This window comes from Mycobacterium shunyiense, assembly GCF_058270075.1.
Genome location: NZ_JBZDPU010000015.1, coordinates 618,145 through 848,830 on the forward strand (window position 1 = coordinate 618,145; position 230,686 = coordinate 848,830).

187 protein-coding genes, 3 tRNA genes and 4 pseudogenes (2 of these 194 running past the window's edge) are annotated in these 230,686 nt (G+C 65.5%); 80 read left to right on the forward strand and 114 right to left on the reverse strand.

Annotated elements, in window-relative coordinates:
- From hadB to AC4ELH_RS17410, 7 genes are all read right to left on the reverse strand, one after another.
- Positions 1 to 306: the 5' portion of a (3R)-hydroxyacyl-ACP dehydratase subunit HadB gene (gene hadB, locus AC4ELH_RS17380; protein WP_055110091.1), read on the reverse strand. It extends 123 nt beyond the left edge of the window; the window shows 306 of its 429 coding nt (coding positions 1–306); the start codon lies at positions 304 to 306; its stop codon lies off the left edge, out of view.
- A complete protein-coding gene (hadA, locus tag AC4ELH_RS17385; RefSeq protein ID WP_064886348.1) occupies positions 306 to 770 on the reverse strand; it encodes a (3R)-hydroxyacyl-ACP dehydratase subunit HadA in 465 nt (154 codons plus the stop codon). The genes hadB and hadA overlap by 1 nt, the downstream gene beginning before the upstream one ends.
- 9 nt (positions 771 to 779) lie before the next feature.
- On the reverse strand, positions 780 to 947 hold the full coding sequence (gene rpmG / locus AC4ELH_RS17390) for a 50S ribosomal protein L33 (protein WP_003881823.1): 168 nt from the start codon (positions 945 to 947) through the stop codon (positions 780 to 782).
- A 46-nt stretch (positions 948 to 993) separates the two neighbouring features.
- Positions 994 to 1,067 (reverse strand) — tRNA-Met (locus AC4ELH_RS17395).
- Positions 1,068 to 1,136: 69 nt separating this feature from the next.
- Positions 1,137 to 1,209, reverse strand: a tRNA-Thr gene (locus AC4ELH_RS17400).
- Between the two features lie 110 nt (positions 1,210 to 1,319).
- Positions 1,320 to 2,555 (reverse strand): globin domain-containing protein, encoded by a 1,236-nt coding sequence (locus tag AC4ELH_RS17405; protein WP_498885604.1) that lies wholly within the window; start codon positions 2,553 to 2,555, stop codon positions 1,320 to 1,322.
- Positions 2,552 to 3,004 carry an RrF2 family transcriptional regulator gene (locus tag AC4ELH_RS17410; protein ID WP_064886350.1) on the reverse strand — a complete coding sequence of 151 codons (453 nt, stop codon included), beginning with the start codon at positions 3,002 to 3,004 and terminating at the stop codon, positions 2,552 to 2,554. Before AC4ELH_RS17410 ends, AC4ELH_RS17405 begins: the two co-directional genes overlap by 4 nt.
- Before the next feature lie 134 nt (positions 3,005 to 3,138).
- Here AC4ELH_RS17410 and AC4ELH_RS17415 point away from each other — a divergent pair, with 134 nt between their 5' ends.
- From AC4ELH_RS17415 to AC4ELH_RS17430, 4 genes are all read left to right on the forward strand, one after another.
- Positions 3,139 to 3,864 carry an MBL fold metallo-hydrolase gene (locus AC4ELH_RS17415; RefSeq protein WP_055110099.1) on the forward strand — a complete coding sequence of 242 codons (726 nt, stop codon included), beginning with the start codon at positions 3,139 to 3,141 and terminating at the stop codon, positions 3,862 to 3,864.
- 240 nt (positions 3,865 to 4,104) lie between these two features.
- Positions 4,105 to 5,094: a T6SS phospholipase effector Tle1-like catalytic domain-containing protein gene (locus tag AC4ELH_RS17420; protein WP_498885607.1), complete on the forward strand. Its 990-nt coding sequence runs from the start codon at positions 4,105 to 4,107 to the stop codon at positions 5,092 to 5,094.
- 72 nt (positions 5,095 to 5,166) lie between these two features.
- Positions 5,167 to 6,015, forward strand: a complete 849-nt coding sequence (locus tag AC4ELH_RS17425) for a DUF8453 domain-containing protein (RefSeq protein WP_064959265.1) — start codon at positions 5,167 to 5,169, stop codon at positions 6,013 to 6,015.
- Between the two features lie 23 nt (positions 6,016 to 6,038).
- On the forward strand, positions 6,039 to 6,749 hold the full coding sequence (locus AC4ELH_RS17430) for a crotonase/enoyl-CoA hydratase family protein (protein WP_064886353.1): 711 nt from the start codon (positions 6,039 to 6,041) through the stop codon (positions 6,747 to 6,749).
- A gap of 74 nt (positions 6,750 to 6,823) precedes the next feature.
- Here the strand turns inward: AC4ELH_RS17430 and AC4ELH_RS17435 are convergent, their stop codons facing one another.
- Positions 6,824 to 7,663: a hypothetical protein gene (locus AC4ELH_RS17435; protein WP_498885609.1), complete on the reverse strand. Its 840-nt coding sequence runs from the start codon at positions 7,661 to 7,663 to the stop codon at positions 6,824 to 6,826.
- Between the two features lie 146 nt (positions 7,664 to 7,809).
- Between AC4ELH_RS17435 and AC4ELH_RS17440 the strand changes: the two genes are divergently transcribed.
- From AC4ELH_RS17440 to recD, 5 genes are read left to right on the forward strand one after another with little or no spacing between them, the layout of a single operon-like run.
- Positions 7,810 to 8,286, forward strand: a complete 477-nt coding sequence (locus AC4ELH_RS17440; RefSeq protein ID WP_064886355.1) for a MarR family winged helix-turn-helix transcriptional regulator — start codon at positions 7,810 to 7,812, stop codon at positions 8,284 to 8,286.
- Positions 8,283 to 9,533 carry an MFS transporter gene (locus AC4ELH_RS17445; RefSeq protein WP_498885611.1) on the forward strand — a complete coding sequence of 417 codons (1,251 nt, stop codon included), beginning with the start codon at positions 8,283 to 8,285 and terminating at the stop codon, positions 9,531 to 9,533. Before AC4ELH_RS17440 ends, AC4ELH_RS17445 begins: the two co-directional genes overlap by 4 nt.
- Positions 9,534 to 9,557: 24 nt before the next feature.
- Entirely contained in the window at positions 9,558 to 12,743 is a 3,186-nt protein-coding gene (gene recC / locus AC4ELH_RS17450; RefSeq protein WP_498885613.1) for an exodeoxyribonuclease V subunit gamma, read from the forward strand.
- A complete protein-coding gene (gene recB, locus AC4ELH_RS17455; protein WP_448448189.1) occupies positions 12,740 to 15,994 on the forward strand; it encodes an exodeoxyribonuclease V subunit beta in 3,255 nt (1,084 codons plus the stop codon). Before recC ends, recB begins: the two co-directional genes overlap by 4 nt.
- Entirely contained in the window at positions 15,994 to 17,655 is a 1,662-nt protein-coding gene (recD, locus tag AC4ELH_RS17460) for an exodeoxyribonuclease V subunit alpha (RefSeq protein WP_498885615.1), read from the forward strand. Before recB ends, recD begins: the two co-directional genes overlap by 1 nt.
- Positions 17,656 to 17,961: 306 nt before the next feature.
- Here the strand turns inward: recD and AC4ELH_RS17465 are convergent, their stop codons facing one another.
- The 3 genes from AC4ELH_RS17465 to tnpB form a co-directional block, all read right to left on the reverse strand.
- Positions 17,962 to 18,381, reverse strand: a complete 420-nt coding sequence (locus AC4ELH_RS17465; RefSeq protein ID WP_498885617.1) for a hypothetical protein — start codon at positions 18,379 to 18,381, stop codon at positions 17,962 to 17,964.
- A 73-nt stretch (positions 18,382 to 18,454) separates the two neighbouring features.
- Positions 18,455 to 20,194, reverse strand: coding sequence for an alpha/beta hydrolase (locus AC4ELH_RS17470; RefSeq protein WP_498885619.1), 1,740 nt, complete (start codon positions 20,192 to 20,194; stop codon positions 18,455 to 18,457).
- 131 nt (positions 20,195 to 20,325) lie between these two features.
- A complete protein-coding gene (gene tnpB / locus AC4ELH_RS17475; protein WP_498885620.1) occupies positions 20,326 to 21,786 on the reverse strand; it encodes an IS607 family element RNA-guided endonuclease TnpB in 1,461 nt (486 codons plus the stop codon).
- Positions 21,787 to 22,091: 305 nt separating this feature from the next.
- Here tnpB and AC4ELH_RS17480 point away from each other — a divergent pair, with 305 nt between their 5' ends.
- Positions 22,092 to 22,748 (forward strand): TetR/AcrR family transcriptional regulator, encoded by a 657-nt coding sequence (locus AC4ELH_RS17480; protein ID WP_498885622.1) that lies wholly within the window; start codon positions 22,092 to 22,094, stop codon positions 22,746 to 22,748.
- Positions 22,749 to 22,751: 3 nt separating this feature from the next.
- Here AC4ELH_RS17480 and AC4ELH_RS17485 read toward each other — a convergent pair whose 3' ends face one another.
- The 4 genes from AC4ELH_RS17485 to AC4ELH_RS17500 form a co-directional block, all read right to left on the reverse strand.
- Positions 22,752 to 24,116 carry a 9-bladed beta-propeller domain-containing protein gene (locus AC4ELH_RS17485; protein WP_498885624.1) on the reverse strand — a complete coding sequence of 455 codons (1,365 nt, stop codon included), beginning with the start codon at positions 24,114 to 24,116 and terminating at the stop codon, positions 22,752 to 22,754.
- 2 nt (positions 24,117 to 24,118) lie between these two features.
- Entirely contained in the window at positions 24,119 to 24,613 is a 495-nt protein-coding gene (locus AC4ELH_RS17490; protein WP_498885626.1) for a hypothetical protein, read from the reverse strand.
- A gap of 45 nt (positions 24,614 to 24,658) precedes the next feature.
- Positions 24,659 to 25,915 carry a L,D-transpeptidase gene (locus tag AC4ELH_RS17495; RefSeq protein ID WP_064886363.1) on the reverse strand — a complete coding sequence of 419 codons (1,257 nt, stop codon included), beginning with the start codon at positions 25,913 to 25,915 and terminating at the stop codon, positions 24,659 to 24,661.
- 125 nt (positions 25,916 to 26,040) lie between these two features.
- Complete coding sequence (locus tag AC4ELH_RS17500; protein ID WP_498885629.1) at positions 26,041 to 26,574, reverse strand: LOG family protein; 534 nt, start codon at positions 26,572 to 26,574, stop codon at positions 26,041 to 26,043.
- Positions 26,575 to 26,658: 84 nt separating this feature from the next.
- Here AC4ELH_RS17500 and AC4ELH_RS17505 point away from each other — a divergent pair, with 84 nt between their 5' ends.
- From AC4ELH_RS17505 to AC4ELH_RS17520, 4 genes and pseudogenes are all read left to right on the forward strand, one after another.
- Complete coding sequence (locus AC4ELH_RS17505) at positions 26,659 to 27,612, forward strand: nitrilase-related carbon-nitrogen hydrolase (protein WP_498885631.1); 954 nt, start codon at positions 26,659 to 26,661, stop codon at positions 27,610 to 27,612.
- On the forward strand, positions 27,605 to 28,111 hold the full coding sequence (locus AC4ELH_RS17510) for a DUF302 domain-containing protein (protein ID WP_498885633.1): 507 nt from the start codon (positions 27,605 to 27,607) through the stop codon (positions 28,109 to 28,111). The genes AC4ELH_RS17505 and AC4ELH_RS17510 overlap by 8 nt, the downstream gene beginning before the upstream one ends.
- A 95-nt stretch (positions 28,112 to 28,206) precedes the next feature.
- Complete coding sequence (locus AC4ELH_RS17515) at positions 28,207 to 29,841, forward strand: peptide chain release factor 3 (protein ID WP_491837774.1); 1,635 nt, start codon at positions 28,207 to 28,209, stop codon at positions 29,839 to 29,841.
- 56 nt (positions 29,842 to 29,897) lie between these two features.
- Positions 29,898 to 30,536 (forward strand): annotated as a pseudogene (locus AC4ELH_RS17520) (DUF2293 domain-containing protein); the annotation flags it as partial.
- A gap of 19 nt (positions 30,537 to 30,555) precedes the next feature.
- Here the strand turns inward: AC4ELH_RS17520 and cax are convergent.
- The 9 genes from cax to AC4ELH_RS17565 form a co-directional block, all read right to left on the reverse strand.
- Entirely contained in the window at positions 30,556 to 31,656 is a 1,101-nt protein-coding gene (gene cax, locus AC4ELH_RS17525) for a calcium/proton exchanger (protein WP_498885635.1), read from the reverse strand.
- Between the two features lie 37 nt (positions 31,657 to 31,693).
- Positions 31,694 to 34,009, reverse strand: a complete 2,316-nt coding sequence (locus tag AC4ELH_RS17530; RefSeq protein ID WP_498885637.1) for an esterase-like activity of phytase family protein — start codon at positions 34,007 to 34,009, stop codon at positions 31,694 to 31,696.
- Between the two features lie 96 nt (positions 34,010 to 34,105).
- Positions 34,106 to 34,504 carry a hypothetical protein gene (locus AC4ELH_RS17535; protein ID WP_498885639.1) on the reverse strand — a complete coding sequence of 133 codons (399 nt, stop codon included), beginning with the start codon at positions 34,502 to 34,504 and terminating at the stop codon, positions 34,106 to 34,108.
- A gap of 30 nt (positions 34,505 to 34,534) precedes the next feature.
- A complete protein-coding gene (locus AC4ELH_RS17540; RefSeq protein ID WP_498885641.1) occupies positions 34,535 to 34,885 on the reverse strand; it encodes a hypothetical protein in 351 nt (116 codons plus the stop codon).
- A 5-nt stretch (positions 34,886 to 34,890) separates the two neighbouring features.
- A complete protein-coding gene (locus AC4ELH_RS17545; RefSeq protein ID WP_498885643.1) occupies positions 34,891 to 35,463 on the reverse strand; it encodes a hypothetical protein in 573 nt (190 codons plus the stop codon).
- The gene (locus tag AC4ELH_RS17550) at positions 35,397 to 37,298 is read right to left on the reverse strand and encodes an AAA family ATPase (RefSeq protein ID WP_498885645.1); all 1,902 of its coding nucleotides are present in this window, start codon (positions 37,296 to 37,298) and stop codon (positions 35,397 to 35,399) included. The genes AC4ELH_RS17545 and AC4ELH_RS17550 overlap by 67 nt, the downstream gene beginning before the upstream one ends.
- A 58-nt stretch (positions 37,299 to 37,356) precedes the next feature.
- Positions 37,357 to 37,743, reverse strand: a complete 387-nt coding sequence (locus AC4ELH_RS17555; protein WP_498885647.1) for a type II toxin-antitoxin system death-on-curing family toxin — start codon at positions 37,741 to 37,743, stop codon at positions 37,357 to 37,359.
- Complete coding sequence (locus tag AC4ELH_RS17560; RefSeq protein WP_163664361.1) at positions 37,740 to 37,937, reverse strand: antitoxin Phd; 198 nt, start codon at positions 37,935 to 37,937, stop codon at positions 37,740 to 37,742. Before AC4ELH_RS17560 ends, AC4ELH_RS17555 begins: the two co-directional genes overlap by 4 nt.
- An 82-nt stretch (positions 37,938 to 38,019) precedes the next feature.
- Positions 38,020 to 38,613 carry a DUF2510 domain-containing protein gene (locus tag AC4ELH_RS17565; protein ID WP_498885650.1) on the reverse strand — a complete coding sequence of 198 codons (594 nt, stop codon included), beginning with the start codon at positions 38,611 to 38,613 and terminating at the stop codon, positions 38,020 to 38,022.
- Positions 38,614 to 38,866: 253 nt separating this feature from the next.
- Here AC4ELH_RS17565 and AC4ELH_RS17570 point away from each other — a divergent pair, with 253 nt between their 5' ends.
- Entirely contained in the window at positions 38,867 to 39,871 is a 1,005-nt protein-coding gene (locus AC4ELH_RS17570; RefSeq protein ID WP_498885652.1) for a metallophosphoesterase, read from the forward strand.
- On the opposite strand, the gene AC4ELH_RS17575 is transcribed toward AC4ELH_RS17570, so the two are convergent.
- Entirely contained in the window at positions 39,850 to 40,815 is a 966-nt protein-coding gene (locus tag AC4ELH_RS17575; RefSeq protein ID WP_491837762.1) for a mechanosensitive ion channel family protein, read from the reverse strand. The two genes, AC4ELH_RS17570 and AC4ELH_RS17575, sit on opposite strands and share 22 nt — an antisense overlap.
- A 99-nt stretch (positions 40,816 to 40,914) precedes the next feature.
- Positions 40,915 to 41,574 (reverse strand): NUDIX hydrolase, encoded by a 660-nt coding sequence (locus tag AC4ELH_RS17580; RefSeq protein WP_498885654.1) that lies wholly within the window; start codon positions 41,572 to 41,574, stop codon positions 40,915 to 40,917.
- Between the two features lie 68 nt (positions 41,575 to 41,642).
- On the opposite strand from AC4ELH_RS17580, the pseudogene AC4ELH_RS17585 reads away from it, so the two are divergent.
- Positions 41,643 to 43,045: pseudogene (locus AC4ELH_RS17585) on the forward strand (ADP-ribosylglycohydrolase family protein).
- A gap of 12 nt (positions 43,046 to 43,057) precedes the next feature.
- Here the strand turns inward: AC4ELH_RS17585 and AC4ELH_RS17590 are convergent.
- On the reverse strand, positions 43,058 to 43,912 hold the full coding sequence (locus AC4ELH_RS17590; RefSeq protein WP_498885655.1) for a hypothetical protein: 855 nt from the start codon (positions 43,910 to 43,912) through the stop codon (positions 43,058 to 43,060).
- Between the two features lie 146 nt (positions 43,913 to 44,058).
- Here AC4ELH_RS17590 and AC4ELH_RS17595 point away from each other — a divergent pair, with 146 nt between their 5' ends.
- Positions 44,059 to 46,068 carry an OPT family oligopeptide transporter gene (locus AC4ELH_RS17595; protein ID WP_498885657.1) on the forward strand — a complete coding sequence of 670 codons (2,010 nt, stop codon included), beginning with the start codon at positions 44,059 to 44,061 and terminating at the stop codon, positions 46,066 to 46,068.
- A 77-nt stretch (positions 46,069 to 46,145) separates the two neighbouring features.
- On the opposite strand, the gene AC4ELH_RS17600 is transcribed toward AC4ELH_RS17595, so the two are convergent.
- From AC4ELH_RS17600 to AC4ELH_RS17610, 3 genes are all read right to left on the reverse strand, one after another.
- Positions 46,146 to 46,529: a type II toxin-antitoxin system VapC family toxin gene (locus AC4ELH_RS17600; protein WP_498885658.1), complete on the reverse strand. Its 384-nt coding sequence runs from the start codon at positions 46,527 to 46,529 to the stop codon at positions 46,146 to 46,148.
- Positions 46,526 to 46,741: a hypothetical protein gene (locus AC4ELH_RS17605; protein ID WP_055110149.1), complete on the reverse strand. Its 216-nt coding sequence runs from the start codon at positions 46,739 to 46,741 to the stop codon at positions 46,526 to 46,528. Before AC4ELH_RS17605 ends, AC4ELH_RS17600 begins: the two co-directional genes overlap by 4 nt.
- 103 nt (positions 46,742 to 46,844) lie before the next feature.
- Positions 46,845 to 47,807, reverse strand: coding sequence for a ribonuclease HI (locus AC4ELH_RS17610; RefSeq protein WP_498885659.1), 963 nt, complete (start codon positions 47,805 to 47,807; stop codon positions 46,845 to 46,847).
- A gap of 146 nt (positions 47,808 to 47,953) precedes the next feature.
- Between AC4ELH_RS17610 and AC4ELH_RS17615 the strand changes: the two genes are divergently transcribed.
- The 4 genes from AC4ELH_RS17615 (at position 47,954) to AC4ELH_RS17630 (ending at position 50,821) form a co-directional block, all read left to right on the forward strand.
- A complete protein-coding gene (locus tag AC4ELH_RS17615; protein ID WP_498885661.1) occupies positions 47,954 to 48,520 on the forward strand; it encodes a hypothetical protein in 567 nt (188 codons plus the stop codon).
- Positions 48,521 to 48,628: 108 nt separating this feature from the next.
- Positions 48,629 to 49,327 (forward strand): exodeoxyribonuclease III, encoded by a 699-nt coding sequence (locus AC4ELH_RS17620; protein WP_498885662.1) that lies wholly within the window; start codon positions 48,629 to 48,631, stop codon positions 49,325 to 49,327.
- Positions 49,328 to 49,349: 22 nt separating this feature from the next.
- Positions 49,350 to 49,685: a hypothetical protein gene (locus tag AC4ELH_RS17625; protein ID WP_498885663.1), complete on the forward strand. Its 336-nt coding sequence runs from the start codon at positions 49,350 to 49,352 to the stop codon at positions 49,683 to 49,685.
- Between the two features lie 305 nt (positions 49,686 to 49,990).
- Positions 49,991 to 50,821, forward strand: a complete 831-nt coding sequence (locus tag AC4ELH_RS17630; protein ID WP_498885664.1) for a DUF4268 domain-containing protein — start codon at positions 49,991 to 49,993, stop codon at positions 50,819 to 50,821.
- Between the two features lie 116 nt (positions 50,822 to 50,937).
- On the opposite strand, the gene AC4ELH_RS17635 is transcribed toward AC4ELH_RS17630, so the two are convergent.
- Positions 50,938 to 51,741, reverse strand: a complete 804-nt coding sequence (locus tag AC4ELH_RS17635; protein ID WP_498885665.1) for a hypothetical protein — start codon at positions 51,739 to 51,741, stop codon at positions 50,938 to 50,940.
- Positions 51,742 to 51,841: 100 nt separating this feature from the next.
- Positions 51,842 to 52,249, reverse strand: coding sequence for a hypothetical protein (locus AC4ELH_RS17640; protein ID WP_498885666.1), 408 nt, complete (start codon positions 52,247 to 52,249; stop codon positions 51,842 to 51,844).
- A gap of 163 nt (positions 52,250 to 52,412) precedes the next feature.
- On the opposite strand from AC4ELH_RS17640, the gene AC4ELH_RS17645 reads away from it, so the two are divergent.
- The 7 genes from AC4ELH_RS17645 (at position 52,413) to AC4ELH_RS17675 (ending at position 60,951) form a co-directional block, all read left to right on the forward strand.
- The gene (locus tag AC4ELH_RS17645) at positions 52,413 to 53,492 is read left to right on the forward strand and encodes a hypothetical protein (protein WP_498885667.1); all 1,080 of its coding nucleotides are present in this window, start codon (positions 52,413 to 52,415) and stop codon (positions 53,490 to 53,492) included.
- A gap of 45 nt (positions 53,493 to 53,537) precedes the next feature.
- Complete coding sequence (locus tag AC4ELH_RS17650) at positions 53,538 to 54,068, forward strand: T3SS (YopN, CesT) and YbjN peptide-binding chaperone 1 (RefSeq protein ID WP_498885668.1); 531 nt, start codon at positions 53,538 to 53,540, stop codon at positions 54,066 to 54,068.
- Entirely contained in the window at positions 54,061 to 54,951 is an 891-nt protein-coding gene (locus AC4ELH_RS17655; RefSeq protein WP_498885669.1) for a S1C family serine protease, read from the forward strand. The genes AC4ELH_RS17650 and AC4ELH_RS17655 overlap by 8 nt, the downstream gene beginning before the upstream one ends.
- Positions 54,952 to 55,023: 72 nt before the next feature.
- A complete protein-coding gene (locus AC4ELH_RS17660; protein ID WP_498885670.1) occupies positions 55,024 to 57,117 on the forward strand; it encodes an McrB family protein in 2,094 nt (697 codons plus the stop codon).
- 2 nt (positions 57,118 to 57,119) lie between these two features.
- The gene (locus AC4ELH_RS17665) at positions 57,120 to 58,439 is read left to right on the forward strand and encodes an McrC family protein (RefSeq protein WP_498886195.1); all 1,320 of its coding nucleotides are present in this window, start codon (positions 57,120 to 57,122) and stop codon (positions 58,437 to 58,439) included.
- Between the two features lie 9 nt (positions 58,440 to 58,448).
- Positions 58,449 to 59,009, forward strand: a complete 561-nt coding sequence (locus AC4ELH_RS17670; protein WP_498885671.1) for a hypothetical protein — start codon at positions 58,449 to 58,451, stop codon at positions 59,007 to 59,009.
- 130 nt (positions 59,010 to 59,139) lie between these two features.
- Positions 59,140 to 60,951 (forward strand): serine/threonine-protein kinase, encoded by a 1,812-nt coding sequence (locus AC4ELH_RS17675; protein ID WP_498885672.1) that lies wholly within the window; start codon positions 59,140 to 59,142, stop codon positions 60,949 to 60,951.
- A 446-nt stretch (positions 60,952 to 61,397) separates the two neighbouring features.
- Here AC4ELH_RS17675 and AC4ELH_RS17680 read toward each other — a convergent pair whose 3' ends face one another.
- The 14 genes from AC4ELH_RS17680 to AC4ELH_RS17745 form a co-directional block, all read right to left on the reverse strand.
- Positions 61,398 to 61,535: a hypothetical protein gene (locus AC4ELH_RS17680; RefSeq protein WP_498885673.1), complete on the reverse strand. Its 138-nt coding sequence runs from the start codon at positions 61,533 to 61,535 to the stop codon at positions 61,398 to 61,400.
- A 3-nt stretch (positions 61,536 to 61,538) separates the two neighbouring features.
- On the reverse strand, positions 61,539 to 63,329 hold the full coding sequence (locus tag AC4ELH_RS17685; RefSeq protein WP_498885675.1) for an esterase/lipase family protein: 1,791 nt from the start codon (positions 63,327 to 63,329) through the stop codon (positions 61,539 to 61,541).
- A 55-nt stretch (positions 63,330 to 63,384) separates the two neighbouring features.
- Positions 63,385 to 65,613, reverse strand: a complete 2,229-nt coding sequence (locus tag AC4ELH_RS17690) for a 3'-5' exonuclease (RefSeq protein ID WP_498885677.1) — start codon at positions 65,611 to 65,613, stop codon at positions 63,385 to 63,387.
- On the reverse strand, positions 65,614 to 71,994 hold the full coding sequence (locus AC4ELH_RS17695) for a DEAD/DEAH box helicase (RefSeq protein ID WP_498885679.1): 6,381 nt from the start codon (positions 71,992 to 71,994) through the stop codon (positions 65,614 to 65,616). It abuts the gene before it with no gap.
- 52 nt (positions 71,995 to 72,046) lie between these two features.
- The gene (locus tag AC4ELH_RS17700) at positions 72,047 to 73,882 is read right to left on the reverse strand and encodes a DUF262 domain-containing protein (RefSeq protein WP_498885681.1); all 1,836 of its coding nucleotides are present in this window, start codon (positions 73,880 to 73,882) and stop codon (positions 72,047 to 72,049) included.
- A gap of 42 nt (positions 73,883 to 73,924) precedes the next feature.
- Complete coding sequence (locus tag AC4ELH_RS17705) at positions 73,925 to 78,526, reverse strand: DNA methyltransferase family protein (protein ID WP_498885683.1); 4,602 nt, start codon at positions 78,524 to 78,526, stop codon at positions 73,925 to 73,927.
- A gap of 3 nt (positions 78,527 to 78,529) precedes the next feature.
- Entirely contained in the window at positions 78,530 to 81,880 is a 3,351-nt protein-coding gene (locus AC4ELH_RS17710; RefSeq protein ID WP_498885685.1) for a helicase-related protein, read from the reverse strand.
- A gap of 89 nt (positions 81,881 to 81,969) precedes the next feature.
- Positions 81,970 to 86,982: a DEAD/DEAH box helicase gene (locus tag AC4ELH_RS17715; protein ID WP_498885687.1), complete on the reverse strand. Its 5,013-nt coding sequence runs from the start codon at positions 86,980 to 86,982 to the stop codon at positions 81,970 to 81,972.
- A complete protein-coding gene (locus tag AC4ELH_RS17720; protein ID WP_498885689.1) occupies positions 86,979 to 90,302 on the reverse strand; it encodes a hypothetical protein in 3,324 nt (1,107 codons plus the stop codon). The genes AC4ELH_RS17715 and AC4ELH_RS17720 overlap by 4 nt, the downstream gene beginning before the upstream one ends.
- Before the next feature lie 188 nt (positions 90,303 to 90,490).
- Positions 90,491 to 96,562, reverse strand: coding sequence for a PDDEXK-like endonuclease domain-containing protein (locus AC4ELH_RS17725; RefSeq protein ID WP_498886198.1), 6,072 nt, complete (start codon positions 96,560 to 96,562; stop codon positions 90,491 to 90,493).
- A gap of 388 nt (positions 96,563 to 96,950) precedes the next feature.
- Complete coding sequence (locus AC4ELH_RS17730; protein WP_498885691.1) at positions 96,951 to 97,376, reverse strand: hypothetical protein; 426 nt, start codon at positions 97,374 to 97,376, stop codon at positions 96,951 to 96,953.
- On the reverse strand, positions 97,373 to 98,359 hold the full coding sequence (locus AC4ELH_RS17735; protein WP_498885693.1) for a hypothetical protein: 987 nt from the start codon (positions 98,357 to 98,359) through the stop codon (positions 97,373 to 97,375). The genes AC4ELH_RS17730 and AC4ELH_RS17735 overlap by 4 nt, the downstream gene beginning before the upstream one ends.
- 210 nt (positions 98,360 to 98,569) lie before the next feature.
- Positions 98,570 to 102,550, reverse strand: a complete 3,981-nt coding sequence (locus tag AC4ELH_RS17740; protein WP_498885695.1) for a DUF3427 domain-containing protein — start codon at positions 102,548 to 102,550, stop codon at positions 98,570 to 98,572.
- 38 nt (positions 102,551 to 102,588) lie between these two features.
- Positions 102,589 to 102,945, reverse strand: coding sequence for a hypothetical protein (locus AC4ELH_RS17745; protein ID WP_498885696.1), 357 nt, complete (start codon positions 102,943 to 102,945; stop codon positions 102,589 to 102,591).
- 328 nt (positions 102,946 to 103,273) lie between these two features.
- Between AC4ELH_RS17745 and AC4ELH_RS17750 the strand changes: the two genes are divergently transcribed.
- Positions 103,274 to 103,906 (forward strand): DUF4352 domain-containing protein, encoded by a 633-nt coding sequence (locus tag AC4ELH_RS17750; RefSeq protein ID WP_498885698.1) that lies wholly within the window; start codon positions 103,274 to 103,276, stop codon positions 103,904 to 103,906.
- A gap of 42 nt (positions 103,907 to 103,948) precedes the next feature.
- Here the strand turns inward: AC4ELH_RS17750 and AC4ELH_RS17755 are convergent, their stop codons facing one another.
- Genes AC4ELH_RS17755 through AC4ELH_RS17765 form a run of 3 tightly spaced genes read right to left on the reverse strand, consistent with a single transcriptional unit; the run spans position 103,949 to position 106,859 of the window.
- Complete coding sequence (locus AC4ELH_RS17755; protein WP_498885700.1) at positions 103,949 to 104,854, reverse strand: acetoacetate decarboxylase family protein; 906 nt, start codon at positions 104,852 to 104,854, stop codon at positions 103,949 to 103,951.
- Complete coding sequence (locus AC4ELH_RS17760) at positions 104,854 to 105,558, reverse strand: type 1 glutamine amidotransferase domain-containing protein (RefSeq protein ID WP_498885702.1); 705 nt, start codon at positions 105,556 to 105,558, stop codon at positions 104,854 to 104,856. Before AC4ELH_RS17760 ends, AC4ELH_RS17755 begins: the two co-directional genes overlap by 1 nt.
- Positions 105,559 to 105,590: 32 nt before the next feature.
- A complete protein-coding gene (locus AC4ELH_RS17765; RefSeq protein WP_498885704.1) occupies positions 105,591 to 106,859 on the reverse strand; it encodes an NADH:flavin oxidoreductase/NADH oxidase family protein in 1,269 nt (422 codons plus the stop codon).
- 97 nt (positions 106,860 to 106,956) lie between these two features.
- Here AC4ELH_RS17765 and AC4ELH_RS17770 point away from each other — a divergent pair, with 97 nt between their 5' ends.
- Positions 106,957 to 107,535 carry a TetR/AcrR family transcriptional regulator gene (locus AC4ELH_RS17770; protein ID WP_498885706.1) on the forward strand — a complete coding sequence of 193 codons (579 nt, stop codon included), beginning with the start codon at positions 106,957 to 106,959 and terminating at the stop codon, positions 107,533 to 107,535.
- A gap of 225 nt (positions 107,536 to 107,760) precedes the next feature.
- On the opposite strand, the gene AC4ELH_RS17775 is transcribed toward AC4ELH_RS17770, so the two are convergent.
- The 10 genes from AC4ELH_RS17775 to AC4ELH_RS17820 all read right to left on the reverse strand — a co-directional run bounded on the left by AC4ELH_RS17775 (position 107,761) and on the right by AC4ELH_RS17820 (position 117,780).
- Complete coding sequence (locus AC4ELH_RS17775; protein WP_498885708.1) at positions 107,761 to 108,054, reverse strand: hypothetical protein; 294 nt, start codon at positions 108,052 to 108,054, stop codon at positions 107,761 to 107,763.
- 88 nt (positions 108,055 to 108,142) lie between these two features.
- Positions 108,143 to 108,955, reverse strand: a complete 813-nt coding sequence (locus AC4ELH_RS17780; RefSeq protein ID WP_498885710.1) for a hypothetical protein — start codon at positions 108,953 to 108,955, stop codon at positions 108,143 to 108,145.
- A complete protein-coding gene (locus AC4ELH_RS17785) occupies positions 108,948 to 109,361 on the reverse strand; it encodes a UCP033725 family protein (protein WP_498885712.1) in 414 nt (137 codons plus the stop codon). The genes AC4ELH_RS17780 and AC4ELH_RS17785 overlap by 8 nt, the downstream gene beginning before the upstream one ends.
- Positions 109,361 to 111,943: a WXG100-like domain-containing protein gene (locus AC4ELH_RS17790; protein WP_498885714.1), complete on the reverse strand. Its 2,583-nt coding sequence runs from the start codon at positions 111,941 to 111,943 to the stop codon at positions 109,361 to 109,363. Before AC4ELH_RS17790 ends, AC4ELH_RS17785 begins: the two co-directional genes overlap by 1 nt.
- Before the next feature lie 3 nt (positions 111,944 to 111,946).
- Positions 111,947 to 112,234 (reverse strand): WXG100 family type VII secretion target, encoded by a 288-nt coding sequence (locus AC4ELH_RS17795; protein WP_498885716.1) that lies wholly within the window; start codon positions 112,232 to 112,234, stop codon positions 111,947 to 111,949.
- A 3-nt stretch (positions 112,235 to 112,237) separates the two neighbouring features.
- Positions 112,238 to 112,540: a WXG100 family type VII secretion target gene (locus tag AC4ELH_RS17800; RefSeq protein WP_498885718.1), complete on the reverse strand. Its 303-nt coding sequence runs from the start codon at positions 112,538 to 112,540 to the stop codon at positions 112,238 to 112,240.
- A 303-nt stretch (positions 112,541 to 112,843) separates the two neighbouring features.
- Positions 112,844 to 113,662, reverse strand: a complete 819-nt coding sequence (locus tag AC4ELH_RS17805) for an SWIM zinc finger family protein (protein ID WP_498885719.1) — start codon at positions 113,660 to 113,662, stop codon at positions 112,844 to 112,846.
- Positions 113,655 to 116,669, reverse strand: coding sequence for a DEAD/DEAH box helicase (locus tag AC4ELH_RS17810; RefSeq protein ID WP_498885721.1), 3,015 nt, complete (start codon positions 116,667 to 116,669; stop codon positions 113,655 to 113,657). The genes AC4ELH_RS17805 and AC4ELH_RS17810 overlap by 8 nt, the downstream gene beginning before the upstream one ends.
- Positions 116,670 to 117,148: 479 nt before the next feature.
- Complete coding sequence (locus AC4ELH_RS17815; protein ID WP_498885723.1) at positions 117,149 to 117,553, reverse strand: TA system VapC family ribonuclease toxin; 405 nt, start codon at positions 117,551 to 117,553, stop codon at positions 117,149 to 117,151.
- On the reverse strand, positions 117,550 to 117,780 hold the full coding sequence (locus tag AC4ELH_RS17820) for an antitoxin (RefSeq protein WP_498885725.1): 231 nt from the start codon (positions 117,778 to 117,780) through the stop codon (positions 117,550 to 117,552). Before AC4ELH_RS17820 ends, AC4ELH_RS17815 begins: the two co-directional genes overlap by 4 nt.
- A gap of 281 nt (positions 117,781 to 118,061) precedes the next feature.
- Here AC4ELH_RS17820 and AC4ELH_RS17825 point away from each other — a divergent pair, with 281 nt between their 5' ends.
- From AC4ELH_RS17825 to AC4ELH_RS17835, 3 genes are all read left to right on the forward strand, one after another.
- Positions 118,062 to 119,348, forward strand: coding sequence for a DUF2786 domain-containing protein (locus AC4ELH_RS17825; protein WP_498885727.1), 1,287 nt, complete (start codon positions 118,062 to 118,064; stop codon positions 119,346 to 119,348).
- A 79-nt stretch (positions 119,349 to 119,427) separates the two neighbouring features.
- Positions 119,428 to 119,730, forward strand: a complete 303-nt coding sequence (locus tag AC4ELH_RS17830) for a type II toxin-antitoxin system TacA family antitoxin (RefSeq protein WP_491841730.1) — start codon at positions 119,428 to 119,430, stop codon at positions 119,728 to 119,730.
- Between the two features lie 8 nt (positions 119,731 to 119,738).
- Positions 119,739 to 120,266 carry a GNAT family N-acetyltransferase gene (locus tag AC4ELH_RS17835; protein ID WP_498885730.1) on the forward strand — a complete coding sequence of 176 codons (528 nt, stop codon included), beginning with the start codon at positions 119,739 to 119,741 and terminating at the stop codon, positions 120,264 to 120,266.
- A 9-nt stretch (positions 120,267 to 120,275) separates the two neighbouring features.
- Here the strand turns inward: AC4ELH_RS17835 and AC4ELH_RS17840 are convergent, their stop codons facing one another.
- The 6 genes and pseudogenes from AC4ELH_RS17840 to AC4ELH_RS17865 all read right to left on the reverse strand — a co-directional run bounded on the left by AC4ELH_RS17840 (position 120,276) and on the right by AC4ELH_RS17865 (position 124,699).
- On the reverse strand, positions 120,276 to 121,694 hold the full coding sequence (locus AC4ELH_RS17840) for an SDR family NAD(P)-dependent oxidoreductase (protein ID WP_498885732.1): 1,419 nt from the start codon (positions 121,692 to 121,694) through the stop codon (positions 120,276 to 120,278).
- A 64-nt stretch (positions 121,695 to 121,758) separates the two neighbouring features.
- Positions 121,759 to 122,199, reverse strand: a complete 441-nt coding sequence (gene arr, locus AC4ELH_RS17845; protein ID WP_498886199.1) for an NAD(+)--rifampin ADP-ribosyltransferase — start codon at positions 122,197 to 122,199, stop codon at positions 121,759 to 121,761.
- Between the two features lie 125 nt (positions 122,200 to 122,324).
- A pseudogene (locus AC4ELH_RS17850) lies at positions 122,325 to 123,070 on the reverse strand (Mut7-C RNAse domain-containing protein).
- Positions 123,071 to 123,089: 19 nt separating this feature from the next.
- The gene (locus AC4ELH_RS17855) at positions 123,090 to 123,926 is read right to left on the reverse strand and encodes a HipA domain-containing protein (RefSeq protein ID WP_498886201.1); all 837 of its coding nucleotides are present in this window, start codon (positions 123,924 to 123,926) and stop codon (positions 123,090 to 123,092) included.
- 186 nt (positions 123,927 to 124,112) lie between these two features.
- Positions 124,113 to 124,370, reverse strand: a pseudogene (locus tag AC4ELH_RS17860) (HipA N-terminal domain-containing protein); the annotation flags it as partial.
- A complete protein-coding gene (locus AC4ELH_RS17865) occupies positions 124,370 to 124,699 on the reverse strand; it encodes a helix-turn-helix domain-containing protein (RefSeq protein ID WP_498885734.1) in 330 nt (109 codons plus the stop codon). The pseudogene AC4ELH_RS17860 and the gene AC4ELH_RS17865, both read right to left, overlap by 1 nt.
- Before the next feature lie 149 nt (positions 124,700 to 124,848).
- On the opposite strand from AC4ELH_RS17865, the gene AC4ELH_RS17870 reads away from it, so the two are divergent.
- On the forward strand, positions 124,849 to 125,829 hold the full coding sequence (locus AC4ELH_RS17870; protein ID WP_498885736.1) for an ERCC4 domain-containing protein: 981 nt from the start codon (positions 124,849 to 124,851) through the stop codon (positions 125,827 to 125,829).
- Positions 125,830 to 125,869: 40 nt separating this feature from the next.
- Entirely contained in the window at positions 125,870 to 126,355 is a 486-nt protein-coding gene (locus tag AC4ELH_RS17875) for a hypothetical protein (RefSeq protein WP_498885738.1), read from the forward strand.
- A gap of 3 nt (positions 126,356 to 126,358) precedes the next feature.
- Here the strand turns inward: AC4ELH_RS17875 and AC4ELH_RS17880 are convergent, their stop codons facing one another.
- Positions 126,359 to 127,312: a hypothetical protein gene (locus tag AC4ELH_RS17880; RefSeq protein WP_498885740.1), complete on the reverse strand. Its 954-nt coding sequence runs from the start codon at positions 127,310 to 127,312 to the stop codon at positions 126,359 to 126,361.
- Positions 127,313 to 127,411: 99 nt separating this feature from the next.
- Here AC4ELH_RS17880 and AC4ELH_RS17885 point away from each other — a divergent pair, with 99 nt between their 5' ends.
- A complete protein-coding gene (locus AC4ELH_RS17885; protein ID WP_498885742.1) occupies positions 127,412 to 128,986 on the forward strand; it encodes a serine/threonine-protein kinase in 1,575 nt (524 codons plus the stop codon).
- A gap of 167 nt (positions 128,987 to 129,153) precedes the next feature.
- Positions 129,154 to 130,143 (forward strand): hypothetical protein, encoded by a 990-nt coding sequence (locus AC4ELH_RS17890; RefSeq protein ID WP_498885743.1) that lies wholly within the window; start codon positions 129,154 to 129,156, stop codon positions 130,141 to 130,143.
- Between the two features lie 3 nt (positions 130,144 to 130,146).
- Here the strand turns inward: AC4ELH_RS17890 and AC4ELH_RS17895 are convergent, their stop codons facing one another.
- From AC4ELH_RS17895 to AC4ELH_RS17905, 3 genes are all read right to left on the reverse strand, one after another.
- Positions 130,147 to 131,211: a hypothetical protein gene (locus tag AC4ELH_RS17895; RefSeq protein WP_498885745.1), complete on the reverse strand. Its 1,065-nt coding sequence runs from the start codon at positions 131,209 to 131,211 to the stop codon at positions 130,147 to 130,149.
- A gap of 192 nt (positions 131,212 to 131,403) precedes the next feature.
- Positions 131,404 to 131,724, reverse strand: coding sequence for a hypothetical protein (locus tag AC4ELH_RS17900; protein ID WP_498885747.1), 321 nt, complete (start codon positions 131,722 to 131,724; stop codon positions 131,404 to 131,406).
- A gap of 139 nt (positions 131,725 to 131,863) precedes the next feature.
- The gene (locus tag AC4ELH_RS17905; RefSeq protein ID WP_498885749.1) at positions 131,864 to 133,513 is read right to left on the reverse strand and encodes an acyl-CoA synthetase; all 1,650 of its coding nucleotides are present in this window, start codon (positions 133,511 to 133,513) and stop codon (positions 131,864 to 131,866) included.
- Positions 133,514 to 133,665: 152 nt separating this feature from the next.
- Here AC4ELH_RS17905 and AC4ELH_RS17910 point away from each other — a divergent pair, with 152 nt between their 5' ends.
- The 3 genes from AC4ELH_RS17910 to AC4ELH_RS17920 are packed head-to-tail and all read left to right on the forward strand — an operon-like array spanning position 133,666 to position 136,547.
- Positions 133,666 to 134,715, forward strand: coding sequence for an ABC transporter permease (locus AC4ELH_RS17910; RefSeq protein ID WP_064956982.1), 1,050 nt, complete (start codon positions 133,666 to 133,668; stop codon positions 134,713 to 134,715).
- A 1-nt stretch (position 134,716) separates the two neighbouring features.
- Entirely contained in the window at positions 134,717 to 135,712 is a 996-nt protein-coding gene (locus tag AC4ELH_RS17915) for an ABC transporter ATP-binding protein (protein ID WP_498885751.1), read from the forward strand.
- Between the two features lies 1 nt (position 135,713).
- Positions 135,714 to 136,547, forward strand: coding sequence for an NYN domain-containing protein (locus tag AC4ELH_RS17920; RefSeq protein ID WP_418008517.1), 834 nt, complete (start codon positions 135,714 to 135,716; stop codon positions 136,545 to 136,547).
- Here the strand turns inward: AC4ELH_RS17920 and AC4ELH_RS17925 are convergent.
- On the reverse strand, positions 136,534 to 137,619 hold the full coding sequence (locus tag AC4ELH_RS17925; protein WP_498885754.1) for a galactokinase: 1,086 nt from the start codon (positions 137,617 to 137,619) through the stop codon (positions 136,534 to 136,536). The genes AC4ELH_RS17920 and AC4ELH_RS17925 overlap by 14 nt on opposite strands.
- Complete coding sequence (locus AC4ELH_RS17930; protein ID WP_498885755.1) at positions 137,619 to 138,653, reverse strand: patatin-like phospholipase family protein; 1,035 nt, start codon at positions 138,651 to 138,653, stop codon at positions 137,619 to 137,621. The genes AC4ELH_RS17925 and AC4ELH_RS17930 overlap by 1 nt, the downstream gene beginning before the upstream one ends.
- A gap of 131 nt (positions 138,654 to 138,784) precedes the next feature.
- On the opposite strand from AC4ELH_RS17930, the gene AC4ELH_RS17935 reads away from it, so the two are divergent.
- The 4 genes from AC4ELH_RS17935 to AC4ELH_RS17950 are packed head-to-tail and all read left to right on the forward strand — an operon-like array spanning position 138,785 to position 142,264.
- Entirely contained in the window at positions 138,785 to 139,957 is a 1,173-nt protein-coding gene (locus AC4ELH_RS17935) for an FAD-binding domain (protein ID WP_498885757.1), read from the forward strand.
- A gap of 47 nt (positions 139,958 to 140,004) precedes the next feature.
- On the forward strand, positions 140,005 to 140,916 hold the full coding sequence (locus tag AC4ELH_RS17940) for a hypothetical protein (protein WP_498885759.1): 912 nt from the start codon (positions 140,005 to 140,007) through the stop codon (positions 140,914 to 140,916).
- Positions 140,913 to 141,641, forward strand: coding sequence for a hypothetical protein (locus tag AC4ELH_RS17945; RefSeq protein ID WP_498885761.1), 729 nt, complete (start codon positions 140,913 to 140,915; stop codon positions 141,639 to 141,641). Before AC4ELH_RS17940 ends, AC4ELH_RS17945 begins: the two co-directional genes overlap by 4 nt.
- Positions 141,641 to 142,264, forward strand: a complete 624-nt coding sequence (locus tag AC4ELH_RS17950; protein ID WP_498885763.1) for an Rv0361 family membrane protein — start codon at positions 141,641 to 141,643, stop codon at positions 142,262 to 142,264. Before AC4ELH_RS17945 ends, AC4ELH_RS17950 begins: the two co-directional genes overlap by 1 nt.
- Before the next feature lie 4 nt (positions 142,265 to 142,268).
- Here the strand turns inward: AC4ELH_RS17950 and AC4ELH_RS17955 are convergent, their stop codons facing one another.
- Together AC4ELH_RS17955 and AC4ELH_RS17960 are read right to left on the reverse strand one after the other, a co-directional pair.
- Positions 142,269 to 143,621 carry a cytochrome P450 gene (locus tag AC4ELH_RS17955; RefSeq protein WP_498885765.1) on the reverse strand — a complete coding sequence of 451 codons (1,353 nt, stop codon included), beginning with the start codon at positions 143,619 to 143,621 and terminating at the stop codon, positions 142,269 to 142,271.
- Between the two features lie 78 nt (positions 143,622 to 143,699).
- Positions 143,700 to 143,912: a hypothetical protein gene (locus tag AC4ELH_RS17960; RefSeq protein ID WP_448443588.1), complete on the reverse strand. Its 213-nt coding sequence runs from the start codon at positions 143,910 to 143,912 to the stop codon at positions 143,700 to 143,702.
- A 452-nt stretch (positions 143,913 to 144,364) separates the two neighbouring features.
- On the opposite strand from AC4ELH_RS17960, the gene AC4ELH_RS17965 reads away from it, so the two are divergent.
- Together AC4ELH_RS17965 and AC4ELH_RS17970 are read left to right on the forward strand one after the other, a co-directional pair.
- A complete protein-coding gene (locus AC4ELH_RS17965) occupies positions 144,365 to 145,030 on the forward strand; it encodes a sensor domain-containing protein (RefSeq protein ID WP_498885768.1) in 666 nt (221 codons plus the stop codon).
- Positions 145,031 to 145,081: 51 nt separating this feature from the next.
- Positions 145,082 to 145,810, forward strand: a complete 729-nt coding sequence (locus AC4ELH_RS17970) for a glycoside hydrolase family 25 domain-containing protein (protein ID WP_498885769.1) — start codon at positions 145,082 to 145,084, stop codon at positions 145,808 to 145,810.
- A gap of 196 nt (positions 145,811 to 146,006) precedes the next feature.
- On the opposite strand, the gene AC4ELH_RS17975 is transcribed toward AC4ELH_RS17970, so the two are convergent.
- The 4 genes from AC4ELH_RS17975 to AC4ELH_RS17990 form a co-directional block, all read right to left on the reverse strand.
- The gene (locus AC4ELH_RS17975; RefSeq protein WP_498886202.1) at positions 146,007 to 147,110 is read right to left on the reverse strand and encodes a fatty acid desaturase family protein; all 1,104 of its coding nucleotides are present in this window, start codon (positions 147,108 to 147,110) and stop codon (positions 146,007 to 146,009) included.
- A 129-nt stretch (positions 147,111 to 147,239) separates the two neighbouring features.
- Positions 147,240 to 148,718, reverse strand: coding sequence for a glycoside hydrolase family 130 protein (locus tag AC4ELH_RS17980; RefSeq protein ID WP_448443594.1), 1,479 nt, complete (start codon positions 148,716 to 148,718; stop codon positions 147,240 to 147,242).
- Positions 148,715 to 149,692 carry a glycosyltransferase gene (locus tag AC4ELH_RS17985; protein WP_448444167.1) on the reverse strand — a complete coding sequence of 326 codons (978 nt, stop codon included), beginning with the start codon at positions 149,690 to 149,692 and terminating at the stop codon, positions 148,715 to 148,717. Before AC4ELH_RS17985 ends, AC4ELH_RS17980 begins: the two co-directional genes overlap by 4 nt.
- 38 nt (positions 149,693 to 149,730) lie before the next feature.
- The gene (locus AC4ELH_RS17990; protein WP_463791008.1) at positions 149,731 to 150,831 is read right to left on the reverse strand and encodes a glycosyltransferase; all 1,101 of its coding nucleotides are present in this window, start codon (positions 150,829 to 150,831) and stop codon (positions 149,731 to 149,733) included.
- Positions 150,832 to 151,657: 826 nt separating this feature from the next.
- Between AC4ELH_RS17990 and AC4ELH_RS17995 the strand changes: the two genes are divergently transcribed.
- A complete protein-coding gene (locus AC4ELH_RS17995; protein ID WP_448443596.1) occupies positions 151,658 to 152,338 on the forward strand; it encodes a sensor domain-containing protein in 681 nt (226 codons plus the stop codon).
- A gap of 12 nt (positions 152,339 to 152,350) precedes the next feature.
- Here AC4ELH_RS17995 and stpK7 read toward each other — a convergent pair whose 3' ends face one another.
- A complete protein-coding gene (stpK7, locus tag AC4ELH_RS18000; RefSeq protein WP_448443598.1) occupies positions 152,351 to 154,150 on the reverse strand; it encodes a serine/threonine protein kinase StpK7 in 1,800 nt (599 codons plus the stop codon).
- Between the two features lie 247 nt (positions 154,151 to 154,397).
- Between stpK7 and AC4ELH_RS18005 the strand changes: the two genes are divergently transcribed.
- Positions 154,398 to 156,773, forward strand: coding sequence for a lysylphosphatidylglycerol synthase transmembrane domain-containing protein (locus tag AC4ELH_RS18005; protein WP_064887930.1), 2,376 nt, complete (start codon positions 154,398 to 154,400; stop codon positions 156,771 to 156,773).
- A 372-nt stretch (positions 156,774 to 157,145) separates the two neighbouring features.
- Here AC4ELH_RS18005 and AC4ELH_RS18010 read toward each other — a convergent pair whose 3' ends face one another.
- Together AC4ELH_RS18010 and AC4ELH_RS18015 are read right to left on the reverse strand one after the other, a co-directional pair.
- Positions 157,146 to 158,921: a molybdopterin-dependent oxidoreductase gene (locus AC4ELH_RS18010; protein WP_498885773.1), complete on the reverse strand. Its 1,776-nt coding sequence runs from the start codon at positions 158,919 to 158,921 to the stop codon at positions 157,146 to 157,148.
- 25 nt (positions 158,922 to 158,946) lie between these two features.
- Positions 158,947 to 159,189, reverse strand: coding sequence for a hypothetical protein (locus AC4ELH_RS18015; RefSeq protein WP_110777958.1), 243 nt, complete (start codon positions 159,187 to 159,189; stop codon positions 158,947 to 158,949).
- Between the two features lie 183 nt (positions 159,190 to 159,372).
- On the opposite strand from AC4ELH_RS18015, the gene AC4ELH_RS18020 reads away from it, so the two are divergent.
- Positions 159,373 to 161,319 carry an SNF2-related protein gene (locus AC4ELH_RS18020; RefSeq protein WP_498885775.1) on the forward strand — a complete coding sequence of 649 codons (1,947 nt, stop codon included), beginning with the start codon at positions 159,373 to 159,375 and terminating at the stop codon, positions 161,317 to 161,319.
- Here the strand turns inward: AC4ELH_RS18020 and AC4ELH_RS18025 are convergent.
- Complete coding sequence (locus AC4ELH_RS18025) at positions 161,303 to 162,445, reverse strand: DUF7159 family protein (RefSeq protein WP_448443606.1); 1,143 nt, start codon at positions 162,443 to 162,445, stop codon at positions 161,303 to 161,305. The two genes, AC4ELH_RS18020 and AC4ELH_RS18025, sit on opposite strands and share 17 nt — an antisense overlap.
- A 145-nt stretch (positions 162,446 to 162,590) precedes the next feature.
- On the opposite strand from AC4ELH_RS18025, the gene AC4ELH_RS18030 reads away from it, so the two are divergent.
- The 3 genes from AC4ELH_RS18030 to AC4ELH_RS18040 all read left to right on the forward strand — a co-directional run bounded on the left by AC4ELH_RS18030 (position 162,591) and on the right by AC4ELH_RS18040 (position 164,607).
- A complete protein-coding gene (locus AC4ELH_RS18030; protein ID WP_448443608.1) occupies positions 162,591 to 163,037 on the forward strand; it encodes a hypothetical protein in 447 nt (148 codons plus the stop codon).
- Positions 163,038 to 163,203: 166 nt separating this feature from the next.
- Positions 163,204 to 164,307: an inorganic phosphate transporter gene (locus tag AC4ELH_RS18035; protein WP_436971721.1), complete on the forward strand. Its 1,104-nt coding sequence runs from the start codon at positions 163,204 to 163,206 to the stop codon at positions 164,305 to 164,307.
- A gap of 15 nt (positions 164,308 to 164,322) precedes the next feature.
- On the forward strand, positions 164,323 to 164,607 hold the full coding sequence (locus AC4ELH_RS18040; RefSeq protein WP_064956997.1) for a hypothetical protein: 285 nt from the start codon (positions 164,323 to 164,325) through the stop codon (positions 164,605 to 164,607).
- 4 nt (positions 164,608 to 164,611) lie between these two features.
- Here the strand turns inward: AC4ELH_RS18040 and AC4ELH_RS18045 are convergent, their stop codons facing one another.
- Positions 164,612 to 165,532 carry a cutinase family protein gene (locus tag AC4ELH_RS18045; protein WP_498885778.1) on the reverse strand — a complete coding sequence of 307 codons (921 nt, stop codon included), beginning with the start codon at positions 165,530 to 165,532 and terminating at the stop codon, positions 164,612 to 164,614.
- Positions 165,533 to 165,845: 313 nt separating this feature from the next.
- Between AC4ELH_RS18045 and AC4ELH_RS18050 the strand changes: the two genes are divergently transcribed.
- From AC4ELH_RS18050 to AC4ELH_RS18060, 3 genes are all read left to right on the forward strand, one after another.
- Complete coding sequence (locus AC4ELH_RS18050) at positions 165,846 to 166,559, forward strand: TetR/AcrR family transcriptional regulator (RefSeq protein ID WP_055111525.1); 714 nt, start codon at positions 165,846 to 165,848, stop codon at positions 166,557 to 166,559.
- A gap of 196 nt (positions 166,560 to 166,755) precedes the next feature.
- Complete coding sequence (locus AC4ELH_RS18055; RefSeq protein ID WP_498885781.1) at positions 166,756 to 168,471, forward strand: PE-PPE domain-containing protein; 1,716 nt, start codon at positions 166,756 to 166,758, stop codon at positions 168,469 to 168,471.
- A 206-nt stretch (positions 168,472 to 168,677) separates the two neighbouring features.
- The gene (locus AC4ELH_RS18060) at positions 168,678 to 170,324 is read left to right on the forward strand and encodes a PE-PPE domain-containing protein (RefSeq protein WP_498885784.1); all 1,647 of its coding nucleotides are present in this window, start codon (positions 168,678 to 168,680) and stop codon (positions 170,322 to 170,324) included.
- Here AC4ELH_RS18060 and AC4ELH_RS18065 read toward each other — a convergent pair.
- Positions 170,321 to 171,982 (reverse strand): DUF7937 domain-containing protein, encoded by a 1,662-nt coding sequence (locus AC4ELH_RS18065; RefSeq protein ID WP_498885786.1) that lies wholly within the window; start codon positions 171,980 to 171,982, stop codon positions 170,321 to 170,323. The genes AC4ELH_RS18060 and AC4ELH_RS18065 overlap by 4 nt on opposite strands.
- Before the next feature lie 183 nt (positions 171,983 to 172,165).
- On the opposite strand from AC4ELH_RS18065, the gene AC4ELH_RS18070 reads away from it, so the two are divergent.
- Positions 172,166 to 174,043, forward strand: coding sequence for a DUF7159 family protein (locus tag AC4ELH_RS18070; protein WP_498885788.1), 1,878 nt, complete (start codon positions 172,166 to 172,168; stop codon positions 174,041 to 174,043).
- A gap of 134 nt (positions 174,044 to 174,177) precedes the next feature.
- Positions 174,178 to 174,402, forward strand: a complete 225-nt coding sequence (locus AC4ELH_RS18075) for a hypothetical protein (RefSeq protein WP_498885790.1) — start codon at positions 174,178 to 174,180, stop codon at positions 174,400 to 174,402.
- 16 nt (positions 174,403 to 174,418) lie between these two features.
- On the opposite strand, the gene AC4ELH_RS18080 is transcribed toward AC4ELH_RS18075, so the two are convergent.
- Both AC4ELH_RS18080 and AC4ELH_RS18085 read right to left on the reverse strand, forming a co-directional pair.
- Complete coding sequence (locus tag AC4ELH_RS18080; RefSeq protein WP_498885792.1) at positions 174,419 to 175,627, reverse strand: RtcB family protein; 1,209 nt, start codon at positions 175,625 to 175,627, stop codon at positions 174,419 to 174,421.
- 321 nt (positions 175,628 to 175,948) lie between these two features.
- A tRNA-Tyr gene (locus tag AC4ELH_RS18085) sits at positions 175,949 to 176,031 on the reverse strand.
- A 200-nt stretch (positions 176,032 to 176,231) separates the two neighbouring features.
- Between AC4ELH_RS18085 and AC4ELH_RS18090 the strand changes: the two genes are divergently transcribed.
- Entirely contained in the window at positions 176,232 to 176,723 is a 492-nt protein-coding gene (locus tag AC4ELH_RS18090; RefSeq protein ID WP_463791023.1) for a YajQ family cyclic di-GMP-binding protein, read from the forward strand.
- Positions 176,724 to 176,774: 51 nt separating this feature from the next.
- Here the strand turns inward: AC4ELH_RS18090 and AC4ELH_RS18095 are convergent, their stop codons facing one another.
- The 16 genes from AC4ELH_RS18095 to AC4ELH_RS18170 all read right to left on the reverse strand — a co-directional run bounded on the left by AC4ELH_RS18095 (position 176,775) and on the right by AC4ELH_RS18170 (position 193,515).
- A complete protein-coding gene (locus AC4ELH_RS18095) occupies positions 176,775 to 177,944 on the reverse strand; it encodes an MFS transporter (RefSeq protein WP_498885794.1) in 1,170 nt (389 codons plus the stop codon).
- Positions 177,941 to 179,284, reverse strand: coding sequence for an LLM class flavin-dependent oxidoreductase (locus tag AC4ELH_RS18100; RefSeq protein WP_498885796.1), 1,344 nt, complete (start codon positions 179,282 to 179,284; stop codon positions 177,941 to 177,943). The genes AC4ELH_RS18095 and AC4ELH_RS18100 overlap by 4 nt, the downstream gene beginning before the upstream one ends.
- A 7-nt stretch (positions 179,285 to 179,291) precedes the next feature.
- Positions 179,292 to 180,149, reverse strand: a complete 858-nt coding sequence (locus AC4ELH_RS18105; protein ID WP_498885798.1) for an ABC transporter permease — start codon at positions 180,147 to 180,149, stop codon at positions 179,292 to 179,294.
- Complete coding sequence (locus AC4ELH_RS18110; protein ID WP_498885800.1) at positions 180,142 to 180,960, reverse strand: ABC transporter ATP-binding protein; 819 nt, start codon at positions 180,958 to 180,960, stop codon at positions 180,142 to 180,144. Before AC4ELH_RS18110 ends, AC4ELH_RS18105 begins: the two co-directional genes overlap by 8 nt.
- Positions 180,957 to 181,988 (reverse strand): ABC transporter substrate-binding protein, encoded by a 1,032-nt coding sequence (locus AC4ELH_RS18115; RefSeq protein ID WP_498886205.1) that lies wholly within the window; start codon positions 181,986 to 181,988, stop codon positions 180,957 to 180,959. Before AC4ELH_RS18115 ends, AC4ELH_RS18110 begins: the two co-directional genes overlap by 4 nt.
- Before the next feature lie 147 nt (positions 181,989 to 182,135).
- The gene (locus tag AC4ELH_RS18120) at positions 182,136 to 182,948 is read right to left on the reverse strand and encodes a DUF3298 domain-containing protein (protein WP_448443651.1); all 813 of its coding nucleotides are present in this window, start codon (positions 182,946 to 182,948) and stop codon (positions 182,136 to 182,138) included.
- Positions 182,949 to 182,957: 9 nt separating this feature from the next.
- Positions 182,958 to 183,680: an Rv1363c family protein gene (locus AC4ELH_RS18125; protein ID WP_498885803.1), complete on the reverse strand. Its 723-nt coding sequence runs from the start codon at positions 183,678 to 183,680 to the stop codon at positions 182,958 to 182,960.
- A 24-nt stretch (positions 183,681 to 183,704) separates the two neighbouring features.
- On the reverse strand, positions 183,705 to 184,955 hold the full coding sequence (locus AC4ELH_RS18130; protein ID WP_498885805.1) for an MlaD family protein: 1,251 nt from the start codon (positions 184,953 to 184,955) through the stop codon (positions 183,705 to 183,707).
- Positions 184,952 to 186,217 carry an MCE family protein gene (locus AC4ELH_RS18135; protein ID WP_498885807.1) on the reverse strand — a complete coding sequence of 422 codons (1,266 nt, stop codon included), beginning with the start codon at positions 186,215 to 186,217 and terminating at the stop codon, positions 184,952 to 184,954. The genes AC4ELH_RS18130 and AC4ELH_RS18135 overlap by 4 nt, the downstream gene beginning before the upstream one ends.
- The gene (locus tag AC4ELH_RS18140) at positions 186,214 to 187,332 is read right to left on the reverse strand and encodes an MCE family protein (protein WP_498885809.1); all 1,119 of its coding nucleotides are present in this window, start codon (positions 187,330 to 187,332) and stop codon (positions 186,214 to 186,216) included. The genes AC4ELH_RS18135 and AC4ELH_RS18140 overlap by 4 nt, the downstream gene beginning before the upstream one ends.
- Entirely contained in the window at positions 187,329 to 188,402 is a 1,074-nt protein-coding gene (locus AC4ELH_RS18145) for an MlaD family protein (protein WP_498885811.1), read from the reverse strand. Before AC4ELH_RS18145 ends, AC4ELH_RS18140 begins: the two co-directional genes overlap by 4 nt.
- A complete protein-coding gene (locus tag AC4ELH_RS18150; RefSeq protein ID WP_064886809.1) occupies positions 188,395 to 189,450 on the reverse strand; it encodes an MlaD family protein in 1,056 nt (351 codons plus the stop codon). The genes AC4ELH_RS18145 and AC4ELH_RS18150 overlap by 8 nt, the downstream gene beginning before the upstream one ends.
- Positions 189,447 to 190,940 (reverse strand): MlaD family protein, encoded by a 1,494-nt coding sequence (locus AC4ELH_RS18155; protein ID WP_498885814.1) that lies wholly within the window; start codon positions 190,938 to 190,940, stop codon positions 189,447 to 189,449. The genes AC4ELH_RS18150 and AC4ELH_RS18155 overlap by 4 nt, the downstream gene beginning before the upstream one ends.
- The gene (locus tag AC4ELH_RS18160; protein ID WP_064886807.1) at positions 190,941 to 191,798 is read right to left on the reverse strand and encodes an ABC transporter permease; all 858 of its coding nucleotides are present in this window, start codon (positions 191,796 to 191,798) and stop codon (positions 190,941 to 190,943) included.
- Between the two features lies 1 nt (position 191,799).
- Positions 191,800 to 192,669, reverse strand: coding sequence for an MlaE family ABC transporter permease (locus tag AC4ELH_RS18165; protein WP_064886806.1), 870 nt, complete (start codon positions 192,667 to 192,669; stop codon positions 191,800 to 191,802).
- 477 nt (positions 192,670 to 193,146) lie between these two features.
- On the reverse strand, positions 193,147 to 193,515 hold the full coding sequence (locus AC4ELH_RS18170; protein ID WP_064957022.1) for an ArsR/SmtB family transcription factor: 369 nt from the start codon (positions 193,513 to 193,515) through the stop codon (positions 193,147 to 193,149).
- A gap of 97 nt (positions 193,516 to 193,612) precedes the next feature.
- Here AC4ELH_RS18170 and AC4ELH_RS18175 point away from each other — a divergent pair, with 97 nt between their 5' ends.
- Positions 193,613 to 194,833, forward strand: coding sequence for an MFS transporter (locus AC4ELH_RS18175; protein ID WP_498886207.1), 1,221 nt, complete (start codon positions 193,613 to 193,615; stop codon positions 194,831 to 194,833).
- A 54-nt stretch (positions 194,834 to 194,887) separates the two neighbouring features.
- Positions 194,888 to 195,913, forward strand: coding sequence for an NAD(P)H-dependent glycerol-3-phosphate dehydrogenase (locus tag AC4ELH_RS18180; RefSeq protein ID WP_064886803.1), 1,026 nt, complete (start codon positions 194,888 to 194,890; stop codon positions 195,911 to 195,913).
- A gap of 55 nt (positions 195,914 to 195,968) precedes the next feature.
- Here AC4ELH_RS18180 and AC4ELH_RS18185 read toward each other — a convergent pair whose 3' ends face one another.
- Positions 195,969 to 196,598, reverse strand: coding sequence for a helix-turn-helix domain-containing protein (locus tag AC4ELH_RS18185; protein ID WP_448443668.1), 630 nt, complete (start codon positions 196,596 to 196,598; stop codon positions 195,969 to 195,971).
- Positions 196,599 to 196,714: 116 nt separating this feature from the next.
- Between AC4ELH_RS18185 and AC4ELH_RS18190 the strand changes: the two genes are divergently transcribed.
- Both AC4ELH_RS18190 and AC4ELH_RS18195 read left to right on the forward strand, forming a co-directional pair.
- Positions 196,715 to 197,860: a zinc-binding dehydrogenase gene (locus AC4ELH_RS18190; RefSeq protein WP_498885817.1), complete on the forward strand. Its 1,146-nt coding sequence runs from the start codon at positions 196,715 to 196,717 to the stop codon at positions 197,858 to 197,860.
- 18 nt (positions 197,861 to 197,878) lie between these two features.
- Positions 197,879 to 199,318, forward strand: a complete 1,440-nt coding sequence (locus AC4ELH_RS18195; protein ID WP_171504425.1) for an amino acid permease — start codon at positions 197,879 to 197,881, stop codon at positions 199,316 to 199,318.
- Between the two features lie 3 nt (positions 199,319 to 199,321).
- On the opposite strand, the gene AC4ELH_RS18200 is transcribed toward AC4ELH_RS18195, so the two are convergent.
- The 4 genes from AC4ELH_RS18200 to AC4ELH_RS18215 all read right to left on the reverse strand — a co-directional run bounded on the left by AC4ELH_RS18200 (position 199,322) and on the right by AC4ELH_RS18215 (position 202,623).
- The gene (locus tag AC4ELH_RS18200) at positions 199,322 to 199,837 is read right to left on the reverse strand and encodes a hypothetical protein (protein WP_064886801.1); all 516 of its coding nucleotides are present in this window, start codon (positions 199,835 to 199,837) and stop codon (positions 199,322 to 199,324) included.
- A gap of 53 nt (positions 199,838 to 199,890) precedes the next feature.
- The gene (locus tag AC4ELH_RS18205; protein WP_064886800.1) at positions 199,891 to 200,205 is read right to left on the reverse strand and encodes a hypothetical protein; all 315 of its coding nucleotides are present in this window, start codon (positions 200,203 to 200,205) and stop codon (positions 199,891 to 199,893) included.
- Positions 200,206 to 200,327: 122 nt separating this feature from the next.
- Positions 200,328 to 201,842: a sensor histidine kinase gene (locus AC4ELH_RS18210; RefSeq protein ID WP_064886799.1), complete on the reverse strand. Its 1,515-nt coding sequence runs from the start codon at positions 201,840 to 201,842 to the stop codon at positions 200,328 to 200,330.
- A gap of 7 nt (positions 201,843 to 201,849) precedes the next feature.
- Entirely contained in the window at positions 201,850 to 202,623 is a 774-nt protein-coding gene (locus AC4ELH_RS18215; RefSeq protein WP_003883610.1) for a response regulator transcription factor, read from the reverse strand.
- 476 nt (positions 202,624 to 203,099) lie between these two features.
- Here AC4ELH_RS18215 and AC4ELH_RS18220 point away from each other — a divergent pair, with 476 nt between their 5' ends.
- A complete protein-coding gene (locus AC4ELH_RS18220) occupies positions 203,100 to 205,265 on the forward strand; it encodes a SulP family inorganic anion transporter (RefSeq protein WP_064886843.1) in 2,166 nt (721 codons plus the stop codon).
- A gap of 101 nt (positions 205,266 to 205,366) precedes the next feature.
- Positions 205,367 to 206,170: a HEAT repeat domain-containing protein gene (locus AC4ELH_RS18225; RefSeq protein ID WP_448443673.1), complete on the forward strand. Its 804-nt coding sequence runs from the start codon at positions 205,367 to 205,369 to the stop codon at positions 206,168 to 206,170.
- A 24-nt stretch (positions 206,171 to 206,194) separates the two neighbouring features.
- Here the strand turns inward: AC4ELH_RS18225 and htpX are convergent, their stop codons facing one another.
- Positions 206,195 to 207,079 carry a zinc metalloprotease HtpX gene (gene htpX, locus AC4ELH_RS18230; RefSeq protein ID WP_064886798.1) on the reverse strand — a complete coding sequence of 295 codons (885 nt, stop codon included), beginning with the start codon at positions 207,077 to 207,079 and terminating at the stop codon, positions 206,195 to 206,197.
- Between the two features lie 74 nt (positions 207,080 to 207,153).
- Positions 207,154 to 208,161, reverse strand: a complete 1,008-nt coding sequence (grcC1, locus tag AC4ELH_RS18235) for a nonaprenyl/(2E,6E)-farnesyl/geranylgeranyl diphosphat synthase (RefSeq protein ID WP_082941874.1) — start codon at positions 208,159 to 208,161, stop codon at positions 207,154 to 207,156.
- A gap of 21 nt (positions 208,162 to 208,182) precedes the next feature.
- On the opposite strand from grcC1, the gene menJ reads away from it, so the two are divergent.
- Positions 208,183 to 209,439, forward strand: a complete 1,257-nt coding sequence (menJ, locus tag AC4ELH_RS18240) for a menaquinone reductase MenJ (protein ID WP_448443676.1) — start codon at positions 208,183 to 208,185, stop codon at positions 209,437 to 209,439.
- A 6-nt stretch (positions 209,440 to 209,445) separates the two neighbouring features.
- On the opposite strand, the gene AC4ELH_RS18245 is transcribed toward menJ, so the two are convergent.
- A complete protein-coding gene (locus AC4ELH_RS18245) occupies positions 209,446 to 209,928 on the reverse strand; it encodes a TspO/MBR family protein (protein ID WP_498885823.1) in 483 nt (160 codons plus the stop codon).
- A gap of 366 nt (positions 209,929 to 210,294) precedes the next feature.
- Between AC4ELH_RS18245 and AC4ELH_RS18250 the strand changes: the two genes are divergently transcribed.
- Positions 210,295 to 210,621, forward strand: a complete 327-nt coding sequence (locus AC4ELH_RS18250; RefSeq protein WP_064886795.1) for a hypothetical protein — start codon at positions 210,295 to 210,297, stop codon at positions 210,619 to 210,621.
- 19 nt (positions 210,622 to 210,640) lie between these two features.
- On the opposite strand, the gene ppnP is transcribed toward AC4ELH_RS18250, so the two are convergent.
- The 3 genes from ppnP to AC4ELH_RS18265 form a co-directional block, all read right to left on the reverse strand.
- Positions 210,641 to 210,922, reverse strand: coding sequence for a pyrimidine/purine nucleoside phosphorylase (ppnP, locus tag AC4ELH_RS18255; RefSeq protein WP_055110342.1), 282 nt, complete (start codon positions 210,920 to 210,922; stop codon positions 210,641 to 210,643).
- A gap of 61 nt (positions 210,923 to 210,983) precedes the next feature.
- Positions 210,984 to 211,928 (reverse strand): CobW family GTP-binding protein, encoded by a 945-nt coding sequence (locus tag AC4ELH_RS18260; protein ID WP_498885825.1) that lies wholly within the window; start codon positions 211,926 to 211,928, stop codon positions 210,984 to 210,986.
- A gap of 43 nt (positions 211,929 to 211,971) precedes the next feature.
- Positions 211,972 to 213,756 carry a hydroxysqualene dehydroxylase gene (locus AC4ELH_RS18265; RefSeq protein ID WP_498885827.1) on the reverse strand — a complete coding sequence of 595 codons (1,785 nt, stop codon included), beginning with the start codon at positions 213,754 to 213,756 and terminating at the stop codon, positions 211,972 to 211,974.
- A gap of 317 nt (positions 213,757 to 214,073) precedes the next feature.
- On the opposite strand from AC4ELH_RS18265, the gene AC4ELH_RS18270 reads away from it, so the two are divergent.
- From AC4ELH_RS18270 to AC4ELH_RS18320, 11 genes are read left to right on the forward strand one after another with little or no spacing between them, the layout of a single operon-like run.
- A complete protein-coding gene (locus AC4ELH_RS18270) occupies positions 214,074 to 214,886 on the forward strand; it encodes an MlaE family ABC transporter permease (RefSeq protein ID WP_055111544.1) in 813 nt (270 codons plus the stop codon).
- Entirely contained in the window at positions 214,883 to 215,740 is an 858-nt protein-coding gene (locus AC4ELH_RS18275; protein WP_110916754.1) for an MlaE family ABC transporter permease, read from the forward strand. The genes AC4ELH_RS18270 and AC4ELH_RS18275 overlap by 4 nt, the downstream gene beginning before the upstream one ends.
- Positions 215,737 to 217,158 carry an MCE family protein gene (locus tag AC4ELH_RS18280; protein ID WP_498885829.1) on the forward strand — a complete coding sequence of 474 codons (1,422 nt, stop codon included), beginning with the start codon at positions 215,737 to 215,739 and terminating at the stop codon, positions 217,156 to 217,158. Before AC4ELH_RS18275 ends, AC4ELH_RS18280 begins: the two co-directional genes overlap by 4 nt.
- Complete coding sequence (locus AC4ELH_RS18285) at positions 217,155 to 218,207, forward strand: MCE family protein (protein WP_064886791.1); 1,053 nt, start codon at positions 217,155 to 217,157, stop codon at positions 218,205 to 218,207. The genes AC4ELH_RS18280 and AC4ELH_RS18285 overlap by 4 nt, the downstream gene beginning before the upstream one ends.
- Positions 218,208 to 219,263, forward strand: a complete 1,056-nt coding sequence (locus tag AC4ELH_RS18290) for an MCE family protein (protein ID WP_498885831.1) — start codon at positions 218,208 to 218,210, stop codon at positions 219,261 to 219,263.
- Positions 219,260 to 220,363, forward strand: a complete 1,104-nt coding sequence (locus AC4ELH_RS18295; protein WP_498885832.1) for an MCE family protein — start codon at positions 219,260 to 219,262, stop codon at positions 220,361 to 220,363. Before AC4ELH_RS18290 ends, AC4ELH_RS18295 begins: the two co-directional genes overlap by 4 nt.
- 6 nt (positions 220,364 to 220,369) lie before the next feature.
- Positions 220,370 to 221,440 (forward strand): MlaD family protein, encoded by a 1,071-nt coding sequence (locus tag AC4ELH_RS18300; protein WP_498885834.1) that lies wholly within the window; start codon positions 220,370 to 220,372, stop codon positions 221,438 to 221,440.
- Complete coding sequence (locus tag AC4ELH_RS18305) at positions 221,437 to 222,660, forward strand: MlaD family protein (RefSeq protein WP_498885836.1); 1,224 nt, start codon at positions 221,437 to 221,439, stop codon at positions 222,658 to 222,660. Before AC4ELH_RS18300 ends, AC4ELH_RS18305 begins: the two co-directional genes overlap by 4 nt.
- Complete coding sequence (locus tag AC4ELH_RS18310; protein WP_498885838.1) at positions 222,657 to 223,325, forward strand: Rv1363c family protein; 669 nt, start codon at positions 222,657 to 222,659, stop codon at positions 223,323 to 223,325. Before AC4ELH_RS18305 ends, AC4ELH_RS18310 begins: the two co-directional genes overlap by 4 nt.
- 40 nt (positions 223,326 to 223,365) lie before the next feature.
- A complete protein-coding gene (locus AC4ELH_RS18315) occupies positions 223,366 to 224,271 on the forward strand; it encodes an oxygenase MpaB family protein (protein ID WP_055110359.1) in 906 nt (301 codons plus the stop codon).
- A gap of 5 nt (positions 224,272 to 224,276) precedes the next feature.
- Positions 224,277 to 224,975: an oxygenase MpaB family protein gene (locus AC4ELH_RS18320; RefSeq protein ID WP_498885840.1), complete on the forward strand. Its 699-nt coding sequence runs from the start codon at positions 224,277 to 224,279 to the stop codon at positions 224,973 to 224,975.
- An 87-nt stretch (positions 224,976 to 225,062) separates the two neighbouring features.
- Here the strand turns inward: AC4ELH_RS18320 and AC4ELH_RS18325 are convergent, their stop codons facing one another.
- The gene (locus tag AC4ELH_RS18325; protein ID WP_055110371.1) at positions 225,063 to 225,755 is read right to left on the reverse strand and encodes a demethylmenaquinone methyltransferase; all 693 of its coding nucleotides are present in this window, start codon (positions 225,753 to 225,755) and stop codon (positions 225,063 to 225,065) included.
- A 161-nt stretch (positions 225,756 to 225,916) separates the two neighbouring features.
- On the opposite strand from AC4ELH_RS18325, the gene AC4ELH_RS18330 reads away from it, so the two are divergent.
- From AC4ELH_RS18330 to AC4ELH_RS18340, 3 genes are all read left to right on the forward strand, one after another.
- A complete protein-coding gene (locus AC4ELH_RS18330; protein WP_064957038.1) occupies positions 225,917 to 226,741 on the forward strand; it encodes an SDR family oxidoreductase in 825 nt (274 codons plus the stop codon).
- A 138-nt stretch (positions 226,742 to 226,879) separates the two neighbouring features.
- Positions 226,880 to 228,835, forward strand: a complete 1,956-nt coding sequence (locus AC4ELH_RS18335; RefSeq protein ID WP_498885843.1) for an aconitate hydratase — start codon at positions 226,880 to 226,882, stop codon at positions 228,833 to 228,835.
- Between the two features lie 47 nt (positions 228,836 to 228,882).
- On the forward strand, positions 228,883 to 229,719 hold the full coding sequence (locus tag AC4ELH_RS18340) for an alpha/beta fold hydrolase (protein WP_448443705.1): 837 nt from the start codon (positions 228,883 to 228,885) through the stop codon (positions 229,717 to 229,719).
- 23 nt (positions 229,720 to 229,742) lie between these two features.
- Here the strand turns inward: AC4ELH_RS18340 and AC4ELH_RS18345 are convergent, their stop codons facing one another.
- On the reverse strand, positions 229,743 to 230,686 hold the 3' portion of the coding sequence (locus tag AC4ELH_RS18345) for a glycosyltransferase family 4 protein (protein ID WP_448443707.1). Its footprint extends 184 nt past the window's final position; the window shows 944 of its 1,128 coding nt (coding positions 185–1,128); the start codon falls outside the window, past its right edge — the gene reads right to left on this strand; its stop codon occupies positions 229,743 to 229,745.

Genomic DNA, 230,686 nt, shown 5'->3' on the forward strand with positions numbered 1-230,686 from the left:
GATCTCGGCGCCCACACCGTCGTTGGGGACGGGCACCACCGCGGTGAAGCGGACGTTGTACTCGGTCACGGCAGCCGGGTCGCCGACCCAACCGGTGACGTAGCCGCCGCCGAGGCCCATGGTCAGCATGCCGTGGGCGATCGCGGTGTCGAGGCCGACCTGCTTGGCGATCTCGTCGTCCCAGTGGATCGGGTTGAGGTCACCGGACACACCGGCGTAGTTGACCAGGTCTCCACGGGTCAGCGGGATCACCCGCTCCGGAAGCGTGTCACCGACCTGAACTGAACTGAACTCGCGCAGCGCCATCAGTTAAAACCCTCTTCTCCGTCGCCCGCACGCCCGGCCAGGGTCGTGTAGGCCTCCTGGACCACGTCACCTTTGTCGTCGGTGATGATGTTCTTGGTCACGATGATGTCGGTGCCGTGCGCCTTGCGCACGGAATGCACGTACACGTCGCAGTACAGCTTGTCACCGGCCTTGACCGGCTTCAGGAACTTCAGCTCCTGATCGACCTGGACGATCTGGGCATCCTGGATGCCGATGTCGGCCCACTCGAAGAATGCCCACTGCGCCTGGTAACCGAAGATGCAGATGAAGGTCAGCGGCGCCGGCAGCGAGTCGTGGCCGATCTCTGCCGCGGCAGCCTCGTCGTGGAAGAACGCATCGTCGTTCTTGACCGCGATCGCATGCTCGCGGATCTTCTCGCGTCCGACTTCGTAATGCTCAGGATGCCGATAATGCATCCCGACGATGCTGGTCGAAAGAGCCACAGCGAATGGCTATCGCGACTCTTTGTGCGGCTGGTGGGTGCCGCAATTGGGGCAGAACTTCTTGATCTCGAGCCGGTCGGGATCGTTGCGGCGGTTCTTCTTGGTGATGTAGTTGCGGTGCTTGCACACCTCGCACGCCAAAGTGATCTTCGGCCGTACGTCGGTACTCGACGCCACGTCAGTTCTCCCTGCTCAAAATCACGCTCTGCTTTTGATGTTCCTGTAGCGGTGGGGAGGCTCGATCTCCCGACCTCACGATTATGAGTCGTGCGCTCTAACCAGCTGAGCTACACCGCCCCGGATGGTCCCAGGTGGGGCTCCACGTCCGGATACTCCCGCGTCGCTTCGCTCGCCTGGCGTCCACCGAGCCCCCTAACGGAATCGAACCGTTGACCTTTTCCTTACCATGGAAACGCTCTGCCGACTGAGCTAAGGGGGCTTGTCCCGCAGCGTTGCGGCTGCGGGGCCTTAAAGAGGGTACAACCTCCCCGGCAGCCAAACCAAACCGCAGGTCAGCGCGGCCGCCGGGGAGCTGTTTTGCCTGGTCGGTTAATCCAGAAGCCAATCGTTGGGCGCGAACAGCTCGCAGTGCACCCGCTCGTGGGCGATTCCCCGGTCGCTCAGCTGGGTGCGGACCGCCTCGACGAATCCGGCCCCGCCACACAGGTAGTACGCGGCGTCGGCGGGCAGATCGATCCCGTCGAGCTTGAGCAGTCCGGCGTGCACGCCGGCCGCCCCTCCGGTGACACCGTCCTCGTACCAGAGGTCGAGGCCGGCGTTGGGCAGTGCGCCGATCAGCTCGTGCTGGCGTTCGCGCATCGGTTGGCCGCTGTCGCTGCGGTCGGCGTGCAGGACCCGCACCTGGGTGTCGGGCGCCTCGGCGGCCAGGAACTCCAGGATGCCGACCATCGGGGTGATCCCGATGCCCGCCGACACCAGCACCAGCGGGCCATCGGGCTTGCCGCCGGTGTACAGGTCGCCGAACGGCAGCGTGACGTCCAGAAGGTCGCCGATGCACAGGTTGGCCCGGATCCAGGACGAGACCTCGCCGGCGGGCTGGTCTGCGACGGCGCCAACGGGCTTGACCGCAAACGTCAGATCGGTGGATCCCGGCGCGCCGACGAGGCTGTACTGGCGTAGCTGACGGGCGCCGTCGGGAAGCGTGACGCCGACCGAGACGTATTGCCCGGCAATGAAGTTGACGGGTTCTGCGGCGCGGACCGTGACCAGCACGGCTCCGGACGGGTCGTCGACGCGGGAGACGACGCGCAACCGCCGGAAGACGTCACCGGGTTCCACGCCGGCACCGGCGTAGAGGTCACGCTCCAGGGCGATCAGGGTGTCGGCCATGATCCAGTAGACGCGGTCCCAGGCCTCGGCCACCTCGGGCGTCACGGTGTCGGCGCCCAGTACCTCGACGATCGCGGCGAAGAGGTTGTCGTGCACGATCGGGTACTGGTCGGCGGTGATGCCCAGCGAGGCGTGCTTGTGGCCGATCCGGGCCAGCAGCGCCGACGGGTGCGGCAGGTCGGGGTTCACCAAGTGGGTGGCGAACGTGGCGATGGACGCTGCCAGCGCACGCTGCTGGGCGCCCTGGGCCTGGTTGCCGCGGTTGAACAGGTTGCGCAGCAGCTCGGGGTGGTTGGCGAACAGCCGGCGGTAGAACTCCGAGGTGATCTCGTCGATGTGCGCGCCGATGAGAGGCAGTGTCGCGGAGACGATCTCGGCGTGCTTGGGCTCCAGTTCGTCGCGTACCGCAGACGGCTCGGGGCTGGTGACGGTCATCGGGGATTCCTTTCAGGGGTGGTGAGTTGCAGAACAATCGGTAGGCGGCTGTCAGCCGTCAGGTCTGTGACGGTGTATCGGTCGAGTTCGCGATAGAACGCCTCCTTTGCGTCGGCCAGCACCCGGCGTAGCCGGCAGGCTGCGATGAGCGGGCATGGGGAGTCCCCGCCGCATTCGATGACCTCGCGGTCCCCTTCGAGTTCGCGCACCAGCCAGCCGATCGAGGCATTGCGCCCGGCCTCGGTGAGTACCAGTCCCCCGACGCGGCCGCGCCGCGCGTGCACCATGCCGAGCTCGGACAGCTTGGAGACGGCCTTGGCGACGTGATGCTCGGAGGCGTTGGCGCCCGAGGCGATGGTGCGGGTGGTGATGCGCCGGTCCTCGGTCTCTCCCGAGGACAGCAGCATCAGCGTGCGCAGTCCTAGGTCGGTGAACCGGGTGAGGTGCATACCGATGACGCTAGTAATTCCGCATTTTTGATGCGAGTTTTATCGGTGTGGGTTCAAACACGCCATGACGTGCGGTTTTTGGACCTGCAGGGATGCGCGAAGAAGGCGATGCGCGGCACCAATACGCTGGACGCATGTCCGAGCCCAACGCCCAAGACCGCTTGTACTTCCGGCAGTTGCTGTCGGGCCGCGACTACGCGGCCGGCGACCCGATCGCACAGCAGATGCGCAACTTCTCGTATCTGATCGGGGACCGCGAGACGGGCGACGCGGTCGTGGTCGACCCGGCCTACGCGGCCAACGATCTCGTCGACGCGCTCGAGGCCGACGACATGCGCCTCTCCGGCGTGCTCGTCACCCATCACCACCCGGACCACGTCGGCGGCACGATGGCGGGCTTCACCCTCAAGGGCCTCGCCGAACTGCTGGAACGCCAGAGTGTGCCGGTCCACGTCAACTCCCACGAGGCTGACTGGGTCTCCCAGGTCACCGGGATCGCACCGAGTGAGCTGACCTCGCACGTCCACGGCGACAAGGTTTCGGTCGGCGCGGTGGAGATCGAGCTACTCCATACTCCCGGCCATACGCCGGGCAGCCAGTGCTTCCTGGTGGACGGCCGACTGGTCGCCGGGGACACGTTGTTCCTCGACGGATGCGGTCGCACCGACTTTCCCGGCGGCAATGTCGACGACATGTTCCGCAGCCTGCAGGCGCTGGCCCAGCTGTCCGGAGACCCGACCGTCTTCCCGGGGCACTGGTACTCGGAAGAGCCGAGCGCCCCGCTCGATGAGGTCAAACGCAGCAACTACGTGTATCGCGCGTCGAACCTCGACCAATGGCGCATGTTGATGGGCGGCTGATGAATCGTTTCAGTGCGGCCAAGTACGGAATCCACTGAATTAACGATCACGAAACGGGGCAAACCCGCCCTGCGACGGTCCTCCTGCCACGGATTTCGTTGCACAAGCTGTTGCAACGGGAACTACGTACCGTTCTGCGCGATTCGAGTAGTGCAATACTCAGGACATCAGTCCGCAGACCCGGCAAAGTACTAGTCAGCATCAGTTGAGCAATAGTTGACAGTCCCGCCGGGGGTCGCCGTGAAGAACATCGTGCTGTGCTTCGACCACACAGATGAACATTCCGGGTTCCGTGACGCGTCGAATACCGAGATGCTGTTTCGGTTGCTGGACGGCACCGATCAGTTGACCTGGTATCACAGCGGCACAGCCACACGACAAGCCAGACGGATCGCGCCGGGCCGCCGGGGCGACCCGGCCAGCGAAGCCCGGGCCGCCATCGCCGAGGCCTATCACTTCCTCGGCGATGCGTGGGATCCCGGAGACCAGATCTTCGTGTTCGGCGGCGGCGAGGGCGGGCATCGCGCCGGTGAACTCGCCACCCTGCTCGGCACGGTCGGCTTGTTGCCGGCTCATTCCGATGACGTACTCGACTACGCGCTCGCCACCTATGTGCTGCCGCGCACGGCGCGCACGCCCCAGGACTGGCGACAGATCAGGGTGTTGGCGGCGCAGTTGTTCGGTGATCGCGATCCGGCCGTGCCCGTGCGGTTCGTCGGGCTGTGGAATGCCACGGCCACGCCCGGAACCAAGCGCCACATGGGCCCGCTGCCGACAGTGGAGTCCGGTCGGCACGCGGTGGCGGTCGACGGTGGTCGCCGGACGATGCGGTACTGCGAGAGCCTTGACGAGGTCTGGTTCCGGGGAACCCGCGACGACCTCATCGGCGGCACCGGAGCGTGCTGGCCGCTGGCGGACATCGCCCTGGACTGGATGTTGGACGGAGCCATCGGGGCGGGGCTGCGAGTTCATGACCACAGCGCCTGCCCCACCGATCTCGACGCGCTGGCCGGGACCGCGCCGGCGATCGGCCGGTGCCGGACGCCACTGGACGCCAAGGTGCACGCCAGTGTCGAGGTGTATCTGCGCTCGCACCCGCACTATTGGCGGCGATTGCCCGCGCGCATCGAATGGGCCGATATCGAGTGGCTGGCGCGTGGCGAGCGGTTGGTCCACACGCCGGTGACCGTGCCGGTGCAGCGCGACATCCTCACTGCCGTCGCCTCGTGAGGACGCTGGTTTGACCGAAGTTTGCTGAGCCGGACCGCTGCCCAGGGTGAATGTCCGTGATATACCCACTTGGTGGGGATCATCGATTCAGTCACGGACCGGGGGCGTGAGTTGGCTAGTTTCGAACCGGGTGCATGGACTGCGCTCGCAGCATGGGTGGCGATCGTCGTCATCGTCGTCGCGTTGATCTATGCGTGGCGGCAGTATCTGAAGGCCAGGGATCGGCGCGCCGAGCTGACCCAGCCGAACGTATCGATGTTCATGGAGCCGAGCAGTGCCGATTGGCACCTGGTGGAGCTGGTCGTCCGCAACTACGGCCAGCGCCCGGCGTACGGGTTGCGGTTCGAGTTCGCGAACCCTCCCACGGTCGGCAAGTACGAGAGCTCGTATGACGACAACTTCGTCGACATCGTGCCGTTGAACCTGCCCGCCGAGATCCCGTATCTGGCGCCGTCGCAGGAGTGGCGCATCGTGTGGGATTCGGCGCTGGACCGCAAGCAGCTCGGTGAGGCGATCGCCTCCCGCTTCGACGGGGCGGTCACCTATTACGACGAGCCGGGCTCAGCCGGCAAGCCCAGTGGCCGCAAGCTGCGCAACACCGCGGTGCTGGATTGGGCGACGTTGCCGCCGGTGGACCGCATGGAACTGCTGACCACCCACGATCAGGCCCGGCGGGAGAAGCAGAAGCTGGAGTTGTTGCGCGGCGTGCTGACGTATTTCCAGTACGCGGCCAAGGAGACGGACGAGCAGAAGCTGCGTTCGGAGATCAACCGCATCAACGCCATGGGCGCCGAGATGCGCTCCCGCTGGCGCGATCGCTACGAGGCCGGCGACGACGATGACGATGATTACGACGATGACGATCCCGAGACCGATCTGATCAAGCCGGCGACGACCTCCGGCAGGCGTCACCGGGCCTGAACCCACTCGCTAGCATCAGTGCGATGAGCAGCCTGGTGAGCTACGAGCTCAACGATGCCGTGGCCACGATCACGATGGACGACGGCAAGGTCAACGCACTGTCGCCTGCGATGCAGGCCGAGATCAACGCGGCGCTGGATCAGGCCGCCGCCGGCGCGGCCGCCGGCGAGGTGAAAGCCGTGGTGCTGGCGGGCAATTCGAAGGTGTTCAGCGGCGGATTCGACCTGAGCGTGTTCTCGTCGGGCGACGTGGCCGCGACCCTGGGCATGCTCGCCGGTGGTTTCGAGTTGTCGGTGCGGTGCCTGAGTTTCCCGGTGCCGGTGATCATGGCCGCCACCGGTCACGCCATCGCGATGGGCTCGTTCCTGCTGCTGTCCGGTGATCATCGGGTCGGCGCGGTGACATCACGGTGCCAGGCCAACGAGGTGAAGATCGGGATGACGCTGCCGATCGCGGCCATCGAGATCATGCGCATGCGGCTGACCCGCGCGGCCTTTCAGCGCGGGATCGCCATGGCGGCGGTGTTCACCGGTGACGCGGCGATCGCGGGCGGCTGGCTCGACGAGGTCGTCGAGGCCGACGCGGTGCTGTCCCGCGCCCAGCAGGTGGCAGCCGAGGCCGCAGCGACCCTGCACACCGGCGCGCACGTGGCCAGCAAGCTCAAGGCCCGCGCCGAGGCCCTGACCGCGATTCGCGCGGGAATCGACGGGCTGGCACAGGAATTCGCGGGCTAGCACGCTGGCGCCAGGGCCATCCGCTCACGTATGAAGCGCTGTGGCGATTCCGCGGCCGTTCTGCCGCCACAGCGCTACGCACGCGAGGCCCAAGCTTTGGCGATCCGGCCCAGAACGCTGGCCTCGCCCTCACGGGACGTGACCCGGATGACGGTCCACCCCATCTCGACCATCGCGTCGACCCGCATGATGTCTTTACGAATCTGCTCGGGATCGGAGTGATGAACGCCTTCGTATTCCAGGGCAATCCTCACCTCCGGCCAGGCCAGATCAACCTCACCGATCAGCGCGCCGTACTCGTTGCAGATCGGGTATTGCGTTTGCGGCCGCGGCCAGCCCGCGCGAATCACCAGTAGCCGCAACCATGTTTCCTGCGGCGACTCCGCCCCAGGGTCTACCAGCGCGACGATCGCGCGAGCTTGCTTGATACCTTTCCGGCCAGCGTGGCGTCCGATTGCCAGTTCGATGTCGGCCACGTTCAAGCGGGTGGCACTCGCCAGTGCGTCGATCGCAGCGACAGCCGTGCCTTCGGGGAACTTGCAGGCCAGATCAACCGCGGTGCGGACCGGCGTGGTGAGGCGGATATCGCCGATCGAACAGATCTCGTCGTCATCGATCGTGTCTGCCCAGGTGACAATTCCTCGGGTCGGCCTGCGATTGTTGTTGTCGATGACGTAGGCCGGCAGGCTCGCGTCGATCCAACGAGCTCCATGAAACGCCGACGCGGAGTATCCGGCCAGGACTCCGTGGCCCCGTGACCGCAACCAGCAGGCCCGTGCGCGTAGTAGCGCGGTCGGTCTGGCGTCCCTAGCGACGTAGATGTCGCGATGGATGGCTCTGAATCGGGTTCGCAGTTCATGCCGCGTCAATGCTCCCGAGGCCAGCGCTTGACTTCCGACGAATGGATCCCCCATGGGCGGAGTCTGCCGAGCCCTACCGACAGCTCACGTATGAAGCGCTGCGGCGATTTTCCGGCCCACTTCCCACCACAGCGCTACACACGCGGAGCCGCTCGCCAACCTGCGCCGACCGCTCATCGACATTCGCTCCAAATATATCTATGTGCTATGCACATATAGTGCCCCGCTACAACCAACTCGATGAGCTTCTGGTGCGCATCCACATCGTCCGGCAGCGCCCCGGTTGGCGGCGCCGGCTGATCGACGCGTCGGGCAGCGTGCCGTCCTTGTCGACACTGCGGGTGCTCCGTGCCGTCGAACAGCGGGAGAAGGCCGGGCAGAGCGCCTCGGTCGGCGAGGTCGCCGAATACATGGCCGTCGAGCACTCCACCGCCAGCCGCACCGTCGCCAATGTCGTCACCGCGGGCCTGCTCACCAAGACCCAAGACGCCGACGATCAGCGCCGCTGCGTCCTCACGCTCACCGAAGACGGCCGCAAGGCCCTGGCCGACGTCACCGAACGGCGCCGCGAGATGGTCGCCGAAACCGTGGCCGAATGGTCCGAGTCCGACGTCGACAAACTCGTCGACCTGTTAGAGCAGCTGGTCACCGATTTCGAGCGGGGAGTGAGCTCGTGACAGCCCAGACCACTGCCCGCCCGCAGCCGCGCGGCGCCCTGCGGCTGATGTTCGACCCGGTTTTCGGTGCCCTGTTCTGGGGCAAGATGTTCTCGGTCGTCGCGGTGTGGACGCACGGCATCGTCGCGGCCATCGTGATCTTCGACGCCACCGGCTCCGCGGTGATGGTGGGCATGGTCGGCGTCGCACAGTTCCTGCCGCAACTCATCCTGAGCCCGACCAGCGGCAAGTGGGCCGACATCGGCGACCCGGCCCGTCAGATCCTGTGGGGCCGGGTGTTGTGCATCATCGGCTCGGGCTCGACCGCACTCTGGCTGGCGCTGGACCCCGACCTGCAGGGCACCGCCGCGGCGATACCGGTGCTCGTGGGCTCCACCATGGTCGGCTTCGGGTTCGTCATCGGCGGCCCGGCCATGCAGTCGGTGGTGCCGAGCCTGATCCGCGACGGCGAGCTTGCGACGGCCATGGCGCTCAACAGCATTCCGATGACCATCGGCCGGATCTTGGGCCCGGCCATCGGTGCCTTCCTGGCCGCGCGGCTCGGTGCGGCGCCCGGCTTCGCGATCAGCGCGGGGCTGCACCTGGTGTTCGCCATCTTCCTGCTGCTGGTCACCTTCCCGGCCCGGCCGGAACGGAGCCCGCACGGCGACTATCGGGTGCGCGCGGCACTGGCGTACGTCTGGCGGGACCGCCCGCTGCTGCTGGCACTGCTGGCCGTGACGACGGTCGGGTTCGCCTCGGATCCGTCGATCACCCTCACCCCGTCGATGGCCGAGGATCTCGGCGGCAGCGCCCATCTGGTGGGTGCGCTCTCGGCGGCGTTCGGCGTCGGCGCAGCGCTCGGCATGGTCGTGCTGGCGTCGATGCGCGGACGGCTGGCTGCGGCCCGGGTTTCGGCAATCGGGCTGTGGCTGCTGGTGGCCGGCTGTGGGCTGCTCGCCGCGGGCACGGTCACGGCCTTGGCGCTGGCCGGTTTCGCGGTCGCAGGGCTAGGCTTCGGTTGGGCGATGACGGGCCTGAGCACCGTCGTGCAGGAGCGGGCCCCCGAGCAACTGCGGGGCCGCATCATGGCCCTGTGGCTCGTCGGTTTCCTCGGGTCGCGCCCGTTCGCGGCGGCGTTGTTGGGTGGCGCGGCCGACGTGTTCAGCGTGCGGGTGGCATTCGTCATCGCGGGTGCCATCACACTGGTCGTCGCGCTCGCGGCCCGACCCGCCACCCTGTCCGCACCAAACGCGGCAACACTCTGACCGGGTCTCCTATCGTGTCTCTCGATGGGACTGCATCTGCACCGGGCCGAGCGCACCGATCTGCTCGCCGACGGGCTGGCAGATCTGCTGTCGCACCCCCCGACTGACCCGTTCGCCCAGGAGCTGGTGCTGGTCCCGGCGAAGGGCGTGGAGCGCTGGCTGAGTCAGCGGCTGTCGAACCGGCTGGGGATCTGCGCGGCGGTCGAGTTCCGCAACCCGCGTTCGCTGATCGCCGAGCTGACGGGAACGGCCGAGGACGATCCGTGGTCGGCCGACGCGATGGCCTGGCCGCTGCTGGCGGTCATCGACGACAATCTGGATCAGCCGTGGTGTGAGCCGGTGGCCACTCACCTCGGTCACTTCGAGACCGGCGACGAGTACGAGCTGCGTCAGGGCCGACGCTATGCGGTGGCCCGACGGTTGGCCGGCCTGTTCGCCTCGTATGCGCGGCAGCGCCCGCAACTGCTGGTCGATTGGGCGGAATTGCCCGACGACCTGTCCTGGCAGGCCCCGCTGTGGCAGGCACTCACCGAGCGCATCGATGCCGCGCCCCCGCACATCCGGCACGCGGAAACCCTTGCCCGGCTCACCGATTCGCCCAGTGACCTCCCGGAACGACTTTCCCTGTTCGGGCACACCCGGTTGCCCGTCACCGAGATCGAGTTGCTCACCGCGCTGGCCACCCATCACGATCTGCACCTGTGGCTGCCGCATCCCAGCGACGACCTCTGGCAGTCGCTGACCGCGCACACGGGCCCGCTCCCCCGCCGCGAGGACACCAGTCACCGCGATGTGGGCCACCCGCTGCTCGCCACCCTCGGCCGCGACCTGCGGGAACTGCAGCGTGGGCTGCCGATCCCGGACACCGACGAATATCTCAGGGGCACAGGGTATCCCGATGCCGTGTTGGGTTGGCTGCAGTCCGATATCGCCGCCAACGCGGTCCGGCCGGCCGGGCGGGTGCCGCGGCTGAAGGACCGCTCGATTCAGGTGCACAGCTGTCACGGCCCGGCCCGGCAGATCGAGGTGCTGCGCGAGGTGCTGCTGGGCCTGCTCGCCGACGACCCGACGCTGGAGCCGCGCGACATCCTGGTGATGTGCCCCGACATCGAGACCTATGCACCGTTGATCACGGCCGGGTTCGGGCTGGGCGATGTGGTGCGCGGCGCGCATCCGGCACACAAGCTGCGGGTGCGGTTGGCCGATCGTGCTCTGGTGCAGACGAATCCGCTGCTGTCGGTGGCGGCCTCCGTGCTGACCCTGGCCGGTGGGCGGGCCACCGCGAGCGAGGTGCTGAACCTGGCCGAGTCACCGCCGGTGCGCGCCCGGTTCGGATTCACCGACGACGATCTGGAGGCCATCACCGCCTGGGTCCGTGAGGCCAACATCCGGTGGGGTTTCGATCAGGAGCACCGCAGCCCCTACGGCGTCGAGTTCCTCCACAACACCTGGCGTTTCGGGATCGACCGGGTGCTGGCCGGGGTGGCGATGTCCGACGATTCGCGCGCCTGGCTGGGCACCACGCTGCCGCTCGACGACGTCAGCAGCAATCGGGTCGAGCTGGCGGGCCGATTCGCCGATTTTGTCGACAAACTCAGTAAAGCTGTCCGTGATCTCAGCGGGGTCCGCCCCCTCGACGAGTGGTTGTCGGCGCTGGGAACCGGGATCGAGGAGCTGGCCTACTCCGACGAGGAGTGGCCCGCGACCCAGGTGCAGCGTGAGTTCGCCGAGATCGGCGAGGCCGCCGGTGCGGGCGAGACACCGATGCGGCTCAGTGATCTTCGTGCGCTGCTGGATCGCCATCTGGCCGGGCGGCCGACGCGGGCCAACTTCCGCACCGGCACCCTGACCGTGTGCACCATGGTGCCGATGCGCTCGGTGCCACACCGCGTGGTGTGCCTGGTCGGATTGGACGACGGGGTGTTTCCGCGCCTGGGTGCGGTCGACGGGGACGACGTGCTGGCCCGCGACCCGCGCACGGGTGAGCGCGACATCCGCTCGGAGGACCGCCAGCTACTGCTCGACGCGATCGGGGCGGCCACGCAGACGCTCGTGGTCACCTATACCGGCGCCAACGAATACTCCGGTCAGGCCCGGCCTCCTGCGGTGCCGCTGGCCGAGTTGCTCGACACGCTCAGGGTGACCGCAGAGCAGCCCGTGGAGGTGGTGACCACTCATCCGTTGCAGCCCTTCGACATTCGCAATGTCACCCCCGGCGCACTGTTGCCCGACGGGCCGTTCACCTTCGACCCCACCGCGCTCACCGCCGCGCAGGCCAGCGCGGGGCAGCGGGCCGACCGGCCGGCGTTCTTCGCCCACCAACTGCCCCCGCGGCCCACCGAGGATGTCGCGCTGGAAGATCTCGTCACGTTCTTCAAGGATCCGGTGAAGGGCTTCTTCCGGGCCCTGGAGTACACCCTGCCCTGGGATGTGGACGGGGTGTCGGATGTGATGCCGGTGGACATCGACGCCCTGGAGGAATGGACCGTCGGCGATCGCATGCTCGGCGACATCATGGGTGGCATGACCCCGGCCGATGCCCAGCAGGCAGAGTGGCGGCGCGGCACCCTGCCGCCCGGTCAGCTGGGCTGGCGCCGCGCGATCGCACTGCGTGATCGGTGTGCTCTGCTGGCCACCGATGCCCTGCGGTACCGCGACGCCGACCCGCAGGCCTATGACGTCGACATCGACCTGGGCACCGGGCGCCGGATCACCGGTACGGTCTCGCCGGTGTTCGGCGAGAGGCTGGTGTCGGTGACGTATTCCAAGCTCGACGGCAAGCATCTGCTGCAGTCCTGGATTCCGTTGCTGGCGTTGGCCGCCGGGCATCCCGACCGGGCCTGGTCGGCCGTGTGCATCGGGCGGCCGCGGCGCGGCGACACCCCGCGCATCGAAGGGTTGGGCCGTCCGGACAATCCGGTCGAGCTGCTGGCCGATCTGGTTGCCATCTATGACGCGGGCCGCCGGGAGCCCTTACCCCTGCCCATCAAGACCTCCTATGCGTGGGCGGCGGCCCGCCACGCCGGGGACGACCCGGAGCGTGAGGCCGGGTTCCGCTGGCGCAGCGGCAAATTCCCCGGTGAGGACGAGGCACCCGCTCATGTGCGCGCCTGGGGCCGGAGTGCGCCGTTGAGCCGCCTGGTGGGGCTGGGCGAGTACTCCGAGCGGTTGTGGCTGCCGCTCCTGCAGGCCGAGAGGTCCACCCGGTGAACGTCTTCGACCTGCTCGGCCCGCTGCCGCAGACCAACAGCACCACGGTGCTGGAGGCCAGTGCGGGAACCGGAAAGACCTTCGCGCTGGCCGGGCTGGTGACCCGCCTGGTAGCCGAGGGTGCGGCCACGCTGGATCAGATGCTGCTCATCACCTTCGGCCGGGCGGCCAGTCAGGAGTTGCGGGAGCGGGTGCGGGCCCAGATCGTCGGCGCCCTGGCAGCGCTGGAGGACCCGTCACGCGCCGACAACGATCTGCTGCAGTATCTGGTCGCCGAGGACCAACAGGCCCGCGGGCAGCGGCTGCGCGACGCGCTGGCGGGTTTCGATGCCGCCACCATCGCGACCACGCACCAGTTCTGCCAGATCGTCCTGAAATCCCTCGGTGTGGCCGGGGACAGCGATTCGGGCGTGACCCTGGTCGAGAGTCTTGACGAGCTGGTGTGCGAGATCACCGACGATCTGTATCTCGCCCACTTCGGCGCTCAGCGGGATACCCCGGAACTCGGGTATGCCGAGGCGCTGCGGCTGGCCCGGGTGGTGGTGGCCAATCCGGCGACCGAACTGCGCCCGCTGGATCCCGAACCGGAGTCCCCGGCGGGCATTCGGGTGGCGTTCGCGCGGGCGGTGCTGGCGGAGTTGGAGATTCGTAAGCGCCGGCGCGGCGTGCTGGGTTACGACGATCTGCTGACCCGGTTGGCCGGGGCGTTGACCGCAGAGAACTCCGCAGCCAGGGTGCGGATGGCCCAGCGCTGGCCGATCGTGATGGTCGACGAGTTCCAGGACACCGACCCGGTGCAGTGGCAGGTGATCGAGCGGGCGTTCTCCGGGCGGTCCACCCTGATCTTGATCGGTGACCCCAAGCAGGCGATCTACGCGTTCCGCGGCGGCGACATCGACACCTATCTGCGGGCCGCGGCGACTGCGGGCGACAAGCAGACGCTGGGCACCAACTGGCGCAGCGACAGCGTGCTGGTCGACCGGCTACAGGCAGTGCTGCGCGGTGCCGAACTCGGCGGGCCGGACATCGTGGTGCATGACGTACAGGCACACCATCAGGGGCACCGGCTGGCCGGGGCGCCGTACAACGATCCCTTCCGGCTTCGGGTGGTGACGCGGAACCGCACGGGTACCAAGGTGATTCCGATCGCCGACCTGCGCCGCCACATCGGTAGGGATCTGGCCGCCGACATCGGCACGTTGCTGAACAGCGATGCCACCTTCTGCGACAGGCCGCTGCAGGCGGGTGACATCGCGGTGATCGTCGAGACCCACAAGGACGCCCGCGCCTGCCACACCGCACTGCTCGACGCCGGTATCCCCGCGGTCTACACCGGCGATTCGGACGTGTTCAACTCCGAGGCAGCCGAGGACTGGCTGTATCTGCTGGAGGCATTCGATCAGCCGCACCGACCCGGGCTGGTGCGGGCCGCGGCCGCCACGATGTTCTTCGGAGAGACCGCGGAAACCCTTGCCGCGGGCGGTGATGCGTTGACCGACCGGGTCGCCGACACGCTGCGCACCTGGGCCGGCCATGCCCGCGAGCGGGGCGTCGCGGCGATCTTCGAGGCCGCGCAGCTGGCGGGCATGGGCAGGCGGGTGCTGTCCTGGCAGGGCGGGGAACGGCTGATGACCGACCTGGCCCACATGACCCAGTTGCTCGGCGACACCGCCCACCGCGAGGGCTTCGGGCTGGCCGCGCTGCGGGACTGGCTGCGGACCCAACGCGGCGAGGGCGGCGGCGCCTCCGAGCGCAACCGCCGCCTGGACAGTGACGCGGCCGCGGTGCAGATCATGACGGTGTGGGTGAGCAAGGGCCTGCAGTTCCCGATCGTGTACCTGCCGTTCGCATTCAATCGGTATGTGCCGGAACCGGATCTGATCCTGTTCCATGACGAGGGGGTGCGTTGTCTGCAGATCGGCGGTCCCGACCCGGCGGTGACCCGCGCGGGCCGGGCCGAGGCCGCTGCTGACGACAGCCGGCTGACCTATGTGGCGATGACGCGGGCCCAGTCGCAGGTGGTGGCCTGGTGGGCACCGTCGAATGACGAGCCGAACGGTGGCCTGTCGCGGCTGCTGCGCGGGCGCGCCCCCGGGCAGGCTGCGGTGCCCGACCGGTGCGCACCGGCCAGGGTCTCCGATGACGATGCACTGGCCCGGCTGCGGGCCTGGGAGGCCGCGGGGGGTCCGGTGTTGGAGGAGTCGGTGATCGGCGCGATCATTCCGGTACCGGTCCATGCGATACCAGATGATCTGGCGGCGCGGCATTTTCACCGCTCCATCGACACGGCGTGGCGGCGGACGTCGTATTCGGGGTTGCTGCGGGCGGCCGAGGATGGCGAACACGCCGGGGTGTCCAGTGAGCCCGAGGTTGTCGAGCTCGACGACGAGTCGACCGATATCACCGTCGTGGCCCCCGCCCAGGGCGCCGACGTGCCCTCGCCCATGGCCGCACTGCCGACGGGAGCCGCGTTCGGCTCGCTCGTGCACGCGGTGTTGGAGACCGCCGACCCGCTGGCGGTGGATCTGAGGGCCGAGCTGCACACCGAGGTGCGACGGCACGCGGCCCGCTGGCCGGTCGAGGTGGAGGCCGACGAGCTGGCCGCCGCCCTGCTGCCGATGCACGGCACCCCGCTGGGACCGTTGGCGCCGGGGATGACGCTGCGCCAGATCGGGTTGGCGGACCGGTTGTGCGAGTTGGACTTCGAGTTCCCGATGGCCGGTGGCGATCTGCGCGGCGGCGAGTACGCGCGGTTGGCCGAAATCGGGGCCCTGCTCGACGAGCATCTGCCTGCCGACGATCCCCTGGCCGTCTATGCCGAGCGGTTGTCGACCGGGCTGCTGGGCCGCCAGCCGTTGCGCGGCTACCTGTCCGGTTCGGTGGATGTGGTGCTGCGGATCGGTCAGCGTTTCGTGATCGTCGACTACAAGACCAACTGGCTGGGCACCGGTGACGCGCCACTCACCGCCGCCGATTATGGGCGGGACCGGATGGTCGAGGCCATGCTGCACTCGGACTATCCGTTGCAGGCGTTGCTGTACAGCGTTGTGCTGCACCGGTTCCTGAGGTGGCGACTGCCCGGCTACGACCCGGCCACACATCTGGGTGGGGTGCTGTATCTGTTCGTGCGCGGGATGTGCGGGGCGCAGACGCCCGTGGTCGACGGACACCCGGCCGGAGTGTTCAGCTGGGAACCGCCCGCCAAGTTGGTCATCGCGATGTCGGAGCTACTGGACGAGGGAGCCCGGTGATGTTGGACGCGTTCGCCGAGATCCTGGAACCCGCCGACGTGCAGGTGGCCCGACGGTTGAGCACACTGGCGGAGGAAACCGATCCGCGGGTCGAACTCGCTCTGGCCCTGGCGGTCCGGGCGCTGCGCGGCGGCTCGGTGTGCGTGGACCTGCGGTCCGTGGCCGAGCAGACCCAGCTGCCCGATCTGCCGTGGCCACCGGTTGACGAGTGGCTTGCGGCCGTGGCGGACAGCCCGCTGCTGGGTACTCCCCCGGTGCTGCGGTTGTTCGGGGATCTGCTGTATCTCGACCGGTACTGGTTGGAGGAGCAGCAGGTGTGCGACGACGTGCTGGGCCTGGTCGCCACCAAGCCGGGTGGCCTGGCGCCCGACGTGGCGCGGTTGTTCCCACCGGGTTTCGAGGAGCAGCGGGCCGCGGCGAAAGTGGCGTTGTCGCAGGGACTGACGGTGCTCACAGGCGGGCCGGGTACCGGCAAGACGACCACAGTAGCGCGGTTGTTGGCGCTGTTGGCCGAACAGGCCGCGCTGGCCGGCCGGCCGTCGCTGCGGATCGCGCTGGCCGCGCCCACCGGTAAGGCCGCGGCCCGGTTGCAGGAGGCGGTCCAGCTCGAGGTGAACCGGCTCGATGCAGTGGACCGCGAGCGGATTTCGGGCCTGCAGGCCACCACGCTGCACCGGCTGTTGGGGTCGCGCCCGGACACGTCGTCACGGTTCCGCCATCACCGGGCAAATCGGTTGCCGCACGACGTGATCGTCGTCGACGAGACGTCGATGGTGTCGCTGACCATGATGGCCCGGTTGTTGGAGGCGGTCCGACCGCAAACCCGGCTGCTGCTGGTCGGTGACCCCGATCAGCTCGCCTCGGTGGAAGCCGGGGCGGTGTTGGCCGATCTGGTCGACGGGCTGGGATCGCGTGGGGTCGCGGCGCTGCAAACCTCGCACCGGTTCGGTGAGTCGATCGGTGCGCTGGCCACAGCAATCCGGGCCGGTGACGCCTCCGGCGCCGTCGAGGTGCTGGCGGCCGGCGGCGAGCACGTCGAGTGGGTGTCCGCGGACACGCGTGAACGGCTGCGGGAAGTGCTTGTGCCACATGCACTTGCCCTGCGCCAGGCGGCGATCCTCGGGGACGACGGTGCGGCACTGGAGATTCTCGACGAGCATCGGCTGTTGTGCGCGCACCGGCACGGCCCGTTCGGTGTCACGCAGTGGAACCGCCAGGTGCAGCGGTGGCTCGCCGAGGCGACGGGAGAACCCACCTGGGCGTCGTGGTACGTGGGGCGCCCAATCCTGGTGACGGCCAATGATTATGGGCTCAAGCTCTACAACGGCGACACCGGTGTCACCGTGGCCACCCCGGACGGGCTGCGCGCCGTGGTCGGTGGGACTGTCGGCGGGTCAGCGTCATTCGCCACCGGCCGGCTCACCGAGGTGGAGACCATGCACGCCATGACGATCCACAAGTCCCAGGGCAGCCAGGCCGACGAGGTGACCGTGCTGCTACCGCCGGAGGACTCCCGGCTGTTGACCAGGGAGTTGTTCTATACCGCCGTAACCCGGGCCAAGACGCGAGTGCGCGTGGTGGGTTCCGAAGCGGAGATCCGCGCGGCTATCGCCCGGCAGGCAGTCCGTGCGACCGGCCTGCGAAAGCGACTGAAGCTCTAAACGGCACGCCCGGCGAAAAATGCGCCGGAAATGAGACCGATCACGAGTGCGAGGGTGGGAAGACCCATGGCCACTGCCACTACGACGCCGGCGACGCAACCGATGCCGAGCACCAGCAGAAGTACACCAACAAATGCTCCAAACATGGAACGCCCTTTCCTATGACAGCGATCACAATGTACATCGCCCGTGGGCTGAATCACATACAGATGACGCACCAATTTGGTTAACGATTTCGCGGCAAAATGTATAGCTGAGCTTGGTATATGCCTTGTTCAGCGCACCTCAGCGAATTCGGCGGCGACGCTACCCCGCACCCGACACGCTCAGCGCCCAGAACGCCAGCAGGTTGAGGGCCACCAGGCTCAGCAACGAGGTCGCGAACGCGCGTCCCCACCAGCGTCTGGGTGCCGCGAACGGCAACACCAGTGCCCAGAAGAGGCTCACGGGCACCGCAAGCAAAACGCCGAAAACGATGCCGTAGCCGTGCGGATCAGTGGCCGGGTTCGTGTCGAAGGCCGAACTCAGCACTCCGTAGACGATCAACGCCCAGAACGCGACGGCGCAACCGCCGATGACCGCTGCGAAGCACCGGACGGTCAGCACGACTTGGGATTGCTGACCCCCGGGCGGGGGCGGGGGAAGGTAGGCCTGGGGCGCGTACATCTGGGGTCCGTACCGGTCGACCCACTCGTGCGGGTATTCCTCTGGCGGTGTCTCCTCCACAGCACCCCCTGGCCTTGGCGTCTTCACCAGGATAAAGGCGCAACCGCGGCGCGGCAGGCACCGATTTCTGCTGTCAGACCGCCACCGGCACCGACTGTCCGGCCAACGGTTCGTACACGGCGTACGGGAACAGAGCATCCAGGATCGGACCTACCAACCCGTCCCACGGCGTCGCGTGCACCGGCTCGGTCGAGGTGAACGGCAGCACCACCGCGGTCGCCGTGCCCGACGCGGTGGGAATCTCGATGCTCTCCTGCGGTGCGCCGTGCACGCCGTCGTCGGTGCCGTGGTACATGTCGTTGATCCAGCCGGCCGAAATCACCTTGACCGCATCGACATTCTGCGGCTGCGAGAATCCGGCGACGAGGTATTCGGCGAATTGCAGGATCGGGTTGGCGCCCTGCAGTCCGTCGATGTGCCGCCCGCCGACCAGCATCACGCCGTTGAACGCGCCGGGACGGGCGGTCTGCAGTTCCTGGCCCACCGTCCCGTTGCGATTCCACACGTAGGGTTCGGACGAAATGAGCAGCACGGGGCGGTAATTGGCGCCCGTCAGCTGGTCGAGCGCCTCGGGCATGTCCTCGTGGGTGTCCACCGCGTCGAGCAGGACGACGCCGGCCAGGTCGTCGACGGCACCGTTGTCGACCATGCGTCCGGCGGCACCGGTGACCAGCATTCCCCCCAGGGAATGGCCGACCAGGACGAACTCGGACGGCAGCGTGACGGGGTGGCCGGCCGCGGCACTGGCGCTCGCGGTCAGCTCGGGCCGGTCCTCGGCGAACAGGTCGGCCACGGACTGCTGCATCGGTTCGCCGCCGATCCATTCTGCGTTCGGGTCGAACAGGTTTGACGAGAGCGTGGGCACGACGACGATGCTGTTGGTTTCCTCCGCCAGGTAGGCCGCGGTGTAGCTGTACATCGGGCCGGTGGCCATGAATCCGTGCTGTAGGTAGATGACGCCGGTGGCGGATTCCGGGTCTTCGGGGAAGTACCAGTCAGCGCAGACGGTCTGGTTGGTGCCCGGCATGTCCAACGTCGAGGAGCGGACGGTGACATTGCTGCCCGGCGGGAGTACCGGCGGGCCCGAGAACACCTGCAGCGCAGCGCCGACCACGTTGAACACCAGCGAGCCGACGATGTTGACCAGCGGCGGCGCGGGCCGCGACGCGGTGACCGGGGTGGCCATGGCGGCGACGGGCTTGACGATCTGGCGGTCTTGGGCCGCAACCGGGTTCGTGACCCGATCGGCGATATCCGCGAGCAGGGCACGGCTCTGGGTCGTGACGCGGTCGACGACTGTGCCGACGGCTTCGACGGGCGGCGCCTTCGCATCGGCCGGTCGGGTGATGGCTTCGACCGCGTCGGCGATGTCGGGCACCTTGCCGGCCATGACGGTGCCGACGGCAACGGACTCGGCGCGCTTCGCCACCTCACGCTGAGTCGTCGCTTTGGGGCGTGGAAGCGATTGTGTAGTCCGCAGGTTCGGCTTCCGGTCGGCAAGATCGCTCAGCGCGGTGCGCGCGCGATCGGTGAGGTCATCGATCAGGCCGCGCGCCTCGGGACGTGTCGTCGCAACCCTCGGCGCGGAGAGTTTCGGGCGCTTCTCCGTGCGCGGACCGCGCGGGGAATCCGGGCCGCGCTGCTTCTTCGCCGGTCCAGAGTCATTGGCGGACTGCGTGGTTGACTTCTCCCGGCCGGGATCGGCGTGGGCCGTCACGGTCGTTCCCGCGATAAGCCCCATCCACAGGGCGACCAGCAGCACGCCCCATCCGATCACCGCGACTGTATGAAGTGTCCGCCCCCGTGTGGTCACGCAGGCACGCTAACCGCCGTCGTCGACCCTTCGCAGGAAAATACACAAATCAGTGCAATCGTTCCTTTAATGGCCGCGTCCGGCATACTGAAACCGTTGCCTTTTGGTGAGTGAATGTGAGTGCTCGTACATCAGGCAGCCTCGCCTTGTGGCGAGGCGGTCCCCGTCTGATCCACCGGTTGGTGGTGCGGGGTTGACGCTTCATCGCCTGCTGCCTGACCCGCTGGCGCGGGTTCGGACTCACGCATGGCTCCACGTCCGGACACCGGGCCACTCCCGGCAGAACCCTGTTCACCCGCATGAGCGGGTTCGCCGAGTCGGGCGAGGTTGATCGCGGCATTGAGATCACGATCGATGCTCACACCGCACCCGTCACACTCGAAAACCCGGTCGGCCAGGGTGAGGTTTGACTTTCGCCTCCCACACGCCGAACACGTCTTCGACGACGGATAAAACCGATCGGCAGCCACCAACTCACTGCCATACCACCGACACTTGTAATCCAACATGCGCCGAACGTGCGCTAGGGCGGCATCAGCCAACGCCCGATTCAGGCCCCGTTTGCGGGTCCCACCTTTGGCGCGCATGCCGGCAGTATTCAATGTCTCGACAACGACCACTTGATGTTGTTGAGCCAGGGTGGTGGTGGCCTTGTGCAGCACATCGCGGCGCACCGCAGCCGCGTGTGCATGCGCCGCACCGATCCGGGCCTGGGTGGCCCGCCACCGCTTCGACGGCTGCCTCATCGACCGGCTCGTCGGGTCGTATGGACCGATCTGGCGGGCGGCGCGGCGCTGCAGCCTCCGCAACCGACGCTGCGCCGCGGTCAGGGATTTGGGTGCCGCGACCCGGGCGACCTCAACACCATCGGGGGTGGCCACCACCAACAAACCGTCGGCTCTCACCCCGACATCCACACCCACCACCGGATGCCGTGAACGCCGCGCATGGGCGGGCCGGGCCTTAGCCGTCACCACCGTCTGAAATGAGCAGTACCACCGCCCGCAACTGTCCTGATTGACGGTGGCCGACAAGATCCGCGCCGTACCGGCCTCGATCCTGCGGGCCAGTTTGCGGGTCGATTCGTGGGTGCCGATCGTGCCGACCCGAGGCAGGGTCACGTGGTGGCGATCGGGTTCGACCCGGATCGTGCCGGTGGTGAACCGTACCGAGCGTCGCGCCCGTGCCGTTTTGAAGCGGACAAACCCAATTGGTTTCCCGGCGCGTAGTCCGCGGCGGGATGTCGACCAGGCGTCCAAGCCGCGGGCCAGGCTGTCGAGACCGGTGTTGTAGGCCTCCTTGGAGTTCTCGGCCCACCACGGAGCACACCAGGTCTTGCGCTGGTTCCATATCTTGCGCAGCGCCGGCAGCGTCCAACCCAATGCCGGGGTCAACTCCTGCTCGGCGATGCCGTAACTGCGTTCGGCGGCACGCTGATCCATCACCGCCTTGACCAACGCCAGCATGTGATTGTGGGCGAACCGGGCCGCCCCGGCATGCGACGCCAGCCTGCGTGCTTGCCCCGGTGTGGGAGCCAACGCAAACCGATACGCCTGCACGGTCGAACCATCCGGAACGTCGAACCTCGCCACGACTGTCAACCCACTTCGCCGCAGTGAGCGCTCATCTCGTGCGCAAGCACATCCCGGCCAACGAGGTGGGGCCTAAGATCATGATGGTGCACCACCACACCGTCGCATACGGCTCCGACATCGAACATCGACAACGTTCCGCATCGGCGATTGCCATGCCACCCCGCCGGTAGGCTACCTGCGGATCGAAACATGCCCGCCTACTTGGGCAAGCGCACCCATCAACAGAAGTAGGGTCCGCTCACATTCGCCCACAGAAATGCCAACCGTCCCCAACCCCAAACGCCGCCGACCAGGACAGTCGATTGTCAGCACCAGAACGCCGCCCCCGGGGCCGACCTGTAGGTGGCGGCAATACCGCCGAGCAGGCGCGCGAGGTGTTGATGGACGCCGCCGAGCACCTTTTCGTCACCCGCGGATACCGGGCATCGACGATGGAGGTCATCGCCCACGAGGCCGGATATTCACGCACGGCGATCTACCGCCAGTTCACCAACCGCGACGAGCTGATCGCCGCCATGGTGCAGCGCACCACCCAGCGGCACATGGCGTCGATCATTCCCCGAATACCCGAGGATGCCGGGCCCATCTATCTGTTGGTCGAGAGTCTGGTGATCGTTGCGACCGAGCTGGTGTCGGACCCGCTGCTCAACACAATCGCCGACCAGACCCCCGAGGGCACGATCGCCTCGTTGATCGCCACCGATTCCGAACTGACCGATCTGGTGACGACCACCATCAAGGCCATGATCGCCGATGACGCCAACCAGTTCCGCGCCGGTCTGGACCCACACGACCTGGCACAGTTCATCATCGCGACCGCACTCGGCTTCCTGGTGAAGACTGTCCCCGACATCACCGATCCCGACACGGCGCGACGCTACATCGAGACCTTCGTCCTGCCGGCGATCGTGAAGAAACCACCGCCGCCACAGCAGGTGTTCCCCGCCGGATCGGGATAACCGTCACTTCGCCCGCAGTTCGATAAGTTCGGCCGGGGTTCTTGCGATGAGCGCGGTCCCGACCTGTTCCACGACGCCGCGCCCGCCGGGTACCGGCATCCGCCACATATGTTGGCAGGTGGACAAATCGGTGGCGACAATGTCATCGCCCGACCCGAAATAGAGCGTACTGAGGACGATCCGGCCATCGGACCCGACAAAGTGGGTGAAATCGACCTGGCACCGGCTGCCGGGTCTACCGGAATCCAAACTCCACTGCTGCCAGGTCTCGTCCTCCCCGCCTTCCTCGCCCTGCCGCACATACAGATCGCCGTCGATCACCCGGAACCTGGCATTGCGGTAATCGACTGCGGCGCCGGGAAACTCGATGACCTGTCGGCCGTCGCGGGAGTACACCCGGACCACCGACCGGTCGAGGACGATCGGGACGGTGGTGGCGTCCAGCAGGTTGTACCCCGTGAGCTCCTGCTGGGCCCGCAGTTCGCCGGACGCGTTGTAGAACAGCACCCCGGCTACCTTCTGCGCTTCGTATTGATAGGCGAATCCGCCGGGGTAGACGGCCGCCCGTCGCAGCGTCGTGCCCGGCGGCGGTGTCGGGGTTCGCTCGGTGCCGTCGATCACCGAGAACACCCGGTAGGTCGGATCTTCCGGCGTCGGGATCTGCGTCGCGAGGGTCAGCGGCGCGTCGTCGGCCGCGGAGAGCTCGGGTACAGCGAGCTGTCCGCTGCCCGGGACGAACCACGTGCGCTCACCGGTGGCCCCGATTCCGTAGACACCCGTGCCCGGCACGGTGGCCACCAACCGGGTCTGTCCCAGCGGGTTTCCGATCGCTTCGGCGACCGGTTCGGTGCCGTAACCCTGGATGTGCAGGTCGGTTTCGCCGGTGTGGGTGACCTGCCCCCGCGCCAGGTCGAGTACCCATACCCGGCGCGGTTGGCCGTGGGTGGTGTCCGCGTCGGTCAGGCACACCGCGGTGTGCTCGCCGTTCAAATGACAGCTTCCGTCGAACCGTACGTGCAGGCCCTCCAACAGGATGGGGTCGAACAGCCTTGTGCCGGTGCGCAGATCGACGCCGTAGACCCAGCCGCGGTACCCGTCCCCGCAGGACAGATCGCAGTCGGCAAGGAAGTAGGCCCGATCGCCGGCGCTGCCGAACGGCTTGCCGACCGGAATCTCGTCGGGCAGCCCGATGTCGGCCGCACTCACCCGCCAGCCCTTCGCCGGCTGGTTCTGCAGCGGAAAACCGATCAGCTGCGGCGTCGGCGCGGGTTCCTCAGGCCCCGCCCGTCGCACCCACCACACCGCCGCGGTCACCGCCACCACGACCACGACGGCGGCAGCCAGCGCTACAAGCAACCCCCGGCGCATCGCTAGAAGACCCAACTGCCCGACGGCTGCACAACGAAGCCGTGGTTGACGATCGGGTCGATGCAGGCGACCCCGTCATCGGTCACCGCGCAGGTGGTGTTGACGGCGGTGAGCTTGTGGCCGGGGGCCAGCCTCGGATATCCGGACGGCGGCGGACAGGCCCCCCGGCCACGGCCGAAGGACGAACCGATCCCGTCGCACGACCCTTCCATCTCGCTCTGCGGCGCCTCGGCGGGCAGGCCGACGATCGTGCCGCTGCACCCCGGGACGACGTGGTCGTTGTGGTCTGGGCGGTAGTCCCACGTGCACGTCAGGGTCGGCGTGGTGAAGCCGATTCTGGAGGCCTTCAGACCGTGCTCGATGTACGGCGCCGGATCGACCGCGGTGAACCCGTCGAGATCAGGGAAGCCGGGCGGTAGGGCGTCGGCGGTCGGTGCTGCCGCACCCGCGAGGACGATCGCTGCTCCGAAGGCCGACACCACGTATGCACGACGCACCGTCCAATGCTAAGGGCCGTCCGCGGGCCTGTTTCGCGGCAAAAGTCAGTGCAGCGCGCTGCCCTTGACCCACTCGGCCCACGGCACCGTCCAGTCGCCGTTGTTGGTCGCCTTGAGCGGGTCGCCTCCGGTGTTGCGGATCTCGACGATGTCGCCGGGCACCGAGAAGTTGTAGAACCACTCGGCGTTCTCGCCGTTGAGGTTGAGGCAGCCGTGGCTGGTGTTTTCTTTCCCCTGCGCCCATACCGTCGCGTTGAGCTGGTGCAGATAGATGCCGTCGATGCTGATGCGGGTGGCCCACGGGATCGTCGTCTTGTAGCCGAGCCGCGAATTGACGGGCAGGCCGTAGGTCGAGGAGTCCATGATCACCGGGTTGGCCTTGTCCATGACGGTGTAGATGCCGCGCGGGGTCCAGAAGCTCATCGTCGTGCCACCGATGGTCTCGGTGCCACCCATGCCCATCGAGGTCGGCATGGTGCGCACCAGCTTGCCGTTGTCATAGACCCGAACCTGCTTGTCGGTGTCGTCGGCGACGGTGACGTGCGAGGCGCCGATGGTGAAGGAGACCTTCTCGTCCTGCGCGCCGTAGAGGTCGTCGCCGAGCTTGGCGCCGTAGATGCCGGCGTCGACGGTGACCTTGGTGCCCGGGGCGTAGTACTTCTCCGGACGCCAGTGTGCGGTCTGGTCGTCGATCCAGTTCCACGAGCCGACGGCCTTGGGCTCGGTGATGACCTTCATCCGGTTCTCGGCGGTGGCCTTGTCGGTGACCGGTTCGTCGAAGCGCGCGACGATCACCATGCCGACGCCGTAGGTGGCACCGTCTTGCAATGGGGCGTAGTTGGTGCCGTTGAGGTAGACGCGGGCCTGGTAGCCGGGGGTCACGGTGGAGAACGTGGTGGTTTTACGGGTCGGCATGCCGCCGGGGCCGCGCGCGTCGACCTTGAGGGTGTAGGTGCGGCCGTAGCCGAGCGTGGTGGTGGGCTTCCACGTCCTGGCGTCGGGGGTGAGGACGCCGGGGATCTCCTTGCCGGCGTCGTTGAGCATCGTCACGCGCGCCACGGTGCCGGTGTCGGCGGTGACCATGACCCGGGCCAGCGGGTCGACCTCGGCGTCGGGCTTGGGGACGATGGTCAACCGGGCCGGCTCGGTGGGTGAGGGCTGCGGCGCACCTTGGGGTGCGGCCGCCAACGTCTGGCAGTGCTCGGCGCAGTCCGGCAGGGCCGAAACAACGACACCACCCGACACGGCCAACACAGCAAGTGCGACCGCCAGGTAGGCACGACGAACAGACGTCAACTTCACTCCAATGTGGTTCGGCGAGGGCCTGATTGATCAGGGCGTGATCAGTGTCTCAATGGTAGCCGGGCCCGCTTCAGCGCGAGCACAAGGCCCAGGGGACGTGGGCGAGTCGTGACGGTGTCGTTGCGTCAGCCGACGCCACGCTCGAGGTACTCCATCGCCGCGGCGGGTTCCTCGGCGACGAACACCAGCTCGTCCAGCGGCACGGGCAGGAACCCGTCCTGCTCCATCCGGCGCAACTGGATCATCAGGCCGTCGTAGAAGCCGGCGGTGTTCAGCAGCACCACGGGCTTGTCGTGGCGGCGGTGCTTGCGCAGTTCCAGGATCTCGGTGGCCTCGTCGAGGGTGCCGAGCCCACCGGCCATCACCACCAGCGCGTCGGAGCGCTCCAGCAGCATTGCCTTGCGTTCGGAGAGATCCGCGGTGATCACCATCTCGTCGGCGCCCGGCCTGGCCTGCTGGCGCAGGAACTCGACCGAGATTCCGACCAACCGGCCGCCGCCGTCCTGCACTCCGTCGGCCACGACCTTCATCAAACCCTTGTCGGACCCGCCCCACACCAGCGTGTGGCCGCCCTTGCCGAGCAGTTCGGCGAAGGTGCGCGCCGGTTCGGTGTAGCGCTCATCGAGGTCGGCGGCGGACAGAAATACACAAATGTTCACGTCGTGGATGACTTTCGATCTCGATCCTGGGTCTAGTTGACAATACTCAGAAATAAGCGGGTGGCGTCCTGTGCTGCCTTTGGTATGACCATCGTGACAGCCGCAGCCGTGCAGATCAGTCCCGTGCTCTACAGCCGGGAGGGCACGGTGCAGAAGGTGGTCGACAAGATCGCTGACCTCGGGCGCCGAGGGGTGCAGTTCGCCACGTTCCCCGAGACGATCTTGCCGTACTACCCGTACTTCTCGTTCCTGCAACGACCGTTCGAAATGGGTGCCGAGCAGCTGCGGCTGCTCGACCAGGCGGTGACGATCCCGTCGGCGGCGACCCATGCCATCGCCGATGCGGCCGCGGAAGCGTCCGTGGTGGTGTCGATCGGCGTCAACGAGCGCGACGGTGGCACGCTGTACAACACGCAGCTGCTCTTCGATGCCGACGGCACGCTGCTGCAGCGCCGGCGCAAGATCGCGCCCACCTATCACGAGCGAATGGTCTGGGGCCGTGGTGACGGTTCAGGCCTGCGGGCCGTCGACAGCGCCGTCGGACGCATCGGGCAGTTGGCCTGTTGGGAGCATTACAACCCGCTGGCTCGCTATGCGTTGATCGCTGACGGTGAGCAGATTCATTCGGCCATGTACCCCGGCTCGTTCGGTGGTCCGCTGTTCGCCGAGCAGACCGAAATCAGCATCCGCAACCACGCGCTCGAATCGGGCAGCTTCGTGGTCAACGCCACCGGGTGGCTCGATGCCGATCAGCAGGCGCAGATCATGGCCGATACCGGCGCGCCGATCGGCCCGATCTCCGGCGGATCATTCACCGCGATCGTGTCGCCGCTCGGCGAATTGCTCGGTGAGCCTCTGCGTTCCGGCGAGGGTGACGTGATCGCCGACCTCGACTTCAGTCTGATCGACCAACGCAAAGCGAAGATGGACGCCCGCGGGCACTACAGCCGCCCGGAACTGCTCAGTCTTGTCATCGACCGCAGCCCGACCGCGCATCTGCACGAACGGGTCGAGACGGCTGGTGATCAGCATGTCTGACCGGCAGGAGATCCCCTTTCACGGTGTGCGGTTGCGCTACGAAAGCGCCAAGAGTTTCGACGCGCTCGTCGCCGCTCTCCTCGCCGACGTCGGCAGCACCCCGGTGCCGATCGATGACGTCGCAGCGCGGCACGAAAGCTGGGAAACCTACGAACGGGCCGTGCAGTCGCTCGTCGGCCCGAGCGGGTTCATGTTGTTCGCGACGTGGAATCACGGGGGCTGGATCAGCAAGGCGGGGATCGACCGGCAGGTGCTGCGGGTGGTGATCGGCAATCCTCGGATCGCGATCACAATGCTGCGCCACGATCTGACCGCCGGCCTGTTCGCCCCGGTGGAGCTGCTGCTCACGTCGGAAGCAAACGGACGCAGCGCTCTGACCTATGTGGCGCCATCCTCACTGATGGTGATCGACGACAGTCCGGACCTGCTGGCCGCCGCGACGGTGCTCGACGACAAGCTGGCCGCCCTCGCGAGAACGGTGACGGCCGACAGCCTGTAGCGCCCAGACCCCCGGGGAACGGCCCAGAACGGTGCAGCCATCAACGCGCCCGATTACGGGTTTGCCCCCAAACCCCCATACCATCGCTAGTCGAGATGACCGAAAAAGCCCTCGAAGACGCCCCGGCGACCCCGCCCTCCAACACCGCCCAAGCTGCCAAGATCGCGGCCGAGGCCGCCCGTCGCCGCACCTTCGCGGTCATCAGCCACCCCGACGCCGGTAAGTCCACGCTCACCGAGGCGCTGGCGCTGCACGCCCGGGTGATCACCGAGGCCGGCGCGATCCACGGCAAGGCGGGCCGACGCTCCACGGTGTCCGACTGGATGGACATGGAGAAAGCCCGCGGCATCTCGATCACCTCGACGGCGCTGCAGTTCCCGTACCGCGACTGCGTCATCAACCTGCTCGACACCCCCGGGCACGCCGACTTCTCCGAGGACACCTACCGCGTGCTCACGGCCGTGGACTGTGCGGTGATGCTCATCGACGCCGCGAAGGGCCTCGAGCCGCAGACGCTGAAGCTGTTCCAGGTGTGTAAGCACCGGGGCATCCCGATCATCACGGTGATCAACAAGTGGGACCGCCCGGGCCGCCATGCGCTGGAGTTGATGGACGAGATCCACGAGCGGATCGGGCTGCGCACCACTCCCCTGACCTGGCCGGTGGGCATCGCCGGTGATTTCAAGGGTGTGATGGACCGTCGGGCGGAGAAGTTCATCCGGTTCACCCGCACCGCGGGTGGCGCCACCGCCGCCCCCGAGGAGCACATCGCCGCCGCCGACGCCCACGCCGCGGCCGGCGATGACTGGGACACCGCGGTCGAAGAGTCCGAGCTGTTGTCGATGGACGGCTCCGACTACGACCGGGAGACGTTCCTTTCCGGCGAGTCCTCCCCGGTGCTGTTCACCTCGGCCGCGTTGAACTTCGGCGTGAACCAGTTGCTCGACGTGCTGGTGGAGTTGGCCCCGGCGCCCAGCGGGTCGGTCGATGTCGACGGTGTGCGGCGGGCGGTCGATTCGCCGTTCAGCGCGTTCGTGTTCAAGGTGCAGGCCGGCATGGACAGCTCGCACCGCGATCGCATCGCATATGCGCGGGTGGTCTCGGGGACGTTCGAACGCGGCGACGTGCTCACCCATGCCGCCACCGGCAAGCCGTTCGTCACCAAGTACGCGCAGTCGGTGTTCGGCCAGCAGCGCTCGACGCTCGACGACGCCTGGCCCGGCGATGTGATCGGGTTGGCCAACGCCGCGGCGCTGCGCCCCGGCGACACCCTGTACCGCGACATCCCGGTGGTCTACCCGCCGATCCCGAGCTTCTCCCCCGAGCACTTCGCGGTCGCTCGCGGCACCGACCCGAGCAAGCACAAGCAGTTCCGCAAGGGCATCGAGCAGCTCGAGCAGGAAGGCGTCGTGCAGATCCTGCGTTCGGACAAGCGCGGCGACCAGGCGCCGGTGTTCGCCGCAGTCGGACCGATGCAGTTCGAGGTGGCCGCCCACCGGATGGCCACCGAACTCAGCGCGCCGATCGCACTGGAGAACCTGCCCTATCAGGTCGCGCGAGTTGTCTCCCCCGAAGACGCCGACTTCGTGAACCGTCAGGTGTCAGCCGAGGTGTTGACCCGCAGCGACGGGGTCATGCTCGTGCTGTTCTCGACGCCCTGGCGGCTGGAGGGTTTCCAGCGCGACAACCCCGACATCAAGCTGGGGTCGTTGGTCGCCGCTGAGGGGTAGTGCGAGACCGGCCGTCAGGTTTACCCTCGCCTGATATGGCTGGGGCGAAGACTCGGGATCTCGTTGTCGTCATCGCGCTCAAAGACTGGACCTGCACCTCATGCGGCGGAACTGGCGACATTCTGTCCATGGAGGACGCGGGCCCGGTTTGCCTGGTGTGCGCCGACCTCGGGCATCTTGAGTTCCTTCCCGCCGGTGATGCCGCGCTGACGCGGCGAGCAACGAAGGCAAGCGACCTGCACGCGGTGGTAGTGCGTTGGAGCAGATCGCGCAAACACTATGAGCGGCAAGGGATCTTAGCCGAACCCGAGGCGATCGAACTCGCTGAACAAGAGTGCCTGTCCGACGCCGAGGTCCGCGCCCGCCGACGGGAACGTGACCGGGTGCGGCGCAGCGACGAAGACTTGCGATTCCAGGCTGATTTCGCCGCGGCGATTCTCGACCAGTTTCCGCGCTGTCCAGCCCGCCGCGCCGACATCGTCGCCCGCCACGCGGCTGTCCGTGGCAGTGGGCGGGTCGGGCGCAGCGCTGCCGGGCGTGCGCTCGACCCCGATGCCGTACGCCTCGCAGTCACGGCGTCCGTACGTCATGAGGACACCGACTACGACGAACTGCTCATGTCCGGTGTTGACCGGCGTACAGCTCGGGATCGGGTGTACGACGCCGTGGACGCGGTGCTCGACAGTTGGCGGTGACAGCCGGCGGTACTAAACGTCAGCCCCACCAGAACGAGGCGGCGATGATGCAGTACAACGCGATCAGCGCCGCGCCTTCCAGCCACGTCGACTCCCCGTCGAAGGCGATGATCGCCGCCAGCACGACGGCGACCAGCAGCGCGACGATCAGCATCGGACCGAACACCAGGGTCAGTGAGGCGAGCCCGAAGATCTGGCTCACCAACACGAGCACCGGCGCCAACACGAGGGCGATCTGAATCGGGCTGTTGAGGATGATCGAGAAGGCGTACTCGGACTGGTTTTTGGCGGCGAGTTGCACACCGACGACGTTCTCCACCGCATTGCCTGCGATCGCCACGATCACCAGACCGGCGAATGCCTGCGAGATGTGGAGCGAGTCCATCGCAGGTTCCAGCGCGGCGACAAACCAATCGGAGACGAACGCGGCCAACCCGCCCGCGATGGCGAGCATGCCGATCGCCAACCCGACCGGCCAGCGCGGCTGTTCTTTGTGCGGCTGGGGCACCGGCTCGCTGGTCTTGTCCGCGCTGGTCTTGTTCTTGTCGCGGCTCAGCGAATACGGCAGCGACAATCCGAACAGCACCAGCAGGACGACCGACACGATCATCGAGAAAGACACTTCGTGCTCGGAGGCCGGCGCGTGTACCTCGTGGGCGATCGACGGAATCGCCATGGCCGTCACCGACAGCACCATTAGCACGAGGATGGTCCGGACCTGGGCGGAGCCGAGCTTCTGCGGCCCGTGTTTCAGTCCACCGACCAGGAACGCCAGGCCCAATACCAGCAGCAGGTTGGCGAGGATGGAACCGACGAGCGCGGCCCGCACCACATCGACCAGTCCGGCCTTGAGCGCGAAGATGCAGATGAACAACTCCGGCAGATTGCCGAGCGCGGACTGCAGCACCCCGGTCGCCCCGGGGCCGAACCGGTCACCGAGTTGGTCGACGGCCAGCCCGACCAGCGAGGCCAATACCGTGACGGCCAGTGCACTGACGACAAAACCGACCAGGTGCGGCCAGCCACCGTAATGGGACAGCCCGGCCACCACACAGATGGCCAGGCCACCGAAGATCAACAGCTTGTCGGATCGGATGAAGACCGCCGTCATGCGCGTCATCTTGTCACCTCGACCCGCTCACCGGCGGGAACCGGAACTATCCTGTCAACGCCTCCGCCGCCGGGCCGAGATCGAGGAACACCGTCTCGCCGTTGGCGTCGTCGAGCCCGTCGTTGTCGGTGACCACGTACAGGTTCTGGTTGCCGGCGATCGCGAAACCCTCGACCTTCTCCTGCACATAACCGTTGGTGGCCTGCAGATCCGGCACCAGATTGCGGGCCAACGTCTTCGGCAGAACATCCGGCTTGTCACCGGCTGTCACGCCTGGGCCGTCGGGAATCGCCACCCGGTACAGCGCTTTGAGCCGCGCGTCGGGGCCGTTGAGTTTGTCGCGCTCAAGGATCAGCAATTCACCGTTGTGGACGGCGATTTCGGAGACCCCGATCCAGTCGTCCTTGGTGTCGGTGGCCTCCAACTGGTAGCCGAACCATTCCCACTTGTCCCCTGCCGGCGTGTAGCGGCCGATGCGGGCCACGCCCGACGGGTCGGACTTGAGCTCACGTTGCAGCGCCACCCAGACGGCGTCTCCATCGACAGCGACTCCTTCGAAGCCCTGACTACCCAGCTGGGCGGCAATGTCTTTGGGCAGCGGCACCCGCTTCTCGATCCGGCCGTCGGCGGCGACGTAGACCAGCTGGTTACCGGGGCCGTCTTCGCCTTCGACCGCCAGCACGAAACCGCCGTCCGGGCGGGCGGATACGCCCTCGGTGTCGAGGGTGACCGGCTTGCCGTCCTCGGTGATGGGCAGTTGGGTGTCGATCAGCGCGGGCTTCTGTGCTACGTCCAGGCCGAGGATGCGGGCCGGGCCGTAGGCGCTGTCGGTGGCGGTGTAGAGCCGGTTGCCGTCTTGCGGGTCGGCCGACAGTGCTCCGAGAGCACCCCAGCCGATCGGCTTGCCGTCGATGTCGCCGGACACAATGGAGGGAAAGTCCGGTTTGCCTGCGGCTTTGAAAGCGTCGCCGTAGCCGTAGAGGTTGACCGAGGCTCGCACGTGGGCCTCGGCATCGTCGGCCTCTGAGGAGATGGCCAGCAGGTTCCGCGACGGGATCGGCAGCACCCCTTCGGGGCCGGGCGTGGTCGGCAGGATCTGCCGGAACCTCGGAGCGGCCGGTTCACTGACGTCGTAGACGGCGACGAAGTTGCTGCGCTCCGATGCGATCAGCGCGGTGCGGCGACCACCGATGGTGGTGATGGCCAGGCCTTCCGGCTCGGGGCCTTTGGCCTCGGCGCGCCCTTCGATGTGCAGGCCGGTGCGCACCGCGAGTTGTTCGAAGGAGTTGCCGGCGTCCCACACCACCTTGCCGGTGTTGGCGTCGAAGATCGTCCAGCCGCGGGTGCCGCCCTTCCAGTCGCCTTCGTTGGCGGTGGCGAAGTAGTCGTCGCCGATCCAGCCGATGGCGTCGGGCTCCCGCGGGGTGTCTTTGATCGAACCGGTCTGATCGATCGTGTCGTCTTCTTTGGTGTCGATGCCGTCGACGGATTGGCTTCCGGCGCTGAAGATCTTGGTGACCGTGCCGGTGTGGCCGTCGAGGACGGCGATGCCGTTGTTCTCCTGCAGCGTCACCGCGACCTGGCCGCGGGTGTTGATGCTGACGTATTCGGGTTCGAGGTCTTCGGGGGTGTCCAGACCGGCTTTCCGCGCCGCGTCGACATCGAAATCCACCTTGCGGGGCGTCCAGCTGTTCGGCGGGCCCGTGAGGTCGATCAATTGCACGAATCCGGTCGGCGGCTGGGGCAGGTCGCCTTCCTCCTTGCCCGGCGGGGTGAACTCCTCGTTGCGCTGGTTCTCCATGGCGATCGCGGCGAACGTGCCGTCGGGGCTGATGGCGATCGAGTCGGGCTGACCGCCCAGGTCGATGCTGTGCACGCGGGTGCGGTCGGCGGTCCGGACGATGTCGACGCGGCCGGAGGGGTGCGCGAAGTCGCCACCGGTGGTGTCGACGACGACGAGGACGCGATCTTTCACGGCCGCCACCGACGTCGGCTGGTCATCATTATGGCCCAGCTCGGTGAGGGAAAGTGTGCCTTTACCAACGGGTTTGGCGGGATCTGTGATGTCGAGGAAGCCGATGCGCTTGCCGGCCGCGTCGGTGTAGATGACCGTGTTGCCGTCGGGGGTGACGGTGGAGATCTCGGCGACGGTCTCCTTCTCGGCCGGATCCTCAGCAGGTTTGTTGAGGTACACCGGATACGTGGCGGTGCGGTGGTAGCGGTCCGAGTCGGGCAGGTTCCAGTCGATCGGCGAGGTCGCCTTCGTGGTGCTCGATTCTGGCTTGCGGTCCTCGGTGGTGCAGCCCGCCAGGATCAGCGCTGCCGCCGTCGTCATTGCTGCGGCCCGTCTCGCCGTTGTCATTCGTCACCCTCTTCAGTTGTGCCGGTGCGTCGCACGAGCCTGCCTCGCACAGGTGACTGACAGGGATTGCACAGATGAACGGAGAGCGACGCGTGGCTACAGCGGCGCCGAGAGCGGGCCGAGCACCTGGCACTGCGGTGCGATCTCCGCGATGCCCATCCACCCGCCGCATGCCCGGCCGGTGGACACGTAGGTCGCTCCGGGCCGGTAGGGCGTGCGCACGTGCGCCGGTTGAGCTCCCCTGCCCTGGTTGCATTGGATGGGTGAAGCGTTGTCCTGACGTTGCACGCAGGCGACGCTGAAGCGCGGATCAGCCGGCGCTCCGCACGCGTCCGGCGATACGGTCACGCTGACCATGTCGGCGCCGTCGACATGAACGACAGCGGGCGGCGACAGCGTGAAGGAGCATGGCGGCGCCGGATCGGCGTGGGCGGGTGTCGCGATAGCGCCCGCGATCACGATTCCTGACAACAGCACCAAACTGGCCCGAGCCATGTGCCGATCATAGTTCCGCTGCCTCGTCGATCAGAAGGACTCGGCGGGAATCAACGATGCGACCACACCGCACAGGTACTCGACCTCGGCGCTGGACGGTTGCATCTCGAAGGCATGCACGTGGCAGGCGACGCTGAGGCGGTTCCACGCGAGCGCCGCCCGGTCGGCGGCCTCGGCGGCGTCCAGGGACTTGAGCACGACGAGCTTGCTGCGCGAATTCGCCCAGGGAGCGTCCACCTTGAGGGCAGCGCATCGCTGATCGATGATCTCTTCCAGGGCCTGACGGGCCAGGAACGCCGCCACCCGGGACGACAGCCCCTCCGCCGCGCCGGGAGACCGCAGAACACGTTGCGCCTGGCCGAGCAGGTCCATGGCACTCATCGGACTCATCGCAACGCCAGCACGTCGAGCACCGTTTTCTCCAGATCCCGGGCATCGTGGATGGAGACGGGTTTCGCGTCGCCGTGCGCGCCGGCGCTGCAGATCCGCAGTGCCCGTTTGCGTTCCGGCTTGAGCCATTGCGTCAGATCGACCTGTGGGTCGCCGTGGATCGCCAGCGCCAGCCGGCTCGAGGTCTTCTTGGCCGACGCCCATTTGCCCTCGGATTCGGTGAGTGCGCGGCCGGCCAGTGCCTGCTTGGCATAGAAGGTCTGCTTGGCAGCGGATTCCAACGCCATCCGGAACAGTGCCGGCGCGGCCCGGCCTTTGATGTCCTCGGGCATCTTGGCGTCTTTGATCAGCGCGAAGATGTCGTCGACCTGACGCAGCGCTGGATTCACGTTGTCACGCACGGTGACTCGCGATCCCGTCTCACGGACCACTTCGATGAGCCGGGCGTCGACCCCGGTTTCCCGGATGACCGAGGCCAGCCGGTCGTCGTGGGAGAAGACGATCACCTGATGGGTCTTGGCGATCTCGCAGAGCACCTGGACGAATCCGTCGATCTTCGACGGGTCCATCGCCTGGATGGGGTCATCGAGGACCACGAAGCGGAACGGACTCTTCGCTGAGGTCGCGCGGGGCAGGAACAACGCCAGTGCCAGCGGTGCAGTTCGCCCTGGCTCATCACCGAGAGCGCCTTGGTGGGCTTGCCGTCCACGGCGCCTTCGAGCACCACCTTGCGTCGGGTGGACGTCCCTTCCAGGGAAATCTCGACGAGGTCAACATTGCTTTCCTGGCGGAGCTGGTGCCAGATGTCGCGGGCTTGGGCCGCAATGGGTTTGAGCCGCAGATTGCGGAAGGCAGCAGCATGCTCGTTGACCCACTTCTTGGCCTTGGAAACGGCGTTGAGCTCGTCGTCCACCGCCCGGGCCTGCTCTTCTAGCCCAACCCAGCCACCCAGCTGGGCCGCCAGTGGCGCCCATGCGGTCTCGCGTCGCGCGAGTTCGTCGGCTGCTTCGGCGCGCAGCGATTCGGCGGTGGCGATCACCTCGGTCAGCGTCGACTCGGCGTGGGCCGCGAGCGCGTCGTCCCCGACCGGGATCTTCCGTGCCGCGGCCACCGCGTCGTTGTAGCCCGCGAGGGCTGCGAGTTCGACGCCGGGCACTGCGGCCGCCGAGGCCAGTCCCTGGATCAGGTTGGTGAGATTCGCCCGAGCGATTTTGAGTTGTTGTGCCGTGGCGCGGTATTCGTCCAGCAGTTCTTCGCTCTGCGCGATGCTGTGCTGAGCAGCCGTGGCCCAGTCCGCGTCGAGGCGCCCCTGCGCGCACACCGGGCAGTCGGCGTCACCGCCCTGATCGTGAAAACGCAGCGCGGTGCGCAGCAGGTCGACGCGTTGACTGGTGAGGTCGATCGCGGCGGTCGCGGAGTCGGCCGCCGCTTTGGTGGCGGTGCGTAGTTGCCGCGTCACCTCCTCGACGGTGTCGATGGTCGGCGTCTCCAGCTGGGCAACGGCCCGCAGGGCAGGCATCACGTCGGTGTGGGCCTCGCCCCCTCCGGTGGCCAGAGCGCGGACATCATCAAGGGGCACACGGTGTTTGCGCAGGAGTTTGGCGGCGCGCTCGGCGCGTTCATCGGCCTGCCCAGCCAAGGCGGCCTGCACCCGCCTGCGTTCGGCGTCGGCGGTGTCGCTGGCGGTCCTGATCTCCTTGAGCCGTGCGGCCAGCAGCTTCTCGGTGTCGGCGAGCGCGTCGAGCCCCAGCAGTTTGGCCAGCGCGTCGTACAACGCCGATGGCCCGCCGTCGAACAGTCGGCCGAGTTCCTCGTAGGACAACAGCGGGCGGTGCAGTTCGAGGGCCCGCGTCCAGCCCAGTGCCGCGGTGCCGTCGACCCGCTTACCCCCGCCGGCCTGTGTCCAGGTGGTGCAGTTGTCCAGCTTCGCGCCCTGGCCCCAGTCGACCCCGACGGTGAACGGACCGGCCGCCTCGCGGGTGAACCCGACCTGGATCTGGCACGGGTCGGGGTGGTGGAGGTTCTGCCAGGCCTCGGCCCACAGGCTCTCCTTCTTGTTCCAGCGGTAGCTCGTGCCGGTGAGCGTGAGCTCCAGCGCCTCGGCGAAGCTGGATTTTCCGGAACCGTTGCGGCCACTGACCACCATCAGACCCGGCGCCGGGAACAGGTCCAGCCGCGCCGACGGTCCGACACCGCGGAATCCGGAGACCGCGATCGAGCTGAGAAATGTTGGCGCCGGGCTGGTTTCCGCGGCGTCGTCGGTGCCGCCGGACACCTCCGCCAGGGCGCTCAGCACGACGTCCTTGGCCCCGTCGGACAGCGCGTCGTCGGCTCCGAGGAGTTCCAAGATGACGTCGTGGACGGACTGTTCGGCACCTGCGGCGGGCCCACCCTCTTGCGGCATGCAACGATTTAACAGCCTTCATCCGACAAATTTGTCGGGATCGTCAGTTGGGGTCGTATCACGTCCCGGCGACGCTGAAATTCAACAGTGCAGCGACGATCTCACCCAACTCACCATCCTGGGTCGCCACCTCGTTCATCAGAATCTCTGCCCTATCGATGTCGAAATCGGGTGCGAGTTCAATCCCGTTGATGTGCAAGAACGTCCACGCCGACGCCCAGGCGGTCCGCTTGTTTCCGTCGACAAGGGCGTGATTACGGGCAAGCGATTGCAGAAGTGCCGCGGCCTTTTCCCAGACGTGCGGGTAGGCGTCCACCCCGAAGACCGTCGCCCGCGGCCGCGCGACGGCCGCGTCGAGCAGGCCATAGTCACGCACCTGCAGGTCACCGCCGAACGCGATTGACCCAGCGGTCAGTACGTCATCGCGGTCGAGATACTCGATCACGCCAAACGTCGGTTGAGTTCGGCCGAACGCTGGGCCACGACCCGCGCCGCCTCAGCCACTCTGCGCTTGTGCATGCTGGCGCGCTCAATGACGGCCGCGTGCGCGAACTTCTTCAACGACAGGTCGTCGGCTCGGGCCGCGGCCCGAATCTGCTCCATTTCGGCGTCGTCGAAGTCCAGGTTCAATGAAGGCATGAGATGAGGGTACTCCTGTTGGTACCAAATCAGGTACCAATTTGGCGAAACCCTCACCCAACAGCGAGGATGCCGCAGATCCTTACTCCGGCGGCGGCGGGTAGCGACCGTGCACTCCGCGCGGGTCGCCCTCCTGGTACAGCTGGTCCTCGTAGTCGGCGCGGTCGGCGAGCATGTCGCGTCGGAACTGCTCGGTGCGCTGCTGCCCCTCGCGTTGCTGGGCGGACTTGAGTGCCCAGACGCCGACGCCGGCCACAACCCCGACCACTGCCAAAACTCCGATCAGCCAAGGGTGTTCGGCGATCACGCCGAGTACGAACAGCCCGCCCAGCACGGATACCACCACCAGCGCGGGCCGACGGTTGGCGCTCTGGACCGAGGCGCCGGGGCCGGCCACTGCCACCGAGGACGACGAACCTCCGCTGAACAGGGCGACGAGGATCCAGATCGGCAACCACGCCCCGCAGCTCAGCAGCGTCAGCACGAGGTGCAGACCGTGGTTGGCCCCGCCGCCGTTCGCGACGGCCACGGCAACGGCCGGCGCGGCGGGTACCGGCGCCGGGACCGGCGGAGGGGTGGGCACGAAGTGCTGGGTCCAACGACGGCCGTCGTGGTAGCGCTGACCGGGTTGCCCCTCGGGATCCGGATACCAACCGGGGTTTGTGTGGGTTGCCATTGGTCATTCCTCTCGTCAGCGGTGGTACCGCGCTCATCCGAGCCGGACAGAATGACACTTGCCGCCGACAAGTCCCGATCTCGCGACGTGCGGTACTTGTCGGTGCACCCGGCTATCGTCGAGATAGGTCAAGAGATGCGCCGCGCTCCGAACCAGGGCAGCGAATTTGATGCGCACCGATGTTTTCGATCTCTCCCGCCGCCGGCACACGACCCGGCAACAAGACCATCGCTTGGAAGATTTGGAGTCCCACATGACCGATTCCGTCCAGGGTTACGACATCATCGGCGACGTCCACGGATGCGCCACCCAGCTGGAGGCGCTGCTGACTGAGCTCGGCTACCGGAAGCGCAGCAGCACAAGCGAATACCGGCATCCCGAGCGTCAGGCGATCTTCGTCGGTGACCTGATCGACCGCGGCGACGAACAGCTGCAGGTGCTGCAGACCGCTAAGGACATGGTCGATGCCGGCAGCGCACGGATCGTGATGGGCAACCACGAGTTCAACGCGCTCGCCTATGACACCGAGTGGCCGCTCGGGAGCGGGAAGTTTCTGCGGGCTCACGATGACCCGGACAGCCCGTGGTCGGCGAAGAACACCAAGCAGCATGCGGCGTTTCTGGCCCAGGTCACGGGTGCCGACCGGCGTCGGTATCTGGACTGGTTCGCCACGATTCCGCTGTGGCTGGACCTGGGTGACCTGCGCGTCGTGCATGCGTGCTGGCACCCGGACTCGATGGCGGTCGTGGACCGGCAATGCGGTTCGACCACTCCGTTCACCGAACTGGACCATCTTGTGGCGGCCACCGCCGAAGGTGATCCGCTGTATGAGGCGGTCGAGACACTGCTGAAGGGGCCCGAGATCAGTCTGCTCGACCACGGTCAGCGCAAGTACCTCGACAAGGACGGGATCCCGCGCGGCAACGCGCGCATGCGGTGGTGGAACAGCGATGCCGTCACTCTGCGTGACTTTGCCGAGATGGGAGGCAATTTCACCACCGAGGACGGAGAGCCCTACCCGCCGCTGCCCGAATTGGACCTGTCGGGAAGTGACCTGTCCTACGTGTACCCGCCGGGGGTCCCGGTGTTCTACGGGCATTACTGGCGGCAGGGCTCCCCCGAGCATTTGCACGACTGGACCGAGTACACCGCGTGCGTGGACTTCAGCGCGGTGAGAGGCGGGGCGCTGACCGCGTATCGATGGTCATCGGGCGAGACGCGGATCAACCCAGCCAATTACGTGCCGTTAGTCTCCTGACCGCCGACGACCGCGTGAATACGGCCCTGCGGGTAGGGCAGGTTGATGCCGTTCTCGTCATAGGCACGCAGGATTTCGCGACGGAGCTTGCGCTGCACCGACCATTGCGCGTTCGGTCGGGTCTTCAGCGTCATCCGCAATGTGAGCTGGTCTGCTGCCAGCGACTGCACACCGAGCATCTCCGGTTCGCCGATGACCTTGCCGGCCATCGACGGATCGGAGATGACCTCGTGGGCGGCTTCGACGGCGAGCTGTTCGGCGCGGTCGACGTCGGCGGTCAGCGCGACGGGTACCTCGAGGCGGGCCACGGCGTAGTCCTGGCTCATGTTCCCGACGCGGGCGATCTCGCCGTTGCGGACGTACCAGAGCGTGCCGTCGATGTCGCGGACCGTCGTGATCCGCAGCCCGACAGACTGCACCTCCCCGGACACCTCGCCGAGGTCGACGTTGTCGCCGACGCCGTACTGGTCCTCCAGCAGCATGAACACGCCGCTGACGAAATCGCGGACCAGGTTCTGGGCGCCGAAGCCGATCGCGAGCCCGACCACGCCGGCCGAGGCGATGAATGGTGCGATGTTCACCCCGAGCACGCTGAGGAGCGCCAGCACCACCCAGACCAGCAGCACAATCGACACCGTCGACTTGAGCACCGAGCCGATGGTCTGCGCGCGCTGCTGACGGCGCTCGGCCGCCCGTATACCGTTGGTCGTCGCTGAGGCTCGATCACGCAAGTAGCGCAGCAGTGGAGGCTTTTTCGCTTGCCCTTCCAGTTCCGTGCTACTGGATTTCTTGGTCCTGCCGGTGGTCGCGCGGTCGATCATGCGATGCAGCAAATACCGAATGATTAACGCAACGACGATGTACGCCGCGACTCGAACCGGAACCTCGATCAGCCAATGTCGATTGGTCTCTGTCCATTCGAAAGCCTGGTTGTACACAGCCATATTTTCGACCGTACGGCAGAACTGACGCCCACGTCGAACGAGGACAGCAGCTTACGTCGGCAACACAGCAAACCGCTTATACACCAGTCGGATTCGACGTCACGTCGACGCAGCGCGCCGGAACAGCTCGGCGGGGCGCCCGCGGCCACCGGCGGTGAAGTCGCCGGTCGCTTCGAGTTGATCAACCATCGCGCGCCGGAAGTTGTCGCGCTGCAGCAGATGTCCCGCAACCGCTTCGTGGGTCAGCCGCAGGTCACGCAGGCTGAACGTGTCCCCCAGCAGGTGGTCGGGGTCCGGAGACTTTTCGTAGCGGGCACGCACGTCCGCGACGGCCAACTCGATGATGTCGTCGTGGTCGAAGACCAGCCCACCGCGGATATCGGTCGTCACCAGGCGGGTCGTCTCCGCTGCGCGCGTCGCCAGGCGTTCTGCCGGGACAACGGCGAGGTGCGCGACGGACAACACCCGACCCCGGTCGTCGCGCTTCAGCGCGTCGAACACGTGGAGTTGCCGCGGGTTAAGCCCGTGGACGTCGGCCTTGTCCGCCAGCGACCGCCGGACCGCATCGGCGAGGAGCTCCCCCTCGTGCAGGAATGTGCCCGGCAAAGCCCAGCCGCGCCCCCGTGTGCGACGGACCTGCAGCACCACCAGGCCGGCGGCGGGGTCGACGGTCAGCACGGCGGCATCGACCGCGACCGAGGGTCGCGGGTAGTCCTCCAGCCCCTTGCCGCTGGTGCCCCGATACTCGTGCTTGTCCATGTCAGTACCTCAGCGTACAGTTCTTCACTAATTAGCGCGTATTTGCGCAATATAGAGGAGGGTGCGTCATGGCATCACTGAACGACCGCGTTGAAGGCGTACTGCTGGGCACCGCAGCGGGCGACGCACTGGGGGCGCCGTACGAATTCCAGCCGGCGCGCGGACCGGAACTGCCGGTCGAGATGGTCGGCGGCGGCCCCTGGGAGCCCGGGGAATGGACCGACGACACCTCGATGGCGATCGCGATCGCGGAAGTCGCCGCCACCGGTGCCGATTTGCGGAATCCCGAGGCTCAGGACGCGATCGTGAAGCGCTGGTACGAATGGTCGCTGGTTGCAAAGGATGTCGGGATCCAGACCCGGTCGGTGCTCACTGCCGCTGGCCGAGACGGCACCGCCGCCGCGGCGCGGGCCGCAGCCGCCGACGTGCACGCACGCGAGGGTCGCAGCGGCGGCAACGGATCGCTGATGCGGACCGCGCCGGTGGCCATCGCCTACCTCGATGACGAGGACGCCATGGTCGAGGCCGCTCGTGCGATCAGCGGACTCACTCATTTCGAGGCCGATGCCGCCGACGCCACGGTGTTGTGGTGCAGCGCAATTCGTCATGCCGTGCTGACCACCGAGCTCGATGTCCGAATCGGCCTGCACCACCTCGACCCCGATCGTCGTGCCCTGTGGACCAAGCGACTCGACGAGGCCGAGGCATCCCGTCCCGCGGACTTCCCAAAAACGGGTGGGTGGTGGGGGCGCTGCAGGCGGCATGGTCAGCGATCGTCACGACCGCCGCCGACGGTCGCGGTCCCGAGCACCTGCGTCGCGGGATCGATGCGGCCGTCCGCTCCGGAAATGACACCGACACGGTGGCGGCAATTGCCGGCGGACTGCTCGGCGCCGCGTACGGAGCGTCCGCGGTACCGTTGCAGTGGCGAACCCTGCTGCACGGTTGGCCCGGGATGCGGGCACGAGGGCTGGTGAGGTTGGCGACGGCGATCGAACAGAAGAAGCCGAGCACCGACCCGGATTACTCGTGGTCGCGCGCCGACATCCTCGTCGCTCACCCGCACGACCCGGGGGTTCTGCTGGGCAGCGTGGGCGCGTTGCGGAAACTTCCGGCCGAGGTAAGCGCGGTCGTGTCGCTGTGCCGCATCCCGGAAAGCGATGTGCCCGAGGGTATGCCGCATGTCGAGGCGCGGCTGATCGACAAGACCGACTTCGACGAGAATCCCCACCTTGATTTCGTGCTGCTCGACACGGTGGGTGCCATCGAAGAGCTGCGCGCGCAGGGACACACGGTGCTGGTGCACTGCGTCGAGTCCTACAGCCGCACGCCCACGGTGGCGGCACTCTATGGTGCGCAGCGCTCGGGGGTCGGAACTGAGCAGGCGCTGGCGGACATTCTCGAGGCATTGCCCGACGCCAACCCGAACCTGGTCTTCCGGGAGGCGTTGCGACGCTTGGGTAATCGGTGAGTGTGCCTGCACTCACCACCACGCGTGGTCACACACGGTGCACCACCACTTCTCGTCCCTGGGGCAGCAGCCGCCGATGTGCAGCCACGGTCCCCACGACTGGGGGTCGGCGGGATCGCCGTACTGGATCGTCTGGGTCCGTAGCCCTCCGCACTGCGGACATTCGGGGTTCTGGGCGAACTTGAAGTCGATGAACGACCGGAAGTTGCCGTCACGCATCCGGTCGCGGCAGCGTCGACAGATGACGGCCGGCCAGTCCGTGGCCACTGCCCGCACTGCCGCGCGGAACGGCCCGCGCACGCGTGGACTGTCCGCGGTTCGGATCGGTGAATCCGGGTGCCACCGCGGCAGCGGGTCGACGGTGTGGATGTGCACGAGGTCGCGGGCGTCGGCTTCGGTCAGGTCGATCGGCGCGCCACAGCCGTGACAGTCCCCGTCGAACTTGAGCAGATTGCGTGCGGCCGCCACCGAGGAATGCCCCCAGCGGTTCTCCGGTCCCCCGTACACCGGACTCTCGTGGATCGCCAGGATCACCCGTTCGGCGTCGTCGTCATCGAGGCGCCAGCTGACGAATGTATCGCTGAGGCCGAGCACCATCGCCAGCGTCGCCAGGTCCACCAGATCGAGGCCGTACGGATTCAGCAGCGCACCGCCGAAGCCACCCTCGTGGTCGATGCGGGCCAGCCGCGTCACCACCGAGACCGGATCGGTGCCCAACACGACGACCGCGTAGTCGCCAGGACGTGACTCCCCGAACGCGTAACGCCACGGCCGGTACGGCGATCTCGGCTCCAACAGCGTGATGATGGCGTCCTTCCAGTCTGCGGCTTCGAGGATATGGAGGCGGTGGTGGACCGTTTGCGACATGCGTCAATTATCCCATTGGGGTACGACAATTCGAGGTTCCGAAAGTTAGCTGACAAGCAGCTGATCACACCAACTCAGCCGATCCCGTCGCGGTACGGCGGCCGAGTGCCTACCGTGTATGCACCAGCAACCGAGAGGGAGCCGAGTTGGCCGTCGAAAGCTCCGCACACCCCACCACACCGACGCTGCGCGAGCTCACCGTCCGCGGGATTCTGCTCGGCGGCGCGATCACGCTGGTGTTCACCGCTGCCAACGTCTACCTCGGCCTCAAGGTCGGCCTGACGTTCGCCACCGCCATCCCGGCCGCGGTGATCTCGATGGCCATCCTGCGTAACTTCGCCAACCACTCCGTCGTCGAGAACAACATCGTGCAGACTGTCGCCTCGGCGGCCGGCACGCTGTCGGCGATCATCTTCGTGCTGCCCGGGCTGATCATGATCGGCTGGTGGACCGGGTTCCCGTACTGGATGACCGTGGCCGTATGCGCGGTCGGCGGCATCCTCGGCGTGATGTACTCCATCCCGCTGCGCCGGGCCCTGGTGACCGGCTCAGATCTGCCCTATCCGGAAGGGGTGGCCGCCGCCGAGGTCCTCAAGGTCGGCGACAGCACGCGAGGCGCCGAAGAGAACCGCGTCGGCATCCGGGTCATTGCGTTCGGCGCGCTGGTGTCGGCCGGCTTCGGACTGTTGGCCAACCTGAAGGTGCTGGCCAACTATGTCGCGGCGTTCTTCCGCGTCGGGGCAGGCGGTTCGATGTTCGGCGCGAGCCTGTCGCTGGCGCTGATCGGCGTGGGGCATCTGATCGGGATGACCGTCGGCATCGCGATGCTCGTCGGGCTGATCATCTCGTTCGGCGTGCTGCTGCCGATCCGCACCATCGGGACATTCGGCACCGACCAGTCGGTGGCCGACGTGATCGATGGCGTGTTCGTGCACGAGGTGCGGTTCATCGGCGCCGGGGCCATCGCGGTGGCCGCGGTGTGGACGCTGCTGAAGATCCTGCGCCCGATCATCAAAGGCATCACCGAGGCGATGGTCTCGGCGCGGGAGCGACGGGGCGGCCAGCTCGTCGACATCACCCAACGCGACATTCCGTTCCCCCTCGTGGTGGGAGTGATCGTGGCGATGCTGATCCCGATCGCGGCGCTGCTGTGGGACTTTTCCCGCGGCACCGCGCTGCAGGGCAGTTCGGCCGGGATCATCGCGGCGAGCCTGGTGTTCATCTTCGTCATCGGCCTGATCATCGCCGCGGTGTGCGGCTACATGGCCGGCCTGATCGGCTCCTCGAACAGCCCCATCTCCGGGGTCGGCATCCTGACCGTGCTGATCGCCGCGCTGGTGATCAAGGTGGCCTTCGGTCGTGCCGACAGTGACCAGTCCACGGCGCTGGTGGCGTTCACGCTGTTCGTCGCGGCCGTCACCTTCGGTGTCGCCACCATCTCCAACGACAACCTGCAGGACCTCAAGACCGGCCAACTCGTCGGCGCCACACCGTGGAAACAGCAGGTGGCCTTGGTGATTGGAGTGCTGTTCGGGTCGGCGATCATCCCGCCCGTGCTCGACCTGATGCAGCAGGCCTTCGGCTTTCTCGGGGCACCCGGGGCCACCGACCACGCCCTGGCCGCCCCGCAGGCCGCGCTGATCTCCTCGCTCGCCAAAGGCGTGTTCGGCGGGTCGCTGGACTGGTCGCTGATCGGACTGGGTGCGGCGATCGGGGTGGTGATCGTGATCGTCGACGAAATCCTCACCCGCACATCACGGTTCAGTCTGCCGCCGCTGGCCGTCGGGATGGGCATGTACCTGCCGATGAGCCTGACGCTGATCATCCCGCTGGGGTCCCTGCTGGGCTGGTTCTACAACCGGTGGGCCGACGGGAGCGACTCCACGGCCGGCGCCGACCGCAAGAAGCGCCTCGGCGTGCTGTTGGCCACCGGCATGATCGTCGGCGAGAGCCTCTACGGGGTCGTGTTCGCGGGGTTCGTCGCCGGTACGGGAAGCGACGATCCGTTCGCGATCTTCCCCGGCAATGACGGGACGCCGGCCGAGATCATCGGGATCGTGGCGTTCGCAGCGGTTCTCCTGTGGTTGTACAAGCGGACGCAGAAGATTTCTGCGCGTGAGCCGGTGAGAGACAACCCGGACTCGAGCCCTCGCTAATCCGCCTTACGCCACCCAACTCGGATTAGCGATCGGAATAGTCCGAGTTAGGAGTCCCACCGGAAACGACAGCACGCTCACCGAGGCACGACCGTGACGGAGCATCGAGGCCCGTTCGCGCCGGACAACCGCGCATCCGCTGTGACCAGGGCGCAGTCCAGGTTTTCGGCCAGCGCGACATACATTGCGTCATACGCCGTCACCGTCGCCCGAAGTTCCCAGACACGTTCCAGGAGCGGCCAAGCGGCGTAGCGAACCAGCCCGAGCCTCCGCCAGACATCCAGAGCCCGACGCGCATCATCTGTCGCCAGCAGCCCGGCTGCGGCCTGCCGACGCAGCACACTGACAACCTCTACATCCACCAGGTGCGGTACATGAATCGCTTCGGCGGCAAGCAGGCTCCGGGCCGGCCCGTCATTCAATAACGCGGAGACTGCTGCCGACGCGTCGAGGACGATCACCTGCGTTCGGATTCCAACTGCTCGACGATCGTCGCTGCGGGAATGTCGAGATCGGGCAATGTGGCGACCAGTGCCGCGTTGTCCACTCGACGAGTCGCGGCGTCGAGTTCACGGATCGCGACTGCAGTCACCGACGTGCTCGCAGCACGCGCCATCCGTTCGAGTCGATTCATGACCTCGTCGGGGACATTGCGCAGATGCAGGGTTCGCACCCTCTGAGGGTACCCGGATCGCTTGCTTTGAGCTAGCAAATAGCTAGCAGGCGGTCATCATCCTTTCTAGCTTGCAAGCGCCCCTCCTCCGGACGCACCACAACTATGCCGGCACGCTGACGACCCGCCGGAACTCCGCGGCGAACGCCTGCGCGATGCCCGCGGCACGGCGGAGGTACTCGTCGTCATCGAGATCGGCGTCCCCACGTCGATACCGTGAGCCCAACCGCGCCAACGCGTCGGCGCCCTCGTTCAACGGATCACCGGAATGACCAGGAACCCACCGCAATTCGATCCGCTCGCGCTCGACATAGATGCGGCGCCGGGCGACGTGCAGGCAGTGTTCGCGGTCAGGCACCTCCAATGGGTAGTCGGCGGGCATGGCCGGCTCGCCGCGCTTCCAGCGGTTCACCATGGCGATGGCGAGCTGGCTGTCCGACAACACCGTCAGGTGGTGGCGGGGCAACTCCGACACCGCGTCGCCGATCGCGCGTAGCTCGGCAACGAGCACCGGTTCGGTACCGACTCGTCTGGGCGACGACCGGTACCCGGCCAGGCCGTAATCCCCGGACGAGGCGAGCCAACCGAAGCCGGCGTGCCGTTGCCGCACCGAGCCGTCGGTTGCCACAGTGACGGGCCCGCCATCGACGGGTCGTGAGGACGGGTGCGGCGCCGGCTGTGCCGGGCAGGCGTTCTGCAGGTGTGCGACGGCGTCTGCCAGCAATGAGTGATCCGCGTGGTCAGGGCGTTCGATCCACCAGTCCCTCGCTGCCTCGGAGAGCTGCCCGGCGTAGCGCCACAGCGGACTCCCGCAGGACAGGTTCACGACGAATCGGAACCGCTCCGGTTCCGGCTGTCCGGCGCGGACCGCGTCGATGGCATCCAGCGCCGCCACCTCGGGATTGGGCGCCGCCACCGCTCCTGCGCACGACCAGGACTCCGCGACCGCCGCATACCGGTAACCGAATGCCGTCTCGGCGACCGCGATCGCGACGGACTCGGCGGGGCGCGGCCGGGCGAACACCAGGTCGACGCGCCTGGGTCGTGCCTGAGGTACCTGCACCATCTCCCACCTCCCCGCGGGTTTCGATGGGGAGACCTTAGAGGTGGGCACCGACAATGCATCGGCGCGCGACGTACACCGCTTCCAGCGGCCCCACAGCAATCGCCGATACTCTGCGACCGATCGGGGGGACGGCGATGCAGTTCGGTGTGAACAAGGACGGCGAAAGCTCATCGCCACGTGCCTGGTTTCGGCGTGACCATGAACCGAAAGGGTTGGGCCGCAGCGGGATCATTTTGCTCGCACTAGTCGGTGCCATCACGGTTGTCGTGGTGGCCTACATCGGGTTCGTCACTGTCGTTCACGACCCGGACACCACCGATCCTGAACTCGCGAATTTCAGCCCTACCCTGCAGCACGAGCGGGTCCAGGCGGCGATCGATGCGCTCAATGACGGCGCCCCTGAGCGGGGCTTCACCCGTTTGGAATACGTTCCGGGGTCCACCGTGCAAAGCGATGTCTACCTCGGTCAGGAAAGAAATATCCGAGCGGCCATGCCGCCGGAAGGCTGCCGCTACGACCTCAACCATGTCGAGGATGCCGGTGGCCAAGGCAGGAAGCTGGTGCCAGGGTTGTCCACACCCCTGCCGATCTATCAGCTGAACGCGATTGTGGATCAGCAGTGCCCGGGAACGCCGCCGATGTCGCGGACCTTGTCCTTTCTGCTCGTCCATCACTGGGGACACTGGACGCCGGTAGCGGTCGCGAACAGCTGACGGGCGACGCCGGAGCCAACCGTCACCACCATCCGACCGAGTTGTCGGTGTCCATCGGCATACTGTGCGGCTCGCTGGAGATTCCACGTCGAGCGAGAGGACTCCGGCATGACAACCCGCATCGCGACACTGAACATCCGCCACGGTGGCAGCAAGTTCGGTGATGCACTCGCCGCACGGCTGCTCGGCTATGACGCCGATCTGCTCGTGGTCACCGAGTTCCGGGCCAACGACGCAGGTGCCGCACTGATTGCCCAGCTCGAACGCGCCGGATACACGACCACGCACCCTCTGGCTGACCCGAAGCAGAACGGCGTGCTCATCGCCTCCCGCACTCCGATCGACCGGGCGGCGCCGTTCACCCGGGACCTGCCCACCCGGCACCTGTGGTGCGCCGAGTTCGACGGCGTGATCGTGTGCGGGGTCTACCTGCCGCAGGCCCACGCCAAGCTCCCCTACTGGGAGGCCCTGATCGACCGGGCCCGCCACAGCGGCGTCGACCTGCTCATCGGTGACTTCAACACGGGCAACAACGATCTCGACAAAGACCCCAAGGGCACGAAGTTCATCGGACCGGAGATGCCCGGTCGCCTGATCGCCACCGGATACACCGACGTGTGGCGGTCTCTTCACCCGACCACCCGCGAGTACTCGTGGTTCAGCCGCCCCGGCGACAACGGGTTTCGCCTCGACTACGTCTTCGCCGCGCCGGAGTTCGCCCAACGCGTCCAGGCGTGCCGATTCGACCACGAGCCGCGGCTTGCCGGCGAAACCGACCACTCGGCGCTCGTCGCGTCGTTCGACTGACCGCCAACCAGGAAAGGAGACCATGAGCGATCAGAGGTGTGCGCCACGTGCCCGGTGGCCGCTGAGCATCATCCGCGGTTCGAAACTTCCTGCCCCGCACCGTGTCCACGTGACGGTCACGTTCTACATGAGCTCCGACGTGGGGACCGTTGACCTCGCGGTGCACGGGTGCGAGATCGGGGTAACCCCGCACGAAGCCGTCGACCGCACCAAGGAATTCGTTCTCGTTCAGCTGCACCGGGTGCTCACGCAGCGGGGTGAAACGTTCGAGCGGTGGTGGGCTGAAGACGAGCACGGCAATGTCCTCGAATCACGCGACGACTACCAACGGCCTCGCCGGCCGCGGATGTGGAGCTAGGTCAGGCGGCTCATGAAGGTCACGACCTTCGGACTGCGACAATCGTGGCGCAGTGTCAACCACCCTAGCGAGGGCGAGACTTCAGCTGTTCGCCTCCTGGACACCAAGGTTCGTGGCATTCTCACTTCCGATCGCGAGAACCTAGACAAGCACGATTTACATGCACAGAACGTGGGTAAAGTATGTCGACTCCTGAGCTTGGCCGATTGACCATCGTCCCGCCGAGACAGGTGTGGCCGCACGAGGCACTCAACTTCACTCCGTGGCTCCTACAGAACGTTGATGTGCTCGGAGATCTTCTCGGGATGGACCTCGAGCTCGAAGTCGCCGAGCATCCAGTCGGCGATTTCTCGCTGGATCTGATCGGCCGCGACCTCTCCGACGACAGCGTAGTCATCGTCGAGAACCAGCTGGAGGCCTCCGACCACGGCCACCTCGGCCAGATTCTCACCTATGCCGCCGGCACGGATCCCAAGACCATCGTGTGGGTCGCTACCCGATTTCGCTCCGAACATCGAGCCGCGCTGGATTGGCTCAACGAGCACACCGATCCCGACACCCGTTTCTTCGGGGTCGAGATCGTCGTCGTCAAGATTGGTGATTCCGACCCGGCACCCAATTTTGTGCTGGCAGCCCAACCTAACGACTGGGGAAAACAAGTCAAGGCCGCCACCGCAACGGCCGGAACAAGCGAGAAATCTCAGCATTACTGGAACTTCTGGGAATCGTTCCTCAACACTCTCACTGATCGCCATCCCACCTGGACCAACCGTAAAACCTCTAGCCGGGACAATTTCTACGATTTGTCAACCGGCACTGGGGGTGTCGTCTTCGCGATCACCTTCGCGAGTGACGGTCTCCGCCTGCAGCTGTATTTCAACGGTGCTGCTGAGCTCAATCTGTCCCGCTTTCTGGCGTTGCGGGACAAGAAGGAACAGTTCGAGCTTGCGCTCGGGGAGTCGGCCAAGTGGGACGAGAAACCGGGCTTGAAGTCAGCCGCAATCTACGTGTCCTCGCCGTTCGATGACGTGACTAATGTCGAGCAGTGGTCGGCGATGATCGACTGGCTCATTGACCAGCTGGCCCGATTCCGGAGAGCCATCGACGCGGTGGGCGGTCTGGGCTCGTTGGTCTGACGAGGCTGTCGGTGTCTGCGCTGATGCAGCCGTTGCGGCATAGATTGGTGCTGTGTGGCCCGTAGCTTTGAGCTCGACGACCCACCGCTGGTCCCGAAACGGGCCACCCTAGATCATTACGTGGCGGCTCCCCCGTCACGGGCCTGCTGAATCTGGTTCTTGATCTCCCGATAGGCCTGCACGCGGGCCATCACCGCATCGACCGCCGAATCCTGCTGTGTGGTTTCCGGGGTCGCCTCGATGCCGTACAGCATGGCGCTCAACTTCGCCTGCAGCTCGGCGCGCCGCTCGGCGACCCGGGCGTCCTCGCGTTCGGTGCGGAGCGACTTGTCGATGAGCTGGGCTTCCTTCGCGCATTTGCCGATGAGCTCCACCCGTTCTGTCGCAACGACTTCCAGGTTCGCGGCGGTGGTCTTGGCCTCCGCGAGGATCTTGCGGTCCTCTGCGCTCGGCTTGTCCAAGGCCGACAACTTTCCGATGACGCCACGCAGTGCATGCGCCTTCTCGAAGTTGTCGGTGATCGCCTTGACGTCGGCGCTGAAGTCGACGTCGCCCAGCCATCCGGCGCGAGCGGCTTCGGATGCGGTCACCTGCTTCACCGCGCTCAACGCGGATTCAACAAGCGCGGCATTCTGCTTGCCGAGCGTGTCGATACGCCGTTGCTTCTCCTTGCGGACCCGTTCTTCGCGTTGATGTTTGGCGTTGGCCGCCAGCGCCGCCTGCTCGGTGCGCTTCCGTTCCTGCGCCTCGTAGCTGCGTTGCTCAAGCGCAACGACGATCTTGTAGCCGGCCCAGCCCACGACACTGACCACGGCGACGACGCCGAGGACGATCCACACCGGCTTCGGCACCAGCGCGATGACCACGATGACGAAGAAAATGACGCCGCCCGCGCCCGAGGAACTCTTGTTGCTGCTCACCAGGTACCTCCAGATACTCGTCGATGCGACGCTCTGCTGTCATTGAATTGACTGGGCCAAAACGCTCCCGTGGCTGGCCGGGCCGGCGCTCTCCCGGACCTCATCGATCACGAGGTTCTGGGTGGGTGATCCGTTCCAGGACTGTCGGACGGTCTTGCACCACCACGACATCAGGGAACTGGGCGAGCAGCGCACACACGAATGCCGACCGCTTGACGTTCAGGTAGTTGAGCAGCTCGATATGACTGAGAGTCCCGTTCTTACACAACTGTTCCCGGGCCCCGACGATCATCCATGCCGGTACCAACTGAGGTCCTGATGCGCGCGCCCGCGACCGCTCCGTCTCCACCCACACGCCCGTACGGTCGAATGACGTCATCCAATTGGTGCGCTTGTTACTCAACGTCTCGACGACATCGCTGCCCTTGAGGGCCTCGGTGATGCGCTCCAACAGGTCGTCGTCGAGTTCGACGGCCTTCTTGCGACGACCTCCAGAATCACCAGTCATTCGCCTTGCCTCCTATCGGTCATTCCGCTTGCAATCGGCGATGCCGAGTGCGCTCGCTCGAGCCGGACAGGATGACAGAGACCACCGACACAGACGAATCGTCTTGACTTCCCGGAGGCCATTCGCCATCGGGTTGTCGGTGTGCGATGAGACGATGCTCCGCATGGCAGAACGATCGTCCGTCGAAACTGCGGCTTCGCTGGCCGCCGTCGGCGTCGGCGGTTACCAGTTGTTTCGGCTCGTCCGACAGCTACGGCATCGGGCAACCCGCCCCGACATGGTGGATCCGGGCAAGGACCTCGTGCGCTGGCTGCAGTGGGTAGCGTGCGGCCTCGCTGCCGCCGTGGCCCTCGTCGCCGTTGCGTTGTTCGCCTGGCTGGGGCCGGTAGCGATCATCCTTGTGGTCGTCTGCGTCTTGGTCGCCGTCGTGGCCGGGGTCGTTGCCGCCGGGTGGCTCTGGGTGGTGGCAGAACAACGCCGCCGCGCCTGCCGCTACGTCATCTGCGAGGAGGATTACGCAGATGCTCCCCGACAGATAAAGTCGACGATGCGGCGGATCTACCGTTCAGCACGGTCAGTGCGCTCCGGCGCAGCCCACCAACAAGACATGTTCGGTGACCTCAGCCTTGATCAGGTCGTGTACGCCGCGGCCGAACGTGCCATCCTCAGCTCTGAGCTCTCCGCCGGAATCCGCGACCTCCGCCCTGACGCCAAGGCAGCCGACCAGGCGCTGATCGAGAACGTCAACGAGCAGATAGGTGCGATCAAAGACGAATTGGCCACCGTCGAAGCGACATTCAAGCGCAGCGCCAGAACTGCCGACAACCTATCGGAACGCATCACCGAGCCTGAGCGCCGGCGCGCCGCCGAGCATGAGAAGGAAGCTGCTGAAGCCGCGGCCAGCGACCGGCGAGAGCGGGCACGTACCCGCCTCGAAGAGGTCAGCATGCGGGCCGATGCAACCCTGGACCTGTCGCACGGCGACGTGGAGGACAGGATCGACGCCGTCGCTGCCGGGTACGACGAAGCCAAGCAGGTCTCCGACCAGATCCTGAACGACCTCAACGGTGTCCAGGCACCCCGCGCCGATACCAGGAATGCCTCGGCTACCACCACCCGCGACTCGGTGCGGAAAGCAGCGAAATTCACTGCGGGGCAAGCTACCAAGTGGTCCGCCGCGGTGGCGAAAGTGAGTGCGGACAAGCTCAAGAATCGTGGCGATAACGCGCCGTCGAAACCGTGACCTCGGCGGACAAGTGAGCGGGCCAATGAAGCAAGGATGCACAACGTGACCACATTTCGGGCCGGACGCAACGACGAGCCGTCCTTCCTACAGCGAGTCGCCGGTGCTGTCGGCCTCGGCGACGGTCCGGAGGCCACCGTCACCGACGATCTCGACGGGTGGCTGGACCGGACTCTCAAGGATGCACTCGGCTTCAAGGTTCAGCGAGATGACGATGGCGATATACCGATTCCTTACGGGAGTGCGGTGGTGTTCGTCCGACACAGCGAACCGGAGTCACCGTTTCTCGAGATTTTCGCGCCTCTTCTTGAGGGCTTCACGATGTCGCCAGAGGTCTACGAGGCGGTCAATTCGATCAACATGCAGGTGGCGATGGCCAAGGCCATCGTGGATGCCGATGAGAAGCAGATCATCCTGACCGCGGCTCTCCCGGTCATCGGCACCTTGTCCTCAGATGAACTCATGCTGGCGATCGAGTTGGTAGCCGAGGCCGCCGACCACTTCGACTCGTTGTTGCAGAAGAGGTTTGGCGGCACCACGATGCTCGATGACAACGCTGACGAGTTCAATGTCTAGGCTGCTCCGCCAGTTCAGCGACGAAATCGCCGAGCTGGCCGCACGAGTCGCGGCGTCCACCGCCACAGTCACGGGTCTGACGCGCGACTTCGATCAACCGAGCGGCTCGGCCTGGTTGTACGACGACGAACATCTGGTCACCAACAACCACGTCGTCGAAGATCTGGTCGATCCGATCGAAGTGCGGTTCCCCGAGGAGCCGGCGACCCGCGCACTCGTGGTGGGCCGCGACCCGCTGACCGACCTGGCGGTGTTGCGGGTCGACCGCACCGCCATCGCCCCGCTACGACTTGCGGAGCGGCCCGCCCGGCTCGGTGAGCTCTGCCTGGCCGTCGGCAGCCCACTCGGCGAGTTCCCGGCGAGCATCAGCATCGGCATCGTCAGTGGCCTCAAGCGCAGCCTCCCCACACCTGACCTCAGCGCCATCTTCGATGTCATCCAGACTGACTGCGCGATCAATCCTGGCAACTCCGGCGGGCCGCTGGTCGACGTCGACGGCTGTGTGATCGGCGTGAACACCGCGGGCGTCTCGGAGGCCGACGGCATCGGATTCGCCATTCCGGCAGAGACAGTCGCCGATATCGTGCCCGAGCTCTTGTCACACGGCAGCATCCAACGGGCATCACTGGGCATCGGCGTGGCAGTGCGGAAAGTCGACGGCGGCGCCGCAGGCGAGGCGTTGGTGGTGACGTCGGTCAGCGAGAAGGCGGCAGGTCCACTACTGCGGGGTGATGTGCTGCTCGCGATCGGCGATCGGCCGGTGCACAGCCAGAACGAACTACTGCGGGCATTGCGTCGCCGGGTTGCCAACCGCAAGGTTCAGGTGCTGGTCTGGCGCGAGGGGCAGGAAGTTTCAGTGGAATGCCTGCCGCGAAGCCGGTAGCTCAGGAAGTGACGACACAGACTCGTGAGGACACCGTTCCGAAGTGTCCATCATCAGAACGGCGGAACAGACATGGTTGACAGCAACACCCGGCACGACATCGTCGAGGCGCTCAAGTCATGGGATCGCACCGCGGCAGCGGCCAAACTCGCCAAGTCTGAGCAACTACGAACCCAGTTCGTCCAGCGGTTTCCCACAACCGCATGGGCCGAGCTTCCGCTCGCGGATTTCGCACTCGGACAAAACAATCAGGACGTCGTGTCCTACTGGTTGGAGTTCAAAGACGGGCTGATCCCCAGCATGAAGGGCGGCTCGGCGTACAAGCACCTCATCTACCGAACCACCGCGGGGCCGTGGTATTTCCCGAATGAGTACGAGTCGGTCGGCCAGGCGTGGGAAGCGATCCGGGCGGGGTTCGTACAGATGCTGAGTCTCGCCGCCGAGGACAAGTTCGACGACGCCGACGACGTCAAGTCCCTCTACGCCGCCCCTGCCCTGCGGGCCAAGCTGCTGTGCATGTACTACCCAATGGACCTCATCGCGGTCTCATCCAATGACCACATCGAACACTACCTGCGGGCATTGGGCGAAAAGCCGGCCACCTCGGTTATCCGGGCCAACCGGCAGCTGCTCAACACGCTGCGAACGATCCCGGAACTCGCCGATCTGTCCAATCGGGAACTCGGCATCTTTCTGTACCACTGGCATAACCCCCGCCCCTCGAAGCGCGTCGTGAAGATCGCCCCAGGCGAGCAAGGAAAGTTCTGGCAGGACTGCCTCGACAACAACTTCATCTGTGTCGGCTGGGATGCGGTTGGTGATCTCGCCCAGTTTGGCGGCAAGGATGAGTTTCGTGATGCCTTCCGGGAGCACTATCCGTACAACAGGGTCGAGCAACAAGTCAGCCGGAAAGCCAACGAACTCTGGACGCTGAGGGAACTTCAGCCCGGCGACACAGTCATCGCCAACCGAGGCACTGAATACATGCTCGGTGTCGGGACCGTCAACGACGTCGGCTACATCTGGCACCCTGAACGCGCGGAATACAAGCACACGGTCGGTGTGGACTGGGACATCTCGCGTGGCGGACCGATCGACCAGGTAAAGGCTTGGGCAACAACGACGGTCTCGAAGGTGTCGGCCGAGCTGCAGCGAAAGCTCCTGGGGCGGGGGTCAATCCCCAAACCCGTTGAGGCCGACGCGAAGCTGCTCGAACTCGAATCCGCGCTGAGTCGGCGTGGCCAGGCGATCCTGTACGGGCCTCCGGGGACCGGTAAGACCTACATTGCTCGTCGTGCCGCGGCCTGGTTACTGGACGGCGGCAGCGCGAACGCACAGGCCAACGAGATACTCGGCGACACCGATGCGCTCGCTGTCCGTGAACAAGCGTTGGCCGAACCGACCGGCCCCGGCAAGTCGGCCCGACTAACCCGAATCACGTTCCATCCGTCCTACGCCTATGAGGATTTCGTCGAGGGCTTCCGACCCCAGCAGTCCGACGACGGCGCCATGCAGCTCGTTTTGACCGACGGGATCTTCAAACGGGTCTGCGAAACCGCCCACGCCGATCCGGACAACACCTACATCGTTTTGATCGATGAGATCAACCGCGGCAACATCCCCAAGATCTTCGGGGAACTGATCACGCTTATCGAGAAGGACAAGCGGAGCCTGACCGTTCAACTGCCGCAAAGCGGTGACAGCTTCTCGGTACCTCCGAATGTTCTGATCGTCGGCACCATGAACACCGCCGACCGCAGCGTCCACCTCTTGGATACCGCACTGCGCCGACGCTTCCAGTTCATCGAACTGCTCCCCGACGTCGAACTTCTGGAAGGACGCTCGGTGGGTACCCTGGCGCTCGATGCGTTCTTGGGCGGCCTGAACGACGAAATTCGCAAGCGCTTCGGCCGCGACAAGCAGATCGGCCACGCGATGTTCTACCAAGACGGTGACATCATCGACACCCCTGAGGATTTCGCAGCCATCATCCGCTACGAGCTGATCCCACTCCTCCAGGAGTACCTGTACGAGGATTACCAGGCCCTCGGCGACCTCCTGGGCGGCGTGGTTGATACACAGGCCGAACAGATCGCCGAGCTCGCCAACGATCCGGATGGGCTGTGCGTCGAGCTGGCGAACAAGTACGGCAGCGCGTCCGTGTGACCATGCGCCAGACCGTCGAGCTCGCTGAGTACCAGACGAAGTGTGAACCTTCGGGCAAGCCAACGCCTGCGGATCTGAAGATGGCCGAGAAGCTCTCGGCCGGAAGCGCACGGCTGGATGTGCGCTGGCTGGCCGACGGGCAGGTGGAAGTCAAGGCCTCATCGTGGGTCGGCGTGGTGCAATTTTCCGAGGTGCAGATCCGCGTCGTACCAAAGCTGGTCGGTGGATCCTTGCGGGTGCTGCGAATGGTCGAATACGCCAACGGGATCCGGCTGCTGTCGCATCTGCCGCCCGATCAGCGTCTGCCGGCCGACGGCACCGACCTGTTTCAGCTCATCGTCATGGCCCTGGTCCAGGAAACCAAGGAGCTGATCCGGGACGGGCTCATCCGTGACTACCGACCCACCGAGGATGCCCTCACGGTGCTACGCGGCCGCCTGCGCATGCGCGATCAGTTTCTGCGCCGATACGGCACGCTGCACCGATTGGAGTGTCAGTTCGACGAATACGACGGCGACATACCGGAAAACCAGCTGCTCGCAGCGGCGCTTTCCGCATCGGCAACCCGCGTCACCGACGATGCGCTGAGGGCCGACACCCGCGGGCTCGTCGGAGTGCTTGCCGGAACATGCGAACCTCCCACCCATGATCCCGAGTGGTACACCCGCCGAATTCACTATGACCGCCGCAACTCTCGGTACCGAGCCGCGCACGAGCTGGCCGTCATGGTGTTACAAGGGCTGGCGCTCAACGACTTGCACAGCACCAGCCACCAAGGCATCACCGCCTTCATGCTCGATATGAATGCCGTCTTCGAACGATTCGTCACACGCCTCGTCTCGCAAGCCCTGGCCGGCAGTCCGCTACAGGTGAGCGCTCAGCAGAGCTTCGGCGCGGTTGTCGTCGACGAGAGCACTGGTGGCACCTACACCACCATCCGACCTGATCTCGTCGTCGTCGACACCCGGTCGGGCCGAAAGGTCCCCGTCGACATCAAGTACAAGCTTTACGAGGACAAAAAGTTCGGCACCGGCGATATCTATCAGCTCTTCACCTACGCCTACGCGCTCGGGTCGACCGAATCGACACGCAACGCCGGTGTCCTCTATGCCTCTACGACCCCGGTGAGCGGACCTGCGCTGCGGATCAAGCCGCAGGCGGGTGTGGCCGGTGCGCACATCCGCGGTGCCGGGCTCGACGTGGCCGGGTTGGTGGACGCGTTGCATGGCGCCCTTTCCGAGTCGGCATTGAGCACGGTGCGCGAAGCGGTTCATGGCATCGTTGGGCTGGTATGTAGCACCGGACAAGCGGGGACGCCATGATTTCACTGCGTGAACGACGCCCTGGGGCTGTCAGACAAACAGCAGCAGCTCCGTCGGCATGTACGAATACGGTCCGAGTACCGGAAACCTGCTACATCGGCATCAGCCGGTGACCACGTTCGCATTGTGCAACTTGGAGTGACGATGACCAGAGCAGACCGATCGCCAGATTCGCTCCTCAAAGCGTTGACGGACGTGCGAATCCCCGTGGAGAACCACAACTTCATCCGTCGGATCGTGAACGCGATAGGCATCGCCGAATTCCGGGCAGTACCGCGGTCAGACAAGGGATACATCAGGGCCATCCGCCGCGACGGCCCTCCCGACCTTCACATCTATTTCGGCTACACGACCGGGTTCGTCTCCGAACAAGAGGTGATCCGTGCGGCGGGCAATGGGGCCGGCCGCGGCAGGAGCAACTCCCAGAAGAAGACATGGTACGTCGAGCACCCGACCAACCGCGTGTACCACGGTCGTGAGGACCGCGCTCGTGATGTCAAGCGGCAAGCAAGCTTCTGCCGCTGCGGCATGGAGTTGTCCCTGACCGGAATCTGTGCCAATTGCGACTGAGGACATCGGCTAAACGATCACGGAACTTAGCGGCCGCCGGCCAGCACCTGGTGGCCCGAAGTGTCACCCACGCGCGTACAGCAGACCCCCCATTCAGTGCGATGGGAGCTGCTCTGGCTAGCATGCGCGGATGCCGCTAGCAATTGGTGACAACGTCGCTGGATACACGATCTTGCGACTCCTTGGCGCCGGTGGAATGGGAGAGGTTTACCTCGCCCAACACCCACGCCTGCCTCGACCAGATGCACTCAAGATGCTGCACACCGAGGCATCGATGGACGACGACTTCCGACAGCGTTTCATTCGGGAGGCCGACCTCGCGGCCAAACTGACGCACCCCAACATCGTCACCGTGCACGACAGAGGCGAGTTCGATGGTCAACTCTGGATTGCATCCCAGTACGTGGATGGAACCGATGCTGCACAGTTGTTGCATGAATCGTATCCAGCCGGTATGCCAGCCGACGTGGCATCAGCCATCATCCGCGCGATCGCCAGCGCACTGGATTACGCGCACGACCAGGACCTGCTGCATCGGGATGTCAAGCCCGCCAACATCCTTCTCAGTCACCCCGATCGCAACGGAAGGCGCCACGCATACCTCGCCGACTTTGGCATTGCGCGGTCGCTGACCGAAGCTAACGGCCTTACCGCCACAAATATGACGGTGGGAACCTTCGCCTATAGCGCCCCCGAACAGTTGTTAGGTGAGGGTGTCGGCAACCAGGCCGACCAGTACTCTCTGGCCGCAACCGCGTATCACCTACTCACGGGATCGCACCTGTACCCAAGCTCCAACGCCGCAGTCGTCATCAATGATCAGATCAACACCGCTCCGCCCAGCCTGGCCGAAAAGCGCCCAGAACTCGCGAATCTTGACCCCATACTGCAAATGGGCCTGGCGAAACGGGCCCGCGACCGATTCCTCCGCTGCGTTGACTTTGCCGAAGCACTCGCTGATCACATCGATTCGCCGGGAGGCTCAGGACCGGTGGACCCCACAATCGCTGCACCGAGGCCCGTCGTGAATCCTGCGCTCAACGGTCTGTCCGTGGAGCAGCCAGCTCGTGATCCGAAGAAACACTGGACCAAGCTTCTCGTCGCCACTGTTATGACAGGCGTCATCGTTGTCGGTGGGCTGCTCGCCTGGCGGCCATGGCACACCGCCGACGTCGACCGTGTTCAGCAATCGGGAGTAACAGTCGAGAACATCGCGGTAGGCCCCAAACCGGCGGACGCGCACGCCGCCGCTACAGCGATCCAGGCCGCAGTCCCTCAGGTTACGAGCATCATTGACCTGAATGAAGACACTGACGCCAACCACCTGCTCGGTAGACCGAACGGCTATTCGGCGGCGACGGTATTGATCGATTCCCGCGCCGACTGCGATACGGGTTCTCCCGGTGCCAGTTGCGGAGCGACGATCGAGCAATGGCCCGATGAGACCACGGCTCGCCGCAGGGCCGACTACCTCCAACAGATTCATTCCTCCGTGCCGATCCTGGGCACGGAATGGACGACGTTAAGGGGCAGGTTGTTGCTAAGAGTGAGCGGCGAACTTCCGGCTTCGGCAGCCAAGGTCTATGAGGCCGCGTTCTCCTCCGAACCAACGACAAATCTGCCAGCACCGAATTCCAAAGAAGCTCTAGAGATCCGGGCGCATGAACTCGATCTGGTCGCATCGCAAGGGAACGCAGCTGCGGCCTACGAGTTCTACTCACAGAGGTGCAAGAAGAAGCTGGGCGATCTCGACAGTTACAAAGCTTTCCTCAACGAGTGGCTGAAAGGTCGCAACCCGCAATACTCCGGCGTCACGGTGAAAGTGACCGGCTCATCTGCTCAGGTGGTCTCAATCGACAACGACCCGAACACACCCGCAAGCTCCATGGACCCGAGGACGTGGACGTTCATCGACGGCGCTTGGCAATTCGACAACTGCTAGCTGAGGAACCGCTTGGGGGACTCACATCCCCTCTCGAGAATCATTGCGACACCGAGGTATTAACTGGCTACATTCAGCCTGCCAAATGCCTGGTGTTGAGAGCCTCGTCGAGAACTACCCAGGCGTTACGACCCGAACCAGCGCACTATCCGCTGAAAAAGGTTGGCCGAACCATCATTTCGAATGTCGTTCGTCGTACCGCTTCCGCCGCGCTCAGTGAAGGATGCGCTGCCGTAATCATCGGGTTTCTGCACCTGATAACGGCTGGGTAGACCCACCCGTTGTAGACAATCCCGGCCACGCCACTGGGCATCAATCGCACCGGACGCCCGGCAGCGTTCGCCACGAAACCATCGCCGTCAAAGATGCCAGCGTCGACCACCTTGGACGCCATCACATCACTACTGTCATCAACTCATTCGGCCTTACTCGCCGCGCCCAACAGCTCACTCCGCTTCCCACTCCACGACACCACGAGCGAATCCCGCGCCGGACTTTGGCGGCGTCACCCGCAACAGGGCCCTTGGTTCCTCGTCCGGCGCGCTGCGCATAGACGCGGTGGGAACCTGCTCGTCATCCGCCATGGATTACTCTCCAGGAGCGTCGGGGTCGCCTGACCGTTCATCTGTGCCGTCCTCCACCACCAATTCCTCAGCTAGTACGAAGTCGATCAGCTTCTTGACCGTGTCCTGTGCCTCCGAAAGCTGTCGGATCGAAGGCGCCTTGCTGTCACTCAACGGTTTCAGTCGATTCAAGCGAGCCGCGATCTGCGTTTCGACGGTTGTCAAGTCCCGCCAAACCGTGCAGCCAACCGGCAGATCGAGAAGTTTGCTTGCATAGGCGACCGTCACAGCGTGTCGTAATGCCGCCAGCGCCTCATCGGTGCTGGGTTCATCACCCATCGCACGCACCGCACCGATCGCGGCAGCGCCACCGGCGACGGATGCGGCTGCCACCGCAGCTGGCCCGGCCACCACCACTGCCGGTCCGGCCAGCGCCAGAGCAGCGCCGATTCCTGCCACGGCCCACCATCGCCGACGACCAGATCTGCCCACCTGCTGGTCAATCCGGCGCACCGCTTTGGCGACCTTCTCACCAGCGCTGCGAGACAGACCCATCGCGACGGCCAGGGCAGGCAGGGCATCCAGATCCGTGTCCTGGACATCAATCTCGTAGGGGGCGACCATCGATTCGGCGGCAAGCTGCGCCAGAATGGCTACCGCATCAGTGATTCCCCATCGCCCTTTGGGCAGCGCGGGTATCTCGGCCATCGCACAAACACCCGATTCACTGATGTGAGCCGCAGCCCAGTCGCCCTGAGTGAGATTTAGCGCAGCCCGGTACCGCTTGGCAGTCTTAGGGTCGAGGGCCTCAGCAATTAGCCGTCCGAAGTGCAGTCTGAGCAGCATGTCAGCATCGGCGTCTGTGATACGGGCCTCGACTTCGGTCGTCATTGCCGCGGACGATAAGCGCTGGCGCGGGTACAGCCCGTCTCCCACCAGAAGCCCAAGCGCTGGATCGCTCAAGTACTGACTCGCCGCATGCCCCAAGGTCTTCGTGATGCCGATTTCGAAGTCCTGGGCAGCGGGAAAAAACGATCCGATGCCGCGGCCAGCTGTGACCCCGTCGCGCACGCTGAACAGATTGGACCAGTCCCCCACTCGTGGGTAGGGGAAGTCTCGGCCGATCAACTCGGCCGCCTCGCGCAAAACTCTGTTGGCGGCAGGACTGCCAATGGTTACGAATCGGCGCACACGGAGTTGTGATGGAAGATGTGCGAGCAGGTCGATTGCGATCACCGAGCCCAGGCTGTGGCCTACCAGAACGATCTCGTCCAATTCATAGCTGTTCAGGTCATCAAGAATTCTCTGCAGGATCGCCGCTCGATTTCCCTCACCGCGCACATATCGGCCTACTTGGTCCAATTTGAATCCCCGACCGTAGCGCACACCTTGCCGTTGCACGGGACCAGCGACCGTCCAGCTCATGCGATGGAAGCCGAAGGCTTGTGCTACCTGGTTCTCCTGCAGCATTCGCTCCACCTCAGCCTGCCTGGCCTCGTAGTCCAGCCTCACACTCAGCTCGGTCGCACCCTTCGGGTGCTTGTAGGTCGGTTTGGGGGCTTTCGCCTTGATTCCGTCAGTCATCAACAGCGAGTAGTAATTCGGTGCAATCACCTGGGTGTCCGAGAGCGCAGGAAAGTCCGCCGCAACGAGGGATTCGTTCAACGCGGCCAACCAGGCCCGGCCCGGTCCACGCTCACCGATTCCATGCAGGTACAGCAGCTTCACCACGGCAATCGCCCTACGCTTCCAGTCGAGTTGTTCAGATGCTGCCCAACGGACGGCAGTACCGACGATCTGGTCCAGATAAACCATTGCTGCAAAATCAGATTCAATTCCAGATGCGATAGCCTCCGTCTGCCATTGCGGCTCACGATGCCGCAGTCCCCGGCGCCCCCAACAACTCAGACCGCTTCCCGCTCCACGTCACGACAAGCGCGTCCCGCGCACGACTACTGGCGACATAGAGCAGCGAACGCTCCCGCAACAGCGCTTCCGCTCGTTCCTCATCCGGCACGTTGCGCAACGTCGCAGGCAACGGCACGTGCTTTTCGTCGGCGCCTACGAGAACGACCCGGGAGAATTCCATCCCCTTCGCACGGTGCATCGTCATCACGAGTGGCTGGCCCGGTGTCGGGGCGTTCTTGTCGACGGCGCGCGCTGTGACATTGCGCTCGCCAAGCCCGCGAACGAAGCGATCGCGTTCGTCCTGGCTGCGGGTGAGCACCGCGATGCTCTCCGGCTCCACGCCCTCCTCCGCCAACCACGACTTGACCTTCGTTGCCACTGCCTCCAACTCGGCAGACAGATCAGCACATGAAATCAGCTCCGGTGCAGGGCCGTTCCGCGCGGACCGGTAGTCACTCGTCGATTCCTCGCCCTGTTCGAGATCGCGATATTCCGCGCCAGAGAGCACGCTCACAGCGAAGTGGAGGTTCTGCGCGGTGGTCCGATAATTCAGCGTCAGCCGGCGGGAGCGGCCGACAATCTTGATCCCGAAGCGGCTCAACACAACCGGGCTTCCGTAGATCCGCTGGTGCGAATCCTCGGCGATGAAGAGGTCATTCGACCCCTCGGCCACCAACGCCCGCAACAATGCCCAGTGCGTGGCATGCAGGTCCTGTGCCTCGTCGATGAGGACATGGTCAGCGAGGTAGGTGCCGTCACGTTCCGCACGAACGCACAGCGCCTCGGCGGCCAGTGCAAGGACTTCCGGAAAACTGATGGTTTCGTCCATCTGGCTCTGTCGACGAAACGCCTCGACGAGCTTCCAGACGGCGATGCGTTGCGGACGGCTGAGGCGCACTCCCCGACCGGGTCGCGCGACCTTCGCGTACTGCTCCAGCGTGGTGATGCGATTCGCGAGAATCACGGCCACGTATTCGCTCTCCAGAAATGCGGGGGTGGCCAGTTTCGCGTCGAGCCCCGAGTCGACGGACTGCGCAACCTCTCGCCACACCGCATCGGATGACGTTCGCTTGGAACTGAACTCGGTAGCGTGACCGAACACTCGCTCACAAGCCGCTGCCGCAGCGTCTCCAGACCGGTGCAGCACATCTCGACCGAGCGCATCGATACCACCGACGTACACTCCGGGATCTCCGGGCTTGTCGGCGATACGCAAGCCGGGGTCGAGGGCCTTGAGGTCGGTCTTGAGCCCCTGGGCGAGAGTGGCGTTGAAAGTGGTCAGGACGATCCTGGCGGCCGGGTTGTCACGGGCGAGGCGACGTGCCCGATGGATCGCGACGACGGTCTTACCCGTACCGGCGCCACCTGAAAGACGGAATGCCCCAGAGAAATCCGACTCGACGTACTTGCGTTGTTCGGGATGCAGGAAGGTACGCCACGCGGCGAAATCACCACCTTCGATGACTCGACGCAGCTCGTCGTTGTCTTCGATGAACGCGAACTGCATCTTCGAGGCCGGACGCTCCAGCGCAGCGATGATCTGCTGGTTCTCGTCGAGGGATTTGTCCAGCGGCTCTTTGGCGAATCCGTGGTTCTCCCGGATCGTCTCGATCGCAAGACCGGTGGCGAGTTCCAGCAGGGCACTGCCCTCCCATTCGAGCCCTTCGGCCGCCGCTTCCAACAGCGCCGACTCATCCGGTGCCTCCATCGCCTTGGCCGCGAGCACCGGGTTGATGCCCAACCCCTCCGTGAGGTCGGCGAACTTGTAGCCGACCCCGGCAAGGTAGGACAGCTCAGGTTTCGAAACCGGTTCCACGATGGCCGAATCCGGCACCGCCTCCGCGGGCGCGGACTCTCCGATCAGGCCTTCTAGCGTGCCGTTGATGGGGTTGACCCGAAGGGTCGCCTTCTCTGCGAGTTTGATCGCGTCGTCGTGTCCCCAGGTGCCCATGTAGATGTACGTCGGCCCGCTGGACTTGTCGTCCACCCGGAACAGCACCGCGCGATAGTGCAGGTCGACGCGACCCGTCCGCACCCGGGGATCGATGGCCACATGCAGCGGCTCGATGTGCAGAGAAGGTTGGGTGTCGTCGGCGGCGAGCTTCTCGAAGAAGTCGTACACCTTGTTCTTGACGGAACCGTCCAGCTTGGACATGCCCTTGCTGTTCGATGCGATAACCAGATTCGCCACCTACACCACTCCATTCAATTTCAAAGCCTCGACAATCTCGTCGACATCGGGCGGGCAAAGCGTCCATCCGTCCACGGGCTCACCCTGATCGAACACCACAGCGACCCGGCCGCCGGCCCAGGCCATGTCCAGCACATCGCCATTCGTCGTCTCGTAACCCAGCTCGGGTGCCGCAGCACCTGCGGCAGCCAAGGCCCGGATGAGTTCGCGTTCTGCGTCGGACACGGCCTCGTCGAACAGGAGCTGCCATTCCGCAGGCAGCTCGGGCTCTCCTGCCTCCGCAGGCCCGGACACCGGGGCCGATGCCAGCAGGGTGCGGGTGCTGACCCGGCCGGGGTCGCTGATCCCCAACCAGTTCGACAGCCGCAGCCATTTCTTCCACGCCTTCCCGCCCAGGTCTTCCAACCGCTCGTCTCGGTCATCGACGGCGAGCACGGCCTGTGGCGGGTCGGACGTGGTGCGGACGCCGGCGGTGACGGTGACGCTTCCGTCGGCATACGCCCAGCACATGTCAGGCCCGGTCGCTTCGAACGGCGACGATCCGTCGAGCGTTGCCAACGCCGCCGCGGTGACCTCGTCAGCATCGGACTTCACACGGTTGTCACTGCGGACGAACAAGTACGGCATCCACTTGCTGAAGTGTCGCCAAGCGTCGATGTCGGGAGTGACCACGAACTCCAGCAGCTGCGATACGGGATCTTTGGCCTGCAGTCTCACCAAACCAGGTTGCACGTGAAACTTGCTGGTGACGAAGTTTGCGGCCTTCTGATCGAACCAAGCTGGCTCGATCGACTCCCCAGATTTGAAGCGCTGCAGATCCTCATGACCGAAGGACCACACCAGATAGCCCGCGGCCCGCAATGCGGCACGTTTGTCGGCGTCGTCGGCGACGCGGTTGCGGTCTCCGGTTCCCGCGTGAAATGCGCGACCGTCGGCGAAGATCGCGATGCGTGGGATGTCCGGGTCGGCGGTCTGCAACACAAAGTCGGGTTTCACGAAGTCCAGCGAAACCTGCGGTCGCAGTGACCATTTCCGCGCCTTGCTGCCCTGCAGGGTGATGGTGGCCGCCGGACCGTAGGTGCCCGGCTTCTCCACGACGGCCGCACCCATCAACTTGAGCCGCTCGATGAACGAGCAGTAGAAGTCGCGTTCCAGGAACGACTCGTCACTGAGCGGCGTGCTGGGCGGTGCCTGCTCGGCTACCTCGGCGGTCCAGGCATCCAGGTCGGGTGTGCCGTGGACGCCGATCTCGAGGATGCCGTCGAGCAGATTCAATGCGGTCAGCCGTGACACCTTGTCCATCTCGTAAGGCGCAGCGAACGGCAGCAGGCAGCGATGGCAGGCCAGCCGATCCTCGTCCCGACAGGGGCATTCCCGCAAGATCTGCCGGGCGGCCGCCAACACTGCAAAAACCTTGGTGTGGTCGGCGAATTCGGCGAGGTATCCGGTCCCGCCGGGAACCGTGTCGTGGATCAGGAGCGCGCGCCGGTCGGGCGCCCACAGCGCATCGCTGATGGTGGCGACGTCGAGATGCTCGGGTGATCCGCCGATCACCTCGCGCAGGCCGAGCAGGATCGCGGCGGCCAGGCTGGGATGGGCGAAGTTGTCGTACTCCATCTGCGGTGGCAGGTGCAGGAGCACGCCCTGCGTCCTTAGTCGTCGCGCGAGCGCGATGTCGCGGACGTCCTCGGCGGCCGAGCCCCGCAAGCGACACCAGGTGCGGTGCTCGTATCGACTGTTGCGGCCGGCCTCCCGGTCGAGTTGCCCGCATGACGCGCAGACCCGGAACAGGCCGCTGGTCGATTCCTGCCCGGCGATCATCCGGGTCTTGCCCTTGGACGCCCGTCCGCCGAGGTTGATCCAGCGAATATCCAAGCGCCGCAGGTATTCCGCACCGAACGACGAACTGGAGCGAAACCAGGTGCGGCCGACCTGGGTGGGGTCGACGTCGGCGGCGGTCACCACGATGAACGGTTCCTGTGCGCGGTTGTCGCGCAGGTCGTTGATGGTGGCCTCATCCCGGCGCACTTCCGCCGACACCCGGGTCATTTCGACGACCGGCAGGTGCTGGCTCACGTCGGCGATGCCCGTGCTGTGGCAGCGTGGGCAGCTCGACACGGGTTCGGGTCCCGCGGACGAGCTGCTGCGGACCCACCCGCACTGCGGGCAGACCTGCCAGGCGTGGATGTTGGATTCACCGGTGCCCAGGTCAACCGCGTCGATGGTGACCGCGAGGCCTTGGGCGTAAAAGGTGGCGCCGGGTGCGAGTTCGGTGAGTGCCACACGGGAGCCTCGTTGGTAGCTGAGTTGCTCGCCCATGTAGTCGTTGCTGTCCGGATCAATCCAGGTAACGCCGACATCAAGGGTCACCGCGTCGTCGAGCAGTGTGTAGTTGGGCAGTACGCCGTACCGTTCGAGCACCGAGATCCAGTAGTCGCGGGTCAGTGAAGTGATCTGGGCGCCAAGCAGTTTCCGTGATCCCTTGGCGATCTTGAAGGCCCGGCGGTCGTCGTCGGTGGCGGCCGGGGAGGTGGCCCGGCGTTCGAACTCGGGCAAGTCCGCCTCGACGGTCGCCTGGCGTTCGGTGAGTTCCTTGAGATCAAGTTGCCATTGGTGGGCCGCGGCCATGAGGCGCTGGGTAAGGCCACTGGGACCGCCCTGAGGTGGTGCGCTCGCCCAGGATCGCAGGGCGGCGACGGCGTCCGGGCTGAGATGCTCCCCGAACTGGGCCAGGAAGCGGTCCAGTAGCGCCTCGGCGTCGGTGGCAGCCGTGTCCATCAACCGTTCCAGCCAGCTGTCCGCCACATTGTCGCCGAGCACCGATCGCGCATCCTTGGGCGCCACCAGCTGCGGGTCACGGGCGAACTGGTCGACGATGTGCGCTATGTACTGGCGCTGCAGGATCTCCTCGGCACTCAGGAACGTCGCCGGCGGGCGCACATCCCCCTGGATCACCGACAGCGGCTCGAACAGTTTGGGCAGGTGTTCGCCACGGCCGCGAACGTAGGCCAGCACCAATGAGTTTCCGGTGAGCCGGCCCGCGCGCCCGACACGCTGCAGGTAGGACGACACCGATCGGGGCAGCGATCCGAGCATGACGGCGGACAGGTCACCGATGTCGATGCCCATCTCCAGGGTCGGGGTCGCGACGAGCACGTTGGGTGCTTGCGGGTCGGTGCCGCCGCGTTTGAAGGCAGTCTCGTATTCGAGGCGGGTCTTGGTCGGCAGCAGGCCGGTGTGTTCCCGCGCGACAACGCGTTTCATCTCCGTGGAGTCGTAGAGACGCCGGTAGAAGTTGTCGGCCTTCGCACTACGACGCAGCCGCCCGGGGCAGCGGATCAACGTGCAGGGTGCCCCGTCGAGTTCGTCGACGGTGGTGGCACTGCCCGGCACCGGGGTTTGGCAGATGTCACAGGCCAGTAAGTGCCGCTCGTCGAGGAGCGCTTCCAGCGTGGGAGCGCTGACCTGGACGCTGGCCGGCGACAATCCGTAGACGGTGGAGCCGGTCTCGGTGGTGACAGTAGACAGCAACATCTGCTCGGCGAGTTCGGCGAACAGCGCCTTGGCCAGGAAGGTGCCGTCGTGGGGGCTGACATCCAGGCATCGAGACGTCCATTGCGCGTACCAGGAGGACGGGGCTGTGATCGGGTCGAATCCCTCTGGCAGGGCACCGGTTCCGGACTTGAGGGCCGGGAAGGCCGGAGCGGGGCGACCTTTCGGGAAGGCGGGCATGCCCTGGCCACGTGGTCGCCCACCCCACACGTGGTACCGGTTGGCGTTCTTCTCCAGGTAGGGCCGCAGCCAGTCGTGGTGAATGCCGCCGCGGGTGCGCATCCGCTCGACCGTCCCCCGCACCCACTGGGCCGCCGCGGTATCGGACACCCCGGTCAGCGGGAACTGGGCGGGGTCGGCCTTGTCGAGGGCACGCCTCCCGATGATCGGCGCCTTGTGCGCCGCCCCGAGGTAGACCTCGGCGACGACGCTGCCGGTGAGCTCCAGGGTGCGGCCGGTGCGGGACTGCAGACCGAATTCGAGGTCGACGTCGAACCGCAGCCGGCGCTTGGCCTTGTTCTCCGCGGCCCGCCGCGAGTTCGGGTGCACATCGGGCTTCCAGAACGCCACGAACTCGTCGCGGTCCACGATGTCGGGGGGCAGCAGTTGGTAGCGCAGCATCGGATCGTTGCCGGCACGGTCGATGACGGCTCGGGCGAGCTCGTCCAGGTCGAGCTCGGCGTCACCCAGCGCTCCGCGCAGCGCCGTGCGCAGGCTCAGGCTGTGCGAGCGTGCCTGCACGAACCCGGCGCGGTGCGCGGCATCCTGCACGCTGTCGGTGAACATCAACGCCTTCTTCTCGGCGGCGTCGAGGTGCTTGTCGCCGAACAGGTTCGACAGGGTCACCGACAGCTGTGTGGCCACCGCGCTGCCGAGGAACCGGATTCCGTCGACGGCACCACACGCCGGGCACATGTCGTTCTTGGATTGCTCGTCGGCGTCCGGTCCGATCAGGGTGAGCACCGGCAGCACCCGGCCGTCGACAACAGCGGGGCTCTGCGGGTCGGGTGTGGTGTCGAGGAGTTCACGCTGGTCCAGGTGGAACCACCGCAGACCGTGGACCTTGTCGGCGACCTGCGCTTCGGCGGGCGCCGAGAGGAGCGCACGGAATCGGGAGGCACCGGCGGCATGGTCGGCGCGGATCGCCTCGTCGGTGACGTCGAGGGCGCTTCCGGTCGGTGCCAGCCGTGCACCCCAGCCCGACCGTCCGCAGTGCCGGCAGTAGACCGCGGGCAGATACAGCTCCTCGTCGACAGAGGTCCCGTCGTCGGACCAGCGGTATTCGGTGGCAGCCCGCACGGCGCGGTCGACGCGGCTGAGTTCCCGGATCCACAGGTGCACATCGACCCCGAGCGCCGCCCGGCCGGTCTCCGCCCGGACGTGCGAGAGCATCGCAACGACGAACTCCAGGAACCGAATACGGATGTCGCGGGTGCGGACGGCATCGCGATCGACGGGCACCGCCGGAAACACCTGCTCGGCCAGGTCTGGCAGCGACACCGCGTCGACGGCGTTCTCCAACACCGCCTGGATGAAGCGATGCCGCTTGAGCTGATCGAGCATCTCCTCGGCGTCCAGGTCCGACGCGGTGGCGGGATCACCTGCATGTCCTGACTTCTCAAAGAGGTCAGATTGGACGGGCTGCTCGAAAAGTTCAGACTGGGTGGGCTTCGCAAAGCGATCAAATTGGAACATCGTCTCGAAGAGCTCGGCGAATACCGCTGCGGCGACGGCATGGTTGTCGCCGTCGCCTCGATCGAGGGCGGTGATCCGGTCGAGCGCGTCGGGCAGCGCCGGTTCGATCGGCTTCCAAGCATGGTCGTGGCTGCCGAACCGGGCTTTGCGCCATTCGCCGGGGCTCAGCCGGGTTTCCTCGATGACCGCGTCGGCACCGAACGGTTCCCCAAACACGGTGTAGGCGAAGTCGAGCATGGCGGTCGGGGCGGCGCGCGAACCCAGGGTCGCTGATGTGGCAACCGGGGTCACCTTGCCGAGCGGGCGAACGCGGTCCTCGTCGGTGACCCGTGACGTGGCGGTCCAGTGGGCTTTGAGGGTGAGGCCGAGCCGACGCAGCAGCATGGCGACGTCGGTGCCCTGTGCGCCGTCGTAGGTGTGGAATTCGTCGAGCACCAGGTATTGCAACGATTCGGCGGATAGCCGCCACATGTCAGCACGGCCCGGGTGCAACAGCATGTGGTCGAGCATCTTGTAGTTGGTGAGCAGGATGTCGGGTGGCGAATCGTGCATCAGGGCGCGGTCGGTGATCAGTCCGTCGGCCGAGACCCGGGTACGCCCGCCGCCACCCTGCTCACCGGTGTACAGGCCCGCCGTGACCGCAGCCAGGGCGGGGTCGCCGGAGATCAGCTTGGCGAGCCGCTCGGCCTGATCGTTGGCCAGCGCATTCATCGGATACAGGATCAACGCCTTCATCCCGGTGATGCCGGACTTCTTGGCGCGCAACACATGATCGAGGATCGGGTACAGGAAGGCCTCGGTCTTGCCCGACCCGGTGCCGGTGGTGACCAAGGTGGGCTGCGGCCGTTCTTGGTGGTGAGTGGAGAGCCGCTCGAATGCCCGCGCCTGGTGGCCGTATGGGGTGAAGTCGTCCGGCCACCAATCCAGATGGTCGCGCCAGCCATCGCCGGCTGGGGCGAACGGCAGCCGCAGCCGCACGTACGGTCCCTTGAACATCCCGTTGGCGGGATCACCGATGAAGTCGGTGAGCACCGCCTGCGCGTCGGGGTCGGTCAGCGCGAACGTGGTTGCCAGATAGTCGGTCAGGCCTTCGCGTAGGTGTGTGGCCTGCAGGGTGGGGAGTAGTGCGCCCATCAGATCACGCAACCCGCAGGAGCCATGTCAACCGAGATATCAAGTGGGGGCTTCAATCGACGGGCCTTGTCTTCCAGATGTGCAGAGCAAGGTCGATCAACAGATCCGTTCGGCGATCGATGGCCGCGGCATCCCAGCCGTCGAATTGCCCCAGGTACCTGTTGATCTCGGTAACGGAGGTATTCTTACCGACGTCACTCAGGCCTGAAATGCTGCGAGTCATGTAATTGCCGCTTTTTGAATACAGTTCGGTCTTGGCGTCGAAGAAATTGTTGCTCGCCACAATATTGTGCGGCTTCTCGAGCAACGTGAGGTTTCCCAGCCTGTTAACGTAGCTCGAGTACTCGTGCGTGCCAGCATTAGTCCACGACACGCGTAGATCATCGCTCGGACTCTGAGGCAGGATGTGCTCGATCTCCAGTTTGGTGTACGGGTCGAGTGAGCCGCGAGTCTTCACTCCGGCGAACGCCATATCGACATACTGCGCGATGCGCGCCAACAGATACCGAGACCGATACTGCTGCATACCTCCGAGCCGAAAGCGACGCAATGCATCTCTGAGCTCATCGTGTCTGGCGGTCATAGAGGACTGAAATCGCATCTCGACAAACTCGTTCAGCGCGATCCGTTGTGCTGCCTCATCGGGCACTCGCGCGATGGCGCGAAGCTCGGCAGACCACGACGAGAAGAGGGATTCGAGTTCTCGCGTGTTGGACGAGGTGAACAGATAGTAGAAGAGAAAGTTCTCGATCTCGGCGACGAGATGCCCGAAGACCGCCGGCCGGCATGGCGCGGCTGCCAGTAACAGAACATGGTGCTGGCTGAATGCCGTCCCTGTGAGGTAACGAAGGTTTGCGAGGGCAATGGATGGGTCGTCGTACGGGTCACGATTGCGCAGGAAGGCGATGTACCGGTCCACATTTGTGCGTAACTCGTCGACAAAGCGAAAGGGATCCGATACGTATCCCGTCGCGGCGGCATTGCGCTTCTCCGTGAGCCAAGAGTAGATGTCGTCCTCGCGCAGGATGTTCTTTCCCTTTGAATCCCTCACCTCGTAGTTCGCCATGATGAAGTACCGCAGGAAGCGAAGAGGTTTCTGCTTGTCCTTCTCGAGGGGCGTGGTGACACCCGACCACTTGTCTTTTAGTTTGCCGAACTCCTTTGAACTCACCTTCGAGAACAGCAGGTTCTTCAAGAGGTCCATGGGGTTGAGCCCGATGCCCCGTTCGTTGATCGTCTCGAAGATCTTCAGCGCACTGCTGACGTCAGTCTGGATCTGGATGAAGATGACCCTGTTCGCGAAGTGTCCCCAGAACCGGCCGAGGTCCGCGTCGCTGGGGAAATTGCGCTGTAAATAGGCCGAAACAGCGACGAAAACATCTGCGATTCGCCGGGAGGAACCGAAGCGCGCCAGTCCTCTCACGGCGAGCGCGTCGGAAAGCTCTGCGTCTTCTCCGCTGAACTGGCGAAGAAAATCGATCAACTCAGTCGCATTCTCGTAACACGGCTCGAGCCGACGGCGGGAAATCGTGTTGCCCTCGAAGTCCGTGTAGCTCGTTGCCAGTAGCGCCTCGATCGCCGGCTGTTGAGGACGCTGCAGAAATCGACGACGCAAGGCGCACAAGATCAAGTAGAAGGTCGTCGTCCTCTGCTGGCCATCGATCAAATCCAACTCATCGGTTTGCTCATTGGAATCGTCTGGGGCGACGAGCACGGTTCCCACGAAATACTGCTTGCCGTCGTCGCCGATACTCTCGTTGATGTCGTCAAGAAGTTGGACAGCCTCGTCCGCAGTCCACACATACTCACGCTGATACTCCGGTACCCGGTAGAAGTAGGACTGAAATGCCTGAGTGACGGTCAAGCTATGGGTCTGAATGATCGACATTCGACCTCCTGTTCGTGTAGAGCTCGCGCTGCGGGACTCAGCTCAGTTGGTTCGGCTTGTCACTACTAAATCGCTGAAGTGCTTGTGCGCCAACTCCATATCGCGCTCCCGATCCACCCCGACGAACGGCTCGACATAGGTGACACCGTCAACGGTGAGGTCGTCGGGCTTCAGCGCGCCCTTCTTGCGGTAGTCGGAGGCGAGCTTGCCGGGCAGTTGTCGGCCGTTTGCGTCGTAGAGGGCGTCCCGCTCGTACTTCTGTAGCACCGGGAACTGGGTGCGGTAGATCGTCAGTAGTTCCTCGGCGGTGATACCGAGCATGATCGCGACGATCGCGTCGATCTCCACTAGCGCTTGGCGACGGTCGGCGGCACGACGCAGTGGGGTTGACCACTCCCATTTCGGACCGACCTCTCCCAAAGTTACGAGGCCGGCGTAGTCCACACCGATGTGCGGCACCCACGAATCTTGTTCCCACGCTGTGGCGTACAGCTCCTCCCAAAGTGGGGCGTATGGCTGGACGAGGCAGTTGAGGCGGAGAGTACGGAGTAGAAGCGGCAGTTCGAGCGGGTGGCCTTCCACATGGGGAAGTTTTTCAATAAATGCACTATTGATGTTCGCGGTGCCCGTCACCTTGATGACAAAGTCCGCGACGATAGACGCGGCGATTCCGCATGACGTCGCCAGGTGGCAGGCCTGATCGAATCTCATCGAAACAATACTGGAAGTATGACAAGGCCCGGCGGGAATGATCGACGAGTGCAGGGTGCGAACATTCGCGCTCTGAGCCATTCTACGCCACGCTAGCCGCAAGTAGCTTGAGCTCGATACAGCCCCCCAGTGAGGGTATGCCGCAACATATTCCACATATGGCTTCGCACGTTGATAGCTGGTCCGAGGAATGAATGTTTCAGGAATCCGTTCCAGGTCTATTTCGGTTGTATCGAGATTGTTCAGCATTGTTTCATTGGGCTGCTTGAATAGCGGCGTACCGACGGTGAGATGGGGTCCTTGGAGGATCACATCCTTCCACTCGCCCGGTGTGGCAGAGCCACTTTTCAAGATTCCAGCCTTGCGGCTCGCGGTTTCATCCCATCCAGTGGTCCACTCATGGGGAAGGCTTCCAATTCTGGATGCCGATGCGATCTGATCGAGTACGTGAGCGCTTGCCCTGTTCACTGGGTACAGCATGCGAGCATCCCCTGCTGGGGTACCGGGTTCATCGATCAGTGCGGCCCAAGTGGCGAGCTGCAGTTCGGTCACTTCGATGATGCGCTGAGCGTGTGGACGAAGGTCCCAACGGCCTTCGTTGTCCTTAACGCCCGGCGCCGGGCCGGATCCGTCGTGGTCGAAGGATCGACTCACGGTGTCCGGGTGATACAGCGAGGCTCCCTGGAGGAATCGGACTTCTGACCGATGACCGTAGACATGCACGCCGAACACATTGTGGTGATCAATCTCGAAAAGACTGAGTTCGTTCTTGAATTGCCAGTGCCGACGAAGTCGACGATACGTCTCTCGCCGCAAGTTATGTGCGCGAACTTCGGTGAAGTGGCTTTCCGGATGAACCAACGCCACAACCCCGTTCGCGCTGATCGACCGCCAGGTCCGCTCCATAAAACAGCGGTACAGGTCTGTCCGTAGAGCAGTCAGTACAGGCCGGTCGATGTTCGAACCCAGGTGCTCGGTGACTCCCGCTTGCGTAGCCCGCTCGTCCAGAAACGCATCCAATGCACCGGGCTGCGCCAATGCCTCCGCACGTTTCCCCAGCTTGACCGTCTCGGCGGGCTTATCCGTCAACTGCCACCACGGGTCGAACTCGGCGAGAACCCCGGGTTCGTCCCAGTCGGGTCGCACCCAGGGCGGGTTACCGACTTGAAGGTCGAAGCCGCCGCGGGCAAATACAGGCGCGAAGTCCAGTTCCCAGTGAAAGAAGCCCTGTACGTCGGCAATGTGAGCAACAACGGTCAGCCACGGAAAGCCGTCGAGCGCCCTGTCAATCGGGAGCGCTTGAGCAAAGGTGCAATCGTTGTTCTCAGCGAGGTCGAGGTCCTGCCACGACAAGTCGCCGGCAAGGCTGATCTGCCCGTGCTTTTCGAACTTTCCAGCCTTCGGTGGCACCCCGAGAATCGCTTCCAGTCCGCCGACCCAATGGTCCCAGTCGGGCGGTTCGATGTCAGTGGTCAGCGGCCAGGACCACAGCCCACACCAGGCGTCCATCACCCGGCGCAGCCGCCGGTAAGCGCCGTTCTCGTCGTGCAGCACCGCTTCGATCTGCTCGCGACTCACCGCGGCGTCCGACCGCTCATCGGAATGCAGACCCCACACGTCGATCTCGCGGCGGATCTCCGATTCAGCGATCGTCAGCCGGCGCAGGGTCAGTTCCCACAGGGTCTCTACCCGCTGCGCCAGTGCGGCCAGACGTTTCTTGATCGCCGCACCCGGAGTGGCGCGAATACCGTTGCGCCACAGCCTCAGTTCTTCTCGCTTGTCCGGGGCATAGATCTTGGCTTCGGGCGTGTCGATGACCGCGCCCCAACCCTCGGATGGCAGCAGGAAGTGGTGAATACCCGCACCGATGTCGTCTCCGAGAGGAACGTCCTTGGGTACCTCCTTCAGCCAAGCCTTCTTGGCCAACAGCGCGGGCACATAGACGGCTCGGCGAGCACCGATCAACGAGTTGCCGCGGCGCAGGTGCAACCCGAACCACGGGGCCTGCAGCCCGGCCACCATGGTGTCCAGCCACAGGGAGATCTCAGCCAATTCGACCGCGGTCGCGTTCAGATCCACCCCGTACACCTGATGCAGCGCAAGATACGCCTTCACCTTCTGGAGTTCGACCTGGTAACGGTCGGCGTCGATGACCTCGCCGCGATCTTCCTGCTGACGCCTGAGGTATTCCGCGGCCAGTTGGCGCACCGCCTCGATCGCGAACGCACCCGACCCTAGCGCGGGCTCGCAGATGGTCAGCTGCAGAATCTGTTCGGGCGTCGTACGCTCGCCGTTTTGGTCGAGCAATTCTTCGAGTGATTGGGAGACAACGAATTTCGTCAGCACCTCGGGGGTGTAGTACGAGGCCGACTGTTGGCGTTCTCTGCTGGCGAGCCGGAACACGAAGGTGCCCTGACGGTGAAGCACCGGAATCTTTTCGCCGGTAGCCTCGTCCTCCGTCGTCACGAAATCGGACTCCGAGAGGTGATCAGCGCGGGTCACCGGCACCACCCACGAACCTTTTTCCGGGTCACCGTTCTTGGCGACCTCGTAGAGATCTTCCTCGGCGAAAAAGCCGGTGTAGGACATCAGGCCCTCGTACACCGCGCCGAGCTGGTTGATGCCGAGTTCGGCATACGAGATGAACCCGCGGTCGGCACCCTTGCGCCCCTTGGACTCTTTGGACAGCAGCAGGTGCTGCAGAACCCGCTGCGTCGCCTCGTTGCTGAGCCCGACCTCGTCGATGAGTTCAGTGGAAACAGGTGCGAACAGGTCGGCGCGTAGCTCGTTGAACTCCAAACCGGGTGCCGGATCGTCGGTTCCGTCTCCCACGTCGGGCGTGTGCGGGTGATGACCGCCGTCGACGAGATGAAACAGCTTGGCCAGCGACTCATACAGGTGCGTACCGGATTTCGCGGGGGTCGATACCAATTCGGTAAGCGTCAGCTCACGCAGCCGGTCCAGCCCATATCCCTCGCTGTATTCGGGTGCACCCGACGGCAGTACCCGCATCTCCGGAGAGGCTTCGGCGTAGAGCAGGAACAGAATGCGGTACAGGAAGCGTAGCGAATGCTTGGCGAGCTGTTGGGGGTCGATCTCATCCAGTGGCAGGCCTCGCTCGGCGCGGCGCCGCACTACGTCGTTGGCGATGATCTCGATGGACAGTCGGATGCCTTCACGCAGATCCTTGGATACCCCGACGGTGTGTTTGACCGAATCTTCGAGAATCCCTGTCCACCAAATGTTTCCGTCTGCATCGGGCAGCAAGGCCTGGCGGCCGAGGATCGCTGCGGCCCGGTCGAGTTCGCCGCCGCGCTTGTCGTCGCGGCGTTCGGTGACCACCAGCAGGTCGACGGCCAGGTATCGTCCTTCGGCCCATCGCTGCACCTCTGCTAGCAGCACCCACTGGCCGGCCTGCACCACGATGAACGCAGGGGGATCATCGGCGCGGAACGCAGCCGACACCGCCTTGGTCACCGAGTCGATGGGCTTGCCGTCCTCCTCCCCTGCGTCGAGCAGTAGCCCGGTTTCGGGGTCGAGCAGGTCGTCGACCGATTCGACCGGGCGGGCCTGCAGCAGCAACGTGCTCGTCACACCGGCCGGCCGGGCGTTGGGCAGCCGTAGCTCGGTGCCGGCGCGCTCGCCCGTGTAGTCGGTCAGCGTCTCGGGAAATCCGAGGACGGTGCGAATCGTGGCGTGTGCGGCGGGCGCTCCGTCCGGGTTCTCGGTCAACGTCGACAGCTCGGTCTGCAATTCGCCGGCGGCGGCCAGCAGCCGTCGTCGTACCGTGTCCCGCCCCTCGGCAGCCTCGACGTCCCACTGCTTGCGCAGCTCGATCACCTTGCCCTGGAAGGACTCCTTGGTCGAGTCGGTGGTGAAGTAGTGCTCGCTGATCCAGTCCTCGCCGACGACGATGGAATCGTAGGACGGCATGGCTCAGAGTTCCTTTCCGGCGACGGGGATGTCGGAGGGCACGATAATCAGTAGCGGGCGGACCAGTTGCTGGGTGGGGGCCAGCAGGTCGGCCAAGCGCTGCTCGTCGGCGATGCGCTGCCCGAGCTTGCCCACCTTTGAGCGCTGCGCCCCACGCAGCTCCAGATGCTCGGCGTCGTCGTGCCAGCGCTGCGCCCGCTTGCGCCATCGCGCCAGGCGTTCGGTGGTGGCTGCTTCCTGTGCAGTGAGTACCGTGCGCATCTGGAGGCGGGCGTGCTCGACGGCGACCGGGATCAGCGCCTGGTAGTGCTCGGGCTCGGCGATCGGCCCCGGATTGGACGCGCCGGGTTTGAGACCGGTTTGCGAGGTGAGGAAGCTGATGTCCTCGAGGGGTTCGACCATGCAGAAGTCGGTGTTGGCGGGGTTGGGGAACACCGCGGTGGAGAACACCCGCGAGATCAGTTGTCCCCGTTTGTTACTCAATGTGCCCATGAGCAACACGGTGGGGGCGTCGACGTCGCCCCGGATCGCGAACACCTGGTTGCGGCCCAGCGCCGTCAGCGCGCGGTCACTGGCCCAGTCCAGCACAGGGTGCAGCGGGCCCAGGTAGTGCGCCTCTGGCCACGTGGTGTTGTTGATGCCCTTGCCTTCTCGCGCGATGCGCAACTGGGCGGTGCCGACCGTCGGGTTGGTGGCGAGCTTGAGCCGCTCCAGTACCCGGCCGTGGTGCAGGTAGTTCTGTGGAAGTTGCGCCAGCCGTTGCCGAAGATCGCGCGGCGGGGACAGTTCGGCGATGCCGTGCGGCGCGCTGACCGTCCAACCAATGCCCCCCTGCTCGGGCTTGGCGTGCGGCTTGTCGTGGAATCCCGCGTGCAGCGCCTCGTCGAGGAAGGTCAGGTCATCGGGATAGAGGCTTTGGCGTGTCGATGCCGGCAGCGGTATCGCGGTGGCCTCGACCGCGTCGAATTCGGCGAAGAACGCATCCAGGTCCTCCCCGGCGGCAACCTCGGCGGCGGTACGGACCGCGTCGTCAAGCTCGGCGCCCTTGGCGAGCACATCGCGGATCACATTCTCTTCCTCGGTGACGCTGTGCTTTCCCATCAGTGAGGCCACATCACCGAGCGTCTCGTGGGCCTGGTTCTCTCGTTCCAGCAGCCGGGACAGCACCCGCAGGTCACCGGAGAACTCGGGGTCGGACGGTTCCAGGATCAGCGAGGAAATCACCGGCGGATACTTCTGCCCGTAGCGGTCGATGCGACCGTTGCGCTGCTCGATGCGGATCAGGCTCCACGGGATGTCGTAGTGGATCAGGTGATGGCACTGCGCGTGCAGGTTCACGCCTTCGGAGGCGACGTCGCCGGTCACCAGCACCCGGATGGGTGAGGTTTCCAACTTGAAGCTGTCGACGAGTTCTTGCTGCTCCACGTCGGACAGCCCGCCGTGGAGCATGGCGATGTTCTCGGTTTTGAGGCTGAGCGCCGCGGGCAGGTTGTTGCGCAGCCAGGTCAGCGTGGCGATCCGCTCGGCGAAGACAACCGCGCGGGTCTCTGATGCTTTGCCGACGCCAATCTGCTTGAGGCGCTTGACCAATGCGGCGAACTTGCCTGCCTGCTCGCCCAGGGCTGCCTCGTTGAGCTCGTCGAGGGTGTTGAGGGCCTTGAGTTCGGCCCGCTGCTTGGAATCACTCTGGACGAGCTTGGCGCGGCGCTGCTTGATCGACTCGGCCAGCGCGGCCGGCGATGACAGGAACGCCTTGGCCAGCGTCCAAGGGAACAGCGCCTTGGTGTCACCGGAGTAGGGCGAATTGCCGGACGCGGGGTGCAGCCAGGTCTGCGACAGCTCCGCGGCGACCATGTCCTCGGCCGCGGACGGCTTGACGAGCAGGTGCACCGGCTCGGCGCGTTCGGCCCAGTCACTACCGACCTCGGCGGCGACGTCCGGGCTGTGCCGGTGCCGACGGATCAGCAGCGACTCGACGTCCTGTTTGGTGAAGCCGCCGTCGGCGTGCACCACCGTCGGGTCCAGCAGCCGGAGCAGTTCGGCGAAGGATTCCTCCTTGCCGTTGTGCGGGGTGGCCGAGGCCAGGATGAGCGCCTCGGTGTTGGGCGCCAGGACGCGGGCGAGCTCATTGTTCTGGGTGCCGGTGTTGGTGAGGTTGTGGGACTCGTCGATGACCACGGCGTCCCACTGCTGGCGTTCCAGGTGCGACTTGTAGCGGGGGCTCTTGAGCGTGTCGATGGAGATGATAGCCCGCTTGAAATAGGTGAACGGGTTGCGAGTGGCCGGCAGCTTCTGGCGGACCTTCTGGATGCCGATCGAGTCGAGGCGGACGAACGGCAGCGCGAAGCGGCACCACAGCTCGTGCTGCATCTGCTCCAAGACGTGCTTGGGCGTGACGATCAAGATGCGCTCACCGCGGCCGCGCCGCACCAGCTCGGACAGAATCATGCCGATCTCCAGCGTCTTGCCCAGACCGACAGCGTCGGCGAGCAAGATGCGTGGGCGGATGTGCTGCGGATCCAGCGCCTTCGTCACCGCCGCCCGCTGGTAGCCCAGCGCATCGGCGAGCATGTGGGTCGAGACCGTCAGGTTTTGGTCCCCATAGGGAACTGGCGTCTTCCTGATCAGTGCTTCTAGCCAAAGCCGGGAGTCGCGATAGCCCGAGGAGCCGTCGGGGACCACTCTCGCCTCTTTGGGGTCCTGCACTTCGATCTTGTCGAGACTGGAGTAGAACGCGGCGGTGGTCTCGGCCACCAACTCGGAGAGCCCACGCACCCGAACCAGCCAGCCATCGGCTCCCTGCTCGGCAGAGGTGACCAGCCACTCCTCGTCGCGGATGACGACGATCGATCCGGGGGCAACGTTGAGGTCGGCGGGATCAGTCACAACGGCGGTGGTCACATCTTCTCCGGGCTTTGTTGCTGGGGACTTTGGAATTGTGGTTGGCGGTTTCGGTGTCACGACGGAGGGCGGTTCAGGCCCGGGCGGCTCGGACTCGAGTTCACCGCGGTCGATGAAGGTCTGCAGAACGGTGGCGCGCAGAGTCTTGGCATTCCTCAGCTCGCGCAGATACTCCATCTGGGCCCGGCGGTTGGTGATCTGACCATTCTCGTGGCGGGCGGCCCGCATCGCCGCGACCACCTGGTCACGCGACTCTTTGTCGTGATGCAGCCAACCTTCGCGCAGCGTGTCCCAGGCTTCGGCGACGAAGTTTTCCTTGGGGCGAGCGCCATAGGCGTCGTGCAGAACATCGGCCGGCTCGAATCCTGCGCAGTCTTCGAATAGGTTTCGGCACAGCTCGTCAAGGAGCTCCTGGGGCAGGTTTGACCACCGAAACTTGTACCTAGGCAACACCCGCCCCCCGTCGTGCCGTCTGAACCGCCCTCCCCGTCGACCTTCCTATCTTTGACCATATCCAGAGCATCTAGATCAAACCTCGGTTCCTAGGAAATGACGCTAGGAGTCGACTCCGGGCTACTACTTTCCAGCAGCTCAGCGAGCGGAAGAACCGTCCAACCCTCCGCCTCCAGGTCCTCTCGATCCGCGACCTCCAGACCGTAGTCGACCGCCACGAATCGGTCCGGCCAGGCAAGGCCGATCGGGATGCCAGCGGTGCTCTCAAAACCGAGCTCGGGCCGTGCAACGCCGGCGTCGGCGAGCGCGATCAGCATTTCTCGTTCTGTTCCGAATGCCGCGGCGTAAAGCTCAGCCCAGCTGGCCGGCAGTGAATCTGGCACCGCGTCATCCAGGGAACTCGCCGTGGCGGCACTGTCGCCCCTTCCCGCGTCCTCAACCAACCCCCGAAGAATTTCCTCCGCCGCCCCTCGGGACAGATCGTCATGATCCCGCTGGTTGTGATAGCTGCGCAGGCAGCCGTAACACGACGTCTCTGGCCCACACTCGCACCCACTGACCCGTTTGAGGGCCACCCGCAGCACTCGTTCGAGATTTTGCTCGACCTGCAGTACGTGCCCTGCCCCGCCTGGCACTGCATCGAACAATGTGATTGCCCACCGATCGGCGCCCGCAGGAGTCAGAGATCCCCCGATGTCCTCGCGGGCTATTTCCAGCGTCTCCGACGCTGCCTCAACTATGGCGTACAGCGCCGATAGCCAAGCAGATTGGGTGCCACGGACCCCGAACACGTTCACATCGATGGACAGCAGATCTGTCTCGTACACATGGCCGAGATCGAGCAAGCGCTGCTTCCCTGCGCACGGTTGGTTCTTCAACAGGTGGTTGTGCTTCGGCGGCTTCTTCGGGTTCAACACCCGAGGCGACCCATATCCACACCAGTCGCAAACCCAAAAGCCCATTCTGCTGAGTCCGTCCGCAAGGGCAATCAGGCGCCCGCGCGGACCGGCGTTGACGACGATGGAACCACCACCCATTGGCTTCGTGTAGGTGCGTGCCTCAGGAGGTTGCGCAAGGACGTGAACGGCGCCGCTCCATGAGCGCCGCGGCGGGCGAGGGCCAGGCTTTCCGGGGTCCGGCGCCGCAACAAAACCGAATATGGGCATCGTGACCGTGCGAGCAGCGGTCTGCGCTACCTCGCCGCAGTGCTGGCACTTCTCCTCAGCAGTTTCAATGCCATACCGGAATCCACCGCACCGTTTGCAGACCTGGTAGTGATACTCCTGCAACGCACGGCCTGGCAGTCGGTAGATCCCGCGTGACATCCAAAGCCCACCACCCGCAACGATTTCCGCACCAGGCGCATACTCATAAATCGCTTGTGAAAGATCACGTGTGAGATCGAGGAGCTTTCCCTTAGTTTTCCCCGTACCGAAGTCTGTGCGCAGTTCCACCGAGTCGACAGGAAACCCGTACTTGGGCAGGACATTTCGATTGGCCAAAAAGCCCAGCAAGTCCCGCTCCCGCAAGGTGTTACCAACCAACTTATAGCGCTGAGCCAGTGGATGTTTTCCATCTGCCGACGCCTTAAGTTCCAGCTCCTTCATGATCTCGACTTCCTTGTCGAGCTCATATCGAACGCTCTCCAACAGGTCAATGAGATCCTCGGCCCATTTACCGCCAACAAGGTCCAGCTCTGTCGCTACGGCGCCTGGCAGGATCCTCGACAAGGCCTCGGTCACGTTTGCAGGAACGGATTTCAGGAAGGATTTGGCCAGATTAATCGATGGCTCGCTGCCATCCTGATCCAGAAAGAACTCGCCTGCGTGGCGGTCAATTCGCCCCGAGGTTTCGAAGAGCCAACGGAAGAAGGCAGATAGTGCGACCGAATGCGCATGCCTGCGATCGATACGTGAGTTCGTCAGGGGAACGTACGGTGCCCGCACTTGTCCCGCGATCATGTCTTCGGGTGCACCGAACTTCGTGAGGTCGTGCGACCGCCTCATTGCATACGTGACGACGAGCGCGGCCGCTCCAGACCGTCGCCCGGCCCGTCCAGCGCGCTGGAGGTAATTAGCAGTACTGGGCGGCATATTCCGAAGCATCACAGCTTGCAGCTCGCCTACATCGACACCGAGTTCGAAGGTTGTCGAGCAAGACAAGGTATTGATCTCACCCCTAACGAACTGATGCTGGATGGCCGCAGCTTCTGTGTTTACCCATTGTGCGGTGTGTTCTTTGGCTGCCAAAGGCACAGCATTCATCGACCGGTACAACGTTCGGTAATGGTCGCGATCTTGGCCAGCTGGCAGTGGAACGAACTCTTCGAGGACGCCCTCACAACGAAGTGCCGGGCAGACCCCGCGGATTGAGAAGGGCGCGGTCCGCCGACAGATTCGGCATTGATAGACCGGCGAGCTATCGGTCACCCAGCTGAGCCGGAGGCATTCATGATCAACTTGGTACACTTGCCCCAGTCCAGTCTCCGTGGAGGACTTGAGCCAATCGACGGGTGTTTCCTTCCGTACCAAGAACTCCCAGATGCCCTTCAAGATCGTTTCTGCATCAGCGTCACTGCCGAGAGCAGCTAGAACTCGGCGGGTGTAGTCAACCCGGCGGTTTGTCCCACGGCCGGGCAGCCATGACAAGACTTTGCGGATCGCTTCCGGGCCTGACAATCGGGCACGAATCGGCCCCAACCGGGGCGCAAAAATCTCGTCATTGGGCGCCACATCTTCTGGCATCGTCACGGCGCCCTGCTGCCGAAGTGTTCGCACCAGCTCCTGAAGGAAGGCCCAGGACTCTTCCTCGGTGAATCCCAGCTGCAGCAGCGGAGCCGGAGCCTTCCATCGCGGGTCGCGGTAAAGGCTGATACCAATGAGGCCCAGGCCTTCGAGCGATTGACGATCGTCCATCGCCAACACTTCCGCCATCACCCAAGGCGCCACCACCCGGCTCGACTGCTGCGCAGTCATTCGCGACGGAAAGTGCTTGACCACTGTCGCTTTCGAACGTGTCTTGAATACGACGTCTTCGATTCCCGCCGACTCCTCATCGGCGTGGGCGGCCAACATGCCCTGAGAGATCAGCCTGCGCCGCTGCAGGCGGGAATACGACTCTTCCAAATAGGGAGCAAAGTAGGCCGCAGCTTGACGACTATCGCTGAAGGCAAGCAACTTTCGTCCTTCGCCGGGCGACAGCGCACCATGCGAATCATCGGCAACCGGAACATTCTGATAGAGCGCCGTGGTGATGACCGCACCACTAGCATCGGACCCAGTCTCGAAGATGCGGACAGTGCCGGCGCCACGCGCGCCGCAAACAAGGCAGCCCGCGATCTCCTCCCCACGCTGCTTAAGCTTGCGGACCGGCCGCATGTCGGACGCGCCACAGCCACCACAACTCTGCGCGTCGCCCTCAGCAAGGGCACCGCAGTGGGTGCAGAGCTTCGCTCCGTCAGCGGATATCTCGTCGCCATCGTCGACAACGGCCGTTTCGTCCTCATCCGTGAGAGCGTCATGGTCACCGAGAACGAGCCAGATTCCTCTGCTCCCGTCCTTGCGCGGTCGCAGGTATAGCGCGGAGCCTTCCGGTGTCGGTGTGCCGTAAACATGCACTGCACCACACCTTTTGCACGAACCGATCTCAAAAACAGGCGCATCACAGCCTGGATGCGAGCAGACGGAATGCCTCGCCAAGTGAACATGCGGCCCTTTGGGCGACAGACACGTGAACGCACCCTCGGTTGCTCTGAGAAACAGGTGGTAGCGGGCCGACAACGGTGTCGTTCCATCGGCTTCCCTGAGCGTGCTGGCCAAGTCCACCATCGCCGCAAGCCCGGCTGCGCCAGCAGCTGAATTTCCAAACGTCGCTGTCGCGACCTTGCTGAACGTCTGCGGGCCTTTCGCAAGGGTTGCACGCATGCCTGCCAGAGACTTCTCATGCGACAACGCTGTGGCGGCGGTGATTCCGTTGACACCAGATTGCAGCCAGCCGGCCGTCCGCGCGGCCTCCAGGACCGCAGCGTCGGGATCGGCTTCGCGTGCGAGCGCTTCATACTCAGATGCAGACAACGGACCCCAGTACGGCCCGGGCGGCGCCTCGACTCGCGTCGCCATCACGATGTCCTGACGGCGCGAATCCTCTTGATGCCATTCGAATGTTTGCCCGAACAGGCTAGACGCGAATCGTGTTACGGCGCTTGGGTCGGAATCCCCGCCGACGGTCGCCGATGTCGCAATGCACTGGATCGCACGGTTGGGCGCCACTCGATCACGAACACGTCTTAGGAGCATCGCGATCTCAGCTCCCTGACTTCCATCGTAAACATGTGCTTCGTCGACGACCAAGTAGCGCCACTTCGATTCGGCTCCGGTCTCGAACAATTCCATGTCCAGCGGTCGGAGCAGCAGGTATTCGAGCATCGCATAGTTGGTTAACAGCAGATGCGGTGGACGTTCCCGCATCTCCTGCCGGCTCAAAATCTCATTGGGCAGGAGCGGCTCGTCAATGTTCAGCTCCGCGAACGCTTCTTGCGCCTTCCGCGGATCCCCTTCGGTCTCTCCGGTGTAACGCCCAAACGTGATCTCCGGGTAGTTGGCCAGAAGGCCACGCAAACGCTTCATCTGGTCGTTGGCCAATGCGTTCATCGGGTAGAGCAGCAGCGCTCGCACTCCGGGCCCTAGCGTGCCTTGCTCGCGCTCCCGGACGAGGCTGTCAAGGATCGGGATGAGGAATGACTCGGTCTTTCCTGAACCAGTGCCGGTAGCCACGACGACGTTGCGCCCGGCCGCAACCTTTCGAATCGACTGCTCCTGGTGCACATAGAGCGGCCGGCCAAGCGGCAGCGCATCACCTGCCAGATCAGCAAAGCCCTGCGCGAGAACACCTTCTGAGATAAGTTCCCGTATTTGCTTGCCCGGCGCATAGGGCGGTGTTGCTTCAAGGTACGGGCCCTTATCGAGCATGACGGTTCCGTCGATTGCCGCCCGGAGCGCCGCATCAATTTTTGGATCGCGCACAGCGAGCAGCGATGACAAGTAGCGACGGTACGTCGCCTTGATCGCGTCCGATGTCGCTACCGCGTCGATACTGGTGGTCATTCCGATGCCCCCACTTCTTCCTCTGCACGACGCCCGACGATCAACTCCGCGATGATCAAGTCGATAGTGACCAGCTGCGGCGCCACCGTTGCAAGATCTGCCCATGGCCGTTGTTCACGGGCAACCCACTTATTTGCTTCGGCATGACCGCGCGCCGCATGCCGCGCAGCCAATGCGAAAGCCATCGAAATCGTTGGCAGCACCCGCCATCCGCCGTCACGTTCCCGGTGACAGCGTTCATCAAAAGCCTTCTGGGAAGAGGGGTCTCCGATGATTCTCAATAGCCGCTCGCCCTCTTTGAGGACGCTGTGCGCATGCTTCACGAGCCATTCAAGCTTTGGATCACGGCGGTCTCGTAGGAGTTCCATCGATGCGATGACGCGTGACTCCGCCGACAGCAACCCTTTAGGTATTAGGCCGGCGTCTCTGATGAACTGCTCGCGAAGACCCGGCTCACGATCAAGCAACTCTGCAGATTCGTCCATCCGACCAGCGCTCGCGTGCGGATCATTCCCATCAAGGAGCCCGATCACCGAGTCACCACAAATGCCGATTGCTGCCTCGATTTCGTCATCGGACCATAGTGAGTCTGCGGCGGAAAGCAGCGCTGCGGGCAGCGCGCCTCGTACCGTCCATGGGGGTGCGCTGTTCTCGTGCGCGTCAGCCAAGTTGGCCCACGCAAGACCGGACCGAACCATCAACGACGGGATCGCTTCGCTCTGCGCCTCAGAACCGGTCAGTGCGGCCAGTGCCGCAGCGGGGTTCGCGTAAATCTCCGTATCAATCGCGTCTGAAATTTCGGCCATGCGAGTACCGAGGCTTAACGACGGCAGCAGGGCCCTTACTGTCCATAACCGGACAAAGTCGATGACCTCAACAGGTTGGGATTCGTCCCCCGCGAGGAAACCTGAGATGGCATTCTCTTCCGGAGTGCCGTCGGTGACCCATCCATCTGCTTCGACCAACCTGGATTTGCCCACCTGCGGCCACTCAGGCACTGGCAGTGGAATCCAGGGATCTTCGATCCGCGCCATCACGTGGATCGGACCCGCATTAATCAGCCAAGTGGGCAGCTGGACTCGACCATCGACAACGGGTACACAGGCAGGCTCGCGCCAAGGTGCGCGGGTGGCGAACAAGTACGCGTTGAGCCCTTCGACACTCACGCAGTCAGCAAGCTCAACCTCGTCGCCGTTCAGCTCAACTCCTGTGAACAGGGTCCGCGGTCGAATGGTCGCGATGACTAGGTTGCCGTCATCGCTCAATGCCAGGCTCGCTTGCGGGTAGTCGCGCAGTGTGTCGGCGATCTCCGCCAATCCAAAGCGGTAAACGCCGGACCTACCAGAGCGGGGGCTGAGCTTTTGCATCACGCGGTTGTTCGCGATCAGGTGAAGTGTTGGTTCGGCATCCGCGCCGATGTCAAGGATCAGCTCGCCCGGGTTATCTCGCACATCCTCTCGAATAAGGGACAGCGGCCGGACCGAGGGGCTGACGACGAAGTGCTCGGCTTGGTACGCGACGGTCATGTGCGGAGGCGTAACGACAAGGGAACGGTACTGCGAATGGGCGCCGGCCCGAACCACGAAGTCACGCTTACGCTCGTCGAAATCGATCTGATCGCGGGTCAGCTCAACACGTTCTGCCACCCGCAATTGCGCGGCGCACGGCTGCAGACCTCGAGGCACAAAACGGCGCCAAACTGGAGAGAAGCTGGCCGAAAGACCCTCGACTACGGTGAAAGTTCTGCTCGCTCCACGTCCCCACGGCCCGCGCACTCGCAGCGTGAATGTCCCAACCAACGGACGAAGAACGCTGTCCCACAGTTCGTTTGGGTTCCCCACGCCAGTGGCCCGATGCCGAGCAATTGTTGCCCCGGAACTATCGTGCAATGTGACGTCCCAATCAGCATTCACCATGCTGCCCGGAATCTGAATCTGGGGTAGTTCAGCGATAACCGGCAGACCGCTTGTTGTCCGGACGCCGTGCACGGGCACCGCCGTTTCGATCTGCGCGGCGGCAAACTTCCGCACGGTGCGGGTGCTGCCCGCCACCGACACTGTGGCGGCGTCGGACAAGTCCACCTGCACCAGACAGAATCCAGTCCAGCATGGCGGCAAGGGACTTTCGGCGACGACTGGGATGGAAGCGGTTTCACCAAACGAGTCTGGGGCGCCCGGAAACAGCAGCCACACTTTTGCTGCCGGCAGTGGTAGGCCGCGCGGAATCAACTCGCAGTCCTCACCGAAGGCCAGGAGCGGATCTTTGTCGTCCACAACGATGAGGGGCAACTGAAGGTGTTCGCGTCCAGCAAGTGCGACCGCAGCAGATCGCACCGGTTTAGCGATGGCGACATCCGTTTGAGGTGCGGGCTCTGTTGATCCCGGCCACAGTGATTCGGTGGCAACTTGCTGCGTGTCGTCGTCAAGGGCTACGACCCAAACCGCTCTCCCATCGGGTGCGTCGCCGACTGGGGGTAACCTTAGAAGTAGTCCTTGTCCATAGGGGTCAAGAACTAACCGTGGGCGCACAGCCGTTGAGTCTTGGACGCCTCCGCGCGGAGCTTCAACGTGACCAATGCCGCGTTGCTCGTGCAGCTGCCGCGCCACGGCCCAGAACCGCTGCGGGAGAAGCACATCCTCCGCAGAAATCCCGGATGCGACGGCGTCGAGCAATTCAAATGAGCGGTCCGCGACATCCACTGCGAACTCGTCTCCGTAACGCAGAAATCGCTGCACGGGCATGTCCACATTCGCGAAGCCTGAACTCGCAGCCTTTGCGGCAGCCCAGGACACAAACTCCTGCGGAGTCACTCCTGGCGTTGATGCGCGTTTCCACGTAAGGGTTCTGAAGAAATCCGACAAGCAATAGGTCGGCATGCCCGCATGCAGAAGGATGCGCCCTACGTACTTCGATCCAGCGTCACCATCATTTTCGAAAGTGGGCAGCCCAAGCCTTCGAAGATTATCAAGGAAGGCCTCGCCCCAGTCCCTCTGGAATTCGGGGTCCGGAACGATACCCAGTATCGCCGCCAACTTGGGCCAGAAAGTAGCGCGCTCGTAGTGATCAGCGGCGACACCCGCCGTGGCGAGTACATGGACAGCAGGATGCCGCCTGAACAATCTTCCACGGCCTGGTCCCGGCCCGAGCTTCGTCTGCAACCGACCGTACGCGGCTAACGCCTGCTCACGACGATGGGCCGGAATCTCATCAAAAGTCTCTGCGGCAAGCGAAATCGCCTCAGCGCGTGGACGCCATTGCCGCTCCCGGATGTCGAGCAACTCCGATGATGAGACTTTCCGATTCGAAATAGGCTCAGACATGGCATACAACAGTCTGCTGGTGCCCTATGAGGCGGTCGGCGGCACACCGGGACATATCGAGACTCCTTCTGCCAAATTCTCGTTTCTTCGTCGAGAGAGCCGGATAGATTCTCATATGTCACCGACAAGTCGTCAGCTTCTCTGGCCAGCGTGACGTCCACTTCGGCTCACGAGTCAGCACCGCGCCGCTACTCGAGTTCACTGGTGACGTGTTCGTCGAATTCCTCGGGCGAAAGTTCATAGCCATCGGCCGTGGTCAGATACTGGTGGGATGGTCTGCAACACCGGTCCTTCCAGCACCGCTGCCTTACCTCAAACACCTCCACCGGAATCCGACGGTCGCTCCTGCCGTTACCCACCAGCCAGGCCCAGTGATTCAGTGGCATCCGCGGCAAGTAGCGCTCCGCGCGATCGTCGCCTTTTGGCCTGCATGGGACTAGGCGATGCGCAGCTGGTGCGATCCAGCAGCCAGCGTGATCAGCTTTGCAGTACATCTCGATTGAGACTTGATCAGCATCAAAAATGTTCGTGTTCCCGCGATGTGAGCTGGTGGCAACTTCGCGCCGGCCCCTGCCGACCACATCCATCGAGCCGTTACGATCCGGAGGCCCGCTCGCGCGCTTTTCAGCTGCGCGCTGAGGCGCTGCGTCGGCTTGCAGCCGCGTCTCAACGGCGCTCACCGGGATCTCACGACCGTCAGGAGACGTCAAGTACAAGTGGTCAGGCCTACAACAAGCGGATTTGCCACACCGTCTTCGTACCTGAAAAAGCCTTCCCGGCAATGGCTTCTTTGTATATCCATGTACGACCATAAATGTCCAGCGGTGCGGTGCCATCGCCGGCAATAGTCGCTCAGCGCGCTTGTCGGCTTCTGCTCTGCAGGCGACGGGTGCGGACGTCGGCGCGATCCAACATCCGTCGTCGTCCCGCTGGCACAACGAAGCAATCGATCCGATGTCATCCTCGAGCACCAGCCGTGAAGGCGGCCGAGAATGAGCGTCCGCTGGCACATCAAACTGTGAGATCGAAGACCTGACAATCGCCGCGACGTCACTTGACGAGAGTTTTTGTCCCCCTGGCGAACTGGCATAGAGGTGTGCTGGGTTGCAGCAAGTCTTACTGTCACAGCGTCGACGAACTTGAATAAGGTGCGTAGGAACCGGGTGTCGAGCGAGGCCATTCGCGACGCACCATGCCCATCGGTGAAGTTGGAGTTTTGGCAAATCCAGCGGGTTCCTGTCGTCACCCTTCGCCCGGCATCGAACGGCGGTCGATAACGATGGAGATAGCCAGCAATCAGTTTCGGATCGTAAGCACAGTCTGGCGATCTCGGCTAGATCGTCGCTGACTCCACGGCTCCACACGTCACCATCGACACTGGGCACTGCTTGGTCACCCCGCTGCCCAACGGCTTCACTCAGTGGAGCGGAGTCGTCTGCACGCACGCCTTCGATCTTGAGGTCATCGACATGGCGAACATCCTCCTGCAGCAAGGATTCAACGGTCGGACGCTTCCCATTCTCCAGGAGAATGGCTTCTTGCCGAGTCGTCTCCGATTCCCGCAACTGCTTTCTTTGCCCCGTAGGTGACTCCACAACCCGCGCCAAAGGATCGTGGTGTTCAGAGGAAGCCTCATCGGCTTGAGCGGATGCGCTCTCGATCAGAGAGGCCAGTTCATCGTCGAGGGTTGGACCGCCATCGTCTGGCCGAATCGCTTCGTCGCAGCTCGGATCAACCCAATCCGCAGTCCGAATATCCAACTCGTCGAGCGTGTCCCATAGCCCCTGCAGGGTGCCGGGCATATCAGCGTAGAACACCGACTCGCGGATGCGGTGGAATTCCCAACCGCACCGTTCCAGTTCACGTTGCCGAGCCAGATCGTTTTCGTATCGCTCTGGGCCATGCCAGAAGTCGCCATCGCATTCGATTGCCAGCCGGCCTTTGGCGCCGGTGACCACCATGTCGATGCGATAGCCCATGGACTCGACCTGGGGTATGACGGTGTAGCCCCGGTCGATGAGCCGGTTGAAGACTCGCTGCTCGAACAGTGAGTCGAACGGTGGTGTGCGCACATCCTCAGGCACCGCCGTGCACAGCGTGTCGCCATCGTTGCGCAGCCGGTTGGCGATGCCGTAGCAGTAGTCGAGCAGCTGGAACCGCATGCATTCGGAGTTGGTCAGCGCTTCGCGCGGCATCGAGTGGTAAACCCACATCTGGTCTTTCGCCCGGGATGCTGCGACGTTGAACCGCTGGACGTACTGCGACTGGGTCAGCACGCCCATGCGCTTGTCTTCCTCGGGCGCCTTCACCATGGACAAGAACATGATGTCCCGCTCGGAGCCTTGGAAGTCCGACGCATCCCCGCAGCGCAGCTCGCGCGCGGCCCACTCCTCCGGCGGCACGGCGTCCAGGAGCTTGCCCTCGATCAGCTTGGCTTGTTCCTTACCCAGCAGCGAGATCACCCCGAAGGTCGCCCCGTCATACTCCGGTTCCGCCAAGCACTTTCGGATCTGATCGACAATCGCTTCAGCCTCAACCAAGTTCGTCTTGTTGGGCGCCTCGTACCCGTTGGACAGGTACACAACCTTGATGGGTTCGAGCCGCTCCGCTCCGAACTGACGCACCGGGACCAGCCGAATGCCTTCGGGCTCATAGGCAATGCGGTTGGAAAAGCCGATAATCTCGGGCACACACCGGCGGTGTTCGGTCAGGGTGATCCGCCCGCCGAACCGCATGTTGGCCTCGTCGAAGTAGCTGCGCTTGGGGTCCAGCCAGGACTCCCGGTACGGGTCGTCGCTGAGGTACATGTTGGCCAGGTCGCGCAGCTGTTGTTGATCTACGCCAACCGCCGACGGAGACACCTGCTTGTCGTCGCCAATCACCACCATCTTCGGCGCCAGGTATTGCAGGAACGATGCTTCCAGCCCAGCCTGCGATGCCTCATCGACGATCACCACGTCGTACAGATTGGGCTCGACGTGCACCTGCTCGGCTATGCGGTACAGGGGCATGATCCACACCGGTACCGAGGGCCGACAGCGGTCCATCGCTTCGGCGATGGCAACCCGCTGCTTGGCGGCGTACTTGCCGGTGCCCTTGCCGAGGCGAGACACCAGCTGGGCGTATTGGGTGAGGTTGGCTCTGGCAGCGCCAGTGAGTCGATCAGGAGCCACCGCATGGCCCCAGGCCCGCTCGGCCGCCAGACGCTCGACCTCGGTGCGGATCTGGTCTTCGACCACGCTCAGGCTGACCTTCAGTACGTTGGCGTCCTCACTGTCTTGGGCGAGGATCCAACGTCCGGTCATCTCCCACTGCCAGGCCTGCTCGTAAGCACCCAGTCGGGAATCCCATTCCGGTGCGGCCGGATCGGCGACGATCTCACGGGCCAGCATTGGAGCCGATCGGTCCAGCTCGTGTCGGATCCGGTCGCGGTCGGCGACCGCCCGAGCCATGTCGTACAGATGGTCTAGACGCGCATGCCCGGCGGCATAGGCATCGACGTCACGGTTACGAACTGCCGCCAGCAGCTCCATCGTGATGGCCGGAGGTGTGGGCAGCTGTGCCTGCGTGCGCAGATAGCCGTGGAGTTGTTCCACCGGCGTGGCAGCGGCCACCGCGTCGTCGGCCGCGGAGGCCGCCTCCACGAGATCGGCGTAACGTCGGATGTCTTCGAGGTTGTTCCAGTCCGGCACCAGCAGGTTGTTGGCCTGGAACCATTGCCGCTCAACCTCAAGCTGGTCGCCCAGTGCCAGCACCTTGTCCAGCTGGGCCACCTCGGTGACATGCCACTGGATCTTTTCGTCGAGGGTGTCCTCGTCGGGGATCGAGACGTTGACCGGCCAGGCCTGATCCAACGCGGACACCGTCCGACTGGCGTCGACCCAATCGATGAAAATGGCCAGCTGTTCCTTTGTGGTCGCGGGCAGGTCGTTGATCTTGACCGCCGCAAAGAACGGCTCGGCTAGCTTCACTGTCTTCGAGGTGAAAGCGCCGATCTTCGGGGAGCCGTCGGGGCGAGTTTTGATGCCGCTGCCCGCCTCGACGTGGGCGAAGAGCGATTTCGCGACCTGCTGATGCACGCCGAAGTCACCCCCGGTGACCAGCACCGAGGTAGTTGGCCCGATCCGCCGGGTGAGCACCCCGGCGGCCTCGGCCAACGACTTCACCTGTGCCGACCGCGCCACCCACGCCTGTTGGCGACCGCTACGCACATCGTGGAGGGCGTCGTTCATCCATGCTTCGTGCCGGCGTTCGAGATTGCCCGCCTGCTCTGCCAGGTTGGATACCCTGGCGCGCAACTCATCTCGCAGTTCCGTGGTCAAGGACCGAACAAAGCCAAACGATTCATGGCTGAGGAGTACGCCGAACTGGTCCTTGCGCACCGCAGCCTGCTGCTCGGCGGCGGCAAGCTTGGCGAAGTCTCCCGGCGTCGTCAGTAATGCGGTGTCAGGCAGCGACGACGTAGCTTCCGCTTCGTTCGACGTCACATCCTCGTCGCGCAGCACGGCGCGCCACCGCTGAATCTCCTCGGTCGACACCGTCGCACCCGCGCGGGTCGGGTCGACCTCGAAGGCCCGAATCCACTCGTAATCGGCCTCGTGCTGCAAATGGTCGTACGCGATGGCAGCCAACGTGCCCTGGGCTGGGCCGTCAGTGCGCGGCTCCACCTCCTGCCGGCGAATCTTCAGCAGACGATCGCGGAGCGCGGCCCGCTGACGACGCAGGTCGTCGATCGTGCTGAGATGCCGCGCGATCGAGCGCTGCGAATCTGCGGGGTCGAAATCGTCGGCACGCCGGGAAATGTTGTCAACGGCGGTGCGCAGGTCGGCCATATCGGAGCGCGACTGGCCGATGACCGCGACGGCCAGCGATTGGATCTCGCGGGGTAGCTTGGCGCGGACCTCCTTGAGGGCCCGGTCGGTCTGTGCGGTGATGAGCACCCGCTTGCCCTGAGCGAGCAGGTGGGACACCAGAGCCGCTGCGGTGTGGGTCTTTCCCGTTCCTGGTGGGCCCTGAACCACGGTTTGCGCACGGCTGTCGACCCGCTCGATGATCTGGCGTTGCTTGTCATTGACGGGCAGTGGCAGGAAGTCTTCGTCATCGACGGTGACCACCGCGCCGTCCGTGTTTGTGCTCGGCGCCGACTCGGGTTGGCGGTCCGGATCGACCAGAGGGAGGATCCCCTTCGGTACTTCACCGGCCTGCTGGATCTGCGCAACGATCTGCTCGTAGATCTGCACCATGCCGCGGTTGGTGCGGCGCCGCAGGATGATCGCCGGGGCGTAGGCTCCGCGGGGACTGGGACCGGACGGTGCCAATACGGCCTCTTCGTCGTATTCCGCGTCAGCATCAAGACGGTGGATCAGACGGCGGCAGATCTCCCCGATCGCCGGCTGGTCCAGCAGATGCCCGTCGTATTCGGAAGCCAGCACCTTGATTTCGTCGAGTTTGGCCGGAGTGGAGATCAATGCCGGGTCCAGCATGTCCAGCTCGATTGATACCGCGTCGGGTGCGCTGACCTGCGTCACGGTCAGGCGCCCGGAGTTCTCGTCGAAACTGATTGCGATCGGCGCAGTGGCGACGTGGCGCTGCACCTGCTCGTGATTCTCGGGCCGCCAGGCCAGGCAACCGACGCCAAGGACCAGTTCGAATTCCTCGCTATGATCGGCAGCCTTCAGGTGGACCGCGAACAGATCCTTGTAGATGTCGCGGACCGCGGCGTCGCGGCGTTCCCGGTCGGCCCACAGCCGCCAATCGATCATCCACGCATCGAAGGCTTCGCTGATCTCGGGGTGCTCGGCGAGCGCGATGCGGCGGTTGACCACATCTGGTTCGTCCTCGTCGCGCTCCTCGACCGGGACAGGCTCCTCGCGGAAGATCGCCTCGCGAAGCGTCGGCTCCTTCGCGGTGTCATCGATCGCGCCCTCCACCCACACGATCAGCTCGCGCGGCAGCGGTGGCGGGTCCAGCTTGGCTACCCGGTCCACGGTGAGCAGAGGTACATCAGATGTGAGCTCGGCGATCCGGTGCGCCGACAGGATTGCCTCATGGTCGGGCAGGTCGGCGAACCACATCGCGTCTTCGAACTTGTCCACCATGCGCACTGGCTTGACCAGCAGCTGCTGAGTCCGTCCGAGAAAGGTGAAGAGGTTGACCGCCCGGCGCACCAAACGCTCATTCTCAGTTTCATGCTCGGCAGCCATCGCGTCCCCTTCGTGACAAGTCCCGTTACAACTGACAGCAGATGTGTCATCCGTCATCTGCGTCAATTAGCGATGATTATGAACCCCCGCTCCGACAACTCAGCACACACCCTCGACATTGGATTCAGTTCTCTAGCGTGGCGTGCCGACGACCCACCCGTCGCGGTCGGATTTCCAGCACCCGGGCGTCGACTGGCACCGACGGCCGGCGCCGTCGCAAGCGACGCAAGTGCGCAGGCTCGGTGCCCACCAGTGCATCTCAATGATGCATTGAAGGCCACAACTCTTGCTCTGCACAAGGGACACCGGTCGACGGAAGCAGCTAACTGACCCAACACTTACTTAGCACGCACTCCGCGTTTCTGGAGGAAAATGCGAATCTCAGCTACCCGGTGGAATGGTGCTGACTACAGCCGCCAGCGGGCACCGACGACGAGCTCCTAGGTCAGATTTCCCAGACGGTGTCGGGATCCCGCAAGAGAGCACGAACCTCGCTCAAGTCACCAAGTTCTGCGATTGGCGATTGCTTGGCGATATCCACGATGCTGTTCAGGACGGAGGTGACCGTTTGGCCATCGCCCTTGGCGATCGCCGCGTCAAGGCTTCCGAACAGCGCATCGAAGTTCGACTTGCGCTCCGCAAAGACGCGCTCGAAGTAATCCCGGAGGACGCGCTCCGCTGCCTTGATGCGAGCTACTTCAGCCTTCCCGGCCGCCTCGATGTTCGCCCGCTTCGTGCTCTCGACTTCGTGCAAGTTCAGGTATTCCCGAGCTGCTCCAACGATGTCGTTAAGTGCGTTGAAGCCGTCGAGGGCTGTGAATGCACGCATCCCGGCTCCTGCAGCTTTCCCGAGGTTGAACCCATTGCTCACGATTCGCTGTTCTCCGTCATCCGCCGGTACTTAACCTTCAACGTTTCGCTATCAGCGGTGAGATTGCCATCCGTGTCGACGATCGGCGCGGCCGCGATGTCGCGAACCGCAAGCACCAATCCCATCGCCCGCTGAAAACCTGACGCATCAACCTCTGGCTGAAACGGTACTGATTCAAGGTCATTGAGCGCCGAGGCCGCCCTGCCGCTGAGAGCAGTCAAGAGGGATTTGATCTCAGCAATTCGGCTGTCGATTGCCTCCAAGCCGGCGTCGAAGACGTCCATCTTGGCGACTTCCTCGGCGATTGTCTTCGTGAATTCCTTAGCCCTGGTGATCTGCTTCTCGCCTTGCCCCTTGGCAACGAACCCGCCGACCAACAACGCGGGTCCGATCACCACGGCGTTCAGCGCGGCCGCACCCAGGGCCATTCCACCGCCCCCCGCAGCGATCGTCCCGCCCCCAAGGAAAGCCAGCATCGCGTTCTCAGCGGCGACACCAGACAGACCCGTAATCGCGGCACCGGTCCCTGCCGTTCCGAAAGCCGTAGCCGCAGCGGTCACACCCATGTTTGTTGCAGCGCCGGCCCCGACCGACCCCACGACTGCTTTAATCCAGGCAGCAGCCTCGAACTCGAGTCGCTCCATATTCGGCACGGCGTTCAGTTCAGCGTCGAGTCCCTCGATCAAGAGGCGCTCGTTTTCCTTGATCTTCTTTTTGTTGCGCCGCATGAACTCGGTCATACGAATCACGACATCGGTCAGCGCCTGCTTCTGCTGCTCGCCGAGCTGTTCGAGCCGCTTGTTCGTGAGTTTGACACGAGCCTCGCTCCGTTTCCGGCGGCGCTCGTAGTCGCCCTTCGACTTGCCGAACTCTTCCTGAGCTTTCTTCAAATCCCAGGCGCCCTTGCCACCGAGCGCGAGACCCCCGCTGCCCGTAATCGCCCCTACAGCGATGAGCGCCACCGGAATCAACGGCAAGACCATACGTCCCCCTGCGCCTTCCTAATTGATGCCGTTCGCAGAACGGCGCCGGGCTTCTATGATCTTGAAAGATCCTGGACCATTGATCGGACAGATTACTGGGTGTCGAGATAGCTGTCGGGCAATCCGACGATGTTCGAAACCATTGGCCGGCCCCCGGTCAGACCGGCGCGTTCACCGTCACCGCCACAACCAACGGCATCGGCGGTTCTATTACAGGTCGAGCCCGAGCCGCGACTGCAGATCACCCGTCAACGGGGTCAACAATCGGTACGTCACCAACATCGGCGCCGACCCCTGATGACCGAGCGGCACCACCCGCCCCAAATAGGTATATGCAAGATCGTTGCCCTTCCGTCGCATCCAGAGCTCGATCGGCTTGCCTGTCGAGAGTGACTCCAGAATCTCGCGCCCCTTCTTGCCGGTCGGTTTGGTCGAAAGCTGCGAGCTCCACACGAACACGTCGGGGCCTTCGAAATGTTCGGTGTACTGCGTGCGGTCAGACCGCTTCTGCAGTGTTACGAACAGGATCGTGTACTTGTGGAGCGACACGTGCCCCGAACGCCAGTTTCCGGGGTTGTAGACCTCCCCGTAGAGCGGTGGCACGTCCATGCTTTTGAACTGCTCACCGATCCGCGACGCCAGTGGGTTGATCTCCTGCTGATCAAGTTTCGACACAAGCCGGGCCACCGGACGCATGTCCGAGCGGCCTTCGATGGGCGAAACCGACGGGTTACTTGACTCGAGGGTGTAAACACCACCCTCCCGGCGCAGAATCTTCAAAGTGCCCGCCACACCAGAGTTGTCCGCTGTCTCCACCAATACGGCCTGCCCTAAATAGTCGCGGGCCGAACCACCGGTGATCCACTCGAACAGCAGTGGGTCACCATGCCGGACCGGCTCTGCTCCCCCATCCATGGAGTTGCCTTGGGCGAAGCAAACGAAATGCGATGAGGAGGTGCGTGGTTGTCCGCCAACTCTTCTGACAGGGATCTCGGTCGCCGCATGGTCGGTCCACGAGGTTTGTGCACCCGGCCCACATGCCACGGTGTAGTCACCAAACAACGGCACGTAGTCGATCGGCACATCCGGGCGAGCCGAATCATCCGGCCGCACAAGGAGCGTGCCATCCACTTGCTCGAGCAGCACGCCGTGTGATGTTCCAGGATGTCCGGCAGATGGCCCGAACCAACCGCGTAGCAAGCCAGGCAGGGCGTTGCCCGACGAGTCCGCCCGCGACGCCACGGCAATGGTGCCCTTGGCAAAAGACGCGGCGAACTCGACACCGTCTGCCGCGAACGGCACAGTGCCCTCGGGTAAGTCGGGATGCTGGCGCCGGTCCAGCCTGATCACAGGATGACCGTCAGAGAACGTAAGGCGGCATGACCACGACTTCGTCGCGGCCGCCTCTTTGTTCAGCACGTAACTTGCCAATCGATATTCGATGAGCTCGGCGACCATCGCGTCGAAGACGTCGCCGAGTTCGTCGTCGATGGTGAATGTCGGCTCTATCCGGGTGTCGGTGAGCCGGAACAACGGATCCGTTCGTCGCGCCGAGTCTCCCGTCCCCGACAGGTGCGCAAGCGGCCACTTCCGCCAGTAATGCGCCCATTTGTCCGACGCTGCAGCTTCGAGGTCGGGGAACTCGCGCACCGGTACATCACGGACCAGACGCGGGTCCTCCAGCATCAACTGACGCGACGTCTCCGCATTAGCCAGCACATCTCCGCCGGCGCGGAGCACGCCGTCGTGAAGCAGTGCGCGAATGGCAATGAGCTTGTAGCACTTGGTGATGCTCTCTACCTGCACACGGCGGAGGACTTCACCGTATGCATCCGCGACAGCGCCCTCACGCTCACCCAGCAGTTCGATCACGCGTAAGAAGCCGAACCAGCTGCCGTACTTCGTCGTCACCACTGCGGGATCGTGACCGGCCCGGAAGGTCTGCGCCGCTGTTGGCCTGAGCCCTTCCTCCTCCATGTACGAGCGGCAGTACTCCTCGATTGCGTCACCCGCACTTGTGTGGGTAAGTCGCCGCAACATCTCGACAACTTCAAGGTTGTAGTCCACCGAGCAGCCCGCAGGCAGGTCGAAGTCGTTGTTCTCCAGTGCAGTCAACACTTGCAGGGTCGTTGGAGTCTCGCGTCGTCCCAAGCTGAGCAAGGTCCGAGGTTTGAGCAGGAACGATCGATGGTTACCGATGAAGTCAATGATCGTGAGCGCATCCTTGCCTTCCTTAATACGCAGGCCGCGGCCCAGTTGCTGAAGAAAGATGGTCGGCGACTCAGTGGGGCGCAGCATCAGCACGGTGTCGATGTCCGGGACGTCCAATCCCTCGTTGAAGAGGTCGACGGTGAAGATCACTTCGAGTTGTCCGCTGCGGAGGTCGTCGATCGACTGGTGCCGTGGGGCGCTCGTCGGCCCGCTGTGTACCGATGCACAGCGGACACCGCGTTCAAGGTAGTACGCACTCATGAAGTCGGAATGATGCTTTGACGCGCAAAACGCCAACGTTCGTGTGCCGCGCCGCGATTGCCATTCGTCGAACGCGGCCTGAGCGCGGTCCTGGGTCTCGACGGCAGCCTCGAGCGCAGCGGGATCGAAACGGCCGTTGCGCCATGGAATAGGTTCGAAGTCAACGGGATCCGGAACACCCCAGTAGTGGAACGGTACAAGCTCGTTGCGGCGTATGCCCTCGACCAAGTCACAGTTGAACACAGAGTTGTCTGCGCAGAGCGACAGCAGGTCCGCCCCGTCCATCCGCTCAGGGGTGGCTGTAAGTCCCAGCAGGAACCGGGGTGTGAAGTGGTCGATCACCCTGCGGTAGGTCGCTGCGGCGGCGTGATGGAACTCGTCGACTACTAGGTAGTCGAACGAGTCTGCCGGGAACTGACCGAGGTACCGCGACATCGTCTGGACGGTGGCGAAGACGAAGTCAGCGTCGGGTTGCTTGTCGTCGCCGGTGTAGAGGCCCATCGTGGCAGTGGGCATCACTTGCCGGAAGACATCACGGCTCTGCTTGAGGATCTCTTCGCGGTGCGCGATGAACAGCACTCGCGCTGCACCCATTTGCGCGGCGTCGAAGGCTGCGAGCCAGGTCTTGCCCAATCCCGTTGCCATGGTGACCATGCCGGCACGAAATCCGTTCGCGCGTGTAGCTGCAAGCGCCGAAAGCGCTTCCTGCTGGATGCGACGCGGTTCGGGTAGCGCTGCCGGTGCTTCAATGACCTCGGCGACCTCGGGTACGTATGGTGGTGCGGGCTCGTACTCGGCGATCAGCTCGTCGGTCAATGGATGGCTGCGCCCGTCGTCCCACAACGCAAGGAACCGCTCCTTCAGCTCTTCGATCGAGCCGACGAGCAGGTTCCACTCGATGCCGCCATCGAGCGCTGACTTGCTGAGATTGCTGCTACCAACGAACGCAGCATTTGCATGGCCTTCGGCCGAGTAGAACAAATAGGCCTTCGGGTGGAAGCTCACCTCCGGATCCTGGAACACTCGGACACTTGCGGTTTCTGGATAGTCATCCACGAGGTCGCGGAGGCGAGTCATGGCTTCAACCTCAGTGAGGCCGAGATAGTCGGTCGTCAGGATGCGGAGCTGTGCGCCACGTGCAAGGGCATCCTCGAGAGCGTCGATCAAAAGCCGCAGCCCAGACACCTTGATGAAGCTCACTGCGATGTCAATGCGGTCGAATTGTGTCTCCTGCAGGTGTCGAACAAGTTCGGTGAGGAGAAGCCGAACCTGACCGTCGACGAGTACCGGGGTCACTGGGGTGGGCACAGGGTCGACTGTCGTGGGCGTAGTCGGATCGCCGGCGAGATAGTTGCCGCGAGCAGCGATCACGTTTCGGATTCCACCGCGGGGATCGGGCACGTCGCCCGCGAATCTAGGAATGAGGTGAACGTGCAGATGGTCGACGGTCTGGCCTGCAGCTAGGCCTTCGTTGAATCCGACGTTGAATCCGGCTGGGTTGTGCAGTTCGACAATCCTGGCGCGAACGATATCGATCAGGTCGAAGATATCGGTCCGCTCCCCTGGCGTGGCTTCCCACCAGTCGGTGATTAGCCGGCGCGACACGATCAGCGCGTGGCCAGGCGATACAGGGTAACCGTCCCAAACCGCGAAGGCCGACCGGTTGGACGCGATCCATTCCGCTTGCGGGATGTCAAAGAAAGGCGACTCCGAGTCCACCTGTGCTCCTTAGCCGTTGTACTTGTCGTGGACCCGCGCTACCTGCGCTTGGAAAACTCGAACTTCTCAACTCCCGGCCGCAGCAGACCCAGCTTTCGGGCGAAGCGGTAGAAGCCCTCCCCTGGGTCGCCCGTGGCCTTTTGAACCACCAACGCCGATAGCATCGTGCCGGCGTCGTCAAGGGTTCCATCGGTGACTTCGCCAAGCAGCGCTCCAATCGCAGCCTGGTCGCGGTCGAGGTTGTAGTCGAACGGCGCGTAGCCAGTCCGATTCACCAACTCTGCGCTGAAATCGGTGTAGTTCGCAAGGCCCCGCGATTTGGCAACCTCAACGAGGTAATCAGTTGCAGCATTGACGAGTTCGTCCCACTCATCATCACTTCGACCGAACTTCATTAGCCCCCGCTCTCATGCCCGCAAGCCTTGGATTCGTCATGTATACATCGCTGCGAAATCGCTCGATGCATATGGCGCGCCATCGGCGCGACCGAGCAGTAAGTAATGGCCATGCCAACCGTCGTCGCGGCGATCAACACACTCTTCATCACAACCTCCCGGTTTCGAAGTGAACCGCGCATCGTCGCATCCGCCACCGACAACCCCGATGCGTCGCTACATCGAAGAACGCGAGGCGAACACAAGGCCCTACTTGTCGGCAGCCGGTTGTACGTTCTCCTGTTCGCCTGGCATCGGTGCCCGGGCGCAAGACAGAAGGAACCCAGTCATGAGCAATCCCTATCAGCAGTCCGCCGACCCGAACCAGCCTGCCCCGCAGGGTTTCCCCCAGCACGCGCCACCTCGCGCGAAGAAGCGTAAGTGGCCGGCGATCGTCATCGGCGTGGTCGCATTCCTGGCAGTCATGTCGGCCTTGTCCGACAAGGACGACACCAAGCAGGACACCAAGCCCAGTGCCGCGCTCGCGGCGCAGGCCCCTGCGGAACAGGGCACCCCGACTGCCGGGCTCAACACCCCGGTCCGCGACGGCAAGTTCGAGTTCGTCGTCAAGACGGTGCAGCCTGGTCTGGCCGAGGTCGGCGACAATCCCTACCTTCGCGAGAAGGCTCAGGGCCAGTTCGTGATCGTAACGCTCAGCGTGCAGAACATCGGCGACCGGGCACAAGGCTTCAGCCCGTCCAACCAGAAGTTGATCGACACGCAGGGCCGCAGTTTCGAAAGCGACTCGTCAGCTCAGATTGCTCTGGGCGATTCAGATATCCCGATCTGGGACGACATCAACCCCGGCAATGTCGTCGACGTATCCCTGGTCTACGACATGCCTGTCGGCGCGGCGCCAGCCCGCATCGAACTGCACGACTCGATGTTCTCCGGCGGCGCCATTGTGGAGCTGACGCCGTAGCGAGCGACGCCGGGGCCCGCCGGCTTGGCCGGCCCCGGTTTGTCAGTCCCGCACCGGCACCGGCACCGGCATATGCAGCGCGAGTTGACCTTCGGTCACGACATCGAGCTGAATGGTCTTGATCGGGTTGAGCGCCCGTAGATCGTCCGCCATCCGTCCCTGCCCGATCTTCAGATCCACACCCCGAGGGAACCGTGCCGTCCCGGCCGCCAGCACATTGGTCTGGCTCAGCGTGGAATGCCAGGCACCGCCCAATGACGTGTAGGACGTGAGCGTCGAAACCCGCTCCCCCGTCTCATACTTCGCCTGACGCGGGGTGACAGCCGACAACGCCAAGTCCACCCCTCCGGCGTCATTCCCAACGCGCGCGACAAGCCGATCCGAGTCGATAGAGACATCGAGCTCCGTCACCCACTTCGGGAAGCCGTACCCGTCATGCCCGCGCACCTGGGCGATCTGTGTGCTCACCGGCAGTGACAGCACGTAGGAGTGCAGGTGATCGTTGGCCAGACTGCTCGCCAGGTCGGCGAAGCCCAGCTTGCCGTGCCGCGCCGGCCGCACCGCCACACCGACGGCCGCTTCGGTGTAGAAGTCGATGTCGCACACGTCGTACCGGAAGAACATCACCGAAACGATCCCGAGTCCCGGTGCAACCTCTAGCGGCGCAAGTGCTTTAGGCAGCCGTGTACGGATGTCACGGGAGCGGGCCAGCATCACCAGCCGGGCCGTCGAGATCCGGTAGTAAAAGTTCGGGGTCAGCGTCGGCCCAATCGCGGAATCGACCTCGGTCTTCGGCAGCTTCCGGAAGAAGTCGACGCTCGACACCCGAGGATCACACGCGACCTCGTCGAGGTCGGTGCGCATCCGAAACCGGTCATACAGGCCACCTTTGGGCACGGTGACCAGGTGCCCGCCGAGGTCAACCTCGACCACGTCGGAAGCAACCATCAGACCCTCCCCACGTCGGCCACCAGCCGCTCCGCCAGCTTCTCCGAGGACTGCGGGTTCTGGCCGGTGTAGAGATTGCCGTCAACTACGACATGGGGACGCAGCGGCAGCAGCGCCTTGGAGTAGTCGACGCCGGACTCCTTCAGCTTGTCCTCCAACAGCCAGGGCGCCTTGCGCCCGAAGCTGTTCAGCAATTCCTCGCGATTGGACAGTCCGGTCATCCGCCGGCCGGCGAAGGGCGACACCCCGTCCGGCCCAGCCGCGGCCAGGATCGCCGCCGGCGCATGGCACAGCAGCGCCAGTGGCTGGCCGGACTCCAGCCGATGCGCGAGCAGCGCGCCGGAGACCGGGTCGTACGCGAGATCCTCCATCGGCCCGTGCCCGCCGGGGTAGAACACCACGTCGTAGTCGTCGGCGTTCACAGTGTCGAGCGAGACGGGATGGGCCAGCACGTTTGCGATGCTGTCCAGATAGCTCTTGACCTCCTTGCGCTTCCACGGCATGCCGCCGGAGATGCCGAGGCTGAGCTGGTCGAGCGTCGGCGGCTTGCCACCCGGCGTCGCCACCGTGATGTGCCATCCGGCCTGGGTGAAGATCTGGTGCGGCCGCGCGACCTCCTCGGCCCAGTACCCGGACGGATGCACCGTCCCGTCGTTGAGCGTCCAGCGGTCCGCCGCCGAGATCACCATCAGCACGTTCGTCATGGCCTTCGCCTTCCCGTCGTTCCCGAATCCGCTTACACCGATGTCCGAGTACCCACCCGCGGCCGCGACGCCAACCATCGCGAGTACCCCCGCAGCGCCCGCCGCGACACCAGCTGATCGGCGACCAACGCGAACGCCGGTCCGACGCCCAGCGCGGGCTTCTTCCCCGCGCCGAGCCGGCGCATCTGGTAGCGGACCATCGCCATGCTGGCGATGGAGGCCAGCGGCTTGTCCGACCAGATCACGGGCTTCAGTCGCCCGGTCGCCTCGGCGCCGTGGCGCCACCGCGCAGGCAGGTCGGGGGTTTCGGCCAGCGCGGTGGCCATGCCGACCACCGCGACACCGCTACCCAGCACCCGCTCGGCCGTCTGGCGCCGGGTGATGCCGCCGGTCAGCATGAGCGGAATCGGGCTGCTCACCGCGAGCTCGGCCGCCAAGTCTAGGAAGTACGCCTCGCGGGCCGCGGTCCTGTCATCGGTCGGGCGGCCTGTCATGGCCGGGCTTTCGTAGCTGCCGCCGGATAACTCGACCAGGTCGACGCCGAGCGGGGCGAGCATGTCGATCACCTTGCGGGCATCGTCGGCGTCGAAGCCGACGCGATGAAAGTCCGCTGAATTCAGTTTCACCGCAACGGAAAAGCCCGGCGATATCTCAGCGCGGATGGCGCGCACGATCTCCAGCAGCAGGCGGGCGCGATTCTCCAGCGAGCCGCCCCACTCGTCGGTGCGGGTGTTGACGAGCGGAGACAGGAACTGCGACAACAGGTATCCGTGCGCAGCATGCACCTCGACGCCGTCGAAACCGGCCTCTTCGGCGCGCCGCGCGGTGGTGGCGAAGCGGGCGATGGTGTCGGCGATCTGCAGGCCCGTCATCGCGACGGGCTGCCCGAATCGCTTGGAGTGCCGGCCCAGCTCGACCGCAACGTCGGATGGTCCCCACACCACGCCCGGCATGTCGGCCTGGACCTGACGGCCGGGGTGGCTGATCTGCATCCACATCGCTGAACCGTCGTCCTTGCCGGCGCGCGCCCAGGCCGCGAAGGGCTCCAGCGGGGAGTCCGCATCCAGCACGACGCCACCCGGCCCGGTCATCGCCTCGGCGTGCACCATGACGTTGCCGGTGATCAGCAGGCCAGTGCCGCCGGCGCCCCACTGCCGGTACAGCGCGATTAGGCGCTCATCTGGCAGCTGCGCCCGCCCGGCCATGCCCTCTTCCATGGCCGCCTTGGCGATCCGGTTGCGCAAGACCTGGCCGGACTTCAGCTGCAGGGGCGCGAACAACGCCTCCGACGTACTCGACATGGGAACTCCCAACGAATGTTGACGCTGCTTACTTCAACCGCCTGCTAACATACGGGGAGCATGTAAGCGGTGTCAACACTTGTGAGGTAAGTCCCGAATGCCCACGTCAACGAGGTCGTATCACCACGGCGACCTGCCCAGCGCGCTCGTGCAGGCCGCGCTGGAACTGCTCGAAGAGGGCGGCGCCACCGAGCTGTCGCTACGCGCGGCCGCGCGCCGCGCCGGCGTCTCGACCGCCGCGCCCTACCGCCATTTCGCGGACCGCGACGCGCTGTTGTCGGCGGTCGCCGCGGTGGGCTACCGCGATCTAGCCACTCAGTTGGCGGCGGCGAACCCGTCACCGACAACGCCCGACGACCTCGCCGACATCGCCATCGCCTACGTGAACTTCGCGCTGCAACGCCCCGGCCTGTTCCGGGCCATGTTCGCCGAACCGTGCGACCCCACCAGCCCAGAACGGGTCGCCGCGGTCGAAGCCATCAGCGAGTACCTCAGATCGATTGTGCAGCAGGCGATTCCCACGTCGGATCCGGACGCGATGGCCAATGCCGTGTGGGCACTCGTGCACGGCCTGGCTTTCCTGCATCTCGACGGCAAGTTCGACGCGTCCTCCCCCGAGACCATTGCCACCACGGTGCGCGCGGCGGTAGCGGCGGCGCTCGGGCAGCTTGCTTGACTGAGTCGCTAACCGATGCAGCGTGGTGCGACGTAAATGCAGGGTCATCGAATGGGCGCATTAGTACGGCGGCCCCAACGACCGGCGGGCAACCCTTCCTGACTCGCAGTTGTCCTGCGTCCAGCCGCGGACGAATTTCGGTGCAGCCCTGCGATCCCCGAGTGGCAGTATCGCGACAAACCCCTCAGTAACAAGAGGAGACCCAGGCTTCGAAGTTCGATCGTATTAACGCATCAGATACGTGAAGTAGTTGCCAATACATTCCAAGGACTTCCTCGAAAGCTCGGGATGGCGATCCTGCATCACTGATTCAACGTAGTCACCGGCCTCGTTGAGGTCCATCGAGTTCCAGTCAGGGTTGATACTCATCGCCTCGTCAAGTACCGCGCGAACCAGCCCTCTGGCGACTCCGGCTGCAGCCGGACCGAAATATGAAGCAAAATCTGCATCATTGCCACCGGGAAAGTGCTCCAAGTACAAACGAATCGCCTCATTGATATCGATGTCGTCGCCTGGCACCTGACCTCCCCATCTGCCCCCTCGACAACATGGGAGCTGACTTCCATCTGCGAGCACCCGTAAGCGCACGCGGAGATCCTGCGTCAACTCACCCCCGAGCCAATTGGTTCTCGATGCCGCGCACGTTCGCCAACCGACTGGGATCCACAATCAGTTCGTAGACACCGGGTTCAACGAGTCCGGCGCCGACCTGCTCCGCATCGGCGGGATCATCGGAGAGCAAGAGCAGTTCGGCTGCCCCTCCGCCAGAACGCAATACACGCACCGGAACACCTTGTAACTCAGCGGTGTAGACCCGCTCGAATACCTCACATTCCGACAAAGGCGCTGTCGCAGACCACGCCCGCGGATGAACCTGCGAGAAACCTGCGGGACCTTCCTCGGCTGTCGCAGTCAGAAGGACTTTGTCGCCAGCCACGTCGGCGAAATACTCCCCGCCGCGCCAGCGTGCCATGCTGCCCACTAGAGGACTCGGCGGTCGCCATTGCTTGGCGCCAACCCAGCCTCGAGCAGCGCCCTCGTAACGAGAAAGCCGCTTCTGCTCACCATCGGAACGAATCCGCCAATACTCAGCGCCGTATGAGTACCGGGTCCGTCCCATGACCCATACCTGCGCCAACGAGTCGCCAAGCAGGAAGCCGTGCGGGAAAACCGGCCACGGACGTTCAGCTTCACCCGGGGCACTGAATCTAGCCAGTCTTGGCTGCTCGAACCGCACGACATCGACGAATTCGGGCGTTCCTTCAATGCCATACGCCGCCAACAATTCTGCCGGGGTCCGCAGGCCGACGACCGCTCTCGCATCCGTCACAAACCCGCCAACTTGATCGTGGCCCGTTTCCACGATCGCACTAGCAGTGGGGCCTGCAAGCAGCTTCTGCAATACCAGCGTGTCAGGCACGACGCGTCTCTTCCACCTGTACGTCTGTCAACCTGTCGGGCATCACCAGACCAGTCCATCCCATGTATTGGTCGCCGTCCAATCCAAGTTCCCGAGCCACCGCGGGGGGACCGACGAATTCAACCCCAATTTGTCCGTCAGGGAATTGGCTCTGCAGGGACACAGCGTGTCCGGATAGCTTTCCGCTCACGCGAACGTGCACCACGCCGTCCAGCGCGGATCGGGGAACCTTCACCCAAGACTGGTGGTACCCACGACCCATGGACGCTTCGCCGGTCGCGAACCCATCCGGGATCTCAGTATCCGGTTCTGCGTGCAATGCGACCCAGTCGTCACCGCTGAAAACGATGCGGTATCGCTCACCGCGATATTCCGCGATCGCGCCCGTGGTTGGCATTTCAATCATCAGTTCCCCTGCGGAATCCAGTGTCCGCCCTTTAAGACTGCAACGAGGCGTTGTGTGCCGTCGTCAAGAACTTCCCACATCTCGGCACCCTCTCTCATCGTCGTGTTTCTGGCGTAGTACTCCGGAATGACGTCGTCCCCGGACTTCGTGAACCCATTACCGGTGAACGGATCGTCCCACGAGTCGTAGGCATTGCTGCCTCCCATGTCGGAGTTGCGCGGCACTTCATAACTGCCCGGTGACTCAGGGTCGGCTTGGAACCGAATGACGTGTGTGCCTGGGTCGTAGCGTTCAAATGGAGAGTCGGTGTAGTCCAACCTGAGACCGTCGTAGATTCCGTCGGGTGTGCCGAGGTGAGCCGTATCGTCTGCCACTGTGACCGCACCACCCACTCGATCCGGGCTGACACCGTGCTCCATGATGTAGTCATCGGCACGACCCTGCACCAAGCCGTTTGCTTCGTCGAAATACCCCGGCGGAATCACCTTCTGCATCACGGTGTCGCTCGTCGGATGGGGCAAATAGTCGCGCACATCATTGATCAGGTCCCGCTGGGCCGGGGTGAGACTATCGGTCGCTGTGTTGATCAAGTCGATGAAGTCACTCTTCTTGACGCCGTGGTCGGCCAATGCGCCATCAATGCGCTGGACATCCGATAGTTGGTCCGGGGCAAACCCGGTGGTATGGGAGCTATCGTCCATCAACGAGTAGATACGTGACCCGTCACTCGACCCACCATGGTTACCACCGCCTTGATCAGCGCCACCCCCGTGCGAACCGCCATCGTCACCACCACCGCTGTGCGCTTCAGCCATCTCGTGGGGTACAGGAGGCTCATGCGAAACAGCGCCACCCGGGTTCGCTTCGTTGGTCCACGCGTACTCCGGTGGAGGCGTATGCGCACCGTCAGCAACTCCATGGTGCACACCGGCGGCGTCCTCGCCGCCATACGCTGCTGTCCCCGGACCATGAGTGCCGGGCACCGACTCCCCACTCGGCCGCACCCCGGCGTCTGCCGGGGCCTTTCCGGCACCAGCGTCCCCCGCTGCGGCACCGTCGCCAGAATGCGACGATGGCATAGGCCCCGAGTCCGCCGGCCGCGCCACCGGTTCAGGGCCCTTCGGTGCCTCCACCGGGGCGGCGCTCAGCGAGTCGAGGTCCTTGCCGATCTTGCCGGCCTGGCCGGCGATTTCATCGACCCCGGTCTTCCCGAATGCCTCCACCCCGCTGCGGGCTGCCGCACCCTCGGCCCGAGCGACCTGCGCCCCTTCCTCGCCCGCCTTCCCCGCTGTCACTCCGGCCTTGGCCTCGCCGACACCGGGCATCAGGACCTGTGCAATGTTGCCGAGATTGTCGCCCAGCCCGACCAGTGGGCGGTCACTGGACCAATCCTTGTAATCCACAACACCTTTGACGGTTTCAAGTAGATGCTCGCCGGCTTCTTTCTGCCCCTTCGGATCAAGCATCGGACCCAACGGATTGAAGAACTCCGCCAGGTTCTTGTCGATCTCCCAGATACCCTTCGCTGCTTCTACCGGGTGGGCGAGCATCGTCGGAACGGACTGCCCAACCTCCAGCCCCGACTTCACCACGCCCTCAGCGATTTGTGTGCGCGCATTAACAAAGCCCGCCAAGAAACCGCCGACGTCGTTGCCGAAGAACCGGGTGAACTCCTTGCGGTCCCATTCCTCGAAATCGCGAACCAGCCCATCCATGCCATCGATGAGTACCTGGAAACCGGAAGCAGCGGTGTCCAATTCACCGCTGAGGGCGTGCAGGATCTCCGAGATATCGTGGCCGATCTGTTTGAGGCCATCGAGCGGGTTATGCCCGCTGAAAACCCTGCCGATCTGGCTGACAATTCCGGAGGCACTCAATCGGTGGAGCAGATCCCGGATCGCGTCCTGCGCGCCTTGCACTTCACCAGCGAACGAATCCAGCTTCTCCGCAAGGGAACTGCACTTGCCTGCCAAAGCACTGGTGCCACCGGTCAACGTGCTCAGCGCCCCGGTAATGTGCGTCAACTCGGGAATATCGTGACCCGCCACGCTCGACAGGCAATCCCCGGCATCGCCTGCTGCGGTCGACATCGCCATACCGAGCGAACGCCATGCGCCCGCGACCGCGCGCATCGTGTCCGGATTGCCGTTCGGCCAAGCCCGGCTGACGAATGGCTGGACCAAGGACCACAAGCTCGGTTCCGGGATCTCCGGCCCCGACTGCCCCACCACCCCCGAGGCCGCGTACTTGGTCGGCTCCGCCGGCACCGGAATCGACTCGCGTCCACCGCCGACGGTCGAGGCAGCATCACTGACCGCATAGTTGTGCGCCGACACCTCAACGCCATACCCGACATTGCGGAAGGCGTTCACCGCCGACTCAGCCGCCGAGATCACCGCTTGCGCGCTCTTGCGGTAGTCGGAGAAGAATTGCAGACCCGCCCCATCAGTTCCACACATGAGCTCAGATCCCGCCAACGCCGAATCCAACGTGTGCAGCGCAGCGATCAGCGCGTCACCTTGCGCACCAACACTTTTCCCGGAGGCCGCCAACTGCTGCGGATCGACCTCGTAGCCGCCCACCGACTAACCCCAGTTGCGCAGGTTCATTTGCGCAGCGCCGTGGTAGTTCTCATGTGCACCCTCAGCTATTGCCCGTAAATGGGCCAATGCGTGTCGCATCTCGGCCACGCCCTCGGTCCACTGCTGCTGGGCGGCAGCTTGCGCGTGCCCACCCTCGCCATCCCAGGCTGTGCCCAATTGATGCTCGACGGCCTCCAGCTGCGCCACCGTCTGCTCCATGTGCTGCTCGAGTTGCGACATCCGATCGGCAGCGGCCAACAACACCGCCGGATCCACCTTGAAAGCGGCCATGCTCTAGAGATCCGATCCTGCGATGGACACGCCAGCGTCTCGGTCAGTGCCCGAATACCGGGCGGCCGCCGTGACCAAGAGTTCCGACATCGCCGTCAACCCCTGAACGACTTTCGACGACCCCTCATGCCACTCGCGCCAGACTGTGTCATAGGCCGATGCCGCGCTCCCGCTCCAACTCGGCCCCAGCATCTGCGCGACCTCGCTGTCGAGCGATGCCAGGCTCGCGTGCAACTGCTGCGCCGCCGTCCCGAATTCCGTCGACACCTCTCGCAGCACTTCCGGTGTCACACGCAGATCTGCCATAGTTCCCCCCTGGGCTCTAGCCCTGACTACAGCAATCATCTCAGGCCGATCGAGCGCACTTGCTGTGAAGTAGCTGTCAATGGCTACGGCCCAAATCGGAAAGCTGCCTCCACATGGCCAGCAAATTTGTGAACCGGAATTTGTCAAGGCGGATGTGTCCATCGGGTGTTAAGCGGCTGTGGTGTTGGCCTCCCGGGCTGGTGGGTTGATCCAGACGGTGTCGGGTAGGTCGAGAATCTTGGGCGCACCTTGCTTCCGAGAGCTGGCATGCTTGCCGCCATGTGGGGCCAGGAGTAGACGTGGTCAGGGCGCCGCCGCGTCGGATTCCCCGAACGCCACATACGCCGGTCGCAGAATCTCAGCGAGCCCCCGCCTGCGCACGGCGACCGCCACCGTGGGCAGCTGATCCAGCAGTGCCGTCGACGAGGCAACGGGAGGGCCGAGAACGGGAAGAGCGCTCTGCCGCACAAAGAATGAATCGAGACAGTCGGCCAAAGCAGGCCCCGAGGACACCACCCGGTCGGCAGCCGGCCGCCCACCCGAACGGGCGGCCGCCAGATTCTCCAACAGGTCCTCACGGTCCCTGCCTCGCCAGGCAAGGATGGTGAACGGATCCTCGTCGAACGCCTCGGCCAGCAGGTAGAACGTCGCCGCCAGATGCTTGCACGGCACGGCGAAGTCCGGACACGAACAGTCCAGGGACAGGTCGCGGGCCGTCGTCGGAAACAGCGGCAATTCCAACGCGCCGAACACATTCTCAATATCGGACGGCATCTCACCGGACAGCAAAGCTGCAGTGTACAACGCACTTTCGGCCAGTACAGCTTCGATCTGCAACCACTCGCCCTTGCCGAACGCAGCGATCCCGATCCGGACCCGATAGGGCCGTACCCTACTGCCCTGCACCTCCGCAGTGACCAGACCCGGCCCGACGTCCAGCGAGATCACCTGACCCCGGCGGGCATAGTTCCGGCCGCGCTGCATCCGACTGCCCATCCCCATGGCCTCGAGCACTTCGATGAACCGTTGCGACCACCAGGTCTGGGCGATCGCACCACGGGCGCTGCGGGCCTTCAACCCGTCAGCGGCACGGGGCCGCGACGGCGGATACCAGTCATTCACCGACGGCCCCCTCCGACAGGCTGAACAATGTGCGCAGATCCCCCGTGGACAACTCGGTCAGCCAGCCTTCGCCGTCGCCGACCACCAAATCGGCCAGCGCCTTCTTCTGCTCGATCATGTCGTCGATCTTCTCCTCGAGCGTGCCCGTGCAAATGAACTTACGTACCTGCACGGTGCGCTGCTGACCGATCCGGAAGGCCCGGTCGGTCGCCTGGTTCTCCACCGCTGGGTTCCACCACCGATCCAGGTGCACAACATGATTGGCGGCGGTCAAGGTCAGGCCGGTTCCGCCCGCCTTCAATGACAGCAGGAAGATCGACGGTCCCTCACCGGACTGGAAACGCTCGACCATCTCGTCGCGCCGCTTCTTCGGCACACTGCCGTGCAGGTACGCGACGTCCTGACCGAACCGCGCGGCCAGGTGCGGCGCCAACATCTCGGCGAACTCGGTGAACTGGGTGAAGCACAGCACCCGATCGCCTTCGGCGAGAATCTCCTCCAGAATTTCCTCGAGCCGGATCACCTTGCCGGAGCGCATGCCAACCGGTGAGCGGTCGTGCAACAGCTGCGCGGGGTGGTTACAGACCTGCTTCAATTTCGTCATCGCGGCAAGTACATTGCCGCGCCGCTCGATTCCGTCGGTGTGCTCGATCTTCTCCATCATCTCGTCGACGATCGACTGGTAGAGCGAGGCCTGCTCGGTGGTGAGCCGGCAGTATTGCTTGACTTCGATCTTCTCGGGCAGATCATCGATGATGGCCGGATCGGTCTTGAGCCGCCGCAGAATGTAGGGGCGGGTGATCCGGCGTAGCCGTTCGGCCGGCTCGGTCTGGCCGTATTTCTCCACCGGCACCGCGTACCGGGCCCGGAACACCTCCGACGAACCGAGCAGGCCGGGGTTGAGAAAGTCCATGATGGACCACAATTCGGCGAGCCGGTTCTCCACCGGGGTGCCGGTGAGCGCGATGCGGTTCACGGCGTCGAGCCGCCGCACCGCCTTGGCGCCGCGCGACAGGCTGTTCTTGACGGCCTGAGCCTCGTCGAGCACCACCCGGTTCCACCGGTAGTCCGCGAGTTCATCGATATCACGGGTGGCGGTCACATAGGTGGTGACAATCAGGTCGACCTCGGCCAGCCGTTCCTCCAGAGCCTCGCCGCGCAGCCGTGCCGGGCCGTGGTGGGCGTAAACCCGAAGCGCAGGTGCGAATTTCGCGGCCTCACGCTGCCAGTTGCCGACCAGCGACATCGGGCAGAGCAGCAGTGTCGGCGCAGTACCGGGCTCGTTGTGACGTTGTGTGGACTCCAGCGCAAGCAACTGCACGGTCTTGCCCAAACCCATGTCGTCGGCCAGACAACTGCCCAGACCCAGCGCCGACAGGAAGGCCAGCCACGACAGGCCCCGCTGCTGGTAGGGACGCAGCGTCGCAGCGAAGTCCGGCGCCGGTTGCAGGGGCTGAAGTGATTGCCCGGCAACACCGTTGAGCAGATCACCGAGCCAACCATCTGCCCGCACCGACACGATCTCCAGCGGGGTGTCGGTGTCGTCGGGGTGGCTCGCCGCCAACGCCAGAAGCTCGGCGGGACTCGCCTGCTCCGACCGATGGGCCTTGAGAAACTCCAGCCCGCGGCGCAGCTGCTCCTGGTCGACCGCCACCCATTGACCGCGCAACCTGATCAACGGTGCCTTGGTCTGCGACAGCGCGTTGATCTCATCCTCAGTGAGCGTGTCATCGCCGACCGCGAGCGCCCACCGGAAGTCGATCAGCTGCTCGCGGCCGAACCGACTCGCCGTCGCCACCACACCGTCGACGGGGGTGGACGCCGATACGGCGAGACCGAGCTTGCGGCGCCGATCCCACCACGACGGCAGTAGCACCCCGAAGCCCGCATCGTCGAGCAGCGGCGCCGCGACCGACAGGAAGTGGTAGGCGCCCTCGGCGTCCAGGTCGATACCGCTGGGACGTGCGGTGCGCAGACCGGAGGTCAGTTCCGGGTAGACCCGGACGGCCCGTCCGAGTTCGGCGAGAAGTAACTCCTCGGGACGGTCAAGCCAACGCCGCAGGTTGCCGTCGTCGTCCCAGGTCTGCTCGGCCGGGACCAACAGGCTGGGGTCGGCGACCGACTGCAGCAGGAACTCCAGCCGCCAGCCCGCGTCGTCGTCGTCGGATTCGTTCTCGGTGAGCCGGAAGGTCGCACGAGCCGGGCCCGGCTCCTCGATCCCGATCTCATCCCACGGCGTCAGCGCGTCGGCCAAGGCATCGAGATCATCCAGGTCCGCATCGAACCTGCCGTCCGGCGCCGTCAGTGCGGTCATCCATTCTTCTTCGACCGCAAGGCGTTTCGGGCGCCGCCCGCGTCGGGGTGGCAATAACCCCTCGGCCGGCGGCGCGGCGGCGCGCGCCAACTCGTCGACAAATGCGGCCAACGCCGACGTCACCAACTCCGGTGTGCCGGCCGCATCCGACTCCGCCCGGCACACCGGAGGCATAGCCGCGATGATCGCGGTGAGTTCCATCACGTCGGCGCCCTGAATCACCGGCCGCCAGAACGCGACGGGCTGCCCCTCGTCGACACCCAGTGCGGGCAGAATTCGACCGCGCGCCACCAATTTTCGCGCGAAGTTCGCGATATCGGCGATGTAGGTCACCGACTCGCCGTACCGCACATCGGCTGCCTTCTCATCGAAAAGGGCCAGCGCAGAGGCGGCGGGAAGCGATACCACGGGAACCGACCACGGCAGCAGCGCGGGCGCACTGCGTGATGCGGGCCGCGGCGTGACCCGCATCAGTTCCGGCGAGTCCAGCGGCGACGTCCGCAGCGAAGGCAACAGGAGCACGGCGTTGCCTGGCTTGCCGGTGTGGATTTCGGCGATCACATCGGCCGGCGCCGCGAAGGGATGCGGACGGGCGGCACGCAACGCCTGGCTTGCGCTCTTCACCGACAGGGCCGAATCCTCGGCCCACAGACACAGGTCCTCGGTCGACCAGAATCCGTGCAGAACCAACATCGATATTTCACTTCCCTCGAGGCTTCGCCAGGCTAGCTATCGGCACCACCATCCCGAAACCGCCGCGCCGGATTCACCCTGAGCCCGAGCCTGATTGGTGACCAGTGAGGCAGTTGGTACCGGTGAGGTCGGCTGCTTCGGGTGTGAGCCGGCTAAGTTGCGTGCCGGTGACCATAACGGAGCGAGGGGGCGCGGCGCACCCGAGAGACGGGGCCCGCACATGACACGGCGCAGCCATTCGGCTGGATTGGGGATGCACTCAACGGTGTTCGGAGTCCGCGGCGTCCACCGATTTGGGAGGCCGTCAAAGAATTTGACGACCTCCGACAAAGACCCACTACCCAGACCCCGGCCCTTGCCGGTCAGATCAGTGGAGCTGCTGAACCACGCGTCACCGTCGGTCAGCGACTGAATCGCGTCCTGCGCACCCTGCAGATCCATCCCGATCGAATCCGACATGGTCCATGACGACTCCGACATCAGTGATCGCCGGACGACACCAACTCCGCGACGTCGTCGTGCAGATGCGCCAGCCCGGTGTCGAGCGTCGCCAACCGCCCGCCATAGTGGCGAGCAAGCTGCGCCAAGTAGGCGTCGGTCACCTGTCGGTGCCCGACCACCCCGTCCAGTCGCACACCATCGAAAGACACTGCATCCGGCCAGAACTCGTGTAGATCGGACGCTGCGACTGCGACGAGCACCTCGCGGGCCGCCAAAGTGGGGTACCCCTTACGCAACAGGAAACGCAGCAGGCTCCCCTGTGTTATCGGGCAGGTCGCAAATGCCTCGTCCGACGCTGCCAGCCACTCGGTAGCCGCCTCGTGATGCACATGCTCTACCACCACCAGCGCGATCAGCACGTTGGCGTCGAGCAGCGTGGTCACTCGTCGTCCTCCAGCGACCGCACATCCTCGGAGGTGACGACGGCGCCTACGCTGACCACCGGCAACCCCGTCCTGGGATCGGTCGAAACCGTCGAGGGAGCCGAAGCTACGCCCAGGCCCCTTCGCATCAGGTCAGCAACCGTCTCACTCAGGGTTCGGCGCGTGTCCCGCGCTATCGCCTGGGCCTGCCTATGCAGGTCATCAGGTAAATCAACGGTGGTCCGCATGCCACATCCTAGCATCTCTGCATCATGATGCATTGATGCGCTGGGCGTCGGGGTGACCTCCGTGGTGGTGACACCACCCAGCGCCTGCCGGGGAAATCCGAACCGAACATCACGGCCCCGAATTTGTCGGCGCACAGTTGTACGTTCTTCTGTTCGCCTGGCATCGGTGCCCGGGCGCGAGACAGAGAGACTACGAATGCAGAGCCGCCCCACGATGTGCCGCGGTCCAGCCTGCGCGGCAGCACGCGCAATTTGTCAGACCGTTGCAGCACACTCCAGACATGAGCCGCCGCAACCGCCAGAAGCGCGCCGCCAAGCAGAAGAACCGCCGCGCATCGTCCCGACGAGAACGCTGGAGCACCGATCCCGGGTACGACCGGGTCGCCCTCCTCGACCGCATCACCGCGGCGCTGTACAACTCCGCTTTGTGTCCCGACCACGATGCGGAATTCCACGCCGCTGAGCTACTCGACGAATTCCCCTGCTGGGCAGACGATCTCGACCTTGCCGCCGAGGGCACCTTGGCCGGTGCCATCAACAGCGCGTGGCAGGTGGGTTGGTCGCCCAATGACCTGCACGAATTCGCTCGTCGCCGTCTCGACGCAGCGGCAGCCGGCTACCTGGCCGAGTCCGTCGTTCGCGAATCGCGGCACTATTCCGTCACGACCCTGCATCCTCGATGGCGGGCCGAACTCGCCGCATTGCCTGCGGATTTCGATCACGGCGCTCCGCAGATGTGGAGCTGGGCGGACAGGAATGCCGTCGACCATCACGCAGCGTTGACCGTCGTATTGAAGGTGCTGCGGCTGCTGGGAACCCTTCCGATCCTCGAGCCGTTGCTGCCGTTGCCCGGTGCGCACCAGCATTCGGCGGTCGCGGTGAACCCGACCGATGCGAAAGCGCTCAGCCGGGTGCGCGGGCTACTGGCCAAGGCAGAGGCCACCAAATTTCCCGAAGAAGCGGAAGCACTTTCGGCCAAGGCCCAAGAACTGATGAGCAGATACTCACTGCACCATGCGATCCGAGATCACGAGCAAGGTCGCGCAGCCGAGGCGACCGCCCGGCGAATCTGGATCGACAGTCCCTACGTCATCGCCAAGGCAGCGCTGGTGCAGTCCGTGGCAACGGCCAACCGGTGTCAGATGGTGTGCGCGGAGAAGCTCGGGTTCGTCGCCGTCATCGGCGCCGCGTGCGATCTGGAATTCGTTGAGCTGCTGTCGACTTCACTACTAGTCCAGGCCAACCGGGCGATGCTGGCAGCGGGCCGCGTTACCGGCGACGGACGGACCCGGACCCGCTCGTTTCGTCAATCATTTCTTCTCTCGTACTCCGAGCGCATCGGTGAACGCCTCACCGTCACCTCCACGACGGTGGCCACCGAGGTGGACCGCGGCACACTGCTTCCGGTACTGGCAGCGCGCAGCCAGGCAACCGATGACCTCACCAACCGGCTCTTCCCGGCGACGATTGCCCGCATGATGTCGCCGTCCAACGGTGCCGGATGGGCGGCCGGGCGCATCGCAGCCGACTTGGCACAGCTGGACGTGCGTCGACCGATCGCGGGGTGATGTGGCCGCCAACGAATCGTCCTTGTTGATCCCCGACAGCGACGTACGTACGCTGTACATACCGACCGAGTGAGGCAATATGCGCAACACCGACGCCAGCACCACGAAAACCACCCGCGACCAGCGGATGAATATTCGTGCCAGCGCGCAGCAACAGCTCCTCATCCGTCGGGCGGCCGAAGCCACCGACAGCACGGTCACCGACTTCATTTTGGACAGCGCACTAGAGACCGCCGAGCGAGTTCTCGCAGACCGCAAGTGGTTCGTCGCCAGCGAAGAGCAATGGGTCGAGTTCCAAACCCTGCTCGATGCACCGCTGGAGCCGATGCCCAAACTTGGACGGCTTCTCCGACGCGAGAGCCCTTTCGCCGACAACGATTGACACGACCGGTGGCGGACACCCAGCCAAAACCAACTCGACCCGAGAAACTCACGAAAACCCACGACCGATCGGCCTTCGAATCAGGCGCCGCCGAACTCGACGATTGGCTCCGCAAGTACAGCTGGCAAAACCAGCGGGCCGACAACGCCACCACATACGTCAGCACGTACGAAGGCCGCGTCGTCGGCTACTACGCGATCACCGTCGCCGGCTACCGACGCCGCGCCGCACCCGAGGCAATCGCAAAAAAGGCACCCGAGATGGTTCCGTGCTTCCTTCTGGCACGACTCGCCGTCGACCTCGAATGGCAGGGCCGCGGCTTGGGATGGGGCCTACTCGGCGACGCACTCCAGCGCGTCTTCATGCTGTCGAGGTCCGTAGCCGCACCCGCACTCTTGGTCCATGCTCGTGACGACAATGCCCGCAGTTTCTATCTGCACCACGCAGAGTTCATTGCGTCGCCGGTGGATCCTCTCCACCTCTTCCTTCCCATGAAGGCCATTGCAGCCGCAATGCATGACCTCGATGCCATCTGAAGGATCGCCCTACCAACTAGCCGGCGAGTAATCCTTCAAGAAGCACCCGTACAGATCCTCGCCCAACTCCCCACGCACGATCGGGTCATACACGCGCGCAGCACCATCCACCAGATCCAGCGGTGCGTGAAAACCTTCCTCGGCCAGCCGCAGCTTGGTCGGGTGCGGACGCTCGTCGGTGATCCACCCAGTGTCGACCGCGGTCATCAAGATCCCGTCCTGCTCCAGCATCTCCCCAGAACTGGTGCGAGTCAGCATGTTCAGCGCGGCCTTGGCCATGTTGGTGTGCGGATGCCCGGGCCCCTTGTAGCCGCGGCCAAACTGGCCTTCCATCGCCGACACGTTCACCACGTACTTGCGTCGGGCCGGTGACGCGGCCATCGCGGGACGCAGCCGGCTCACCAGAATGAACGGAGCGGTCTGGTTGCACAGCTGCACTTCGAGGAGCTCCATCGCGTCGACCTCGTGCACGCGCTGGGTCCAGCTGTTCACCGACGCGGTATCCGGCAGCAACCCGCCGGCGTCAATGGCCGTCCCCGCGGAGATCCGCTCCGGGGAGGCGCTGCGGGCGGTCAGGGCCAGCTCGGTCAGTGCGTGCGCGGTGGGGTGCTCGCCGAGGCTCCCGGCCAGGGCATGCGGATGCGCGTCACTGACGTGATCGAAGGTGACGACGTCCACCAAGGCCGGCGGCGGGGTCCGCTCAGCCTCCACCAGCGCGGCATACGAGCCCGGCGCACGGCGCACCGTCTGCGCCGCGTTGTTGATCAGGATGTCCAGCGGACCCTGTGCGGCCACCTCGTCGGCGAGGGCAACCACCTGGGCCGGGTCGCGCAGGTCGATCCCCACCACCCGCAGCCGGTGCAGCCAGTCGGCGCTGTCCTCCATCGCGGCGAAGCGGCGCACCGCGTCGTTGGGAAACCGGGTGGTGATCGTGGTGTGCGCGCCGTCACGCAACAGTCGCAGCGCGATATACATGCCGATCTTGGCCCGCCCACCGGTGAGCAGGGCCGTGCGCCCGGTCAGGTCGGTGCGGGCGTCGCGTTTGGCCCGGTTGATCGCGGCGCATTCTGGACAAAGCTGGTGGTAGAAGGCGTCGACCACGGTGTGGTGCTTCTTGCAGATGTAGCAGGCCCGCGAGCGCAGCAGCGTGCCCGCACTGGCCCCGACCGCGGTGGACACCAGCGGCAGGCCCTGGGTTTCGTCGTCGATCCGTCCCGGCGCACCCGTGGCGGTCGCGGCGATGACAGCGCGGTCTGCGGCCACGATCGCGTCGCGTCTGGCGGTGCGACGAGCCTTCTTCAGCGCCTTGAACATCTTCGCGGTGGCCAGCCGCACAGCAACGGCGTCGGGATGCTCAGGAGGCAGCTTGTCCACCTCGGAGAGCACCCGTAGGCACGTGCTGAGCTGGTCGGGGTCGATCGCGTTCACGATCGAAGGGTACGGGGAGTGGGCACAAATCCCCGTATCGAGCGAACCGGCGGGGTCTATGAGATCAGTCGTAGATGACGTCCAGTCCGCGCCGACGGAGGTCAGCCAGGCCATCGCGCATGCCTTGCAGCTGCTCGGGTGAATGCCCCACCCAGTCGGTGAGCTCACCGACGATTCTCACCGGCTCGCGGGTGCGATACGAGCAGGTCGGGTTGCCGGGCAGCTTCTTGTCGGTCACGTTCGGGTCGTCCTCCAGCACACCTTCGGGTTCGACGATGTAGATGCGGCCCGGCCCCTCGCCGGCGGCCATCTCGGCGCCCCACACCGCGGCATCCAATGTGCGGGTGACGTACACGTGGTTCATGATCCGTCCCGCTTGGTAGTTCGACTCGCGTCCGGGCACCAAGTACTCGCCCATGGCCAGGTCGGCCTTCGTGCCGTGCAGGAGCGCACCGGACTCGTGCACCTCGAACGGTTTCGGCGTATTCGTCACAAAATCCCCCATCTCGTCACGGACCGGAAGATTGTGCAGCACGTCAGGGGCCTTGCCGCAAGCCCCACCCCCCGCCGTATAGTGAGAGTGGGAAGAGGACCAATTTCCTTCGCGCCCAGCCACTCCCGCGGTCCTGATCAGAGTTGTTCCAGCAGCCCGTCGACCAGACCGGTCAATCTCTCGAAATGCGAACCGGCCCAATAGATCCGCCCGCACTCCGGACACTGGCTGAATTCGTCGTAGTAGCGGCGGGTCAACGGCTCAAGGCGGTCGATCACTTGCTCCTTCGCCACCGCAGCCAACCTTCCGTTGCACCGCACGCAGCGGGTGAACGGCGCGACCCGCCGTCGCAGATCCAACCGCCGCATCACCTCCAGCGTCTGCTCCTCCGGCTGCTGAGAGTGAACGAACAGGCCATGGGTGATCGCGCGACGCTTCAACAGCCCCGGTCTCGCGTCAGCATGATCCGTTGCTGGTTCAGGCTGATGTCGGCCAGCGTTTGATCGTCGGCGTCGCTCGCCCACCACACGTCGAACCCCAGCACCCGAAGCAGTCGTGCCAGGCGTCCCAGGTTGACGTCGATCACGAACCGCGGATCCCGCAATGGCTCGGGCCGAAGCCGCGCCGTGGACCCGATGTCGAGCGCCTCGAACATCGGATACACCGCGATGCGATCGCCGACTGCCGGGCGGTGGTCGAAACCCACCGGTTCCCCGTCAACCAGGATCAGGTCGATCTCGGTGTGCGGAATACCCATGGCCTCCAGGACATCCTTGACGGTCTGATGGCTCTGGCAGGGGCGGCGCACGAGCTGACCGCGCGAGTCCGCTTCCAAGAAGTCGTTGAGCTCGGCGTAGACCCGGACCGTGACGAAACCGGCCATACCGCCATGGTCGCGCTGTTCAGCGGTCCAGGTTGGGCTTCCATGTCCCGGAGACATGCTCAATGATCCGCTCCGTCATGCGTGCCGCCTCGGGTCGCACGCTCTCTGGCAGAGCCGCGGCAGCACGCGAGAACGCAGCAGGAAGGTCCATACGGAGTTCGTCCACCCAGGCCACAGCTTGATCCGCGGGAATTCCGAGACGGCGTCCAACCTTCCTCCAATCCGAGGTGGTGACATCGAGCATCTTCCAGTGGTCACCGATCTTCATCGAAGCGTGTAGGCGCTCGCGCTGGTTGTACGGTGCCGCAGAGGCGGCGTCATACAGCGGCGACACCTGGGCGCGTGACCCAACGAGGACGAGCGAGTAGTTCTTGGCGTGAGCGTCAGTTCCGCCGATGAGGACGTTGTAGGCAAGCGCTTTGAAGAAGCGTTCGGCGTTCACAGCGCGGTCCTCGATCGGCAGCCTGTTGAGAAGCTCAGCGATATCACCGACACCGGGGCCTCCGTCGGACTGGTATTTCAGACTGGGGTGGACCGACAACGCCTGGCAGATGTCTTCTTGGTGGACCCGGTGCCAGGTAGTCCCGTGATAAAGGCGGTCGTAGCGCGTCGAGGTCAACACCTGAACGTCACCGATCTCCATCACTGTGGATTCGGCTGCGAGCAGCCCGGCTTCGCTCGCTGCACGCTGGCACAGTGCCTCGTTGATGTGATGCCGTGCGTAACCAGCAGTTGCCGGCTTGACGATCACGGTCGTCGGCGTCGAATCTCGCGGGATCCCGAACCGCCCGGACTCTGGCTCCCGGAATAGCGCGACCTTGGGTTGAGCGCCAGCGAGGCTCCACCTGCCCTCCAACCTTCCTGGGTCCCAGTCGGATTGATGAGCAGCGAGCGCTTGGACGAGCTCGGCGAATTCAGTCTCATTGAGCCATTGAATGTCACCCGTCCGCGCCCGCGCGTCAGACGGATCGACTTCGGGCGGGAGAATCTGGACTGCGCCGGCTGCGTCGCGCCCGACGTGAGCGAGCAGGGCGAAGGGATTGTTCGGCGAGACGTTGTATTCGCGTCCCCACCGCTGTCGCGCACCTTCACTGTCTGGAAGCAGACCTTCAAGATAGGACCGAACAGCCTTGTCCCGATGCCGATTCGACACGACAGGCAAGGACAGCGACAACGGTGTCGGGTCGTCCCGCTCGGCGTACTCATCGTCATAGGTGAAACTCAGCGCTCCGTGAGCAGACTGTGTCACCGTGCCGGTGGGGATCCCGTCCAGGTAGATCCGCAACGCCCTGTCCGCCATCACCTTTTCCCTGTGCCGAACAGCGCGTCGAACGGATCAAGGGTTGCGGGAGCCGTTCCGGCAGGCTTGGGCTTCTCGGGAGCTCCCTTCCGGGTACGTTTTCGAGCGTTCGACGGCCCCTCGGGCGCGGTCGCCTCCAGGCTCACGCCGACAACGCGAAGTGCATCGAGCACCCTTTGCGCTTCCAGTCGTGGATGCCCCTTCTCCAGCCGAACGACCCAGTCCCGACTCATGCGCAGTTGCTCGGCCAGCTCAGCCTGAGTCATTCCACGGGCTGTGCGAGCAGAGCGGACGAGGGCACCAACGTCGCCCATTGTCTTGACTTGCATGCCCACTCCTTGTAGTCGTTCGACGACATTTCCGATTGTAGTCGTTCGACGTCTTTTGCAAAAGAGGTTGTACTACGACTTTCCGCACTTCAGACGTCCTCACGACGGCCACCGATTGGTCTCGACGGCGAATCAGGCAGAATCACGTTGTGGCGGAGATGGTCATAGCCCTCAACCCGGACGAAGGCTCCAGACTGCCCTACCTCCTGCGGATTCCACAGCCCGACGGCGACCTCCTCTTCCGCACGTCGGGGACGTGGCCGCGCGCCAAGTCGCTGTACTGCTATCCAGTGGGCCTCGACGAGTGGCCTACGGACGCGGTGATCGTCGAACGTGTCGAATTGCGCTCGTGCCAGCGTCGGGGTGCTGCCATCGACGTGATCCTGCAGCGATCACGGGAGAACCGCTCGCAGCTGGTTTTCACGACCGCCCGGGGCAGGGACGCGGTGTTCTGGCAGTCACCACGCACCCGCAAGCAGGCCCGCCCAAATGTGCGAACCCCGGGAGCACGCGCCCACGGCATCGCCGAGCTCCAAATCGTCGTCGACAGCCACGAGCGCTACGCCTACAAGTTCGCCAGCCAGCAGGCCGATACTATTCAGCGCGCACTGCCATGCGGCGACTACGGGCTGACCATCGATGGAACGCTCGTCGCCAGCGTGGAGCGCAAATCCCTGGCCGACCTGGTCTCCAGCCTCACCGGTGGCAAACTGCGCTATCAGATCGCCGACCTGGCCGCCCTCCCCCGCGCCGCAGTCGTCGTCGAGGACCGCTATTCGCAACTGTTCAAGCTGGACCGGGTCCGCCCCGCCGTGGTCGCCGACGGGTTGGCAGAGTTACAAATTCGGTGGCCGAACGTGCCGATCGTGTTCTGCGAAGCACGCCAACTCGCCGAGGAATGGACCTACCGGTTCCTCGCTGCCGCGCATGCCTGGTCGACAACTGAAGAGGCTGCAATACAACGTATTTCACAGGTCCACGTCGACGTTGCCATCGTCGATCAGGGCAGCGCGGCGCCCGGCCCGAGCACCGCCGAGGTCCGAGCCTGGGCGCGAGAAGCCGGCCTGGAGGTTCCACCCCGCGGCCGACTCCGCCCTGACATCTGGCAGGCATGGCAGGACGCGCATTGACACCCTGGGCAACACCGAACAATCGGCCTAGCGTGAGGTCATGACAGAGCAGTCGCCCGCGGTCACCGTGGCGCATCCGCCGAAAGTAATGCTGCGTGTCGTCAACCCGATCATGCGGATGCTGGTGCGCACCCCGTTCGCCGGCGCCACACGCAAACAGTTCATGGTCGTGAACGTCCGGGGACGAAAGACCGGAAAGCAGTATGCGATTCCGCTCACCGCGCACGTCATCGACAACACCCTCTATGCGATGACCGACGCGGCGTGGAAGAACAACTTCCGCGGCGGCGCCACCGCCGAGGTGCTGCTCGACGGCAAGACGACGACCATGCGCGGTGAGCTCATCGGCGACCGCGCGACCGTCGCCGATCTGTTCCACCGCTGCGCCGAGTCCTACGGCCCCAAACGCGCCCAGCGGATGATGGGTTTGACGTTCCGCTATCAGCGCATCCCCACGCTGGAGGAGTTCACCGACGCAGTCGACCGCGAGCACCTGGCCGCGATCAAACTGACCCCGCCGACCTAGCCTCTACTTCAGGCAGGTGTCGAACTCGTCGCGGATGCGCTGTTGCAGCGCCAACGCCTCCGGCAGGAGCGGTTCCGACTTCGTGCGGTCGCCGTTGACGTACTCACACTTGCCGATCATGGCGCTGCCCGCCCAACGTGGCTCGTCGAAGCGGGCCCGGTCGCCGTCCCAGCGCCAGGTGAGGCTGACCGGATGCTCCGGACCGGCCTCGAGCGCGTGGATGGTCCGCACGATGTCGTCATAGGCAGTCGCCCGGGTCGGCACCCCGAAAGTCAGGTGCACAACCCGTCCGTCCCGGACGCTGACCCACCCAGGGTCGGCGGGCGCTGCCGCGGCCAGTTGCCGGTCGATGCGTTGCTTGTCGGCCGGGGTCAAGCGGGTGAAGACCTTCCAGTGCGCATCACCGACCCGGTCGGCGGGAGCGACTTCAATGTCGCTCGGTGGCCGGTCGGCGAAGATCCGCAGGATCGCGTCGACGGCGGCACCAGGTTGCTCGGCATCCCGGACCTCTATCTGTGATACCTCAGGCGCGGCGCCACTGAACCACCTGATTTCCCCGGCCGGAGCCTCGGCACGAAGGCGACGCACCAGCCCGGACACGTGTTCGACGTCGTCAGGCAGATCGACGCTGCCCGAGATCGAAGTCCATTTGGCCACAACGATCTTCATCGACTGATCGAACTTCGCGAAATCTTTGCCGCGCAGCTCATCGAGTTGCGCGGCCACCTCGCCGACCTGCTGATCACTGGCCTGCGCCATGTCGACCTTCAGTTCGAACCGAGTGCCTTCGAGGATGCCGTTGTCATAGATCAGGCCGACCTCGGACACCCCCGGCATCGCCGCGATGCGGTTCTTGATGTCGATTGCTTCCTGTTCACGATCGGGCGCACCGGTGCAGCCACTCACGCCGACCATCACCGCGACCAACAACGCGGCGGCAACGGGAGCAAATCGCATGCTCATCAGCCTAAGGCCGAGACCGGGTCCGGCAATGCGCAAATCTTGTCGGGACCCCGCGCTACGTTCTCCTGTTCGCCAGTCGAGGAGGCACACAGGATGGTCGAGAACAACCCGGGCGTGGGTGGCCGGTTCGGCAAGTATGAGCTGACCGCGCTGCTCGGCCGTGGCGGCATGGGCGAGGTGTACGAGGCCGTCGACACCGACAAGGGCCGGACCGTTGCCCTGAAGATCCTGCGCGCCGAGTTTGCGCACGATGAGCAGTTCCGGACCCGGTTCCTGCGTGAGTCGCAGGCGGCGGCCAGTTTGGAGGAGCCCCATGTCGTGCCGATTCACGACTGGGGCGAGATCGACGGCAACCTCTACATCGACATGCGCCTGGTCCGCGGGCAGACCCTGCATGACCTCATCAACAGCGGCCCGCTCGAGCCGCGCCGCGCGGTAACCGTCATCGAGCAGATCGCCTCCGCGTTGGATGCCGCCCACGCTCGCGGGCTGATCCACCGGGATGTCAAGCCGCAGAACATCATCGTCACCTCTGCGGACTTCGCCTACCTGTTGGACTTCGGTATCGCTCAGGCCCAAGGTGATTCGAGCCTCACCCAGGCAGACACGCGGATCGGCTCGTTCAGCTATATGGCCCCGGAACGGTTCGGCGACGAGCCGTGCACGCCCGCCGCAGACATCTACTCGCTGGCCTGCGTGCTCTACGAGGCGCTGACCGCCGACGCGCCGTTCCCGACCCACAGCAACGAACAGCTGATCGCGGCGCATCTGACGAACCCGCCGCCGCGGCCCAGTACGGCCCACTCGGGAATCCCGACATCCCTGGATACCGTCATCGCGCGTGGCATGGCCAAGGAGCCCGACGACCGTTACGGCAGCGCCGGCGCATTGGGGCGCGCCGCGCAACGGGCGTTGCACACCACTGACGAGAGGGTCGCCGCCAGCGCCGAAACCATGATGGCACCATATGTTTCACCGCCGTTGCTCACCGCACCGCCGGTCGTCGCGCACATCGCATCCGGTGCCACTGAGCCCGGACCGCCTCCCCGGCAATCCTTGGTGCCGATGGCCGCCGTCGTGCTGGTGGCCGCACTCCTGCTCGGCGGGGTCGGGCTGGTCATCGGTCTGCTCCTGTCGAATAACTCAGACGACTCGTCATCGGCACAGACACCGACGCTCGCACCGCCGACGGGCGTGACCGTCGCTGGGCCAACTGTGTACAAGACGGTGCCGGCGCCGACGACGGCTGCCACGCCGTCGTACACGCCGACGACAACCCGCAACGCCGAAGCGTCGAGTTCGGCACAGCTACGCCAGATCTCGCTGGACGACCACACCGTCGTGAGCACCCAGGGTTCCGATCGATGGGTGCCGCAATTGAGTTCCAAGCGGCCGGGTGTCGTCGACCAAGGTGTGGTGTGGAACAACGAGTTGACGTTGGAGGAGCATCTGCGGCTGCGCCAGGAGTACGGCGCCAAGCTCCTGTGGTCCGGTGACTGGTCGACGTTCGACGGGCCCAACTTCTGGGTCACCATCGCGCCGATCACCTATCCCACCGCGAGCGGGGCGTTGGCCTGGTGCAGCGACCACGGTTTCGACCGGAATCACTGCTACGCGAAGCTCATCAGCACGACGCACGCCGTGTCCGGTAGCACCGCGTTCAATTGACCTGGTAGCGGAAAATTGGCGCAATCGGACCCCACATAGCGATGTCACAATCGCAGGGCGCCGGCTGAACGCAGCACCGTCCGTCGAAAGGACTTCGTCCGTTGTGGGTTTGGTACAACACCGCATCGTGGTGGGCTCGTTGGCTCGTCAATTCGGCATGGATAACGGTGTGGTTCTTGTTGTTCGGCTGGGCCGTGCTGCGACCCGAATACCATTGGTCGACGCCGTGGCCGATCTGGGTTGACGCGATCGGACTGGCCATATTCGGGCTGGTAGCCGGCATCCCGATCACCCTGCTCGGCCGACCCGTCGTGAGAACCTACGCCACCGTGCTCGAGGGCCTCACCGCCGCCCAGCGCACCGCAACCGCCATGGCACTGCGTCGCGGTCCGGTACCCACCGACCCGGCGGTGCTGACCGCCGCCGTGCGCGCCAGCGATCTGGCCCGGGCATACCGGAACCGTGTCACCCCGACGGGCCGCCGCCTCACCTGGGTGCTCATCGGACTGTTCGCCGTACCGCTTCCCGCCGTTGAATTCATGGCAGACCAGCCTCGACTGGCCGCAATGTTTCTGGTCCTGGCCGTGATGATGGTGGTCGCACAGGTATGGCCGGCATGGGTCCGGCGTCGCCGTGAGCCGCATCTGGCACGGTTACGCGCCGCCGCCGATGCCGATCCGGAGGTCGCCGCTGCGGTCGCTCACGCCGTGCCTCCCGCGGTGCCGACGACCCGTGAGCATCTGCTTCGAATCGGTGTCATTCTCGTGTTGGTGGCCGCGGCTATGCTGGCCACCTTATTCTTCACGCAAGAGTCCGGCCGAGACTGCCGCACCGCCCGGGCAGCAGTTGGCTACATCGCTGACCACCAGGACCTTCTCGACCCGGGCCAAATCGGCCCCGGCGGACCAGCCCTGTACAAGTACCACGCGTGGTCAGCTCAGCTGGGCCGCTATGCCGACGAGGTCGCCGACCCCGGAATCAGCCGCCATCTGCACCGGATCAGCGATCTGTCAGCCGAGGCCGTCAGCATCGTCGAACAAGCCCGCACACCCGGACTATCCGACGATAGCGTCGAGATTCGAACAGCGAGCTATACCAACATCATTCAACAACTCGTCGATGCGGATACGCAGATGTACGAGCTGTGCAAGCGGTGACGCTCAGCCCGCCCGCTGGACTGCCCTCAGTGCCGCTTCCTTCGCGCTGCCAGCGCAGTTCCCTGCGGTAGGTGCGCTCACTCGCACCGTGACGATCGGAGTTGACGCGACCAGGTCGGCAGCCCCGGTTCCCACGGTCACCGGTTCAATATTGAGGTTGGTTTTGGCGATCACGTAACAGTCTGGACCCGAAGACCCACCGACGTCGAACAGTGTCACGCCGTCCTGCTCGCTACGTTGCGACTCTGGACTCCACGGCATCTTGACAATGTCATCGGACCACTTGACCAGTCCGTATTTGGCTACGGCCGTGGCGGGTTCGCCGGCGGCCGGATCGAGTTGGAGTTCGCACACACCGGGATGCCGCCACGTCGTCGGCCACTGCGCTTCGGGTTTGGGTTCCCACCATTCGAAGCCCACCGCGTGAAGGTCCGCCGCTGCCGCACACGGATCTGCGGTCAGAAACCGTGTCGCAGTTGAAGACTTATCAGTGTGCACCGGGACGCCGTTGGCTTCGACGTGTGCCGCGATCTCACCCGCGACCGCCCCACCGAGCTCGCACAGCTCGGTGTCCTCAGAGTTCCGCCGCCCGTCTGTCACATCCACCGCAGACACCTCCATCACCGGATCCCGCATAGACTCGGGTGCGCCGGTGAGGCCGGCCAGTGGCAGAGGAACCCGAAACGTGCAGCCCGGTGGCGTCGTCCCCAGGACACCCGGATGCGCTGGATCGGAACTGAACTGGCTGTCGTTCCACCGGACTTCGCCCGGTCGGACCAGAAGTTCGAGCCCCGCCTTGGTAGCCGGGAAGCCAACCGTGCACCCCTCACCACCGAGTGTCGCGATAGGCGAATTCGCACCGGTTTCGATCCAGGACACCGAGGAATATGTGTAACTGAAGTCCGTGTGGCCGTTGCCTTCCAGGGTTTTCCGGTCGACGAAGCCGCACGGATCGATCTGACGAAGCGCATACAGCTCGGCCAGATGGTCGCGGTCGGTCGGCGTGAGGTCGAGTCCGTAGGTCTCACCCGTCCCCGGAAAGAAGACCTTCGATTGATCCGGCGGCATCGGCGCTTCCGTCCGGGGGCCGCACGCCGTCATCGATACCCCGAATGCCAACAGCACGGACGTACACATCATCGCTCGCAACATCTAGGCCCCCGGTTCCGTCGTCAACCAGACTAAGGCGAGCCGGCCTACCGCCCATGCAGCGATTTTTGGGGCTCGAAGCGACGGCTTCGAGCCCCAAAAGTCACCGCGTCACGGGCACTTTTCCGTGTCGATGCGCACCACCCCGAAGTCGATCTTGGTCGAAGTACCGAACGTCGACCCGGGCGGCGGTGTCGAGCTGCACACCTGCCAATTGCGGTCGCTGATCTGGGCCCGGCCCTTCCCGGTCAGATCTGTCGAGCTGCTGAACCACACCTCACCGTGCGTCAGCGACTGGATCGCATCCTGTGCGCCCTGCAGATCCATCCCGATCAGATTCGGCATGGTCCACGACGGCGACGCCACCGCCGCCGGACTCGCCGCCAGAGCGACGGCCACCAGACCGACGACTGCCACCGATACACGCTTCATATCAACCTCCTGTTTGAAGTGAACCGCGCATCGTCGCACCAGCCACCGACAAGGCAGCTCCCGTCGACGCGCCCTGCGGCAGGAGAGGAGTCTCACGGACGGTGCCTGTGACGAGCGTGATGAGACCCACGCACGGACATCAGGTATCGATGACCATCTCGACGAGCACCCGTCGCAGCAGCTTGCCGGTGGCGTTGCGCGGCAGTTCGTCGACGAACACCACATCGCGGGGCACCTTGTGCCGGGCCAGGTTGTTCTTCACATGCAGCTTGATCTCGGCCGCGTCCGGGGTGGCACCAGGCTCGGCAACGATGAAGGCCCGCAACCGTTTTCCGAACTCGACATCATCCACACCGACCACTGCCACCTCGGCGATGTCGTCGCGTTCCTCGAGCAGGTTCTCCACTTCCTGCGGGAAGACGTTCTCACCACCGGAGACAATCATGTCGTCGTCGCGGCCGTCGACGAACAGCAGTCCGTTCTCGTCGAAATGACCCATGTCGCCGCTGGACATGTAGCCGTCGATGATCTGCTTCGTTCGACCATCGGTATAGCCCTGAAACGGCGCACCGTTGCGGATGAAAATCCGGCCGCGGCGGTTGGCGCCTTCTACCCGCTGATCGTTCTCGTCGTAGAGCACCACCTCACAGGTCACCGGGGCCCGCCCCGCAGTTCCTGGAGCAGCCCGCAGTTCGGCCGGCGTGGCGATGGTGGCGATCGCGCACTCCGTGGAGCCGTACATGTTGTACAGCACATCGCCGAACGCATCCTGGACCCGAGTGGACAACTCCGGGCTCAGCGCGGACCCGGCGATCAGGATCACCTTCAGCGCCGACGTGTCGTACCTGGCGAGCACCTCGGGGCCCAGTTCGACCATCCGGTGCAGCATCGTCGGCACCGCGACCAGCATGTCGGCTCGGTGCTCGGCCATCAGCTTCAGCGTGCCCTCGGCGTTGAACCGTCGCGCCGTCACCACCTTGTTGCCCAAGGCAGCACCCACCAAGTAGGTGGCCCAGCCGGTGCTGTGGAAGATCGGTGAGACGATCACCATGGTTCCCTTGCGCGGGAACGGAACTCGATCGACGATCTGCGCGGTCGCGAACGGGGACACGGCGTCACGCGGGGCGCCCTTCGGCAGACCGGTGGTGCCACTGGTCAGGATGACCGACCCTCCGGGCTTGCTCGGCGGGGGCAGCGGTCCGGTCGGGTTCGCGGCCACGATCTCGTCGATTGTCTGTGCGCCGTCGGGTAACTCGACGTCGTCGTCGACCCAGGTCAGTATCCGCGGAAGCTCGGCAGGGAGCGCGTCGAGCAGTCCGAGGAACTCGCTGTCGTGCATCACCACGCTGACGCCCTCGCGCGCACATACCTCCGCGAACTGCGGTTTGGCGAAGCCGGTGTTCATCAGCACCAGTCGCACACCGAGTTTGCCGCAGCCGGCCATCGCGACGATCAGGCCGCGGTGATCCCGGCACAGCAGCCCGACAACGGAGCCTTCCTTGAGCCCCAGACCTTGCAGGCCATGTGCCAGCGCCCATGACTGGTCGTCGACCTGCTTATAAGTCAAGGTTCCGCGTTCGTCGACCACCGCAGGCAGGTCGGCGTACCGGCGCCCGCCCTGAATCGCCATGGTGGCCTGCGGCCCGTACAGCCCGGCAAGTTTGGCGCTGCGCACCGCCGCGCCGATGTCCAGTGGCTCGATGATGCCCCGGTCGACGAGCCGCGCCACCGCATGCCCCGACTCGATGATCTGACCCAGCTTTTGCCGAACTTCGGCTATTGCCTGCATACCTCTGCCCCTCGCCGATTTCGCTGGACAGTAGCAGTGCGCGGGGCGTCCGTCACCGGTACGAAACCGCACCCCCCACACCAAATGCCCCAATAACCGCCACCAGCAACATCCACCTCGGTAACGTCGGCAGAGATGCGGAGGGCACCGACGTGTTGATGGCGGCGTTACGCGATCTGCAATGGCGGCGACGGCGATTCCTGATCGCCGCCGTCGGCACCGGCCTGGTCTTTGCCATGACGTTGGTGTTGACGGGCCTGGCCCATGGTTTCCGAGTCGAGGCCGAACGCAGCGTCGACGCCCTGGGCCTGGACGCATACATGATCAAAGCGGGTGCGGCTGGCCCGTTCCTCGGCTCGGCACCGCTGCCGCTCACCGACGTTCAGCGTGCCGCCCGGCTGCCCGGCGTCACCACCGCCGTCCCGCTCGTCTACGGCTCCTCGACCATCCCCAACAACGGCACCCCGCGCAACGTCAACGTGTTCGGGGTGCCCGAGGCAGGGCCGGGCACGCCGGCGCTGAAGGAGGGCCGGGCCGCGCGCGCCACCGACGAGGTCGCGGTCTCTACGACGATGAACCAGCCGATCGGCTCCGATGTCGCGGTCGGCGCGGCGAAACTGCGCGTCGTCGGCCTGGTCGACGACCTCACCGCACTGGCCGCCCAGGACAACATCTACCTGTCGGTCCCCGGCGCCCAATTGCTGCTGTTCTCCGGGCAGAAGCTGATCTCCTCGGTCGGCATCGTCGGCAACCCGGGCCCACCGCCCCCGGAATTCCGGATCGTCGACCGGTCCGGCGCCATCGACGACATGGTGCGTCCGCTGCGGGGCGCCAACCAGGCGATGAGCCTGATGGCCGGCCTGCTGTGGGCGGTCGCGGTGCTGATCGTCGGCTCGGTGATCTACCTGTCGGCGCTGGAACGCACGCGCGACTTCGCGGTGTTCAAGGCCGTCGGCGTGGCCAGCCGCTCCATCATGGCCGGCCTGGCGATGCAGGCCGTGACGGTGGCGCTGCTGGCCGCGGTGCTGGGCGCTGGGCTTTCCTTGCTGCTCGGACCGCTCTTCCCGATGCGTTGTGACGTGCCGACCGTGGCATTCGTCGCGCTACCGATCGTCGCTGTCGCGGTGGGCCTGCTGGCCAGCGTGGCCGGACTGCGTCGCGCCGTGAACGTCGACCCCGCACTGGCATTCCGAGGTCCCTGATATGGCAGATCTGATGGTCAAAGACCTCGTCGTGGAATACTCCAGCGGCGGTTACGCAGTACGCCCGATCGACGGCCTCGACCTCGAAGTCCCCGCCGGATCGCTGTCAATTCTGTTGGGCCCCAGTGGTTGCGGGAAGACCACGCTCCTGTCATGCCTCGGCGGGATCCTCAAACCGACTGCGGGCCGTATCGAGTTCGGCGACATCGACGTGACCACGCTCGACAAGAAGACGCTCTCGGACTACCGGCGCGACACCGTCGGCATCGTGTTCCAGGCCTTCAACCTGGTGCCCAGCCTGACGGCGCTGGAGAACGTGATGGTGCCCCTGCGCGCCGCGGGCCGGACCCGGCGTGAAGCCCGCGAACGCGCCACCGAATTGCTCACCCGCGTCAACCTTGAGAGCCGATTGCACCACCGCCCCGGCGATCTCAGCGGCGGGCAGCAGCAACGCGTCGCGGTTGCCCGGGCGATCGCGCTCGATCCGCCGCTGATCCTGGCCGATGAGCCGACCGCCCACCTCGATTTCATTCAGGTCGAGGAAGTGCTGCGGCTCATCCGTGAGCTCGCCAGCGGCGACCACGTGGTCGTCGTCGCCACCCACGACACCCGCATCCTGCCGCTGGCCGACCACGTGGTCGAGCTCGTCCCGCATGTCGCCGTCGAGCATCAGAACACCGAGACCGTGACCATCGAAGCCGGCGAAGTACTGTTCTCCCAGGGTGAGATGGGCGACCTGATCTTCATCATTACCGACGGTGACATCGAACTGGCCCGCGAATTGGCCAGCGGCGGTGAAGAAGTCATCAAGGTCGTCGGCCCCGGCGACTACTTCGGGGAGATGGGGCCATTGTTCAGCTTGCCCCGGTCTGCCACCGCCCGCGCGAAAACCGACGCGACCGTCGTCGGGTACACCGTCCAGGAGTTCCGCGAATTGCTCGGCCCTACCGGCGCCCGTAACCTGATCGGGCAACCCGAATCCGAGGCCGAGGACTGAGATGACCGAACTCGACACCCGCGTCGCGGTGTACCTCGACTTCGACAACATCGTGATCTCCCGCTACGACCAGGTCAACGGCCGCAACTCATTTCAGAAGGACAAGGCGAAGGGCCTGGAGGCCGACAAGCTCACCAAGGCCACCGTCGACGTCGCCGCCATCCTGGACTTCGCCTCCTCCTTCGGCACCCTGGTGCTCACCCGCGCCTACGCGGACTGGTCAGCCGACGTCAACGCCGGGTACCGCGAACAGCTCGTCGGCCGCGCCGTCGATCTGGTGCAGCTCTTCCCCACCGCCGCCTACAGCAAGAACGGCGCCGACATCCGGTTGGCCGTCGACGCGGTCGAAGACATGTTCCGGCTGCCCGACCTCACCCACGTGGTGATCGTGGCCGGCGACTCCGACTACATCCCGCTGGCCCAGCGCTGCAAACGCCTGGGCCGCTACGTCGTCGGCATCGGAGTGGCCGGCTCCTCGAGCCGGATGCTGGCCGCCGCGTGCGACGAGTTCGTGGTCTACGACGCCCTGCCCGGCATCCCCACGCCGGCCCCAGAGCCGGAACCCAAGCAGCAGAGGCGGACCCGCAAGAAGGAAGAGCCCGACCCGCAGGCCCAGGCCACCGCGCTGCTGACCCGTGCGCTGCAGATCGGCCTGGAGAAGGACGACGTCGAGTGGCTGCACAACTCGGCGGTCAAGGGTCAGATGAAGCGGATGGACCCGTCGTTCAGTGAGAAGTCGTTGGGCTTCAAGTCTTTCAGCGACTTCCTGCGGTCACGTTCCGATGTCGTCGAGTTGGATGAGAGTTCGACGACGCGCATGGTCAAGTTGAAGTAGCCGGCCCCGCACCACTGCCCGCGCGCGTCCTGGTAATGCCCGGCTCCGGATAGCCGGCCTCTCGCACCGCTCGCGACACCGCTTCGCCGACCGTGTCCGCCTGCTCCCCCGGCACCAGCGCGATGACGCAGCCACCGAACCCTCCGCCGGTCATCCGCGCTCCCAGTGCGCCGGCTTGCACGGCGGTCGCCGCGATCAGATCGAGGTGTGGTGTGGTGATCTCGAAGTCGTCGCGCATCGAGGCGTGCGATGCGTTCCACAACGCACCGACCGCCGCGAAATCCGACGATGCCAGCGCGGCAACGCAATCGAGCACACGCTGGTTCTCGGTCAGCACATGACGGGCCCGACGGGCATCAACTTCGGCGATCCTCTGCAGTGCAGACGGGTCGGCCTCCCGGAGCGAGGCCACCCCGAGCGCGGCGGCGGCCCGCTCACACGATGCTCGCCGGGCCGCGTACTCGCCACCGGCGTGCGTGTGCCGGGCCCGCGAGTCGATCACCAGCAGTGCCACGCCGGACGCGTCGGGATCGAAATGCACCGCTTGCACAGAGACGTCGCGGAAATCGATCAGCAGGGCCTGCCTGGATTCACCGTACAGCGACGCCAGCTGGTCGAGCAGTCCCGTTGGCGCACCGACGTACTCGTTCTCGGCCTGCTGGGCGATGTAGGCCTGCTCGACGCGATCGAGATCGACACCGACGGCGGCGAGCAACGCGCCGAGCACCGCGCATTCCAGCGCTGCCGACGACGACAGCCCCGACCCTGTCTCCACCTCACTCGTGATCGTCATCGTCCCGCCCGGCGCCGCGATCCCGGCATTCAGCAGCGCCCACACCACCCCGGCGACGTAGGCCGCCCAGCCGGTGACCTGCCCGGGCACGGTATCCAGACCGATCCGCACCGGCCCGCCACCCGACGAACTCGATACCGACAACACGCCGGAGGGGTCCGGGTCGAAGCTCACAAAGGTCCGCTGCGGCAGCGCAATCGGCAGCGCGAGACCCTGGTTGTAGTCGGTGTGCTCGCCGATCAGATTGACCCGGCCCGGGGCGGAGTACCTGATTCGCACTAGCGCGGATCCACCTGGTGGGCCCGGCGGAAGCGGTCCAGGTAGGCGGGCCAGTCCCAGGTGGACAGGAACTCCGTCGTCGCCGCATATCCCTTGTCGTAGAGCGCCTCGGCCTCGTTACGGGTGATGTCGAAGTCCAGCACCCCGACATCGGTCGAATCCACCTGGACCGCACGCACCTTCACCCACGGCAGGCTCAGATGGGCCTGGTCGTGACCGACCAGCATGGTGGTGAGCAGGCTTTCCAGGAAGGTCGGCTCGCCGCAGCGCAACATCCCCAACCCGGGGATGAGCTGCTCGGCAGATGGCGCCGGTAGATACGGCACCACCGTCACCCCGAAGGTCGGCCAGCGCGGCTCGGCGCCGTCGGGTCGGTCGAACGAGTCGATCGGGAAGTTCGACAGCACGCCGCCGTCCACCAGCGTGCACGGCTCGCCGGCCGCGGTGTTCAGCGTGACCGGATGGAACAGGAACGGAATCGACATGGAGGCGCGCACGGCGTCGGCGACCAGCTGCTCGTCGGGGTCGAGCCCGTACACCCGCTGGTAGTCCCAGGGCAGACGCACCAGTTGCCCCGTCGTCACGTCGGTCACCGTGACCACAAACCGGTAGCGCCGTTCCGGAAGCAGATGATCATCGTCGATCGCCAGATCACCGAAAGTCTTGACGCCCAGGTTCTTCAGCTCGCTGCGTATCCAGTCGTATGCGAAATCCCCGCGATAGATACCCGTCTCACGCAGCAGCCCCCACGCCGTTCCCAGCACCGGGATGCGCTCGATCGGCCCGCTGTCGCGAAACTTGCGGTAGGGCACGTTCAACGCCAGCTCGCGCAGCTGCGCACTGGTCAGTTCGTTACGTTGCTCGGCCGCAGCCACCACGGCGCCGACCAGTGAGCCGGCCGAGGTTCCGGAGATCCGTTCGATCGCATACCCGGCGTCCTTGAGTGCAACGACGGCACCCACCAGGCCGATGCCCTTCACCCCGCCGCCGGAAAGCACAAGGTCGGCACGGTGCGGGGAACGTTTCGCAGCCATGCCTCCAGCTTGGCATGCGAGTCTGACGCTCGGCTGGACATCGGGGTGCTGGTTGACCTGGTCTGCGCTCTCGCCAGCCTCGTCAACGGCACGGCTCAGCACGCCGCCCCCACGAGTAGCCTCGAATCATCATGCGGATAGCCATCAGTGGAGCCGGGGTCGCCGGGGCGGCGCTCGCGCATTGGTTGCATCGCACCGGCCACAACCCGACGCTGATCGAACGGGCGCCGGCGTTTCGGACCGGCGGCTACATGATCGACTTCTGGGGCATCGGCTACCGGGTCACCCGAAAGATGGGCATCGAATCCGCCATCCGCGACGCGGGCTATGACGTGGAGTCGGTGCGCTCGCTCGGACCCGACGGCGCGACCCGTGCCGAACTCCGCGTCGACGTGTTCCGCCGTATGGTCGGCAACGACTACACAAGCCTGCCCCGCGGCGACCTGGCCGCCGCCATCTACCGCACCGTCGAGGACTCCGTGTCGACGGTGTTCGACGACAGCATCACCCGCATCGACCAGCGACCCGGCGGGGTGCGGGTGGCCTTCGACAAGAACCCGGCCGACGATTTCGACCTCGTCATCGGCGCCGACGGGCTGCACTCCAACGTGCGCCGCCTGGTGTTCGGACCCGAGGACCGGTTCGAGCACTACCTGGGCTGCAAGGTGGCCGCCTGTGTGGTCGACGGCTACGGCGGCGGGACTTCGGATACCTATCTCACGTACAGCGTTCCGGGGCGCCAGATCGGGCAGTTCACCTTGCGCGGGAATCGCACCATGTTCCTGTTCGTATTCCGCGACCAGCACGACGACCGCGGTATGACACCAAAAGAGCAGTTACACAACCAGTTCGACGATGCCGGATGGGAATCGCGACAGATCCTGGCCGCCGTGGACACGGTCGACGATCTCTACTTCGACGTGGTCAGCCAGATCCGCATGGACCGCTGGTCGAACGACCGGGTATTGCTGATCGGCGATGCGGCAGGCTGCATCTCGCTGCTCGGCGGCGAGGGCACCGGGCTGGCGATCACCGAGGCATACGCCCTGGCCGGGGAACTCGCCCGCGCCGGCGACGATCACCGCCGCGCCTTCCAGAACTACGAGTCGCTGTTGCGGCCCTTCATCGAGAGCAAGCAGGCCGGAGCCGAACGGATGCTCGGTTTCTTCGCCACCAGGACCCGATTCGGGTTGTGGTTCCGCGATGTCGCGCTGCGCGCGATGAACCTGGGACGCCCGATAGCGGGGCTGTTCGCCGGCAGTGTGCGCGACGACCTCGATTTGCCCGACTACCCAATCATGTGAGCAGTAGGGTTGCTACCACTAGTTTCACCGGGGGGAGGGTCGGTGCCGTGCGTAGCCAGTCACACAACAACAGGAAGGGCCCGTCGTGGTGGGCCCGGCGCGGCGGAGCAGCGCTGGCCGCGGCGGTCCTCATCGCGAGTGGCGGTGCGGCGAGCGCGCACGCAGACCCCCTCGCCGACTCCTGCCCCATCCAGGTGTCGGCCAGCCAGGCCGTCGAGGCCAAGATCGACAGCCACAACGCCATACCGCACCATTTCATCGTGCCGCGACAGCAGGCCGAAGCCAATGCATATGACGAAGAGGCAGCCCGACTCAATGCCGAGAAGGACGCGGCGAACGCGAATCTCGCCTCTTGCGCCGCAGCCACCTCACGCCTCGCCGCCGGCGGAAAGACCCGCGTACCTCTTGCGACGACTGTGCAGAAGATGAAGCAGGCGCAGGATCGGCTGGGCCAGCTGAAGCCGCCCGTGCTGCCGAACATCCGCGGCAACGCGAAGACCGCGGTCTGGGAGCCGGGCCGGGAGCTATACGACGTGTTGCGCAAAACCTCGCCAGATCAGGAGGCGCTGGGCGACATCCCGTTGCAGGGTGAGGGCTGGCCAGAGGCAGGGTCACCGGATCCCGCCTACCCGTCCGGCAGCGGCGTGATGATCGGCACCAACGGCAACGGCACCCCGAAGGTCGAGCCCGACCACATCGTGCCGCTGGCCCGGCTGTTCTACATTCCGGGATTCATCAAGCTCCCTCCGCAGTACATGTATCAAGTGGCGCATTCGCCGCTGAACATGCAGTGGCTGTCACGAAAGGCCAACCGGTCCAAGCAGGCCGGCGAGGCCGCTGTGGTGACCGGAGCAGATCCAGATTGGATCGACAAGCAACAAGAGCTGGAACTCGAGACAGTCACCGAGCTGACCGAAATCACCAAGCAGATCCTCGATAGTCTGGGTATCCCGATATGAGCGTCAGCGACGACGAGATCGACGAACAGTTCCGCCGCGACTCGGCCGTATCCCGACTAGGACCCGAGCAGCGGGAGATGGTCCCTGCGTCGTGGCTACCGGTGTTCGACGCAGCCGATCCGAGCGTGCGTGCGGTGGCGGCGCTGTCGCTGTGGACCGACGGCGCGCGCACATTGGTCCCGCGATTTTGGGGGGTGCTGCAAGAGTTCCTGGTCGACGCATGGGTGGGCCAGCGCGATGACCGTCCAGTGCTCGTCTATGTCGTCGAGTTTGTCTTCCGTTTCGCCGACGTGGGGTATGAGCAGACCCAGCGCACCGTGGCCGTATGGGTCGGCGAGCCGCCGACGGCGAAGGCGGTCGCGCGGTATCCGGAGCTGTGGTCGGCGGCGCCGGTCGCGCTGGTCGATTTCTATCGCACAGTCCATGGCTCGTTCACCGTGCCCGATGGGCAGTCCTTTGGCTTGATGGCCGTGGGCGCGATGCCAACCCTGGCGGAGGCGGTGTCCGACGGCGACCCCGACGACGTCCCAGAGTGGGATGAGGGGCCGGCGGCTGACCGGTTGCTGATGGTCACTCGGACTTACAGCGGCCTGCGCTTGTGTCTGTCCCCAGATGTGCCGCCCGGCATGGGCGTCCAGGTATACCGCTACGACGATCCTGACCCGCCAGGTGAGTTCGCAGAGCAACTCGACGCTCTCCTACTCGTCCGATTCGAGGTGGAATGATGTCCCAGCCTCCGCAGCCGCCGATCTTCGGCGGCCCGCCTGGTCCGTATGGTCCTCCCGGTCAGTTCGGCGGCCCTGGTCAGTTCGGGGGCCCTGGTCCGTTCGGCGGACCTGGACCGTTCGGCGGCCCCGGTCCGTACGGTCCCCCAGGTCAGTTCGGCACCCCCGGACCATACGGTCCTCCCGGGGCACCGCAGCTGGCCTACTACCCGATGGGCGCTCCCCCCGCGAAGAAGTCGCGCAAGTGGTTGCTGATCGGCGCTCCTGTTGTGGCCGTGGTCCTCATCGCAGCCGGGCTCACCGCGTTTTTCGTGTTCCACAAGTCCGACAAGGAACTGATCACCAACGCCACCTACTCGTTTGCCGACGCGATCAACCGCGACGACATGTCCGCGGCGGCCGCGCTGATGTGCGCCGACCGGGCACACAGCCTGCAGGACACCGACGATGCCGACTCGCATTCGGCGCCAGACGAACAGCCGCAGGAACGCGGTTTCACCGTGACCAATGTGACGGTCAACGGTGATAGTGCCGCCGCGACGCTCACGTTCGACAAGACCGGCACGACCCGCCAACTGGACTTCCAAAAAGAGGGCGGGGCTTGGAAAGTCTGCGGCGAATAGTGGACTAACCTTCCCCCGCCAGCGACGCGTGAGCAGCGCCGGCGGACGTCACCTCCCTCAGCGCCCGCACACAGATCCGCGCCCCACGGTTCGGGACCAGCGTGACGTGTTTGACGCGCTGCCCTTCGTCGGCCGCGGTGGTGGTGAAAAGGTCCACCCGGCGCAGGATTTCGCGTAGCACCACCCGTAGCTCGACCGTCGCGAACGTCGCGCCCAGGCAACGACGGTTGCCGCCGCCGAACGGGAACCACGTGGTGGGCCCCAGTGTCGCGCCGAGCATCCGGTCCGGGTCGAATTTGTCGGCGTCGGGATACACGTCGTCGCGTTCGTGCACCAGGCCGATACCCGGGGCCACCATCACCCCGGCCGGCAGGCGGTGACCGGCCACATCCACCGGCTGTTTCAGCACGCGCCCAACGTCGAACACCACCGGCCGGATCCGCAGGATTTCCTTGGCCACGGCGTCGAGGTATTCGTCGTCGCCGGTACGGGCGGCCTGCACCGCCTTGTCCAGCACCGCGGGATGTCGGGTCAGCCGCTCCAACGCCCACGACAACGCCGTCGCCGTCGTCTCATGCCCGGCCACCAGCAAGGTCATCAGCTGATCGCGCAGCTCACGGTCGGTCATGGTGTGCCCGCGCTCATCGGTGGAACGCACCAGCATGGCCAGCACATCGGTGCGGGACGCCAGCTCAGGATCGGCGCGCCGCTCGGCGATCTCCGCACCCAACAGCCGGTTGGCCTCTTCGATATTTCGCCGCAGCGCCCGCCACGGGCGTCGCTGCATCAGGGCCGGCCGGGCGACCGCCATCAACTCCCACGGACCCACCGTGAGCAGCCGCGGCATCACCTCACGCAACGCCGCCAGCCGAGCGGGATCCGACGCCCCGATCACGGTTCGCAGGATCACCTCCAGGGTGATCTCGGCCATCTTCGGTGCCGCCGGGAACGCGGTTCCCACCGGCCAACCTGCGATGTTTTCCGCGGCGATCTCGGCCATGACCTCAGTCTGGCGGGCTACGGCGTCGCGGTGAAACGGCGGCAGCATCTGCCGACGGCGTTCGTGGTGTTCGTCCTCGTCGATCACCAGCACCGAGCTGTCGCCGAGCAACGCGCTGAGCACCGAATTCGCTTCCCCGGCATGAAAAATCGTGGGATCTCCGGCGAACACCACCTTGATGTCGGCAGGGTCCGCCAGGTACACCATCGTGCCCATCGCCGCGACCCGCAGCGTGAACACGTCGCCGTAGCGGCGTCGGCAGGCCGAGACGAAACGCGGCCAGTAGTGCATCATCAACGCGGCCTGTACCACCCGGGGCAACGGTGGCCCCGGCGGTAGTGACGCGGAACCGCCCATAACCCCACCATACGAGCCGGCGGCGGCAAGCCAAAGGCCCGGACGCCGGCTTGCGTCCGGGCCTTGCCTCCCCCTGGCCTACTTGGCGTGGTTGGGCTGGTGGTGATGATGGGTCGAGGATCCGGGCTGCGGCATGTTGTTCTGGTGCGGGAAGGCCTGATGGGCGCTGACCGACGGCCCGGCGTTCAGGGTGGCGGAATCGGCATGAGCAGTGGCGGCGCCCAGGGCGATCAGCGCGGGTGCGGCGGCCAGGGTGAATCCGGCGGCGATGCGGCGGGTGATGGTGCTCATGTCGACTCCTTTGTCGGATAAGGCTTTTGGCGTTTCTCCCGGGGTGTTCCGGCGTTGAAATAAGAATGCGCCGCCGCCGACCGCGGCTGTATCGACCGACCGGCCCATCGACCGGACGAATCCCGTGTCCCCCGATCGGGGGAACGAGCGGACGTGGCTGCGGGTTGGGCTGCCGGCTGCGCCGTTTTCCACACCCGGGTCGTGACACCTCGGCCGTCACGACCCGGACGTAGAAACGGGCGCGCGGGTCCGACAGAGCAGCTCACCGGTTTCCACCCACGGGTCGTTGACCGGGTAGGCGAGCAGCCGTGGGGTGGAAAACGGTGGCAGAGGAACTGGACCGGCCGGCCCTCGCAGTCGAACGACGCAGTTCACCCGCCGGTCACCGAATTACCGTCTGGCGCACGCCGCGATCGCGTTTAGGATCAGCAAACAGATCCAAGGGGGACCTGATGAGCGCTCATCGCAACGCGGCGGCCGGCCTGGCGCTGTGCACTGCCCTGCTCACTGCCTGCGCCCCCACGGCCCCTGATTCCGACGGTACTCACGTCGACGTGCTGGGCAGCATGATGGCCAGTGAATCCGAGATCAACACCGTGATGAACGCCAAGGTCCGGCCGAAGACCGCACTGCGTTCCCCGATGACGAATGCCAATTACGAGCCCGTCTCCCGCCCCGAGTGCATGGTTGTCATCGGCAACGCGATGGAGTGGATCTACGGCGCCAGCGGTTACCGCGAGTTCCGCGAAACCCAACTGGCCGACGACGCCGACGACGTGGAGGTCGACCAGGCCATCGCCAAGTTCGACACTCCAAAGGCCGCCAAGGACGTGGTGGCCCGCACCGTCGACATCTGGCGCCGCTGCGGCAACGACACCCTGACCTTCAGCTACGACGGCGGCAAAACGCAGGACGCCCGCTGGATGGCCGTCCCAAGCGTGCTCGACGGTGTCGACATCACGCACGACGAACCCGTGGACGTCACCGACCGCATCACCCACCGGGCGATCCTGGCGGTCGACAACCTCGTCGTCGACCTGCGGATCAGCGGCAACGACATCACCGACCAGCAGACCGTGCAGCTGGCCAAGATCATCGCCGGCCGCAACGCACTCTGACTCCGCCCGACCTACGCTGGTCACAGGAGTACGACCATGCCCAGTGGTGCTATGAATCAAAGGGTCCCGCGGGGGAAGCGGCGCAAGTCCGGCCGAGCCCCGCGGGTGGTACAGACCGCCGCCGTCATCAAGGACACCCTGTTCGCCGACGTCTCCGAGTGGCAACACCCGGTCGATGACAGTTACCCGTATCAGGTGCTGTCGATCCGGGTCAGCGACGGCACGTACCGCGACCACAATTTCGCGGCCAACTACGCCTGGATGCGCGGCGCGCTGGATTCCGGGCGGCTGGTGTTCGGCATCGTCTACACCTACTGCCGGCCCAACTGGTTGGCCAACGCCACCACCGTGCGCGCGATGATCGACGCCAACGGGGGCCTGCACCCGCGCATCGCGCTGATGCTCGACGTCGAACAGGGCGGTAACCCGCGCCGCGACGGCTCGGAGTGGATCAACCTGCTGTACGCGAACCTCGCCGATTACGCCGGCGACCGAGCCCGCATCATCGGCTACGGCAACGTCGGCGACCTGAACAACATGTGGCGCACCAAACCCAGCAGCATCAGGCTCATCATCGCGGCCTACGGCAGTAATCCCGACTATCCCGGCAAGGTCGCCCACCAGTACACCGACGGACGCGGGTACAGCCCCGGATTACCCCAGGGCGCACCGCCATTCGGCAACTGCGACATGAACTCCGCCGACGGTCTCACCCCCGTGCAATTCGCCTCGGCCTGCGGCATTTCGACCCCATCGCCGATTGGCACCGAGCGGGTCTGACCAACGTGACCCAGAACAGGCGAAACATACTGCACCACAATGCATTACAACCAGCCACCCGGCAACGTTGACACGGCTCGCATAACGGCGTGTACTGGGGTTACAGGGCGCGCCACCCGATGATCGACAGCTTCTCCCTGTTCGACCACCAACGGCACAGGGACTGCAGAAGTGAAGTTCCTTTTCGGGATCCCGGTCAGACGGGTGGCGCAGCTCGGAACAGCGATCGCCACCCCGCATTGGGCACGGCGAGTTTGAAGATCGTCCGCAGTGTCTGCAGATACTGCCGGGCCAGTGGCCCGCTGGTGTAGGGCAGGTTGTACTTCTCGCACACCTCGCGCACCCGCACGCTCACCTCTGCCAGACGGTTGCTGGGCAGATCAGGGAACAGGTGATGCTCGATCTGGTAGCACAGGTGTCCACTTGAAAAGGCCAGCACCGGACCGGCTTTGAAGTTCGCCGCGCCCAGCATCTGTCGCAGGTACCACTCGCCGCGGCTCTCCTCCTGCAGCGTCTCCGGGCCGAACCGCTCCGCGCCGTCGGGGAAATGCCCGCAGAAGATCACCACGTAGGCCCACAGGTTGCGCAGCACGTTCGCACCCAGATTCGCGACGAGGGTTCGCTTCCACCGCCGCCCGCTCAACACCGGCAGGACGATGAAGTCCTTGGTGAGCTGGCGGCCGATCTTGGCGCGCAGCAGCTGGCGCGCGGCGTTCTTACCGGCTTCGGTGTCCGCCCGGTCCCGGGCGGAGTAGAAGTCGTGCAGGGCTATCCCCCACTCGAAGATGAGGGCCAACAGCATGTTTCGCAACGGCTGCACCAGATGTTGAGGTTCCCATTTCTGGTCGCGGCTCATCCGCAGAATGCCGAAGCCGAGGTCGTCGTCCACACCCAGCACGTTGCTGAACACGTGATGGTGGTAATTGTGCGAATAGCGCCACTGTGCCGACGGGCCCACCATGTCCCACTCCCAGGTGGCGGAGTGAATCTCGGGATCATTCATCCAATCCCATTGGCCATGGCCGACGTTGTGCGCGAGTTCCATGTTCTCAACGGATTTCGCGTAGGCCAGCGCAGCTGTCCCGGCCAGCAGGCCGGCCCTCGATCGGGTGCCTGCGATCAGCAGGCGTGCCGCGACCTCGAGCGCCCGCTGAAACACGATGGTGCGCCGAATGTAGGCGGCATCCTTCGCCCCCAGCGACTCCTCGACGTCGCTGCGGATGGCGTCGAGCTCCGCACCGATCGCGTCGATGTCCGCGCGGCTCAATTTCGCGTATGCGGCGATATCTCTGATTGTCAGAATCCCGGTCCGTCTGTGTACGGCGGCATGGTCCGGGCCACCTGGGTGAAAGTACTTTCAGCCTAGGTGGTGACAGGGATCCCTGCCACCACACCAGGTCGAGCGCCCATGACGGGTGCCCACGCGGCGCTACGGGCGCAATGCGCCCAGCAGTTCGGGCAGCGGAACGGTGGCGATGCGGATTGCGGCGTCACCGACCCCGAAGGGCAGCACCAAGGTGTCGGCGTGCACGAGCGCGCCACACGAGTACACGACATTGGGCACGTAACCGTCGCGTTCGTCGTCCGCGGCACTCAGCAGCGGTTCGGTGAGCCGACCGAGAATCCGGGTCGGATCGTCCAGGTCGAGCAGGATGGCCCCGATGCGGTAGGTACGCATCGGGCCGACGCCGTGAGTGAGCACCAGCCATCCATCCTCGGTCTCGATCGGTGGACCGCAGTTTCCCAGTTGAAGCGCTTCCCAGGGCTGCGTCGGCTGCTGGCACGGCAGCGAGCTCGTCCATACCGCCGGGTGGTCCGAAAAGGCGATGGTGTTCGATTCCCGGTCGGATCGCGACATCGCCGCGAATCGCCCGCGGATCCGGCGCGGAAACAGGGCAAGTCCCTTGTTCGCGGCGGCCCGTCCGACCATCGGCACCGAGGTGAACGACCGGAAATCGGTGGTCGTCAGCAGCTGTTGGCTGATCTGCGAGCCGCTGTACGCCGTGTAGGTCGCGTAGAACCTCACCGCGCCGTCGTCGTCGACGAAACGCACGAAACGCGCATCCTCCATCCCGGCGGCCTCGGCGCTCGTAGCGGGCCACAGCACACGTTCGGAAAGTGCGGTATCGCCTGAGAACTCGACCCCGTACGCGCGGTCCGCGATCGCTCGGATCAACGCGATCGTCGCCGGCGCGTGCCGCCGTGTGCTGCGATGTCGCTGTAACTGCTCGAGCCGCTGATCGAGGTCGGCACGGGTGAACCGATCGCCGAGAGCATCGAGCACATAGTCGGACGTCTCGCCGCCGCCGTGCAACCGGACCAGCTCGCTGCGGAACACGTCCGCATGCAGGAGCGTCGGCACCATCGCACCGGTGGAGGCGAACGGCACCGGGTCGTCGACCACGACGCGGCCGGCATCATCGACGACGCCGGTCCGGAAGCCGATCGAGGAGCGGTGCCCCTCCCCGATCCCACGCACACTCAGCACGAATCTCACACTGCCCGTGGCGATGCCCGATTGATCTGGGTGCGCGACGATGCTGGGATTGCACAGCGCCGCACCCTCGATCGCGTATTCGTTGGTGAATACCGCCCCAAGCAACAAGATTCGCGACTCGGACAACTCCGAACCGGGAGCCAGCCGGTCGGCCAGCTCGCCGGCGTGACGTCGAAACGTATCGATGAGGCCGCGATGGCGATCACCGAATCTGAAACGGACATCGTCCAACGCCGCCAATACGTCGGCCTCATCCAGCTCCAGGATCCGCGCCAAAACCTTGCCTGCCCGGGAGTCCTGGCGTTCGAAACCCTCCTGGCCCGGCACGAACAGCTGTGTGATCACCCGCGAACGGTCAGCTCGCAACCATTGCGGACTGCGCGCGAGAGCAATCGGGCGGAGTGACGTCATGGGGTCGCATGAGAAAAGCGTTGCGCCTGCTGAAAAGTCGAGATCACCGCCAGCGTCGACTCGGCGCCCTGGTTGCGGTTCACCCCTTCGGCGTGCAACCCGTCGAATCCCCCACCCGTCTCGGGATCCCACATCCGCTCGCCGACATCATTGGCACCCTCAAACCAGGCGGCAGCAGCTCGCACGGTTTCCGGCCAGACAGCGCTCGGATCGACAGCAGCGGCGCGGGAGCATGCATCTGCCAGCGCAGACACCTCGATCGGTTGCTGGTCGAACCCCGGTCGCGGGTCATCGAGGCCCCAGCCGCCGGCAGGCGTGACCGACAGGTGATCGCCGGCCGTCTCACGCTCGACCAACCATGCCAGCAGGTCCAGGCCCCGGTTGTACAGCGCCGGGTCGTCGAGCGCCGCCCCCGCGGCAATCATGGCTTCGGCGAGAACCGCATTGGCGTAGGTGAGTCTCGGTTCGGGCCATGGCCACTCCGAGTTACCGGTGGGCGCAGGGATGCCGGCGACATAGTCGGTGATCAGTGCGAGAGCGACGCTGTTCCCGGGGTGGGCGGAGAGCAGCTCAGCAGCTCCGAGTACCGCGAACGACATTGCCCGTGGCCATATCGACCTCTGCTGTGCGGCACGCTTGAATTGGTTGACCGCCATGTGGCGGACCATGCCGACATCACTGTGCGCAGCGGCGGTTCCCAAGCCCCACAGGCAGCGCCCCCAAGAGTCCTCCAGCGCCGGTTCGTCGACCCACGCACCGGTACTGTCCAAACGGTTGTGGCAGGCGCCGGTGAGGGTCTGCGCCTCGTTGAGGAAGCGCATCGCCACACCCGCGAGACGGTTCAGCTCCCTGTCGGGGCCGGGCGCACGGGTGGCGACGATCAGTACCCGCGCCATATCGTCTGTGCAGTAACCATTCTCAGGTCGCGGCTCCGCCAGGCGGGCATGTTCGAAGGTGCCGCTGCCATCCGTCATCCGCAGCAGGTGGTCGAACCGGGGAATCGGCAGGTCGGTCACCGGCGTCCCGATCGGTCGGCCAGGATCTGCCGCGCAGCGGCTTGGTACGCATTGGCGACCACGGACCACGACATCATGGGCGCCAACCGGCGAGCCTCGGCGGCCATGGCGCCGGCGAGGCGCGGCTGGGTGAGCACGCTCCGCAAAGCGGATGTCAGCGCATCCGGATTTCCATGCTCGACCGCAATGCCGGCCCCAGTCCCGAGCAGCTCAACGGCATGTGGAAAGGCGGTAGCAACGACAGGCCGCCCATGCGCAACCGCGTCGACCAACACGCCGGAGGTGACCTGCTCGGTCGAGTCGTAGGGCAGCACCACCACCGCCGCGGCCCGGAGCTGAGCACTCAGCGACGGCGCGTCGAGGTACCCGGAGTCGAAGTGCACCGCGTCGGTCAGGCCGCTCAACCGGGCCTTCTCTATACAGAAGTCCCGGTATTCCTCACCATCGGCAGCGAGCACCTTTGGATGCGTCCGGCCGGCTACCACGTACCGTGGTCGGCCGTTGAGCTGATGCAGTTCGCCCATCGAGTCGATGACCCGCTCGATGCCCTTCCCGGGCCCGAGCAACCCCCAGGTCAACAGGGTGGGTCTACCGCCGCGCTTCGTGTGCGCGGGCGCCGGGACCATCGCGCCATGCGGGATCGTGGTGACTTTGCGCCGGTCAACGTGGTAGCCGAGACACAGTCGTCGGTGGGCCGACTCAGACATGACGACGACCCGATCCGCCAGCGCCGCAACCACCTCGAGTAGTGAACGCTGGTGTGGCGTCGGATTATTGAGGACGGTGTGCACCACGACGATCGACGGGATGTCAAGGTCACCGATGATGTCGACAACCTCGTCACCGTCCAAACCCCCGTAGATGCCGTACTCGTGCTGAATAACGGCAATGTCGTTCTGATTGAGCAGATCCGAACTGGCCGCCACCGATCGCGCGGATCCGTTGACCAGCTCGCCGACCACCCGACCGTCGCCGGACGTCGAACCATCAGAGACCCTGACGACACCCACTTCCGCACCGGTCGCGGACAAACCGCCTGCGAGCGCTGCGCTGAATGTCGCCAGACCGCAGGCAGTCGGCGCATACGTGCTGAGCATCCCAACCCTGAGACGGTCAGGTTGGGCACGCACCGCTGCAGGGCCGGCCGGCAAATGCAGAATGGATGGAGCACTCAAGATGAACTCGACATGATCTGGGCGCGAGCCACTTCCACGGCAGTCCGCGCCGGGGGTGAAACTTGCGAATTGTCAGCACCTTTCGGATTTGACGGCCCCATGTCTGCGTGGTTGCCGATTACCCTCGGCTCGGTGATGTGCGTAATGACTGCCCTCGCTTCGGCTCACGGCCGACATCTCGGGCTACTCCGAGCACGTCAAGACCGACGTGAATGAACTGAACCGAATTTCGCGATACCGCAAGAAAACTGATTGCTTTCCGCTAGCGCTTGGATCGATTGTGCCTTGTGGCGGGATCCGGGCCAGAACACCAGTCAACGCTGCACCATAGGCATTGTCAACTGCGACGACCTGCGTTGGCGCCGCACAACCGACCGTACGCGTATGGTTCGAGGGACCGGGACCGACACAGGCCCCCATATCAAAGGGGCCGACATGGCCGACAAATCGCCGAGGCAAAGCCTGACCAAGAAGTCCGGAAAATCCCTCAAAGAGAAACGTGCCGCAAAGCGCGCCAAAGCCGGTGATACGTCGTCCACGGATGACGTTCTGCATCCCCGGAAGCGCTAAGGCCTCCCCTCATCCAAAACGTGGCATCACCGGCCCACGCCGCGTTTCGGAACCGCACATCCCTGACCTCCGTGGTACTGCTGAGACCGGTGTGTCTACAGATGTCTCAGCAACGCTCGAGCGCTGCGCCTGACCCCTCCGACCGTTTACGATCAGCAAACACGATCGAGGGGGGCAGATGGACGTGAAGCGGGCTGCCGTACCGGCCATCGCGGTCATTACGCTGGCCGGTTCCGCGCTCACCGGGTGCAGCACCAAGCCACCCGTGTACGACACCGGCTCACAGGTCGACGTCCTGGGCAGCATGCTGGCCAGCGAATCGGAACTCAACACCATCCTGGCCACCTCGGACCTGCACCCCAAGACGGCACTACGCCAGCCCGCCCGGCTCGACGCCGACGAGCACGCGTCGCGCCCGGTGTGCCTGGCCGTGATTGGTAACGCCATGGACGAGGTGTACCGCGACAGCGGCTTCCGGCAGTTCCGCGAGTCCCTGTTCGCCGACGAGGGCGACGACCTCGAGGTCGACCAGGCCGTCACCGCCTTCGATACCCCCACGGCGGCAAGGACACTCGTCAGCCGCACGGTCGACACCTGGCGGCAGTGCGCCGGGGACAGCCTCAAGATCAGCTACGACGGCAACCGCCGGCCAAGCACTTACGTGCTCGGAAACCCGAGCGTCGTCGACGATATCGATGTCACCAACGAGCAGTCACCCTTCACCCCACAGCAGGGCAGCCGGCGCGCGATCCTGGCCGTGGACAACCTCGTGGTCGACATCCGGATCACGGGAACCAACCTCACCGACGGCCAGGTCGTGCAGCTGGCCAAGGCCATCGCCGGGCGCAACGCGGTCTGAGGACGGAACCGCTCAAGGGGCAGCCCCATTGATCACCGGCTGGGTGATCATGCCCTTCTCCACGCCCCACATGGTGGCGATCGTGCGGTACTCGCCGGTGTCCATCACGTGCTCCAGCGCCAGCCGCAACGATTCGGCCAGACCGGAACCCTTGGCCACCGGCCAACCGTAGGGCGCCGCGTCGAACACCTCGCCGGCCGGCTCCAACGCACCGCCGCTCAACTTGATCGCGAACCCCGTGACGGGGGAATCGGCGGTCATGGCGTCCGCCTCACCGGCGATCAGCGCGGCCGTCACTTCGTCCTGATGGGTGCGGACCACTTTCTCGATCGGCGGCAAACCCGCTGCCACACAAGCGTCCGATTTGGCCGGGATCTCCTGCGTGTCCTGAATCGTGCTGTACGCCACCCCAACTCGCAGCCCGCACGGCGAACCCGGGTCCGCCGATGAGCCGGGCCGTCGCGCCCACAGCGTGCCCGCCTCGAAGTAGGTGACGAAGTCGGCCTGTTTCTCGCGCTCGGCGGTATCGGTCATGGACGACATGCCGACGTTGAAATTGCCGTCGGCCACCGACGGCAGGATCCCCTCGAAACCGGTCTCGCGGAAGTCGGGCACCAGCCCCATCGTGCGGGTCACCGCCTTCATCAGATCGATGTCGAACCCGACGATCTCGCCGCTCGAATTCTTGAATTCGTTGGGCGCGTAGGGCACGTTCACCCCGACCACCAATCGACCGGAGTCACGGATGCCGGACGGCACGGTCTTCGCGATCTCGTCGACCGCACCCGTCGGCGCCTGCACCGGACCGGATCCGGCTGACCCGACCGTATTGGCGACACGATCCGAACCGTCATCGCGAAGCTGCCACACCCCCACCGCGCACAGCGCGGCCACCAGAACCGTCGCTCCGGCGATCAGGGTCGCCTTCTTCGACACCCGCACCCGGGTCGGAACCCGTTGTGCCGAATGGCGACCCGACCGTCCGGTGGTGCGCACCGGCACCTGCAGGGCGGCCCGTGCCGCCGCCGCCAGCGCCCCGGCACTCTGATAGCGCTTGGACGGCTTCTTGGCCATACCTTTGGCGATCACCTCGTCGAAGGCCGCCAGCCGCGGATCCTTCTCCGACGCCCGTGGCGCCGGGGACACCATGTGCCCGGCGATCTGCTGTTCAAGGCTGTCGGAGGGATAGGGCCGTTCCCCGGTGAGGCATTCATAGAGCACGCACGCCAATGCGTAGACGTCCGAACGCAGATCGACCTTGCCGCCGTCGAACCGCTCCGGCGCCATGTAGGCCAACGTGCCCAGCGTGCTGCCCGCAGTGGTCATGCCCGAATCACCCGCGGTGCGGGCCAGCCCGAAATCGATCAGGTACACGAAGTCGTTGTCGGCGATCAGGATGTTCGACGGTTTGACGTCCCGATGGATCAGCCCGGCCGCATGCGCCCCGTCGAGCGCCTCGGCCACCTGCTCCACCATGCCGACCACGAACGCCGGGTCCAGTGGCTTGCCGGTCTTGGTGAGCATGGCGCCGAGGTTGCGGCCCTCGATCAGCCGCATGTCCAGATAGAGCCGCCCGTCGATCTCGCCGTAGCCGTGGATGGGCACCACATGCGGATTGCTCACGCCCGCCGCGGCGTGCGACTCGCGGCGGAACCGTTCCTGGAACGTCGAATCCTGCGCCAGGTGCGGCGGCAGGACCTTGAGCGCAACGATGCGGTCGGTGTCGGAATCGTAGGCCCGGTAAACCTCGCCCATTCCGCCCCGACCGATCAGCTTCTGCAGCTGATAGTGCCCGAATGGGGTCGAATCCACCCGTTCAACTCCTCCGGACCGGCCAATTCGGCGTCGGCATGTCGATCGAAGTTACATCACGTTTGCCGCATGCGTCGCTCTAGATCACATCGAGCGAGCAAAAATTGTCGCCTGCGGTGACAGATGAGAACGATGTGAATTCGTAACGGTCCAGATGGCGATCAAATGCCGATATCCGCATCCGATCCCGCTACCTTGGTCGCGGGCTTTGATAGCGCGTCTCGATACCGGGCCAGGAAGGGGGAACATGCGCGTTGACGGACGGGACATCACCGTCACCGGCAGCCTCCTGCAACCGCCGACCCGTCGCACCAACGACATCCTGCGTCTGACACTGGCCGCGATCTTCCTGGCCACCGTGATCACCAGCTCACTGATCACCCGCTACGAATGGGTGGCGCTGGAAAAGTCGATCTCCAAGATCGTCGGCGTGCTGACCCCCACCCAGTCCAATCTGGTCTACCTCGCGTATGGCATCGCGATCCTGGCGCTGCCATTCGTGATCCTGGTCAGCCTGATCCTGGGCCGGCAGTGGAAACTGCTCGGCGCATACGCGGCCGCGGCGCTGATCACCATGTTGTCGCTGTCGATCACCGCCAACGGCATCGCCGCACCCCGATGGCATTTCGACCTGTCCGACCGGCTCAGCTCCCAGTTGTCGCAGTTCCTCGACGACCCGCGCTGGATCGGCATGCTGGCCGCGGTCCTGACCGTCTCCGGGCCGTGGTTGTCCCGTCGGCTGCGGCGCTGGTGGTGGACGCTGCTGCTGGCGTTCGTGCCCATCCACCTCGTGGTCAGCGCCGTCGTGCCGGCCCGCTCTCTACTGGGTCTGGCCGCCGGCTGGTTCGTCGGCGCCCTGGTGGTGTGGATCGTGGGCACCCCGGCGCTGGAGGTCCCGCTCGACGGCGCGGTGCGCGCCCTGGCCCGGCGCGGCTTCGTCGTCTCCTCGTTCACCGTGGTGCGCCCGGCCGGCGCCGGACCACTGATGCTCGACGCGGCCTCCCAGGATCCTGACTCCAGTGCTGTCATCGAGCTCTACGGCCCCAATCAACAGAGCGGCGGCGCAGTGCGCCAGGTGTGGCGCAAGCTGCGTCTGCGTTCCAACGAGACCGCACCCCTGCAGACCTCGATGCGCCGCGCCGTCGAGCACCGGGCGCTGATGGCCATCGCGATCGGCGACCTGGGCCTGGCCAGTACCTCGACCATGTCGGTGGCCGCGCTCGACCGCGGCTGGACCCTGTACGCGCACAACCGCAAACGCGGCATCCCGCTGGACCAGTGCATCGACGAGACCACGGTCGGGCGGGTGTGGAACGCGCTGCGCACCCTGCACGACCACCAGATCTCCCACGGCGACCTCCGCAGCAAGGAGATCACCGTCGACGACAGTGCCGTGCTGTTCGGCGGCTTCGGCAGCGCCGAATACGGCGCCACCGACGCCCAATTGCAGTCCGACATCGCCCAACTACTCGTCACCACCACGGCGCTGTACGACCCGCAGTCCGCCGTTGCCGCGGCGATCGACGCGTTCGGTCGCGAGGCCGTACTGACCGCGTCGCGGCGACTGACGAAGGCCGCCGTGCCGTCGCGGGTCCGCGACGCCGTTCCCGACGCCAAGGCCATCATGACCGCCGCGCGCGACGAGGTGAAACGCCAGACCGGTGCCGACCAGATCCAGACCGAGACCATCACGCGGTTCACCCGAACCCAGGTGATCCAGCTGGTGCTGTTGGGTGCCCTGGTGTACGTGGCCTACCCGTTCATCAGCACCGTGCCGACCTTCTTTTCCGAACTGCGCACTGTCAACTGGGCGTGGGCGCTGCTCGGGCTGACCGTCTCGGCGCTGACCTATGTGGGTGCGGCGGCCGCCCTGTGGGCGTGCGCCGATGGGCTGGTCAGCTTCCGCAATCTGTCGATCATGCAGGTGGCCAATACCTTTGCCGCCACCACCACACCCGCGGGCGTCGGCGGCCTGGCCCTGAGCACCCGGTTCCTACAGAAGGGCGGGCTGAGCACGGCGCGCGCCACCGCCGCAGTTGCCCTGCAGCAGTCGGTGCAGGTGATCGTGCACGTGATCCTGCTGATCCTGTTCAGCACCGCGGCCGGAGCCTCTGCCGACCTGTCGCACTTCGTCCCGAGTTCCACGATCCTGTACCTGATCGCGGGGTTGGCCCTCGGTCTCATCGGCGCATTCCTGGCCGTACCCAAACTGCGGCGCTGGCTGTCGTCCTCGGTGCGACCCAAGCTCGAAGAGGTCACCGAGGACCTGGTGAAACTAGCCCGCGAACCGCAACGGCTCGCACTCATCGTGTTGGGCGCGGCAGGTACGACTCTCGGTGCGGCCCTGGCACTCTGGGCCAGCGTCGAGGCGTTCGGCGGAACCACCTCGTTCGTCACCGTCACGGTCGTGACGATGGTCGGCGGCACCCTGGCCTCGGCGGCCCCCACCCCCGGCGGTGTCGGCGCCGTCGAGGCGGCCCTGATCGGTGGCCTGGCGGCGTTCGGCGTGCCGGCCGCGATCGCGGTGCCCGCAGTGCTGCTCTACCGGGTGCTGACCTGCTGGCTGCCGGTGTTCATCGGCTGGCCCGTGATGCGGTGGCTGACAAAGAACGAGATGATCTGACGCGCCCCTCGGCGTGTCGCGGCCGGCGTGTCGCGGCGGGCCGGCACATACCGACCTGCCCGCCTATCAGCGACAACTCAGCGACAATCGCCACATGCATATCGTGAGCATCGTTGGTCACGGGCGCGATGTGAACTTGCGTCATTCGAATACGCATCAGCCTCGTACGCAACGGAATTCGGGCTGCCCAGCTATCAGCGACAGTGTCGCTGACAGGCGGGCACTGGACAGACGGGACTCGTGGGACTCATGGCGCTGGAGAGGCGAAAACGCTCAGCGACAATGGGTTTGACGAGACAGGAGCTACTCGTGTTGCGATTGTCGCTGAAAAGTCGCTGACAGGCGGGCACATCGACCATTGGCCCGAACCGCCTAAATCGGCATCCGATGGCCGAAGTATTCGTGGTCCTCGTTGTAGCCGCCACGGCCCCATCCGACCGACCGGAAATCCGCCACGAACTCGATGGCCTCGATCCACTTGACCTGTTTGAAGCCGAGTTCCAACTCATTGCGTAGGCGCAGCGGCGCACCGTGCGCCTCGCTGAGCGGTTCGCCGTTCATCTCGTAGGCCAGCAACGCCATGGGCTCACGCATGTGCTCGATGCGGTGGCAGTCGTAGTAGCGCCCATGGCCGGGTTCGGCGCCGTCGGCCAACGAGTAGAACACCACCCACTTCGCCTCCGGTAGCGGCCGCACCAGCGCCAGGATGTCGGCCATCCGGACGCCGCCCCACTTGGCCACCCCCGACCAGCCCTGAATGCAGTAGTGCTGGGTGATCTGTTCATGTTTGGGCAGTGCCAACAACTCTGCGTAGGACAGCTCGACCGCACTGGCCACCAGCCCCGCCACCTGCAGCGTGTACTGCGACCAGCAGCCGTCCCGCAACCGCCGGTACCGCTCGCTGTCGGGCAGTCGGCCATTGGCCCAGAAGTACGGGGTGATGTCCTTGTCCCGGTACGACGCCCGGGGGTGGGTCCGCTCCATCCAGGCCTTGGCCCAGCCGACGGCGAACCGCCCGACGTTCTGCACCAGTCGCGGATAGCGCAACGTCAATGGTGTTGCCGTCAACCACAACCCGAGCACGATCGCGACGGCCACCCCGACAACAGCCAGCGCCCGAAAAGACCGGGTGTCACTGCCGAGGGTGATGTGGTTGAGGTTGGCCAACGCGCCCGTGCTGAGCACCATGGTGACGTGGGCGACGATGAAACCGACCATCCACAGCCACACCACGAAATGCACAGTTCGGGCCACCTGGCGGTTGAGTGGTCCGCGGCCGGTGCCGAACCGTGCGGCAACGGCCGGCGCCTGCAGCAGGCCGGTGATGAACGCGAGCGGCGCCGCAACGAACACGGTGATGAAGTACGCCAGCACCTGCAGACCGTTGTAGACGGTAAAGCCTTGGTTGGCCGGGAAATTCAGCGACGCGTACTGCACTGCGGCCGACACCGCGTTGGGAAAGACATCCCACGATTGCGGCACGATCCGGTGCCACTGCCCGGTGCTGAACAACAGCACGTAGAACACCGCTCCGTTCACCAACCACAACAGGTCGAAGCTGAAATGCCACCACCGGGCCAGCCCGATCGAGTGACGAATACCCGGTATTCCCAACCACTTCGGCAGGGTCACCGCGTCGTCCTTGGAGGTCCACAGGCGTGGTGCGTCGGCCTTGTCCAGCCGGTCTTCGGGAACCGCGCCACGCAACCGGAGCCACTCGGTGCCCGGCCGGCAACCCGAGTTCACATAGAGCCGCGGATGGTCGGCCAGGATCTGCAATCCTGAGCGCAGGATGAACATCATGAAGACGATGTTGAAGAAATGCTGCCACCGCAGCCACGCCGGGAAGCCCGTGGTGACCGCGGGCGCATAGCTGGTCGACGTGCCCGGATAGTGGGTCAGGAAGTCCTGCATCCAGCCGTACTGCCGTAATTGTTGGGCCACCACCACGACGACGATCAACGCGAGGGCACCGACAAGCACCAGCCACAATCCGTTGACCCAGCGTCGGCCCAGCCGAACCATCGGGAACCGGGCAGGTGCCCGGGGAATGCCGCCGGCGAACTGCCGTTCATCGACGGATTCTCGCAGCGCCCCGACGGGCCGATCGTTATCTAGGAGTGCCTCCAACCGATTGTCGACGGCCATGCCCCGACCTCCTCATCACCGCGCATCACAGGATCCACGGGAAGTCCCCATACATCGGGAAATTGTTGACGAACGGCGGAGCATCGTTGATCTGCGCGTTTCCTGGTGAGATGCACTCACTACCCACGTTGGTGGTGGTGCACGACTGCGGCGCCGGCCCAATGTGCTGACTGCCAGTCGGTACCGGTGCAGCTCCCGCGAGGGGCGCAAAGATGAGCGACGCCGCGACGCCGGCCATGGCCAGCGCGGCGGCAGGGACTATTCGCATGATCTGCCACCTTCCATATGTTTTTGTATGGCTCTTCCCTCAAGGTAGGCCTGCTGGCTGGGCATTTCCTGTGGCGAAGGTGAGCGGATGCGAGAACTTCGGGCAGAGCCCGCCAGCGAAGTCCGGCCGGTCGGACAAATCCGTGCACCCGGGCGCGGCCCGACAGTGCAATGATGATTTCTCATGGACAGCGCCGACCCCGCCGAGCTGATCCGCCATGCCGATGCGGCGCTCGCCGATATTGGCAAACTTCGCGCCGACATCGTCGACCGTGTCCAGGCGGGCACCGACGAGGTGGTGACCCGAACGCTGCAGGCTGCACCACTGGAGCACCTGCGCCCATATCTCGCCCGCGGCGCCCGCCTCGGCGGGCTCACCAATTCGGAGTATCGGACGGTCGCCGACATCCACACGGTGCCCGCCCGGGTGCTGACCCAGGTACCCGGCGTCGACATCGAGGCTGCCCAATCCGTCCAGGCCGCGGCGCAGGCCATGGCCGACCACATCCGCACCACCACTCGACCCCGGCTGCGCAAAGAAGACACCGAGCTACTGACGTCGCTGCTCACGCTCGCTCACGCCGATGCGCCGGTCAAACAGTTGCGCCGGCTGATGCCTCGCCTGCGCAGCCCCACCGCCTCCGATCAGTTGCGCGAATCAGTCGCAGAGCTGCTCGACCAGATCGAGGAAGCCCACCACTCCCAGGGTGACCCGTGGACGTCCTACCGTGCCGACCCCCGCCTGATCGACCAGTTTCTCAGCGAGTTCGCCTCCGGGACAACAGATGTTGATGCCGCCCAGGGTTTCGTCGGGGCAGAGGTGGCCGCGCAGGTCGAACAGACCGCGCTGAACCGTTCCCTACTGCAGACCGAGTTGCGCGGATACCAGGAATTCGGCGCCCGCTATGCGGTGGCGCGCGAGCGGGTTCTGCTGTGCGACGACCTTGGCCTCGGCAAAACCCTGCAGGCGCTCGCCGTCGCCGCGCACCTGGCCGCCACCCAGCACCTGCGTCACACCCTGGTGATCTGCCAGCCCAACACCGGAATCCATTGGGCCGCAGAAATAGCCAAGCACACCGTGTTGCGGTCGGTCGAGATCCGCGGCAGCGAACGCGATGCACGCCTGGAGAATTGGAAGACTTCCGGCGGCGTGGCCATCGTCTCCTACGACACCCTGCAGCGCATCAAACTGCCCGAGCGGCCCGGCCTGGTCATCGTCGACGAGGCACACCTGCTGCGTGACCCGAAATCGGACCGGGCCCGCGCCGTCCGCAACGTGTTGACCTCCGACAACCGCGTGCTGTTCCTGTCCGGCGTGCCGATGCACCAGCGGATCGGCGGTTTTCGCCACCTCGCCGATTTCCTGCAGCCCGACGTGGCGGGCAAGGTGGCGCCCAACGCGGGCGATCGCGGGTCGATCGCATTCCGCCGCGCAGTGGACCGGGTGTACCTACGACGCGACTACCGGGACGTGGTCGACGAGCTGCCGGCGCGGATCGCCACCGAGGAATGGGTGCGGCTCAATCGGGCTGACCGAGAGCGCTACCGCCAGGCCGTCACCAGTGGCAACTTCAGCGCAATCAGGCAGGGCGCCTGGCCATCCGGTTCACCGACGCCGGGCGCCAAGCTGGACCGACTGGTCGAACTCACCAACGAGGCCCACATCAACGGAGCCAGGGTGGTGGTGTTCTCCCACTTTCCCGCAGTGCTCGAGGTGATTCGGAAAACGTTGCCGGGCAACATCTTCGGCGCCATCGACGCGTCAGTCCCCGATCAGCAGGCCGTCGTCGACGCATTCGCCACCGACCGCGGCCCGGCAACCCTGCTGGCCCACATCGGTGCCGGCAAGCTGGACCTGCGCCGGCTGAACGCCCCGGCGGTATTCATCATCGCCGAACCTCAGTGGCAGCCGCGCACCGAACGACAGGTGATCGGACGTACCCAGCGGCTCAGCGAACTGCACACCGTGCGGGTCTACCGTCTGTTGGCCAGGGGCACGGTCGACGAGCCGATCCGCCGCCTGTCGCAGCATCCCGACCAGCCTCCCCCGCATCAGGACGAGGTGGTGCGCGCCGAGCAGGCGCGACTGGCCAGGGCCGGGCTCACCGCCAAGTTCAGTGGAAACGGTTGATGATCGGGATGCGCTCGATGATCCGGTCCCGCAGCCGCGGCTGCGGATAAGTCACCGGCGGCGGTACATACGGCGGAGGGCTGTACACCGGAGCCGGTGCGGGCGGCACATAGACCGGAGCGGGTGCAGGTGCCGGCGCGGCCGGGACCTGGGCGGGCGGCTGGTGTGCCGGCGGATTGGCAGCCTCGACCGCTTGGGCCGGCGGCGGGGCGGCCGGAGCCGACGGCGGGGCGGCCGGAGCCGGCGGCGCCGGTTTGGTCGCAGCCTTGTCCACCGGCTTCTGCACCGGTTTCGGTGCCGGCCCGGCCTCGGGGGCCGACTCGTGGATGCTGGAAGCCTGCGCCGTCTCCGACACTGCTCCGGGATGCAGATGCAGCCCGATCGCGGCGGAGGTCGCGACGACGAGCGTCACCAAAGCACCGCCGACCACCGACGACAGCGCGCCGACCTTGGTCCAGTGCACCGCTTTGACCGGCGCGGTAACGGTATTCACCGCGAGCGCCGCGGCCAGTCCCGCACCGCGGGCGAACGCGAGATCGGATTCGTTGGCGGTGATCACCGCAGCCGGAATGGACTCGGCCAGATCGGCGACGATCGGACCGTGCGCGTCGGAGCCCAGGATGAACAGCGCGCTGATCGGCCGTCCGGTGAGGGCCAGGAGGCCGGCGATGTCGGCAACGAACGTGTCCGAACGATCGATGCGGTCGGCGCTGACGTCGTCGGGCGTCACGATCGCCACCACCGCGGCGTCGGGTTCCACGATGCAGACAGCGATGTCGTCGTGCTCGGTGATCTCGGCGATGCCGCTGGCCAGCATGCCGGCCGCCTCGATCTCCGACACCGCGAAAACATTTCCGTAGCCGCGGGTATCGAGGGACTGCATGATGTGGCCCGCCAGTGGCGCAGCGTCATTCGTCCAGGTGACGCCGATCGCGTGAATGCGGTGTCCGCCGTCGAGTTCGGTGTCGTCCACCAGTCCCCGCAGCAGGCCGTCGGGGTCGTAACTGCCGGCGTCGTCGAGAGAGATCGCGCCACGGTCGTACGGGCGCCCCTCGCCCGTCGTGCCTTCGACGAGCACCCATCGAACGGCTCTCGAAGTCATCGCGAGGCCGAGCACGAGATCCATACCGATCCCCCGATCTGCCTAGTCAGTCGTCACCCAGGTTACCGGTGTGACGGCGCTTACACGTGGGTGCGGCGATCTCCGCGCAAACTCCCCTGTGTGGCATCGTGCCGCGCGGGAACGGTTGCACCCCATAAGCTCGCTGCATATGAGGTACATCGCTGCCGTCCTGGCCGCTACGTCGGTGCTCGCCGGTTGCACTGTCGCAGGCAAGCCCACCGCAGCCCCGGTGACCGATGAATGGCGGCAGGCCGTCATCGACGCGGTCGTTGGCCTCGGCACTCAACTGGGCCCGATCGGCGATGCGATGACGGCGCCCGTCACCAACTACGGCGCACTGCACACCGCGTGCACCGATTTGCGTAAATACGTCGACTCCGTCCAACCCAAGGTCCTGCCCGGACCCGACGTCGCGGTCAACAACGCCCTGGGGGAAGGCTTCGACGGCTTCCGCAGCATGGCCGACCAGTGCGAGGCATTGACACCGGCAAACAGTTCCACCCGGCTGACGAAGTTGGGCGCCACCATGGACGAGGCCCACTTGCACATCAACGAGGGGCTCAAACTCCTCGGCATCGACATCCCGAAGCGCTGACCGGGTCGCTACCACGCCACCGCAATCTCCGGGGCTCTACCTGGAGCGCCCAAACGTGACCGAAAACTCAGCCAGTTAATTAGGTTTTCGTTGCGATTGTGTTCAAGAATTGTTTACCGTGTCGTTACAGTTTCTGCTGCTGTGCATCGTCGTCTTCACCGCATTGATGTTCGACTTCACCAACGGCTTTCACGACACCGGCAACGCGATGGCGACATCGATCGCCAGCGGCGCACTCAAACCCCGTACCGCCGTAGCACTCTCGGCATTGCTGAACCTCGTCGGCGCCTTCCTGTCCACTGCCGTGGCGGCCACGATCGCCAAGGGCCTGGTCGATGCCGATCTGGTGACCCTGGAGCTGGTGTTCGCCGGACTCGTCGGGGCGATCCTGTGGAACCTGTTCACCTGGCTACTCGGTATCCCGTCCAGCTCGTCTCACGCCCTAATCGGCGGCATCGTCGGGGCGATGATCGCCGCGGTCGGTGGCCATGGCGTGATCTGGCACGGCGTCGTCTCCACCGTCATGGTGCCCGCGGTGCTCTCGCCGCTGATCGCCGGCGTGGTCGCCTGCATCGCCAGCTGGCTGGTCTACCGCTTGATCCGCGGCTTGCCCAAGGACCGCACGATCGCCGCGTTCCGCTACGGACAGATCGGCTCGGCATCGCTCATCTCGCTGGCGCACGGCACCAATGACGCCCAAAAGACGATGGGCATCATCTTCCTGGCCCTGATCTCCTACGGCGCCGTCGACGAATCCGCGACCATGCCGCCGTTCTGGGTGATCGTGGCCTGCGCCGTCGCCATCGCCCTCGGCACACTCTCGGGCGGCTGGCGCGTCATCCGCACCCTCGGCAAGGGCCTGGTCGACACCGAAGCTCCTCAGGGCATGGCCGCGGAAGTCTCCTCGGCGGCGACCATCCTGCTGTCCAGCCACTTCGGCTACTCGCTGTCCACCACACACGTCGCCACCGGGTCGATCCTGGGCAGCGGGTTGGGCCGGCGCACCGAGGTGCGCTGGGGCGTCGCCCGCAACATGGCCACCGCCTGGCTCATCACCCTGCCGGCGGCCGGTCTGGTGGGTGCGCTGACCTACTTCCTGGTGCACGGGATCGGCGGCTTTGCCGGGGCACTGGTCGGGTTCTTGGCCCTGGTCGCCGCGACAGTGCCCATCTGGCTCAAGTCACGCAAACCGCCGATCGACCACAAGAACGTCAACGACGCGTGGCAGGGCAGCCTCACCGCGGTCGACGGCACGGCCGCGGGCAAGTAGGGACGGGGCACTCCGATGAACAACTGGATCAACCTCGTGGCCGTCAGCAAGATCCTGCTCTTCGGCCTGGCCGTCGGCGCATCCGTGCCCACGCTGTTCGCGATCGGCGTCCGGCTACACATCGCGGGCGTGGCCGAAGGGCCCGCGACTTCGGCTCGGCGCCGTCTGCTGGTGGGCCTCAGCTGGGTGATGTTCGCGTTGGTGCTGGTCGTGGTGGTTGTCGGAGTGCTCTACATCGCGAACAACTTCATCGGCCACCACACCGGCGTCTACCTATTCGGCAACAACGCGCACCACTAGTCGGCTACACCGGCGCAATCGGGGGCGGTGCCGCCGGCCCCGGTGCGACCGGCCCGGGTGCGGCAGGCGTCGGCGCTGTGGGACTCTGCGCCGGTGCCGGGCCTGGAAGGTTCTGCGGGGCTGGGCCCATGTGCTGTGCGGGCGGCGGAGCCTGCGCGGGCTGGGCCGGTTGCACCCGCGACGGCTGCGACGGTCCGGTACCCACCAGCGTGGCCGGCGGCACCGGCTGAGCTGCCTCCTGCGCCCAGTCGTCCTGAAGCTTGCTCACCGCGAATGCTGCCCCCTGGTTCACCAGGCCGGCTTCCGCGTACTGGGTGTGGATACCGAAGCTCCTGCCCTGCGGATCGCACACCAGATCGTTGTCGACACACAGGTCGATGGCCTTCGCGGTGTAACGCGGGCCCACGACCACCGAGGGGTTGTTCAGCACCTTCATGAAACGCGGCGATGGTTTGCCGAACAAGGCCACGGCCGAGACATGATCCGCCACATCGGGCGGCATCGGCGCAGGCACGTCGGCCACTGAAACCCCGTCGGGCACAACACTGGCCGTCACGAAGCCGATGACCGCCGCGCCCTGAGAGAACCCGCCGAGCACCATCTTGGTGTCGGGGCAGGTGGCGGCGGTGGTCATGATGCGCGCTCGTGCGTCGGTGATCCCCTGGACGGCAGTCGGGAAGTCAGTCGTGGCGGGGTAATCGACGGGATAGACATCCACCGATTTCGCGCCGACGTTGGCACGCAACGAGTTAACGAATGCGTCGCCGGTATCGCCTACTCCGGGCGCTTCCATCGTGCCGCGGGCGAATATCACCTCGGCATCCGGGCACGGTGCCGCAGCGGCGGACGGCATCGCCATGTTGCCCATCACGGAAGCCGCCCCCGCCATGACGGCAACCAAACCGGCACTTCCGAACTTTCCCACCGATTTACTGTGGCATAGCAGCGCTGCTGGCGCGCTCCGAGAATGTGAAGCATAGAGTTCCCTCAAGAACCAAAGAGAACTCTCAATAAGTGGGCCAAGACGTTTGGCATCCGCTCAGCCTCATCCTGTCCGGCATATCCGACCGAATTGCCTTTCCCGCAACAACTCTCGACTGTCGCCCGATGCGGGAACCCAGCGGTCCGCCGGCACACCCGCCGACCCGGGCGGTCATCGTCTGCCGGTCACCAGAGCCGGGCATCAGAAGGTCCACATCGAAGGTCTGCGTGCCGGTGACGCCACTACACTGCAACCCATGGGTAGACCGCCGGTGGCCCCCGGTGCGCACGAAACGCCGGAGCCCACCGCGAAGCCCCGCGGGCAGCGCACGATCCGCGGACTCGATGCCGAGCAACGTCGTGCCCATCGCCGCGAACAACTGTTGACGGCGGCCTTCGAGTTGATCGCCCGCGACGGGTACCCGAACACCTCGATCGAGCAGATCTGCCAGGCAGCGTATGTCGGCAACAAGGCGTTCTACGAGGTGTTCGACAGCAAAGAGGACTGCTACCTGGCCCTGCTGACCCAGATCGCAGAGCGCATCGAGGAGCAGGCGGTCGCAGCGCTGGCCGACGCCCCCGATGATCCCGACGAAACCGTCCATCGCCTGCTGTCGGCGTTCGCCCACGCACTTGTCGACGATCCCCGAGTGGCCGTGGTGGCATTCGGTGAATGCGCCGGGATCTCGCCGCGGGTCGAACGGGCCCGCCGCGAGAATCGGCGCTGGACCGCTGCCTTTCTCGAAGAACTGTGGCGGCAACGCGAGTTTCCCTGCCTACCCGAGAACGGCGCGGTGGACTACCACGACCTGGCGGTGTCGACCGTGGGCGGTTTGTTCGAGAGCGTGGCCGACTGGTTGCACCAAAGAGAGACCACGAGCGACTCGCCGCCGACCATCGACACCCTGATCGGCACCATGACGACGTTCGTCTCGGTGGTTCGCGCCGGGATCGCAGCGACGGCCCGCTGAAACCGCACCCCTCATTGCAACAAGAGTTCTTGTTTCAAAAAGTGGCTCTTGCCATAACTCGCTACCCGCTGGTAACTTTCCCGCAGCACGCGAAGTGGCGCCCGTCACATTTCCCTGTTGACACGCTGGTCGCGGGCCCGAGATTCGGCCGTGCCATCAGGGCGGCCGCTCGCCACCATGAGGAAAGCGGGAACAGATGAGGGGTCGGGGGGAGTCGTCGCGCGGTGCGCGCCGGCAGCGCGGTTCACGTCGTTGGGGATCGATGTTGATGGCCGGCGGAGTGGTCGTCGCCGTATCAGCCGGGGTCAGCGTCAGCACTGAATCCGCCGTCTACAGTGCGGCGGTCCGGCTGGTCGGCACCACGATCGGCGTCGGCCCCTCGTTCGACGGATTCGGGTTGAGCATCCCGCTGTTCTTCTACGGCAGCACGGTGCCCGAGGGCGACTCGTTCCACACCGTCCCCTACCCTGCGCAGATCAACCTCGACATCCCGATCATCTCCGATCTGCCCGGGCTGTCCGACATTCCGTACTGGCCGCACTCGCTCAAACGGTCAGAGCAGATCGGAGCGGGCTACCTCCAGCAGGACATCGCCGAGACACCGGCCGACGACAAGGTCACGATCATCGGCATGTCACAGGGCACCGAGGTGGCTGAGATCGTGCGCGCCGAGATGGCCAAAGACCCGGATTACGTTGCCAATGCCGACAATTACGAGTTCGTCTTCATCGGCGATCCGTACCAGCCCAACGGCGGCATCCTGGCCCGCTTCACCTCGTGGAGTGATGTGCCCGTGCTCGGCGACGTCTTCCCACTCGGCCGACCAGGACCGTCGGACAGCCCGTTCAAGACGACCTACTACCAGAACCAATACGACGGCTTCGCTGATTTCCCGGCCTATTTCAACGTGCTGTCCGTTGCCAACGCCGTCGCCGGGATTCTGTTCCAGCACGTCTTTCCCGGCTACGTGCTGGAACATCCCGACGCCCCCAATGCCGTGACCACCCAGGTCGGCAACACCACCTACGTGATGCTGCCCCAGTACCTTCCACTGCTGGCACCGCTGCGCATACCCGCATCCCTGATCGGCGCGGAACGCTTCGTCGACGCGATGGATCCGGTGCTGCGGGTGTTCGTCGAGATGGGCTATGACCGCACCGCAGATCCCAGCCAGGTCAAGGAATTCGGCTGGATCACCCCTGACGAGAAGATCCACGAAGCTCTGCAGGCGTTGCCCGGTGCGTTCGAGCAGTCACTGGCGATCCTGGCCGGCGAGAAGTACACCCCGACGCTGCCGCAACCTGTCGTCTCCGGCACCGAACCCGAAACCCCGGTGACCCAACATCCGATCGACCCGGTGGGCACCTCGCCGTTCGAGCAAGGTGTGCGCCACTCGGTGGAGGACGTGGCGGCGGCCTTGTCGGATGCAACCCGACCGCTCGCGAAGGTACTGCAGGCCATCGGCGAGGCAACGGCACCGAAGACCGTCAAGCCGGCTGACGGCACCACTCCGGTGACCGCCAGGGTGACGGCCGAGGTGGCCGCCGAGTCGGACCCCGTGGCGAAGGACGAAGCCAAAGACGACGCCGAGGCCAAGACCGAGAGCGACACCACTCCGAAGCCCAGCCCACTGAGTCGGCACCAGCGGGCGCGAACAGATTCTCCCCAAACCGATTCGGCGCAGCGACGATTGAGAGCGGTCCCGGATGCCGACGGTTCCGGGAAGCGCGACCCGAGCACCACGCCCGACCGCACGTCGACCCGTGAGCGGGGAGCGAGCGCGGTGTCGGGAACCGATCGCTCCGACCGGGCGTCGGTTCGATCAGCGAGGCGCGCCGCAAAGCAGCCCGCGCACCCGGCAGACGGTCAGCGCGAAGGGAATTCAAAGCGCGCGAACGCGCACGCAAGTTAGCCGTCACCGCCTCCTGAAGGATTTCGTCGACGGTGTTGCCAGCACCGTCGACGAATCTTCGTTTGCCGCAACAACTCTTGGCCGTCATTTCCCGAAAGAACGGCACAACCCCCGTTCGAGAAGTTGCCGCGAACTTGCAGTGGACCGCTGTTTTCGCTGGTAACTTCCGGTCCCTGTAAGCACCACATCGGGGAAAGGTGCAGGCTATGAAGGGTCGGGGTCGACGAGGGGTGCCGCCGCGCCGTGCACGCCGGTGGGGAGCGATGGTGTTCGCCGGCGGCGTCGTCGTCGCGGTATCGGCGGGGGTCACCGTCAGCACCCCGACAGCCGCCTACAGTGCCGCGGTGCAACTGGCCGGAACGACCCTCGGTGTGGGGGCGTCCTACGACGCGTTCGGTCTGAGCATCCCGATGTTCTTCTACGGCAGCATCGTTCCCGAAGGCGACTCGTACCGCACGGTCCCCTATCCGGCGCAGATCAGCATCAGCATCCCGGTGATCTCGGATCTGCCGGGTTGGTCCGACCTGCCGTACTGGACACAGTCTTTGAAGCGGTCCGAGGCGATCGGTGCCGGTTACCTCCTGCAGGACATCGCCAGGACGCCGGCGGGCGACAAGGTGACGATCATCGGCGTATCGCAGGGCACGCAGGTCCTCGAGATCGCGCGTACCGAGATGGCCAAAATTCCGAATTATGTGGCCAATGCCGAGAATTACGAGTTCATCCTGCTCGGTGATCCGTATCAGCCCAACGGCGGCATCCTCGCCCGCTTCGCGTCCTGGAGCGATCTGCCGGTGCTGGGTGACATCTTCCCGTTCGGCCGGCCGGGACCGTCGGACAGCCCGTTCAAAACCACGTTCTACCAGAATCAATACGACGGCATCGCCGATTTCCCGGCCTATTTCAACGTGCTGTCCATCGCGAACGCCCTTGCCGGGCAGGTCTTTGAGCACGCCTTCCCCGGCTACGTGCTGGAGTACCCGGACGCCCCCAACGCCGTCACCACCCAAGTCGGCAACACCACCTACGTGACGCTGCCCCAGTACCTTCCGCTGCTGGCGCCGTTGCGCATACCCGCCGCGTTGATCGGCGCGGAACGCTTCGTCGATGCCATCGACCCGGTGCTGCGGGTGTTCGTCGAAATGGGATACGACCGCACCGCAGACCCCAGCCGGGTCAAGGAATTCAGCTGGATCGCCCCCGAAGAGCAGTTCCACGAAGCTCTGAACGCGTTGCCCGGTGCGTTCGAGCAATCACTGGCGATCCTGGCCGGCGAAAAGTATGTTCCGACCCTGCCCCAGCCCGTCGTCTCCGACGCCGATCCGGACACCCCGCTGCCCGAGCACCCGGCCGATCCGGTGCGCGATTCACCGTTCGAACAAGCGCTGCGACAGGTGGTGGTCGATGTGGGGACGGCATTGACAGACGCCACCAGGCCGCTGGCGAAGGTGTTCCAAGCTCTCGGTGCCAGGACGCCGACGCAGCAGAAGGTCGTAGAGCCGAGTGATGCCGACCAGGCCGCGCCCAACACTCCGCCCAAGGCCGCACCCAACGCTGCGCCCGCTGCGACCGACCAGGCCGACAAGGGAGACAAGGGAGACAACGGCAGTCCCGTCGCTGCGCCGAAGCCCACCGCCCCCAGCCGTGTCGGTCGGCCCACCAGAACCCAACCGGACTCGCCACGCACCGGTGTGGCGCCACGGTTGAATGCGGTCCCGGGGGCGAAGGGTTCCGACCGGGATTCGGTTCGCTCGGCGATCCGTTCAACGGTCGGCTCGGCCAAGAAGGCCCCGAAATCCCAGCACTCTCAGCGCCATCGCCCCTCACAGCACCGGAGCGACCGCGCGGGTTAGCCCTGCGACGGCGGGCGCTGCGGACGACGCTGGATCCGCAGCGCCTGTGTCGGCAACTGCAGATCGGTGGTCGGCGGGGCGGCGAGCACGGTCGTCGAATCCTCTTTCAGACGAACAATTCTCGGCACCGACGCCGCCCGGGGCTGCCGAACGATGGTCGGCGGTGCGGATACCTCGGCGGCGGGCTTTGACGGCACGATCTCCGTGGGAGGTTCCGGCGTCACCGGCTTGGCCGCGCGGGTTTGGCGGCGCACCAGGTAGCCGGCGAACGGCCCGGTGAACACCATGACCGCCAACACGAGCAGGCTCAACACGCACACCGCGACGTCGAAGGTGCTGGTGATCTGCTGGGCGAGGTTGTTGCCGTAGATCGCCGCGGGCGCCGGCCCGGAGTAGCGCGGCGCCAGGGCCACCCCGATGGCCACGTTCGCCGCGGTGAAGACGAACAACACCGCGCTGAAGGCCGCGGCCACGGTCGTCGACGTCAGCCCCCTGTCGAGCTGGCGGTGCAGCCACCGCGCGACCAGCGCGGTCACCAGGTTGAACACCGTCATCGCAACCGTGTCGTACAGCGCGCGCGGGAGGTCGAGCGACAGGGCGATCAGGAAATCGACGACCCGCACTGCCGCCGCCGCGAACGCCCAGAAGGCGATCAGCGTCAGGCACTTCTGCGCGGCACCGCGGTAGGCGCCGATGGTCGGCGGCCTGATCAGGAAGACGGCGTACAGCGTCGTCGGCGCCACGATCGCGGCGGCCGCGGCCCAGGCGAGGTAACCCTCGTAGCCCACCGCCGCCGTCGAGGTGTTCTGGGCGATGCCGTGAAACGCATCGATGTCACGGCCGATACCGGCCAGCCACACCAGGGTGGCGGCGACCGCGCCCGAGACACCGATGGCCGTCGTGGCGAGCCGGGCTGCCCCGGTCCGCTCGGTCAGCCAGCGTGAGGCGATGACGAGCGCGATCATCGCCTCCGCGCCGTAGAGCAATGTGGTGACGATGACGGCGATGTCGTGCCCGCCGAACTCCACCTGGGCGACGAACAGGTACCGCAACCGCCAGTAGAGATTGAACGCGACCGACAGCGTCGCCAGCGCGATCGACAGAAAACCGATCACCCGCGCAATGGCATACCAGCGTCGAAACCGATTGTCCTCGACAGTGATCGACGTGATGGGCGGCTGCCCGGCCAGCAGCGCGCCCGCGACGCCGAGCAACATGCCCGGACCCACCCCCGGCGGGACGGCACCGGTGCCGCCTCCGTTCACCGTCTGCACCACGTGATAGCCGGCGAAACAGATGACCACCACCAGGTAGGCGGCGGTGAGCACGAACCGGACGCGACTGGTACGCCCCACGTCGGAATGGCTTGAGCCGAGGCGGAACGGTCCCACGTGCGGCGCCAGCGCGGCCGCGATCGCGAGCACCGTCACGATGGCCAACATCACAAACGTCGACCCGGCGCTGCCGGGCACGCCGACGCCGAATTCCAGGTTCCACGGGAGCAGCATCGCGATGACGAGCATTGCCACGGCGAGGCCGTCACGTACCCGGTTGGTCCGGGTAGGTACGTAGCCGACCCGCCCAGGACGCTCCGCCGCCGGCGCGGCCGTGGTCGCCACCTGGACGGTGGCGGACGCGTCGTAACGCTCGTCGCTCACGTACCGATTCCTCTCTATGAGTGACATCGCAACGGACCCAACCAGCGTGCTCACTTTTGCTCCGGCGCACAAGCAGTGCTGGCAGCCGCGGTCGTTCGGCCACCAAGGTAGGCCCTGGCTGTGCGGTAGCTTGGATTTGTCTGTCGGGGCCCGTACAACATGCACAAAGCAAGGAGAAGAACCGTGGACGTAGTCCTCGGGGTGGCGGTCACCGGGCGTGTGGCGCGCTTGGCCATGATCGGATCGCCCGCGAGCGGCGGCCAGGTTCTGGATCAGTACGCGCTCGACCTGCCCGATGACTTCGTGGCCGAGATGTCGGAGCTTGCCGAGACCATCATCGGCACCTACCGCGCGGTGACCGAGTCGGGCAACCAGGTTGCCGCGACCCGGCTGTGCCTGCCCGACGAGACGGCCGCCGACACGCTGCGCCAGACCGTGCTCGACGCCGGAGTGCCCAACGTCGAGGTGGTGGCGGAAGCCGAGGCCGCCGCGGCCCTGGCCCGCAGTGTGGGCGCTGACGCCGCATTGCTGGTGGCCGACGATGACACGGTGTCGCTCACCGTGGTCGGCGAAGAGGATGCCGCGCCGAGCTCGACGTTGGCCACCATCCCGATCGGCACCGCCGGGGCCGCCGCTGCGTGCGCGGCAGTGCTCAAGCGGGTGTCCGCCGACGACTCCCCCAGCCGGGTGCTGTTGGTCGGACAGCGACTCGATCTTGATTCTGTTGCGGCAGAGCTTCGTTCGACGGCACCGATCGAGGTGGCACCGGATGCGGGCTATGCCATCGCCCGGGGTGCGGCCCAGTTGGTCGACGACCTCGCGCCGGCGAGTGCGTCCACCCAGATGGCGCCCGTCGTCGGGGTGCCACAGGATGCCACCCAGATGGCCCCCGCGGCTTCGGATGCCACGCAGATGGCACCGGCTTCGGACGCGACGCAGATGGCACCGATGGCTCCTGCCGCCGAGGCCACCCAGATGGCACCTGCCCCCGCAGATTCCGCGGCCGTCGGACCTGATCTGGCGTACTCGCAGGACCCCGAGGACCAGCCGTGGGCCGACGAGATGCCGATGGACGCGGTCAACGAGTTCATCCCCGAGCAGGAGGATGACCCCGACTACACGACCGTCATCGCACCGCCGCCGCCACGGATGCTGCTGATGGGCAGCGCCCTGGCCTTCGTCGTGGTGAGCTTCGCCACGCTGGCCACCGCGGTCGCGATCAACGTCCGGCCGACGGCCGACGTGCGCGCACAGCCTGCGCCCACCCAGCAGGCGGCGACGGTGCCCGGCAACTACCTACCGCCGGTCCCGCACGAGCCGGATCCGGTGGCACTGCCCGTCTCGGTGCTGACCCCGCCGCCCGCTGCTCCGGCAGCACCGAAGGTGCGCCAGGACACCGGCAACCAGCCGGTCAACCAGCCACCTGCGGTGGTACCTCCGGCCGCGCCCCCGGTTCAGCCGGCTCCCCCGCCGGTCGCTCCACCCGCGCCGGTGCCCATCCCGATTCCGGTGCCCGTTCCGATCCCGCTTCCACCGGTCGTGTGGCCGACGGTGCCGACGTGGACCCCGCCGACCACCACCACGGCACCGCCGACGACCACGACGGCGCAGCCCACGACAACGACGGCTCCCCCGACGACGACAACTGCGCCGCCAACCACCACCACGGCACCGCCTACGACGACTGCGCCGCCAACCACCACGGCACCACCTACGACGACCGCGCCTCCGACCACGACGGTGGCTCCGCCGACCACGACGGTGGCGCCGACCCGTACGTCGGAACCTCCCATCGAGGTACCGACCCACACCGTGCCGACCTACACGGCACCGGTCGAACAGCCCACCTACCAGGCTCCGGTGACGACGGTGGCGCCGCAGTCGCCGTTTGGTGGAGGTGAGTCCCCATATGGGGGTGGCTCGTCGTCCGGCGGTAGCTCGTCCAGTGGCGGGTCATCCAGTGGCGGATCGTCGGGCGGCGGCCTCTTCGGTGGTGGAAGTGGTTCTGGGAGCGGCAGTTACGGTGGCTCGCCGGTGACGACGATGCCCACCAGCCCATAGCCGTTCAGTAGTCGTGGCTCGGGCAGGCGACGTCGACGTCGACGGTGACGAAGGTCGTCGGGCCGGGCTCCTGATTGGCGGGATTGAGCGATTACCTTGGACTCCGATGCCCCTCACCCGAAAGGAACGCGCTCGTGGCCAAGAAGCGGTGGAATGACCTGACCCCTAGAGCCAAGACGGCCGTGATCGCGGTGGCGGCGGTAGACGCCGGCCTGCGGGCCTGGGCGCTGCGTGACCTCGCCGGCCGCGACGCGAGCCGGATCAACGGACCGAAGTGGTTGTGGGGCAGCGCCCTCGGGATGCTGACCACCTCCGGCGTGCTGCCCGTGGCCTATCTCGTTGTCGGACGTAGGTCCTGAACCCCGAGACCAGGACCTACATGCCCTTCACGTTGAGCACCTGACGGAGTTCGTGTTCGATCTCGATCAGGCTCGCGGCGTCAGCCATCACCACGTCGATGTCCTTGTACGCGTCGGGGATCTCGTCGACCCACGCCTCGCCGTGGCGGTATTCGATGCCCTGCATCCGCTGCGCGAGATCGTCGGCCGTGAACCGGCGACGTGCCTCGTTCCGGGAGAACCGCCGGCCGGCGCCGTGCGGAGCTGAGCACAACCCGGCGGGATTTCCCTTGCCGCGCACCACATATGACCGCGTTCCCATGCTGCCCGGGATCAGGCCCATGACCCCGGTGTGCGCGTCGATCGCCCCCTTGCGGGTCAACCACACCTCGCGCCCACCGTGGTGTTCCTTGCGGGTGTAGTTGTGATGAGTGTTGATTCGCTCGACCTCGAAATCGCCCGCCGTCTTCGGCTGGTCCAGATGGGCATAGCCCATCCACGCGGCGAACACCCACATGTAGCGGTCCATCATCTCGGCACGGTTCTCGAAGGCGAACCGCTGCGCCCAGTTGAGATCCCGCAGATAGCCGCCGAACTCCGGCGTGCCCTGAGGAAGGTAGGCCAGGTCGGGGTTGGGCAGGTCGATCCACCACCGCTTCATCAGCTTCTGCGCAATCCTGATGTGCTTCTGCGCGATCTTGTTTCCGACCCCACGGGAGCCGGAATGCAGGAACAGCCACACCCGGTCAGCCTGGTCCAGGCACAGTTCGATGAAGTGGTTGCCGCCGCCGAGGGAGCCGAGCTGCTCACGCCACTTGGGCGAGTGCGACAGATCGATCCCGCCGTCCTTGGCCAGGTGCTCGAGGTCGGTGATGCGGCCCGCCGTGAACGGGAACCGGGCGAGCGTGTCGTTGTAGTTGCCCGGCGACAGCGGGATCGCCGTCTCGATCGCCGTCCGCAGCGCCGCCAGATCACGACCCTGGATGTCAGCAGCGGTGAACTCGGTGCGGGCCGCGATCATCCCGCAGCCGATGTCGACACCGACGGCCGCCGGAATCACGGCGTCGATCGTCGGGATGACGGTGCCGACGGCCGACCCCTTGCCGCTGTGGGCATCAGGCATCAAGGCGACATGAGGATGCACGAACGGCATCGAGGCGGTCTGCTTCGCCTGCTCGATGGTGTTGTCGTCGATGTGGCTGGCGAAGTTCAACAGCTTGTGGTCGACGACGCGATGCGTAGTCATGACGTCGATTCTGCCGATGCTGTCGAATGCTTTGTTTGTCCTCGCTCACTGGCAGGTCACGTCGCGAACACATCGAGCATGTACCAATTCAGATCCTCGAAGTAATGCAAATAAGGCCCCCACGTGGTGACGGCACCGCGCCGAAGTGGACTTCCGTCGGGGAACGTCACAATGCTGACTTCTTCGCCTCCGTCAGGCAGGCGTACGAACAGCGAGTCCCGATGAACTCGAACTGACAAGTAGTTTGTGCGCACGGGGCTCATGGCTCCGCGGCGCAGCCAGAAACCAAACAGGCCCCCTCGAAAGGGGGCCTGATCAGGGTGGCAGATGCAGGATTCGAACCTGCGTAGGCGTAAGCCGACGGATTTACAGTCCGCTCCCATTGGCCGCTCGGGCAATCTGCCTGGTTTCGCCCCGCCCCGTTTCCGGTTTGGTGCGAATAGCAGGGTACAACGAGGACCTACCCAAGTTACAAACCGGCAGGCCAGGTGTGACGAGCGCGTCGCCACAGCAGCCCGCGTGTGGTGCGGGCAGCAAGGTGCGACGAGGATGTACCTAAGCTACAAACCGGCAGCATTCACCGAGGGAAGAGGAGAGGCGTCCAATGGCGGATTCCAGCTTCGACGTCGTCAGCAAGGTCGACCGGCAGGAGGTCGACAACGCGCTCAACCAGGCCGCCAAGGAACTGTCCACCCGCTTCGACTTCCGCGGCACCGACACCACCATCGCCTGGAAGGGCGAGGAGTCCATCGAGCTGGTCAGCTCCACCGAGGAGCGCGTCAAGGCCGCGGTCGACGTGTTCAAGGAGAAATTGGTCCGCCGCGACATCTCGATGAAGGCCTTCGACGCCGGCGACCCGCAACCCAGCGGCAAGACCTACCGGGTGTCCGGCGACATCAAACAGGGCATCACCAGCGAGCAGGCGAAAAAGATCACCAAGATCATCCGCGACGAGGGCCCCAAGGGCGTCAAGGCGCAGATCCAGGGCGACGAGATCCGGGTCAGCTCGAAGAAGCGCGACGACCTGCAGGCCATCATCGCCCTGCTCAAGGGTTCCGACCTCGACGTGGCGCTGCAGTTCGTCAACTACCGCTGAGGTCGAGTGTGAACAAGATCGCGAGATCTTCGAGATATCTCGCGATCTTGTTCACGTTGGGCGCCAGACGGGGATGAACCGGTGCATGGTGGCCGCCCCGGCGCACGACACCGCGCCCAGGACGGCCGCCGCAACGCCCAGCGGCGCCACCGCCGCCACCCCTCCGACCGCCAGCGGCCCGAGGAACATGCCGCTGTCGTGCATGAGCCGCCAGGCGGCCAGGAACTCGGCCCGGGTTGCCGTGGGCGCGACGTCCGCACCCAGCGTCATGATGACGCCGTTGCCCAGCCCGTTGCCCACACCCATCAGCACCGCCACGGCCGTCATGCCGATGACCCCGGCGGCGAACGGCAGTGCGAACAGCGACGCACCGATCACCACGAGCGAAGGCACCGCCATCGCCCGCCGCCCGTAGCGGTCCATCACCACACCGGACGGATACGAGCACAAGAGGTCGGCCAGTGCCCCGATGCCGAACACCACCGAGGCGGTGGCCGCACTCAGCCCGATGTGATCGGCCCACAGCGGCAGCACCGCATCCCGAGACGACCGCGCCGCCCCCATCATCAGCGCGCCCAGGCCGAGGGTGCCCAGCAGCGCGCGGTGTGTACGCACGATCTCGGCGAGCCGGGCACCGCCGGGCACCGCTCCCTCGGCGCGTGGCGGATCGGCCAGCCGGGCCATCAGATACCCCGACACCACGAGGCCGACCAGCTGCACGAGGAAGCCACCATGGGTTCCGACGGCCAGGATCACCGCGGCCCCGATGAGCGGCCCGATGAAATAGCCGAGCCGCCACGTCATGGCGAACAGCGCCATCGCGCGGGCCCGCCGCTCGACACCCACAGCCTCGGCCAGATAGCTCTGCCGCGCCAAACCCCATACCGCACTGGAGAACCCGGTCAGCAACACGCCAATGCCGAGGACCGGTGGATTCCAGGCGATCAGGCACAGCAGCACGCCCGCGGTGCCGAGCGAGGACCCGACGATGATGGAACTACGCTCGCCGAACCGGGCGACCATCCGCCCGGCCGGCAGGTCGCCGCACACTGCACCGAGGCCGACGAGCGCGACGATGAACCCGGCCACTCCCACCGATGCGCCCAGATCCCGTGCGACGAGCGCGATCACGGGTGCGCCAGCGCCCTGCCCGATCCCGAAGATCGCGGACGGCAGGAAGACCGTGGTGGCCAGAGAGCGCAGCGGGACGCCCTCGCTCACGCGCTGGTTTCAGCCGCCGTCGCCGTGTAACGGCTGGGCCGGTGCGCCAGCCCGTAATGTCCGCGAAGCGTCGTCGCGGTGTAGTCGGTCCGGAACAGACCGCGCCGCTGCAGGATCGGCACCACCTGCTCGACGAAATCCTCCAGGCCGCCGGGCAGATACGGCGGCATGATGTTGAAACCGTCGGCGGCATCCTCGGCGAACCACAGCTCCAGGTTGTCGGCCACCTGCTCGGCAGTGCCGGCGAAGGTCCGGTGTCCGCGGCCGCCACCGAGTTTGGCGATCAGTTGCCGCACGGTCAGCGACTCGCTGCTGGCCAGATCCTTCACCAGTTGGTAGCGACTCTTGTTGCCCTGGATCTGCTCGATGGGTGGCAGCGCGGGCAACGGTGCGTCGAGCGCGTGCGCGGTCAGGTCCACGCCGAGCATCTGTGACAGCTGACGCAGCGAGTACTCGGGCGAGATCAGGTCGGTGAACTGCTGTTCCAGTTCGAGGGCCGCATCCTCGGTGGGGCCGATGAACGGCACGATGCCGGGCAGGATCTTCACGTCGTCGGCGCTGCGACCGAACTTCACCGCCCGGGCCTTCACGTCGCGGTAGAACGCCTTGCCGTCCTCCACCGAGCGCTGCGCGGTGAAGATCGCCTCGGCGTACCGGCCGGCGAAATCCTTGCCGGATTCCGAGGACCCGGCCTGCACCAGCAGTGGACGTCCCTGCTCCGACCGCGGCGAGTTCAGCGGGCCGCGCACCGTGAAGTGCTCGCCGGCGTGGTCGATCCGGTGCACCCGGTCCGGGTCGGCGAAGATTCCGGTGGACTCGTCGAGGACAAGGGCATCGTCCTCCCAGCTGTCCCACAATGCCGTTGCCACGTCGACGAATTCAGCCGCACGTCGATAACGCCCGGCGTGGTCCGGAATGCCCTGGACACCGAAGTTCGCCGCCTCGTCCTCACCGGCAGAGGTGACGATGTTCCAGCCGGCCCGCCCGCCGCTGATGTGATCCAGCGACGCAAAGCTACGGGCCAGGGTGTAGGGCTCGATGTAGCCGGTGGTGGCGGTGGCGATGAGTCCGACGTGCTCGGTGACGGTCGCCATCGCGGTCAACAATGTGATCGGTTCGAAGATTGCCTGGGTGTTGTGCTTCACCCGCGGCCCCACCGCGAGCCCATCGGCGAAGAAGACCGAATCCAATTTGCCGCGCTCGGCTAGTTGGGCCAGGCGCTGGAAGTGCTTGACATCGGTCAGGTTTCGCACATCGGTGCGGTCGTGCCGCCACGCTGCCTCATGGTGGCCGACACCCATGAGGAAGGCGTTGAGATGAAATTGTCGCGTCATGAACATCCTTTGATCAATTGGTGGCCCGCCAGCCCGACAGCCGCCCTTCGATGGCCACGACGATGCCGTTGAAGATGACGCCCACCAGGGCGATGGTGACGATCCCTGCGTACATGTTGGGAATCTGGAAGTTCAGCTGCGATGCCGTGATCAGGTAGCCCAATCCGGCCTTGGCGCCGACCATCTCGGCGGCGATGAGGACCAGGATCGAGGAAGCCGCCGCCATGCGCAGGCCGGTGAAGATGGTCGGCACTGCCGCGAGCAGGATCACCTTCTGGAACAGCCGGACCGGGGAAAGTCCGAGGGAACGCGCCGATTTGATCAGCAGGGGGTCCACGGTGCGTACCCCGGAGATGGTGTTGAGGAGGATCGGGAACGACGCCGCGTAGATCACCAGCGCCACCTTGGAGGTTTCCCCGATCCCCAGGATGAGGATGAACACCGGCAACAGCGCCAGTGCGGCGGTGTTGCGGAACAACTCAAGGATGGGGTTGAGGAACTCCGCGACCGGCCGGTACCAGGCGATCGCCACGCCGAGCGGGATGCTGATCACGATCGCGATGGCCAGGCCGATGAGAGCACGCGACAGGCTGGCCGAAACATGTTCGGCCAGTTGGCCGTTGCCCAGGAGGGTGAACCAGGCGCTGACGACCTCGGAGAACGGCGGCAGGAAGACCTTGTCCACCAGCCCGATCCGTGGCGCGACCTCCCACAGACCCAGGAATGCGGCGACGACCACGGTGGGACGCAACAGGCGCCACGCGAGGGTCTGCAGCCGGCGGCCGCGCCGCTCGGGCTCCGGCGCGGTCGGTGCCGGGGCTGGAGTTTCGACGTGCGACTCGGCTGGGGCTACCGCGATGGCGCTAGACATGTTGAACCTCCTCGGACCGGGCGCGTTCCACCTCGTCGTGCAGTAGCGACCAGATGTGATGGCGTTGCGCCCGGAATCCCTCGCTGGAACGGATGTCGTCGGTGCTGCGGTCGATGTCGACGTCGACGATCTTCTTGATCCGACCCGGCCGCGACGTCAGCACGGCGACCCGCTGGCCGAGATACAGCGCCTCGTCGATTCCATGGGTGATGAAGAGGATGGTTTTGCCGGTGGCCTGCCAGATCCGCAGCAGCTCATCCTGCAGGGATTCCCGGGTCTGGGCATCCAGCGCGGCGAACGGTTCGTCCATCAGCAGCACCTCGGGGTCGAACGCCAGGCTGCGGGCGATCGCGACGCGCTGCTTCATCCCCCCGGACAGTTCGTGCGGGTAGCGATCGGCGAAGCCCTGCAGCCCGACCAGCTCGAGATACTCCTCGGCCCGCCGCCGACGCTCGGCCGTCGGTAACCCTTTCGCCTCCAGGCCGAATTCGATGTTCTTCCGGGCAGTGCGCCACGGCAGCAGGGCGTACTGCTGGAAGACGATGCCGCGGTCAAGGCCGGGACCGGTGACCGGTGTGCCGTCGAGCAGGATCTCCCCCGACGTCGGCCGGGTCAGTCCGCCCAACAGGTCCAGCAGCGTCGACTTGCCGCAGCCGCTCGGGCCGACCAGCACCAGGAACTCACCGTCCGCCACATCGATGCTGATGTCCTGGATCGCGGTGAAGTGGGTCTTCTCACCACGGATCGCGAACTGCTTGGTCACGTGCCGCAGGCTCAGCTTGGGTGACGCATCCTCGGAGTGGGTACTCACTTGTGCGCCAACGCTTTCCCATCAGGGCCGCTGCCGTCGGGATAGGTTCCGTTGGCGTACGGGTTGAACTCGTTGGTGTAGAGGTCCTTGGCCTTCAACTGCCCCTCCTTGAGCTCGCCATTGCGCACGAGCCAGTCGATCCAGGTCTGCAGCTCACGTTCGGCGATCACCGCGCCGGGCACCGGAATACCTGAGCTGCGCCAGTATTCGATCGACTGTGTGTCCTCGTTGCGCTTGCGCTTGTCGATGATCTCGCGGAACTTGGCGACCACCTCGTCACGCGGGGTCACCTGGGTCCACCGGATGGCCCGCGCGGTGCCCTGGACGTAATCGGCCACTGCGTCCCGGTTCTTGGCCAGGAAATCGTCACGGACCACATAGGTGCCGTAGCTGAACGCCCCGAACAGTGATTTGTCGGTGAACAGCAGCCGGATCCCGCCGCGCTCCTGGGCGGTCTCCCGCCAGATCCCGTTGAGCGCCGCGACATCGATCTGCTTCTCGCGCAGTGCCTGCTCGGTGTTGACCGGCGGCACCACGGTGAGGGTCACGGTCTTGATCTCGTCGTTGGTCAGCCCCTCCTTGGCCAGCCATTCCCGGGTGAGGAATTCATGGTGGGCACCAAGGGTATTCATCCCGACCTTCTTGCCGATGAGGTCGCGCGCCGAGTGGATTGGGCTGTTCTCCAACACGAAGTACCCGGTGTATTCGCCCTCGTCGGCGCCGTAGGAACTGAGCACCGAGGTGATCGGGGCGCCGGCGGCGTTGAGCTTGACCACCGCGCCGTTGAACGCCTCACCCACGTCGATGTCGCCGGTGGCCACCGACTGGATGTCCTGTGGTCCGCTGGTGGTGTTCCCCACCCAATCGAGCTTGATCTTGTCGTAGTAGCCGAGGTCCTCGGCCAGTTCCTGGAATCGAACCTCTCCGGCCCAGCCCTGATAGCGCACCACTGTCTTGCCGTCTTCGGTGCGCGCGGACTCACCGGACGAGCCACACGCGGTCAGTACCAGCACGAGTGCACTGAGCATCGCGAGTACCGAACTGATTAGGCGCATGGCCGTTGCCCCCCATGGAGTCGCACTGATTGGTGCGGCTCATGGTGGCAACAAATCGGGGTCGGGTAACCCTTTAGCCTCGCGAAGAATCGAAAGGCTCGACGGCTTCCGGCCTGACGGTCAGGCGCCGCCGTACTGCGGCTGCAGCACCGGGGCGAGCGCGGAGAGCGGGATGTGCGCCTGCACCGTGCCGCCGTCCATCGACCACTGCATCCGGCCCGGGGTGAAATCGACCGGCGAGTCACGGCCGACCGGATAGTCCGGCATGTAGAGGATCAGCTCGTCCTGGGTCAGCGCCCAGGCCTTGTAGCCGCCCGAGTACACGTTGTTCGGGGTCCAGCGGTCCGGGGTAAACGGGTAGGTGCCGGGCTGGTGCGGCGGCGGTGCGGCATCGAGCGCGGCGACGATGAACGGTTCGCCCAGGCGCGGGATCTCGACCCGGTGGTCGACGCCCGGTTTGAACAGGTCGGCCAGCTGCACCTGCCGCCCACCGGCGAACGTGAAGGTGCGGTAGGCGTCGCTGACGATGGGCGCGTTCGGATGTGAGAGCGCGTCGGTACCGACGGTGCCTGAGTACATCTCGTGGAAAACGGCCGTCGTGGCGTCGCCGTGCTGGAAGATCTCGAACTGCTCCTCGCCGAAGCTGTCGGCGGCCATCTTCTGCGCGGCGTTGCGCCAGTTGTTCATCAGGTTGGTCAGGTACTGCCGGATGACGGGGTTTTCCACCAGGTCGCCGGGCAGCGCCAGCTTGATGTCCCGAACCGCCTTCCGGTCCGAGGTCACCGACGTGTGACAGGTCTGGCCATCCCACTGTCCGGCAAGTTCGTCACAGAACGTTGCCGCCGAGGCCGCAGCGGGCGGGGCGACAGTGATGGCCGCCGCTGAGCCCGCCACCAGGGCCACCGCGCCGATCAGCTTGCCGATGCGCAACATGTCAATACCTCAGGGAAGTTCCACTTTGCTTGCACGCCACTGCCCGTCGACCTTCTCCATCGTCATCTTGATGCGGCTGCGGTCGATCCGCGGATCGGGCACCGTGCTGTTGGCCACCGACTGGTCGACGAACAACAATACGACGACCTTGTCCTTGCTCGCCGACTGCACCGCCGACTGCACCACCACGCCGTGTGCCGTGGCCTTGTTGTCGATGAGCAGTTGGCGCAGCTGCATGCTCGACTGTGAGTACATGTCCTTGAACTCTCCGGTGGCACCGGCCAGGACCTGGTTGAAGTTCTCGTCGACCTTGTTGGAGTCGATACTCGTCAAGACCTGGGCATAGTTGACCGCGGCATCCTGCGCCTGCTGGCCGGCCTGTGCGATCTGCTTGGTCTGCCACAGCTGCCACCCGAGGAAGCCCGAAAGTGCCAGGGAGGCAGCAACCACGACAGCTACGACACCGACGAGCGCCCAGCGGCGCCGGCCCCGTGAGGTTGCGTCCGAAGATTCGGGCTCGGGCTCTGCCGCGTCTTCGTCCTCGGTTTCGTCCTTGGCTTCTTCGTCGGCTTCGTCGTCGGCATCGGCTTCGTCGTCGGCCTCCGACTCGGAGTCAGACTCCGTCTCAGTATCAGCGACCTCCTCGGCCGTCTCTTCGATACCGATTGCGTCGTCGACGGTCTCGGTCTGATCGTCGTCTGTCTTCTTGTCCGTCGTCACAGTCACCGTCATCTCCTTTGGGTGAGGTTGGGTGGATTAGCGGGGCGGCTCGATCGGCAGGGTCGGGCCGCCGTAGGGCGTGGGAATGGTGTAGCGCCCCTTCGGTGTCGGATCGGTCGTGCGCCCGAGGTCGGCTCCGGGCGGCGGGCCCGCGGTGTCGTCACCTGCCGGACGCGGCGCATTCTTGGCGCCACGAACCAGGACACCGGGGTGGTCGTCGCGACAATACGTGTACATGTAGGGCTCCGGGTAGTCGGCCGACGCCGGTGGCCGGCGCGGTGTCCCGTAGTCACACGTATAGCGCGGATAGATGTCAGCCGTTGCCCACAGCCCGTTGTCGTGCATGACGCTGCCCAGCGCGTCGAGCACCGAGGTGCGGTAGTTCGGGAACAGTGCATTCAAGGCCGGCACCCGCAGATACAGCAATTGCGAAGTGCTGGCGAGGCTCCCGAGCAACTGCACCATGGTGTCGGAGTTGTCGGTGAACAGGTTGTCGACCGAGTTCAACGCTCCCGGGGTCTGATTCGTCAGCCGGCGAAAGCCCTCACGCATCTTGTTGATCCCGTCGAACGACGAGTCGAGGTTGTCCGACGCGACGGCGATCCCGGCGTTCTTCTCCGACATCAGGTTGAACACCACGCGGCTGTTGCGCAGCATGCTCACCGTCTCGGGCAGCACCGAATCCAGGGTGGACAGCAGGAATGTGCCGCCGTCGATGACGTCTTTGAGCTTGCCCGGCCCAGCCTGCGACATGCTCAGTTCCCGGCGGATCACTTCCAGCTTGGCGGTATCGACCTGGGCCAGCGCACCGTCGGCGTCGGCGAGCAACTGGGCCAGGCTGACCGGCACCGTGGCCTTGCCCAGACCGATCACACTGCCGTCGGTGAGGAACGGGCCGTCTGCCGTGTTGGCCGCGAAATCGATGTACTGCTCACCGGCCGGTGACAATCCGGACACCCGGACATCGCTGGACTTCGGGATGGAGACCGCCGAATTCACGTTGACGACCGCGCTGACCCCGGCGGGTGTGATGTTGAGTCGCTCCACCCGCCCCACCCGCACGCCGCGCAACGTGACGTCCTGGTTGGGCAGCAGGCCGGCGGATTCCGGAAGCTCGATGGTGATGCGGTAACTCGAGTCGAACGGCTTGACCCGCAGCGCCCCGATCATCAGGTAGGCGCCGGCCACCACCAGGGTCATCACCAGCGCGCCGGCCGAAAGCCAGGCGCGACGCCGATACCCGGCCCGGACCACGCCGACGACGAGGTCGGCCAGTGAGTTGATCATCGCGGCACCTCCGCCGCCGGCACCGGCGCCGGTGGCTCAGCGGGGACAGCCGGCGGCTCACCCGGGGGTGGCTCCGGAGGAGCCGCGGGTGCCGGGACGATCTCACCGGGCTCGGTCGGGCTGGGAATCACCGGCATCTGCGGTACCGCAGGGCCACGACCCACGACGCGCTCCTGCAGCCGCAACAACGTGTACTGCAGCGAGCCGACCAGCTGATGCCAGTTGTAACGCTTGGGGCCGTGCAATCCGGGATCACCGCCGAACCCGATATCGGGAATCGATCCCAGAACCAGCCGGTCGATGCTGGCGCGCACCGAAAGGCCGCTGCCGGACGTCGCTTTCACCAGGGGCGGCATCAGCCGGTTGAGCGCGTACAGCGAGGCATCCGGGGACAGCGCGACATCGTTCCACGCGCCCGCCACCTTGTTGGCGTCGGCGATCACGCTGCGCCCGCTGGTGTCGGTACCCGCGATCGACGGGAACTTGCGCAATTGCGCAGAGGTGTCGCCGATCTGGGTGATCAGGTCGGCGATCTGGGTGGTGTGCTCGGCCAGTGTGTCGGTGGCCGGCCCGGCCGCATCCATCAACTCACTGACGGTCTGGTTCTTCTCGTCGATCTGCTTCAACAGCCGCGAGGTCTCGGTCATGGCGGTCGACAGCTGGTCGGAGCGCGCGTTCAGGGTGCCCAGCGTGTGGTTCGTCTTGGCGATCAGATTGCCGAACGCCTGCCCCTGATCACCGGTGGCCTTGCCCATCCCGTTGATGATGTTGGTGAAGTTGCGCACGGCGCCACCGTTGACCAGGATCGCCGCCGAGCCCAGCAGTGATTCCACGGTCGCGGCGGCGCGGGTGTCGTCCAGACCGATGGTGTCGCCGTCCTTGAGCAGCGGGGCGTTCGCGTCGACCGGGCTCGGCGGCCTGACCGAGACGAACACGTCGCCCAGCGGTGTCGCCGAACGCAATTCGGCGGTGGTGCCATGGGGCAGACGGACCCCGTCCATGATGTGCAGGGTGGTCACGGCGGTGTAGTCCTTTGCCACCATCGACTCGAGCTCACCCACGTCGGCACCGGCCAACTTCACCTTGGCATTGGCCGGCAGGTTCAAGGCGTTCGAGAACACCGCGGTCAGCCGGTAGCCGCCAGAACCGACGCCGGGTGCCGGCAACGGCAGGCTGGCCAGGCCTTCGGAGGCGCATCCCGACACGGCCAGACATGCCGTCATCACCACCAGCAGAACGTATTTACGCCACGGTCGTTTCATCGCTGCCCCATCGCCGCCATGCCGTCGAGCATGTAGGAAAGCCCGAAGTCGGGACCGAAGTCCTGCACCGTTCCGGTGCTGCAGCCGAGCTGCCGCAGTCCCATCATGTTGCAGACCTCCTTGACGGTCTGCGAGTCGAACAGCACCTTGTCCACCAGGACGTGTGCCCGCGCCGAGCCGTTGTTCTGATCGACGATGTTGTAGATGTTGTCCAGCGTCAACGGGGCCAGATCGAGGAACTCTGCGAGATCACGCCGCTGGTCCACCGTCGTGGTCAGCGCGGTATTGCCGTTGAGGACAATCTGTTTCACCTCTTCGCGGTGGGTCTGCAATACCTCGCCCACCTGGGTGATCACCTCATTGATCTTCTTGCCGGTGGTGCCGCTGCCGAAGTTCTCGTCGGCCAGGATCTGGCTGAGTTGACGCACTGACGAACCGAATTCCCGCAACGTGGCGTCGTTGCGGGAGGCGGCTTCGAACAACGAGCTCAAGTTCCGCACGATCGTGGTGAGCTGGTCGCGAGTCACCGCTCCGCGATCCGCACTGAGCCGCAACGCGTCCGACAGTTCACCGAGAGCGTCCTTCATCTGCTGCCCGTTGCCGTCGGCGATCGCCGCACTGGCGTTGACGACATCGGCCAGCGGTCCGTTGCCCTTGCCGTCGCCCTTCAGCGACGAGGACAACTTGTCCAACACATCCAGCACCCGGGCGAACTCGACGGGCGTCCTGGTTCGGTTCAGGCCGATCGTGTCGTGATTCTGCAGCGTGGCCCCACCGTGGTAAGCCGGGGTCAGCTCGATCTGGCGGTCGGTGAGAATCGAGTTGGAGATGGTGACCGCCTGCGCATCAGCCGGGACCGAAACGTCCTTGTCGACGGTGAACTCGACCTCGACGTAATTGCCCTTGGGCGTGATCTTGGCGACCTGGCCCACCTGCATGCCGAGCACCGCTACCGTGTTTCCTTCGTAAAGGCCTGCAGCACTGTCAAATTGAGCCGTCACGGTGATGGTGTCGGTCCGATTTTTCAGAAACCACCAACCCGCGCCGGCCACCGCCGCGACCAGCACGGCACCGGCCACGCACAGCGCAGCGATCTTGCTCCTGAACACGCTCATTGGCAGTCCTTGTAGTACTGGATCATGTTGAACTGCTTGGCCCGGCCGCTGATCGCACACATCCAGGAGTCGATCAGCAGCCCGTTGCCGACGTGCATCTCCCCAGCGTTGCCGTTGCCGGTGGCGTTGGCGAGCCCGCGCAGGGCCACCGGGCCGGACTGCAGCGTGCTGCGCAGCAGATCGTCATGCTGCCCCAGCATGTTGGACAGGTCGCGGAGGTTGGTGAGCAGCTGCTCGAGCTGCGGCCGGTCGTCGATCACGATGCCGGTCAGCGTCTGGACCAGATTGGTCAGGGCCGCGAGCATGGCCTGAAATGAGGCCCGGCGCATGACGAACTCGCCGACCAGGTCGTTGCCCTGGTCGACCAGGTTGCCGATCGTGGCCTGCTGGCGACGCAGCGTGTTACCGACCAGATCCGTGGTCTCCAGCAGGGAGCCCAGTTGGTCGCGTCGGTCGGCGATGATGGTCGCCAGCGTGTGCGTGTTCTCCAGTGCCTTGGGCACCACCGCAGGCAGACCCTCCATCTGCTTGCCGAGGATGCCCAGTGTCTGCGCGAACTTGTCGGAGTCGACCTGTTCGAAGGTGGTCGTGACATCGCCCAACGCCTCCTGCAGGTCGTAGGGCACCTCGGTATGGGTGAGGTCGAAGGTGTTGTCGGGCAAGGAACCCGTGCCCGCCGGCTGCAGGGCCAGATAGCGAGATCCCAGGATCGTGGTGATCTTGATGACTGCCCGGGAGTCCTGTCCGAGCGGAACATCGTCGCGCACCTTGAGCTTGGCCTCGACGTGGTCACCGGCCAGCTTCATGCTCCTCACCTCGCCCACCGGCATGCCTGCGACGGTGATCGGGTTGCCGGCCTTGAGCGCAGCAGCCTGCTGGAAGCGCGCGGTGTACTGCCGGTAACCGACATCAGCCACCTTGACGATCAGCATCGCCCCGATCAGCACGGTCACCACAGCGATCGCCATCATCCCGAGCCACGTCCGGTTGTAGCTCTCCAGGGGACGCCGCTTCTTCTTCGGCTTCTTCGGCGCCGGCGGATTCTCGGTCTTCGTCAGCTGATCAACCATTGGCCATGTTCCTGCATTTCGGGGTGTACTGCGCCTTGTTCCCCGGGGTGGCCGCGTCGACGATGATCGGTGTGACGTCGTTGAGACCAGGGAAGAATCCCGTCGCGTTCAGATCGCATGCATAGGTGGTGGCGTAGGCACCCTCGTTGGTCATCCGGGCGAATCCCTTGAGCAGCAACGGCAAGTTGGCGCCGGTGAAAGCCAGCTGCGGTTCGATCCCCACCATGTGTGCGGCGAACCCGGGCTGCCGGGTCACTAGTTCGTTCAGCGACGGATACACCTGGTCACTGATGGACGACAGCTGCTGCACCACCTTGGAGATGGAACCCAGGGAGTCCACCATCTCGGGCCGGCGAGCATCGAATGTGGCTACCATGCCGCGGGTTTGGGTGATCACCTCGTCCAGGCTGTCGTTGTGTTGCGCCAGGTTCTTGGCCACCGCGTTCAAGTTGTTGATCACCTCTCCGAGTTCCTGATCCCGGCCGGCGAAGGAATCGGTCAACTGCGAGGTCTGGTCGACGAGCGCGACGATCGAGGCGTTGTCGCCTTGCAGCGAGGCGATGACGCCTTTGGTGAGATTGTCGGCGTCGCGGGGATTGAGCACGCTGAACAGTGGCTCGTAGCCGTTGAGCAGGGCCCCGACGTCGAACGACGGATCGGTCTGATCGACCGGGATCGTGCTGCCGGCCGGAAGTGGGCCCGGATCACCGATATTGCCCAGCGACAGGCCGAGATACCGCTGCCCGACGATGTTCTGGTAGGTCACCGAGGCGACTGTCCGGCCGTACATCGGCTGGTTGTCCTGCACCACGAACGACACCTTGGCCAACGCGCCCTGCAGTTCGATCTTCTCGACGCGCCCGACCCGCACGCCGGCCATCCGGACGTCGTCGCCCTCACGCAGGCCGAACACGTCGGAAAACAGTGCGGCGTACGGCACCGTCTTACCGGCCACATCACGGCGCAGCGTGACGTACACCAGCCACGTCAACCCGAGCGCGACCACCATGAAAAGCGACAGGCCGATCATTGCCCCGCGGTACTTCATCGGCCTCCCTCTCCTGAAACTGGTTGCGGCGCCTCGGCGGGCAGCAGTGGACCGTCAGGTGCCGGCGCTGCACCGGGTGCGGGAGCCGACCCGGGGACCGACGCCGCCGGCGGTGAACCGGGCGGCCGCGGTGCCACCGGTGCGATCGGCGACAGCGGCACCGGCGGAGGCGGCGTCGGCATGAGTGCGGGGTTCGCCGTCCCCGGCACCGGCCCGGCCGGCGGCATCCACGGTGGCAGCGGCGGATTCGGATCCGAAAGGTCGGGGTTCGGGTTGACCAACGGCGGACCGACCGCGACCAGATTCCCGTTGGCGCCCAACGCTGTTCCGGGCGGCGGCAGCAGATCCGCCGGCGGTTGGTAGTTCTCCGGAAGCAACACATCCGGCAGCGACGGGCGGGTCGGCACCAGTGGGGCGGTGAAGCAGCTGGGACCCTTGAGCCCGGAGTACTGCGGGCAGTCGGCACGGGTGTAGGCGTAGCTCGGTGTCAGCGAGAGGTTCACCCGCATGTTGCCGAAGTCGTTCTCGGGCATCCACACGTGATCGAAGAACTTGCCCGACAGCTGGTTGAGCTTGACGAAGGCCGGCACCCAGTTGTTCGAGGTGTCCGCCAGCACGCCCAGTACCGGGGTCAGGTTCGACGTGGTCTTGACCAGTTGATCGGTGTGGTTGTCCAGAGCGGTGTGGGTGGTCCCCACGGTGTGGATCCCGCCGTTGATCATCGTGTTCAGCTGCGAGCGTTGCTCGACCAGCGTGCGCATCGGCTCCACCGCCTTGTGCAGGGCGTCGAGCAGATCCGGCGCGGTCTGTTGCAACCCGTGGGTCGCATCGATCAGGGCGGAGACGGTGGTGTCGCCGGGCTCGGTCGCCACCACCGCATCGAGTTGATCGATCAACCGGTTCAATTGCGCTCCGCTGGTGAGCAATTCGTTGCGACGGTTCTCGGTCGCGGCATTCACCGCGGCCAGGATGCCCACTGTCTTGTCCTCACGGCCACGACCCGTCGCGGCAAGCACATCGCGCAGCTTGCTGATCGTGGTCTGGAACAGCACCGTGGGAAGCTCGGTGTCCTCGGGGATCTGGGCGCCCGCCGCGATGGGTGCACCGGGGCCCCTGTCGACGAGTTGCACCGACGACACCGCGAAGACATTGCTGGGCACCACCCGTGCGGTCACCGTGTTCGGGATGGACCCGGCGTACTCGGGTTTGAGGTCGATGTGGACGAAGTTCGGGTCGCCGTTGGCGGCGGGGACGACGTCGTCGACCATCCCGACGAGCACGCCGTGGTACTTGACGTCGGACCGCTGCGGTAGACCGTCGCCGACGTTGACCAGCGCGGCCACCACCGGCACCCGGTCGTCCAGCTTCCCGGTGGCCTTCACCAGAAGGAATGTCGAAACCAGCGCTGCCACAACGAGTACCGCGGCTCCACAGCCGAGCAACTGACGGTCGGACGGACCCCGACCATCCATTTCCAGCGAGTTACCCATCTAGCCGCCGAACCTCGCTCCTGAATCGACCGTCCACAGCGCCATGGTGAGCAGCATGTTGACGATCACCACTACGGTGATGCTGGCGCGCATGGCGTGACCGGCGGCCACACCCACCCCTACCGGTCCGCCCGAGGCGTAGAACCCGTAGTAGCACTGCACCGTGGAGGCGATCCACACGAAGATGACTGCCTTCAGCACCGAGTAGAGGATGTCCTGCCCGGACAGCATGAGGCTGAAGTAATGCAGATAGGAACCGGTCGAACCGCCGCTGATCAGGAAGACCACCAACTGGGTGGTCAGATAGCTGACCGCAAGACAGAGCGCGTAGAGCGGGATCACGGCGATCACCGCAGCCATCAGCCGCGTGGTGACCAGATACGGGATCGGACGGATCGCGATGGAATCGAGTGCGTCGATCTCCTCGGCGATGCGCATCGAGCCCAGCTGCGCGGTGAACCGGCAACCGGCTTGCGTCGCGAAGGCCAGCGACGCCGCGATCGGTGCCAGCTCGCGGGTGTTCACCAACGACGAGATGATGCCGGTGGCCGGACCGAGCCCGAGCAGATCGAGAAAGTTGTAGCCCTCGATACCGACGAGTGCACCCATCGTGATGCCCAGTACGACCGCGACCCCGATGGTGCCGCCGCCGACCACGAGTGAGCCGTTGCCCCAGGCGATGTCGGAGAGCAGCCGGACGAATTCACTGCGGTAGTGCCGCAGCACGATCGGTACCGCTGTCAGCGCCCGGACGAAGAACACCATCATGTGGCCCAGCCGCATGACCGGCTTGGAGGCCCGCCGGTAGAGCCGGACCCACGGCGCCAGTAGCGGCGGAACGAATGCCGAGGCCGTCACGTCACAGCCCGACCCGGGGGAACAGCATGATGTAGAGCTGGCTTATCGCCACGTTGACCACCATCAGCAACAGAATCGATTCCACTACCGCCGCATTCACAGAGTTCGCCACACCGGTGGGCCCACCTTTGGTCGACAATCCCTTCTGACACGACACCACCGCGACGATGGCGCCGAAGATCACCGCCTTCACCAGAGCCACGATCATGTCGCCGGTGGTGGCGAACGAGGCGAAGGTTGCCACGAAGCTGCCGGGGGCGCCGTTCTGGAAATAGACGTTGAACAGGAAGCTGGCCAGGAAGCCGACGAAGCACACCACCCCGGTCAGCGCCACGCCGATCATGATGGCGGCGACGAAGCGCGGCACGACCAACCGCTGAATCACCGAGACACCCATGACCTCCATGGCGTCGGTTTCCTCACGCATGGTCCGCGAGCCCAGATCGGCGGTGATCGCCGAACCCACCGCAGCCGCCATGAGGACCGCAGCGACCAGTGACGCGGCCTGCCGGATCACCGCCAGGCCACTGGCCGCGCCGGCCAGTGACGTCGCGCCGACCTGTCCGGCCAACAGCGCGAACTGGATCGAGAGGGTGACGCCGATCGGCAGGGCCACCAGCACGGTGGGCAGCACGGCGGTGCCGGCCATGAACGCGCCCTGCCGGATGAACTCCTGCCACTGGAAGCGGCCCGTCACAAGGTCGAGGAACAGGATCTGGACGGTGCGGACGCCGAGCACGAACTGGTCCCCGACCGTGGCGAGCGACGCCAGCGGATGACGCCGGGCATAACCGGTGGCCCAATTCTCGATGGCGTCGATTCCCCGCTCCGGTTCGACCCCATCGGTCACGCTCTCAGGCGGCGCCGTCATCCTCTCTCATTAAGCAGCAGAACCAGCAAAGATCAACCCTCCCCAAACCGAGGTACGGCCGCTCTCGGCCGAATAACTCGCATTGGATGGCACCGTAACGTCGAGACTCGATCCCCGTCAACGTTTTGCCGAATTATCATTCACTTAGCGAGATGGGCTCATCAATTTCCGGCAAACCACCCGCTGCCGGCGTCACGCAGCCACCACCACTCGAACGTGCGGACGATGCCTTGTCACTTCCTGTATCACGTGTAAATACAGTGCATTCAGGCCATTGCGAGGGCGATCGGCATTGACGCCGACGCAAGTGCCGCGCTCTGACCGACCGAGGATTCGCGCCGCACAAACGAACTCGCTGCGGAATCAGTGTCCGGTATGGCCGTTAACTTTGCCGATCGTGCCGAAAGGGTGGAAATGCTGTCGGATTTTTGCCGACGATGGGCGTCCCGCCGCCTGGCTCACCGCCCGCGCCGAAGTCTACTGACTACGGGCGATGTCAGTCGGGTTTCGCAACATCTCGGCCGTACCGGCTTCCCGGTTCGCCTGCGCCACGATCGCAGACAGCAGACCGGGCATGGCGGCGTCCACATCATGGGCGCGCAACCGCTGATAGACGTGACCCTCACTGATCACCCGCTCGGTGAGGCCGGCGTCGCGCAGGATGTTGAAGTGGTGAGTGGCCGTCGACTTGTTGATGCCGTCATAGAGCCCCGCACATTTCACCGGCTCACCGGCGTCGTATAGGCGGCGCACCATCTCGAGCCGCACAGGGTCCTGCAGAGCAGCCAGCAATTGAGGCAACGTGCCCACCGGACACGGCGCCTCGACCGTCGGAGCATCTGCCATGCGTGTCCCCCGCCAGAAACAAGTTTGATGAACGTCAAACCCGGCGTAGGCTCGGCCAGGTTCGATGAGCATCGAACCTACCGGACGGGGAGTGGCGATGGCGCAGATTTCGGCGGAGACCGCCCTCGGGCGCGAAGTCGAGCACGGCCAACGCTGGGCCTATCCGCTGCTGCTCATCTTCAGCGGGGTGGCGCTGGGAGTCTCGGGCCTGCCCGCGCCGCTGTACGGAATCTACGAAACAGCCTGGCATCTCACGCCGCTGGCCACCACGGTCATCTTCGCGGTGTACGCGCTGGCCGCGCTGGCCGCCGTCCTCATCTCCGGCCGCATCTCCGACGTGATCGGCCGCAAGCCCGTACTCGTCGGCGCCCTGATCGCCATGCTCATCGGGCTCGGCGTGTTCCTGGTCGCCGACAACATGGCCCTGCTCTTGCTGGCCCGCACCATCCACGGCGCGGCCATCGGATCGATCGTGGTGGTCGCCGCCGCCGCACTGCTGGACCTGCGCCCGCACCGCGGTGTGCGGTCGGGACAACTCAGCGGTGTCGCCTTCAACATCGGCATGACGGTGGCGATCATCGGCTCCGCCGTCCTCGCGCAGTACGCCCCGCACCCGCTGCGCACCCCTTACGCCGTCGTCGCGGTGATCTGCGTACTTGTCGGCGTCGGCGTACTGGCGCTGCGCGAAACCCACACCACCCGTTCCCCCGGCCCGATCCGTATCTCGAAACCCGCTGTGGCCAAGGAAATTCGATCAGACTTCTGGTTCGCCGCACTCGGCGCCATGGCGTCGTGGTCGGTCCTGGGCGTACTGCTGTCGCTGTATCCGTCACTGGCCGCCCACCAGACCCACATCGAGAACCTGGTGTTCGGCGGCGGGGTCGTGGCCATCACCGCGTTCTCCGCGGCCATGGCCCAACTGGCTGCCACCCGCATCCCGGCACACCGTTCCGCGATCATCGGTGACATCGGCATGGCGATCACCCTGATACTGACCATTCCGGTGTTGCTCACCCACTCCTGGCCCCTGGTGTTCGTCGCGGCAGCAATGCTCGGTGCGACGTTCGGGCTCGGGTTCGGCGGATCGCTGCGGCACCTGTCCCATGTCGTCCCGGCCGACCAGCGCGGCGAGACCATGTCTGCGTTCTACCTGCTGGCCTACACCGCCATGGCCGTCCCGACCCTGCTGGCCGGCTGGGCCGCCACCCGTTGGGATCTGGCCACCGTCTTCCCGTGGTTCGCCGGCGCGGTGTCGACGGCGTGCCTGGCGGCCGCGGTCATCGGCGCACTGAGCCGACGCAGAACCGCCACCGGCTGACCCAGTTCGACAAGTTGCGCTCAGCAACCGCGTCTCGGCAATACGCTGATCGCCATGGCACCAGCGCAACGCGAACCGAACGTCGTCGTCCTCGGCGGCGGATCCTGGGGCACCACCGTCGCCTCCATCTGCGCCCGGCGCGGGCCGACGCTGCAGTGGGTGCGCTCGGCGGAGACTGCCGAGGACATCAACGACAACCACCGCAACTCGCGCTACCTGGGCAACGAGGTGGTGTTACCCGAAAGCCTCAAGGCCACCAACGATTTCAACGAGGCGGCCAACTGCGCCGACGTGATCGTGATGGGTGTGCCGTCCCACGGCTTCCGCGGAGTTCTCACCGAACTGGCCCGTGAACTGCGCCCGTGGGTGCCGGTGGTCTCCCTGGTCAAAGGCCTGGAACAGGGCACCAACATGCGGATGAGCGAGATCGTCGACGAGGTGCTGCCCGGGCATCCGGCCGGCATCCTGGCCGGGCCGAACATCGCCCGCGAGGTGGCCGAAGGCTATGCGGCGGCCGCAGTGCTGGCCATGCCCGACCAACATCTGGCAGCGAACCTGGCACAGTTGTTCCGCACCAAACGTTTTCGCACCTACACCACCGACGACGTGGTGGGCGTGGAGATGGCCGGCGCGCTCAAGAACGTCTACGCCATCGCCGTCGGCATGGGCTACTCACTGGGCATCGGAGAGAACACCCGCGCGATGGTGATGGCCCGCGCGGTGCGGGAGATGGCCAAACTGGGCGAGGCAGTCGGCGGCCAGCGCGACACGTTCGCCGGCCTGGCCGGCATGGGAGACCTCATCGTCACCTGTACCAGCCAGCGCAGTCGCAACCGCCATGTCGGCGAACAACTGGGATCGGGCAAGTCCATCGACGAGATCATCGCGTCGATGAATCAGGTCGCCGAGGGCGTCAAGGCCGCCAGCGTGATCATGGAGTTCGCCGACAAGTACGGGCTCAACATGCCGATCGCCCGCGAGGTCGACGCGGTGATCAACCATGGCGCGAAGGTCGAGGACGCTTACTACGGCTTGATGATCGAGAAGCCCGGCCACGAGGTGCACGGGTCGGGGTTCTGATTTTCCTCACCGAGAGTGAACGCTGTGGTCGCTCTCGGTCGCTTGCCTTCGACCTCTACGTCACTTTCGCGGAACCGGGCTCGACACCGCGCACCGCTGCGCGGAAATCCTCGGCCCCGACCGGCGGGGCGATGGTCCAGAGCACCTCGGCCTCGTCGTCGGTCGGGTTGTGCCAGTCATGCAGTTGGGTCGCACCGAAGGTCATGCTGTCGCCGGTGTCGAGCAACGTGGTCTGGCCCTCGACGGTGATGCTGAGTCCACCCTTGAGCACGTAGACGAAAATCGTTGCGGCATCGAGCCGATAGGCCCCTCCCGAACCACCGCCCGGCCGCATGATGGTGTGCATCACCTGCACATGGTGTTCGGTCTTCGGGGTCAGCAACTCTTCCCTGACCCCGTGTCCGCCCATCTCCAGCGGCGCACCGGCTCCGCTGCGCACCACGGGCGCCGAGGGGTACTCGAACAGATCACCGATGCCGATCTCCAAGGCATCGCAGATGCGCATCAGCACCGGGACCGACACATTGGTCATCCCCCGCTCGGCCAGGCTCAAGAAGCCCTTGGTCACCTCGGCCCGGGCGGCCACCTCGGTCAGGCTCAATCCGCGCTGACCGCGGAACTCACGCAGCCGCGCCCCGGCCCGCCCCATACCGGTCTCCGTGCCGGTCTGGCCCCCGTCCGCCACTGAGGCTCCCCCTTCCTGTTGACGCCCGTTCGTTTAGTGGTGTAAAACACAGCCATTGTTTTATGGCATTGAACCCTACACGTGGGCGGTGCCCCCAAAGCACAGAAAGGCACGCGGTGCCTGCACCTGCAACCGAACCCACGAGCGAGTCGACGCGGATTCAGGCCGCCGTCCTCGACGGCAACGGAACCATCAGCATCGAGCACGTCGACCTCGCTGCCCCCGGCCCCGGCGAGGTGCAGGTCCGGATCGCGGCCGCCGGCGTCTGCCACTCCGACCTGCACGTCACCACCGGCGCCTGGGATGTCCCGGCGCCGGTGGTGCTGGGACACGAGGGATCCGGCGTGGTCACCGCGGTCGGCCCCGGCGTCGACGACCTCGAACCCGGCGATCATGTGGTGCTCAGTTGGGTGCCGGGCTGCGGTGAATGCCGCGCCTGCCAGGCCGGCCGGCCGGCCCAGTGCGCGCTGGTGGCGTCGGTCGTGGCCACCGGCGGCACCCTGTACGACGGAACCACCCGGCTGTCCAACGAGCGCGGCCAGATCCACCACTACCTCGGGGTGTCCTCCTACGCCGAGCAGGTCGTGGTCCCCCGCAGCGGCGCGATCAAGGTCCGCAAGGATGCGCCGCTGGAAGACATCGCGATCGTGGGCTGTGCGATCGCCACCGGAGTGGGCGCGGTGCGCAATACCGCCGACGTGCAACCCGATTCGACCGTCGCGGTGATCGGCTGCGGCGGGGTGGGTCTGGCCTGCGTCCAGGGCGCCCGACTGGCCGGCGCGTCACGCATCGTGGCGGTCGACGTCGTCGCCGAAAAGCTCTCCCTGGCAAGAACACTCGGTGCCACCGACACCGTCGATGCCTCGGCGGTCGAGGATGTCGTGGCAGCCCTGCGCGAGGTGCTGCCCGACGGATACGACTACATCTTCGACGCCATCGGCAAGATCGCCACCACCGAGCAGGCCATCGCGGCACTGGGCCTCGGCGGGGCCGCCGTCATTGTCGGGCTCCCGCCTGCCGGTGAGCGGGCCAGCTTCGACCCGCTCGCACTGGCCGAAGCCGATCAACGGATCCTGGGCTCAAACTACGGCTCGGCGGTTCCCGAGCGCGACATCCCGCAGCTGGTCGACGAGGTGATGGCGGGCAACCTCGACCTGGCCTCGATGATCTCCGCCCGGCGCCCCCTGGCCGAAGCCGCGGACGCTCTCGACGATCTGGCCGCCGGCCACGCATTGCGCCAACTCCTCGTCCCGATCGCCTGAGAAGAATCGAGATCCCAAGTGACTGAAGATCTTCAGACCCGGGCCGAGACCCCGACCGGGGATGCGGGCCTGCGCCGCGGGGTGATGGGCGGTGGCGAACTGGCCGCGCAGGCCATCGCCAACATCGCGCCCAGCGCCGTCATCGCGTTCACCGCCGCCGCCATCTACACCACCGCCAGTAACGGCACCTGGGTCTCGTTCGCCCTGGCCACCGTCGTCATTCTCTCGGTGGGCTACTGCATCTCGCAGTTCGCCAAGCGCCGTTCGAGCGCGGGTTCGCTGTACAGCTACGCCGCGACCGCACTGGGACCGTTCGGCGCCTACCTGACCGGCGTCAGCCTGATCATCGGATGCTTCGGCATCGCCGCGGGTTCACTGAGCGGCTCGGTGGCTTACACCGCCACCCTGCTCAACCAACTCGGCATTCCGATCCACGGAGTGGCCGCGCAGATCGTGCTGGCCGCCGTTCTGGGTGCGCTGGCCACCTTGTTCACCATCCGCGGCATCCGGCTCTCGGCGCGGGTTTCCCTTGTGCTGGAACTGGTTTCGGTGTCCATCATCATCCTGCTGCTGATCTTCACCCTGGTGCACCTGGGGGCGAGCGCTTTCGATGCCGATCAGTTCGACCTGACCGGCGCCAAACCTTCGGGTATCGCGGTGGGCATGGTGTTGGCGATCCTGGGCTTCGTCGGATTCTCCAGCGCCGACGCCCTGGCCCGCGAAGCCAGGGATCCCTACCGCGCGGTGCCGCGGGCCATCATGTGGAGCGCCGCAGGCGTGGGTGTGCTGTACGTCTTCGCCGCCTACACCCAGGTGGCCGCGCTGGGACCCGACCTCGGCGAATCCGCCCAACCGCTCAACGATCTCGCGACCCTGGTCGGCATGCCCGGCTGGTTCAATCCGATCCTCAACTTCGGTATCGCCGCATCGTTTTTCGCCGTGGTGGTCGCTCCGATGAACGTCATCGGCCGCATCTTGTACGTGATGGGTAAGGAGGGTGTGGTTCCGTCGGCGATCGGCCGGACCCACCCGACGCACCTGACCCCGCACCGTGCGCTGATCTCAGTCAGCCCCCTGGTGATCGCGGTGCCGGTGGTCCTGTACCTGGCAGGCGTCGACGCGATGGACGTCGTGACCTGGGTGGACACCTACGGGACCTACGGTTACATGGTGGCCTACGCCGCAGCTGCGATCGCAGCCGTGGTGTTCCTGCGCAGCATCAAGGTCCGTGTTCCGCTGGTCTGGCCGGCCGCCGCGCTGGCCATCGGATCAATGGCATATGTGTTCTACGCCAACGTGTATCCGGTGCCGGCCTACCCGCTCAACGTGATCCCGTGGTTGTTCCTGGCGACCGTTGCCGCCGCACTGGCCTGGTACTGGATTCTGAGCCGACGGTCACCGGAAGTGATCGCGAAGATCGGCACCAGCGACATGGAAACGCTCGAAGGAATCGGCTGAGCCTCAGCCGATCTGGAAGGTGGGCTTGAAGTCCGACTCCTGCTCACCGATGACGAAGCTGCCCGCCGGGCTGATCACGAAGCCCGCCTGATTGCGCCCGTCGATGCATGAGGTGGTCACCCCGTCGGTGCCGCAGCTCACCGTCTGATAGCTGAGCCGCGAATTGGGCGGCAACGGCTTGGGGTTCTCGACGACGGCGAAGACGGGGGCCGGCGAACTGGCGAACCCGGGTACTCCCGGCCCGCCGCTGACCAGGTTGGCCCCGTTGGGCGCGGCGGGGATCGGTCCGCTGCAGCCGTAGCTGCCGTTGCGCTGAATCACGCAGGTGATGCCCTCAGGGACGCTGAACGCGTACCAGGTCTTGTCCATCACCGCGTATTCGGAGGTCTTGACCGGTGCGTACGCGTTGACGTTGGGGGCGGCAGGCGCGGGATCGGGCTCCGCGAGTGCGGCACCGGGCACGCTCATCACTGCCGCTCCCGCGGCGCTCACCAGGCCAATCACCACTCTGCTCAGCACGCCGCCACCCTAACCCGGGGCGATAGAACGGTCCACCGCTCCGGGGCTGGGGGCTACTTGTCCTGACCGCAGGCGAGGTCGACGTAGACCGTGGTGTAGCGGACACGCTCCTCGGTGTTGCCCCGCGGCGCGGCCTTGAGTTCGGTGATGTCGCGGCCGGGACGGACCGCCTTGACGTTGCAGTCATTGATCGACCCGCTGCCGACGCGGGACAGGATGACGCGGTAGCCCTCGTCCTCCAGTTGCTTGATCGTCTGCTGCGCCGACCCTGTGCCGCCGGGCGCCGCGGCGGCCGGGGCTGCCAGCGCGCCCAATGCCAGACCGGCTCCCACGGAGGCGATGGCAACAGTTTTCCAGATGTTCACCATTGAATTACCTGGCCTTTCTCTTGCTGAGGTAGTTCCAGCCTAAAGAGCCATTTCACCAGGGTCCATCAACTCATATTGAACACATACGAATTACCGCATACAGCTCGGCCGTCAAAGAATATTCAGGCCCGATTCATATTTTTCGCATGGGCGGCGACCGTCTCCGGGGCGACGTCGGTAGCGAGGGGGATCCGCACAGTAAACACCGTGCGACCAGGCTTTGAGGCGACCGCGACGGTCCCCTGGTGCGCCTCGACGATCGAGGCCACGATAGCCAGCCCCAACCCGGTGCTACCCAATTCCCGCGACCGCGATTTATCCGCCCTGACAAACCGGCCAAATAGATTCGGCAACAATTCGGCATCAATTCCGGGGCCGTCATCGGTGACCGTCAATTCTGCGAATTCTCCGGCCTCGGTCAACGCAATGGCGACCGTCACACCAGGCGGCGTGTGTATCCGGGCATTCGTCAACAGATTGCTGATCACCTGGTGCAGCCGGGCGAGGTCCCCGCGCACCCAGAGCGGATCGTCGGGCAGCTCGGCCACCCAGTGATGCTCGGGTGCGCCCACCGCCACGTCGTTGATCGCGTCCACCACCAGATCGCTCAGGTCGATGTCGTCGGTCTCCAATTCCTGTCCTTCACTCAACCGCGACAACAGCAGCAGGTCGCTGACCAGCCCGGTCATCCGTCGCGCCTCGGCCTCGATGCGGGCCAGGGCGTATTCGGTGGTCGGCGGTAGGTTCGCGCTGTCCTGCCGGGTGAGCTCGGCATAGCCCTGGATCGCCGCGAGTGGCGTGCGCAGCTCGTGGCTGGCATCGGTGAGGAACTGCCGGGTGCGCCGGTCGGACTCGGCCAGCGCGGCCAGCGCGCTGTCGACATTGGCCAGCAGCTGGTTGAGCGTGTCCCCCACCAGGCCGACCTCGGTGTCCGGATCGGTGTCCTTGTCCCGCACCCGTGTCGTGATGCGGTGATCGCCACCGTCCAACGGCAGTTTCGCCACCTTGGCCGCAGTGGCAGCCACCCGGCTCAACGGCCGCAGTGCATAGCGCACCACCGCGACCGTGCCCAACGCGGTGACGATCAGGGCGATGACGATCATCACCCCGACGGTCACCGTCTTGCGGGCGATCACCATGTTGGCGCTGTCCAGCGACACCCCGGAGACCAGCATGTCGCCGTTCCCTGCAGGCTGACTGGCCAATCGGTAGGAGCCCAACACCGGAAGCTTCACCGTGCGCGGCTGCTCGTCGGTCCAGTCGTACTGGTCGAGTGCGGCGGTCACCGCTGCCGGCGCGGGGTGCGGCTCACCGTCGGAGAACACCGCCGACTGGATCACCTCGCCGTCGTGCAGCACCGCGATCAGGTTGCCCGGAGCCTGTCCGACGAACGCAGTGAGCGCCTCGGTGTCTGACGCGAGCTCGTGATCGGTACGGCTCTCCCGCCATTTCTCAAGGGAATGGCTGAACGCTGCCAACGACCGCGACACCTCGGTGTCGCTCATCGTCGTCACATAGGTGTGCAAGCTGTACACGGACAACGCGCCGACGGCGAACAGCACCACGGTGACGAGCGCACTGACGCCCAGTACCAATTGCCGGCGCAGTGAGCGCGGCCCCCAACGCCTGGGCGGCATCAGTGGGTCACGAGGCCGGGCGCAGCATGTAGCCGACGCCACGCACGGTGTGGATCATCGGTTCGCGGTCGGTATCGACCTTTTTGCGCAGGTAGGAGATGTAGAGGTCGACGATGCTGGACTTTCCGCCGAACCCGTAGTTCCACACCCGGTCGAGGATCTCGGCACGGCTCAGCGCACGGCGCGGATTCCGCATCAGGTAGCGCAGCAGCTCGAACTCCGTCACGGTGAGGTTGATCGGCTCACCGCCCCGGGTGACCTCTCGGCTGGCCCCGTCGAGCACCATGTCACCGACCTTGAGGGTCTCGTCGGCAGGCGGTGTGGTGTGGCTGGAGCGGCGCAGCAACCCGCGCAGCCGGGCGACCAGCTCCTCGAGGCTGAACGGTTTGGTCATGTAGTCGTCGGCGCCCGCGGTGAGGCCGGATACCCGGTCAAGCACCGAATCCCTGGCGGTCAGGAACAGCGTGGGCGTGTAGCCGTCGGCCTCACGGACCCGCTGCAGAATCTGCAACCCGTCGATATCGGGCAACATGATGTCGAGGACCACGACGTCAGGTTCGATCTCGTCGAACTTGGCTACGGCATCATGGCCGTTGTGGGCCACGTCGACCTCCCAGCCCTCGTAGTGCAGGGCCATCTTGACCAGGTTGGTCAGCGCCGGCTCATCGTCGACCAGCAGTACGCGAATCGCAGATCCGTCGGCGCGATGGATCTTCGGCAACTGTCCGAGGATGGCCTGGCGCGGTTGCTGGGCACGGGGGGAAACGGACATCGTCGTCATGTTTCCATTGTGCGGAGTACACAGACCGTTGTCACGGAGTTCATATGGAGTTCTAAGGGAATGCCGTTCACCCACCGACCCCTATGACTCACATCACCTTCATATGAAATCGTGATCCAGCCGAGATTCGGTGCAATACATATCTTTTCGAAACAATTTGGTGAACAATCGGTGCCGCACCCCCTCATGCGACAAACGGTTTTCCCTGCACACCAGTCATATTCACCGAATGACACACCAATGAAACATTTGGGTTCTCTATGCATGGCACAAACTGCCTTGCGCCTGCTTACAGCGATAAATACTCTCGCCCATAGCAATTGGGTGTTGCCGAGCTACATCTGAACTCCGCCGGCTTGTGTCGCGCTGTGCTCCAACACCTTTCGAAGTTGTTCACCGACAACGGCGTCAATAACTTTGCGCGGACCTGCAACGCGGCGGGTCCGCGCATGACCATCTCCACACGGAGGAGTGCAATGCAGCAAACGACTGATTTCGCAGAACGGGCCCGGGCCGTTCTGCGATACGACCTACCCGCCTCGCTGGTGGTGTTCCTGGTCGCCCTGCCGTTGTCCCTGGGCATCGCTGTGGCCTCCGGCGCCCCGGTACTCGCCGGGATCATCGCCGCGATCGTCGGCGGCATCCTCGCCGGCGCCCTCGGCGGGTCCCCGCTGCAGGTCAGCGGCCCCGCGGCCGGCCTCACCGTGGTGGTCGCCGGGCTCATCTCGCAGTTCGGCTGGGCCGTCACCTGCGCCATCACCCTGTGCGCCGGCGTGCTCCAGATCCTCTTCGGACTGAGCCGGGTGGCACGCGCCGCACTGGCCATCTCCCCCGTCGTGGTGCACGCGATGCTGGCCGGCATCGGCATCACCATCGCCCTGCAGCAGATCCACGTGCTGCTCGGCGGCAGCTCCAACAGCTCCGCCTGGGCCAATGTCACCGAACTGCCAGGTCAGCTGATGAACGCCCACGGCCACGGCGTCATCCTGGGCGCACTGGTGATCGCGATTCTGGTGGGGTGGCGCTGGGTGCCTGCCCCGATCAAGAAGGTTCCCGGTCCGCTGGTGGCCATCGTCGGCGTCACCGCACTGTCGTTGCTGCCGACGTTCGGTGACGTCACCCGCATCCAGATCAACGGCTCCCTGCTGGACGCGCTGGCCCTGCCCAGCCTGCCCGACGGCAACTGGGGCGCGTTCGCCGCAGGCGTCCTCACCATCGCGTTGATCGCCAGCGTCGAGAGTCTGCTGTCGGCCGTGTCGGTCGATCGCATGCACACCGGACCGCGCACCAACTTCGACCGCGAGATGATCGGCCAAGGCACGGCCAACATGGTCTCGGGCGCCATCGGCGGCCTGCCCGTCACCGGCGTGATCGTGCGCAGCTCGACCAACGTCGCCGCCGGCGCCCGCACCCGCGCCTCGGCCATCCTGCACGGCGTCTGGATCCTGATCTTCGCGGTGCCGTTCGCCGGTTTGGCCCAGATGATCCCGACCGCCGCACTCGCCGGCCTCCTGATCGTCATCGGCTGCCAGCTGGTCAAGCGTGCTCACATCGAAACTGCCAGGCGCACAGGTGATCTCGCGGTGTACGCCGTCACGGCAGCGGGTGTGGTGTTCCTCAACCTGCTCGAAGGTGTGCTGATCGGTCTGGCGCTGGCGGTCGCACTGACCGTGTGGCGGGTGGTGCGCACCAACATCGTGTCCGAATCCACCGGCGAGAACACCTGGCGCGTCGCCATCGAAGGCTCCTGCACGTTCCTGTCCCTTCCGACGCTCACCAGCGCCCTGGGCAAGGTGCCGACAGGCTCGTCGGTGACTGTCGAGCTGTCGGTCGACTTCATCGACCACGCCGCTCACGAGACGATCGAAGAGTGGCAGCGCCAGCACGTGGCCACCGGCGGCACGGTCGACATCCACGATGTCGGCGCCGTCGAGATGGCCAGCGCGGTGGCCGGGCCGCCGATGCGCGGCTTCACGCCGTTCGACAAGCGTTCCGGCGTGGTGCCGTGGAGCTCGTGGCAGCGCGAGGAGGTGTCCTCAGTCCTGCACGGCCTGGCCGCCTACCACCGTCGCACCGCCCCGGTGCTGCGCCCGCACATGCAGGAGCTGGTGCACGCCCAGCGGCCCGAGACGCTGTTCCTCACCTGCGCCGATTCGCGGGTGGTGCCCAACGTCATCACCAGCAGCGGGCCGGGTGATCTGTTCACCGTGCGCAACGTCGGCAACATGATCCCGGCCGGCCAAGCCGACGCGTCGATCGAGGCGGCCATCGCCTTCGCCGTCGACAAGCTCGAGGTCAGCTCGATCGTGGTGTGCGGACACTCCAGCTGCGGTGCCATGACCGCGATGCTCGGCAAGACCGACGCGGGCGACAAGCATCTGGAATCGTGGCTGGCCCATGGCAATCCGTCGATCGAGGCGTTCGACGACGGCCGCCACCCGGTGGCGCAGTCAGCGGCAGAGGCAGGCTTCGGCATGGTCGATCAGCTGTCGATGGTCAACATCGCCGTGCAGGTGCAGACGCTGCAAGCTCACCCGCTGGCCCGTCGCGTCAACGTCATCGGCCTGTTCTACGACATCGCCAGCGCCGGCGTGTTGCGGGTGACGCCCACCCACATCGAGACCCTCGCCGACGCCGCATAAGGGGCGTTCTCTCCGGCTTGCGCAACGAGCGTGCGCGTCTGCTGTTCGACCAGCAGTTCGCGCACGCTCGTTGCGTTTGCGGACTTGGCTATCGTGACTTCATGGGGGCGGATCGGCAGGCCATCATCGCGCAGCTGCGCGACGCCATCGGCGCGGTCGAGTCCAAGAGTGACGGTCGACCACCGACGCTGCCACCGCGGCCCCAGCCGACACCGCCACGCGCGACCCCCGCCGTCCTCAAGGGGTGGGATGTTCCAGACGGGGACGACTGGCGAGACCACCTGCCTGCCCGATACGTCGACGGGCAGCACGGATTTGACCACAGGCTGATGGAAGACCTGGCCGCAGTCGGCGTCCGCTGCTACACAATCGGGCACTTCAAGGCGACCACCGCGCCGTCCGCCATTCCGGTCTTCGTTGACTGGCTCACCCATCTGGAAGCCCGGATCCCGGGTGAGGAAACCCATCACCGCAACATCATCCGGATCGGGCTGATCTGGAACCTGCACGACCGCGCCGCCCAGGGCAAGCAGCACATCGTCGACTTGATGCTGACCCAGATCCGCCACCAACCTCCGCTTACCCGCGGGGCACAGGATGCTGCGCTGTCGACGTTGTCATTCGTCGCCACGGCAAGGCATTTCGCCCAGATCGTCGAACTGCTGGCCGAACCCATCGACATGGCCGGCCGGAGCTGGCTGGTGAGCTATCTGGGAAAGGTGAAAACCGATGAGGCTCGCGCTCTGGCGGTCGGTTATCTGGACAGCCCGTACACGGCATTCGCCCTCAAAGCCCTGATCCAGATGAAAGCCGCCGGGGTCCGAGACCTCGTCGCACCGTATGTCGGCTCCGAGCATGCAGAGGTCCGCAAGTACGCACGGCGCGCGATGGAGCGACTCGCCTAGCTTCAGGCGCTCAACGGCGAAGGACTAGAAGCGGCCGGGAGTTGACCCGCCATAGCCGGCCATGTCCTCCAGGCGACGGATGCGGTCGTCGATCGGCGGGTGGGTCGAGAACAGCTTGCCGATACGCTCGCCGGCCCGGAACGGGCTGGCGATCATCAGATGCGCCTGATCGGCCAGCTGGGGCTGCGGAGGCAGTGGTGCCGCTTCGACGCCACCGGAGATCTTGCGCAGCGCCGACGCCAATGCCAGTGGATCACCGGTCAATTCAGCACCGGACTGGTCGGCCTGGTACTCGCGCTGGCGGGATACCGCCATCCGCACCACGGTGGCCGCGATCGGGCCCAGCAGTGAAACCAGCAGCATCGCCAGCGGATTCGTACCCTCACGGTTGCCGCCGAACATCCCCGCGAACATGGCCATATTGGCCAGGGCGGTGATCACCGACGCCATCGCGCCTGCCACGCACGAGATCAGGATGTCGCGGTTGTAGACGTGAGAGAGCTCATGGCCGAGAACCGCGCGCAGCTCACGCTCGTTGAGGAGCTGCAGAATGCCGGTGGTACAGCACACCGCGGCGTTGCGCGGGTTGCGGCCGGTGGCGAATGCGTTGGGGTTGGCGGTGTCGGAGATGTACAGGCGCGGCATCGGCTGATGCGCCGTGGTGGCCAACTCCCGGACGATCCGGTAGATCTCGGGCGCCTGCACCTCGGTGATCGGCTGCGCGTGCATCGCGCGCAGCGCCATCTTGTCGCTGTTGAAGTACACGTAGACGTTCATGCCGACGGCGAACAGCACCGCCAGGTACATCACGTTGCGGCCGAACAACGAACCGACGAACACGATCAGCGCCGAAAAACCGACCAGCAACAGGAATGTCTTGATTCGGTTTGCGTGCGGGTTCCACGTCATCGCAGTTTCCTCCTAGGCAACTACTCGGCAACCATCGCTGATTAAACGCTCAGTTACCGTCCGTGGTTCCGGAATCAGCCGTGACGGTTGACCGTGTAGTCCACGAGGGTGGCCAATGCGTCACGCCCGGGCCCGGCCGGAAGGCTGGCCAGCTCGTCACGGGCCTGCGCCGCGTACTCGGCCACCGTCTCCTTCGCGCGCGCCATCCCGGTCGACCGGCGCAGCAGGGTCAGCGCCTCGGCCACGTCCTCTTCCCGCTCGACGGGTGTGGCCAGCAACTCGCGCAGCCGGTCGGAATCCGGACCCGACTCACGCAGCGCGTACAGCACCGGCAGGGTGTGCACCCCTTCGCGCAGGTCAGTGCCCGGAACCTTGCCCGATTCATCCGGATCGCTGTCGATGTCGATGATGTCGTCGGAGATCTGGAACGCGGTGCCCACGATCCCGCCCAGCCGGTGCAGCCGCTCGACCTGCTCGGCATCGGCGCCCGAGAACGTCGCGCCGAACCGCCCCGAGGCGGCGATCAGGCAGGCGGTCTTCTCGTAGACCACCTTGAGGTAATGGTCGACGGAGTCGGCATGCTCGGCCGCACCGCGGGTCTCACGCATCTGGCCCGTCACCAACTGGGCGAATGTGTCAGCAATCACACGCACCGCGTCCGGTCCCAGCCGGGAAACCAGCCGCGAGGCCGTGGCGAACAGATAGTCACCCGCCAGGATCGCGATGTTGTTGCCCCACCGGGCATTGGCACTCGGTGCCCCGCGCCGCATCTGGGCCTCGTCCATGACGTCGTCGTGATACAGCGTCGCCAGGTGCACCAGCTCGATCACCGCACCGGCGATTGCGACGTCCGGATCGTCGGGCCGGGGGCCCAGCGACGCCGAGAGCACGGTGAACAGCGGACGGAACCGCTTGCCGCCGGCCTGGAACAGATGCTGGACCGCCTCTGCCATGAGCTCGTCGGCTTTGCCCAGCTCGTCAGACATCAGTTGTTCGATCCTGGCGACGCTGTCCCGGACGTCGGCGGCGAACGCCGCGTCCCCGAAATCAACGCCTGCCACCACAGTCGCTGGTGTCCTCATTCGTCCAACATACTGGGGGACATGGATGCACCGGCGGGCAGGAGCGCAGCGACCCGGGGATTTACACAGGCAGACGTGGTCGTCGTCGGCGCGGGACCGGCCGGGTCGGCGGCCGCCGCGTGGGCGGCTCGAGCCGGTCGTGACGTGCTGGTCATCGACGCGGCGCAGTTCCCGCGGGACAAGTCCTGCGGCGACGGGCTGACGCCGCGAGCGGTTGCCGAACTGGAACGGCTCGGCATGGGGCCGTGGCTCGACACCCGGATCCGGCACCACGGCCTGCGGATGTCGGGATTCGGCGCCGACGTCGAAGTGCGGTGGCCCGGGCCGTCGTTCCCGTCCACCGGAAGCGCGGTCCCGCGCACCGAACTCGACGACCGGATCCGATCGGTCGCCGCCGACGACGGCGCCAAGATGCGTCTGGGCGCCAAAGTCGTTGGTGTGAGCCATGACTCACGTGGGCACGTCGAATCCGTCCAGCTCGACAACGGAGCCACGATCGGCTGCAATCATCTGATCGTGGCCGACGGCGCGCGTTCCACTCTGGGCCGCGTGCTGGGCCGCACCTGGCACAAGGAAACCGTGTACGGCACGGCTATCCGCGGCTACATCGCCACGCCGCGCGCCGACGAGCCGTGGATCACCTCGCATCTGGAGCTGCGCTCCCCTGAAGGCCAGGTGCTCCCGGGTTACGGCTGGATCTTCCCGCTGGGCAACGGTGAGGTGAACATCGGTGTGGGAGCCCTGGCGACCGCCAAGCGTCCCGCCCACGCGGCCCTGCGGCCGCTGCTGTCGTATTACACCGAGTTGCGCCGCAAGGAATGGGGATTCTCCGGGGAGCCGCGGGCCGCGCTGTCGGCGCTCCTGCCGATGGGCGGCGCGGTGTCCGGGGTGGCCGGGCCCAATTGGATGCTCGTCGGCGACGCGGCAGCGTGCATCAACCCGCTCAACGGCGAGGGCATCGACTACGGGCTGGAAACCGGCCGGTTGGCGGCCGAACTGCTGGGCTCCGGCGACTATTCACATGCCTGGCCCGCACTGTTGCAGGACCACTACGCCCAAGGCTTCTCAATCGCCCGACGGCTGGCCCTGCTGCTCACGTTGCCCCGGTTCCTGCCAGCGTCCGGACCGCTCGCGGTGCGCTCGTCGTTCCTGATGAACATCGCCGTTCGGGTGATGGGCAACCTGGTCACCGAAGAGGACGACGACTGGGTCGCGCGGGTGTGGCGGGGTGCGGGCCTGGCGTCGCGGCGCCTGGATCAGCGCAAGCCGTTCAGCTGATCGCGCTCACTTGCGGCTGAGCATCCAGATCCTCGTGGACAACGCGGTGGCGAAGGCACACCACAGCGGATAGGGCGTGAGGATGGCGCCGGGCGCACCCTGGGCCTGCACCGCACGACGGGTCAGATCGGCGCTGCTGGCGGTCAGTGCCGCGGCGGTGACGGCCGCGGCGCCGAGCTTGCGCTGGGAGAAGAACACCCACGACCATGCGGCATTGACGGCGAGATTCCCGGCCAGCGCCACCGTGTAGTCGCGAGCCTCGTCCTGGCGGCCCTCGGTGCGCAACCGGTCGATCGTGCGGGCCGACACCACCGCGATACCCGTGTACAGGATCGGCCAGACGATCGGAAAGGCTTGCCGCGGAGGTTGAAAGGACGGCTTGCGCAGCTGCTCGTACCAAACCGACTGGGCGGGCCGGCTGGCCAGGCCGCCGACGAGCGCAGTGGTCAATGCCGCGGTGGCCGTCTTGGCCAGAGTGATCGGTCGCATGGGCGAGTACATACCCGGATTGCCCGCCGTCAAAAAGTTTGACGAAGTTGCTTGGGACGTGTGGGCCGGAGAAGCAACCACAGCCGGGCCTCCCCCCACACATGGTGCCCGCCAAGATCGTCAAAACGTTTGACGAAGTTGCTTGGGACGCGTCGGCCGCAGAGGCAACCACAGCCGGGCCTCCCCCCACACATGGTGCCCGCCAAGATCGTCAAAAAGTTTGACGAAGTTGCTTGGGACGCGTCGGCCGCAGAGGCAACCACAGCCGGACCTCCCCCTCCACACATAGTGCCCGCCAAGATCGTCAAAAAACTTGACGTTCGCACGGGCGGGAAAGATGTCCCCACTGCTCGGCATACTCCGGCCATGGGAGACACGAGCGAGCCGTGGTGGGCGAACGATCCTGAGCTGAAGGAGTACTTCCGACGCTCGCAGGAGCAGCTTGAGCGGGAGATGGCCGCACACAAACCCGTTGCACCCGACAACCCAGCCGAAGCTGTCTGGGACCTGTCTATCGGGACACGCGTGCACGCACTGGGACTTGCCCGCGACGATCTCGCCCGGGCCCAGGCTCGCTATGAACGGGCGATCCTTGCCGGCCGCCGGGCCGGATTGTCGTGGGCACAGATCGGCAGGGTCCTCGGCGTATCAAAGCAGAGGCTGCACAGCAGATTCCGCGGCCGCACCGGATGAGCGGCCGAGTGAACCAGCGTCAGCGGTACTCACACAGGTAGGCGGTCTCCGCCTCGACGCGGACCTGGAACTTGCTGTCGGCGGGCACGGTGAATTGTGTTCCGGCCGCGAAGGTTTCCCACTGCTCGCTGCCGGGCAACTTGACGGTCAGCGCGCCAGAGACCACCTTCATGATCTCGAGCTGGGAAGTACCGAACTCGTACTCGCCGACGGCCATGACGCCCACGGTCGCGTTTCCCTCCGGCGTGGTGAAGGCGATCGATGCGACGTCGCCGCCGAAGTACTCGTTGACCTTGAACAATGCGGCTCCTTGAATTCGGGTGAGCGGCCAGGATAACCGGACGGACAACCGTCGCCGCCGGCTACACCACGTACTTGAGCACCCCGAGCATCGCGTTCTCGTCGGCCGGCTCGCTGGTGCACCGCTCGAGGCCGGCCCGCAGCGCCGACGGGTCCATCCCGGTGCCGATCAGCACCAACTCGGTGCCGCTCGCCCGCCGCTTCTCGAAACGCAGCGAGCTGCCGACCAGCTGCAGCAGGAAGCGCTGGGCGCCGAAGTCGACGAAGCCCTTGACGCGGTAGAGACCAGCGGGGCGGTCCCGCAGAAACTCCATGAACAGGCGTGGGTTGACCGCGGCATCGGTGCGGAAATCGACGCTCTGATACTCGGCATGGTCGTGATCGTGCTCGTCGTGCAACAGCTCGTCGAAGGACAGCTGGGCCTGCGGCGTCCGCTCCGGCGGGTCGATCAGCAGCTCGGGGTCGATGCGGGCGAAGTCGGTGGGCAGCACCGGAACCCGGGGACTGAACTGGCGGATCTGTGCGAGCAGGCCGTCGACGTCGGTGCATGAGGACGCCTTGTTGAGCACCACCAGATCGGCGACCGGCAGCCCGTGACTCAGGTCGGGTTGCAGGCCGTCGAGGACCAGAACCAGGCCGGCGTAATGGAAGCGGGGATCGTCGACGGTGACGATGGTGCGGGCCAGTGAAGCCGGTTCGGCAACGCCGCTGGCCTCCACGACGATGAGATCCAGCCGCGGTTTGACCGCCGCGAGCTTGCCCAGCATCTCGCCGACTTCCTCGCCGTCGACCGCACAGCAGATACAACCGTTGGACAGCGACGCCATCGCATCGACCTGCCCCGCCACCAGCATGGCGTCGATGTTGACCGCGCCGAAGTCGTTGACCAGCGCACCGATCCGGACGCCGCGGCTGTTGCGCAGCAGATGGTTGAGCAGCGTGGTCTTGCCCGAGCCGAGATGCCCGGCGACCGCCAGCACGGGTACCGATCCGGTGGACGACGTCACCGAGCCATCGTAGGTTTATTGAGAATTGTTTTCAGTAAGGGGGTCAGGTCGGCCAGCGGGTGTCGGCGATGTCGAACGCGTGGGGCAGCCTGGCCCGGTACCGCGCCTTGTCCGCGGCCTTGAACGGCGCCCACCACGGTGCCTGGAACAACCCGAGAACGTTGGCCTTCGGACCCGCGTAACCCGAGGCGAGCAGCACGCCGTTGGCGGCATAGCGGCCGCCTTCGTTGGCCCCCTCCATCGTGGTGACGTTCTGGTCGGTCTTGATCCACTCACCGGCCAGGAACAGGTTGTCGATCCCGGTGACGGCCTCCGGCCGGCGCGCCCACGACCCGGGGTCCTGGATGAACAGCGGTTCGTCGTTGCGCACATTGGGCGTGCCCGAGTCGATGATCGACGGGTCGAGAAACCATGAATGCACCATCTGATCCGTCACCACGATGCTGGTGTCGTTGAGATGGGCCTTGATCTGCGCCCAGGCCTCAGCGGCGATCTGCGGCGGCGTGCACTGCCTGGCGCTGAGCCCGTTGAAGTTTCCCTGCGTGCTCCAGTCCGAGATGATGGCCGACAGACAGTCTTTGACTGTGCCGTCCCCATAGGTCGTCAGTGGCCGCTTCCAGAACTGGGCCTCACTGATCGAGGTGAGCCCCCACCCGGAGTCGACGTAGTTGACATGCCCCTTGGTGACGTCGACGCGCTCGCGCAGGAAGAACATCAGACCGTTCATCCACTCGGTGCGCAACGCCGCCACCGAGGCCAGCTTGGGATCGGCGGCGATCACGTCGGGAGTCAGCACCGCCGCGAGTTTTTCGCACGGCACGGCGGAGATGTACCAGTCGGCGACCACCGGTTGGGCCACCCCGTTGCCGTCCACGACCGTGGCCGATGCGATGTGCCTGCCGTTGGGAGTCAGCCGCGCCAGCGCCTGCCCGAGCCGGAACGTCACCCCGAGCGACTGCAGATGGGCCACCCAGGGATCGATCCACTGGGTGCTGGTGGGGCCGTTGAGCACCCGGTCGAATCCCTTGTTGTCGATGTCGTTGCCCAGCAGCAGGATCGACCACACCGAGGCCTCGCCGACCAGCCCGATCGAATGGGCACTGGCGTCCTTGGACTTGGACGCGGCCAGGTTCCGGATGATGCCGTCGGCCAGGTAGCGGTTGTACTCCTTGCTCTTGTGGTCCGCCCCGATGAATTTCTCCCAGGTCATGTTGTCCCACTGGCCGAGCTTGCGCTCGTCGCAGCTGGTGACGTAGACCGCGAGTTTCTGCGCGGCGTACACCGCCTCCAACGGCGGCAGCCGGAACAACGTCTGGAACACCGCGGCCACCGACTCGGTGAAGGCCTTGGGGGTGATGGGATTGGGCAGGGTCGGGATCGGAAACGGCAGTGGGATCGTCAGATCCGCCCGCCCCAACCCCGAGTGCAGATACGACGTGGCCCGGGTCAGGTTCTGCCAGACACCGAAAGTGTTGCCGGCAAAAGGAATGCGCCGCATCGTGTCGGTGACATTGCGGTAGAAGCCGGGAAAGAACCGGAAGCCGTGCTCAGCCGGCAGCGGGCTGCCCGACGGGGACGGCGCCGGAATCGACCGAGCCTTGCCACCCAACGCTTTTCGCTCGAACACCGTGACCCGGTACCCGCGCTCCGCCAATTCGTGCGCGGCGGTCAGGCCTGCCACCCCGGCACCGAAGATCGCGACCGTGGAACCCGGTGCGGCGCGCGCGGTTGCCGGCCTGCTCAGCGCCGCCGCGGCCACGCCGGCCGTGGCCGTTCCGGCCAGAAATGACCTCCGCGATATGTGACGTTCCCCAACCCCACCCGACATACCGACACCGCCTCAGTTCGGCAACCCCTGTGGGCGCTAAGTTAATCGTGATTCTGCTGCGGGCCCCGTCCGACACGCCGAGTTGAATTCACGCGACAGTAAGGCGATCTCTTGATCACAAACTCGGGCCTCTCACCGTTCGAGACCTCACAAGACAGGCCCTCGCGACTCGAGAATGACCATTCACTTAATTCTTGCGAACGCGTCCCGAAATGTGACATGCTCCACAGACGACCGGGGGGTCGAAACGTGCTCCAGCACAGCCGGTGGTCACCGGTCGGCCCCGCGCATGCCACGACAAGCGGGGAAGGAACTCGATGACCTACGAGCTACCGGCGTCCAAGGGCCCCGTTCGGGACGTCCTGGTCCAGGGCGGCTACGTGCTCGGCTTCTCGGTGCAGGCGCTGGTCAGCGTCGTCACCGCGGTGGTACGCCGACGCCTGGTGCTCGACGAAGTCGTCAACCAGACCCTGTTCATCGGCCGGGTGTGCACCGGCCCGGCCCTGCTGTTGATGATGCCGATCGGGGTGTTCATCGCCGTGTCGGTCGGCGAGCTGGCCGGGCGCATCGGCGCCGGCGGTTACTCGGGCGCCGTGGTGGCGTTCATCATCGTCGGCCAGGCCGCGGCCCTGGTGTGCGCGCTGATGATGGCCGGCGTGGCCGGTTCGGCGATCTGCACGGACCTGGGATCGCGCACCATCCGCGAGGAGATCGACGCGATGGAGGTCATGGGTCTCGACGTGATCGAGCGCCTCGTCGCACCGCGCCTGGTCGCCGCCGTCATCGTGGCCCTGGCCCTGTGCTCGATCGTCACCTTCGGCGGCGTGATGGCGTGCTACCTGTACCACATCAGCGTGCAGCACCTGCCCGCCGGAACGTTCCTGGCCACGTTCAGTCAGTACGGCCAGGTGTCGGATTTCGTTATGGCACTGATCAAGTCGGCTGTTTTCGGCCTCACCGCAACCCTGGTGGCCACTTTCAAGGGCCTGCACACCAAGGGCGGCGCCGGCGGCGTGGCCAACGCGGTGAACGAGGCCGTGGTGCTGGCCTTCGCCCTGGTCTTCATCCTGAACACGACCATGTCCGCGCTGTACACCGTGGTGGTTCCGGCCGTGGGCAGTTACCGATGACCGCGCTTTCCAGCGGCGCTGCCCTGCACCGGATCTCGCGACCCGCAGTCGCCGGGTACGACGCGCTGGCGGTCGCCGGTCAGCACGTCACGTTCTACGCCAAGGTCCTCGGTTCACTGCCGTATGCACTGGTGCGCTACCGCAAGCACACCCTCGGCCAGATCGGCGAGGTCACCTTCGGCACCAGCTCCCTGCTCTCCGGCGGCGGCACCATCGGCATCGTGTTCGCGATGTCGCTGGCTGCGGCGATGATGCTGGGCGTCGAGACCCAGCGCGGCCTGGACCTGGTCGGGATGAACACCCTGTCGGGCATGCTGGCCGCGATCGCCAACACCCGCGAGCTGGCGCCGGTCGTGGTGGCAATCGCGTTGGCGGCCAAGGTCGGGACGGGCTTCACCGCGCAGATCGGGGCCATGCGGATCTCTGACGAGATCGACGCGCTCGATGCCATGGCACTACGGTCGATCCCCTACCTGGTCGGCACCCGCGTGCTGGCCTCGGTGGTCTGCGTCATCCCGATCTACATGATCGGCCTGCTGGCCAGCTACCTGTCCACCCGGACCGTGGTGGTGATCTTCAACGGCGCCTCCCCCGGTACCTATGACTACTTCTTCCACTTGGCCCTCGGCCCCCGGGACCTGCTCTATTCCGGGATCAAGGCCGTCGTCTTCGCGATCGTCGTCGCCCTGGTGCACTGCACCTACGGCTACTTCGCCTCGGGCGGACCCGCCGGGGTGGGGCAGGCCGCCGGCCGGGCCCTGCGCACCGCGATCCTGGCGGTCGGCATCCTCGACGTGCTGCTCACCTTCGCGCTGTGGGGCCTGGTACCCGAGATCCCCGGGATGGGAATGTGAAGCGCCTCAAACGATTCGGCAGGCGACGCAGGTATTCGGAACCCAGCCGAGCCCGACTGGCCCTGCGCGGCCTCGCCGCCGCCACCGTGGCGGTAGCAGTGGCGTCGGTGCTGATGGCCCGGGCATCGGGACATCTGGAACGCAGCGCCGATGTGTTCGTGGGCGTTCCGGTGTCGGCCGGACTCATCACCGGCGGATCCCCGGTGCGCTACCACGGCGTGAACGTCGGGCGCATCGCCGAGATCGAGTCGGGCACCCATACGTCCCGCGTCAGGCTGGCGATCGAGCCCGACAGCCTCGGCATCATCCCGTCCTCGGCCGTCGCGCGGATCGTGCCCCGCACCTTCTTCGGCGACATCTACCTGCAACTCGTCGACCCGAAAGGCAACCGGTCCCCGACGGGCCTGAAGGCCGGCGACACCGTGTCGATCGACGACAGCCCCGATGCGATGGCCCTCTACGACGTGTTCACCAAGATCGTCGACCTGTTCTCACAGATCAAGCCCGAGCGCATGCAGACGGCCCTGACCGCGATCAGCCAGTCGCTGCGCAACCGCGGTACCGAACTGGGTTCCACGATCGACAATCTGAGCGCCAGCGCGCAGGTGCTGACGCCGTCACTGGTGCGATTCCTCGACACCACACCGCAATTCCGGGACGTCATGGCCTCGCTGAACACCGCCACCCCCGACATCATCTCGACGCTGTCGGCGGCGACGTCGGTGTCCAACCGGATGGTCGACGACCAGAAGAAGTTCGCTTCGGCCATCGACGGTTTCGCCCGGTTCTCCTCGGTGCTCACCTCGTTCATGGCCGATCACCGCGAGCAGTTGATCACCGTGGTGGATGCGGCAGGCAAGATCATGGCGACCACGGCCGCCCAGCCGCTGGGGTTGGTCGACACCCTGGCCGGCGCGCAGTCGTTCGGTGAGGCCGGCGCCAAGGTGTTCGCGACGGGCAAGTTCAACATCACCGCCGTGGCGACCTTCGCCGGACCGATGCCGTACTCGATGCAGGACTGTCCGGTCTACGGCGCCACCCAAGGTGCCCGCTGCGCGGAATCGGCTCCGTCGGGCCAGGTTCCGGATCAGCCCGCCGACGTGCTGGCCCGCCCGGCCGCCGACCTTCCGGTCACGCCGTTCACGGCCCCGGCTCCGCACCTGCCGACGCACTCGTATCTGCCGCCGGGACCCGGGTTGCCGCGGTCCGCGCCGATACCCACGGAACCGCTTCCCGCCGAGGCAGTCGCCGCGGCGCCGGCGTCCGCGGTCGTCGACGCCGACGGCCAGGCCCATGCCCTGGCAGTGCTGCAGGACGAACTCGTCCCCCCGGCCGGCGCCCCCTCTACGCAACCGAACATCGCCACGGTACTGATGCTGGGCCCGCTGGTACGCGGCACGGAAGTGCAGGTCTCATGAACCGGAACGGACGGTGGCAGTCGTGGGTCAAGCTCGGCGGCTTCAGCACGGCCGGGGTGCTCAGCGCGGTGCTGGTGATCAACACCCTGTCGGTGCCGGTGCGCGGTAGCACCGTCACCTACCAGGCACAGTTCAGCAGCGTCGAGGGACTCAACGTCGGAAACCCGGTGACCATGAACGGCATTCGGATCGGACGGGTGGACTCGATCCGGTTCGCCCCCAACACCGACGGCACCAGCCGGGCCGACGTCGACATCGAGGTCAACTCTGACTTCACCCTGACCAGCAACGTCACCGCCGCGGTGCGTTATGGCGACATGCTCGGTGCCCGTTATGTGGCACTGTCCGATCCGGGCGGAGCCATCATGGACGTCTCCACCGACGAACCGCCGGCCCGACTGGCCGCCGGGGGCGTTATCCCCCTGGCCCAGACCTCGCCGGCGGTCGATCTGACCGCACTGCTCAACGGATTCAAGCCGCTGTTCGACGCGCTGGCCCCCGAACAGGTCAACACGTTGACCCGGGGATTCGTCGAGACGTTCAGTGGCCAGGCCCAGACCCTGACGACACTGCTCACCCAGATCGCCGCCATGACATCGAGTTTGACCAACAACGCGGGGATATTCACCCAGCTCATCGACAACATGTCGACGTTGATGCGCACGATGAACACCCGACAACCGCAGCTGGAGCAGATGCTCACCGGACTCAACCGGCTCAGCGCGGCGGTGACCTCCGGTGACCGGCAGTTCGAGATGCTCATCGACCAGGGCAACGCCGTGCTGGCCACCCTGGCCAACACGGTCAACAACTCCAGCGCCGCCTACGGAGACACCATCACCAATCTCAATTCCATGCTGCAGACCTGGCAGCCCAACACCGAGGAATTCACCAAGCTGCTGACCCGGCTGCCGGAGTTCGGCGATGCCATCAACCGGACCTCCAGCTACGGCGGGTTCGTCAGCCTGTACCTGTGCAACTTCACCCTCAAGATCCGCAGCCACGAAGCGAACATCTTCGGCTACACGCATTCAGAGGTGTGTCAGTAGATGTTCCTCGTCAAACTGATCGACCTCTTCGTCGGCGCGGTGATCTTCCTCTTCGTGAAGGATCAGCGCAAACACAATCCATCAATCCCGTTGGCGCTGGGCATGATCGGCACCATCACCCTGGTGGCCATCATGGTCGTCTCCATCGGGATTCCCCGCGCGGTCTACCACGTGCGGACCAACTCCTATGTCGCGGAGCTGGCCAATGCCAGCGGGCTGACCGGCGGCGATCCGGTGTACGTCGCCGGGGTGCCGGCCGGGCGGGTGGAGGACGTGGCGCTGGCCGTCGACCGGGTACGGGTCGGCTTCCGGCTGGACAAGGCTCAGGCCCTCGGCAACCGCACCACGGTCACAGTGCGGCTGCGAACCGTGCTTGGTAAGCGGTTCCTCGACGTCATGCCCGCTGGGACCGTCAATGGTTTGGACTCCAACGTCATTCCGTTGTCGCGCACCACGGTTCCGTACAGCCTCGACGAAGTCGGGCGCAAGGCCGCCGACACTGCCGAGCACGTCGACCAGCAGCCGCTGACGGCGATGATGAACACCTTGGTCGAGACCATGCCCGGCAACAGCACCGAGCTCGGCCAGGCGCTGGCCGGGATCAGCGCCGCCAGCTCGGCCTTCGCCGACAACGGCGACAAGATCGACGAGATCCTGCGGATCAGCCGGTCGATGGCCGAAATGCTGTCGCATCAAACCGATTCGCTGGCTGATACCGCGGCCAATGCGCAGTACATCGTGTCCTCACTGGCCGCCCGCCGTCAGGCGCTGGCCGACATCGTCACCAACCTGACCGCGATCATGCGGCACCTGGCCGAGATCTACACCGACAAACAGGCCGATTTCGGCAGTTTGATCACCGGCCTCACCGTGGTCACCGGAACCCTGAAAGCCAATGTGGACAAGATCGACCAGACCCTACAGAAGATGCCCCCGGCGATCCGTGCGGTCACCAATGCCACCGGCAACGGAAACTGGGCCGACGTCAACTCGCCGTCCGTGGTGATGCCCGACAACCTGTTGTGCTTCCTCAATGTTCAGCGGGAGTGCCGATGACTCGACGGATTTCGACGGCGCTGATCGTCGTCCTGTGTCTGGCCGCCGGTGGCTGGTATGTGTTCGGCCGCACCGATCGGGCCCGCACGGTGCATGCCGACTTCGGCTACATCAACGGCATCTACCCGGGCAGCAAGGTGACCGTGCTCGGGGTGCCGGTGGGACGGGTCACCGCGGTGACGCCACAGGGCACCACGGTGCGGGTCACCATGACGCTGCCCGACGATGTCGCGCTGCCCGCCGAACCCGATGCCTACGTGGTGAGCCCGGCCCTGATCAGTGATCGCAGCGTCGAACTCGGCCCCGCCTACAGCGGAACGGGCCCCACGCTGGCCGACGGACACGTCATCGGGGCCGACCACAGCCACTCCCCGATCACCTTCGACACCATGCTGGGCAGCCTGAGCACACTGACCTCGGCGATCGGGCCGCAACAGGGCGACATCGGCGCGGTGCTCACCCGCGGTGCCGACCAGTGGCGCGATCAGGGCAAGCTGTTCAACTCCGCGATGCGCAATCTCAGTGCGGCCAGCGGCGTAGTGGGTGCGCGGGCCGAGGACATCGGTGCGGTGGTGGACAACCTCAGCACCCTGATGGCGGCCTTCAACCAGCGCCAGGTGTCGCTGAACCAGATGGTCGACGAACTCGGTCAGGTCGGCGGCAGCTGGGCCGACGCCAACGTCGACATCGCCCAGCCCATGGCCGATCTGAAGGTGGTGCTCGATCAGGTCGACACCTTCGTCACCCAGCACGGTGACGATCTGGGCACGATCGCGGCCAACCTCAACGCCGTCGGCGATGTGCTGACGGCCAAGCAACCGCAGCTGGCCGAGTTCATGGACCTGGTGCCGCTGATGATGCAGAACCTGTCCAACACCATCGGCCAGGACCGGCGCGGCCGGATCCGGCTGAACGTGTCCACGGTGCTGTCACAGTTCGCCGCGGCCCAGAATTTCTGCGACCGCAACATGCTGCCGATGTGTGTAGGTGCCGGGATCACCAACCCGATCTCCTACCCGATCAGCCGCTCGGACCCGCTGGGCATCGTGTCCGCCGTCACCGGCAACGCCCCGGCGCCGAACCCGAAGTACCCGAGGTGAACGGTCATGCCTAGATCCCTGCCCAAACCCACCTTGCGGGGCGCGGCCGCCGGTTGCGCGCTGGTGGTCGCCGCCGCGAGCGTATGGGCGTTGAGCGATATCGGAATTCAGGACCTGCCCCTGGGCCGTACCTCACCGAGCGACACGATGGCCGTCACCGTGGTGCTGCCCACCGCCGACGGCATCACCATCGGGGCCGACGTCCGCAACGGGCAGAAGGTGGTGGGCCGGGTCAGCGGGATGAGCCTGGCCGCCTCGGGCGCCTCGGTGCAGCTGAGCCTGGCCGACGCCGACGGCCTGGACTCCGGGACCGTGGCCAGCGTGGAACTGCCTTCAGCCCTTGGCAATCCGTTCGTCCGGCTCAGCAGCGCACAGCTGGCTCCGCAGCGGGCGTTACGCGACGGCGACGTGATCCCGCCCAGTCACACCGAGCTGGGGCCGCAGATCGAGAGCGCACTGGCCACCTTCGGGGCGCTGCTGTCCCGCAGCGGCGTCGATCAGCTCGCCACCATCGTCACTGAACTGGACAAGGCCTTCGCCGGCCGGGCCGACAAGGTACGCGGACTGATCGACTCGATGTCGCTGCTGGCCGCCAAGGCCTCCGAACATCAGGGCGAGTTCGATCAGGCAATGAGCCTGGCCGCCAACATCACCGGACAGTTCGGCCACGAGCAGAAAACCGTTGCCGGCTACCTCGACGCCGTGCCCAAGGTGGTGGCGATGCTCGATGTCCAGCGGGCCAAGTTGCAGACGTTGTTCTCCTCCACCACCGCGCTGGCCGCCACCGCCAACAGTGTGCTCTCCTCGACCGATCTGAACGCCATGGTGTCCGACGCCGGCACCGTCGTGCAGACCATGGGCGCCTTCAACGACCGGCTGGGCGGGATGCTCAGGGCAATGAACAACTTCCTGGAGAAGTTCGGCAGCTCGGTACACGGCGACTACCTGATGTTCGATGGTGCCCTGGACATCCCGGGCACCATCGACAAACTCCTCACCGGAGGGTTGATCGTCAACGGCACCCCGATCACCGGGGACGTCGCCCTGGAAGGGTTCTTGTCGGGAGGTCTGAATTGAGGCGCCTGGTAGTGGTTCAGCTGGCGATCTTCGCAGTGATCGCCGTGATCGTCATCCCGTTCGGCATTCGTTATGTGGCCGGACCGCAAGGGTTCCGGACACCGATGACCCTGACCGCGACGATGAGCGACGCGTTCGGACTCACTGCGGGCACCAGCGTCACCGTGCGTGGGGTGCAGGTCGGCACCGTCGACGACGTGTGGCTGTCCCCCGACGGCACCGCGATGGTGCGGCTGGCGATCGATCCCGACACCCGGATCCCGCGCGACGCGATCCTGACCGTCGGGATGGGCACGGCCGCCGGCATCCAGAGTGTCGACATCATGCCGCAATCCGACGCCGGTCCGTACCTGGCGTCCGGCGACACCATCGCCGCACCCGCCGACCGTCAACCGATCCAGATGGACCGGATCATGGGCGACACCGCACAACTGGTGAAAGGCATTGACACCCGGGCGGTCAGAGACGTCGGCACCGAACTGTCGAACGCCTTCGACGGGTTGGGACCGGATCTGGCCATGTTGATCGACAACGCGTCGGACATGTCCACCCGGATTCGGAACCAGACCGGCCAACTGCAGCCGCTGATCGAGGGCACCGCGGAGCTGGTCACCACCATGGCCGGTCAGGGTGACCCGTTCGTGCGCGGCATGGCCGCCAGCTCACGGTTGGCCAATCAGCTCGATGGCAGTGGCCCGGCGTTCCTGTACCTGACCGACCGGTCCCCCGCCGCGCTGAAATCCCTGCAGCGGGTGCTGGACACCTACCAGGGCACCTTCGGCGCCACCCTGGCCAACCTGGCCACCGTCACCCCGATCATCGGTGACCGTACTGATTCGCTGCAGACGGGGCTCACGACCATCCCCAAGGGTCTGCAGGACCTGACCTCGATCGTCAAGGTCGACGCCACCGGCCAGACCCGGGCGGATTTCTCGTTGATCGCCACGCAGGGACCGGTGTGCAACTACGACGTCGACCGGCGGGTCATCGGCGATGTCAGTCCCACCGAACCCAACCTGGTGATGTACTGCCCGCCCGCACCCGACATGCTGATGCGGGGGGCGGTCAACGCACCCCGACCCAACGATCTCGGCCTGCAGAACTCACAGACCCCCGGACATCCGATCGGACCCGAGGTGGTCAGTGACCCGGTCAAGATCCCGACCCTGGCCCAGCTGGCCTACAAATGGCGCAGCATCCTGAAAGGTGGCCCACAGTGAGCAATTCCGACGAGTCCGATGGCACCGACGACACTGTCGACGACGACCGCAAGGAATCGGTGCTGACATTGGACAAGCCCTCCGACGATGTCCCCGAGGATGTCCCCGAAGACGCCGCCGAGGATGCCCAGGAACCCGACGTCGACGAGCCAGAGGCCGAGGACTCCGAACCCACTGCGCCCGGCCGGCTCAAGCGCCGGATCGCAACGGCTCTGGTCGCACTGCTCGCCGTCGCCGCCGTGGCAGCACTGGTGGTGTTGTCGCTCGGCGAATACCACCACCGCCGCGACGACGCACTGCGCACCGACGCCGTGGCGATGTCCCGCGACTATCTGGTGGCGATGGCTGCATTCGACTACCAGAAGATGGACGCCAACCGTGAGCACATCGTCGCCAATTCCACCCCCGGATTCGCGGCCAAGTACGACGAGATGGTCAAGGCGCTGCGCGACATCGTGGTGACCAGCAAGGGTGTCGCGACTGCAACGGCCGATCACGTGGTCGTCGACAGTCTCGACGGCGACACCGCCACCGTCGTCGCCTTCGTCGATCAACACGTCACCAATGTGACTGCACCACAAGGCAGTAATCAGAAGTACCGGATGGTGGTCAAGCTGGTGCGCAGCGACGACCGCTGGATCGTCGACGACGTGCAGACCGTGTAACCCGCTGTTAGCCCTGTTTCGCCCCCGAGAGGAGTCCCCCATGCCAGCGACGTACGTGGACCTGGCCGCCGAGCCGCGGCTGACCACCGCCGAGACCCGCATCACCGTCACGCAGCGGGTGCCGCGGTGGATCCGGAAGAAACACGTCGACCTCTCGGACGCGCTGGACTTCTGGTCCGCCGCCGGAGCGGCGGCCAATGTCATCATGCAGATGAGCTGGCCCGAAGTGGGGTACGGCGTCGCCGAAAGCCGGGTGGAATCAGGAAGTTTGGTGCACCACCCGTGGAAGCGGCTGCGCACCACGGCGCAATACCTGACCGTGGCGATCCTCGGCACCGACGAGGAGAAGAACGCCTACCGCGAAGCCGTCAACGTTGCGCACCGGCAGGTTCGGTCCACCGAGGACAGCCCGGTCAAGTACAACGCGTTCAACCGCGAACTGCAGTTGTGGGTGGCGGCATGCCTTTTCATTTTCTATGAAGACACCCATCAGCTGCTCTACGGCACGATGACCGAGGAACAGGCCGAGACCTTCTACCAGAGTGCGATGACCATCGGCACCACGCTGCAGGTCCTCGAGGAGATGTGGCCGGCCACCAGGGCGGACTTCGATGCGTATTGGAACACCGCATGCGAACGCGTCGAGATGACCCCGTTCGTCCGGGATTACCTCATGGTCCTGGTGGAGTTGCGGATGATCAACTGGCCCATGCGAAAGATGCTGGCGCCGCTGCTGCGGTTCTTGACCATCGGCTTCCTGGCGCCGGTGTTCCGCGACGCGATGGAATTGGAGTGGACCGATACCGACCGGCGCCGCTTCGAGCATCTCTTCCTGTTCGTGGCGTTCGTCAACCGCTTCCTGCCGAAGTCACTGCGCAACGGCAACTATGCGGTGCTGATGAAGGACCTGCGCCGCCGGATCCGCCGCAAGAAGGCGCTGATCTGACCTCCGTGGCGGCCGGGCTCGGCCCGGACACCATGCTGTCGCGTTATCTGCAGGACCGGCGGTTCCTGTTCGTCCTGCCGAGGGCAGTCTGCCTGCAGTCACTGCATCCGACGATCGCCACCGGGATCACACAGCATGCGCTGTTGCACCGACGGGTGTGGTTGCACCACAAACGCACGGTGACCCAGGCGATCAGGATCGCCTTCACCGACATCGACATGCGCCCCTACATCCGCTTCGCGCACGAGGACGTGAAAGGCCGGGACCCGGCCGGGAACAAGTACCACGCGCTGAACCCCGACGTCTTCCACTTCCAGCACGCCACATATGTGGAAAGCATTGTGACGATGGTGAATACGTTCATCCGGAAGCTGGACGAAGGCGAGCACGAGCAGCTCTACCAGGAGTGCTGCGCGTGGTATGGGCGTTACGGCATCTCCGCGCGCCCGATGCCTGCGAGCTGGCCCGAGTTCTGCACCTACTTCGAGGACGCCTGCCACACCCAGCTGGTGGCGGGTGAGCACTTCGAGCCGTTCCGCCGGCAGATGTTCGCGCCGACGGACTGGTGGCCACGGGCGGTGCCGCGCCGGACGATCCGGGCGCTGCAGCATCCCCGGGCGGCCGAACTGACCGGCACGGTGATCAGCGCTCGCGACCGTCGGTCCCTGCGGCGGTTCGTACTGACCAGTCGGGTGCTGTCGTAAGAATCCGCCGAAACCGCATTCCAGCAGGTGGTTACTCGAACAACTCCTGCTGGAATGCCATTTCGGCTCGGGAGAGAGAAAATGGAGTCAGGGGGACGGCTTGGTCGCCGCGTGCAGCGCCACGATACCGCCGGTCAGGTTGCGCCACTTGACCTGTGACCAGCCGGCTTCGCCGATACGCCGGGCCAGCTCGGCCTGATCCGGCCAGGCGCGGATCGACTCGGCCAGGTACACATAGGCATCCGGGTTGCTCGACACCGCGGTGGCCATCCGCGGCAGCGCCTGCATCAGGTACTCCTTGTACAGCGTGGCGAACGCACCGTTGGTCGGCGTCGAGAACTCGCACACCACCAGTCGGCCGCCCGGCCGCGTCACCCGGGCCATCTCCCGCAGCCCCGCCACATGGTCGACGACGTTGCGCAACCCGAAGCTGATGGTGACCGCGTCGAACACCCCGTCGGCGAACGGCAGCCGGGTGGCGTCGGCACCCACCTTCGGCACCGGCCGCGATGCCCCGGCGGCGAGCATGCCCACCGAGAAGTCCGCCGCCACACACCACGCGCCGGAGCTCGCCAGCTCGACCGTCGACACCGCGGTGCCCGCCGCCAGGTCCAGCACCTTGTCGCCGGGACCGATGCCGAGCGCCGCACGCGTCTGCCGACGCCAGAACCGGTCCTGTCCGAGGGATAGCACGGTGTTGGTCAGGTCGTAGCGCCGCGCCACGGCATCGAACATCGATGCCACTTCGTGGGGGTTCTTCTCCAGGCTCGCTCGACTCACGGTGCTGACGCTACCGGGCGGTGCTCAATAGATTGACAGTGACCGAAACCGTGGCGCACCGTCGCGGCTCCCTGTGGACTTCCTGCAAGTCGGACGGCCGGGGAATGGGTGGCTGCGTCCGACCGCTGAACTGCAGGGAACGAAACGTCGAAGGGTTGATCATGAGCGAAAAAGTGTGGTTCATCACCGGTGCATCGAGGGGTTTCGGCCGGGAATGGGCAATCGCAGCCCTGGACCGTGGTGACAAGGTGGCCGCCACCGCACGCGACACCGCCACGCTGGCCGACCTGGCCGACAAGTACGGCGACGCGCTGCTGCCGATCCGCCTTGATGTCACCGACCGAGAGGCGGACTTCGCCGCCGTCAAACAGGCCCATGACAACTTCGGCCGGCTGGACATCGTGGTCAACAATGCCGGTTACGGCCAGTTCGGGTTCATCGAGGAGCTGTCGGAGGCCGACGCGCGGGACCAGATCGAGACGAACGTCTTCGGCGCGCTGTGGGTCACCCAGGCTGCGCTGCCGTATCTGCGCGCCCAGGGCAGCGGGCACATCATCCAGGTGTCCTCGATCGGCGGCATCACTGCATTTCCACTGGTCGGCATGTACCACGCGTCGAAGTGGGCGCTGGAAGGGTTCTCACAGTCACTGGCCCAAGAGGTCGCACCGTTCGGTGTGCACGTGACGCTGATCGAGCCTGGCGGCTTCTCCACCGACTGGGCCGGATCCTCGGCCAGACATGCTGCCCCGCTTGCCGATTACGACGAGGCCCGCGAGGCCGCGCAACGCGCCCGCGCCCAGCGCAGCGCCAAGCCCGGCGATCCGAAGGCGTCGGCCGAGGCGGTGCTCAAGATCGTCGACGCCGAGAACCCGCCGCTGCGGGTGTTCTTCGGTGAGCTGCCCCTGCAGTTGGCCAGGGCCGACTACGAGAGCCGGCTGGCGACGTGGGAGCAGTGGCAGCCGGTGTCGGTGCTCGCCCAGGGCTGACCTTCCCGGCGCGAGTTTCCTCCGGCGAGCAGACGCTCCGGTACCCCGTAACGCCATTACCCGGGGTACCTACGTGTCTGCTCGCCCGGGGATGGTGAGCTCGGTTTCGGGGCGTGAGCACGCGGGAACGCTAGGTGAATGCCGGAGAGCGTCACACAGAAGTTGATCGGGTCCCATCTCGTCTCCGGGTCGATGACGCCCGGGGACGAGATCGCGATCCGGATCGACCAGACGTTGACCCAGGACGCGACGGGAACGCTGGTGATGCAGGAGCTCGAAGCACTCGGGCTCGATCGCGCCCGCACCGAGGTCAGCGTTCAGTACGTCGACCACAACCTGCTGCAGACCGACGAGAAGAACGCCGAGGATCACGAATATCTGCGGACCGCGGCGCAACATTTCGGGCTGTGGTTCTCCAAGCCCGGCAACGGCGTCTCCCACCCCACGCATATGCAGCGCTTCGGCATACCCGGCAAGACGATGGTGGGTTCGGACTCCCACACTCCGGCAGCCGGATCACTGGGAATGCTGGCGATCGGTGTCGGCGGGCTCGAAGTGGCGCTGGCCATCGCCGGCGAGCCGCTGCACCTGCGGGCACCTCAGGTGTGGGGCGTCCGATTGGAAGGCGAGCTCCCGCAATGGTGTTCGGCGAAAGACGTCATCCTCGAAATGCTGCGGCGCCATGACGTCAAGGGCGGCGTCAACCGCATCATCGAGTACTACGGTCCCGGTCTGGCCGGGCTGTCGGCCATGGACCGGCATGTCATCGCGAACATGGGCGCCGAGCTCGGGGCCACCACCACCGTCTTCCCCAGCGACGAAGCGGTGCGTGACTTTCTCACCGGCGAGGATCGCGGTGACGACTGGACCGAACTCGTCGCCGACGACGGCGCGCAATACGACATCGACGAGGTCATCGACCTGTCGGTGCTCGAACCGCTGATCGCCAGACCGTCGTCGCCGGGCAACGTCGTGCCGGTGTCGGAGGTGGCCGGTGAGCCCGTCGCGCAGGTCGTCATCGGCTCCAGCGCCAATCCCGGATTACGCGACTTCGCGATCGCAGCGGCCATGGTGCACGGCCGCCAGACCTCGCCCGACGTCAGCTTCGATGTCAACCCCACCTCCCGCGAGATCCTCACCGACCTGACGAGAATGGGCGCCACGACCCAACTCGTCATCAACGGCGCGCGCATCCATCAGGCCGGCTGCATGGGCTGCATCGGCATGGGCCAGGCTCCGGCCACTGGCCGGAACTCGCTGCGGACCATGCCCCGCAACTTCCCCGGCCGGTCCGGCACCAAGGAGGACTCGGTGTGGCTGTGCTCACCGGAAACCGCTGCGGCATCGGCGATCACGGGGGTCATCACCGATCCGCGGCAGTGGGCCGCCGACAACGGCATCGAGTATCCCGAGCTCGATCTGCCCACCCATTTCAGCGTCAACACCGCCATGCTGGTCGCCCCGGTCGCACTCGAGCAGGCCCGGGCCGTCGAGGTCGTCAAGGGCCCCAACATCTCCAGTCTTCCCGAGCTGACCCCGCTGCCCGATGCAGTGACGGCCCCGGTCCTGCTCAAGGTCGGCGACAACATCTCCACCGACGAGATCTCACCGGCAGGCGCGCGTGCCCTGCCGTTCCGGTCCAACATTCCCAAGCTGGCCATGTTCAGCTTCACCCAGATCGACGAGAGCTATCCGGAACGGGCGCAGTCCGCCGCGAACGGCCACATCATCGTCGGCGGGGAGAACTACGGTCAGGGCTCATCGCGCGAACATGCCGCGATCGCGCCACGCTATCTCGGGCTGCAGGTCGTGATCGCCAAGTCCTTCGCCCGTATCCATTGGCAAAATCTCGCCAATTTCGGTGTGCTGGCACTGGAATTCGTCGATCCGGCCGACTACGACGGCGTCGCTCAGGGTGACGTGCTTTCCCTCACCAACGTACGCCAGGCGTTGACCGACGGCCTTCCGATGACCGTTACCAACGCCACGAAGGGCACGAGTTTCCCGGTGCAGCACAGACTTTCATCGCGCCAGATCCAGCACGTCCTGGCCGGCGGCCTCATCCCGTGGCTGGCCGCCCAGCAGAAGAACTAGGCCGAGAACCCCGCCGGCAAAGCGCGGATGGGCGTAGCGTCGAGCACATGCCTAAGATCACGACTTCTGACAATGTCGAGATTTTCTATCGGGACTGGGGCTCCGGCCAGCCGATCGTCTTCAGTCACGGCTGGCCGTTGTCCGCCGACGACTGGGACACGTTCATGCTGTTCTTCCTTCAGCACGGCTATCGGGTTGTCGCTGTCGACCGGCGTGGGCACGGGCGCTCCTCCCACGTGGCCGACGGTCACGACATGGACCACTACGCCGACGACCTCGCCGCGGTGGTCAAGCACCTCGATCTGCACGACGCCATCCACGTCGGCCACTCCACCGGCGGGGGTGAGCTGGTGCGCTACCTGGCCCGTCACGGGCTGGATCGGGCGGCGCATGCGGTCCTGATCAGCTCGGTGCCGCCGCTGATGGTCAAGACCGACGCCAACCCGGGCGGCCTGCCCAAGTCGGTGTTCGACGATCTGCAGGCGCAGCTGGCGGCGAACCGCTCGGTGTTCTACCGCGCCCTGCCGTCAGGTCCGTTCTACGGCTTCAATCGCGAACAGGAGAAAACTCCCCAGCCTGCCCGCGAGGCGATCATCGCCAATTGGTGGCGCCAGGGCATGATGGGCGACCCCAAGGCCCACTACGACGGCATCGTCGCCTTCTCCCAGACGGATTTCACCGAGGACCTCAAGAAGATCACCTTGCCGTCACTGGTGATGCACGGCGAAGACGACCAGATCGTGCCGTACGCGGATTCTGGTCCGCTGTCGGCGAAGCTGCTGCCCAACGGGACCCTCAAGAGCTACCCCGGTTTCCCGCACGGCATGCCGACCACCCGCGCCGAGACCATCATGGCGGATCTGCTGGAGTGGCTGCGGTCCTGAAACCGGTTGGAGCAGTAGCCAAGTCAGGCGGCGCGCAGCCGGCGTAGGCCCTGCACGGCTTCGTAGTGCCCGATCAGCTCGTCACAGATGGCCGGCCAGGTGCGGCTCAGCACGCTGCGCCGAGCGGCCACCGAGTAGCGCGACCGCTCGGCGATCAGGTGCTCCACAGAAGCGGGTAGCGCGGACTCGAATTCGTCCACGGGCAGCAACAGTCCAGTGCGGTAGGGCGCCACCAGATCTCGAGGCCCACCGGCGTCGGGAGCGATCACCGGCAGTCCCGAGGCCATCGCCTCCTGCACGGCCTGACAGAACGTCTCGTGCTCGCCGGGGTGGACGAACACGTCCATGCTCGCGTAGGCCGCCGCCAGTTCCGGGCCGTGCAGTTCACCGGTGAAAACCGCCGATGGCAGCACAGATTCGAGCTTGGCCCGGTCCACCCCGTCACCCACCACCACCAGCTGCAGGTCGTCGCGCCCGGCCAGCGCGGCCAGCCGCTCCACGTGCTTCTCCGGCGCCAACCGTCCGACGAACCCGACGACCGGCTTGCCCTCGGCCGACCACGACGCCCGCAGCTGCTCATCGCGAGCCGACGGGGCGAACCCGGTGATGTCCACGCCGCGTCCCCACTTGAACACTCGGGGAATCCGATGGGCCTCAAGGTTTTCCATCGCCGAGGTGGACGGCGCCAAGGTGCGGTCGGCCTTGCTGTGCAGACGCCGGGTCCATGCCCATGATGCCCGCGACAGCACGCCAACGCCGTAGCTCTCGGCGAAACCGGCGACATCGGTCTGGAACACGGCCACCGACGGCACGCCGAGGTGGCGGGCGGCGTGTACGCCGCCCCAGCCGAGCAGCGCGGGCGAGGCCAGGTGCACAACGTCGGGGTCGAAGCCGCGCAGCACATTGACCATCCGCGGCCGCGGCACGCCCAGCGGCAGCGAGGTCACCTTGGGAAACATTCGCGAAG

What these genes read in the sequence shown, in the direction of transcription:
- AC4ELH_RS17980 (WP_448443594.1), bottom strand. Translation starts at nt 148,718, where the DNA reads ATGACGTCACTCCGCCCGATTGCTCTCGCGCGCAGTCCGCAATGGTTG.
- AC4ELH_RS17865 (WP_498885734.1), bottom strand. Translation starts at nt 124,699, where the DNA reads ATGCAAGTCAAGACAATGGGCGACGTTGGTGCCCTCGTCCGCTCTGCT.
- AC4ELH_RS17785 (WP_498885712.1), bottom strand. Translation starts at nt 109,361, where the DNA reads ATGATTGAAATGCCAACCACGGGCGCGATCGCGGAATATCGCGGTGAG.
- AC4ELH_RS18025 (WP_448443606.1), bottom strand. Translation starts at nt 162,445, where the DNA reads ATGGATCTCGTGCTCGGCCTCGCGATGACTTCGAGAGCCGTTCGATGG.
- AC4ELH_RS17970 (WP_498885769.1), top strand. Translation starts at nt 145,082, where the DNA reads ATGAATCAAAGGGTCCCGCGGGGGAAGCGGCGCAAGTCCGGCCGAGCC.
- AC4ELH_RS17875 (WP_498885738.1), top strand. Translation starts at nt 125,870, where the DNA reads ATGACAGAGCAGTCGCCCGCGGTCACCGTGGCGCATCCGCCGAAAGTA.
- AC4ELH_RS17770 (WP_498885706.1), top strand. Translation starts at nt 106,957, where the DNA reads ATGCCCACGTCAACGAGGTCGTATCACCACGGCGACCTGCCCAGCGCG.
- AC4ELH_RS17675 (WP_498885672.1), top strand. Translation starts at nt 59,140, where the DNA reads ATGCCGCTAGCAATTGGTGACAACGTCGCTGGATACACGATCTTGCGA.
- AC4ELH_RS17535 (WP_498885639.1), bottom strand. Translation starts at nt 34,504, where the DNA reads ATGGCTCGGGCCAGTTTGGTGCTGTTGTCAGGAATCGTGATCGCGGGC.
- htpX (WP_064886798.1), bottom strand. Translation starts at nt 207,079, where the DNA reads ATGACGTGGAACCCGCACGCAAACCGAATCAAGACATTCCTGTTGCTG.
- AC4ELH_RS17795 (WP_498885716.1), bottom strand. Translation starts at nt 112,234, where the DNA reads ATGGCCGCTTTCAAGGTGGATCCGGCGGTGTTGTTGGCCGCTGCCGAT.
- AC4ELH_RS18270 (WP_055111544.1), top strand. Translation starts at nt 214,074, where the DNA reads ATGACCTACGAGCTACCGGCGTCCAAGGGCCCCGTTCGGGACGTCCTG.
- AC4ELH_RS18335 (WP_498885843.1), top strand. Translation starts at nt 226,880, where the DNA reads ATGCCGGAGAGCGTCACACAGAAGTTGATCGGGTCCCATCTCGTCTCC.
- AC4ELH_RS17560 (WP_163664361.1), bottom strand. Translation starts at nt 37,937, where the DNA reads ATGCCTTCATTGAACCTGGACTTCGACGACGCCGAAATGGAGCAGATT.
- AC4ELH_RS18120 (WP_448443651.1), bottom strand. Translation starts at nt 182,948, where the DNA reads ATGTTGCGCATCGGCAAGCTGATCGGCGCGGTGGCCCTGGTGGCGGGC.
- AC4ELH_RS18275 (WP_110916754.1), top strand. Translation starts at nt 214,883, where the DNA reads ATGACCGCGCTTTCCAGCGGCGCTGCCCTGCACCGGATCTCGCGACCC.
- AC4ELH_RS18115 (WP_498886205.1), bottom strand. Translation starts at nt 181,988, where the DNA reads ATGCTCAGTGCACTCGTGCTGGTACTGACCGCGTGTGGCTCGTCCGGT.
- AC4ELH_RS17645 (WP_498885667.1), top strand. Translation starts at nt 52,413, where the DNA reads ATGGCAGAACGATCGTCCGTCGAAACTGCGGCTTCGCTGGCCGCCGTC.
- AC4ELH_RS17765 (WP_498885704.1), bottom strand. Translation starts at nt 106,859, where the DNA reads ATGTCGAGTACGTCGGAGGCGTTGTTCGCGCCCCTGCAGCTGAAGTCC.
- AC4ELH_RS17935 (WP_498885757.1), top strand. Translation starts at nt 138,785, where the DNA reads ATGCGGATAGCCATCAGTGGAGCCGGGGTCGCCGGGGCGGCGCTCGCG.
- AC4ELH_RS17590 (WP_498885655.1), bottom strand. Translation starts at nt 43,912, where the DNA reads ATGTCGCAAACGGTCCACCACCGCCTCCATATCCTCGAAGCCGCAGAC.
- AC4ELH_RS18050 (WP_055111525.1), top strand. Translation starts at nt 165,846, where the DNA reads ATGGGTAGACCGCCGGTGGCCCCCGGTGCGCACGAAACGCCGGAGCCC.
- AC4ELH_RS17750 (WP_498885698.1), top strand. Translation starts at nt 103,274, where the DNA reads ATGAGCAATCCCTATCAGCAGTCCGCCGACCCGAACCAGCCTGCCCCG.
- AC4ELH_RS17620 (WP_498885662.1), top strand. Translation starts at nt 48,629, where the DNA reads ATGACAACCCGCATCGCGACACTGAACATCCGCCACGGTGGCAGCAAG.
- AC4ELH_RS18100 (WP_498885796.1), bottom strand. Translation starts at nt 179,284, where the DNA reads ATGTTCATGACGCGACAATTTCATCTCAACGCCTTCCTCATGGGTGTC.
- AC4ELH_RS17985 (WP_448444167.1), bottom strand. Translation starts at nt 149,692, where the DNA reads ATGACGGATGGCAGCGGCACCTTCGAACATGCCCGCCTGGCGGAGCCG.
- AC4ELH_RS18140 (WP_498885809.1), bottom strand. Translation starts at nt 187,332, where the DNA reads ATGAGCGTGTTCAGGAGCAAGATCGCTGCGCTGTGCGTGGCCGGTGCC.
- menJ (WP_448443676.1), top strand. Translation starts at nt 208,183, where the DNA reads ATGGATGCACCGGCGGGCAGGAGCGCAGCGACCCGGGGATTTACACAG.
- AC4ELH_RS18285 (WP_064886791.1), top strand. Translation starts at nt 217,155, where the DNA reads ATGAACCGGAACGGACGGTGGCAGTCGTGGGTCAAGCTCGGCGGCTTC.
- AC4ELH_RS17800 (WP_498885718.1), bottom strand. Translation starts at nt 112,540, where the DNA reads ATGGCAGATCTGCGTGTGACACCGGAAGTGCTGCGAGAGGTGTCGACG.
- AC4ELH_RS18040 (WP_064956997.1), top strand. Translation starts at nt 164,323, where the DNA reads ATGAACAACTGGATCAACCTCGTGGCCGTCAGCAAGATCCTGCTCTTC.
- AC4ELH_RS18205 (WP_064886800.1), bottom strand. Translation starts at nt 200,205, where the DNA reads ATGGTGAACATCTGGAAAACTGTTGCCATCGCCTCCGTGGGAGCCGGT.
- AC4ELH_RS17680 (WP_498885673.1), bottom strand. Translation starts at nt 61,535, where the DNA reads ATGGCGGATGACGAGCAGGTTCCCACCGCGTCTATGCGCAGCGCGCCG.
- AC4ELH_RS17630 (WP_498885664.1), top strand. Translation starts at nt 49,991, where the DNA reads ATGGACCTCGAGCTCGAAGTCGCCGAGCATCCAGTCGGCGATTTCTCG.
- AC4ELH_RS17485 (WP_498885624.1), bottom strand. Translation starts at nt 24,116, where the DNA reads ATGCGCCGGGGGTTGCTTGTAGCGCTGGCTGCCGCCGTCGTGGTCGTG.
- AC4ELH_RS18155 (WP_498885814.1), bottom strand. Translation starts at nt 190,940, where the DNA reads ATGGGTAACTCGCTGGAAATGGATGGTCGGGGTCCGTCCGACCGTCAG.
- AC4ELH_RS18210 (WP_064886799.1), bottom strand. Translation starts at nt 201,842, where the DNA reads ATGCCGCCCAGGCGTTGGGGGCCGCGCTCACTGCGCCGGCAATTGGTA.
- AC4ELH_RS17580 (WP_498885654.1), bottom strand. Translation starts at nt 41,574, where the DNA reads ATGGACAAGCACGAGTATCGGGGCACCAGCGGCAAGGGGCTGGAGGAC.
- AC4ELH_RS17570 (WP_498885652.1), top strand. Translation starts at nt 38,867, where the DNA reads ATGACCGATTCCGTCCAGGGTTACGACATCATCGGCGACGTCCACGGA.
- AC4ELH_RS17725 (WP_498886198.1), bottom strand. Translation starts at nt 96,562, where the DNA reads ATGACGGATGACACATCTGCTGTCAGTTGTAACGGGACTTGTCACGAA.
- AC4ELH_RS17695 (WP_498885679.1), bottom strand. Translation starts at nt 71,994, where the DNA reads ATGGGCGCACTACTCCCCACCCTGCAGGCCACACACCTACGCGAAGGC.
- AC4ELH_RS18225 (WP_448443673.1), top strand. Translation starts at nt 205,367, where the DNA reads ATGGGGGCGGATCGGCAGGCCATCATCGCGCAGCTGCGCGACGCCATC.
- recD (WP_498885615.1), top strand. Translation starts at nt 15,994, where the DNA reads ATGTTGGACGCGTTCGCCGAGATCCTGGAACCCGCCGACGTGCAGGTG.
- AC4ELH_RS18300 (WP_498885834.1), top strand. Translation starts at nt 220,370, where the DNA reads ATGCCTAGATCCCTGCCCAAACCCACCTTGCGGGGCGCGGCCGCCGGT.
- cax (WP_498885635.1), bottom strand. Translation starts at nt 31,656, where the DNA reads ATGACGCGCATGACGGCGGTCTTCATCCGATCCGACAAGCTGTTGATC.
- AC4ELH_RS18105 (WP_498885798.1), bottom strand. Translation starts at nt 180,149, where the DNA reads ATGTCTAGCGCCATCGCGGTAGCCCCAGCCGAGTCGCACGTCGAAACT.
- AC4ELH_RS17930 (WP_498885755.1), bottom strand. Translation starts at nt 138,653, where the DNA reads ATGGCTGCGAAACGTTCCCCGCACCGTGCCGACCTTGTGCTTTCCGGC.
- AC4ELH_RS17955 (WP_498885765.1), bottom strand. Translation starts at nt 143,621, where the DNA reads ATGGGCGGTTCCGCGTCACTACCGCCGGGGCCACCGTTGCCCCGGGTG.
- AC4ELH_RS17440 (WP_064886355.1), top strand. Translation starts at nt 7,810, where the DNA reads ATGTGCTATGCACATATAGTGCCCCGCTACAACCAACTCGATGAGCTT.
- AC4ELH_RS18290 (WP_498885831.1), top strand. Translation starts at nt 218,208, where the DNA reads ATGTTCCTCGTCAAACTGATCGACCTCTTCGTCGGCGCGGTGATCTTC.
- AC4ELH_RS17415 (WP_055110099.1), top strand. Translation starts at nt 3,139, where the DNA reads ATGTCCGAGCCCAACGCCCAAGACCGCTTGTACTTCCGGCAGTTGCTG.
- AC4ELH_RS17655 (WP_498885669.1), top strand. Translation starts at nt 54,061, where the DNA reads ATGTCTAGGCTGCTCCGCCAGTTCAGCGACGAAATCGCCGAGCTGGCC.
- AC4ELH_RS17945 (WP_498885761.1), top strand. Translation starts at nt 140,913, where the DNA reads ATGAGCGTCAGCGACGACGAGATCGACGAACAGTTCCGCCGCGACTCG.
- AC4ELH_RS18090 (WP_463791023.1), top strand. Translation starts at nt 176,232, where the DNA reads ATGGCGGATTCCAGCTTCGACGTCGTCAGCAAGGTCGACCGGCAGGAG.
- AC4ELH_RS17435 (WP_498885609.1), bottom strand. Translation starts at nt 7,663, where the DNA reads ATGGGGGATCCATTCGTCGGAAGTCAAGCGCTGGCCTCGGGAGCATTG.
- AC4ELH_RS18015 (WP_110777958.1), bottom strand. Translation starts at nt 159,189, where the DNA reads ATGCGAATAGTCCCTGCCGCCGCGCTGGCCATGGCCGGCGTCGCGGCG.
- AC4ELH_RS17705 (WP_498885683.1), bottom strand. Translation starts at nt 78,526, where the DNA reads ATGCCGTCCTACGATTCCATCGTCGTCGGCGAGGACTGGATCAGCGAG.
- AC4ELH_RS17745 (WP_498885696.1), bottom strand. Translation starts at nt 102,945, where the DNA reads ATGAAGTTCGGTCGAAGTGATGATGAGTGGGACGAACTCGTCAATGCT.
- AC4ELH_RS17990 (WP_463791008.1), bottom strand. Translation starts at nt 150,831, where the DNA reads ATGCTCAGCACGTATGCGCCGACTGCCTGCGGTCTGGCGACATTCAGC.
- recC (WP_498885613.1), top strand. Translation starts at nt 9,558, where the DNA reads ATGGGACTGCATCTGCACCGGGCCGAGCGCACCGATCTGCTCGCCGAC.
- AC4ELH_RS18215 (WP_003883610.1), bottom strand. Translation starts at nt 202,623, where the DNA reads ATGACGACGATGTCCGTTTCCCCCCGTGCCCAGCAACCGCGCCAGGCC.
- AC4ELH_RS17755 (WP_498885700.1), bottom strand. Translation starts at nt 104,854, where the DNA reads ATGGTTGCTTCCGACGTGGTCGAGGTTGACCTCGGCGGGCACCTGGTC.
- AC4ELH_RS18020 (WP_498885775.1), top strand. Translation starts at nt 159,373, where the DNA reads ATGGACAGCGCCGACCCCGCCGAGCTGATCCGCCATGCCGATGCGGCG.
- AC4ELH_RS17575 (WP_491837762.1), bottom strand. Translation starts at nt 40,815, where the DNA reads ATGGCTGTGTACAACCAGGCTTTCGAATGGACAGAGACCAATCGACAT.
- AC4ELH_RS17995 (WP_448443596.1), top strand. Translation starts at nt 151,658, where the DNA reads ATGGACGTGAAGCGGGCTGCCGTACCGGCCATCGCGGTCATTACGCTG.
- AC4ELH_RS17810 (WP_498885721.1), bottom strand. Translation starts at nt 116,669, where the DNA reads ATGTTGGTTCTGCACGGATTCTGGTCGACCGAGGACCTGTGTCTGTGG.
- arr (WP_498886199.1), bottom strand. Translation starts at nt 122,199, where the DNA reads ATGGGGGATTTTGTGACGAATACGCCGAAACCGTTCGAGGTGCACGAG.
- AC4ELH_RS18265 (WP_498885827.1), bottom strand. Translation starts at nt 213,756, where the DNA reads ATGTCGGGTGGGGTTGGGGAACGTCACATATCGCGGAGGTCATTTCTG.
- AC4ELH_RS18180 (WP_064886803.1), top strand. Translation starts at nt 194,888, where the DNA reads ATGGCACCAGCGCAACGCGAACCGAACGTCGTCGTCCTCGGCGGCGGA.
- AC4ELH_RS17960 (WP_448443588.1), bottom strand. Translation starts at nt 143,912, where the DNA reads ATGAGCACCATCACCCGCCGCATCGCCGCCGGATTCACCCTGGCCGCC.
- AC4ELH_RS18150 (WP_064886809.1), bottom strand. Translation starts at nt 189,450, where the DNA reads ATGAAGTACCGCGGGGCAATGATCGGCCTGTCGCTTTTCATGGTGGTC.
- AC4ELH_RS18060 (WP_498885784.1), top strand. Translation starts at nt 168,678, where the DNA reads ATGAAGGGTCGGGGTCGACGAGGGGTGCCGCCGCGCCGTGCACGCCGG.
- AC4ELH_RS17550 (WP_498885645.1), bottom strand. Translation starts at nt 37,298, where the DNA reads ATGCCGCAAGAGGGTGGGCCCGCCGCAGGTGCCGAACAGTCCGTCCAC.
- AC4ELH_RS18175 (WP_498886207.1), top strand. Translation starts at nt 193,613, where the DNA reads ATGGCGCAGATTTCGGCGGAGACCGCCCTCGGGCGCGAAGTCGAGCAC.
- AC4ELH_RS17915 (WP_498885751.1), top strand. Translation starts at nt 134,717, where the DNA reads ATGGCAGATCTGATGGTCAAAGACCTCGTCGTGGAATACTCCAGCGGC.
- AC4ELH_RS17920 (WP_418008517.1), top strand. Translation starts at nt 135,714, where the DNA reads ATGACCGAACTCGACACCCGCGTCGCGGTGTACCTCGACTTCGACAAC.
- AC4ELH_RS17720 (WP_498885689.1), bottom strand. Translation starts at nt 90,302, where the DNA reads ATGTCTGAGCCTATTTCGAATCGGAAAGTCTCATCATCGGAGTTGCTC.
- AC4ELH_RS17950 (WP_498885763.1), top strand. Translation starts at nt 141,641, where the DNA reads ATGTCCCAGCCTCCGCAGCCGCCGATCTTCGGCGGCCCGCCTGGTCCG.
- AC4ELH_RS17410 (WP_064886350.1), bottom strand. Translation starts at nt 3,004, where the DNA reads ATGCACCTCACCCGGTTCACCGACCTAGGACTGCGCACGCTGATGCTG.
- AC4ELH_RS17685 (WP_498885675.1), bottom strand. Translation starts at nt 63,329, where the DNA reads ATGGTTTATCTGGACCAGATCGTCGGTACTGCCGTCCGTTGGGCAGCA.
- AC4ELH_RS17530 (WP_498885637.1), bottom strand. Translation starts at nt 34,009, where the DNA reads ATGACAACGGCGAGACGGGCCGCAGCAATGACGACGGCGGCAGCGCTG.
- AC4ELH_RS17540 (WP_498885641.1), bottom strand. Translation starts at nt 34,885, where the DNA reads ATGAGTGCCATGGACCTGCTCGGCCAGGCGCAACGTGTTCTGCGGTCT.
- AC4ELH_RS17735 (WP_498885693.1), bottom strand. Translation starts at nt 98,359, where the DNA reads ATGGTCTTGCCGTTGATTCCGGTGGCGCTCATCGCTGTAGGGGCGATT.
- AC4ELH_RS17715 (WP_498885687.1), bottom strand. Translation starts at nt 86,982, where the DNA reads ATGACCACCAGTATCGACGCGGTAGCGACATCGGACGCGATCAAGGCG.
- AC4ELH_RS18330 (WP_064957038.1), top strand. Translation starts at nt 225,917, where the DNA reads ATGAGCGAAAAAGTGTGGTTCATCACCGGTGCATCGAGGGGTTTCGGC.
- AC4ELH_RS17665 (WP_498886195.1), top strand. Translation starts at nt 57,120, where the DNA reads ATGCGCCAGACCGTCGAGCTCGCTGAGTACCAGACGAAGTGTGAACCT.
- AC4ELH_RS17905 (WP_498885749.1), bottom strand. Translation starts at nt 133,513, where the DNA reads ATGCAGGCAATAGCCGAAGTTCGGCAAAAGCTGGGTCAGATCATCGAG.
- AC4ELH_RS17830 (WP_491841730.1), top strand. Translation starts at nt 119,428, where the DNA reads ATGCGCAACACCGACGCCAGCACCACGAAAACCACCCGCGACCAGCGG.
- AC4ELH_RS18135 (WP_498885807.1), bottom strand. Translation starts at nt 186,217, where the DNA reads ATGAAACGACCGTGGCGTAAATACGTTCTGCTGGTGGTGATGACGGCA.
- AC4ELH_RS17880 (WP_498885740.1), bottom strand. Translation starts at nt 127,312, where the DNA reads ATGCGATTTGCTCCCGTTGCCGCCGCGTTGTTGGTCGCGGTGATGGTC.
- AC4ELH_RS18245 (WP_498885823.1), bottom strand. Translation starts at nt 209,928, where the DNA reads ATGCGACCGATCACTCTGGCCAAGACGGCCACCGCGGCATTGACCACT.
- AC4ELH_RS18220 (WP_064886843.1), top strand. Translation starts at nt 203,100, where the DNA reads ATGCAGCAAACGACTGATTTCGCAGAACGGGCCCGGGCCGTTCTGCGA.
- AC4ELH_RS18055 (WP_498885781.1), top strand. Translation starts at nt 166,756, where the DNA reads ATGAGGGGTCGGGGGGAGTCGTCGCGCGGTGCGCGCCGGCAGCGCGGT.
- AC4ELH_RS17700 (WP_498885681.1), bottom strand. Translation starts at nt 73,882, where the DNA reads ATGTCGATCATTCAGACCCATAGCTTGACCGTCACTCAGGCATTTCAG.
- AC4ELH_RS18080 (WP_498885792.1), bottom strand. Translation starts at nt 175,627, where the DNA reads ATGACTACGCATCGCGTCGTCGACCACAAGCTGTTGAACTTCGCCAGC.
- AC4ELH_RS18165 (WP_064886806.1), bottom strand. Translation starts at nt 192,669, where the DNA reads ATGACGGCGCCGCCTGAGAGCGTGACCGATGGGGTCGAACCGGAGCGG.
- AC4ELH_RS18010 (WP_498885773.1), bottom strand. Translation starts at nt 158,921, where the DNA reads ATGGCCGTCGACAATCGGTTGGAGGCACTCCTAGATAACGATCGGCCC.
- AC4ELH_RS17515 (WP_491837774.1), top strand. Translation starts at nt 28,207, where the DNA reads ATGACCGAAAAAGCCCTCGAAGACGCCCCGGCGACCCCGCCCTCCAAC.
- AC4ELH_RS17820 (WP_498885725.1), bottom strand. Translation starts at nt 117,780, where the DNA reads ATGCGGACCACCGTTGATTTACCTGATGACCTGCATAGGCAGGCCCAG.
- AC4ELH_RS18170 (WP_064957022.1), bottom strand. Translation starts at nt 193,515, where the DNA reads ATGGCAGATGCTCCGACGGTCGAGGCGCCGTGTCCGGTGGGCACGTTG.
- AC4ELH_RS18315 (WP_055110359.1), top strand. Translation starts at nt 223,366, where the DNA reads ATGCCAGCGACGTACGTGGACCTGGCCGCCGAGCCGCGGCTGACCACC.
- AC4ELH_RS17965 (WP_498885768.1), top strand. Translation starts at nt 144,365, where the DNA reads ATGAGCGCTCATCGCAACGCGGCGGCCGGCCTGGCGCTGTGCACTGCC.
- AC4ELH_RS17545 (WP_498885643.1), bottom strand. Translation starts at nt 35,463, where the DNA reads ATGGACCCGTCGAAGATCGACGGATTCGTCCAGGTGCTCTGCGAGATC.
- AC4ELH_RS17510 (WP_498885633.1), top strand. Translation starts at nt 27,605, where the DNA reads ATGTCTGACCGGCAGGAGATCCCCTTTCACGGTGTGCGGTTGCGCTAC.
- AC4ELH_RS18030 (WP_448443608.1), top strand. Translation starts at nt 162,591, where the DNA reads ATGAGGTACATCGCTGCCGTCCTGGCCGCTACGTCGGTGCTCGCCGGT.
- AC4ELH_RS17825 (WP_498885727.1), top strand. Translation starts at nt 118,062, where the DNA reads ATGAGCCGCCGCAACCGCCAGAAGCGCGCCGCCAAGCAGAAGAACCGC.
- AC4ELH_RS17760 (WP_498885702.1), bottom strand. Translation starts at nt 105,558, where the DNA reads ATGACGAACGTGCTGATGGTGATCTCGGCGGCGGACCGCTGGACGCTC.
- AC4ELH_RS18250 (WP_064886795.1), top strand. Translation starts at nt 210,295, where the DNA reads ATGGGAGACACGAGCGAGCCGTGGTGGGCGAACGATCCTGAGCTGAAG.
- AC4ELH_RS18340 (WP_448443705.1), top strand. Translation starts at nt 228,883, where the DNA reads ATGCCTAAGATCACGACTTCTGACAATGTCGAGATTTTCTATCGGGAC.
- AC4ELH_RS18005 (WP_064887930.1), top strand. Translation starts at nt 154,398, where the DNA reads ATGCGCGTTGACGGACGGGACATCACCGTCACCGGCAGCCTCCTGCAA.
- AC4ELH_RS18145 (WP_498885811.1), bottom strand. Translation starts at nt 188,402, where the DNA reads ATGGTTGATCAGCTGACGAAGACCGAGAATCCGCCGGCGCCGAAGAAG.
- AC4ELH_RS17625 (WP_498885663.1), top strand. Translation starts at nt 49,350, where the DNA reads ATGAGCGATCAGAGGTGTGCGCCACGTGCCCGGTGGCCGCTGAGCATC.
- grcC1 (WP_082941874.1), bottom strand. Translation starts at nt 208,161, where the DNA reads ATGAGGACACCAGCGACTGTGGTGGCAGGCGTTGATTTCGGGGACGCG.
- AC4ELH_RS17565 (WP_498885650.1), bottom strand. Translation starts at nt 38,613, where the DNA reads ATGGCAACCCACACAAACCCCGGTTGGTATCCGGATCCCGAGGGGCAA.
- AC4ELH_RS17640 (WP_498885666.1), bottom strand. Translation starts at nt 52,249, where the DNA reads ATGACTGGTGATTCTGGAGGTCGTCGCAAGAAGGCCGTCGAACTCGAC.
- AC4ELH_RS17885 (WP_498885742.1), top strand. Translation starts at nt 127,412, where the DNA reads ATGGTCGAGAACAACCCGGGCGTGGGTGGCCGGTTCGGCAAGTATGAG.
- AC4ELH_RS18125 (WP_498885803.1), bottom strand. Translation starts at nt 183,680, where the DNA reads ATGACGGTGACTGTGACGACGGACAAGAAGACAGACGACGATCAGACC.
- AC4ELH_RS18295 (WP_498885832.1), top strand. Translation starts at nt 219,260, where the DNA reads ATGACTCGACGGATTTCGACGGCGCTGATCGTCGTCCTGTGTCTGGCC.
- AC4ELH_RS17610 (WP_498885659.1), bottom strand. Translation starts at nt 47,807, where the DNA reads ATGGTGCAGGTACCTCAGGCACGACCCAGGCGCGTCGACCTGGTGTTC.
- AC4ELH_RS18130 (WP_498885805.1), bottom strand. Translation starts at nt 184,955, where the DNA reads ATGATCAACTCACTGGCCGACCTCGTCGTCGGCGTGGTCCGGGCCGGG.
- AC4ELH_RS17660 (WP_498885670.1), top strand. Translation starts at nt 55,024, where the DNA reads ATGGTTGACAGCAACACCCGGCACGACATCGTCGAGGCGCTCAAGTCA.
- AC4ELH_RS17900 (WP_498885747.1), bottom strand. Translation starts at nt 131,724, where the DNA reads ATGAAGCGTGTATCGGTGGCAGTCGTCGGTCTGGTGGCCGTCGCTCTG.
- AC4ELH_RS17505 (WP_498885631.1), top strand. Translation starts at nt 26,659, where the DNA reads ATGACCATCGTGACAGCCGCAGCCGTGCAGATCAGTCCCGTGCTCTAC.
- AC4ELH_RS17895 (WP_498885745.1), bottom strand. Translation starts at nt 131,211, where the DNA reads ATGCCGCCGGATCAATCGAAGGTCTTCTTTCCGGGGACGGGTGAGACC.
- AC4ELH_RS17430 (WP_064886353.1), top strand. Translation starts at nt 6,039, where the DNA reads ATGAGCAGCCTGGTGAGCTACGAGCTCAACGATGCCGTGGCCACGATC.
- AC4ELH_RS18035 (WP_436971721.1), top strand. Translation starts at nt 163,204, where the DNA reads ATGTTCGACTTCACCAACGGCTTTCACGACACCGGCAACGCGATGGCG.
- AC4ELH_RS17405 (WP_498885604.1), bottom strand. Translation starts at nt 2,555, where the DNA reads ATGACCGTCACCAGCCCCGAGCCGTCTGCGGTACGCGACGAACTGGAG.